The sequence below is a fragment of the Sulfurovum sp. AR genome (genome assembly GCF_000296775.1).
GTDB classification, from domain to species: domain Bacteria; phylum Campylobacterota; class Campylobacteria; order Campylobacterales; family Sulfurovaceae; genus Sulfurovum; species Sulfurovum xiamenensis.
The window spans coordinates 1-230686 of sequence record NZ_AJLE01000001.1 but is presented as its reverse complement, the minus strand read 5'-3'; the positions used below and the strand labels follow the sequence as shown (position 1 = coordinate 230686).

228 protein-coding genes, 4 tRNA genes, 1 other RNA gene, 1 pseudogene and 3 riboswitches (1 of these 237 cut by a window edge) are annotated in these 230686 nt (G+C 39.4%); of the genes and pseudogenes, 79 read left to right on the top strand and 155 right to left on the bottom strand.

Annotation, left to right across the window (positions count from 1 at the left end):
• A protein-coding gene (locus SULAR_RS01160) for a YcxB family protein (RefSeq protein ID WP_008242094.1) crosses the window boundary here: on the top strand, window positions 1-14 show its 3' end. It extends 478 nt beyond the left edge of the window; the window shows 14 of its 492 coding nt (coding positions 479-492); the start codon falls outside the window, past its left edge; the stop codon is at window positions 12-14.
• A 1-nt stretch (window position 15) separates the two neighbouring features.
• Here the strand turns inward: SULAR_RS01160 and SULAR_RS01155 are convergent, their stop codons facing one another.
• The 10 genes from SULAR_RS01155 to SULAR_RS01115 form a co-directional block, all read right to left on the bottom strand.
• Window positions 16-615: a trimeric intracellular cation channel family protein gene (locus tag SULAR_RS01155; RefSeq protein WP_008242092.1), complete on the bottom strand. Its 600-nt coding sequence runs from the start codon at window positions 613-615 to the stop codon at window positions 16-18.
• Between the two features lie 38 nt (window positions 616-653).
• Window positions 654-1037 (bottom strand): hypothetical protein, encoded by a 384-nt coding sequence (locus SULAR_RS01150; protein ID WP_008242091.1) that lies wholly within the window; start codon window positions 1035-1037, stop codon window positions 654-656.
• Window positions 1038-1187: 150 nt separating this feature from the next.
• On the bottom strand, window positions 1188-1703 hold the full coding sequence (locus SULAR_RS01145) for an ArsI/CadI family heavy metal resistance metalloenzyme (protein ID WP_008242090.1): 516 nt from the start codon (window positions 1701-1703) through the stop codon (window positions 1188-1190).
• 51 nt (window positions 1704-1754) lie between these two features.
• On the bottom strand, window positions 1755-1922 hold the full coding sequence (locus tag SULAR_RS11075; RefSeq protein ID WP_155993628.1) for a hypothetical protein: 168 nt from the start codon (window positions 1920-1922) through the stop codon (window positions 1755-1757).
• Window positions 1923-2106: 184 nt separating this feature from the next.
• Window positions 2107-3078, bottom strand: coding sequence for a GTP-binding protein (locus tag SULAR_RS01140; RefSeq protein ID WP_008242088.1), 972 nt, complete (start codon window positions 3076-3078; stop codon window positions 2107-2109).
• A gap of 112 nt (window positions 3079-3190) precedes the next feature.
• A complete protein-coding gene (locus SULAR_RS01135; protein WP_008242085.1) occupies window positions 3191-3892 on the bottom strand; it encodes a 2-oxoacid:acceptor oxidoreductase family protein in 702 nt (233 codons plus the stop codon).
• Entirely contained in the window at window positions 3892-4761 is an 870-nt protein-coding gene (locus SULAR_RS01130) for a thiamine pyrophosphate-dependent enzyme (protein WP_008242083.1), read from the bottom strand. The genes SULAR_RS01135 and SULAR_RS01130 overlap by 1 nt, the downstream gene beginning before the upstream one ends.
• A gap of 1 nt (window position 4762) precedes the next feature.
• Entirely contained in the window at window positions 4763-5965 is a 1203-nt protein-coding gene (locus SULAR_RS01125) for a transketolase C-terminal domain-containing protein (RefSeq protein ID WP_008242082.1), read from the bottom strand.
• 9 nt (window positions 5966-5974) lie between these two features.
• The gene (locus SULAR_RS01120; protein WP_008242081.1) at window positions 5975-6544 is read right to left on the bottom strand and encodes a carbon monoxide dehydrogenase beta subunit family protein; all 570 of its coding nucleotides are present in this window, start codon (window positions 6542-6544) and stop codon (window positions 5975-5977) included.
• Window positions 6545-6588: 44 nt separating this feature from the next.
• On the bottom strand, window positions 6589-6813 hold the full coding sequence (locus tag SULAR_RS01115; protein ID WP_008242080.1) for a ferredoxin oxidoreductase: 225 nt from the start codon (window positions 6811-6813) through the stop codon (window positions 6589-6591).
• A gap of 808 nt (window positions 6814-7621) precedes the next feature.
• On the opposite strand from SULAR_RS01115, the gene SULAR_RS01110 reads away from it, so the two are divergent.
• The 5 genes from SULAR_RS01110 to SULAR_RS01090 all read left to right on the top strand — a co-directional run bounded on the left by SULAR_RS01110 (window position 7622) and on the right by SULAR_RS01090 (window position 13719).
• A complete protein-coding gene (locus SULAR_RS01110) occupies window positions 7622-9136 on the top strand; it encodes a proton-conducting transporter membrane subunit (protein WP_238536345.1) in 1515 nt (504 codons plus the stop codon).
• A 2-nt stretch (window positions 9137-9138) separates the two neighbouring features.
• The gene (locus SULAR_RS01105; protein WP_037999772.1) at window positions 9139-9873 is read left to right on the top strand and encodes a hypothetical protein; all 735 of its coding nucleotides are present in this window, start codon (window positions 9139-9141) and stop codon (window positions 9871-9873) included.
• Window positions 9870-12749: a DUF2309 domain-containing protein gene (locus tag SULAR_RS01100; protein ID WP_008242078.1), complete on the top strand. Its 2880-nt coding sequence runs from the start codon at window positions 9870-9872 to the stop codon at window positions 12747-12749. Before SULAR_RS01105 ends, SULAR_RS01100 begins: the two co-directional genes overlap by 4 nt.
• A gap of 73 nt (window positions 12750-12822) precedes the next feature.
• On the top strand, window positions 12823-13140 hold the full coding sequence (locus SULAR_RS01095; protein ID WP_008242077.1) for a hypothetical protein: 318 nt from the start codon (window positions 12823-12825) through the stop codon (window positions 13138-13140).
• A gap of 294 nt (window positions 13141-13434) precedes the next feature.
• Window positions 13435-13719: a hypothetical protein gene (locus SULAR_RS01090; protein ID WP_008242076.1), complete on the top strand. Its 285-nt coding sequence runs from the start codon at window positions 13435-13437 to the stop codon at window positions 13717-13719.
• 84 nt (window positions 13720-13803) lie between these two features.
• Here SULAR_RS01090 and SULAR_RS01085 read toward each other — a convergent pair whose 3' ends face one another.
• Window positions 13804-14145, bottom strand: coding sequence for a hypothetical protein (locus SULAR_RS01085; RefSeq protein ID WP_008242075.1), 342 nt, complete (start codon window positions 14143-14145; stop codon window positions 13804-13806).
• 210 nt (window positions 14146-14355) lie between these two features.
• Here SULAR_RS01085 and SULAR_RS01080 point away from each other — a divergent pair, with 210 nt between their 5' ends.
• Window positions 14356-14550 (top strand): hypothetical protein, encoded by a 195-nt coding sequence (locus SULAR_RS01080; protein ID WP_008242074.1) that lies wholly within the window; start codon window positions 14356-14358, stop codon window positions 14548-14550.
• Between the two features lie 68 nt (window positions 14551-14618).
• On the opposite strand, the gene SULAR_RS01075 is transcribed toward SULAR_RS01080, so the two are convergent.
• Together SULAR_RS01075 and SULAR_RS01070 are read right to left on the bottom strand one after the other, a co-directional pair.
• Window positions 14619-14999: a response regulator gene (locus SULAR_RS01075; RefSeq protein ID WP_008242073.1), complete on the bottom strand. Its 381-nt coding sequence runs from the start codon at window positions 14997-14999 to the stop codon at window positions 14619-14621.
• Between the two features lie 43 nt (window positions 15000-15042).
• Window positions 15043-15381, bottom strand: coding sequence for a group III truncated hemoglobin (locus SULAR_RS01070; RefSeq protein WP_008242063.1), 339 nt, complete (start codon window positions 15379-15381; stop codon window positions 15043-15045).
• Window positions 15382-15636: 255 nt separating this feature from the next.
• On the opposite strand from SULAR_RS01070, the gene SULAR_RS01065 reads away from it, so the two are divergent.
• Window positions 15637-15948: an ATP-dependent Clp protease adaptor ClpS gene (locus SULAR_RS01065; protein ID WP_008242061.1), complete on the top strand. Its 312-nt coding sequence runs from the start codon at window positions 15637-15639 to the stop codon at window positions 15946-15948.
• A gap of 122 nt (window positions 15949-16070) precedes the next feature.
• Window positions 16071-16463, top strand: a complete 393-nt coding sequence (locus SULAR_RS01060; RefSeq protein ID WP_008242058.1) for a hemerythrin family protein — start codon at window positions 16071-16073, stop codon at window positions 16461-16463.
• A gap of 87 nt (window positions 16464-16550) precedes the next feature.
• Here SULAR_RS01060 and SULAR_RS01055 read toward each other — a convergent pair whose 3' ends face one another.
• Both SULAR_RS01055 and SULAR_RS01050 read right to left on the bottom strand, forming a co-directional pair.
• A complete protein-coding gene (locus tag SULAR_RS01055; protein WP_008242056.1) occupies window positions 16551-19175 on the bottom strand; it encodes an AAA family ATPase in 2625 nt (874 codons plus the stop codon).
• A 100-nt stretch (window positions 19176-19275) separates the two neighbouring features.
• A complete protein-coding gene (locus SULAR_RS01050) occupies window positions 19276-19650 on the bottom strand; it encodes a hypothetical protein (protein ID WP_008242052.1) in 375 nt (124 codons plus the stop codon).
• A 173-nt stretch (window positions 19651-19823) separates the two neighbouring features.
• Between SULAR_RS01050 and SULAR_RS01045 the strand changes: the two genes are divergently transcribed.
• Window positions 19824-20270: a hypothetical protein gene (locus SULAR_RS01045; protein WP_008242049.1), complete on the top strand. Its 447-nt coding sequence runs from the start codon at window positions 19824-19826 to the stop codon at window positions 20268-20270.
• A 93-nt stretch (window positions 20271-20363) separates the two neighbouring features.
• On the opposite strand, the gene SULAR_RS01040 is transcribed toward SULAR_RS01045, so the two are convergent.
• From SULAR_RS01040 to SULAR_RS00995, 10 genes are all read right to left on the bottom strand, one after another.
• Entirely contained in the window at window positions 20364-20729 is a 366-nt protein-coding gene (locus tag SULAR_RS01040) for a hypothetical protein (RefSeq protein WP_008242047.1), read from the bottom strand.
• An 11-nt stretch (window positions 20730-20740) separates the two neighbouring features.
• Complete coding sequence (locus SULAR_RS01035) at window positions 20741-21148, bottom strand: group III truncated hemoglobin (RefSeq protein ID WP_008242045.1); 408 nt, start codon at window positions 21146-21148, stop codon at window positions 20741-20743.
• 78 nt (window positions 21149-21226) lie between these two features.
• A complete protein-coding gene (locus SULAR_RS01030; protein WP_008242043.1) occupies window positions 21227-21892 on the bottom strand; it encodes a leucine-rich repeat domain-containing protein in 666 nt (221 codons plus the stop codon).
• 15 nt (window positions 21893-21907) lie between these two features.
• Entirely contained in the window at window positions 21908-23167 is a 1260-nt protein-coding gene (gene tig, locus SULAR_RS01025) for a trigger factor (protein ID WP_008242040.1), read from the bottom strand.
• 198 nt (window positions 23168-23365) lie between these two features.
• Complete coding sequence (locus SULAR_RS01020; protein ID WP_008242038.1) at window positions 23366-23590, bottom strand: ferredoxin oxidoreductase; 225 nt, start codon at window positions 23588-23590, stop codon at window positions 23366-23368.
• Window positions 23591-23603: 13 nt separating this feature from the next.
• Window positions 23604-24314 carry a 2-oxoacid:acceptor oxidoreductase family protein gene (locus SULAR_RS01015; protein WP_008242036.1) on the bottom strand — a complete coding sequence of 237 codons (711 nt, stop codon included), beginning with the start codon at window positions 24312-24314 and terminating at the stop codon, window positions 23604-23606.
• A 1-nt stretch (window position 24315) separates the two neighbouring features.
• Complete coding sequence (locus SULAR_RS01010; protein WP_008242032.1) at window positions 24316-25212, bottom strand: thiamine pyrophosphate-dependent enzyme; 897 nt, start codon at window positions 25210-25212, stop codon at window positions 24316-24318.
• Between the two features lie 12 nt (window positions 25213-25224).
• A complete protein-coding gene (locus SULAR_RS01005; protein ID WP_008242030.1) occupies window positions 25225-26409 on the bottom strand; it encodes a transketolase C-terminal domain-containing protein in 1185 nt (394 codons plus the stop codon).
• Window positions 26410-26421: 12 nt separating this feature from the next.
• On the bottom strand, window positions 26422-27135 hold the full coding sequence (locus SULAR_RS01000) for a carbon monoxide dehydrogenase beta subunit family protein (protein ID WP_008242028.1): 714 nt from the start codon (window positions 27133-27135) through the stop codon (window positions 26422-26424).
• 554 nt (window positions 27136-27689) lie between these two features.
• The gene (locus SULAR_RS00995; RefSeq protein ID WP_008242026.1) at window positions 27690-27965 is read right to left on the bottom strand and encodes a GNAT family N-acetyltransferase; all 276 of its coding nucleotides are present in this window, start codon (window positions 27963-27965) and stop codon (window positions 27690-27692) included.
• 261 nt (window positions 27966-28226) lie between these two features.
• On the opposite strand from SULAR_RS00995, the gene SULAR_RS00990 reads away from it, so the two are divergent.
• Entirely contained in the window at window positions 28227-28814 is a 588-nt protein-coding gene (locus SULAR_RS00990; protein WP_008242019.1) for a hypothetical protein, read from the top strand.
• A gap of 62 nt (window positions 28815-28876) precedes the next feature.
• Here SULAR_RS00990 and SULAR_RS10985 read toward each other — a convergent pair whose 3' ends face one another.
• From SULAR_RS10985 to SULAR_RS00960, 6 genes are all read right to left on the bottom strand, one after another.
• A complete protein-coding gene (locus SULAR_RS10985) occupies window positions 28877-29317 on the bottom strand; it encodes a hypothetical protein (protein WP_008242017.1) in 441 nt (146 codons plus the stop codon).
• 252 nt (window positions 29318-29569) lie between these two features.
• Window positions 29570-30037, bottom strand: coding sequence for a hypothetical protein (locus SULAR_RS00980; RefSeq protein WP_008242008.1), 468 nt, complete (start codon window positions 30035-30037; stop codon window positions 29570-29572).
• A 2-nt stretch (window positions 30038-30039) separates the two neighbouring features.
• A complete protein-coding gene (locus SULAR_RS00975) occupies window positions 30040-30489 on the bottom strand; it encodes a hypothetical protein (protein ID WP_008242007.1) in 450 nt (149 codons plus the stop codon).
• Window positions 30490-30642: 153 nt separating this feature from the next.
• Entirely contained in the window at window positions 30643-32259 is a 1617-nt protein-coding gene (locus SULAR_RS00970) for a cation:proton antiporter (RefSeq protein WP_037999768.1), read from the bottom strand.
• A gap of 127 nt (window positions 32260-32386) precedes the next feature.
• A tRNA-Met gene (locus SULAR_RS00965) sits at window positions 32387-32463 on the bottom strand.
• A 9-nt stretch (window positions 32464-32472) separates the two neighbouring features.
• The gene (locus tag SULAR_RS00960) at window positions 32473-33609 is read right to left on the bottom strand and encodes an FtsW/RodA/SpoVE family cell cycle protein (RefSeq protein ID WP_008242005.1); all 1137 of its coding nucleotides are present in this window, start codon (window positions 33607-33609) and stop codon (window positions 32473-32475) included.
• A 52-nt stretch (window positions 33610-33661) separates the two neighbouring features.
• Here SULAR_RS00960 and pgeF point away from each other — a divergent pair, with 52 nt between their 5' ends.
• Together pgeF and SULAR_RS00950 are read left to right on the top strand one after the other, a co-directional pair.
• On the top strand, window positions 33662-34435 hold the full coding sequence (gene pgeF / locus SULAR_RS00955; RefSeq protein WP_008242004.1) for a peptidoglycan editing factor PgeF: 774 nt from the start codon (window positions 33662-33664) through the stop codon (window positions 34433-34435).
• 85 nt (window positions 34436-34520) lie between these two features.
• Complete coding sequence (locus SULAR_RS00950) at window positions 34521-34976, top strand: hypothetical protein (RefSeq protein ID WP_008242003.1); 456 nt, start codon at window positions 34521-34523, stop codon at window positions 34974-34976.
• A gap of 250 nt (window positions 34977-35226) precedes the next feature.
• Here the strand turns inward: SULAR_RS00950 and SULAR_RS00945 are convergent, their stop codons facing one another.
• Window positions 35227-36492 (bottom strand): hypothetical protein, encoded by a 1266-nt coding sequence (locus SULAR_RS00945; RefSeq protein ID WP_008241996.1) that lies wholly within the window; start codon window positions 36490-36492, stop codon window positions 35227-35229.
• 379 nt (window positions 36493-36871) lie between these two features.
• Here SULAR_RS00945 and SULAR_RS00940 point away from each other — a divergent pair, with 379 nt between their 5' ends.
• On the top strand, window positions 36872-37243 hold the full coding sequence (locus SULAR_RS00940; protein ID WP_008241989.1) for a YbgC/FadM family acyl-CoA thioesterase: 372 nt from the start codon (window positions 36872-36874) through the stop codon (window positions 37241-37243).
• On the opposite strand, the gene SULAR_RS00935 is transcribed toward SULAR_RS00940, so the two are convergent.
• The 4 genes and pseudogenes from SULAR_RS00935 to SULAR_RS00920 all read right to left on the bottom strand — a co-directional run bounded on the left by SULAR_RS00935 (window position 37240) and on the right by SULAR_RS00920 (window position 44150).
• Window positions 37240-37665 (bottom strand): hypothetical protein, encoded by a 426-nt coding sequence (locus SULAR_RS00935; protein ID WP_008241988.1) that lies wholly within the window; start codon window positions 37663-37665, stop codon window positions 37240-37242. The two genes, SULAR_RS00940 and SULAR_RS00935, sit on opposite strands and share 4 nt — an antisense overlap.
• 199 nt (window positions 37666-37864) lie before the next feature.
• Window positions 37865-40431, bottom strand: a pseudogene (gene acnB, locus SULAR_RS00930) (bifunctional aconitate hydratase 2/2-methylisocitrate dehydratase).
• A gap of 155 nt (window positions 40432-40586) precedes the next feature.
• A complete protein-coding gene (locus SULAR_RS00925) occupies window positions 40587-42818 on the bottom strand; it encodes a DNA translocase FtsK (protein WP_008241984.1) in 2232 nt (743 codons plus the stop codon).
• A gap of 135 nt (window positions 42819-42953) precedes the next feature.
• Window positions 42954-44150 carry an NAD(P)/FAD-dependent oxidoreductase gene (locus SULAR_RS00920; RefSeq protein WP_008241982.1) on the bottom strand — a complete coding sequence of 399 codons (1197 nt, stop codon included), beginning with the start codon at window positions 44148-44150 and terminating at the stop codon, window positions 42954-42956.
• 167 nt (window positions 44151-44317) lie between these two features.
• Here SULAR_RS00920 and SULAR_RS00915 point away from each other — a divergent pair.
• The 7 genes from SULAR_RS00915 (at window position 44318) to hisS (ending at window position 47487) form a co-directional block, all read left to right on the top strand.
• Window positions 44318-44402 (top strand) — tRNA-Leu (locus tag SULAR_RS00915).
• 21 nt (window positions 44403-44423) lie between these two features.
• Window positions 44424-44499, top strand: a tRNA-Gly gene (locus SULAR_RS00910).
• A 34-nt stretch (window positions 44500-44533) separates the two neighbouring features.
• A tRNA-Gly gene (locus tag SULAR_RS00905) sits at window positions 44534-44608 on the top strand.
• Between the two features lie 84 nt (window positions 44609-44692).
• A complete protein-coding gene (locus tag SULAR_RS00900) occupies window positions 44693-45223 on the top strand; it encodes a UbiX family flavin prenyltransferase (protein ID WP_008241981.1) in 531 nt (176 codons plus the stop codon).
• Window positions 45216-45698 carry a pantetheine-phosphate adenylyltransferase gene (gene coaD, locus SULAR_RS00895; protein WP_008241974.1) on the top strand — a complete coding sequence of 161 codons (483 nt, stop codon included), beginning with the start codon at window positions 45216-45218 and terminating at the stop codon, window positions 45696-45698. Before SULAR_RS00900 ends, coaD begins: the two co-directional genes overlap by 8 nt.
• Window positions 45698-46279 carry a dTMP kinase gene (tmk, locus tag SULAR_RS00890; protein ID WP_008241972.1) on the top strand — a complete coding sequence of 194 codons (582 nt, stop codon included), beginning with the start codon at window positions 45698-45700 and terminating at the stop codon, window positions 46277-46279. Before coaD ends, tmk begins: the two co-directional genes overlap by 1 nt.
• Window positions 46276-47487, top strand: a complete 1212-nt coding sequence (hisS, locus tag SULAR_RS00885; protein WP_008241966.1) for a histidine--tRNA ligase — start codon at window positions 46276-46278, stop codon at window positions 47485-47487. The genes tmk and hisS overlap by 4 nt, the downstream gene beginning before the upstream one ends.
• Window positions 47488-47530: 43 nt before the next feature.
• On the opposite strand, the gene SULAR_RS00880 is transcribed toward hisS, so the two are convergent.
• The 5 genes from SULAR_RS00880 to SULAR_RS00860 form a co-directional block, all read right to left on the bottom strand.
• The gene (locus SULAR_RS00880; RefSeq protein ID WP_008241964.1) at window positions 47531-48142 is read right to left on the bottom strand and encodes a porin family protein; all 612 of its coding nucleotides are present in this window, start codon (window positions 48140-48142) and stop codon (window positions 47531-47533) included.
• Window positions 48143-48313: 171 nt separating this feature from the next.
• The gene (locus SULAR_RS00875; protein WP_008241958.1) at window positions 48314-48901 is read right to left on the bottom strand and encodes an ABC-type transport auxiliary lipoprotein family protein; all 588 of its coding nucleotides are present in this window, start codon (window positions 48899-48901) and stop codon (window positions 48314-48316) included.
• The gene (locus SULAR_RS00870; RefSeq protein ID WP_008241957.1) at window positions 48898-49809 is read right to left on the bottom strand and encodes an MlaD family protein; all 912 of its coding nucleotides are present in this window, start codon (window positions 49807-49809) and stop codon (window positions 48898-48900) included. Before SULAR_RS00870 ends, SULAR_RS00875 begins: the two co-directional genes overlap by 4 nt.
• Window positions 49802-50575 carry an ABC transporter ATP-binding protein gene (locus SULAR_RS00865; RefSeq protein ID WP_008241956.1) on the bottom strand — a complete coding sequence of 258 codons (774 nt, stop codon included), beginning with the start codon at window positions 50573-50575 and terminating at the stop codon, window positions 49802-49804. The genes SULAR_RS00870 and SULAR_RS00865 overlap by 8 nt, the downstream gene beginning before the upstream one ends.
• Entirely contained in the window at window positions 50572-51675 is a 1104-nt protein-coding gene (locus SULAR_RS00860) for an ABC transporter permease (protein ID WP_008241955.1), read from the bottom strand. The genes SULAR_RS00865 and SULAR_RS00860 overlap by 4 nt, the downstream gene beginning before the upstream one ends.
• A 70-nt stretch (window positions 51676-51745) precedes the next feature.
• On the opposite strand from SULAR_RS00860, the gene speA reads away from it, so the two are divergent.
• From speA to SULAR_RS00845, 3 genes are all read left to right on the top strand, one after another.
• Window positions 51746-53611, top strand: coding sequence for a biosynthetic arginine decarboxylase (speA, locus tag SULAR_RS00855; RefSeq protein ID WP_008241954.1), 1866 nt, complete (start codon window positions 51746-51748; stop codon window positions 53609-53611).
• A gap of 2 nt (window positions 53612-53613) precedes the next feature.
• On the top strand, window positions 53614-54315 hold the full coding sequence (cysE, locus tag SULAR_RS00850) for a serine O-acetyltransferase (protein WP_008241952.1): 702 nt from the start codon (window positions 53614-53616) through the stop codon (window positions 54313-54315).
• A gap of 68 nt (window positions 54316-54383) precedes the next feature.
• Window positions 54384-55550, top strand: a complete 1167-nt coding sequence (locus tag SULAR_RS00845; RefSeq protein ID WP_008241950.1) for a pyridoxal phosphate-dependent aminotransferase — start codon at window positions 54384-54386, stop codon at window positions 55548-55550.
• Window positions 55551-55617: 67 nt separating this feature from the next.
• On the opposite strand, the gene SULAR_RS00840 is transcribed toward SULAR_RS00845, so the two are convergent.
• On the bottom strand, window positions 55618-56181 hold the full coding sequence (locus tag SULAR_RS00840; protein WP_008241949.1) for a DedA family protein: 564 nt from the start codon (window positions 56179-56181) through the stop codon (window positions 55618-55620).
• Window positions 56182-56239: 58 nt separating this feature from the next.
• Between SULAR_RS00840 and SULAR_RS00835 the strand changes: the two genes are divergently transcribed.
• From SULAR_RS00835 to SULAR_RS00815, 5 genes are read left to right on the top strand one after another with little or no spacing between them, the layout of a single operon-like run.
• On the top strand, window positions 56240-57154 hold the full coding sequence (locus SULAR_RS00835) for an AEC family transporter (RefSeq protein ID WP_155993619.1): 915 nt from the start codon (window positions 56240-56242) through the stop codon (window positions 57152-57154).
• Between the two features lie 33 nt (window positions 57155-57187).
• A complete protein-coding gene (locus tag SULAR_RS00830) occupies window positions 57188-58405 on the top strand; it encodes a saccharopine dehydrogenase family protein (RefSeq protein ID WP_008241947.1) in 1218 nt (405 codons plus the stop codon).
• 3 nt (window positions 58406-58408) lie between these two features.
• Complete coding sequence (locus tag SULAR_RS00825) at window positions 58409-59164, top strand: ElyC/SanA/YdcF family protein (RefSeq protein WP_008241946.1); 756 nt, start codon at window positions 58409-58411, stop codon at window positions 59162-59164.
• Complete coding sequence (locus tag SULAR_RS00820) at window positions 59164-59892, top strand: TIGR02453 family protein (protein ID WP_008241945.1); 729 nt, start codon at window positions 59164-59166, stop codon at window positions 59890-59892. The genes SULAR_RS00825 and SULAR_RS00820 overlap by 1 nt, the downstream gene beginning before the upstream one ends.
• Before the next feature lie 9 nt (window positions 59893-59901).
• On the top strand, window positions 59902-60333 hold the full coding sequence (locus tag SULAR_RS00815; RefSeq protein WP_008241943.1) for a thiol-disulfide oxidoreductase DCC family protein: 432 nt from the start codon (window positions 59902-59904) through the stop codon (window positions 60331-60333).
• A 425-nt stretch (window positions 60334-60758) separates the two neighbouring features.
• Here the strand turns inward: SULAR_RS00815 and SULAR_RS00810 are convergent, their stop codons facing one another.
• Together SULAR_RS00810 and SULAR_RS00805 are read right to left on the bottom strand one after the other, a co-directional pair.
• The gene (locus tag SULAR_RS00810; protein ID WP_008241942.1) at window positions 60759-61130 is read right to left on the bottom strand and encodes a DUF2237 family protein; all 372 of its coding nucleotides are present in this window, start codon (window positions 61128-61130) and stop codon (window positions 60759-60761) included.
• Window positions 61131-61252: 122 nt separating this feature from the next.
• Window positions 61253-62623 carry a protein-disulfide reductase DsbD gene (locus SULAR_RS00805; RefSeq protein WP_008241941.1) on the bottom strand — a complete coding sequence of 457 codons (1371 nt, stop codon included), beginning with the start codon at window positions 62621-62623 and terminating at the stop codon, window positions 61253-61255.
• Window positions 62624-62726: 103 nt separating this feature from the next.
• On the opposite strand from SULAR_RS00805, the gene SULAR_RS00800 reads away from it, so the two are divergent.
• Entirely contained in the window at window positions 62727-63596 is an 870-nt protein-coding gene (locus SULAR_RS00800) for a DMT family transporter (protein WP_008241939.1), read from the top strand.
• A gap of 11 nt (window positions 63597-63607) precedes the next feature.
• On the opposite strand, the gene SULAR_RS00795 is transcribed toward SULAR_RS00800, so the two are convergent.
• From SULAR_RS00795 to SULAR_RS00760, 8 genes are all read right to left on the bottom strand, one after another.
• The gene (locus SULAR_RS00795) at window positions 63608-64540 is read right to left on the bottom strand and encodes an alpha/beta fold hydrolase (protein WP_008241937.1); all 933 of its coding nucleotides are present in this window, start codon (window positions 64538-64540) and stop codon (window positions 63608-63610) included.
• A gap of 8 nt (window positions 64541-64548) precedes the next feature.
• On the bottom strand, window positions 64549-65154 hold the full coding sequence (locus SULAR_RS00790; RefSeq protein ID WP_008241936.1) for a bifunctional 2-polyprenyl-6-hydroxyphenol methylase/3-demethylubiquinol 3-O-methyltransferase UbiG: 606 nt from the start codon (window positions 65152-65154) through the stop codon (window positions 64549-64551).
• 27 nt (window positions 65155-65181) lie between these two features.
• Window positions 65182-65697: a methylated-DNA--[protein]-cysteine S-methyltransferase gene (locus tag SULAR_RS00785; RefSeq protein ID WP_008241934.1), complete on the bottom strand. Its 516-nt coding sequence runs from the start codon at window positions 65695-65697 to the stop codon at window positions 65182-65184.
• Between the two features lie 2 nt (window positions 65698-65699).
• Window positions 65700-66050 (bottom strand): MmcQ/YjbR family DNA-binding protein, encoded by a 351-nt coding sequence (locus tag SULAR_RS00780; RefSeq protein ID WP_008241932.1) that lies wholly within the window; start codon window positions 66048-66050, stop codon window positions 65700-65702.
• Between the two features lie 125 nt (window positions 66051-66175).
• On the bottom strand, window positions 66176-66445 hold the full coding sequence (locus SULAR_RS00775; protein ID WP_008241930.1) for a hypothetical protein: 270 nt from the start codon (window positions 66443-66445) through the stop codon (window positions 66176-66178).
• A gap of 9 nt (window positions 66446-66454) precedes the next feature.
• Window positions 66455-66733 (bottom strand): hypothetical protein, encoded by a 279-nt coding sequence (locus tag SULAR_RS00770; RefSeq protein WP_008241929.1) that lies wholly within the window; start codon window positions 66731-66733, stop codon window positions 66455-66457.
• 24 nt (window positions 66734-66757) lie between these two features.
• Window positions 66758-69763 (bottom strand): hypothetical protein, encoded by a 3006-nt coding sequence (locus tag SULAR_RS00765; RefSeq protein WP_008241928.1) that lies wholly within the window; start codon window positions 69761-69763, stop codon window positions 66758-66760.
• Between the two features lie 62 nt (window positions 69764-69825).
• Window positions 69826-71250, bottom strand: coding sequence for a hypothetical protein (locus SULAR_RS00760; RefSeq protein ID WP_008241927.1), 1425 nt, complete (start codon window positions 71248-71250; stop codon window positions 69826-69828).
• Window positions 71251-71396: 146 nt separating this feature from the next.
• Here SULAR_RS00760 and SULAR_RS00755 point away from each other — a divergent pair, with 146 nt between their 5' ends.
• Entirely contained in the window at window positions 71397-73520 is a 2124-nt protein-coding gene (locus SULAR_RS00755) for a Sel1-like repeat-containing protein kinase family protein (protein ID WP_008241926.1), read from the top strand.
• A gap of 224 nt (window positions 73521-73744) precedes the next feature.
• Window positions 73745-74047, top strand: a complete 303-nt coding sequence (locus tag SULAR_RS00750; protein ID WP_008241925.1) for a hypothetical protein — start codon at window positions 73745-73747, stop codon at window positions 74045-74047.
• Here the strand turns inward: SULAR_RS00750 and SULAR_RS00745 are convergent.
• The 7 genes from SULAR_RS00745 to gltB all read right to left on the bottom strand — a co-directional run bounded on the left by SULAR_RS00745 (window position 74042) and on the right by gltB (window position 82396).
• Window positions 74042-74263: a hypothetical protein gene (locus SULAR_RS00745; protein WP_008241924.1), complete on the bottom strand. Its 222-nt coding sequence runs from the start codon at window positions 74261-74263 to the stop codon at window positions 74042-74044. The two genes, SULAR_RS00750 and SULAR_RS00745, sit on opposite strands and share 6 nt — an antisense overlap.
• 51 nt (window positions 74264-74314) lie before the next feature.
• Window positions 74315-74920: a hypothetical protein gene (locus tag SULAR_RS00740; RefSeq protein WP_008241923.1), complete on the bottom strand. Its 606-nt coding sequence runs from the start codon at window positions 74918-74920 to the stop codon at window positions 74315-74317.
• Between the two features lie 2 nt (window positions 74921-74922).
• Entirely contained in the window at window positions 74923-75744 is an 822-nt protein-coding gene (locus tag SULAR_RS00735) for a hypothetical protein (protein ID WP_008241922.1), read from the bottom strand.
• Window positions 75745-75813: 69 nt separating this feature from the next.
• Window positions 75814-76383 carry a thiamine phosphate synthase gene (locus tag SULAR_RS00730; RefSeq protein ID WP_008241921.1) on the bottom strand — a complete coding sequence of 190 codons (570 nt, stop codon included), beginning with the start codon at window positions 76381-76383 and terminating at the stop codon, window positions 75814-75816.
• Between the two features lie 8 nt (window positions 76384-76391).
• Window positions 76392-77231 carry an acetyl-CoA carboxylase, carboxyltransferase subunit beta gene (gene accD, locus SULAR_RS00725; RefSeq protein WP_008241920.1) on the bottom strand — a complete coding sequence of 280 codons (840 nt, stop codon included), beginning with the start codon at window positions 77229-77231 and terminating at the stop codon, window positions 76392-76394.
• 16 nt (window positions 77232-77247) lie between these two features.
• Entirely contained in the window at window positions 77248-77973 is a 726-nt protein-coding gene (locus tag SULAR_RS00720) for an inositol monophosphatase family protein (protein WP_008241919.1), read from the bottom strand.
• 7 nt (window positions 77974-77980) lie between these two features.
• Window positions 77981-82396 (bottom strand): glutamate synthase large subunit, encoded by a 4416-nt coding sequence (gene gltB, locus SULAR_RS00715; RefSeq protein ID WP_008241918.1) that lies wholly within the window; start codon window positions 82394-82396, stop codon window positions 77981-77983.
• A 160-nt stretch (window positions 82397-82556) separates the two neighbouring features.
• Here gltB and recO point away from each other — a divergent pair, with 160 nt between their 5' ends.
• The gene (recO, locus tag SULAR_RS00710; RefSeq protein WP_369791776.1) at window positions 82557-83189 is read left to right on the top strand and encodes a recombination protein RecO; all 633 of its coding nucleotides are present in this window, start codon (window positions 82557-82559) and stop codon (window positions 83187-83189) included.
• A gap of 5 nt (window positions 83190-83194) precedes the next feature.
• Here the strand turns inward: recO and SULAR_RS00705 are convergent, their stop codons facing one another.
• Window positions 83195-84511: an NAD(P)/FAD-dependent oxidoreductase gene (locus SULAR_RS00705; RefSeq protein ID WP_008241915.1), complete on the bottom strand. Its 1317-nt coding sequence runs from the start codon at window positions 84509-84511 to the stop codon at window positions 83195-83197.
• 154 nt (window positions 84512-84665) lie between these two features.
• Here SULAR_RS00705 and SULAR_RS10795 point away from each other — a divergent pair, with 154 nt between their 5' ends.
• Entirely contained in the window at window positions 84666-86546 is a 1881-nt protein-coding gene (locus tag SULAR_RS10795; RefSeq protein ID WP_008241913.1) for a mechanosensitive ion channel family protein, read from the top strand.
• Here the strand turns inward: SULAR_RS10795 and SULAR_RS00695 are convergent.
• Window positions 86543-89638 carry an efflux RND transporter permease subunit gene (locus SULAR_RS00695; RefSeq protein WP_008241911.1) on the bottom strand — a complete coding sequence of 1032 codons (3096 nt, stop codon included), beginning with the start codon at window positions 89636-89638 and terminating at the stop codon, window positions 86543-86545. The two genes, SULAR_RS10795 and SULAR_RS00695, sit on opposite strands and share 4 nt — an antisense overlap.
• Window positions 89639-89708: 70 nt before the next feature.
• On the bottom strand, window positions 89709-90248 hold the full coding sequence (locus SULAR_RS00690; protein WP_008241910.1) for an alkylphosphonate utilization protein: 540 nt from the start codon (window positions 90246-90248) through the stop codon (window positions 89709-89711).
• A gap of 194 nt (window positions 90249-90442) precedes the next feature.
• Window positions 90443-90521: riboswitch (cyclic di-GMP riboswitch) on the top strand.
• A 189-nt stretch (window positions 90522-90710) separates the two neighbouring features.
• Here SULAR_RS00690 and SULAR_RS10790 point away from each other — a divergent pair.
• A complete protein-coding gene (locus tag SULAR_RS10790) occupies window positions 90711-93341 on the top strand; it encodes an ATP-binding protein (protein WP_008241908.1) in 2631 nt (876 codons plus the stop codon).
• A 39-nt stretch (window positions 93342-93380) separates the two neighbouring features.
• Here SULAR_RS10790 and SULAR_RS00680 read toward each other — a convergent pair whose 3' ends face one another.
• The 8 genes from SULAR_RS00680 to SULAR_RS00645 form a co-directional block, all read right to left on the bottom strand.
• Window positions 93381-94067: an ABC transporter ATP-binding protein gene (locus SULAR_RS00680; protein WP_008241906.1), complete on the bottom strand. Its 687-nt coding sequence runs from the start codon at window positions 94065-94067 to the stop codon at window positions 93381-93383.
• Window positions 94067-94750, bottom strand: coding sequence for a molybdate ABC transporter permease subunit (gene modB / locus SULAR_RS00675; protein WP_008241904.1), 684 nt, complete (start codon window positions 94748-94750; stop codon window positions 94067-94069). The genes SULAR_RS00680 and modB overlap by 1 nt, the downstream gene beginning before the upstream one ends.
• Window positions 94751-95497: a molybdate ABC transporter substrate-binding protein gene (gene modA, locus SULAR_RS00670; RefSeq protein WP_037999816.1), complete on the bottom strand. Its 747-nt coding sequence runs from the start codon at window positions 95495-95497 to the stop codon at window positions 94751-94753.
• 5 nt (window positions 95498-95502) lie between these two features.
• On the bottom strand, window positions 95503-96282 hold the full coding sequence (locus SULAR_RS00665; RefSeq protein ID WP_008241901.1) for a TOBE domain-containing protein: 780 nt from the start codon (window positions 96280-96282) through the stop codon (window positions 95503-95505).
• Window positions 96283-96466: 184 nt separating this feature from the next.
• Complete coding sequence (locus SULAR_RS00660; RefSeq protein ID WP_008241899.1) at window positions 96467-96709, bottom strand: hypothetical protein; 243 nt, start codon at window positions 96707-96709, stop codon at window positions 96467-96469.
• A gap of 82 nt (window positions 96710-96791) precedes the next feature.
• On the bottom strand, window positions 96792-97289 hold the full coding sequence (locus SULAR_RS00655; protein WP_008241897.1) for a redoxin domain-containing protein: 498 nt from the start codon (window positions 97287-97289) through the stop codon (window positions 96792-96794).
• On the bottom strand, window positions 97286-98131 hold the full coding sequence (locus SULAR_RS00650) for a fructosamine kinase family protein (RefSeq protein ID WP_008241895.1): 846 nt from the start codon (window positions 98129-98131) through the stop codon (window positions 97286-97288). Before SULAR_RS00650 ends, SULAR_RS00655 begins: the two co-directional genes overlap by 4 nt.
• Window positions 98132-98350: a hypothetical protein gene (locus SULAR_RS00645; protein WP_008241892.1), complete on the bottom strand. Its 219-nt coding sequence runs from the start codon at window positions 98348-98350 to the stop codon at window positions 98132-98134.
• 101 nt (window positions 98351-98451) lie between these two features.
• Here SULAR_RS00645 and SULAR_RS00640 point away from each other — a divergent pair, with 101 nt between their 5' ends.
• Together SULAR_RS00640 and SULAR_RS00635 are read left to right on the top strand one after the other, a co-directional pair.
• Window positions 98452-98841 carry a cytidine deaminase gene (locus SULAR_RS00640; RefSeq protein WP_008241890.1) on the top strand — a complete coding sequence of 130 codons (390 nt, stop codon included), beginning with the start codon at window positions 98452-98454 and terminating at the stop codon, window positions 98839-98841.
• 42 nt (window positions 98842-98883) lie between these two features.
• Complete coding sequence (locus SULAR_RS00635) at window positions 98884-99237, top strand: co-chaperone YbbN (RefSeq protein WP_008241888.1); 354 nt, start codon at window positions 98884-98886, stop codon at window positions 99235-99237.
• Between the two features lies 1 nt (window position 99238).
• On the opposite strand, the gene SULAR_RS00630 is transcribed toward SULAR_RS00635, so the two are convergent.
• On the bottom strand, window positions 99239-100204 hold the full coding sequence (locus SULAR_RS00630) for a MoxR family ATPase (RefSeq protein WP_008241886.1): 966 nt from the start codon (window positions 100202-100204) through the stop codon (window positions 99239-99241).
• 43 nt (window positions 100205-100247) lie between these two features.
• Complete coding sequence (locus SULAR_RS00625) at window positions 100248-102140, bottom strand: TRAP transporter large permease subunit (protein ID WP_008241885.1); 1893 nt, start codon at window positions 102138-102140, stop codon at window positions 100248-100250.
• 146 nt (window positions 102141-102286) lie between these two features.
• Here SULAR_RS00625 and SULAR_RS00620 point away from each other — a divergent pair, with 146 nt between their 5' ends.
• The 3 genes from SULAR_RS00620 (at window position 102287) to SULAR_RS00610 (ending at window position 104781) form a co-directional block, all read left to right on the top strand.
• Window positions 102287-102550, top strand: coding sequence for a hypothetical protein (locus SULAR_RS00620; protein WP_008241883.1), 264 nt, complete (start codon window positions 102287-102289; stop codon window positions 102548-102550).
• A 372-nt stretch (window positions 102551-102922) separates the two neighbouring features.
• Window positions 102923-103711 carry a hypothetical protein gene (locus SULAR_RS00615; protein WP_008241882.1) on the top strand — a complete coding sequence of 263 codons (789 nt, stop codon included), beginning with the start codon at window positions 102923-102925 and terminating at the stop codon, window positions 103709-103711.
• A gap of 125 nt (window positions 103712-103836) precedes the next feature.
• Entirely contained in the window at window positions 103837-104781 is a 945-nt protein-coding gene (locus SULAR_RS00610; protein WP_008241879.1) for a CHAD domain-containing protein, read from the top strand.
• A 1-nt stretch (window position 104782) separates the two neighbouring features.
• Here SULAR_RS00610 and SULAR_RS00605 read toward each other — a convergent pair whose 3' ends face one another.
• Window positions 104783-105589 carry a hypothetical protein gene (locus SULAR_RS00605; protein ID WP_008241878.1) on the bottom strand — a complete coding sequence of 269 codons (807 nt, stop codon included), beginning with the start codon at window positions 105587-105589 and terminating at the stop codon, window positions 104783-104785.
• 63 nt (window positions 105590-105652) lie between these two features.
• On the opposite strand from SULAR_RS00605, the gene SULAR_RS00600 reads away from it, so the two are divergent.
• A complete protein-coding gene (locus SULAR_RS00600) occupies window positions 105653-106084 on the top strand; it encodes an META domain-containing protein (protein WP_008241876.1) in 432 nt (143 codons plus the stop codon).
• Between the two features lie 4 nt (window positions 106085-106088).
• Here SULAR_RS00600 and SULAR_RS00595 read toward each other — a convergent pair whose 3' ends face one another.
• The 7 genes from SULAR_RS00595 to SULAR_RS00565 form a co-directional block, all read right to left on the bottom strand.
• Window positions 106089-107543, bottom strand: coding sequence for a UDP-N-acetylmuramoyl-tripeptide--D-alanyl-D-alanine ligase (locus SULAR_RS00595; RefSeq protein WP_008241875.1), 1455 nt, complete (start codon window positions 107541-107543; stop codon window positions 106089-106091).
• Window positions 107540-108271: an alpha/beta fold hydrolase gene (locus SULAR_RS00590; protein ID WP_008241874.1), complete on the bottom strand. Its 732-nt coding sequence runs from the start codon at window positions 108269-108271 to the stop codon at window positions 107540-107542. Before SULAR_RS00590 ends, SULAR_RS00595 begins: the two co-directional genes overlap by 4 nt.
• A 76-nt stretch (window positions 108272-108347) precedes the next feature.
• A complete protein-coding gene (locus SULAR_RS00585; protein WP_008241873.1) occupies window positions 108348-109187 on the bottom strand; it encodes a PA2778 family cysteine peptidase in 840 nt (279 codons plus the stop codon).
• A 112-nt stretch (window positions 109188-109299) separates the two neighbouring features.
• On the bottom strand, window positions 109300-109689 hold the full coding sequence (locus tag SULAR_RS00580) for a PA2779 family protein (RefSeq protein WP_008241871.1): 390 nt from the start codon (window positions 109687-109689) through the stop codon (window positions 109300-109302).
• 272 nt (window positions 109690-109961) lie between these two features.
• Window positions 109962-110411, bottom strand: coding sequence for a hypothetical protein (locus tag SULAR_RS00575; protein ID WP_008241867.1), 450 nt, complete (start codon window positions 110409-110411; stop codon window positions 109962-109964).
• 381 nt (window positions 110412-110792) lie between these two features.
• Complete coding sequence (locus SULAR_RS00570; protein WP_008241865.1) at window positions 110793-112052, bottom strand: L,D-transpeptidase family protein; 1260 nt, start codon at window positions 112050-112052, stop codon at window positions 110793-110795.
• Between the two features lie 120 nt (window positions 112053-112172).
• On the bottom strand, window positions 112173-113318 hold the full coding sequence (locus SULAR_RS00565) for an aminoacetone oxidase family FAD-binding enzyme (RefSeq protein WP_008241863.1): 1146 nt from the start codon (window positions 113316-113318) through the stop codon (window positions 112173-112175).
• Window positions 113319-113413: 95 nt separating this feature from the next.
• On the opposite strand from SULAR_RS00565, the gene SULAR_RS00560 reads away from it, so the two are divergent.
• The 3 genes from SULAR_RS00560 to SULAR_RS00550 all read left to right on the top strand — a co-directional run bounded on the left by SULAR_RS00560 (window position 113414) and on the right by SULAR_RS00550 (window position 116779).
• On the top strand, window positions 113414-113767 hold the full coding sequence (locus SULAR_RS00560; protein ID WP_008241860.1) for a hypothetical protein: 354 nt from the start codon (window positions 113414-113416) through the stop codon (window positions 113765-113767).
• Window positions 113768-113938: 171 nt separating this feature from the next.
• The gene (locus SULAR_RS00555) at window positions 113939-115867 is read left to right on the top strand and encodes an LTA synthase family protein (protein ID WP_008241857.1); all 1929 of its coding nucleotides are present in this window, start codon (window positions 113939-113941) and stop codon (window positions 115865-115867) included.
• An 84-nt stretch (window positions 115868-115951) separates the two neighbouring features.
• Window positions 115952-116779, top strand: coding sequence for a DUF89 domain-containing protein (locus SULAR_RS00550; RefSeq protein WP_008241854.1), 828 nt, complete (start codon window positions 115952-115954; stop codon window positions 116777-116779).
• An 8-nt stretch (window positions 116780-116787) separates the two neighbouring features.
• Here SULAR_RS00550 and ruvA read toward each other — a convergent pair whose 3' ends face one another.
• The 5 genes from ruvA to SULAR_RS00525 form a co-directional block, all read right to left on the bottom strand.
• Window positions 116788-117345, bottom strand: coding sequence for a Holliday junction branch migration protein RuvA (ruvA, locus tag SULAR_RS00545; RefSeq protein ID WP_008241853.1), 558 nt, complete (start codon window positions 117343-117345; stop codon window positions 116788-116790).
• Window positions 117346-117448: 103 nt separating this feature from the next.
• Window positions 117449-118288, bottom strand: a complete 840-nt coding sequence (gene ygiD, locus SULAR_RS00540; RefSeq protein ID WP_008241851.1) for a 4,5-DOPA dioxygenase extradiol — start codon at window positions 118286-118288, stop codon at window positions 117449-117451.
• An 11-nt stretch (window positions 118289-118299) separates the two neighbouring features.
• Window positions 118300-118869 (bottom strand): YceI family protein, encoded by a 570-nt coding sequence (locus SULAR_RS00535; RefSeq protein WP_008241848.1) that lies wholly within the window; start codon window positions 118867-118869, stop codon window positions 118300-118302.
• A gap of 46 nt (window positions 118870-118915) precedes the next feature.
• Entirely contained in the window at window positions 118916-119368 is a 453-nt protein-coding gene (locus SULAR_RS00530) for a MarR family winged helix-turn-helix transcriptional regulator (protein WP_008241846.1), read from the bottom strand.
• Window positions 119369-119499: 131 nt separating this feature from the next.
• The gene (locus tag SULAR_RS00525; RefSeq protein ID WP_008241843.1) at window positions 119500-119937 is read right to left on the bottom strand and encodes a MarR family winged helix-turn-helix transcriptional regulator; all 438 of its coding nucleotides are present in this window, start codon (window positions 119935-119937) and stop codon (window positions 119500-119502) included.
• An 83-nt stretch (window positions 119938-120020) separates the two neighbouring features.
• Between SULAR_RS00525 and SULAR_RS00520 the strand changes: the two genes are divergently transcribed.
• Window positions 120021-120323, top strand: coding sequence for a monooxygenase (locus SULAR_RS00520; protein WP_008241842.1), 303 nt, complete (start codon window positions 120021-120023; stop codon window positions 120321-120323).
• A gap of 185 nt (window positions 120324-120508) precedes the next feature.
• Window positions 120509-121921, top strand: a complete 1413-nt coding sequence (gene murJ / locus SULAR_RS00515; RefSeq protein ID WP_008241839.1) for a murein biosynthesis integral membrane protein MurJ — start codon at window positions 120509-120511, stop codon at window positions 121919-121921.
• 109 nt (window positions 121922-122030) lie between these two features.
• Here murJ and SULAR_RS00510 read toward each other — a convergent pair whose 3' ends face one another.
• On the bottom strand, window positions 122031-123524 hold the full coding sequence (locus SULAR_RS00510) for a 4Fe-4S binding protein (RefSeq protein ID WP_008241838.1): 1494 nt from the start codon (window positions 123522-123524) through the stop codon (window positions 122031-122033).
• Between the two features lie 14 nt (window positions 123525-123538).
• Window positions 123539-125731: a TonB-dependent receptor gene (locus tag SULAR_RS00505; protein WP_008241837.1), complete on the bottom strand. Its 2193-nt coding sequence runs from the start codon at window positions 125729-125731 to the stop codon at window positions 123539-123541.
• A gap of 211 nt (window positions 125732-125942) precedes the next feature.
• Between SULAR_RS00505 and cysS the strand changes: the two genes are divergently transcribed.
• The 9 genes from cysS (at window position 125943) to SULAR_RS00460 (ending at window position 135703) form a co-directional block, all read left to right on the top strand.
• The gene (cysS, locus tag SULAR_RS00500) at window positions 125943-127352 is read left to right on the top strand and encodes a cysteine--tRNA ligase (protein WP_008241832.1); all 1410 of its coding nucleotides are present in this window, start codon (window positions 125943-125945) and stop codon (window positions 127350-127352) included.
• Window positions 127352-129055: an ABC transporter ATP-binding protein gene (locus tag SULAR_RS00495; protein ID WP_008241830.1), complete on the top strand. Its 1704-nt coding sequence runs from the start codon at window positions 127352-127354 to the stop codon at window positions 129053-129055. Before cysS ends, SULAR_RS00495 begins: the two co-directional genes overlap by 1 nt.
• Before the next feature lies 1 nt (window position 129056).
• On the top strand, window positions 129057-129560 hold the full coding sequence (locus SULAR_RS00490; protein WP_008241829.1) for a hypothetical protein: 504 nt from the start codon (window positions 129057-129059) through the stop codon (window positions 129558-129560).
• A 42-nt stretch (window positions 129561-129602) separates the two neighbouring features.
• Window positions 129603-130667, top strand: coding sequence for a quinone-dependent dihydroorotate dehydrogenase (locus tag SULAR_RS00485; RefSeq protein WP_008241827.1), 1065 nt, complete (start codon window positions 129603-129605; stop codon window positions 130665-130667).
• 68 nt (window positions 130668-130735) lie between these two features.
• Window positions 130736-131992 carry a pitrilysin family protein gene (locus tag SULAR_RS00480; protein ID WP_008241825.1) on the top strand — a complete coding sequence of 419 codons (1257 nt, stop codon included), beginning with the start codon at window positions 130736-130738 and terminating at the stop codon, window positions 131990-131992.
• Window positions 131993-132002: 10 nt separating this feature from the next.
• On the top strand, window positions 132003-132896 hold the full coding sequence (gene dapA, locus SULAR_RS00475) for a 4-hydroxy-tetrahydrodipicolinate synthase (protein ID WP_008241822.1): 894 nt from the start codon (window positions 132003-132005) through the stop codon (window positions 132894-132896).
• A gap of 1 nt (window position 132897) precedes the next feature.
• A complete protein-coding gene (locus tag SULAR_RS00470; RefSeq protein ID WP_008241821.1) occupies window positions 132898-133677 on the top strand; it encodes an enoyl-ACP reductase in 780 nt (259 codons plus the stop codon).
• A 179-nt stretch (window positions 133678-133856) separates the two neighbouring features.
• Window positions 133857-134417: a CDP-diacylglycerol--glycerol-3-phosphate 3-phosphatidyltransferase gene (gene pgsA / locus SULAR_RS00465; protein ID WP_008241819.1), complete on the top strand. Its 561-nt coding sequence runs from the start codon at window positions 133857-133859 to the stop codon at window positions 134415-134417.
• A gap of 89 nt (window positions 134418-134506) precedes the next feature.
• Complete coding sequence (locus SULAR_RS00460) at window positions 134507-135703, top strand: OprD family outer membrane porin (RefSeq protein ID WP_008241817.1); 1197 nt, start codon at window positions 134507-134509, stop codon at window positions 135701-135703.
• A 109-nt stretch (window positions 135704-135812) separates the two neighbouring features.
• Here the strand turns inward: SULAR_RS00460 and SULAR_RS00455 are convergent, their stop codons facing one another.
• Window positions 135813-136868, bottom strand: a complete 1056-nt coding sequence (locus tag SULAR_RS00455) for a hypothetical protein (protein ID WP_008241815.1) — start codon at window positions 136866-136868, stop codon at window positions 135813-135815.
• A gap of 111 nt (window positions 136869-136979) precedes the next feature.
• On the opposite strand from SULAR_RS00455, the gene rseP reads away from it, so the two are divergent.
• Window positions 136980-138032 carry an RIP metalloprotease RseP gene (gene rseP, locus SULAR_RS00450; RefSeq protein ID WP_008241813.1) on the top strand — a complete coding sequence of 351 codons (1053 nt, stop codon included), beginning with the start codon at window positions 136980-136982 and terminating at the stop codon, window positions 138030-138032.
• Window positions 138033-138095: 63 nt separating this feature from the next.
• Complete coding sequence (locus SULAR_RS00445) at window positions 138096-138779, top strand: YggS family pyridoxal phosphate-dependent enzyme (protein ID WP_008241806.1); 684 nt, start codon at window positions 138096-138098, stop codon at window positions 138777-138779.
• A gap of 34 nt (window positions 138780-138813) precedes the next feature.
• On the opposite strand, the gene SULAR_RS00440 is transcribed toward SULAR_RS00445, so the two are convergent.
• The 12 genes from SULAR_RS00440 to rsmH all read right to left on the bottom strand — a co-directional run bounded on the left by SULAR_RS00440 (window position 138814) and on the right by rsmH (window position 152220).
• A complete protein-coding gene (locus tag SULAR_RS00440) occupies window positions 138814-139233 on the bottom strand; it encodes a Fur family transcriptional regulator (RefSeq protein ID WP_008241804.1) in 420 nt (139 codons plus the stop codon).
• A gap of 85 nt (window positions 139234-139318) precedes the next feature.
• Window positions 139319-139915, bottom strand: coding sequence for a peroxiredoxin (locus tag SULAR_RS00435; RefSeq protein WP_008241803.1), 597 nt, complete (start codon window positions 139913-139915; stop codon window positions 139319-139321).
• 68 nt (window positions 139916-139983) lie between these two features.
• Window positions 139984-141804 (bottom strand): menaquinone biosynthesis decarboxylase, encoded by a 1821-nt coding sequence (locus SULAR_RS00430; protein WP_008241802.1) that lies wholly within the window; start codon window positions 141802-141804, stop codon window positions 139984-139986.
• Between the two features lie 49 nt (window positions 141805-141853).
• Complete coding sequence (hemC, locus tag SULAR_RS00425; RefSeq protein ID WP_008241801.1) at window positions 141854-142807, bottom strand: hydroxymethylbilane synthase; 954 nt, start codon at window positions 142805-142807, stop codon at window positions 141854-141856.
• A 55-nt stretch (window positions 142808-142862) separates the two neighbouring features.
• Entirely contained in the window at window positions 142863-143696 is an 834-nt protein-coding gene (locus tag SULAR_RS00420; protein ID WP_008241800.1) for a thioredoxin domain-containing protein, read from the bottom strand.
• Window positions 143641-144063: an FxsA family protein gene (locus tag SULAR_RS00415; protein WP_008241799.1), complete on the bottom strand. Its 423-nt coding sequence runs from the start codon at window positions 144061-144063 to the stop codon at window positions 143641-143643. The genes SULAR_RS00420 and SULAR_RS00415 overlap by 56 nt, the downstream gene beginning before the upstream one ends.
• Window position 144064: 1 nt before the next feature.
• Entirely contained in the window at window positions 144065-145585 is a 1521-nt protein-coding gene (proS, locus tag SULAR_RS00410) for a proline--tRNA ligase (RefSeq protein WP_008241798.1), read from the bottom strand.
• Window positions 145582-146889, bottom strand: coding sequence for a glutamyl-tRNA reductase (gene hemA / locus SULAR_RS00405; RefSeq protein ID WP_008241797.1), 1308 nt, complete (start codon window positions 146887-146889; stop codon window positions 145582-145584). The genes proS and hemA overlap by 4 nt, the downstream gene beginning before the upstream one ends.
• A complete protein-coding gene (locus tag SULAR_RS00400; RefSeq protein WP_008241789.1) occupies window positions 146889-147785 on the bottom strand; it encodes a polyprenyl synthetase family protein in 897 nt (298 codons plus the stop codon). The genes hemA and SULAR_RS00400 overlap by 1 nt, the downstream gene beginning before the upstream one ends.
• Window positions 147786-147896: 111 nt before the next feature.
• Window positions 147897-151007 carry an efflux RND transporter permease subunit gene (locus SULAR_RS00395; protein WP_008241787.1) on the bottom strand — a complete coding sequence of 1037 codons (3111 nt, stop codon included), beginning with the start codon at window positions 151005-151007 and terminating at the stop codon, window positions 147897-147899.
• 18 nt (window positions 151008-151025) lie between these two features.
• On the bottom strand, window positions 151026-151298 hold the full coding sequence (locus SULAR_RS00390; RefSeq protein WP_081501809.1) for a hypothetical protein: 273 nt from the start codon (window positions 151296-151298) through the stop codon (window positions 151026-151028).
• Window positions 151285-152220 (bottom strand): 16S rRNA (cytosine(1402)-N(4))-methyltransferase RsmH, encoded by a 936-nt coding sequence (gene rsmH, locus SULAR_RS00385; RefSeq protein WP_008241783.1) that lies wholly within the window; start codon window positions 152218-152220, stop codon window positions 151285-151287. The genes SULAR_RS00390 and rsmH overlap by 14 nt, the downstream gene beginning before the upstream one ends.
• 134 nt (window positions 152221-152354) lie before the next feature.
• Here rsmH and SULAR_RS00380 point away from each other — a divergent pair, with 134 nt between their 5' ends.
• A complete protein-coding gene (locus SULAR_RS00380) occupies window positions 152355-152930 on the top strand; it encodes a class II aldolase and adducin N-terminal domain-containing protein (RefSeq protein WP_008241781.1) in 576 nt (191 codons plus the stop codon).
• 153 nt (window positions 152931-153083) lie between these two features.
• On the top strand, window positions 153084-154292 hold the full coding sequence (locus SULAR_RS00375) for a tetratricopeptide repeat protein (protein WP_008241779.1): 1209 nt from the start codon (window positions 153084-153086) through the stop codon (window positions 154290-154292).
• 2 nt (window positions 154293-154294) lie between these two features.
• Here the strand turns inward: SULAR_RS00375 and SULAR_RS00370 are convergent, their stop codons facing one another.
• Window positions 154295-155602 (bottom strand): adenosylmethionine--8-amino-7-oxononanoate transaminase, encoded by a 1308-nt coding sequence (locus tag SULAR_RS00370; protein WP_037999755.1) that lies wholly within the window; start codon window positions 155600-155602, stop codon window positions 154295-154297.
• Window positions 155603-155687: 85 nt separating this feature from the next.
• Here SULAR_RS00370 and SULAR_RS00365 point away from each other — a divergent pair, with 85 nt between their 5' ends.
• The 5 genes from SULAR_RS00365 (at window position 155688) to SULAR_RS00345 (ending at window position 161623) form a co-directional block, all read left to right on the top strand.
• Window positions 155688-157163 carry a peptidylprolyl isomerase gene (locus SULAR_RS00365; RefSeq protein ID WP_008241775.1) on the top strand — a complete coding sequence of 492 codons (1476 nt, stop codon included), beginning with the start codon at window positions 155688-155690 and terminating at the stop codon, window positions 157161-157163.
• A complete protein-coding gene (gene ftsA / locus SULAR_RS00360; RefSeq protein WP_008241773.1) occupies window positions 157160-158548 on the top strand; it encodes a cell division protein FtsA in 1389 nt (462 codons plus the stop codon). The genes SULAR_RS00365 and ftsA overlap by 4 nt, the downstream gene beginning before the upstream one ends.
• A gap of 22 nt (window positions 158549-158570) precedes the next feature.
• The gene (gene ftsZ / locus SULAR_RS00355; protein ID WP_008241770.1) at window positions 158571-159716 is read left to right on the top strand and encodes a cell division protein FtsZ; all 1146 of its coding nucleotides are present in this window, start codon (window positions 158571-158573) and stop codon (window positions 159714-159716) included.
• A gap of 134 nt (window positions 159717-159850) precedes the next feature.
• Entirely contained in the window at window positions 159851-160441 is a 591-nt protein-coding gene (locus SULAR_RS00350) for a UPF0323 family lipoprotein (RefSeq protein WP_008241768.1), read from the top strand.
• Window positions 160442-160444: 3 nt separating this feature from the next.
• Window positions 160445-161623: a glutathionylspermidine synthase family protein gene (locus tag SULAR_RS00345; protein ID WP_008241765.1), complete on the top strand. Its 1179-nt coding sequence runs from the start codon at window positions 160445-160447 to the stop codon at window positions 161621-161623.
• Window positions 161624-161719: 96 nt separating this feature from the next.
• Here SULAR_RS00345 and SULAR_RS00340 read toward each other — a convergent pair whose 3' ends face one another.
• The 3 genes from SULAR_RS00340 to SULAR_RS00330 are packed head-to-tail and all read right to left on the bottom strand — an operon-like array spanning window position 161720 to window position 163290.
• Complete coding sequence (locus tag SULAR_RS00340; protein ID WP_037999795.1) at window positions 161720-162166, bottom strand: DsrE family protein; 447 nt, start codon at window positions 162164-162166, stop codon at window positions 161720-161722.
• A gap of 16 nt (window positions 162167-162182) precedes the next feature.
• Entirely contained in the window at window positions 162183-162785 is a 603-nt protein-coding gene (locus SULAR_RS00335) for a YeeE/YedE thiosulfate transporter family protein (RefSeq protein ID WP_008241762.1), read from the bottom strand.
• Window positions 162778-163290, bottom strand: a complete 513-nt coding sequence (locus SULAR_RS00330) for a YeeE/YedE thiosulfate transporter family protein (protein ID WP_008241760.1) — start codon at window positions 163288-163290, stop codon at window positions 162778-162780. Before SULAR_RS00330 ends, SULAR_RS00335 begins: the two co-directional genes overlap by 8 nt.
• A 149-nt stretch (window positions 163291-163439) precedes the next feature.
• On the opposite strand from SULAR_RS00330, the gene SULAR_RS00325 reads away from it, so the two are divergent.
• Together SULAR_RS00325 and SULAR_RS11070 are read left to right on the top strand one after the other, a co-directional pair.
• Entirely contained in the window at window positions 163440-163769 is a 330-nt protein-coding gene (locus SULAR_RS00325) for a hypothetical protein (protein WP_008241758.1), read from the top strand.
• Between the two features lie 24 nt (window positions 163770-163793).
• Entirely contained in the window at window positions 163794-163961 is a 168-nt protein-coding gene (locus SULAR_RS11070) for a hypothetical protein (RefSeq protein WP_155993613.1), read from the top strand.
• A 29-nt stretch (window positions 163962-163990) separates the two neighbouring features.
• Here SULAR_RS11070 and SULAR_RS00320 read toward each other — a convergent pair whose 3' ends face one another.
• The 5 genes from SULAR_RS00320 to SULAR_RS00300 are packed head-to-tail and all read right to left on the bottom strand — an operon-like array spanning window position 163991 to window position 167908.
• The gene (locus tag SULAR_RS00320; protein WP_008241756.1) at window positions 163991-164842 is read right to left on the bottom strand and encodes a symmetrical bis(5'-nucleosyl)-tetraphosphatase; all 852 of its coding nucleotides are present in this window, start codon (window positions 164840-164842) and stop codon (window positions 163991-163993) included.
• The gene (locus SULAR_RS00315; RefSeq protein WP_008241753.1) at window positions 164842-165330 is read right to left on the bottom strand and encodes a DNA-deoxyinosine glycosylase; all 489 of its coding nucleotides are present in this window, start codon (window positions 165328-165330) and stop codon (window positions 164842-164844) included. The genes SULAR_RS00320 and SULAR_RS00315 overlap by 1 nt, the downstream gene beginning before the upstream one ends.
• A 4-nt stretch (window positions 165331-165334) precedes the next feature.
• Window positions 165335-165814 (bottom strand): DUF4149 domain-containing protein, encoded by a 480-nt coding sequence (locus SULAR_RS00310; protein ID WP_008241750.1) that lies wholly within the window; start codon window positions 165812-165814, stop codon window positions 165335-165337.
• Window positions 165811-166647, bottom strand: a complete 837-nt coding sequence (gene prmC / locus SULAR_RS00305) for a peptide chain release factor N(5)-glutamine methyltransferase (protein ID WP_008241748.1) — start codon at window positions 166645-166647, stop codon at window positions 165811-165813. Before prmC ends, SULAR_RS00310 begins: the two co-directional genes overlap by 4 nt.
• Window positions 166637-167908: a M48 family metallopeptidase gene (locus SULAR_RS00300; RefSeq protein ID WP_008241746.1), complete on the bottom strand. Its 1272-nt coding sequence runs from the start codon at window positions 167906-167908 to the stop codon at window positions 166637-166639. Before SULAR_RS00300 ends, prmC begins: the two co-directional genes overlap by 11 nt.
• Before the next feature lie 96 nt (window positions 167909-168004).
• Here SULAR_RS00300 and abc-f point away from each other — a divergent pair, with 96 nt between their 5' ends.
• Entirely contained in the window at window positions 168005-169939 is a 1935-nt protein-coding gene (gene abc-f, locus SULAR_RS00295; protein WP_008241741.1) for a ribosomal protection-like ABC-F family protein, read from the top strand.
• Here abc-f and SULAR_RS00290 read toward each other — a convergent pair whose 3' ends face one another.
• The 5 genes from SULAR_RS00290 to SULAR_RS00270 all read right to left on the bottom strand — a co-directional run bounded on the left by SULAR_RS00290 (window position 169940) and on the right by SULAR_RS00270 (window position 175558).
• On the bottom strand, window positions 169940-171046 hold the full coding sequence (locus SULAR_RS00290) for a 3D domain-containing protein (protein WP_238536340.1): 1107 nt from the start codon (window positions 171044-171046) through the stop codon (window positions 169940-169942).
• Window positions 171047-171060: 14 nt separating this feature from the next.
• Window positions 171061-172527 carry a threonine synthase gene (gene thrC / locus SULAR_RS00285; RefSeq protein ID WP_008241739.1) on the bottom strand — a complete coding sequence of 489 codons (1467 nt, stop codon included), beginning with the start codon at window positions 172525-172527 and terminating at the stop codon, window positions 171061-171063.
• A 248-nt stretch (window positions 172528-172775) separates the two neighbouring features.
• Window positions 172776-172850, bottom strand: a riboswitch (cyclic di-GMP riboswitch).
• Between the two features lie 124 nt (window positions 172851-172974).
• Window positions 172975-173826, bottom strand: coding sequence for an acetylglutamate kinase (gene argB, locus SULAR_RS00280; RefSeq protein ID WP_008241738.1), 852 nt, complete (start codon window positions 173824-173826; stop codon window positions 172975-172977).
• The gene (locus tag SULAR_RS00275) at window positions 173823-174734 is read right to left on the bottom strand and encodes a tetraacyldisaccharide 4'-kinase (protein WP_008241737.1); all 912 of its coding nucleotides are present in this window, start codon (window positions 174732-174734) and stop codon (window positions 173823-173825) included. Before SULAR_RS00275 ends, argB begins: the two co-directional genes overlap by 4 nt.
• Window positions 174731-175558 (bottom strand): ferritin-like domain-containing protein, encoded by an 828-nt coding sequence (locus SULAR_RS00270; protein ID WP_037999752.1) that lies wholly within the window; start codon window positions 175556-175558, stop codon window positions 174731-174733. Before SULAR_RS00270 ends, SULAR_RS00275 begins: the two co-directional genes overlap by 4 nt.
• Before the next feature lie 14 nt (window positions 175559-175572).
• Here SULAR_RS00270 and SULAR_RS00265 point away from each other — a divergent pair, with 14 nt between their 5' ends.
• Window positions 175573-176178, top strand: coding sequence for an MBL fold metallo-hydrolase (locus tag SULAR_RS00265; RefSeq protein WP_008241735.1), 606 nt, complete (start codon window positions 175573-175575; stop codon window positions 176176-176178).
• A gap of 24 nt (window positions 176179-176202) precedes the next feature.
• Here SULAR_RS00265 and SULAR_RS00260 read toward each other — a convergent pair whose 3' ends face one another.
• The 7 genes from SULAR_RS00260 to SULAR_RS00230 all read right to left on the bottom strand — a co-directional run bounded on the left by SULAR_RS00260 (window position 176203) and on the right by SULAR_RS00230 (window position 181614).
• Window positions 176203-176463 (bottom strand): hypothetical protein, encoded by a 261-nt coding sequence (locus SULAR_RS00260; RefSeq protein ID WP_008241734.1) that lies wholly within the window; start codon window positions 176461-176463, stop codon window positions 176203-176205.
• Window positions 176464-176515: 52 nt separating this feature from the next.
• Entirely contained in the window at window positions 176516-176899 is a 384-nt protein-coding gene (locus tag SULAR_RS00255; RefSeq protein ID WP_008241733.1) for a hotdog domain-containing protein, read from the bottom strand.
• Window positions 176900-177139: 240 nt separating this feature from the next.
• Window positions 177140-177799, bottom strand: a complete 660-nt coding sequence (locus SULAR_RS00250; RefSeq protein WP_008241732.1) for a winged helix-turn-helix domain-containing protein — start codon at window positions 177797-177799, stop codon at window positions 177140-177142.
• 134 nt (window positions 177800-177933) lie between these two features.
• Window positions 177934-178839 carry a tRNA 5-methoxyuridine(34)/uridine 5-oxyacetic acid(34) synthase CmoB gene (gene cmoB / locus SULAR_RS00245; protein WP_008241731.1) on the bottom strand — a complete coding sequence of 302 codons (906 nt, stop codon included), beginning with the start codon at window positions 178837-178839 and terminating at the stop codon, window positions 177934-177936.
• Window positions 178840-179370 (bottom strand): peptidylprolyl isomerase, encoded by a 531-nt coding sequence (locus SULAR_RS00240; protein WP_008241730.1) that lies wholly within the window; start codon window positions 179368-179370, stop codon window positions 178840-178842.
• 59 nt (window positions 179371-179429) lie between these two features.
• Entirely contained in the window at window positions 179430-180956 is a 1527-nt protein-coding gene (rny, locus tag SULAR_RS00235) for a ribonuclease Y (protein ID WP_008241729.1), read from the bottom strand.
• Between the two features lie 94 nt (window positions 180957-181050).
• Entirely contained in the window at window positions 181051-181614 is a 564-nt protein-coding gene (locus tag SULAR_RS00230) for a 5-formyltetrahydrofolate cyclo-ligase (protein WP_008241728.1), read from the bottom strand.
• Window positions 181615-181673: 59 nt separating this feature from the next.
• On the opposite strand from SULAR_RS00230, the gene SULAR_RS10785 reads away from it, so the two are divergent.
• Both SULAR_RS10785 and ftsY read left to right on the top strand, forming a co-directional pair.
• The gene (locus SULAR_RS10785; RefSeq protein WP_008241727.1) at window positions 181674-182345 is read left to right on the top strand and encodes a TlpA disulfide reductase family protein; all 672 of its coding nucleotides are present in this window, start codon (window positions 181674-181676) and stop codon (window positions 182343-182345) included.
• A gap of 3 nt (window positions 182346-182348) precedes the next feature.
• The gene (gene ftsY / locus SULAR_RS00220; protein WP_008241726.1) at window positions 182349-183215 is read left to right on the top strand and encodes a signal recognition particle-docking protein FtsY; all 867 of its coding nucleotides are present in this window, start codon (window positions 182349-182351) and stop codon (window positions 183213-183215) included.
• On the opposite strand, the gene SULAR_RS00215 is transcribed toward ftsY, so the two are convergent.
• Complete coding sequence (locus SULAR_RS00215) at window positions 183208-183912, bottom strand: lysophospholipid acyltransferase family protein (RefSeq protein ID WP_008241725.1); 705 nt, start codon at window positions 183910-183912, stop codon at window positions 183208-183210. The genes ftsY and SULAR_RS00215 overlap by 8 nt on opposite strands.
• A gap of 185 nt (window positions 183913-184097) precedes the next feature.
• Between SULAR_RS00215 and radA the strand changes: the two genes are divergently transcribed.
• From radA to SULAR_RS00200, 3 genes are all read left to right on the top strand, one after another.
• On the top strand, window positions 184098-185450 hold the full coding sequence (radA, locus tag SULAR_RS00210) for a DNA repair protein RadA (RefSeq protein WP_008241724.1): 1353 nt from the start codon (window positions 184098-184100) through the stop codon (window positions 185448-185450).
• 16 nt (window positions 185451-185466) lie between these two features.
• Window positions 185467-185817, top strand: coding sequence for a holo-ACP synthase (gene acpS / locus SULAR_RS00205; RefSeq protein ID WP_008241722.1), 351 nt, complete (start codon window positions 185467-185469; stop codon window positions 185815-185817).
• A gap of 96 nt (window positions 185818-185913) precedes the next feature.
• Window positions 185914-186288 carry a hypothetical protein gene (locus tag SULAR_RS00200; protein ID WP_008241720.1) on the top strand — a complete coding sequence of 125 codons (375 nt, stop codon included), beginning with the start codon at window positions 185914-185916 and terminating at the stop codon, window positions 186286-186288.
• 8 nt (window positions 186289-186296) lie between these two features.
• On the opposite strand, the gene SULAR_RS00195 is transcribed toward SULAR_RS00200, so the two are convergent.
• From SULAR_RS00195 to SULAR_RS00120, 17 genes are all read right to left on the bottom strand, one after another.
• Entirely contained in the window at window positions 186297-187283 is a 987-nt protein-coding gene (locus SULAR_RS00195; protein WP_008241719.1) for an SAM-dependent methyltransferase, read from the bottom strand.
• Window positions 187273-188469, bottom strand: coding sequence for a TolC family protein (locus tag SULAR_RS00190; protein ID WP_008241718.1), 1197 nt, complete (start codon window positions 188467-188469; stop codon window positions 187273-187275). Before SULAR_RS00190 ends, SULAR_RS00195 begins: the two co-directional genes overlap by 11 nt.
• The gene (locus SULAR_RS00185; protein ID WP_008241717.1) at window positions 188444-189637 is read right to left on the bottom strand and encodes an aspartate aminotransferase family protein; all 1194 of its coding nucleotides are present in this window, start codon (window positions 189635-189637) and stop codon (window positions 188444-188446) included. Before SULAR_RS00185 ends, SULAR_RS00190 begins: the two co-directional genes overlap by 26 nt.
• A gap of 47 nt (window positions 189638-189684) precedes the next feature.
• Window positions 189685-190392: a hypothetical protein gene (locus SULAR_RS00180; RefSeq protein ID WP_008241716.1), complete on the bottom strand. Its 708-nt coding sequence runs from the start codon at window positions 190390-190392 to the stop codon at window positions 189685-189687.
• Between the two features lie 152 nt (window positions 190393-190544).
• Window positions 190545-190888: RNase P RNA component class A (gene rnpB, locus SULAR_RS10810), an RNA gene on the bottom strand.
• A gap of 103 nt (window positions 190889-190991) precedes the next feature.
• Window positions 190992-191270: a heavy-metal-associated domain-containing protein gene (locus SULAR_RS00175; RefSeq protein ID WP_008241715.1), complete on the bottom strand. Its 279-nt coding sequence runs from the start codon at window positions 191268-191270 to the stop codon at window positions 190992-190994.
• A gap of 151 nt (window positions 191271-191421) precedes the next feature.
• Window positions 191422-192291: a succinate--CoA ligase subunit alpha gene (gene sucD, locus SULAR_RS00170; protein WP_008241714.1), complete on the bottom strand. Its 870-nt coding sequence runs from the start codon at window positions 192289-192291 to the stop codon at window positions 191422-191424.
• A gap of 3 nt (window positions 192292-192294) precedes the next feature.
• The gene (sucC, locus tag SULAR_RS00165) at window positions 192295-193467 is read right to left on the bottom strand and encodes an ADP-forming succinate--CoA ligase subunit beta (protein ID WP_008241713.1); all 1173 of its coding nucleotides are present in this window, start codon (window positions 193465-193467) and stop codon (window positions 192295-192297) included.
• A gap of 189 nt (window positions 193468-193656) precedes the next feature.
• Window positions 193657-195054 (bottom strand): class II fumarate hydratase, encoded by a 1398-nt coding sequence (gene fumC / locus SULAR_RS00160; RefSeq protein ID WP_008241712.1) that lies wholly within the window; start codon window positions 195052-195054, stop codon window positions 193657-193659.
• Window positions 195055-195309: 255 nt separating this feature from the next.
• On the bottom strand, window positions 195310-195867 hold the full coding sequence (locus SULAR_RS00155; RefSeq protein ID WP_008241711.1) for a Fe-S-containing hydro-lyase: 558 nt from the start codon (window positions 195865-195867) through the stop codon (window positions 195310-195312).
• A 9-nt stretch (window positions 195868-195876) separates the two neighbouring features.
• Window positions 195877-196728, bottom strand: a complete 852-nt coding sequence (locus SULAR_RS00150; RefSeq protein ID WP_008241710.1) for a fumarate hydratase — start codon at window positions 196726-196728, stop codon at window positions 195877-195879.
• Window positions 196729-196741: 13 nt separating this feature from the next.
• Window positions 196742-197695, bottom strand: a complete 954-nt coding sequence (gene mdh / locus SULAR_RS00145) for a malate dehydrogenase (RefSeq protein WP_008241709.1) — start codon at window positions 197693-197695, stop codon at window positions 196742-196744.
• Window positions 197696-197960: 265 nt separating this feature from the next.
• Complete coding sequence (locus SULAR_RS00140; protein WP_008241708.1) at window positions 197961-200141, bottom strand: NADP-dependent isocitrate dehydrogenase; 2181 nt, start codon at window positions 200139-200141, stop codon at window positions 197961-197963.
• A 170-nt stretch (window positions 200142-200311) separates the two neighbouring features.
• Window positions 200312-200758: a hypothetical protein gene (locus SULAR_RS00135; protein ID WP_008241707.1), complete on the bottom strand. Its 447-nt coding sequence runs from the start codon at window positions 200756-200758 to the stop codon at window positions 200312-200314.
• A gap of 107 nt (window positions 200759-200865) precedes the next feature.
• Window positions 200866-201471 (bottom strand): DUF302 domain-containing protein, encoded by a 606-nt coding sequence (locus tag SULAR_RS00130; protein WP_008241706.1) that lies wholly within the window; start codon window positions 201469-201471, stop codon window positions 200866-200868.
• Window positions 201472-201552: 81 nt separating this feature from the next.
• The gene (gene dnaE, locus SULAR_RS00125) at window positions 201553-205122 is read right to left on the bottom strand and encodes a DNA polymerase III subunit alpha (RefSeq protein ID WP_008241705.1); all 3570 of its coding nucleotides are present in this window, start codon (window positions 205120-205122) and stop codon (window positions 201553-201555) included.
• A gap of 92 nt (window positions 205123-205214) precedes the next feature.
• Window positions 205215-205775, bottom strand: coding sequence for a DJ-1 family glyoxalase III (locus tag SULAR_RS00120; RefSeq protein WP_008241704.1), 561 nt, complete (start codon window positions 205773-205775; stop codon window positions 205215-205217).
• A gap of 257 nt (window positions 205776-206032) precedes the next feature.
• Here SULAR_RS00120 and SULAR_RS00115 point away from each other — a divergent pair, with 257 nt between their 5' ends.
• Entirely contained in the window at window positions 206033-206227 is a 195-nt protein-coding gene (locus tag SULAR_RS00115) for a hypothetical protein (RefSeq protein WP_008241703.1), read from the top strand.
• A 324-nt stretch (window positions 206228-206551) separates the two neighbouring features.
• Here SULAR_RS00115 and efp read toward each other — a convergent pair whose 3' ends face one another.
• The 11 genes from efp to pheS form a co-directional block, all read right to left on the bottom strand.
• Window positions 206552-207118 (bottom strand): elongation factor P, encoded by a 567-nt coding sequence (efp, locus tag SULAR_RS00110; protein WP_008241702.1) that lies wholly within the window; start codon window positions 207116-207118, stop codon window positions 206552-206554.
• Between the two features lie 84 nt (window positions 207119-207202).
• Window positions 207203-208927 carry an efflux RND transporter permease subunit gene (locus SULAR_RS11400; RefSeq protein WP_008241701.1) on the bottom strand — a complete coding sequence of 575 codons (1725 nt, stop codon included), beginning with the start codon at window positions 208925-208927 and terminating at the stop codon, window positions 207203-207205.
• The gene (locus SULAR_RS11395) at window positions 208924-210585 is read right to left on the bottom strand and encodes an efflux RND transporter permease subunit (RefSeq protein ID WP_008241700.1); all 1662 of its coding nucleotides are present in this window, start codon (window positions 210583-210585) and stop codon (window positions 208924-208926) included. The genes SULAR_RS11400 and SULAR_RS11395 overlap by 4 nt, the downstream gene beginning before the upstream one ends.
• Before the next feature lie 6 nt (window positions 210586-210591).
• Entirely contained in the window at window positions 210592-211392 is an 801-nt protein-coding gene (locus tag SULAR_RS00095) for an efflux RND transporter periplasmic adaptor subunit (protein ID WP_008241698.1), read from the bottom strand.
• On the bottom strand, window positions 211389-212747 hold the full coding sequence (locus SULAR_RS00090) for a TolC family protein (protein ID WP_008241697.1): 1359 nt from the start codon (window positions 212745-212747) through the stop codon (window positions 211389-211391). The genes SULAR_RS00095 and SULAR_RS00090 overlap by 4 nt, the downstream gene beginning before the upstream one ends.
• Before the next feature lie 233 nt (window positions 212748-212980).
• Window positions 212981-214570 (bottom strand): phosphoglycerate dehydrogenase, encoded by a 1590-nt coding sequence (serA, locus tag SULAR_RS00085; RefSeq protein WP_008241695.1) that lies wholly within the window; start codon window positions 214568-214570, stop codon window positions 212981-212983.
• Between the two features lie 168 nt (window positions 214571-214738).
• Window positions 214739-216391: a 30S ribosomal protein S1 gene (locus SULAR_RS00080; RefSeq protein WP_008241693.1), complete on the bottom strand. Its 1653-nt coding sequence runs from the start codon at window positions 216389-216391 to the stop codon at window positions 214739-214741.
• A gap of 167 nt (window positions 216392-216558) precedes the next feature.
• Complete coding sequence (gene aroA / locus SULAR_RS00075; RefSeq protein WP_008241690.1) at window positions 216559-217839, bottom strand: 3-phosphoshikimate 1-carboxyvinyltransferase; 1281 nt, start codon at window positions 217837-217839, stop codon at window positions 216559-216561.
• The gene (locus tag SULAR_RS00070; protein WP_008241688.1) at window positions 217836-218687 is read right to left on the bottom strand and encodes a 4-hydroxy-3-methylbut-2-enyl diphosphate reductase; all 852 of its coding nucleotides are present in this window, start codon (window positions 218685-218687) and stop codon (window positions 217836-217838) included. The genes aroA and SULAR_RS00070 overlap by 4 nt, the downstream gene beginning before the upstream one ends.
• Before the next feature lie 2 nt (window positions 218688-218689).
• Window positions 218690-221023, bottom strand: a complete 2334-nt coding sequence (gene pheT, locus SULAR_RS00065; protein WP_008241686.1) for a phenylalanine--tRNA ligase subunit beta — start codon at window positions 221021-221023, stop codon at window positions 218690-218692.
• Window positions 221020-222012, bottom strand: coding sequence for a phenylalanine--tRNA ligase subunit alpha (gene pheS, locus SULAR_RS00060; RefSeq protein WP_008241684.1), 993 nt, complete (start codon window positions 222010-222012; stop codon window positions 221020-221022). Before pheS ends, pheT begins: the two co-directional genes overlap by 4 nt.
• Window positions 222013-222214: 202 nt before the next feature.
• Between pheS and SULAR_RS00055 the strand changes: the two genes are divergently transcribed.
• On the top strand, window positions 222215-222568 hold the full coding sequence (locus SULAR_RS00055) for a histidine triad nucleotide-binding protein (protein ID WP_008241681.1): 354 nt from the start codon (window positions 222215-222217) through the stop codon (window positions 222566-222568).
• Between the two features lie 371 nt (window positions 222569-222939).
• Here the strand turns inward: SULAR_RS00055 and SULAR_RS00050 are convergent, their stop codons facing one another.
• Entirely contained in the window at window positions 222940-224775 is a 1836-nt protein-coding gene (locus tag SULAR_RS00050; RefSeq protein ID WP_008241680.1) for an ABC-F family ATP-binding cassette domain-containing protein, read from the bottom strand.
• Between the two features lie 125 nt (window positions 224776-224900).
• Here SULAR_RS00050 and SULAR_RS00045 point away from each other — a divergent pair, with 125 nt between their 5' ends.
• The gene (locus SULAR_RS00045; protein ID WP_008241679.1) at window positions 224901-225107 is read left to right on the top strand and encodes a hypothetical protein; all 207 of its coding nucleotides are present in this window, start codon (window positions 224901-224903) and stop codon (window positions 225105-225107) included.
• Window positions 225108-225168: 61 nt separating this feature from the next.
• Here SULAR_RS00045 and SULAR_RS00040 read toward each other — a convergent pair whose 3' ends face one another.
• On the bottom strand, window positions 225169-225372 hold the full coding sequence (locus tag SULAR_RS00040) for a hypothetical protein (protein WP_008241676.1): 204 nt from the start codon (window positions 225370-225372) through the stop codon (window positions 225169-225171).
• 90 nt (window positions 225373-225462) lie between these two features.
• Here SULAR_RS00040 and SULAR_RS00035 point away from each other — a divergent pair, with 90 nt between their 5' ends.
• Window positions 225463-225669: a DUF1450 domain-containing protein gene (locus tag SULAR_RS00035; protein ID WP_008241674.1), complete on the top strand. Its 207-nt coding sequence runs from the start codon at window positions 225463-225465 to the stop codon at window positions 225667-225669.
• A gap of 3 nt (window positions 225670-225672) precedes the next feature.
• Here SULAR_RS00035 and SULAR_RS00030 read toward each other — a convergent pair whose 3' ends face one another.
• Complete coding sequence (locus SULAR_RS00030) at window positions 225673-226134, bottom strand: OsmC family protein (RefSeq protein WP_008241672.1); 462 nt, start codon at window positions 226132-226134, stop codon at window positions 225673-225675.
• 69 nt (window positions 226135-226203) lie between these two features.
• Here SULAR_RS00030 and SULAR_RS00025 point away from each other — a divergent pair, with 69 nt between their 5' ends.
• Window positions 226204-226668 carry a CYTH domain-containing protein gene (locus tag SULAR_RS00025; RefSeq protein WP_008241669.1) on the top strand — a complete coding sequence of 155 codons (465 nt, stop codon included), beginning with the start codon at window positions 226204-226206 and terminating at the stop codon, window positions 226666-226668.
• Between the two features lie 42 nt (window positions 226669-226710).
• On the top strand, window positions 226711-228150 hold the full coding sequence (locus SULAR_RS00020) for a YdiU family protein (RefSeq protein ID WP_008241667.1): 1440 nt from the start codon (window positions 226711-226713) through the stop codon (window positions 228148-228150).
• Between the two features lie 20 nt (window positions 228151-228170).
• Here the strand turns inward: SULAR_RS00020 and SULAR_RS00015 are convergent, their stop codons facing one another.
• Window positions 228171-228680 (bottom strand): murein L,D-transpeptidase family protein, encoded by a 510-nt coding sequence (locus SULAR_RS00015; RefSeq protein WP_008241666.1) that lies wholly within the window; start codon window positions 228678-228680, stop codon window positions 228171-228173.
• A gap of 82 nt (window positions 228681-228762) precedes the next feature.
• Window positions 228763-228841: riboswitch (cyclic di-GMP riboswitch) on the bottom strand.
• A gap of 49 nt (window positions 228842-228890) precedes the next feature.
• Window positions 228891-230279 (bottom strand): argininosuccinate lyase, encoded by a 1389-nt coding sequence (gene argH / locus SULAR_RS00010; RefSeq protein WP_008241664.1) that lies wholly within the window; start codon window positions 230277-230279, stop codon window positions 228891-228893.
• Window positions 230280-230686 lie beyond the last annotated feature (407 nt).

Sequence of the window (230686 nt, the reverse complement as noted above, 5' to 3'; positions counted from 1 at the left end):
TTCCTCAAACTTAACTTATAGCATCGGAATAGCCCATTTCTTATAATATGCGATCAGTCTAAGTACCATCCCCGCTGTAAAGACTGTGATCAGTGTATAATAAGAGATCATTTCGTACAGATTTAACACATAGAGCGTCAAACCTATCAGAAGTGCGATCGTCCCATAAAATCCAGTCTTGAGTACAAAAGGAATTTCATTGATAATCACATCTCTGATGATCCCTCCTCCCACTGCCGTCACAAAAGATAGGGCCAAAACACCTGTAAGATTCAACCCCGCTTCTATGGCTATCAGTGCACCCGTAATACTAAATGAGATCAGCCCTATGGAATCGCTCAGTATAAAAAATGATTTGTTCTCTATACTGTCTCTTTTGTTGAATCTAAATACGATCAGGAGGATCATAACGATAAGAATGGTAAGTGCAGGTGCATTGTGTGTAAAGGTATAAGGCATTTTATCTACAGCGACATCTCTGATGATCCCCCCACCCAGTGCCGTAAGAAATACAGAGATCAATGTACCCAGAAAATCAAGTTGGTTTCGTACAGCCACAAAAAAACCCGAACTGGCAAAAGCGATGATACCGATATACTCTGCGATCTCAAACATACAGTGCTGCCTTATCTATCAATTTCAAGATCGTTTTACTAGTTGGATACACAGGCATTTCCCCGTGAACCCCATTTTACAATGATGCCATGTTTGTTGGTCTCAAGATAGAGTTTACAGGTTCGTTGGACAACATCAGAGCCATAAGAGTACATACCGTAGCCACCATGATAATATGGCCAATGTCCATATCCTATGGACATTGAAGGGTAAGTGTAAATTCTAGATCTTTCATAGACATAGACTTTATTTTTATTTGGCAAGATATAGGTACTGTCCGGGTATCCTATCTTTTTAATTAAATCATTGATATCCTGTCCGACCCAGGCGTTATATTTGTTAACAAATTTTTGATGTGTTGCACATCCTTGCATCAACAAGAGAGCCATCGAAAAAAGAGAGAGTTTTAAAAAATATTTCATGACCTATTCCTTTCTATATTGATCCATGCATGTATGGATTATTTCTCATAGTATACACTGTAAATGTAATAAATGTGTAATTTCATAGGTCAATTCATATTTTATGGCTTTGGGCGTTTCATTATGAGAGTTTTATACGCTATCTAAATGCTATGAGGCACAACACGCATCTGAATCTGAACTACAACATGACTCATCATTTTTAGTCGGTGCACATGATGGTGTTTCGCTAAATTTACCAAATGTTGGTACACAACAACCATCCGCAGTATCAGAACCATCTATACCAAACACTTCCACATCATCCATAGAGTGATAATTTTCCCATATCATACCTGTAGGATCAGTGACCCAATATTTATTTGAAGATTTATAGCAGCAGACTGCACCCTCTTCCACTTTTCCTTTGATCCCCTTCTCCTCGAAGCTCTGCTGTGCATGCGATAGTGCATCATCACTCTCATACTGTACACCTAAATGATTGACACCTTTTTCATACCCTCTTGTTGATATAGCAAAATTAAGTGAGAGATCATCTACCAACCATTGGGCATAATCCTCTTTGACTTTGGTGGGTTCTGTTCCAAACTGAGTAGAGTAAAAAGCAATACTCTCTTCTATATTGTCTACTGACATATGTATATGCAGTCTTCTTTTTTTGTTCATTGCGTATCCTTTTGCATTGATTTATAGATGATAAGTGATAGTAGGAATGATTTATTCTTTGTAAGTATGTGGTACCAGTCTTGCATCTTGCCCCACATTTTTTCTAAACTCCAATTCTCTTGGATCAGATCTCATCACATGGAGAAACATAAAGACATATCCACCTACTACGACAAACAAAACTACAAGAGAGAATGATATAACAGGTAAAAGTTCCATAGTGACTCCAAATATGTAATGTATCACTCATTCTAGCGTATTATCAGACAAATTACAAACTGACATTTCATAGGAACATCCAAAAACCATTGTATTGAAAACGTGCGGAAAATATTGTATGGAAGGGAATTACATGCACATTTGGCATAAACTGCCAAATGGTATGAAAATAATTTACAGTAAACTATTTGGTCATTCTAAATCTAGGCAGATTTAAAAAATCAAACTTTTCACATAAGAGATTGACATCATCGTCTATAGATTCACCGATGAAGATCATAATCGACCGTTCCGTATAATTCTCTAGCTCTTCGTATGAATCATTACCGAATGCGTAGTTAATCACAATAGGGTTTGGAACATCTTTTGTTTTCACGACACCTTTCACCCTGTAAATACTTTTTGGAAGTGATTTTAACACTGCATCTACATCCGTGAATGCAATATCATCTTTTAAATAAACCACTTTTTGGGTGATTGAATCTTGTGCCGTATGGTCAAGACGTTCATACTCTTTTGCCAATCCAATGATCTCATCGACTTTGTAGACACCCTCAAAAACTTCTTTATGGACGAGACCCTGTTGGGCTTGATTGATCACATAGTTATTAAATATCTTTTTACCTGTAAGTGTGTTCTTGATATTGTACTTTTCTTTGATCTCGATCACATCTTTCTTTACCGCTTCCAATTCATCATCATTAACAAGATCGGTCTTATTGAGTACGATGATATTGGAACCACCTATTTGATATTTAGCCGTTGAATTCTCTTTATAAGAGTCAAAGTTTTTAGGATCGACAACACAAATGACACCCTCAACAGAGATACCAAGGTTTTGAAGCGATAAAAAGATAGGAAAAGGCTCAGATGCCCCTGAAGTCTCAACAAATATGATCTCAGGACTATATTTATTCATGATCTCCATCACACCACTTTCAAACTCTTGAGCCAATTGACAACAGATACACCCTTCTGAAATTTCAAGTACTTCACTGTGTACATTCTTCAGTATATTGCCATCTACACCAATATCGCCAAATTCGTTTACGATAATAGCCACTTTTTTATCGGAAAAATGTTCTTTGACTGTATTCGTGAGCATGGTAGTTTTACCAACACCTAAAAATCCCGTAAGTATAAATGATTGTATCATGTGTATGTACCTTAAAATTAAATTGTAATTGAGTGGAGTTTATTAATACGTAATGTATCGTATGTAGTGTTAAAGTAACAACTGTGCTTAAAGCACAGTTGTATGATTTGTATTACTTCTTTGGAGCTTCCAACATTTGTTCGAAACCTACTTCTTTACACCATTCAGCAGTTAAGTCGAATGCTGCAGATGCAGTATCAAGGTTTTTCTGGATTAGATCCATTTTCTTTTTAAACTTTTTCTCAATAACTGAGTCAAGTGTAGCTGTACCACCTGAAGCTGTATATTTTTTAAGGAATCTGTCTTTAATACCTTCTTCAATAGCAGGTTTACTAACAGTACCTAAAGCACCAAATAATGCACCCAACATTGCCATGTTTGTAGCAAGCTCAGTACCAGCTTGGTCGATAGCAAATTGAGTAAAGTCTCTAGTAAGAACTTTTACATTCAAGTCATCTAACGTTTTTTTATCTTCATCAGTTAAAAGATCTATATCAGAGTTGATGATAACAAGACCATTCTCTTTAATACCAGCGTAAAAAGGCATAGTATATGATTTACCCATAGTAATAACTTGTGGGTGATAGATCATGACGATATCAGGATAGATAACTTCCCCTCTATCATAGATAGGCACTGTACCGATTCTTGTATAACTCTCAGATGGAGCCATTCTTTTTTCAGCACCAAAGAATGGGTTAGATACCGCATAGTAACCTTCTGTGTCCGCTGCAGTTGCTGCGATATGTGCCGCAGTAACCGCTCCTTGCCCACCTAGAGCGGGCATTCTGATTTTAATTGAATCTTTTGCCATTATAAAAGTCCCTCTTTTTTACATTTTTTCAAGTATTCTTCTGCTTCTGGTGAAACATGTTTGTAAGATGCAAATCTATCTTTATCTTGATCTTTCATTTCACCAAGTCCTTCATTCGCACTTAGTCCGATCTCAAGAATACAAGGTGTATAGATATTGAGGTAAGTCGGTCCGATTTCTCTAGCAACCAAGATCGCTTCTCTAACTGCTTTAGCTACTGCTTTTGGTGCAGAACCAGTCATGTTTACAGAATAGTGACAACCAGAAGTTTTAGCAAGTTCCCACATTGGTACTTTATCAAACTTTTTACCAGTTGGTGCCATTTTAAATACTTGACCTTTAGCCGTCATACCAGACTCTTGACCACCTGTGTTTGCATAAACTTCGTTATCAAAACAGATAGTTGTGATCTTTTCTTGTCTAAAGAATGATTGAAGAGTATAGTCAAGACCGATATCAACAGTCGCACCGTCACCCGCTAGAACCACAACGTCTTTTTGCGTGTCCGGGAATCTCCACTCCAATACTCTTTTGATACCAGATGCAACTGCATTTTGGTTACCAAAGAGTGAGTGTACTGTATGAAGTGCAATGTGTGGGAACATCAAAGATGTACAACCAGTTGAGTTTACAATCACTGTATCCTCAGGCTTAGGCAATGCAGAAAGTACATATCTTAATGTAGCCGCTTCTGGACATCCAGCACATAGTGAGTGTTCTTCAAGTAACTCTTTTGTTTCTGGGAGTTCTTTAATACCACGAGGTCTTTCTTGATTTTGCGCCCATGTAGCGTTTTCTTCAAGCTCAATGATCTCTTTTGGCATAATGTCTCTAAATTCAGGATTAATTTTATAAATATCTAATGCCATATTATGCTCCTTTTCCTGGATTAACTACTTCCATAACTTCTTGGATAATAGCTTCAGCAGGTAAACTCATACCACCCGCAACTCTTGGTCCTGCGTGAATGTTAACATCAACTTTTCCATAAAGCTTAGCTTTAACTTCGTTTGCTAACCAACCAACAACGTTGAATTCTGGAACAAATACATACTTAACACCTTCAAGTGCTTCTATAAGCTCTTCTTCTGGGAAAGGTCTGATCGTTCTTAGCTTGATAACTTTAGATTTGATACCAAGTTTCTCTAGCTCTCTTTGACCCTCTTTTGCTTGGTTAGAAGCAGTACCACAAGTAACAAATGCGATTTCAGCATCTTCGTTACCAGTAATATGTACCAATCCGTTAAGTAGGTGTCTAGCGTATCTTTTAGATCTTTCAACTGCAGATCTAATCTCCCACTGCCAAGATGCATGCGTAGCATAAGAGATATAGTTAGACTTCATAACAAATGGATCTCTTAGGAATCTTCCTGGAGGCATCTCAGAGTCTATTGGAGGTAGTGGAGCCGCATATGGATCATACGGTTGAAGTGCGATATCATCATCTGGTAGTTCAACAGCTTCACGAGTGTGGGATACAAAGAATCCATCTACTGCGGTAATAATTGGAACGTGAACATCTGGTTGTTCTGCAACTGTGAACGCTGCTAGTGACATATCAAATAGTTCTTGTACGTTCTCAGCATACCAGATCATACATCCAGTCTCTAGAAGGTATTGTACTTCCAAGTTGTCTGGCTGAATAGTAAGTGGGGAGTTAATACCACGTGCCATTAGTACCAGTTGCATTGGAGCTCTTGTACCTGACCACTGTGCAAAGTTTTCCATTGCTCTAAGTGTACCAGGACCTGAAGTAGTTGTAATTGTTCTAGCACCTGCCATTGAACAACCTGCAACCTCAGACATTACACCAAATTCGTTTTCACCACGGAAATAAACACCAACATAACCTTCAGCCCAAAGCTCACCGATAAGGTGTGCTGCTTCAGATTGTGGTGTAATTGGGTATGATACAGAAGCATCAACCGTTGCACGTTTAACAGCTTCTTTTAAAACCTCAGAACCTGTCATAAAGTGCTTAGTTCTAGGAGCTTCAAAAAGCATATGGTCTATAGAAACTAGTTTTTGTCCAGACCAGTTGTGTGTTTTAGTCATATCAGTAATTTTACTCATTCTTATCTCCTACTTTCCCAACTCAGCTTTTACTTCTTTAGCGATCTTGATGAATTTTTCAAGTTCGTGAGAGTGCTGGTCTCTTAATGTAGCCATTGCATCTTCATGCCCTGACAAACCACAGATTGCGATTGTATAACAATCAGTCTCTGCTCTTACAATTTTTAATGCAACGTTTGCATAGTGACAGTGAACACCAATGAAAATTGCAGCTTTAATGTTATTATGCCAAATTGTTAAGTTCGGGTGATTTGGGTTGATCTCAACTTCAGCATCAATTTTTGGATACTTTGGTCTGTAATCATACATTGGGATCATTTTAGCGTTAAGAACTTCTGACATCTCTTTAATAAGTGTAGCTTTTTTCTTCGCTTCTTCATTCCAACCATATAATACTTGAGGACCAGGGAAAATAGTTGCATTTTCACTTGTCAACATCACTCTTGCAACTTCTCTCATTGCAGTTTCTTCATCAACCACATCTTCCAACAAAAGTGCTTTCCCTTCTGGTGGTGTGATTACACCTTCATACGTAGCCGCAGGATACGGTGAATAATACGCAGGACCTTGGTTTGCCATAACTTCTCCTAATTAAAAATTTAAATTAAATCTAGAGTCTAGATTTATTCTTCGTGACCAGCCATTTCCATCGTAATACAATTACGATCAAGCATATCAGAACAAACGTACACACAAAGTGCACACCCTTTACATCTGTTTTCATCTACCCAAGATGTGTTTCTGTCTTTATCGAACATAAGCGTATTCGCTTCTGGACAATATAGTGTACACGTGTTACATTTATATTCAGCACATTTGTCTGCATCGACTTTTGCTACATAATACATTTTAACTCCTTTACTCCATGATGTTTAAACATATATCTATTAATTTAGAAGATCTATTCAATCATCATAACCAATAGACTGCAAATGGAACTTCAAATAAACTTTACACAAAAAAACCTTAATATTACATATTAGTAATATACATATATAGGTAATAATTATGATAAATTTTTTATCAACTTCATTCATATGTTTTCAAATGGGAGTTTACTGTAAAAACCTTTGACTTATCTTATAATTTATAGAAAATATGAGTAATATAATATTCATTTATTTATTGTTATAACTACAATAATCCTGATATTTTTTCATATCACTGCTTTAAGCGATTTTTCTCTATTACATTATATAGGGTTAAAATATACTGCATCTTTATCTATACACTCCTCTATATTATTCTTGTATCTTTAGTGTTAAAACATTGATCAATGATAAAGATTATACAATTAGTTCATAAGTCATATCAATGTCAAATTGTGAAATAGTAACAATAGACTGTTAAATTTACTTTTTAGTACAACTTTATTTTTAATAAAGAGTATATTTTAAAAAATTCATCTATAATGGCTAAGGTTTTAAAGGGTGGTTTTGTCAACCTTTTTTGTTCAGATTTATTTTGATTTAGTCTTCTAACCATGAAAAATGGCGAATTCTAGACCAGCCAATAAAATTTTTTACGAACTAGTTTCGTAAATTACAGGAGTTTTTAGTGGAAAAGATTATATTGCTCATTCCAGCTATACCAATTGTTATAGCATTTATACTAATTTTTGTTAGTAAAAAGGAACATATCCCAAAAGTGAGTATCATGTTGTCAAGTATGATCGCATTGTTAGGACTCTATGGAACCTATCATGTGATCACTACCGATGAACCTATACATGGACTTGGCGGTCTGTTTGTTTTTAATGAGCTTTCTGCAATACTTGTACCTTATGTGGCTATTTTAGGTCTTGTGATACGTAAATATGCTACAAAATATATGTGGGATGAACCAGGATATAAAAGATTTTTTATCCTTTTAAATTTTATTTTCTCTGCTATCTACATGCTGGTAATGAGTAATAACCTTGTGATTCTTGCTATTGCTTGGCAGTTAATGAGTATCAGTCTGTACTTATTGGTATCATTTAATGTCGCATCAAAAAGTGCGGTAAAAAATGGTAGTTGGACCATGCTTATACATAAAGGGGCCGATTTACTCTTTATACTTGCAGTGATATTGACCTATCAGACGTTTGGCAGTGTTGACCTGGGACAACTGAGTCAAACATGGCTGGAGATGTCTAAAAACCCTATTGACAATCCTACTATTTTTGTGATCGGGTTGCTTTTCTTAGTGGCTGCCATGATGAAATCTGCGATCGTACCATTTCATATCTGGCTGCCTTATACATCGGAAGCTCCTACACCTGTATCGGCTTTAATGCATGCAGGGGTAGTCAATGTAGGTGGTATCTTGCTCAATAAATTGGCTTTCTTGCTTCTACTGACACCGGCCGTACTTAATATTGCATTTGTCATAGGACTCTTTACTGCCATTTTTGCATCGGTACTGATGTTGGTCGTACCTGATATCAAACGTTCACTTGGTTACTCGACAGCGGGTCAAATGGGATATATGATCATGGAAGTCGGGCTTGGTGCATTCAGTCTTGCGATCTATCACCTTATGGTACACGGTGTCTTTAAAGCAACACTCTTCTTGGAATCAGGTGGACTGATACGCTATGCGAGACATGACCCTAATATTCCACAACGTCTCTCTTACAAGTTGTTCTGGGAAGAAAAAACAGAGCATAAAAGTAACAAGACGTTTAATCTTATTGCACTCTTTACCATCCTGCCGCTTCTTATATTCATCGGTGTGAAAATGGTGCTTAGCGAAGAGTTCTTTGAATTTAACGCTGCTATCGTGATCTTGGCATTTGGTTGGCTCACCGGTACCCAGCTCTTCTTGTCCTTCTTTAAGGTTTCAAGGTCTGACTCGATCAAAGTGATCTTAGCGCTTGTAAGTTCATTTATTATTATATTATTTACTTATGAGTTTGTTGGATTGGCATTGGAGCATTTTATCTATGGTGAACATGCCCTGCTTTTCTATGGTGCCGCAACGCTGAATGTAACCATCATCATGTCAATGGTTGCACTGGCTGCGATTATGATCATCGGGTGGCTGTTTATGTATAAACAACACTTTGTGGATATACAAAAAAGTAAAATGCCAAAGAGAACACAATGGCTATTTTATAAACTCTTGGCAAAAGAAGCCTTTGTCCCAGACTTCTTTATCAAATACATTAAAATTTTCAAGAAAGGTTGAGTATGTTAATGAGCATCATTTTATTAATATTAGCTGCAGGCGTACCTTATTATCTTATTTTAGAGAAAAATAAAAAACTGAACAGTGAAAAGATCTTTTTAATAAGCAGTTTTTTAGTGCTTTGTGCCATTGTGATCTCTTCATTTGTCACAGGTACATACTCTAGTCTGCTAGTGATCATTTCATTACTAAGTGCCATATTTTCTATCTATAAGGCAACCAAAACAACCAATTTTTATAAGTTTGGTTACTATTTGCTCTTTATCAATGCACCATTTTTTATGTTATTTATAAGAGAACAGGGTGTACTTTACACACTCTCTCTATTGATCACACTTGGAGGTGTTTATTCTATAGCAAAACACTATGACAAGTACTATGGAAGTGCCAATTATCATGGTATCAGCGGTACCACCTTGGCGACTCCGTATGTGGGTGCTTTTTTAACCGTTTATTTGATCACCCTTGCACTCTATCCACCATTTCCTAATGCACTCTTTTTACTGAGCAGTATGATCAAAGAGGAACCAACACTGCTATGGTATATCGTGGTAGTGATAGTATTTTTGGGGAACTTCATGGTGGCTATGAGAGTGATGCCAAGGACTGTCTTTGGAACACCCAATACCAATCTACACTATGTGGATCTGACATCCAAGGAGAAGATCATACATTTTATTATTATCATCCTACTACTTATTCTAAGTATCATTGGATTTAAAGGGGCTATCGCATGAGTATATTAGAAAAACTGAATGCCGTTAAAAATACTGTTCCACACTATTGGCCTATCGGTTCATTCATTCATCATAATCCGCTCAAAGGATTTGAACATCTTAACTTTAAAGAAGGGCTTGATAAAGCCCAGAGTATCTTTGGCGGTAGAGTCTATATGGAGCCATCGTATTATCTAAAGCTCTATGAAGAAGGGAAGATCGATCCTACCATTCTAAAATCCAACCTGCAAGAAATTCTAGAGATCGACGGCCTGGCAGAATATTATGATCTGGCTGAAAAATGTCTTTTAGAAGTCAATCCGAAATGGAACAGTTTCAGAAGTTCTGCATCGATCAAAGAGCATAAAATCGATGAAGAACTTTTAGCCTATCTAGATGAAAAGTTCTTCTATCATAATAAAGAGAAATGGCGTAAAAAACTTACAAAACATATGACACTGTATGAGATCAATGACATTCTTTTTGACAGAGATGATAAAGAGATCATCGAAAAAGAAGTGATCGAATATATTACACGTTTTTTAGATGAAGAGCAGACGACACTCAGTATGTCAAATAGAGATCTGGGGATGTTTGAAACCTTTAAACACTATGAGAACTTTGACTATGCACATGATTCTGAAACTTTTGTAAGAGAGGCTCTAGAAAAGCTGGAAGTTGCCGATGAAGATATAGAGAGAAACCTTCTTAAACACATTCTGAAACTTCATGGTTGGGCAGGATTTATCAAGTATCGCTCCGAAGACCCGAACTATTATTCACAACAACAGAATCCTTCATCTTTAATGGATTATCTGGCAATCAGATTTTACTATGAACTCAAGTATTTAAAACATAGAAAGATCAGCAGCTACAAAGAACTGGCAAATTACATTCAAGACAATAGTGCGTATGTACTACTCAAAATACTTAAACATAAAGGTAGCTTGCCTGGAAAATTCATCGATGCGATGGAAGAGCGGCAAAACTATGATGATATCTTAGAGAGCTATACACAGTATGTGCTTCAGCTAGATGCGAAGCAAGTACACCTTGCAAGTGATCATCTGGGTAACACAGAGATACCACTGCCTGAACTTGCCAAGATCATGGAGACGCTAAGAGCAGAGGAAGGATACATCTGGCTTAAATCACTTGAAGACAGTTATATCCGTTCATATGTCGATGAGTTCACCAATGTACCACAAGAGGAAACTGAAAAAGCGGTAGCTTCTGCCACATTCTGTTTGGATGTAAGGTCTGAAGTGATCAGAAGACAGATCGAAAGCTCTGGTCCATACCAAACCTATGGTGCAGGTGGATTCTTGGGTCTTCCGATCGCATTTGTGGAATTTGATAAATCACATGAACTCTTCTTGTCTCCAGCGATCGTAAAAGCGGGAAATATCGTATTTGAAATACCAAAAGAGCGTTATGAAGATTACAGTTCCAAAAAAGGAATGAATAAAACGACCAAAAAAGTATTGAGCGATCTCAAAAACAACCCATATACACCTTATATTATGGTTGAAGCGATCGGCTGGATCTTCGGTATCAACCTTTTTGGAAAAACGTTTTCTCCAAGAAGAACACAGAAGCTTTTTTCAAAACTAAAGCCTCAAAAACCAAAGACAACCTATACTTTAGATAAACTCTCATCTGAAGAGATCGAGATGTATGTCAATAAACTTCATACACATATCATTAGTGAAGTCTTGTCAAACCGCTGCCCTAAAGAATGTACAACAGATGAGATCCAGGCGATAAGGGATCATCTTGTTCTAGGTAAGGAACTCACTGTGGAATTGTCCAGTGAACTGATAGAAAAACTCAAAAATGAGTACAAGATCACCGAAGAGGACTATACGTTCCAAAAACATAAACTTTCTATGGTTGGTTTCACACTTGAAGAGAAGGTAAACTATCTTCATAACTACCTGACAATGATAGGTCAAGTGGATCACTTTCCTGAGTTTGTGACCATCATCGGTCACGGAAGTATCTCTGACAACAACCCATTTGAGTCAGCACTTGATTGTGGTGCATGTGGAGGAAATATCTCTCTTCCAAATACAAGAGCACTTTGTATGATAGCCAATACAAAAGAGGTACGTGAAGCCCTAAAAGAAAAAGGCATTGATATTCCTGATAGTACTAAATTCATACCGGGGTTACACATCACCACTACCGATGAGATCAAATACTATGATACAGATATCCTCACAGCTGAAGAGATGCCTAGATTTTTCCAGATCATGCGTGACTTTAACAAAGCCTCTCAAATGTCTAGAGAAGAAAGAATAGAAGTGCTTCCATATACCCATACGCAAGAAGATGTCATGATCAAGTCAATGGACTGGTCTGAGCCTAGGCCTGAATGGGGACTGGCGGGTAATATGGGAGCCTTTGCAGGACCTAGAAGTTCAACAAAACATGTCAATTTACACAATAGGTTCTTTATGCATTCATATGACTGGAAGGTAGATAATGACAATGCTGATATCCTCACACGTATCTTCAACGGGCCACTTATCGTAGGTGAATGGATCAATATGGAGCACTATTTTTCTACCGTAGATAACGCCGTTTATGGTGCTGGTTCTAAAGTCTATCATAATGTGGTTGCAAAAGTGGGTGTCTATAATGGGAATTATAGTGATCTAAAGATAGGCCTTCCTACACAATCCGTTCTTTTAGAAGGTGAAGCGTATCATGAACCAGTTAGACTACTGACATTTATGGAGGCTCCTTTGGAAAAAGTAGGAAAAGCCGTAGAGAACTCTATAGCAAAAGAGTTTATTTTAAATGAGTGGATTCGTCCAGTGATCATTGATAAAGAGGCTAAAAAAGTCTACACCTACGAGTCAGGTGATTTTAAAGTCATTAAAGAGCTCTAATCGCTCTTTTTATGACATCTTAAGTTTTAAATGATATAAACCTCTTATAAATAGTATAAAAAAAGGAAATAGTATGTATACCCTAGAGATTGAAAAAGAGTGTAGCTGCGTTAAAAAAAGCGGATTTGAAAAAAGTATGACATTCGAATCAAGAGAAGATATGTATAACAAAGCACGCGTTCTAGAGTGTCTGATGAATCAACAGTTTTGTATGACACACTTTTTTGAAGCCGTAGATTATGGTGACAAAATTGTCATACATAGCAGTGTAAGACCTGATGATGAGGACGATGATGACATTGAAGATGCGAATACACTGGTAAAGAAAAGTGATGTTACAATTGGATTTGACGGCAGCCAAGTACCTCCAAAAGAGAGTGGCTCAAACTAATAAAGACCTGCGTAATCAATAATTATTATTCTAAGTCAAGGTAGAGCAAAAACCACTCCTTGACTAATCTAAAAAGTGACTCAACTGCTAATACGAATCACCAAGATGCATAGCAATCTTCGAATCCCATCTTGAAATATGTAATATAATTCAATGCTTGAACCCCTCCTCTATAAACCTTTGTACTTCTTTTAGACTTTTATAAAGAATGTATACTTTTCGGAGTAATTTTATCTTATTTAAAGTTTTACTAACTATACTCCCGTAAATAAATGACCAAAAGGAAAAAAGTTTATGTATACAGTACAAATGGAACACGAATGTGGATGTTTTAAAAGAAGTGAATATGCAAGTGAAAAAACATTTGATAATCAACAAGATGCGTACAATTATTCAAAAATAGCCGCAGAATTTATGAATGAGGATTTTTGTTCAAAACATCTCTTTTTTGCTCAAAAAACCTCTGATAATACATTTTTGATCAGGGTAGCTGAGAACCCTAATACAGGCGGTTCATGCGGAACAAGCAGTGCAGGTAGCTGTAGTACTGAGAGTGGAGGTTCATGCGGATGTTCATAGCCTCTGCACTTATTTGAAGAGGCAGGTCTATTCAGAAGCAGTACGCTTCATCACTGGGTAGAGATCTCTCCTCTCCACCCTCTTTTATTTTTCTTCAATAGTAATATCTGAAGCTATAATATACATCGGTGCATTATGCACATGTAACATAGCACTACCACGACCTACCGCAAAACCATAGAGATCATGCTCTTTGATGATGCTGATACCGCTCATCATATCAAGAAAAGCGAGTACACTGTTTTGCAGTATTCTTGACTCTTTAATATCTTTAAACGTTATATTGATCGTATGAAGATCTTCTCCTTCATCATCCTGTACCACAAGCGTCACCACTTTTGAAGTATCTGATAGTGATTGCACTGAACGTATCTGAGCATCTTTAAAGTGATGATACTTCTCTAGTAAGCTATTTATTTGTTCCATTTTTGGCCTTTTTGTAAGATATGACATCTTAGCGAAAGAAGACTTACTTATACCCTTTGCAAGACGCTCGTTGGATTTTAAGATTTATTATGACAGATAAGATATACAAGTAGAATGGGAGGGATATATTGATCTATAAACAAATCATATAATATTTAATAAAGAATAATATGCTATGCTACATTTAGAACTATCAAGAAAGGATTACACATGAGTAAATTAGATTTAAGACTGACAGAAAACGTACTGCCTGGGCTCAATAAGATCAATAATGATTTGATAGATGTTAAGAAAAGATCACATGGTGATAGCTCTAAACTAATGGAGTCTGATCTAGAGATCTGGCGTGAAATCTTTAAAGAAGACCAAGTAAAAATACACGGTTGTAGATGCGGGTGCAGATAAATAGTTAATAGGCTCAAATTAAAACTTGAGCCTCATCTTCACAATCAAATAAGTGTTATTACTCTATCTTATGAGTTTCGTTGGGGGTCGAATATTGCAATTTGTTCCAAAGCTTGATCAAAGTACTCTGGTGTCAACTCAAAGGCATTGATCCCTAAGTCAGCTATACCGTACAGTTTATCTGTATCTTTGGGTGAAACCAAGGCAAATATTGTCTGTTCAGTTTTCATGTCTTTCATCTGTTTTAGAAGACCGGCACCCTCAGGTTCAACGCTCAGATCGCAAAGGACAATATCATAGTCGTTCGCATCAAAAAGTTTTAAGGCCTCTTCTTTTCCTGAAACTTTATCGACCCTATTGAACAATGCATTGAACATTTTGGTCTCTGCATCAAACTCCGACCTCTCATCCTGTATGAAAAGTAAATTCCGTTTTTTATCTCTATTCATTCTTTTCCTTTCATTCAAAACATATCAACTATGAAAAACGTATTTAGATCTTTTTCTTGGTGTTGAGAAACTGTTTGGAGAACTGCTCCCCTTTTTTCTTGAAAACATCAGCGATCTCAGCTACATAGACTTCATCAGCCGTTGTTCCAAAAAGTTCTAGCCACCTGGTAAACGTTTCTCTTTTTAAATGGGGCATCTTTACATGGGCACCTACAAAGTTTCCATAATAGGTATTTTCCCCCAGCATTTTAGCCAACCAGAAATCTGCTAAAAGATCTATATGTTCAAACCAATCTTCACTGCTTAGATCATCGCCAATCTCATCGATGAAAAAAGGCGCTAGTATTTCATCCTCTATCGCTTTTTTATAAAACAGGGTCATCAAGATTCTAAGGTTCGCTCTAGTAATACTGTTTTGAAGTTCTATTCTTGATCCTTTCTCTACAAACCATCTCTAAACACAAGTATTATCAAGGTAAAAGATGCTTTTTTTGAAATGGAATTATAGCAGGATTTATCAAAAACTGGAACACTCCTTTCATCTCTATCTGCTGTGTCCAATAGGCACCATAGCACTCCTATAGGTTTTTTGGGTATAATAGTAAACGATAAATTATCTAGAGTAGATAGGAACAGTATGCCAGTAACGATTAAAAAACCCAAAACACTCAAAGCTTACTTGAAAACAGAGTTCGATACACCTAAGATCTGCCTTGTTTCAATCATCAATGATAAGCATGTTTCATGGGAATTCTGTATGAGAATGCTCAAAGAAGTGTTTCATAAAGATCAGGAAGAGGCAGAAGCCATTGCCCATGAGATCGTAACCAATGGTGAGGGTTTTTGTGGCGGGTATATGTTTGAAATAGCCCAGACCAAAGCAGAGATGATCGAAGAAAAAGCGAAAAAAGAGGGTTTTTCTCTTGTATGCCTGATCGAGGAAGTATAACGCCTCATCTCTCTTCTTCTCTTATTTTACACTTTAACTACTGCAATATATTGATATCTGTCAGTAACTATAAACTTTTATAGCTATAATCTTTTTTGAAAACCTAATTGTATGGAGATAAAATGCTAATTCAACAACAAGATGTACAACAAGTGGCAAATGCTATGATGAATATGCTGCATGAAGATGAGATGGAAGTGATCAACAACTTTTATGATGCTGTGAAAGCCAAAGATGTTGATAAAGTTGACGAACTCTTCCCGGAATTCTTGGCTGAAATCGAGACTCACTTTAAAACAGAAGAGGATATGATGGAACAGAGTGCCTACTCCGATATGCAGATGCACAAAAGTGACCATGATCTCATACGAAAAAAATTAGAAAAGTTTCATAAAAGATGGGAAGTCCTGAAAGGTCCAAAAGAGCTGCAAGGTTTTTTGGAAAAAGATTTTAAAAAGTGGTATACACAACATATTACGAAGTGGGATGCACAGACTGCTCCGAACATCGGCTAATAAGGCCTATTAAAAGTATGGATCCATACTAGGATGGATCTGTGCTTGATAGAGTAAGACTTTTAAAGTCTCTACTTCCATAGGATATTAACTCGCTACGATCTCATCCAATTCATCTGCATAGATGATCTCTTTTTTAAGAAGTATTTTAGAGAGTTTTTCTATAGTACTCCAATGTTCATTGACTAGATGAACCACTGTCTGTTGACCTTCAGTCATCCAGCGTTCAAGAGCAGAGTCTATTTGCTCATGATAGTGTTCTGTATCTTTATTTGCAATAGATTTTTGTTGTGCATCCATCACACCATTGATATTGATATACCCAACCTCTTTATCCATTCCATAATGTGCGATAGCCACGTAAGCATCACGTGTGGCCTGCTGTAGGTCATTTGAAGCACCAGAGTCCATTCCTTCTATATCACCGAACTGTTTGATCTGAGCTGCTCTTCCTGCCAATGAGACACATATTTTGTTTTTAAAATCTTTAACCGTCATATTCTCTTGCACATCACTGTAGTTATGTGAAATGAAATGTTCATTATTGTCTTTAGGTGTAAGACTGACATGTTCTATATGAATATGAGGCATTAAGACCTTAGAGATGACTGCACGTCCTGCTTCATAGACCGCTGTCTCTTCAAACATCTGTTCAAGAGAGAGATAAGACTGTCTCTCTCCATATTTGATCGTATTGATCTGCTCAATGAGGATATCCTGGGTGATCGCAGGCAATCCATGACGCAAACAGTAGTATGAGGCTTCTTTTCCTAGCATTTCAAGTTGGGAACCTGTAAATCCTGTGGTATACATCAGCAGTTTTTTCATATCAAATGTACCGCTTGTAGGCTTTTCATTGATCACTTTATCCAAAAAGTACTGCCTTGCATCTTTATCAAGATTGTTGATCTCTATATGGATCTCTACCCTTCCCGGCCGTATAATAGCTGGATCGATATTTTCTTTGTAGTTGGTTGCAGCAATCACAAAGATATCTTCACCTTTTCTCCCTGAAAAACCATCCATCTCTGACAAGAGTTTATTGATAGGTACTTCCCTACCGTTTTCTGCATCACGTCTTCCGATAGTATCTATCTCGTCAATAAAGATGATAGCCGGTGCATACGCTTTTGCCCTGGTAAAGATCGACTTTGTCTTTTCAGGCTGGAGCAGCTCCAATCCCGTAGTCGAGATAAAAGGGAGTTCCGCCTCTTTGGCAAAAGCCTTTGCCAGCATCGTCTTTCCTGTACCCGGAGGTCCATACAAAAGCATACCTTTTGGCGGTGCAATATTAAAACTTTCCAAAAGTTTTGGCTCTTTAAAAAAGTTAATGACCTCACCTAGTCTCTGCTTTGCCTTATGGTGGCCTGCAATATCATTAAAAGAGACATTAGGAATGTCAAAGACCAAACCATCTTCGCTAAAATCCTTGATCCTCACTACCTGTGAAAACTTACATGAATTGACTTTATAGGTAATGATGCCATTCTTCTCAGTGATCGTATCATTGATATCAAGGGTAGTGTTTTTTCTAAAGAGTTCTCTTACAAGGGTCTCATTTTCTATAAGCGGTGTTACCCGTTCTTTTAAATATGCTACAGACTCTTTAGAGAGAGATACCTTGATCTGCTTGAAATACATGATAGGTTTGTCTGAATCTTGCATGAATTGGGTGATTCTATTAAAAAAGTAAGTACTTACCTTCTCTTTAAGACGTCTTGCATCCAGTTCTGGAGCAAAATTAAGCATCTGTATTTTCAAAAAGTTATCAAAATTCTTACCTACAACAAACTCGATCTTATATTGATCATTGAACTCATCTTTATAGCCCAGGAAGACTCTTTTGGATATTTTCTCAAAGGCATCATACTCAAGCTTGTTAAACAGAACAATGTGTGCCTTAGAGAATCTCGAAACGAGCTCAGGGACAATGGCTTCTTGGACACCACCGCTTCTGCTTTCTCTCTTCTTTTCTCTCTTTATAGCCTCAAGGATCATTGATTCAGCTTGTACATAGTCTTTTTCAACTAGATCTTGAAATCTGTAATCTTGATAAAGCTCTTTACCGACACTCGTCGTAATGATAAAAATGGCCTCTGTAAAATCCACCATATAGTTTGCATTTTCATCGTTGTAGATGATATCAGGATCTTCATTACACGGCTCATCTGTGATCTTATCCCAACCACATGCATCACGCATCTTACCACCTTCAAAGATGGAAAAAAGGTTATTCTGGATGACATTGTCACACTTTTCAAAAGAATCAAGTACGATGACAGCCTTAGGATTTCTATGTACGAAGCCTGTGAGTTGACCGACGCCATACCCTTTCCACCCGGCAGGATAACCATACAACTCTCCACCGTTTTGCTGATGGTACTGTGTCATATCGAACTTCATGATCTTATACTTAGGTATATGTTCTGCCATCAGTTCTGCAAGGAAGGTCTTACCGGTAGCCGGAGGTCCTAAAAAAAGATAGGTTGCCTTAGGTCCTTTTTGATCTTTGACAGTGGTTTTCATACTGTTGGCAACAACATTGATCGCTTGTTCTTGTCCAAAGAGTTCTTTAGAAAGTACTTCTTTAAACTGCTTAACAAATTCTATATTGTTTTGCGCCTCTTGGAGGGCTTCATCGTCCCATTCGCCTTTATCTAATTTCTTGTATTTTTCAATATTGGCTTTGACTAATGCTTCTGTTTCTGTCATCTTTTTACTCTTATTGTTTAGATCTATTCTATCTCTATCATTAATGAAGTGAATTGTAGCTTTTCTATCTTAATTATAGTATCAGGTGAGTAATGAATAACTAGCCGTTACTCTTTGCTTTAGCAATACGCGCTAACATATCATCCAGGCTTCCAGTAGAACGTACCTCTACTACTGCTGTGACTACGGCATGCAATGCAACATATTTTAGATATTCTGTAAGCTCTTCACAACCGCTCTCTTTCATATTCTCTTCTATTTTTGTTTTTTGTGCCTCTGTGACTTTAAATCCAAGTTCTACCGATGCTTCGCCAGTGGATGAACCTGCAGGTGTAAGTGTGAATGCCTGCGTTTTGAGTGCAACGACTTTTAGATAGGCAGAGGTGTTATCAAACCCATTTTCTAACGCTCTTAGATCTATTGTCTTTTTTTGTTCTTGTGTTACATGAAAGTGTATATCAATCGTTGTATCCATGAATCTTTTTTTCCTTTAGGACTTTTGTAGGCCATCATATTGTAAATTCACTTAAATCCCTATTTCAAACCTAAAAGACATGATGTGATGCTTTAATATTTAAGATAGAAAAGCTACAATGCATCCAAATAATTCATTGCTAAAAAAGATGAAAAACGATAAAGGTAACGATAATGAATACAGATGCATTAGTACTATTACAAGATGACAATACATCCGCAGATATCTTAGATCAATTAAGTACAGATGAGAATCCGTTTGTACGCGTACGTGTCGCTGCACATATGAATACATCAGCAGAAACACTGGTGAAACTGAGTCAAGATGAGATTCCTCTGGTCAAACAGTTTGTTGCAGAACATTTAAATACACCTGTAGATACTTTAGTTGAACTCAGCCAGGACAGTGACTTTTCCTATTGGATCGCAGGAAACCCGAATACACCTTTGGAGATACTCACTGAACTTAGTAAACATGAAGATGAAAATGTGCGATCCTCTCTTGCTGTCAATCCAAGTATACCAGGTGAAATATTGGATCAATTAATGATAGATGAGAATGAAGATGTCCGTGCCGCTGTTATGAAAAATCCAGTGATACAGGCCAAGACCGGGAAATAGCTTTTCTCTCTTCATCACTTAGATAGAGAGAACGTAAAAACCATGCCATCAAATGTGTAAAGATGAAGATCCTTCATCTTTGCCCTATTGCCACTAAGATTTACACTTTGATGCATAGTCCTTTTTTACCTCTGCGATAAATGCATCGGTAAAGAGGTCTATGTACTCCTCATCTTCATCATGATAAGCTATAAACCCAAAAAAATCCTCAGGTGTGATCTCACACTCACACATTTTGTCTATAGCTTCCATATAATGGTCAGTAGCGAAGAGTCCTGCTATCTCTTCTCCTCGATACTCATACGCTTCATGATCGATCTCTTGATAACACTTTTGTTCATGCAGTAAGGCTTCAAGTTCATCGATCCTATGACCTTCCGCTTCTGAGGCAGCTCCATTTTTTAGAATGGTCATAATGATCTCCTGAAGCTCTGCTAATATTTTTGCCTGTTCACTCATTTCATCTCCTTTTAGTAGTCATCATCTTCATCGTCGTCGTCATTGATGCCAAGGTTATCCATAAACTGTTCTGCAAGGATGTCGGCTTTTCTATAAAACTTATCAGCGATCTCAGGAACAAAGAGCCGATAGACCGTTGCATGAAAAAGTTCTAACCATCGTTCAAAGGTTTCACGGTGAAGCGGCCCTAGAAATGCATGCGGAGGAAAAGGGTGGCCCTGATACGGTGACTCACCTGTCATCATCTGCATCCAAAAATTATAGAGTGTATTCAAGTGTTCATACCATTTACCGTTTTTCAGATCATTTCCCAAAGCTTTAACAAAAATAGGACCTAGGATATCATCTTGAAGTACGTCCGTATAGAACTCACGTACCATTCTCTCTATGGAAGGTCTGTCAACTGAATCATAAGGCATTATCTCTCCTAATATTAATGCTGTGAGTATAGCTAAACTATACTACAAATGTATTTACACGTGTTGTACTTTACAACATTACACACTGACTGAACACTCTTTGGCGAGTAAAGTCTCTAGCCACTCAATATGCTCTTTTGTCAATTCCAGTTTATTGTAAATACAATCCAACTCTGTCAGGTTTACAAGGTGTACAATCTCTTTGGGTAGAGATGTTAGTTTATTTTTCCAAACGGTTAATTTACTTAAGTTGGTAAGTTTTCCGATCTCTTCAGGTAGAGATGTCAACTGGTTCCCGCCAAGTTCCAAGGTTATCAGATTTTGAAGTTCTCCAATCTGCTTTGGCAGAGTTGTGAGTCGATTCTCTTGTAAAAGAAGCAGTTTTAAATTATGTAATGCCCCTATTTCCTTTGGTAAGCTGCTTAATTGGTTACCGGGGAGATAAAGTTCTTCCAAACTTACAAGTTGACCTATCTCAGAGGGCAAATGCGTAAGCTGGTTGCCTAAAAGATAGAGCTTTTTTAAATGTATCAGATTACCTATCTCTACTGGCAGTTCAGTCAGCTGGGCACCAAGAAGGTTCAGCTCTGTTAAGTTCAGTAAAGCCTCTTTGCTTCTTGGCAATCCTTTGAAGTAACCGCCTTTTAGATATGAATCATGTTCTACCCACTTTAGATCAGGAACAGCATTTTCATCTGCCCATTCCCAAAGTGTCTGAATCCAGAGTTCCTCTGTGTTATTCATGGCTAAGGAAGGGACTTATGCTTTATGGAATCCAAGTATATGCCCAAAAAGTTTATCTTCTGTGAGTCCCATTTTAGCTGCTGTCATCAAGTTATTATCTTGGTAATATTTTAACAATGCCTGTGGATCTTGACCTGTCATTGTAGCCTGGTACCCCAGTGCAGCAATAACCTCTTGCTCATGTACATCAATACCCTCTCTTTTCGCCAAGGCTTCAACAATAAGCGCTAACTTGATACTTTGTCTTGCCTCTTCACGTACAGATTCTCTAAGCTCTTTGAATTTTTCCTTATCTTCTACATATTCTTTATGTTGCTCTTCACTGAATCCTCTTGACTTTTCACGGACCTTCGCATCGATCTCTGTCTCTACAACATTGTTTGGCAAGGTAAAGTCAAATTTTGCGAGTAACGCTTCTACAATTTTCGGCTTAAGATCACGCATATAGATCTGTGAAAGCTCTTCAGCTGTGACTTGTTCTCCGAACTGTTTCTTCAGTGTCTCAACCGTTGCTGTATTATTGTTCAATACCTTTTGTGCAAAAGCGTCATCGATGGTCACCGGCTTTTGTTCTTGAATTTCATGCAATTTAACAACAAATTTGGCTTCTTTCCCCGCTAGATCATCAGCAGAATAATCTTTTGGGAAAGTCACGATAACATCTTTTTCTTCCCCATACTCCATGCCTACAAGCTGTTCTTCAAATCCTGGAATAAACTTGTTGGAACCTACTTTAATATTGAACTTCTCAGCACTACCGCCTTCAAAAGGTTTATCATCTATATACCCTGTAAAATCGATCACAGCGACATCACCAACTTCGATCGGCTTTGGTGTTTCAAGTTTGGTAAATGGCGCTTGTTGTTGAGCGAACTCTGCAAGTTTTGCTTCTACCGCTTCGGGACTTGCAGTAGGTTTTGTGTAAGATGGCGCGATCTCATCGAAATCAATGTCATCAACATTGATCTCAGGGCTTACAGCAACTTCTACTTCAAAGTAAATACTATCTTCTTGTTGCTCATACTTTTTAAGTCCAGGTTGACCCAAAATGTTTTCAACATCTAAATTACCTTCTTTAATTCCAGCATTAATGAAGTCTTGAAATACTTGACCTGCGGCATTTTGTTCAATATTCTCATCTGTGGACTTTTCGTCCTTTGGTGCTTTTTCTGATTCTTCTTTAAGTTTAGCGACTTTCTCTTCGATTACGCTATTTTGAACTGAACCACTTATAATGTAGTTTATATCATCTACTTTTTCTACTGTAACTTTCACTACAATCCTTTCGGTTTTAAATTGCGTAATTTTAGCATTATTGTCTAAAATTAACAAACTCATAGTTTTAAGCTATGAAACTATTTTAATTTTACGATTTGAGCTTTATAAGTTGGAGATTTAATTGATTTTATTGCTAAATGATCAGAGAGCATTTAGCTTAGTCACCCGAGAGGGTGACCAATGGGGTTGAAGAGACTACTCTTCGTGACCAGCCATTTCCATTGTAATACAATTACGGTCAAGCATGTCAGAACAAACGTATACACAAAGTGCACACCCTTTACATCTGTTTTCATCTACCCATGATGTGTTTCTCTCTTTATCGAACATAAGCGTATTCGCTTCTGGACAATATAGTGTACACGTGTTACATTTATATTCAGCACATTTGTCTGCGTCTACTTTTGCTACATAATACATTTATTTCCCTTCCTTATACGTCAAATCTGACAATTAGTTCTGAACCAGAGATATCTACTTGATCAGCCATCTCGAAAGTTTTATTGATAACTTCCATGTTTTTAGCAAGTAATTCTTCTTTTTTCTTAAACTTTTTCTCAATAGCAGAATCCAGCATTGCTGTACCACCAGAAGAAACGAATGAAGTTCCTAAGAATCTTTCTTTTACCGCTGCTTCGATGTTTTCTGTTGTTACAAGTTTTGTAAGACCAAGAAGCATACCCATCATTGCCATGTTCGTAGCAAGTTCAGTACCAGCAATGTCAAGTGCCAATTTTGTTGCATCAAATTGTACAACAGTTGCATTAAGATCTTCAAGAACTTTAATATCGTCTTCGTTAAGAACATCAAAGTCAGTATTGATAATGATCAAACTGTTTGGTTTTAGACCTGTATAGAAAGGCATTGTATATGATTTACCATGAGTAACAACTTGTGAATGGTAGATCATAATAATATCAGGGTAAACAACTTCACCCACTTCATAAATAGGCTCTGAAGAAGCTCTTACGTACGCTTCAACAGGTGCCATTCTTTTTTCAGATCCAAAGAATGGTACCAAAGATGCGTATTTACCTGCGTTATCCATAGTAGAACCAAGGATGTGAGCAGTTGTTACAACACCCTGCCCACCTAGTCCTGAAATCCTAATATTATATCGTTCTTTTTTCTTTTGCTCAGCCATATTAAACCACCTCTGCTTTTTTTGCTCTTTTTGCTGCTTTTTCTTCAGCTTCTACACGATCAATTACAGCTTTAGCTTCATCAGTCATGTACTCTTCGAATTGGAATCTTGTTTTCTCTTTCTCTTTTGCATCCGCAAATACATCTTCTGTAGGGATAGAGTACTCAATGTTACATGAAGTATATGCATGAACAAATGTAGGACCAACTTCTCTAGCAACAAAGATCGCTCTTCTGATCACTTTTGCAGCTTTCTTGATGTTTGTTGGAGAAAGTCTTACTGTATACACACAACCAGCAGCTTGCGCCAATGCTGTTGCAGGCATTTTCTCACCTTTTTTACCAAGTGGAGCCATCTTAAGGATTGCACCTTTAGGAGACATACCAGACTCTTGTCCACCAGTGTTTCCGTAAACTTCGTTATCAAGCATGATCGTTGTGAATTTTTCACCACGGATCCATGAGTGCATAGTCATAGAGAAACCGATATCCATAGTACCACCGTCACCAGCGATAGTGATAACATCTTTGTGTTTCTCAGGGAAACGTAATCTGAATGCACGTGTAAGACCAGAAGCCATGGCATTTTGGTCACCGTAGTTACCATAGATGAATGGAACAGCTGCTTGAGAAATAGCCAAACGACCACATCCTGCTGTACCTAATGTAACAGTCTCTTCAGGTTGTGGCAATGAAGCGAAGATCAATCTAATGAAATACGCCATCCAACAACCAGAACACATTGGGTGTTCTTCCATCAACTCTTTAAACTGACCCATATTTCCTGGACCAGCTTCATCTTGAGTCTTTCCAAACGGACCGTAGTCAACTAACTCAACATAATCTTTTGGTAAATATTTTTTAAATCTCTCTGCTGGAGTTATATATTTTAAGCTCATTTTATCCCCTTTTTATAGTTTTAGATCGTACTCTAGACCAAGAGCAGTGTGAATTTCTTTCATGATCAATTCCACTGGAAGTGTCATACCACCATATACTCTTGGACCTTCTACAACAATTCCACCATTTGGAATAGCTGCTTTAACTTCTTTACATAACCAACCAATGATGTTGTGCTCAGGAACGATTACCGCTTTAGCATTTTTCAATGCATCTCTGATCTCTTGAGTTGGGAATGGTCTGATTGCTTTTACTTTAACGAAACCAACACTTAGTCCATCTTCTTGAGCATATCTGTGTGCTTCTCTACATTGTGCTGCAGCACAACCAGAACCAAGTACAAATACATCTGCTTCAGGGTTTTGAACTTCGATAGGTCCACCAAGGTACTCATAGATATATTTCATCGCACGTTGGTTTGAATCCCAGATCTCTTGCTGCCATACTGAGTGAATCAAGTAAGACATGAAGTTTGACTTTTGAACTGGAGCATCACGCTGGATTCTAGCTGGTGGAGTTTCATTATCCATAGCTGGAACCGGTGCTGCAACTGGATCAAAGTCATTTAGACAAAGATCATCCGCTGTCATATCAACATAACCCTTAGCGTGCGTTACGAAGAAACCTTCTGTTGCAACAGCTACTGGAATATAAACATCAACTTTTTCAGTGATAGCAAATGCTGCCAATGTATAGTCGAATGTATCTTGCTGGTTTTCAGCATGAAGCATTACCGCACCACAGTGCATCATGTATGCCATTTCGATGTTATCTGGCTGAATTGACAACGGTGCATTTACAACACGAGTCAAGATACCAAGTACAGCTGGAACTCTGTGTCCAGACCATGATACAATCGCCTCTAGACCTCTAAGAAGTCCTGGTCCTGATGTCGCTGTAAATAGACGAACACCTGCTCTTGCCGCACCAGCGATCGCTGACATAGTACCAAGCTCTTCTTCAGCTCTGTAGTACTCTTTAATGTGACCTTGTGCATAAATATCACCAACAAGGTGCATTACTTCTGATTGTGGTGTAATAGGATAAGCAATCGCCATATCAACGTTTGCTCTTTTAACAGCTTCCGCCATCGCCTGTGCACCTGTAATAAAGTGCTGCTCTCTTGGAGCCTCTTTTAATATATAATTTATATCTGCTTTTTGTTTTTCTAATTGTGGTCTTTGACTTGCATCCATTGATTTTCTCCTTTATTCAACGTCAGTAACATGCTCACCTTTTTTGGTCATGATGAGACTTCTATACTCGCCATAATCAGCCGGTGATAATGTTGCATAATCTTCTTTTTCTAAAGATGGATTTTCAGGTGGTAGAGTAGTTTCCCACTCAATGCCTAATTTGTTTCTTTCTTCAATTACGATCTCTTTGAACTTTTGAATGTCTGATGCATGGAGATCTCTAATAGATGCCATTGCTTCTTCATGTCCCATATAAGCACATAATGCTGTAGTATAACAATCAGTACCAGCACGGATCATTCTAAGTGAAAGGTTTGCGTAGTGACAATGCACACCAACAAAAATACAAGCTTTGATTCTGTTATCTAAGATTGTTAGATTTGGGTGATTTGGATTGATTTCAGCCTTAACATCAATTTTTGGATATTTTGGTCTGTAATCTGGCATTGGAATAATTTTACAGTTTGGAATCTCAGATGCAAGATCTAAAATAGCTGCAGCTTTTTCCGCAACATCATCTTTCCAGTCCCATAAAACTTGTGGTCCAGGGAAGATTGTTGGGTTGTCTCTTGTGAGTAATGCTCTAGCAGCATCTCTCATTGCCTCTTCAGGCGTGACAACATTACCATAAAGTAAAGCTTCACCCTCTTTTGGAAGCTCTACCCCCATTGCCGGTGCTGACTGTGGCATATACCCAGCAGGACCTTCTGTTACGATTTTCGTCATAGTTGACTCCTTATATGTATGAAGTTTCGAAAAATACACCAAAAGTGTATTAAAACATTTTTAGGTTCCAGTGTATTAAACATTTAAAATTCATTATCAATAGATATAAAGTTTTTCAAAAAGAACATACACTATAGGTACATTCAAAGAAAAACATGAATTTGTGTCTTATAGTATCCAATATAATTTAAATAAAGAAGATAAGACCACGAATAAACGGTATACTTATCACAAATAGTTACCATATGATGCAGATATTAGTCAAATAGTTACCATATGATGCATAAGTCATAGGTAGAAGTGATAAAAGTCATTCATAAAATAAAGTAAAAAGAGATATCTGTAGCGTTAATGGTTAGACTCTTCTCATACATATATAGTTAGTAACAATATCTATTACCATGAAGCGATAAAAATAGAATAATAAAGAGTTGTATATGGATGTTGCCACTTCTGGTGGCAGTTTTAGTTATTGATCCTATCTTAGTAAGAACATGAGAAGGATATAGTTGTGAATAAGTCTAAATCTCTGTAGACCTATTCATAGTATCTGTCTATGCAAATAGATCACTTTTTTCTGGGTTTTTTTCCTGATACTTAACGATATATGAACATTTAGCTACAGCTTTTTTATTGGCTTTTCTGATCTCTTCTAGTACATCTTCTAAAAGCGTCTTAGCAAGACCTTGACCTGCTAATGCTTCTGGTACTTGAGTCTCTGTCAAATGCATATTTCCATTTTGATCATCATACGTAATATATGCGATATGGTCATCTATATGGTATTCATATTTACATTCATCTTCATTGTGAATTAGTGTATTGGACATGATATCTTCCTTTTATTTTTTGCGTATTTTATCATTTTTTTCTCTGCAATTTATTAAATAGCTCTATTTGTAGATTTTTAGCCTATTTTCAGACCTGTCAATTATCTATTGAATGATCCCTCTGAAACTCTTTTATCCCTTTGTATATTTGGTACCATTATCTTCCAGTGAAGTTGATTTCATTCCTGAAATTCATTCTTTAATTTGCAATTAAAAAACTAATGCTAGAATACACAAAAATCATGATGGGGTATTGATCATATGGATGATAAAAATACAAAGCGTTATTTAGAATTACAAATGGAAGAGCTTAAAGCTGCACATGCAGATGCAGTTGAAGAGAATTCTGCTCCCAAAAACAACGATAAAGTGAACAGTAAAAATGCTGAGATCGCAAAAATGTATGAAGATGCAGCAGAATATGAAGCAAACTTAAAAGGTTTTGAAGAGGAGTTGGAAATCGTCAATGCCAATGCGCTTAAAGATATCGCTGCAGCATTGATCCAAAAGTTTCCAAACGAAGAGAGAGATTATGCGCAAGAGTTAAAAAGCATATTGGAAACGGGTTGGACACATCTTGTAGAGGTCGAAAAAACACATCCGAAAGAGCAATTAGAGTTGATCAAAGAAACAGAGTTTGGTGATGTTGTGGAAAAATTAAATGGTGCGTATCCAGAGTATAGCGGTGATTTTGAAGCGGATGTGAGAAACTTTTTGGTAAAAAGATGGGAAAATCTCATCGCAATTACACAAGAGCATATCAAACAAGAGCTCGCAGAGATCAAAACGACAGGTCTTAAACCAAAATATGTAAAAAGGGTGTATGAGCAATTTCATGGAATTGCTTAGTAAGCATGGCAGGCTAAAAATAAAATTTTAGCCTAAAGAGAATCTCTTAACGAGATTCTCTTTTAGCCCATCTCTACAGAATCTATCTCTGTTTTAAATTGTTCAATAGAGAAAGTAACCAGATTAGCTATCGCTTTTGCTGTATTGTTTAGATATGTAGGTGTTAAACGGATTTTACGTGTTGGTTTTGTGTATTCACTCACAACATATGTCACTAAAATATAAGGATCTCCAGAAATATCACAACTGTCTGATGTTGTCGCTACATCAGGTATACAATATTCAATATCGATATCTGGGTCTACCATCACATTATTCACAAGTGATACAACTGCTTCCAATTTCTCTTTAGTTTCTTGTTCCGTTGCAATGTCTTCTGGATTATTCAAAAGTGCGGAAATTTTTTCCAGTTTCTCTTTAATTTCTTTATCCAATACTGTTTCTTCCGGATCATTCATAAGTGCTACAATTTCTTCCAATTTAGCTTTGATTTCATTTCTCATTACAATTCTTCTCCTAAAATTATATAGCTGATCATTATCAATGAAAAGCATGAAGATATGATAGTATTTTTTTCTTAGAAAACTCTATCAAATCCCATACTTCAATTGTATCATAATAAAACGGAAGTATGTACAAAAAATGACAAAAAGTCCTCTAAAAAAGGGAAATTATCAGTAAAACGTTTCATGAGGGGATCAAGATAAATGATGATGACGAATAAAGAAATATGTTATCTCATCATTTCATTTTTTTTATTTTGCCTGAAAGGGAACTTCATCTAAAGAAAACGCTTTCAACCTATCGATGATCCATTGATGTTCACTGGAGTTTTCATTGAAATAGAGAAATATCCCTCCCCCATCTTCTTCATTTTGTATCAGTATGCTCTCTTCGCTTTCCAACTCCCAGGCACTCAAAGATCCATATTCTACATACGATTTTTGTATCACATAGCTTTGCAGTGTGATCTCTTTCTCCAAAGAGTAAAAAAGAAATCTTTTTGAAGCAACATCCTCTATCTTTACTGGTGTAGCAGAGTGTAAATGATGTATGGTATATCCAAAGTGCTCTAAAAGTTCAGATAAAAAACCCTGAGTCCAAGTAAGTACTTGTTTCATACATTTGGTGGTTGCAGGATCTTTATTGTCTCTATCCAAATAGGAAGTATTATAATCTTTACAGATATTGCTATAGTCTATGCCGATACCTATTTTTTTCATATTTAGGCCTCTTTTATCACGCTGACTTCATCTCCAACTTCGATTCTTCCATAATCTATTGGAGTGATGAAAAGACCACGGTTTCCTTGAATGAGTTCTGGAAGCTCAGGGGCAAAGGCGTAAAGATATCGATAATCTTCACACGGTCCTTGCACTTCAAACATGATTTCTCCTATCTCAATGATCGATCCTTTTTTCAGATGATAGAGGTCAACATCTACATAAATATCTTCCATCAAAAGGCCTCGTTCAAAAACAAGTTCTGCTTCTTCTATAATGTCATAACTCTTTTTTGAGACAAGAACCATCGGACGTTCAGTTCCATTTTCATAGTCCCTACTTCCCATGATACCATTTTCATCACACTCCATGTCGTCAACCCTCATACGGTGACCAGATCGCATCATATCGGGCATCGTCATATATAACGATAATACTTTTCCACTTGTCATCTGTTATCCTTTTTTATAATCATACAAATTTTGTGTGATACTAGCATAATTTATCTGTAATCTCATTACTTTTATAAATAAGACCAATAAAACACTAAGCTACTTGGTGATTTGGAGACCTAAAAAGATACTTGTCTGTTCTTACGTTCTCATCTATTTCTGATGCTTTAACGAAAGCTCCACAAGACGTGAGGATAACTCGTGGTTTGAATCGACAAAATCAATATTACGCATCACTTGGAAATGCTGTCTCTCCTCATCGGTATCGACTTTTATGATGATATTAGCCTCGCTGTAGTAGTCTATGACTGCTTGACTGATAAGGTCTTTCGTATGTTCATCCTGCATCGTAATAATAATACCGGAACTCTCTTCCACCTTCAGTGACTCCATAACGGGACGTTTGTTCAAGTGTCCAAAATACGCAAGGAAATTGATTCTTCTTGCCAACAAAACATGTTGTAAATTGTCTGAGATAATAATAAAATCGATGTTTTTGGCATAAAGCTCTTTGGCAACAGCTCTTCCCAGCGTACCGAACCCCACGATAATAATGTGATTTTTCTTATCGATCGGGGTAATCACATCAGATTCATAAAACTCTTTTTCAAAATAGGACGAGAGTTTATAGATATTGTTGAGTACAAACGGGGTGACGATCATAGATACAAAGGTGACTAAAAATAAAAAGTTTGCCATATCGTGTGTGATCAGTTGCTTCATTGCAGCCAGATCAAATACGACAAAAGAGAAACCTCCTATCTGTGCTAAAGCAAGTGCTGTTTTCATAGAGGTATTGGTATCTGATTTTCTTCTGATAATGAGATAGATGACCCCCATTTTTACCAAAGAGACCAATGCGAAAATAAAGAAAACCATATGAAGGTTTGAAAAGAGATAAACGATATCGATCTTTGTCCCCACACTAAAAAAGAAGACACTTAAAAGCAGATCCTTGTAACTTAAGATATCTGATTCTACCTTAATGGCATATTTCGTATCAGCGATCAGAACACCGGCTATAAAGGCTCCAAGAGAGTATGTAAAGCCTATAGAGTGCATCAATACTGCCATACCCAGTACAATGGTAAAAATAGCCCCAAGAAAGATCTCTTCCAGTTGTGTTCTTGCTGCGAACTTCAGTATCATATCAACGATCTTATCACCCACATAGCGAATAAACAGGACTATGAACACAAGTGCCAACACCGTTTTCAATATCACATCCATAATAGACATATCTGTTCCTGATGCGCCATAAGATAGAAAGGTGATCAGCAGCAAAATAGGAATGACTGATATATCTTGAAAGATCAAAATACCGACCGATTTTTTCCCATACGGCGTGTAGATATCTTTAGACTCTTTCAGATACGGAAGCACAATTGCCGTTGAGGATAATGAGAATGCCAGCGCAATAATAATAGAGCTCGTAACATTTAAGTTAAACGCATAAAAAGCCAAAGGGAAAAAGAAGAGTACACTTAAAAAAAGCTGTAAGGCCCCGTTAATAAGCAGTGTCTCTTTCATTTTTTTGATCTTCTCAAAACTGAGTTCCAAGCCGATGGTAAACATTAAAAAGACGATACCAAACTCCCCTACCAATTCAAGAGAGTCTATTTTCAGGGTATTAAAATCAAAAAGATAACTAATGATCGTACCCGTAAAAATATAGCCAAGTATATGCGAAATATTTTGTCTTTTGAATATGATGTTGAGTAGTGTTGCAATGAAAATCGTTGCAAAAATTGCTAATAATAAAGTTTCCATGAGCAATTATAATCAGAAATTTTATGCTTAGTATCAAAAAATTGTATATAAATTAAACATTAAAGACGTAATATAAAAAGTGACATGCTAAAAATGCAAACAAAATAAGGATTTTAGGGGGATTGAGTGGTGGGTCGGGGGAGACTCGAACTCCCGACCACTCGGTTATGAGCCGAGTGCTCTAACCAACTGAGCTACCGACCCGTAAGAGCGCTATAGTTGGTCTTTGGAAATCATAGTGATTTTCGCGTCAGAATTATATCTACTGTAGTCTTTAAATGCAATTAAATTTTGTAAAATTCCAAAAATTACAGCAAATATAATAAATGAGGTCCCTCCATGGCTGAACATAGGCAGAGGGAGCCCTACTACAGGGGCTAGACCGATAACCATATAGATATTGACACCCATATAGACAAAGAATAAAAATGCCAATCCTGAGGCGAAAGCTTTGATCAGATAATCGGTGGCATACTTGGCTGAAATATAGAGTAAGTTAAATATTAGAAACATATAAAGTACAATCACAGTGATCATTCCTTTGAAACCAAATCTTTCCCCCAAATAAGCAAAAATGAAATCTGTAGAAGAGACCGGAAGAAACTTCAGTTGCGTTTGTGTCGCCTCTTCTTTGCTTTTCCCTTCGACTCCACCTGAACCGATGGCAATCAGTGCTTGTCTTACATGGTAGCTTGGTTTCCCGATAAAGTCCGTCACACGCTTTTTTTGATAGGGTTTGAGTTGACTGTAAAGCAGTGGTGCACTAAGCCCAAGAATGATAACTATCGAAACCCATATTTTCCAGTTAATGCCTACTACAAACAATACACCATAGCCAGTGATGAGCAATACAAGTGCCGTACCCAGATCCGGTTCTTTAGCTATGAGTAAAAAAGGGATAATGATCACAATAGAAAGTTTAATAAAATTTAAAATCCCATACCCTTTTTCACCTGGAGGGTTCCTGCTTATAAGGTACCCAAGCATCATGATAACACTGACCTTAATGAACTCAGAAGGCTGGATGGTAATGCCTATGCCAGGGATCTCTATCCATCTTTGTGCACCTAGGATTTTTTTTCCTACAAACTCCACAGCAATAAGCAATCCTAGATTACCCAGATAAAAAATAGGGACAAACCACCAAATGATCTGTCTCCAGGGAATAAAAGCAGCAACAAGAAAGGCAATGCCTGCAATGAAGTAGTAAACCATCTGCTTTGTAAACAGATACGGGTTGATCTCATTCACCAGATAGGATGAGATCACAAGAAGTGGTATGATCTGTAACACAAGGAGGTAGGAAAAATGTTTAAAGATACGTTTGTCAAAGTCCAACCATGATTCCATGCAAGATCCTATTTTTTAGGGTATTATATCAAAAAGGATATAAGGTAGCATCATGCTAGATTTTTTCACATTTACACACTTTAAAAAATCTCCTTCCCTGCTGCATGCAGTGACCAAAAAGTCCAATGATCTTCCTTATGCATTCAGTCTCGCTTTACATACGGGTGAAGATGCTGACAACATCATAGCTAACAGAAAAAGACTCTCAAGCCTTCTCCAAAGCAATGAACCCCTACATTATATTGTTGCCGATCAAACCCATAGTGACAACATCAAGATCATTACCCAACAAGAGACCAAGGGATGGAAGAGTCTCTCAGATGCCATAGAAGATTGTGATGCACTGATCACAGATCTGAAAGGTGTAATGCTCAACATACTGACTGCAGACTGTGTTCCCATACTACTCTATGACGAGAAAAAAGAGGTTGTCGCGGCTGTGCACGCAGGATGGAAAGGGACCAAAGCACAGATCGTATCTAAAACGGTGCAGAAGATGATAGAAACGTATGGCTCTGATCCAAAAGATATCATCGCAGGTATCGCACCCTCTATAGGGCGTTGCTGCTATGAAGTAGGAGAAGAGGTTGCAGCACATTTTTCAAACATGCCTGAAGGTTTTACCCCTATTGGTAATAAATATATGTTAGACCTGCCTTTGATCAACAAACAACAGCTTTTGGATGCAGGTCTTCAAAAAGAGAACATTGAGATGAGCCATGTCTGTACTGCATGTCATGTAGAGCGGTTCTTCTCTTACAGGAAGGAGCAAGGATGCTCCGGTAGGTTCATGAGTATGATAGGCATGAAAAACAATGATAAATAAAAGCCATTAAACTAATTGTTTTCTTATCTTTGAAGAATTTTCAGAATATCCTGCAATAATTACATATCAAATAAAAAGAGAGAGAATGCATACACTTCAAATCGCAGAGTCAGTACTAGATGACTATAGAAATAATAAACTCACTGAAGAAAGAATCAATTTTTTAATCACACAAGCGAATGAACAACTTGATGAAATATCTCAAAACAAAGAGATATATGATAGCTTTTTAAACAAAGTGAATGCTCCCCAAAAGATAGACAATATCATACTTTGGATACTTTTGATGTCCAATGAAGATATCTGTGAGGAGTATATAGATGAATTCGATAAAAATTTTAGAGAAATAATCCCGGTGAGTGATCTAGCTGATCTATTGGTCTATGTGATTCACTTGAAAAAAATTAAAAACATTGAATTAGATGGATATAACTATTTATTAGAATATAAACATGAAGGTATAGATGAAGTGGATCAATATGCTTTTGCAAATGTCTTACTCCATGTTCAAAAATCAAAAGAAGTAGATATTGAGTTTTAAGGTGAAGATACGGGTCTACTACGTGTACGCTTCTTTTTCTATCATTTCAGTAAACTAAAGGAAATAAAGGCTTATTTCTTAATGATTTTCCTATATATCTAGGAAATTAATCGAAATTATGTGACCATTTTGGGATGGCTGAATGTCATAGATGAAAAAGGGAGGAGTTACGCTGTTTTGTCTAGTCTGATCAGCAAGCGAGAGCATGACTGCTCTCTACTCCTACTGATTATTCCCCATAGAGATACTGTCATCCTCCAAATGCTCCGATGTTTATATCGATGTAGACTTCAGTTGGGGAAACCCACACGCCGTTTGCGACCGTCTCGTTGATAGAAGTGTTGTTCGTTGTCACTGCTGATATTGGTGACTCGCCCAACGTGAACGTGATCCGCCATGTTCCCACTGACTCTTCCGCACTGATATTATCTTGGTCGAGGTCCCACACGAATCCGTACGTAAAATTACCGGACACAGTGACTTCAGCCCCAAAGCAGCCCGGGCCGTCGCAGGTCCAAAGCGGCTGGTGGTCGACCACCATCTGGCCTGCACCTACTCCATCCAATTTCTCAATAGTCAGTCGGGCATTAGTGGCAAAGACAAAGGCTGTCGTAGTATTTACCTCCGCGCCATTTGTCCCCCATAACTCAGTCGGTCCACTACCATAGAGGTACTCCATATTGTAAGAGGTCATGTTGGTTTCCAGCTCTTTGGTAAGCACCATTTCGACTCTGACGACGGAATTAGTGGTCAAATTAGTCTGGCTTACCAGGTTGTCACCCCATTTTGCATCAACATTCTGCGTGCCAGTCCCCACTACCCATTCACCCTGCCACGTACTGACAGTCTGCTGCTTGTAGTAGGTCGTATCACCTATCACAAATGTCGTGTTCTCATCATAATACGGAAATTCCGGCAGTGTCGTCAACTCTGTTGTAGATGGGCGAAACCCAGTGTTAACACAGATGTCGGAAAGGAGATCTATCGGCTCATTTGTCCACGTCCCGGTAATCAGCTGTCCTGTAATACCGTAACCGTCGGCAAAGATCATCGCACCTGAAAAGTTGTTTCCAAACCCTTCGACCTCACCTCCACCAGCAGAGCCCTGTATATATGCTTCTGGGTCTGTCGGTGTTTCACCACCGGCATTCTTAGCAGCTACAACCCAGTAGCTGGTGTTGTCTTCCATCCCGGCATTCTCTGTGAACGTAAAAGTATCCGCCGATAGAGAGACATAGTGATTCTCCGGATCAAAAACACCAACATTTGAATCGCTACGATAGATCTCGTAAGAAGCCACCGCACCACCTGTTAGTGGTTTCTCCCAGGTAAGCGTCAAGGTCAACATCCCTTGGCCCTTTGCCCCTGAAACTTGAAAATTCTCAGGTACTCCAGGAGCCGCGACACCGCCACCGCCCCCACCGCCACAGCCATTAGCCATAATACCAAATAGAACCGTAAAGAACACAGCCATTATTGAGACAAATTTTTTACTTCTTGATTGAATCATCTTCATGTAGAACTCCTTCTGGTTTTTATATGTTACATTTCTATTCTACTCCTGTAAATATTAATTAATTATTAAAGATAATATTAAATTATTATAGACAAATGAAGCTTGATAAGCACAAAGTCTCTTATCTGGGACTTCATCGGTCCTTATTTTAATGTAAATATGATTGAAGATATGGTTGATCATTATTTGAGAAAAAAGATCAAAAAGTTTATTATGAACCACTGGTTAAAATAGACTTTTGATTTGGTTATCTAATATATTTCTGTACAATACCAAGAAATATAATTAAAATGGCTTTAAGTTTTAAAACATTTAGTGTCCATTTTAGTGACCGTTTTAATTTTAAGAGCTAGAAATACCGTAAATAAGGGAGTTTAGTATGAAGATAAGAGTCTACTACGAAGATACAGATGCAGGTGGCATTGTCTACCATACGAATTACATCAAATATTGTGAACGTGCCCGTTCTGAGATATTTTTTCAAAAAGGGGTGAAACCTACATTGGGTGATCAGAGTGGGTTTGTGGTACGTGACATTAAAGCCGGTTTTTTAGCCACTGCTGCACTGGGCGATATGCTTGAGGTGAAAACAAAGATCTTGACGATGAAACGCTCATCTGTGGTACTCCTACAAGAAGTATGGAAAGAAAAGGTGAAACTCTTTAGTATGGAAGTGGTTCTAGTCTATGTAGCTGGTGGGAAACCCTGTCGTATCCCCGAAGAGTTCGAGGATATCTTTAAAACATTTTAAGTGAGGAAAAGATGTGAAGCAGCCACTGCAAATGCAGAGGCGCCTATATATCCTGCGCCGAACATAAATGAAGAAATGAGTTTTAGCAGAGGTTGAAATCTCCATTTGACCAATAAAATGATCAGTGACCCGATCAGTGCCGGTAAAAATACATAGGCCATGTCAAATCCTAAGCCAAAACTATTTGGTATAAGAATTTGTGTTGAAACTACTAATCCAATAATAGCTACAATAGCAACATACATAGCCATATATTTAATGGTACCGTATTTTGATAGACTCTCATCCAAACTAAGCTCTTTTGTAAAAGCATCCTTAATATCAGAAAAATCAGAGTCTTTTAACGACATCTCTTCCATAATAAGAAAAGCAGCAATACTGCCAAAATAACCTATAGCAATCGCAATCATTAACATACCCATTTTCACTCCTTTAATTTATGATTCAATTTATTGTAACAAAATATTATAACATAAATTTTAATTATATTATGAGTTAATAAAATATTGTACATATTCTAAAAACAGGGTGTTTGATAAAAATGATAAAGGGGAATTTAAATTGGTGTGTAAAGTTTCCTACCTTCAAGAGGTAGGAAATTGGAGAGAATCGTGACGTTGACTACTCAACCATCGCTTCAAGATCTTCTTTAGAAACCTTGTTGAAGTTTAGGTATTTATAGATACTGTCAGTCATTTCTGGCTTGATCTTATTTGAAACTACTTCTAAGTACTCTTCAGCTGTTGGGATCTTACCGTTAAGTGCAACCACCGCAGCAAGCTCAGCAGAACCAAGGTATACTTGAGATCCTTTACCAAGTCTGTTGTCGAAGTTTCTTGTTGATGTAGAGAATACCCATGCATTTTGCTTCACAGCTGCCTGGTTACCCATACATAGAGAACATCCAGGAGGCTCGATACGTGCTCCGGCCATTCCGAATACTGAGTAGTACCCCTCTTCTGTCAATGTTTTCTCATCCATTTTAGTCGGAGGACAGATCCAAAGTCTTGTATTTACTTGACCTTCACCTCTAAGTACTTCTGCATTCGCTCTGAATAGACCGATGTTTGTCATACAAGAACCAACGAATACTTCATCGATATCTGTTCTTAGACCAGCTGCATGTACTTCAGAAAGTGTTTTAACGTCATCCGGGTCATTTGGACATGCTACGATCGGCTCTTTGATCTCAGACATGTTAATTTCGATCACTGCTGCATACTCTGCATCTTTATCAGCTTCCATTAACTCTGGATTAGCGATCCAGTCTCTCATTTTCTGTGCACGTCTCTCAAGTGTTGCTTTATCTTCGTAACCTTGAGCGATCAACTCTTCGATCAATGCGATGTTAGACTCTAGGTACTCAATGATAGGCTCTTTGTTAAGCTTTACAGTACAAGCTGCAGCTGAACGCTCTGCAGATGCATCTGAAAGTTCGAACGCCTGCTCAGCTTTAAGATCTTCAAGACCTTCGATCTCAAGAACACGTCCTGAGAAGATGTTTTTCTTACCAGCTTTTTCAACAGTCAAAAGACCATCTTTGATCGCTTGGTAAGGGATAGCATTAACCATATCTCTTAGTGTGATACCTGGTTGCATTTCACCTGTAAATCTTACAAGTACAGACTCAGGCATAGTAAGTGGCATCATACCTGTAACTGCTGCAAACGCAACAAGACCAGAACCCGCTGGGAATGAGATACCGATAGGGAATCTAGTGTGTGAATCCGCACCAGTACCTACTGTATCTGGAAGACACATTCTGTTCAACCATGAGTGGATAACACCATCACCTGGTCTAAGTGTGAAACCTTTTCTCTCAGTCATAAACTGTGGAAGTGTGTGGTGAAGTTTGATATCTGCTGGTTTTGGGTATGCAGATGTGTGACAGAATGACTGAAGTACGAAGTCTGCACCAAAGCTAAGTGCTGCAAGGTCTTTTACTTCATCTCTTGTCATCGCTCCAGTTGTATCTTGAGAACCTACAGTTGTACAAACCGGCTCACAATATACACCTGGTTTAACACCTTCAAGTCCACATGCTTTACCAACCATTTTTTGTGCTAAAGTATACCCTTTACCGTTGTCAGCTGGTTGCTCAGGTGCCATGAATGCATCTGATGCACCAAGACCAAGTGCTTCTCTAGCTTTAGCCGTAAGACCTTTACCAATGATAAGTGGTACACGTCCACCTGCTCTCATCTCATCAGGAATCGTGTTTGGCTCAAGTTTGAATTCAGATACTACTGAACCGTTTTTCTCGATCACACCGTCAAAAGGCTTCAATGTGATCACATCACCAGTTTCTAATTCACCTACTGGAGCTTGAATCGGTATACATCCTGAATCTTCTGCAGTGTTGAAGAAGATCGGAGCAATGATACCACCGATAACAACACCACCAGTTCTTTTTCCTGGAATACCTGGAATATCTCTACCCATGTGCCACTGTACTGAGTTGATACCTGATTTTCTTGATGAACCAGTACCTACAACATCACCAACGTATGCTAACGGGTTACCTTTTTTCTAAGTTCATCCATAGTCTCAAGTGGATTATCCATTCTGTTCACTAGGAAAGAGTTCGCGTGAAGCGGGATATCTGCTCTAGTAAATGCTTCTGATGCTGGAGAAAGGTCATCCGTGTTTGTTTCACCAGGGATTTTATAGACTGTAAGTGTGATCTCTTTTTCCATCTCTGGCTTGTTGTAGAACCACTCTGCATTTGCCCAAGACTCTACGATCTCTTTTGCTTTTGCATTACCCGCATCCATCATTGCTTTAACATCGTTAAATGCATCATATACAAGGATAGTGTTTTTAAGTTGCTCAGCAGCTGCGTCTGTAACTTCACCACCGATCTTAAGTGCTTCAACTAGTGGAGTAACGTTGAATCCACCTAGCATAGATCCAAGGATCTCACATGCTTTTACTGCATCGATAGCATCACAAGTTACATTACCTTGTACGATATCGTTGAGGAATGCTGCTTTTACGTAAGCTGCATCATCCACACCCGCAGGTACTTTATTTTGGAACATATCCATTGCGTAATCGACATCAGCGATTGGGCTTGCTTTTAATAATTCAACAAGCTGTGCTGTTTGATCAGCTGTAAGTGCGAGTGGTGGAACACCTAACTCAGCACGCTCAGCCGTATGTGCTTTATACTCTTCTAATAAGGCCATTCTGGTCTCCTGTGTAATTTTTGTGCTGTATATTAACAAAAAAATAGTTGATTTAGTGTTCTATAAGATGAAGATATGTATGAGATAATTTATTTGTATCGTATGGTTACATGAAAAGAGACCATTTAAGTCTCTTTTTAGGTTCAAAGAAGAAATTAGACGATTTCTCTGTTACCTTTTGCGTTTGGTGCACTCAATACACCCATCGCTTCAAGCTGTTCTATAATGTTTGCAGAACGGTTATAGCCGATCTGTAGTTTTCGCTGTAGGTAGGAGATAGATGTTTTTTTGTCTGTCAATACCACTGATTTCGCTTCTTCATAGAGAGGATCAAGATCTATATCACCCTCCTCGCCTTCACTTACACTGACACCACCGGCCACTAAGTAACTTTCATCATATTCAGGTTCACGTTGGGCTTTAAGGAATTCAACGATCTCTTCTATCTCTTCTTCTTTATTCCATGGTGCATGTAAACGTACCAGTCCTGTCGCACCAGGAGGCGTAAAGAGACCATCACCGCGTCCCAGTAGACTTTCCGCGCCCATAGCATCCAGGATCACTTTAGAATCTATACGTTGGCCAACACGGTAACTTAGCCTGGATGGAAGATTGGCTTTGATGAGGCCTGTCACAACATCCACACTTGGCCTCTGCGTTGCAACGATAAGGTGTATACCACTGGCTCTTGCCATCTGAGCAAGTCGTGCAATAGAATACTCTACTTCTTTACCACCATTCATCATTAAGTCAGCCAGCTCATCTATGACAATCACAATAAAAGGGAAAGGCTCTGCAGAACCGTCAGCTTTTACTTTTTCATTGTAATTGTCTATATTTTTTGTACGATTCTCTGCCATCAGTTTATAACGACGTTCCATCTCTGTTACCATGTTTGCCAGTGCAGCGATCGCCTTTTTCGGTTCAGTGATGACCGGTGTGATCAAATGCGGTATATCATTATAGATCGAAAATTCAAGCATCTTAGGGTCAATAAGCATCAGCTTCAACTGATCGGGATCATTCCTATAAAGCAAAGAGAGGATCATCGCATTGATACCTACAGATTTACCCGATCCCGTGGTTCCTGCTATAAGCAGGTGTGGAAGTTTTTTAATGTCTGTGATAAACGGCTTACCTACAATATCTTTACCCAAAGCGACCGTTAAAGGTGAGCTTGAGTTTTTAAACAGATCACTCTCAAGTATCTCACGAAGATAGATCGTATCTACTGTTTCATTTGGTATCTCTATCCCGACAACATCACGCCCAGGTATTGGTGCCTGTATACGGATCGTTTCAGCTGAAAGTGCCATCGCAAGGTCATCCTGAAGGTTTAAGATCTTAGAAACTTTAACATTGGGAGCCGGTTTGAATTCAAAGGTTGTTACCAAAGGACCACTGTAGGTACGTACAACATCACCATCTACGTTAAATTGCTGCAGCTTTGCAAGTAGCTCCTCTATCTTTCTGTCAATTTCTGCCTCATTGACCTTTTTTGTCGTTTTAGGTGCTTTTTGCAAAAAATCCAGTTTAGGCAGTTTGAAATTTTTAGGCTTGACGACTTTTCCTTTATCTATCTGTTCCATAAGTTTGGAGTTTTCTTCCAGTTCATTGATGATCTCTACATGGGACTTGCCTGCGGCAGTTTTTTCTGTGGAAAGACTCGTTTCCATCTCATGTTCAAGTTCGAGTATTTCATTAAGCACAGGATCATCCGATTCATCCAATGCATGTACTGTCTCTGATTCTGTCTTCGTTACAACTTTTTTGGTATCCGGTTGTCTTTTTACACGTGTTCTCTTTGGCTTTTCTTCAGCTACATCCATTACAGGCATCATTTCATCTTCAAGAGACGGTGAAGCAAAAGGGTTTTTAAATATCTTCTTTAAGACTCTTCCCAGTATAGAGAACATACTTCCTATCCATGCAAAAGAGAATGAAACCTCAGATCTTTTCATTTTAAATCGGGAGAAATCGAACTCATCATCAATAATGAATACCAAAGAGAGGGCCATGATCATCAACCAAAAGAGCCAGAGCCCTGCTTTACCGATGAGCGGGTACAGGAATTCCACGATCTGTGTACCTATAAAACCTCTGTCCTGACCTTCCAGTACCAATGCGCTAAAGAGGATCAAGGAGATGAAAAAGAGTATCCATCCTAAATAAAAATCGATATTTTTTCTTACACGAGGATCACTGTAAAGTTTAAAGAGAGGATAAAATAAAACAAAAAAATTGATATAAGCTAGGTAGCCAAATAGATAGAGATTGGTATCTCCTATTGTTTTCCCGATATCACCCACCAATGCTGTTTCATGAAAGATAGTAGAAAATGCAGCATAGATAAAAAGTATAGCCGTAATAATAATTGTGATTTTCAATTTTATTCCTAAATTAATATTAAATAATGAAGATATTATAACAAATTAAAATAAAACCCTATAAAAAAGGGTCAAAATGACATATTTATTCTTATCTAAGCGCTGAAGACAGTGTCATCTTCTGTACAATGGCCTCTATCTGTTACGATTTTTAAATCCTGTATTGATACGCAAGCGTAGTCCCAGATAATATGCATGTGTGATCGCTTTTTTAAGTACATATGCAACATACCCTTTCACTTTGATATACTTGAACATTTCACCTACTGCATACTTTCCACCCAATGCGATAAAAACACCCGAGACATCAGCATCAAATGGCTTGGATTCCACACCGTCTATGCGTTGTCTAATGGTTTTTGCCACATACTCTGCACTTTTTTCGGCAATCTGTGCTGTGGGAGGCAAAATGTTACCTTTTGCGTCTTTTATCTCCACACAGTCCCCTATGGCAAAGACATCTTTTTGACCTTGAACATTAAGCTCTGGAGTGGTAATCAGTTGATTGATACTATTTTTCTCATTATCGATCGTATCATTGAGTGATGATGCTTTGATCCCACCCGTGAAGATCATGAAACTATAGGGCAGTTTTTCACCACTTCTAAAGTGTACGTGTGTAGCGTCAACCGTGTTGATAAAAGTACTTGTGAGAATCTTGACACCCAGTGCCTCCAATCTCTTTTTGGTATTGTCAATACTGTATTGTCCCATACCTGGGAGTATGGTATCACTTGCATCTATGAGATAAATATGTATCTCTTTGGCTGTATCTCCGATCGTTTTACTGTAACTGTCCAACACATAAGCCATCTCAGCAGCGACTTCCACGCCACTAAGTCCCGCGCCTCCAACAGCAATATTGAGTTTCCCTTCTCTAGAATCCTCTTCATGCTGCAATTTTTTGTAGATAATATTTTCAAACTTTATTCTAAAATTGTGTGCTCTCTCCAGATTTTTGACACCATAACTGTTTTCTCTTAATCCCTCAATAAATGAAAAGAAGTTTGTTTTTGCACCTGTAGCAATGATGAGATAATCATAAAAGAGATCTCTCCCATCCAAGTGTACGCTCTTCTCCTCAAAATCAATAGAAGTAGCTTCTTTATGGATGAATGTTACCCTCTCTTTAAATCCTTCACACCAATTCTGCAGATCGATCGCAACGTCATGCATATCAAATTGGCCTGCGATATAGCCATACGCCTCAGTTTGTAGATAATGATAGGGATTTTTATCGATCAGTGTGATAGCTATATCTTGATATTTAGATAGTTTTTCGACAGCTCTCAGTCCACCATATCCTCCACCGATCACCACTACTCTTTTCATGATACCTATCTCCCCGCGTTGCTTTACACTCCATTTTACACTCTTAATATAAATCTAACGGCTTGAACGGACTATTTATAGATATTTTATCTGATAATATTTGTAATGTATAACCCTTCTTTAAGCTCCCTAGGAGTAAAATCCCTTCTGCGTTTTATAATGCAGATGCCGCAGTGATGGAACTGGTAGACTTGGTAGACTCAAAATCTTCTGCCTTCGGGCGTGTCGGTTCGAATCCGACCTGCGGTACCACCAAAATATACATAAATACATGCGGGCGTAGCTCAGTGGCTAGAGTTCCTGCCTTCCAAGCAGGCTGTCGAGGGTTCGAATCCCTTCGCCCGCTCCACTTTCACAAATTATTTTACACACATGATCAATATGCGGGCGTAGCTCAGTGGTAGAGCATAACCTTGCCAAGGTTGGGGTCGACGGTTCGAACCCGTTCGCCCGCTCCATAACTATCCAATCTTGAAACCAAGTCCTAAACTCTTAATTTCTTTTGCTATAATCCCTTTTATAAAAAATAAGGCATAGATAGTATGAAACTCGTTGTGGCAATTACCGGTGCAAGTGGTGTTCAATTGGGTAAGAAGTTTGTCGACTTTTTACCTGAGCACATCGATGTCCATGTGATCGTTTCAGATAATGCCCTCACTGTAGAGTCTTTTGAAAACAAAAATGTGACCTTACACTCCAGTGAGAATATCGCAGCGTCTGTCTCTTCGGGTTCATTTAGAGTGGATGCAACAGTGATTATTCCTTGTAGTATGAATACCTTAGCGAAGGTAGCCTGCGGGATCAGTGACAACCTTGCCACACGTGTCGCAGCTGTAGCGATCAAAGAGCAGAAGAAGTTACTGCTTGCACCCAGAGAACTTCCGTTTTCTGCCATAGCATTGGAGAATATGCAAAAACTGGCCACACTGGGAGTCATCATCGCACCTCCTGTGATGGGATACTACTCTGAATCCTCTTCTTTGGAAGATATGGAGAAATTTATCATTGGAAAATGGTATGATGTATTAGGTATTGACAATAATCTATATGAAAGATGGAGTGAACATGAGTGAAAATAGACGTGCAATATACCCCGGAACGTTTGATCCTATAACCAATGGGCATATAGACATTATCAGTCGGGCATCTCACATGTTTGATGAGATCATCGTCGCCGTAGCAGACTCAGAGGCCAAAAAACCGATGTTCACACTTGAACAACGCATCAATATGGTAAAAGCTGCAACAAAAGACTTTCCTACAGTAAAAGTCATAGGATTTCGAGGTTTGCTTGTGGATCTTTCAGATGAATTAGAAGCAAATATCATTGTAAGAGGACTGAGGGCAGTCAGTGACTTCGAGTATGAACTTCAGATGGGGTATGCGAATGCTTCTTTGAAAAAAGAGTTAGAGACCGTTTATCTTATGCCGAGCCTGGAACATGCTTTTGTCAGTTCATCCGTGGTTCGTTCTATTTTAAACTTCGATGGGAAGATAGGACATCTTGTGCCTGCTGAAGCATTTAAACTCATAAAGTGTGTCCTTTAATGTATGTACTTTTTGAAGGTATAGACACCTGTGGGAAAAGTACGCAGATCGAACTGATCTCACAAAAACATCCTGAGATCATCGTCACACATGAACCCGGAGGCACGGCATTCGGTCAAAAGGCCAGAGAGATCCTCCTTTCTGATTCATTAGCTTCCAAACGTGCTGAACTCCTGCTCTTCTTGGCAGACAGAGCGGAACACTATCAGGAAGTGATCTCCCCAAATCAAGATAAGGTCATCATCTCTGACAGAGGATTTCTCTCTGGTATAGGGTATGCATTGGCAAACGGTGACTTTGATTTTGATGAGCTTGTGAGTCTGAACCGATTTGCACTAGAGGGGCATTTCCCGGACAAGGTCATCTTGTTTTTGACCGATATGAAAACACTGGAAGAACGCACTTCGGCCAAAAGTTTAGACGGCATTGAACTGAGAGGCTTGGAGTATCTTTTACAGGTACAGGAGCATATGAAAGAAAGTATACTCAAACTTGGTATCCCTCATCTTTTTGTAGATGCGACAGAAGATATAGAGACCATACACACACATATAACAGACTATTTAAGGAATACACTATGATCAACCCGCTACGTGGAATGAAAGACCTCACTTTTGAAGAGAGCGAACGTTTTGAACATATCATCAACACTGCTTCAACTATCGCAAAGCGTTACGGTTATGGATATATTGAGACACCTATTCTTGAAGAGACCGCACTCTTTAAGCGTTCGGTAGGAGAAAGCTCTGATATCGTAGGGAAAGAGATGTACCAGTTCATCGATAAAGGTGAAAATGATGTCTGTATGCGTCCTGAAGGTACAGCAGGTGTGGTTCGGGCCTTTATCTCTGCAAAGCTTGACCGCCAGCCGGTCAAACAAAAGTTCTACTACTATGGACCGATGTTCCGTTATGAAAAACCGCAAAAAGGCCGTCTAAGAGAATTTCACCAGTTTGGATGTGAGAGCTTTGGGGAAGGGTCTGTCTACGAAGATTTTACTATCATCACCATGATCGCACAGATCTTCGATGCATTGGGTATAGGCTATGAACTACAGATCAACTCACTCGGTTGTAAAATATGTATGCCAAAGTATAAAGAGACACTGGTTAGCTCGTTAACGGAAATCAAAGAGGAACTTTGTGAAGATTGTAACAGAAGAATAGGAACCAACCCTATCCGTGTTCTTGACTGTAAAAATGATACATGTCAAACATTGCTTGTAGAGTCTCCTAAACTTAAAAACTACCTTTGTGAAGAGTGTGACCCGGACTTTAAAAAGCTTAAAGAGCTACTGGATCAAGAAGGTATTAAATACACCGTGAATGACAATCTAGTAAGAGGTTTGGACTACTACTCAAAAACAGCCTTTGAATTTGTAAGCAGTGAAATCGGTGCACAAAGTGCTATCGCAGGTGGTGGACGTTATGACAGGCTTGTTGAGTTCCTAGATGGGAAACCGACTCCTGCCGTAGGATTTGCTCTAGGTATCGAACGTATTATGGAACTTGTGAAAATGCCTGAAAAAGAGGCTGAGGGTTACTATATGGGTGCGATGACTCCAGAGGCTATCCCCTCACTGCTCCAACTTGCAACAAAAAAACGTCTTACGGATAAAGTAACAATTGAGTACAACTCCAAAGGTTTTAAAAGCCATATGAAAGGTGTAGACCGATCCAATGCTAAATATGCTGTTCTCATTGGAGAAGATGAACTGAAAAATGGAACTCTATGGATAAAAGATCTTGAAAGTAAAGAAGAGCGAGTCATTACTATCAATGAACTCTAAATGATAATACGAAACCTATAGGTTTCGTATCAATTTTTACTTCTTAGAAGTTATACATTACACCTGCAAGGATAGCATCTCCATGTGGTCCTTCTATTAGTGAATGTTCATACTCAGCGAGCAGTTTATACTTTTTATTGAGTGCATATTCAATACCTGCACCAAATACAAAATCATCTTCTCTCTCATCGATATTAAGTTCTGAGATCTCTTCCCACTCGAACTCATATCCTACTTTACCGAAAATACCCAGTTTATGTGTCGCTTCATACGTATACACGATGTCTAATGCTGATGTGTGGTATGTTGATGTGGCTTTTACTTCATCATGCGCTGTGATCTCATACACCGTATTCTTACCATAGGTATAGTCATACTCAAGTGCAAACCCATTACCCAGTCTGTACCCTATATCGATACCAAAGCCATAACCATAGTCATTATCACCATCAAGGAGTGCTTCACCATGTTGGATCTCATCACCCAGCAACATCATACCGGCAACTACAACATAAAACTTTGACTCTTCATGGTGTCCATGTGCTACTTCTTCTAAAGCTGGTTCATTTACCTCAACAGGAGCGATATCTCCTCCGGCAAAAAGTTGTGTTGTCAAGTGTGCTGAAAGTGCAGCTGCTACCAACGCTTTTTTCATCTGTTTTTCCTTTTTATGAATACTATCAAATAATTAATATTATAAATGTTAATAGGTATTTACTTAAAAAAACAATTTTTACTGGATAAAAAATAATTTTTGATCAAATTTCCTGATAATTCTAAGATTTTTCACTTTTGCACTCAATAAAATACATGAGATGTATCAATATTATTTAAGCCACCTCAAGAGATCTTGACTGAGTTTGGCAATGATTCTATTGGTTGCAATCGCATAGCCTTTAGCATCTGTGGTTAGAGTAGGTTCCTGGTAAGAAAATCTTTTACTTTTTACCAGTCTGCCCCTATCTTCATCAATAAAGGTGAACTGTATGGAAACCACAGCATAAGAGTCTCTGCCCCGTACCTGGTGTTCAAAATCAAAAATAGTACTTTCTAGTCTATAGTTCTCTTCAAGGGTTGACATATCTGAAAGTACGACTTTAAAGAGTCTGCTGCTATCTAACACTTCTATGAACGTACCTTGCAAAAGCCTGCTCATGTTATTGGACCATTGGGAATTTTGGTAGGTTCCTCTATCATTCATTGTATAGGAAAAGCGCATTTTTTCAGACATCGGTTCTTTGATACTTTGTGGGAATGTCACTTTGATACTTTTGTCTTTATAGGCATTAGCACTCTCTATAGGTATCTGAGGTGCATTGAGACTATAGACGTTAATTACAGGTGCTTTGCTACATCCTATGAATCCTGCTACTATCATCATACTCACTATATGGGTAAGTCTACTTTTTCTCATTCCCCCGGTCCCTTTCTTAAAGTTCTGGATTTAAAAAGCAAATCACTAGGATTTTGTTCGAGTTGTCTTGATACTGTATTGAGCTGATTGGTCAGTATGCGTATCTCTATGAGCATAGGTTCAAAGATCTGTTTGAGATTATAATCCCCTCTTTCTATGGTATTCTCCACTTTGAGTGTTACACGATTAAAATTCTTACTTGTTTCCATCAATTTATCGATGGTAGGTATAGAAACTTGCTTAATTTCTGCAAAATCTTGTTGTATCAATTTAAAATCCCTATTCATACTTGCCAGAGATTCTCTAAATTCATCCAGTGTCACTATGACTTTATCTTCCAGTTTTTCACCTTTGGCTGTCATTTGTTCTATATTATCAAAAATCTTTCCCAACGTTTCAATGTTCTCATCTGAAAGCAATTTTTGACTCTGTACTAAAAGCGATTCAATTTTCCCACTGGCGCCACCGATGTCACCTGCTAACTGTGTAAGGAATGAAGGTCTTGTTTTAATCAGCGGTATATAGTCATCCGTAGGAACCAAGGTTTTAGCTGCATTTGTACCACCTTCGATCTCTATTGACAAAAGTCCCGTCACACCAAACATGGCAGTATGCGCTACCATATCCTCTTTGATGGGTATGCCTTTTTTTATTTTGACGAATATTTCAACTTTTTCGATATCTTGAGGATTAATTCGTATATTGCTGACACTCCCGACATCTACACCACGTAATTTTACATTGGAGTCTACAGAAAGACCTGCAACAGACTCATATATTTCAAGTTTATAGATATCAAATTCTTCTTGCAGATCATATTTGGCAAGCCAAAAACCAAACCATACCATACCTGCGCCAAAGAGTAGTACGAAGATACCTACAATGGTATAATTGACTCTGCTATACATCTTTAACCTTATCCTTGAATCTCTCTTTAGTGTACTCATTCTTAAAGAATTCTTCTACAAAGGGATGTTGTGATTGTAACACATTTTCCAGCGAACCCTGTGCAACGACCTTTTTATCTGCCAAAACGGCCATCCTATCTACAATACTGAAAATACTCTCAAGGTCATGGGTGATCATGACGACAGTGATACCCAGAAGATCACGCAGTTCCACGATCAATGCATCAAAATTGCGTGCACCTATGGGATCCAGTCCTGATGTAGGCTCATCTAAAAATAGGAGCTTCGGTTCCATTGCCAATGCTCTTGCAAGGGCAGCACGTTTTACCATCCCTCCACTAAGCTCGGAAGGGTATAAACTGCCTACATGAGGCTCTAATCCAACAAGTGCCAACTTGGATCGTACCAGTTTATCTCTCATCTCTTTTGAGATATCCGTATACTCCTTAAGCTGTACTTCTATATTTTCTGCGACCGTCAAAGAGGAGTAAAGTGCCCCGAACTGGAAAAGCACACCCCAGTCACTTCGTAAGGCCTGTGCCTCTTTAAAACCTATTCGGCTTAATGATTTACCCAAAATACTTATTTCTCCTGCACTGGGTTCGAGTAGCATGATCATCTCTTTCATCAGTACGGATTTTCCTGAACCACTTTCACCCAAGATCGCATAGATCTCATTTTCATCAATATGAAGGCTCACGCCATCATGAACTGTTCTTTCTCCAAACCGTGTAACGACATCATTTACCTGAATAACTCGTTTCATAGTCCAAGCTCCGTAAAGATCACAGAGAAAAGTGCATCAAATGCGATCACTAAAAAGATCGAGTTCACCACTGATGCTGTCGTATGAAGTCCTACACTCTCTGTATTATAAGAGACTTGAAATCCTCTAAAACATCCTACAGCAGCAATCAGGAATGCAAATACCGGTCCCTTCATCATACCGAGTAGATAGTGTTTCACTTCCAACACTTCATAAAGCCTTTGGGTAAAGAGTCCCATAGAAATATCCAGCTGCATACTTGCAGCTACCATACCACCTAAGATACCTATAAGGTCGGCAAAGAAGATCAACAATGGCAGTGCTACCATTAAAGCGAAGATACGCGGAAGTACCAAAAAAGTATAAGGATCAAACCCCATCGTACGCATCGCAGCTATCTCCTCTGTAATTTTCATCGCCCCTATTTCAGCCGTGTAGGCAGAACCGCTGCGCCCTGCAATGACAATCGCAGTGATCATAGGCCCCAACTCCCTGGTAATAGATATTGCAACGGTATCTACGATGAAAATATCTGCGCCGAACTTGGCCAACTGAACAGACCCCTGATAGGAGATGACCATCCCTACTAAAAATGATGTCAAGGCGATGATGATCAGGGCATTGAACCCTGATTGGTGAATATGGTATATGGTCTCTTTAAAACGTATATCTTTAGGTTTTACAAAAGTATGGAACATCGCATAGAAAAGATGTCCCAAAAAGGTAATGAAACTCTTTATTTCATCCAATATTTCATAGGTTCTTCTACCCAAGTTTTCGAGCATACCTTTTTTTCTGGGAGGTTCGATCTTCGGGATATGTTTATGAAGCAGCGTATACATATCTTTTTGATTCTCTGTATACCCTACAATCTCAACCTCTGTCTCTTTTTGAAATCGTTCATAATAGTCTATAAAAAGCAAGACACCAGCACTGTCAAAATCACTGATACCTGAGACATCCCAAACGATCTTTTTATCATAAGGAATTTGAAGTAGTTCTTTTTCTATTTGAAGTACAGTACCAAGCATCCATTCTCCGGTAGAGATGAGCTTAAGTTGATCTTGGTCTGTTTCATACGTTAAGAACTCTTTCATCATAAGAAATATTATAGGTAAGATTAGATTAAGTTTGGCTATAATTATCATAATAAAACAACAAGGCACTACTATGAAAAATTTTGGTCTAGACATTTGGGGTGATGAAAACTTTATCATTCAGGGTGATACTATCAATATCAATCATGCCTCGAAGCCGTCACTGCTCTCCATTACCCAAGAGATACGTGAAAAAGGCTATAAAGGACCACTTCTTCTTCGTTTCCCTCATCTCCTGGAGAAACAAATTTCCACACTCTTTAAGACGTTTGAAAAAGCCAAACAGGAATTTAAATATAAAGGAAACTTTCAAGCTGTTTTTCCTCTCAAGGTCAATCAATTCCCGAATTTTGTGCATGCACTGATGGATGTTTCCAAAAATTACAACTATGGCCTCGAAGCGGGAAGTAAGGCTGAAATTATCATTGCGATGACCAAAACCCCTCTGGGTGCACCTATTACAGTCAATGGGTTTAAAGACAAAGAGATGATATCACTTTGTTTCATTGCTGCAAAGATGGGACACAACATCACAGTTACTATAGAAGGTCTGACAGAGTTAGAGACGATCATACAGGTCAATAAAGAGTTTAATGAGGATGCAGAAACACCTATCTCACCTAAGATTGGTGTACGTATACGTCTCCACAGTTCAGGTATAGGTATCTGGGCAAAAAGCGGAGGATACGGTTCCAAATTCGGTCTTACCTCTACAGAGCTTCTTGAAGCCTATGAAATGTTGAAAGAGCATGCGCTTTTAGACTATCTCTGGATGATCCATTTTCATATAGGTTCACAGATGGGAGACATTGCTCCACTTAAAAAAGCATTGAGAGAAGCCGGAAACATTTATGCAGATCTCAAAAAACGTGGGGCAGATGCACTTGGTGCGATCAATCTTGGTGGAGGTCTTGCTGTTGAATACAGTCAACACGAAGATAAACAGGAAAGAAACTATTCTCTACGAGAATTTGCCAATGATGTGGTTTTCCTTATGCAGGATATCTCTAAAAGAAAAGGTGTAGAAGAACCGGATATTTTTACCGAGTCAGGACGTTATATTGCCGCTTCACACTCTGTGCTTGTTGCACCTGTACTCGAACTCTTCTCTCAAGAGTATACAGAGAAAGGACTGCGTCTAAAAGAGGTCAATCCTCCGCTTATACAAGAACTCTATGACCTTTACAACTCTTTAAGCCGTGCTCGTGCAAGAGAGTACCTACATGACGCACTGGATCATATGGAGAGCCTTCTCACACTCTTTGATCTAGGTTACATTGACCTTGAGGACCGTTCAAATACAGAGATCCTTGTAAACCTTATCATCAAGAAATCTATCGCCTTGCTCAAGAATGAAGACAGTGATGAACTTAAAAAACTGCAAGACCGTATACAGGAAAAGTACCTTGTCAACTTCTCAGCTTTCCAGTCACTGCCTGATTTTTGGGGATTGGAACAACACTTTCCTATCATGCCTCTAGACCGTTTGGATACCAAACCGACCAACCCTGCAAGCATTTGGGATATCACTTGTGACAGCGATGGTGAGATAGGCTTTAACCGTGATCTACCATTGTATCTACATGATATCGATGTGGACACAGAAGAGTACTTTTTAGCCTTTTTCCTAACAGGGGCCTACCAAGAGGTCTTGGGGATGAAACACAACCTCTTTACCCACCCTACTGAAGCGGTGATAAACTTTGATGCAGAGGGGAATTATACGATAGATAATCTGATCGAAGCACAGAACATTATGGATATTTTAGATGATCTGGATTATGATACCTATCTCATGGATAAAACACTCAAATACAATATAGAAGAGTCTGTACATCTTAATAATGAAGAGAAACGTGAACTTTTAGGAAAACTTTACCTTTATTTAAGTGAAAACAGCTATCTTAAGACGATACAAGCCATTGACGAGGAGCGTTGAAATTGAACCCATTTAGTCTTATCAAAGAAGATTTTCTTAATGTAAAAAGGAATGACCCTGCCCTGCACTCAACCTTTGAACTCTTTTTTAACTATCCTGGGTTATGGGCACTTTTGTTTCATCGTATCGCCCACTCGCTTTACAAAAAAGGACTACGATTCCTTCCACGACTTATCTCTGCTATCGGACAATTTCTCACAGTGATCGATATACATCCCGCTGCAACCATCGGCCGCAGGGTTTTCATTGACCATGGTGTTGGAGTGGTTATAGGAGAAACAGCGATCATCGGGGATGATGTGATCATCTATCAACAGGTCACGCTTGGTGGGGTCAGTCTTACCAAAGGCAAAAGGCACCCGACGGTAGAAAATGGTGCAGTCATCGGTGCAGGCGCTAAAGTGCTGGGGAATATTACCATTGGGACCAACTCCAAAGTCGGTGCAAATTCTGTTGTGGTGAAAAATGTACCGGCTGATTCAACAGCGGTCGGTATCCCCGCACGTGTCATTAAACGCGGATTCGATAAAACCCCGCTCAGTCACGATAAGATCCCCGATGTCAATAAAGAGATATTTCAATATCTTCTCAAACGTCTTGCAGTACTTGAAACCGCAATTGAAACCGGTGACAATGCACATATTAAAGAAAAAGACCATGAGCTCGATGCACTTTATGACAACTTTATCCATTCTATGGATTAGAAAGTTCGACGGCTTTTTTTAACGCATTTTTTGCTACAATTATCCAATTTATAATCAAAGGTTTTAATATGCTTTCAGACCGTATACAAACACTGTCTCCTTCACTGACTATTGCTATCTCTTCACTTGCTCGTGATTTAAAAGCGCAAGGAAAAGATATTCTTTCTTTCTCTGCTGGTGAACCGGATTTCGGGACACCTCAACGTATCAAAGATGAGGCTATCAAAGCGATCAATGATGGGTTTACACAATATACTGCTGTACCGGGTATACCCGAGCTTTTGGAAGCTGTAGCATCCAAACTAAAAAGAGACAATAACCTTGACTACGCACCTTCAGACATCATTGTAAGCAATGGGGCGAAACAGTCCCTTTTCAATCTTTTTCAAGCGGTGCTGAATGAAGGTGATGAGGTCATCATTCCTTCACCTTATTGGGTAACCTATCCTGAATTGGTTAAATATGCAAGCGCTCTACCTGTCATTGTAGAAACTAATGAGATAAGTGGATTCAAAATGACTGCTGATCAGCTCAGTGCTGCTATTACACCTAAAACAAAAATGGTCATATTGACTTCTCCATCCAACCCTACAGGTTCAGTCTATTCTAAAGAAGAACTTGAAGCACTGGCCGCAGTACTTGAAGGTACGGATATCATGGTAGTCAGTGATGAAATGTATGAGAAGCTTGTCTATGATATTGACTTTGTAGCTGCAGCAAGTATCAGTGAAGATATGTTCCAAAGAACTGTCACCGTGAATGGTCTCAGTAAATCTGTAGCGATGACAGGATGGCGTTTTGGATACTTGGCAACACCGAACAAAGAACTCATAGCTGCCATGAACAAACTTCAAAGCCAAAGTACATCAAACATCAACTCTATTACACAAAAAGCGGCTATCCCTGCACTGCTTGGTGAAGTCGATGCCGAAATAGAACAGATGAGAAGAGCGTTTGAAGGAAGAGCAGAAGAGGCAGTGAAACTCTTTAATGAGATCAACGGTCTTTCCGTACTTAAACCACAAGGTGCATTTTACCTCTTCGTCAATATCAAAGATATCTCGAATGACTCTATAGAGTTCTGTAAAGAACTGCTTCAGTCAACAGGTGTTGCTGTCGTTCCAGGTATAGGTTTCGGAGCTGAAGGTTACTTCAGATTCTCATTTGCTACTGATATCACAACGATCCGTGAGGGTATCAGACGTATCGAAAAGTTTGTACAGAGTAAAAAGTAAGACCCTTTTTATGCTGTAGATCAAGAGAACATCTTGGTCTACATTCACTTTAAACTACTTTTTCTTACTATAAACTACTTTTTTTCTTGGTCATATTTTCCATAACAAACCATACAGCACCTATAATACTAAACAAGATCACCGGTGCGATCCATGGATTTATTTTAATATACTCAAACACTGCAATGATAGCCTCACTTGAATAATACGCACTCAATCCTATCGTCAATACAAAGACAATAGAGGCAAAAACGTTATAGAAAGCGAACTTTTTAAAGTCATATTTGGCAAGTGCCATAGAGAGCGGTACAAGGGTTTTGATCCCATAAAGAAACTTCTGTATGAAAATGGCCCATACTCCATACTTACGCATGATGAGCGTTGCAAGGGCTATTTTACGTTTATGTTTTGCAAAATAAGGCTGTATCTCTTTTTTCTGGTATTTTCCCAGATAAAATAAAAAGATATCTCCTAAAAAGTTTGATACTGTTGCCACAGCCAATGCAATACTTAAGTCCATATTACCCATAAATGAAAATACACCTGCTGCTGCAACGATAAAGAGTGAACCGCCAAATGCAAAAAATGCAATAGCCAAATAACCCCAAGTCTCTAAAGAAGAAAAATCCATAAAAAATCCTAAATATGTTATTAAAGAATCATACCCAAAATAAGTTATAATCCTTCTCATGATTGAAACACTAATGAGCATACTCTTTGTCTATGTTTTTATACTTTTAGGCTATATGGCTAAACGCATCTTCAAAGAAGAGATGAATCCAAAAACGCTGACACTGATGTCTGTCTACTTTTTACAGCCCTTTGTCACGATTTGGGGTTTCAGTACAGCCAGACTGCACAGCGAGCACCTCTATGTTCCGCTGATCTATCTTGCCATTATCCTTCTCCTGCTCTTTCCTACGATCCTGCTGGGTAAAGCACTTTTCAGTGATCCCAAGGAAAGAGCCATCTTTTCCATTGCCGGATTTGTAGGAAATACGGGCAATATCGGTATCCCATTGGGTATCGCCCTCTTTGGAGAAGCCTCTGTCATCTACACGACCCTGATCAACATCGCCAATGTATTTGTCGTCTACATCATCGGTGTCTACATCTACTCGCGTGGTTCTTTCAGTATCAAAGAATCACTTCTGAACATTATCAGGATCCCTATTATCCCGGCTTCCATTGTAGCGATACTTATCAATATCTATGAAGTGCCTCTGAGTACGGAGATCATTGAGTTTTTCAAAATGGGGGCGTATGCTGGTATCGTCTTACAGCTTTTCTTGCTGGGAACATTCCTGCAGGGTATATGCATCAAAGAGCTGCATCCAAAGCTCTTTATAGGTACGATAAGCCAGAAATTCATCATTGTCCCGTTGGCTACTGCTCTCATACTCTCTTTGACAGACTTGCCGCTTTTTGTACAGGGTGTGATCTTTATGGAGATGATGGTACCTTTGGCCGTTGCCAATATCAATCTGGCTTCCCTCTATGACTGCAAACCTAAAGATGTCACTTCACTTATACTGCTGAGTACACTTTTGTTTATGCCACTCTTATTTGGACTTAGCTATGTCATAAATCACTACTATTTGTGATAAAATAACCAAATAACTTAACTAGGAGTTCTTATGTCTAAAAATACCCTTATCATCGGTGCCGGTGGTGTCGGAAATGTTGTTGCTTTTAAGTGTGCAATGAATGACGATACCTTTGGGAATATCACGTTGGCAAGCCGTACGCTCAGTAAGTGTGATGCCATCGCTGCAAATGTCAAAGAGAAAACAGGCGTGCAGATACAGACACGGGCAGTCGATGCAGATTCTATACCTGAACTGAAAGAACTTATTGCTGCTACGGGTGCAAGTATTGTGATCAATGTGGCACTTCCTTACCAGGATCTTACCATCATGGATGCCTGTGAGGAAATGCAGGTAGATTACCTCGATACAGCGAACTACGAGCATCCTGATACGGCTAAATTTGAGTACAAGGAACAGTGGGCCAGACATGAAGAGTTCAGAAAAGCGAACATCATGGGACTTCTTGGATCAGGTTTTGACCCTGGAGCCACCAACGTATTTTGTGCTTATGCGCAAAAACACTATTTCGATGAGATCCACACCATAGACATTCTTGACTGTAATGCAGGAGATCATGGCTATCCTTTTGCCACCAATTTCAACCCTGAGATCAATCTTCGTGAAGTCTCCGCAAAGGGACGATACTGGGAAAATGGAGAGTGGATAGAGACAGAACCTATGGAGATCATGCAGGTGTGGGATTATCCTGAAGTGGGACCAAAAGACAGCTACCTGCTCTACCATGAAGAGATGGAATCATTGGTCAAACATATCAAGGGGCTCAAAAGAATCAGATTTTTCATGACATTCGGACAAAGTTATCTGACCCATATGAAGTGTCTGGAAAATGTGGGAATGTTGGGAATCAAAGAGGTCGAACACAAAGGTATGAAGATCGTTCCAATGGAATTCCTTTCTACTCTGCTGCCTGACCCTGCAAGTTTAGGACCACGTACGAAAGGTAAAACGAATATCGGTATCTTTGCCAAAGGACTCAAAGATGGTAAAGAGAGAACCATCTACATTTATCAAGTGAGTGACCATGAAGAGTGTTATGCAGAAGTGATGAGCCAGGGAGTCAGTTATACAACGGGTGTACCTGCAATGATCGGAGCAAAACTGATGCTCGAAGGCAAATGGGAAGGCAAAGGTGTCTTTAACATGGAAGAACTTGATCCTGATCCATTTATGGAAGAGATGAATAAGCAAGGCTTACCTTGGAAAGTCATGGAACTTGGTGCTGATGAAACAAGGGCCGTTGAGTAGATAATGGATTTTTTACTCAAAAAATTTATCTCTATGTTTTTAATGCCCCTTCCTCTTGGGGTATTTTTCATCGTTTTGGCTTTACTCTTACTCAGCAGAGACAAAATAAAACCAGCAAAATGGATGCTTACATTGAGTATCTTATGGCTATTTTTCTTCTCCTATCCACCTGTTGCTAACACGCTTTTATACAGTCTTGAGTCAAATACTCCGACACTGAATAATGCGCCTAAAAATGTCAAATATATCTATGTTCTAGGTGGTGGTCACTATTCGGATGAAAGTTTACCCATTACATCTCAGGTACGTGATGCCTCTGTTGTTAGGTTAAATGAAGGGATACGTCATTACCTGAAGCTACATAAATATGCAAAGATCATCCTTTCTGGGAATCATAGTCTATATGACACTACAGAACATGCTGTAATACAACAAAGACTGGCTATATCACTAGGTGTCAATAAAGATGATATCATTTTATATCTAGGTACTAGAGATACGGAAGAAGAAGCACAAGCAAGCAAAAAGTTATTGGCACAGGAACTATTTATATTGGTTACTTCAGCATCACATATGACGCGTGCACTAAACTTTTTTAGGAATGAAGGGCTCAATCCCATACCTGCGCCAACGAATCATTTGGCAAGTATACAGCACTTAAATTATACCGACTTCTTTTCATCTGAAGCACTCATGAAATCACGTATTGTATTTCATGAATATCTAGGCCTACTCTGGCAAAAGATCAAAGGAATCTAATGGTTTTCAATGGTTTTCCCAAAGAAGGACTAACCTTCCTCAGTAATATTATTATCAACAATTCCAAAGAGTGGCTTGATGACCATAAAGAGGAGTATGAGAAGTATATCGTTGCACCCAATAAAGCGTATGTGGAAGAGATGGGTGAGCATCTACAAGTACTGGTGCCCCATATTCACGCCATACCCAAAATAAACAAGTCTCTCTTTCGTATCTATCGTGATGCAAGATTTCACAGACTTGACCCGATCAAAGAACGTATCGGGATCATATTTTGGCAGGGTGCAACGCATCGTATGCAAAGCAGCTCTTTTTATATGCATTATGACCCTTTTGAGGTCTTTATCACAACAGGTATACGGAATTTCAAGCCGCCCTTACTTGCAAAATACAGAGTGTACATCAAAAATAATGCAAAGAGAGAAAGTTTACATCACATCCTAAAAGAGCTCAAGAAAAAAGGCTATACAGTACCCGAACCCCAATTCAAACGTTACCCTGTGGGACTGGACAAAGAGGATACCTATGCCTATCTCTACCTCTATGGTGCAATGTATGCATATACGACCTTCCCGCCTGATGAAACATTCCACTCTGAAGCGATCATAGAGAGAAATTTCAAGATCTATGAAGATATGCTTGACCTACACCAATGGGTCTATGAACTGACTTGTGTGACAGAGAGTACTTCAGAAGCACACTACCAAACTGTACCTTTTTCTATTTAAAGATAAAAAATGGGACTCACCTATCCTTCTTATAATCCCAGCTGGTTCAAAGTTCAAAAAAAGAAGAGGGTTGTTGTCTTCGATGGAGTGTGTTTTTTTTGTAACAAGTGCATAGATATCCTCATGAAACTAGACAAAAATAAAACTTTAAAATACACCTCTTTACAGGGTGCATTTATGAAAACGCTGAATGTAGAACAAGATCTACAAAGCATAATCTTGTATGAAGATGGAGCACTCTATTATAAGTCCACTGCTATCTTAAGAATACTAAGAAGTTTGGGTGGCATATGGATCTTGACAAATATCTTTTATCTCATTCCAAAAGTAATAAGAGACTATATCTATGACCTTATAGCTAAACACCGTTATAGGATATTTGGAAAGATGGAGCATTGTCGGATGCCTAAAAAAGATGAACAGGATTTATTTATCGATTAATGCTATTTAACTACACACTCATTACACACAAATTTGTTACTATATGACAGTGACAATAAGCCTAAAGTTTAGGCGATAGGTAATGGGTCTTCATGTCTCAAACTTGGTAAGAGTTACGGAGGCATCGCAGAAATGCGACGACTAAGTGAAAATCTGGAAATCCAGGTGACACGCATAGACCAACGTACTTATCACGTTTTGCACACAGAGAGCTACGAAATCATTTCTAGTAACACTTCCTTCAAGGGGGCTACTATTTAGTCTTCCTTCTCTGTGGATGCACTATGTAACTGTCACTTTTAAGATCGTGCGCTTACGTCTCTTGTTTTAAGCAGAAAGTCATTCTTCTGTTCAGGAGAAAAGCGTACGAGATAAGTATCAACTCTCCCAAATCTATTATCATAAAATTTGTATGTGGTAGACGACTATAGATCTATAGCATATTGTTTCAACGTTTCCAGATCGATCAGTTCAAGCATTTTTTTATGTGTTGCATGGATAAAGATCTGTGGTGCCATACCATCCAGGTGTGCTTTCACAAAACTATGACCGCCCAGACACCAGCTTTGTCCGGGTTTAACCCCTGCAAAATTATACTCCGGTATGGGCGTAGAGAGATCATTTCCCACTTTTTTGGAGTATTCTAAAAATTCCTCTGTCGCATAGATACACACCGCATGCACCGCAGGATTATGATCACCTGTATTGCAATAGCCATCTCTATGAAAGCCAGTGAGAGGCTTCAAACTGCACGGCTCTAAGGGTTCACCCAAAACATTTAATGATTCTTCCATCATGATCTGTCCTTTGTTCTTATTTGAAAAATTATAACTAAAATGCACAGTCACTTGGCAACAATACCTCTCTTTCCAAAACATTTACAAAGAGAGGTGTACATTTGATGCGTTTGAAACCTTTTTTACTCTGCTATAAGATCTAATGTATCATAAAATTCTTCAGGTTCTTGATACCCGTAAAACTTTGCATCTTTTATCTCTTTACCATTAGGACCGATGAAGACAAAACCTGGAGGTCCAAAAACTTGGAACATTTGTTTGATCTCTTCTATCTTTATATCTGTTTTCTCACTCATGTTGACACTCACGGCTACATAGTCTTTTTGAAGTTTTTCTTGTACTCTTTGGTCTTTAAAAGTCGTGTCCCTTAAGTGTTTACAGACCGGACATGTATCGGTATGGAAAAAGACGACCATCGTTTTGTTTTCATCCATCGCCTGTCGTCGTTTTATATCATAAGCTGTAATATTGGCGATCTCCTCAAAAGGCAATGCACCGGAGAGTTTGACCTTACCATCCTGCAGATATGTTACAGAGGTTTTAGGAAGAGGATAATAGATATCTTGTTCTCCATACCCTGCACCTACCATCAGTATGGTACCCCATATCAGTAACACTGTAGCCAATGCTTTTTGAAGTTTTTTCCATCCGCTGCTCTCACTGTCAAGTGCCTGTGTCGCACCAAGATAGATACTGATACCCACGGCATAGATACCCCAGAGTAAGAGGGTATTCACAAGTTCAAGCGTAGAAAATATCTCTATAGCTACACCAAGAAGCAGTGCCCCGAAGACATATTTCACCTTCTCCATCCATGCACCGGATTTAGGCAGTATATATCCGGCACCCACACCCAATAAAATGAGCGGTACTCCCATACCTAAAGCCAAAAAGAACATCGTCATGGCACCCAGTACAGGATCACTTGAAGAGATCGCTACAGATAAGAACGAGATCAGTATAGGTGAGACACAGGCACCCAGGATCAGTGCTGAGATCATTCCAAGCAGGAAGACCATACCCAATTTTCCACCTTTGAGACCTTGTGACTCTGCATTTAGTTTAGACTGTATGAAGGAGGGAAGCTCTATCGTAAAAAGTCCGAACATGGACAATGACATAACAACAAAGACCATACTCATCGCACTGATAGCCCAGATATTTTGAAAATAGGACTGTAACTGTTCACCTGTCGCTCCTGCCAGTGCACCCATAAGCGCGTAGGTCACTGCCGTACCCAGAACATAAGAGACAGAGAGTATCACCGCTTTTGTCTTGGTAATATTTTCCCCCTGACCTGCAATAACACTGGAGACTATCGGTACCATCGGTAGAACACAGGGTGTGAAGGTCAGTAAGATCCCCGCGACAAATGCACTCAACATCATATGAATCGTACTTTGTACAAACATACTCTCTCCGGCAAAAAGAGAGGTACTAGAGAGTAGAAAAAAGAGAATGAGAACCGTTTTTTTAGAATTTTTCTGATACATATACCCTGCCTTGATGATTTATACTTATTATCTTACTCTATTTAGGCTGTACTTTATGTGTAGTAGAGTTTCGATACAATAAGTTAAAAAACAAAGGGAACAGATGACAAAGGAAAGAGAAGGTGAAATACTCATGGTTGGCCTTGCTATACTTGAGTCCTGGTTTCCCATATTCTCTATCGTCGCTATGTCCTACATAGGGGCACTGCATACCTATACCTATTCTCTTTTCATCGCTTTAATCTTTTTTATCGTAATCATGTTCAAACGGGATAGATTTAAAGAGCTTAAGAACAAAGAAGCCTACAAAGACCTGCTGCTGACAAGCTTTTGGATCACTTCACTCTTTGCATTTGTTTTCATAGGAATGCGATACACTACGGCTGGAAATATGGCAGTCATTATATTCCTGCAGCTGCTTTTCTCTTACCTCTACTTCAATCTCTTTGGAAAAGAGAAGATGCATACTTTACATCTATGGGGTGCTTTTATTATGGGGATTGGAGCGCTCATCATCCTCATTCCTGATGAACTGAGATTCAATAAAGGTGATCTGCTTATCTTGGTTGCAGCTGCCATTGCACCTATTGCCAATCTCTACCAGAAAAGAGCGCGTGAATTTTGTTCTTCAGAGACCATTCTGGGATTTAGAACATTCGTTGGTCTGCCTTTTATAGCCCTTATGGCATGGGCCTTTGAACCTGCTGTAGAGTACGATGCATTTGTGGCGGCTCTGCCTTCATTACTGTTTATCGGTATTTTGATCTATGTCGTTTCAAAGATCATGTGGATAGAAGCCTTGCACCGTACATCCATCACCAAACTTTCTGCCATGCTGGGACTGGTCCCTATGATGACGCTTATCTTTGCCTACTTCTACCTCCATGAAGTGCCAGAACTTCGTCAAGTCTTAGGTATCATTCCTATACTTGTAGGTGGGTATCTTCTAACGAAGCCGTTAAATGAAATATGAGCATTCCGGCACTAAGGATGATGCACTTGTTTGATGAACTTTTCAACCTCATCAGCCGTTCTTTCAGGATCTTCCAGTATCGGTACATGTCCTATCTCTTGCAAAATGACCAGTTTACTGTTCTTAATGGTCTCATGAAACAGTGTTGCATTGTCTATATGTGTCATCCTGTCTTTGTCTCCCCATAATATCAGTGTGGGGATATCGATCTTTTTTGCAAGCTCATTGAAACAACAGACATCTTTATACATATCCTCATAGAGTATTTTTTCCAGATCACGTCTTTCACACTTCTCTTTGAGCATGGCCTCTTTAATGATATCCGGGATATAGGGAGGCTTGTAGAGAGAATAGCGTAAAAGTGTTTCCAGCCGCTCTTCCGTGCAGACATCATAAAGCGGGTTTTTATCGGATCTTTCTACGAGTTTCACACCGTCGCTTTTTGTTTTCACCATACCCATAGTATCTATGAGGATAAGTGCTTTGAGTGTCTCTGGATGGTTTATTGTATAGTGTAGAGCAATGGACCCTCCCATAGAGTGACCAAAAAGGTAAAAGCCTTTCAAATGTTTAGCCTCTATAAAGGCATACACTCTTTTTGCCTGCTCCGACATCGTATATCCCAACGTCTTTTCTGAAATACTCTCCCCATGTCCAGGAAGGTCTATCACAATGACATGATACTTTTCATCCATTGCTTCGATCAGTCTGTTCCATGTATCCTTGTTCCCGCCAAAACCGTGAACGAACAGCAGTGTTTTATCACTTTTGACACTATTTTCAAGGTAGACTATCTTTCCAAAATCCAAAGTGATACATTTTTTCTCCAACTCTGCAGTGTAACGTTCATAATGCATCACCATACTGTAGAGTTTTGTTGCACTGTCCGTCGTCAAACTCAACACTGCAATTAGGAGAATAAGGATGATCTTTTGGATCGACATGTGTTATCCTATTTTCTGTACAGTGCACAACACTTATAGGGTGCTACGGGTTTACTCTCTGTTTCTTTCTCAATATACACTTGTTCCAGCCCTTCTTTTTCAAAAAGCGTAAATTCATCTGCATACAATGGCCATGGTGGTCCACCATAATTATCTGTATCATCCTGTGCATGCGCATAGACAAACAGTTCTCCCTCTTTGGCCACAAGAGAAACGATGATACCCACCAATTTTTCTCTATCTGAAGGAGGTAAAGACTGAATGGTCAGCCCTTCATAAACAAAATCATATTTCCCCACAGAAGATGACGGCATATCATAGATATCGCCTACATGAAAATCAACCTTGCTATCAGAGTGTCTCTTCTTCGCCAGAGCTATAGCCGAAGGAGAGATATCCAATGCTTCTACCTCATAGCCATATTTTTCCAAGATCAGTGCATCATCACCTAACCCGCATCCGATAACCAGTGCTTTTTTACCTACAACAGGTCCTTGCATGGCTAAGTGTTTTTCCAAATAGACGTTAGGCGCAAGTGTCGCCCATGGGATAGATGAAAGATCATCATGGTCTGCATTCTCATAGACAGACTCAAAAAAGTTTTTCTTTTCCATTTTTACCTACTTTAAAATATAAAATGATTATATCGTAAAGATATTTTGTTCAAGTGCCAATAGCTTTTTCTTTGCTTCCAAACCACCAGCATAGCCCCTCAAAGAACTATCAGATCCGACAACACGATGACAAGGTATGAAAATAGACATAGCATTGGCACCTACAGCTGAGGCTACAGCTCTTACTGCTGTTTTGTTGTCAATATTTTGCGCCAAATCCTTATAAGAAACAGTGGTACCAAAAGAAATTTGAAGAAGTCCCTTCCAAACAGACTTTTGAAACTCTGTGCCAACCAACAACAAAGGAATATCAAATTTTTGACGTAAGCCTTTAAAATACGCTTCCAGTTCCTCTTTAGCCAAATTCAACACCTCACTCTCTTCTTCGACAAAAATGGCATGAAGACCCTTTTGCACTCTTCTATCTATACTTTCTCTACCCTTTCTGTATCGCCAGTCAGCCATACAGAGTTTATCGTCATAGGAACCTAAGATCATTTCTCCGACAGGTGTTTGGAAGTATTGTATACTTATCGTATTCATCTTTAACCCAGTAAGGCTTTTTGTTTCTTGGTCAATTTCTCATACACCAGATCATAAGAGTGGTCTATCAGCTCTTTCACTGTTTCATCATCTACATCGGAATCCTCTACTGTTACTGTGTTCCAATGCTTTTTATTCATATGGTACCCTGCTATGATACCTTTATAGAGAGAACGTAGCTCTAAAGCATAAAGCGGGTCAAATTTGAGATTGACTGATATAGGTCTATCCTCTGAGGTCAAAGCAAACATTTTTTCAGCAATGCGATAAACACGAACCTTTTCATCAAAAGGATAATCAAAAGTCACACCCTGCTTAGCACGTATATATGTATCTAACTGTTCAAAGTTCATTATCTACTTTTCCCATCTGAAAGTATTATCTTTATAAATGATACCATAGATAGAATATTTTATGAGATTTTCATTACAACTTGGACATTCTTTCATAAAATTATTCCTTTTAAATCAATTTATTGTTAAAAAACCATTTTACTAATGCAACTTATAAAAACAATAATCAAGCCACTCAATGTAGATACTTTTGCAATTTTCTTCCCGAACCTTGGTATATTTAAATTAACCCTATCTCCAAAACTAATATCTTTTTTATTCTTCAGTGCAAGATCTTCTAACTTCTTTTTAAAAGCAGGAGCATTTCTAAGATCCCAATAAATGGTTGCATGTAGCCACAGACCAAATATTATTAAAATAATCCCAACAACACATAAATACCGTAGGTCAAACATCAGTATCCTTTATTTTATAATGTAATCAAACAATAACGCTAAACCCAATAATGGTAGTCCAACTTTATAGCCAATATTCCTAACCTTTGTAAAATAGTATCTAGCCCAACTATCTTTCATTAGTTTTTTTTCATCTTCTGTACGTATATCTAAAGGTTTTTTAGAAATGTTTTCGTAATCTTTAAACTGAGTGCTATTTAAGTGACAACCAGCATAAATTGTTTGAACAACAAATAAAAATACTCCTACCCCTATAAAAAGAATACCAATAATTCCTATGTAATGCATTACTTCCCTTCTCCATTCCAATTATTATTTTTGCATTGTCTTATACAATGGTGCGTACTCTTCTTGCTTGTTATATGGGATACTTTCATTAGATAACGGATCACATTCAAGACGCATATATTCTTTTAGAGATAAAACACGTTTGAGCTTATATCGGTAATTATCCCTTATTTTATTGCAATCTTTGAATTGATTAAACATATCTATAACTTGTAAATGAATTTCTTTGCTATTTGTATTTAATAATCTACCAATATATTGGTAGTCTACATATCCATTGTCATGAAATTCTTCTAAGATACTTTGGATCATTGCTTTCTGAACAAAAGGATTTTTTTCTATATCGGTTATGAGGTAGTCTAAATGTTCATGTAAATATCGATTGTCAGAAGCAATTATTCTTGATTCTAATTGCAAAAAATATTTTGGCATGGTTTCTAGCATGCCCTTGTGAATTGCTTTTATTTTTGAGTTTTTATCTCGAAAATAACTACTGTTCCAGTATTGCTTCCAGTCAGTTTGAAAAATTGCTTTTTCTAAAAAGTCTTTAGTTGATTTTATTAACTCTTTCTTTTCAACTTCATTACTATACTTTGCATAAAATTTTATATATTGAGCATTTATTCCCCATCTATCAGCCTCATTATCTGCATAAAATGTTTTTACCTTTTGTGCTGTAATTCTTTTTAATGGATCCAAAGGTACAGCTGTTTTATCTGTTATTAAAAAGTCATACAGAGTGCTAATACGTGTCCTAAAAGTTCCATATGTTTTCATCTCAAAGTCATCCTGACAAATATTTGTATTTAACTGATCCTCTTTACACCCCAATTGATCAAGTTTCTTTAACAAGTTTGTTAATGATTGAACTGCTAACTTCTGAGCCCTTAAAGGGTTTTCTTCATATAAAATCTCCAAATGTTCTTTTGTGATATAGTCTTCTTGCTCCCACACATCCCAATAAATTGTTGTGTATGCTTCATCAGTTTTACGCATTGATGCAATCATAAGTTTAACACGCTCATTATCCTTATATTTTGTCCAAATACTTTCAATTAATATTTCTTTCTTTTTCCTAAATTCAGGAGTTTTTTTATACACCCTAAATCTCATGAGATACTCTAGTAAGGCTGGAACTTCATTTGAGTATGAAGAAAGGTTCTCTACCCGTTTATCTAGAAAACTAAAAAGCTCTGGTTGCTTGTGACGAAACTTTTTGACACTCAATGCTCTATAAAAGTAGAAATAACCTTTTTCATCATTTGGAATGGCATCGACAATTTGACTGATCTGATCAAGAGTTGCTAGTTTCAGTAACTGCATAAGTCTGTCGTAATTATTCCCAGTTTTAACTCCTTGCAATATACTTGCAAAATACTGATTTGTAAGTTGTGATTTTTCAGGTAATTTAAAATTTGTTTTTCTTTTCGATAGTTCTTCAATTATTTTATTTGATAATTTTGCTTGAATGATATCGGGTCTGTACCATTTTTCTATGTCTTCATCTGTGAGTGCTTTATGGTCTTTATGCAGTAGGGAAAGAGCATCTTTGCTGGAAGCATTAAAATACCCGTCATTATTACTAATGACCAGCCATTCTCCTTGGCTCAAAGCATAAAAACTTACCCCGTTATGAGTAAAACTAAACTCTTTTTCTAACCACACCTCGCCACTTCCAGGATCACATATGATTGATTTACCTGTAGATTTTTCACGTTTTTTGTTTCCCTGTTCTATAAAGGTTCCATTCTCTAAATTCACTCTTAACTCTTTAAAAGCACGTTGCCCATAGGGTTGAACAAAGGCAATTTTGTCATCACTTTGCATCTTTATAAGGTAACTTGCATTTTCCCAATGACTTCGGTTAAATTCAGGGCCTATTGAGTACCAGAGCATCTGACCCTTTTCTACATCCCAGCCATACATAGTGTTTACCCACAAACTGACACCATATGATGCATCTGTACAGCTGCCTATAATAGGCATCACTTCTAACGAACGGCTCACAGCATTTTCTATCTTGTTTGCATCTTTAATGTTATAAGCCTGCATCGATTTTCCCCACAGAATTAAAGTGTCATCATACAAGAGGCAATTACGTGTTTTAGATGTATTAAGATTCCGTGGAAGTGAAAAAATCGGTTCGCTTTTATTTATATCATATACATAGACAGGCTCATTTATAGTCAGAATAGCAAATCTTTTTCCTGAGGGGTCCATGCATCCAAATTTAAAACGCCCTGCTGGTTTAGTATAGGACTGAATCACTTTCTTTTGTGTAATATCTTGTAGAATGAGCTCTTTTGCATCAATAATTTGTTTGCCATTTGGAAGAATATTTTCACCTGGGAAATCCTTTACTTTTGTTCCAGTGAGGACATTGATATAGTCATATGTATGACTTCCAGTTGAAATTTTTAAAACATTATCTCGTATGTCATTGAGATAATGTTTAGCTTTGAAATCTGTCTTGTAAATTGTCTCTTTGTACTCTTTGGTTCTAAGGTTTAATGTTACAAGCCTTTTTTCACTCTGATTTAAATGCGCTATATTAGCTGTGTTCCCTGTTCGCTGCATTTCTAAAATACGTTTGACGATGTCATCTTTTTTAGGCCTGTCTATTTCTTTGATAAGATTGACAATGTAGCCGTTTTTACGCATATCCATTTTGGCTATTTGTCCACCGTCCCTTCGCTCTGTATAATAGAGACGATTTGTACCTGTATCATCATAGTAAGTAAAATCATGATGGGTTAAAAGCACAAACCCTTCTTCTGCAAAGTCACAATCCCAAGCGCTACCTTTAAAAGTTATCTTTTTAATCACTTTGAAATTTTTTGCATCCATGAGACTCACAGAGTTATGACGCATTACCAAAAGGCGCTTTTGATCTTTACTCAGTACTATTTTCTTAATTCTATCGGCATCGTCCGTTTTTTTAAAAACAGTATAAACCTGTGGAAAATCTACCGATCCAAACAAAGTTGAAATCAACAAAGCTAAAATCCATAAAATCTTTTTAATTAACATACACATTCCTACTTCTATAAATATTTTAAATTCATCATTTGTAAAGTTTTTTATCACAAAAATTACAACTGTGCAGCATATACTATTCTTGAAACACGTTGATTCTTAAACCAGTATATAACTCCATTTGATCGTTCTATTAATACTTGGTGAGTACCTTCAACATTTAAGTCCTTACTTATCACATCATATGAAGTACCAATCTTATATCCATTAACATCTACATAATCTTCATCATAAATAATAATCGTGTTTATATGACCTGTAGCATCTTGAATCGTAACATCTACTTTATCAAATCTATAGTTTACGTTGTTACTGTTATTAATCTTGGCTATTATTTCACCTAAAACATTGACAACATCAGATAGGGTTGAACTCCCAACCCTAAGTCCTCTATACTCAGTAGAATAGCTATGAATTTGTTTATCTCGAATTGGCGCTTGAGTATTTTTTAAGAGTTTGTTTTGTGTAGATATTTGATTTTGGTTTGAGTCATTACAAGTTACAGTAAGCCCTAACGTATTCTCAAAATTTAAGTGAGAGTTTTTTGTATCTAAACTATTAGGCATAATAAGATAAGAAACCATTCGGCTTGTTACCTGTTTTTGTTTTGATTTTTTGGAATGAGCTTTTAAAAGCTTTTTATACTTTCTAATACCTTCTTCCTGATCTACCAGATACTTCTTGTCTTTTGCACAATCAAATAGCTTATTATTCACTTTATAAAACAAGATAAAGGATGAAAGAATAAACTTGTTGTCAATGAGGTTTCTATAAGGACTATACCAGCCTTTATTGGGATCAAGGACACGTTTGTATTGATTTTTGTGTTCCTTAGCATAATGTTCTACTAAACTATTTTGCCATTTATATATATTTTCAAACCGTTGATATAGATTAAAATCGGTGCTGACTTTTTCCATATTTTCTTTATTAAACAAAAATCCTTTAGGATGTAAATGAAAATCATAAATATATAGATGAATGAGATCTATATAAACTTCTAAGATGTCTTCACTGATATCGGGTGTATTCTTGTCACTCAACTCATACAGTGATAACAACTTGATATTCTCATACACTTTATCGATAAAGTTTTTTGAAACCTCTTTTCCATATATTCGAGCCATAGAACCATATCTTGCACGGACAGAAAAGTTGTAGGGTCTTACTTCAAACATATCAAACCATATCGCTCTTTCCGCTTCATTGTCCGGAATCTTATTTATGCCCTTATGATAAAAATGATCTCGGGGAGCCTTTAACGGATACAGTATGGGGTTAAGAAAATCTATACGTACGGTTTTGACAAAAAATGTGTAATACACATGGAACATAGTTGCATTTACAAGATCTGTTCTTGCTTCCTTTAAGTTCATAGGAGCATGTGAGACATATCGCGTATAAACATTTGTATAGACAACTACATTAAGAAGTATGAAAATGGTTAAAAACATGTAGAAATACTTCTTAATCTGTTTCATGTGTCCCCTTTTTTTAGTTTTTTGATTCTATCGATATTAAGATTTAATTAAGCTTTCTCATATACTAATCCTATATAATAATTTTTTTTATATATAAAACTAAAAAGATAAATGATATTTACTTCTTTTGTTTTCAAGGATATAGAATGATTGATAATCTGTATGCACTATCGCAAGGTACGCAAGTTAGGCATTATTGGATAAAGAGTGTAGTAGCAAGCAGTAACGATACAATTACATACCATGTCGAAGATATGCGTTTAAATCGTCATATGTTTTTAACTGAATTTTTTCCAAAAGATATTGCTAAACGATTTATGGAAGAGGATGATACATTTATGGTTTATGTTCATCCAACAAAAAATAAATCCTTTAATAGTCGTAAAACAATATGGACAGATACTGCTGGTAAACTTAAAGACTTTAGCCATCCATATATGTCGCGCGTAACTGGTATTTTTGAAGCTAATGGAACTGTATATACAGTCTCAAACTATATTGAGGGACAAGTACTGCAAAAGAGCTTACAGGATAATGTCACCTCTTCATATACAGAAGAGCAAATTTGTAAGTTTGCTACATCGCTCACAGAACTACTTCTAGCATTACAACATAATGGAATAATGATCAATAGCATACAGGCGGATATGCTATACATCTCGAAAGATTTTAAAGTACTGCTTGCCGGATATAATGAGTTTGTTCCCTATTCCAAAGATGGTACTACTCAAATAATATATGGGCTTGGATTGTTGATGTACACTATGGTAAATAACAATGTACCTGTAACAGCAAACTCCATTAAGCTACTTACGCCAAATAGCAGTTACTCTATACTTTTATGTGAGCTTATCAACAGTATGGTATCTACTGATCTTAATAATAGACCCAAAACACTTCAAGAGATCAAAGCACTGCTTCATAATATTTTTAGTGAACCTGTAGAGAGGGTTCAACCTATAGTTCCAAATAAACCAAAAACAGATTTAATTTCTTTAAAACTAAGATTAGGAGCACTTACGGCCATCATGCTTTTTTCTATCTATCTACTCTTTACGCAACCTCAAAAAATGCGTGTAGAAGATGTTACAGTATTTGATACTTTTCGTTACCATTTGGTTGCATATTTTGGAAATTCTGAAGCACTGCGGGCACTTGGACAGATCTATGAAAGAGGTTACAGTGTTGAACAGGATAAAGCCAGGGCCTTAGAGTGGTATGAAAAGGCAGCTAAAAATGGAGATGTTTTCTCACAACTTCATCTTGGAGAGATCTATCATAAGGGTTCTATCTCTATAAAAGATGATCATCGGTCTATTTATTGGTTAACCAATGCTTCTAAACAAAATAGTAAAAAAGCCAAAATAGAGCTTGCCCAAATATATATTGAACAAAAAAATAAGAAGAAAGCACTTGAACTGTATCTTGATCTTGCTAAAAATGGAGATGCATATGCCCAAAAGCAAGCAGCATATCTTATGGTCTTTGCTGAAGGAGAAAAAGACTTTAAAAGCGGATATAACCTCTTCCTTAAAAATGCCCAAAAAGGTGATGCCTCTTCACAATATGCATTGGGATTTATATATGAAAATGGTAAAGGAGTTCATGTTGATCATCAAAAAGCACTTCACTGGTATGAAAAGGCCGATCAGCAGGGTTATAAAGCTGCAAAAGAGAGAATATCCTATTTAAAAAATAAAAATAATACCAATAAAGTTCCTAAGTACAATGAGACATGGGCTTCAAGATCCTTTGATCCTGTTACTTCTCAACAAATTGATGCAAGTGAACAATATCATATTGCCAGAAGTCTGGAATACGGTATAAATGGGATACAAAAAGATGAAAAAAAAGCATTACAACACTATTTGAATGCTGCAAATCGAGGTCATATTCAAGCACAATATAAAGTTGGAAGGTTTTATCAACAAGGTAAAGGCACTCAACAGAATCATCATAAATCTTTGTATTGGTTCAAAAAGGCTGCTGCACAAAACGATGTATACGCTTACTATGAAATCAGTAAATTGTATTATGCAAATAAAGAGATACCAAAAGATGAGAAAAAAGCTTTTATGTGGTGTGAAAAAGCTGCAATCGGCGGACTGGGTGTAGCTCAAGGAATGCTAGGTGCACGTTACGAATATGGATGGGGAGTGGGAATAAATTATAAAAAGGCACTTTACTGGTATGAAAAATCTGTAGTGCAAGGATATAATAATGGTAAAACAAGATTAGAAAAGCTCAAAAGGAAGTTGCATATACGTTAATAGTACTTTAGGTGTTCCCTATCGAACAGTCACTTAACTTAGAAACATTGACTTGATTAAAAAGTATGAGCATAATAACCCTATAAAATAATAATAAGAAATTGAAGCAGGCTTCTTATACTCAAAAAATAACTGTTTTCAAATAGCTTCAAGCAACTTTAACATTACTAAGGTAAAGTAACAAAAAATAGATCATTATGAATGTTCAAAAAGGATAGCAGATCATGAGCCCTACAAATAAAGAGCTACAACTACGTAAGAACTGTCAGCTATATGTCTATCTACTGGTATCACAAGGTAAAGAGGTCCCAGAAGAGGTCCAAGAGTGTGCAGATTCGTATGATTTTGACTTTCTTGTCGACTGTGTTCCACAATTGTCTAATGAGATCGAAAACTTGGATAGTGACACTTTCGATAAGATAATGAACAACAAAGAGTCAGAAAAAGCACGTGAACTTGCATACTGGTGGGAGATGCACCAAATGGCTAACAACCTTGGGGAGAAGATCGTCAAAACCTACTTATAGGGTTTGGCCGGATGCTAACTTACGTCTCCATGCGGTATATGCTGAATAGGATGGATTTTCCTCAACCATCATGTCGTATGCATGTTTATAGCTGCAGTTATTCTTTTCCTTATAGGCATTAAGTACTTCTACCACCATCTCTTTATCTTCTTTTTTATACGTGCCTCTCAATGACTTCACTAGATTGATCGGCTCCATATGCATACTCATATCCATACTTATCCTTTTTTGTAGTAGTCTACATCAATATTCATTAATCATCCCCTTTTATCCTTCAGAAGCCATCCGTTCAAAGAAACCTAAAACCTCTTTGATGACCTCGGTTTCATCGTCTGACTTCGGACAAAAATCAAAATGCACTTTGATACCATGTTGTTGACAGGCATCTACAAAATATGCCGTTTCCTCTTCCAAAGTGTTCTCATCTTCACACAGGTAAAACACAGGAAAAGGATCGGTGGCATTTAAAAAATTGGTAAGATCATGTTCCCTAGTAGATGTGTCGTTATCACTTGTTTGTGGTAATCTTATACGGGGTGCATCTGCATAGACTGCATTGGCCCTGCACAAAATACCCTGCAAAATAGCATCATAGCCACCCATACCGCTCCCATAGAAATAAATATGATCTTCACACTCATACTCTTCGGCGATTTTTTCTATCAACTCTTGTAAAAGATCTTTATTTTGAGATCCAAAATGATCCAAAGGTGTGAGTACATTCCACATCTTGTGTTCAAAGTGTGTTGCTTTCTCATCTAAGATAACGATCAGGGGCACAAAATTAGAGATTAAAGCTGCAGGGGTGAAACGATAAAAGAGTTTTTCATTGTTGTCATCTTCAATAGTTAAAATCGCTTCATTAGACATCATTGTTAGTTGACTTTTGTATTCTCTTCCAGTTTGATATTCTCAGGGTTGATAAGACTTTCAATGTCTGCATTGGTCAGTGCTTTTTGCATGAGGGCACCTTTGTCAAGATCAAGCGACTTAAACGTGTGATCTTCCAAAAGTTCAACAAATTCAAAGATCTCTTTGGTGATGGCAAACTCACCTTCGGTGACTCTCAGCTTCTTAAAATGTTCCAGAATGGTCTGTGTTGTTTGATTTTCACTTTGTTCTATATCCTGATTACCGAATGCAATCACATAGACACCCGCCTGGACAGCAGATTCTACAAAATTCTTGATTCTTCTCAACTCAAGTTCTTCTGTGGGGAAGTTTTCCAAATTGATCAGTACCAGATGATAAACCTGTTTCAGTTTTGATTTTTGATTATGTTCGCTTATCGTAGGCCTGTTGCAGCACAACAGCTCTTTATGACGGGAGATGACCATCTCTTCAAGCTCCTCAAAAAGCGCTGACATCAGCTTAGGATCATATGCTGTTCTATAGAGTTGAACATACTGTAAAGGAGAAAGATTGTAAAACTTCTTTCTACCAAAATCAAAAAGATCTACTTTCAAACTCTCATGTGGCATGGTTGAGAGAAGTTCCAGACAAAGACTCTCCAGCAACCTATCAGCCTTTGCTTCAGAGACACTGTCATACAATAGACAGAATCCACCGTCACTGCTGAGCGTATATAAAGGGAGGCTCTCATTGTCTTTGTATAGATCTCCTATATGAAATCCCCATGGAAATGCATAATTCTCATCTTTATCTGTCATACTCTTACTCTCACTTATTTTTTTCATTATATTACTGCCTGGATCAGGAGGCGCTCTTCTTTACTCTAACATATCAATCTGAAATATTCTCAGAGACTACTTTATACCGTCGTAAAGTCCACTTCCTATCACTTTATAGACAATCGGTGCTTCAAACACATCATCCATACGAACACCTCCTATGATACCCACAGGATGTTTAGATAATTTCGCTGCCTCAAGGAGTGTTGTCCCTCCGACATGGGCTTCACTTTTCGTGTCAGTCGCTCTGTAGGCTCCTAAACCTATATAATCAAGGTCCAAAGCATTTGCCGAAAGTATCTCTTCTTTATCATGGGTTGAAAGTCCGAGGATCTTCTTTCCTATCTTTTGACGTACCAGGTCAACTGCTTCTTTCAGATCATGACTGTACTCTCTAAGGTCTTCCTGGCCAAGATGCAATCCGTCCGCATGGGCAATAAGCTCAATCGTATCATTGATGATGACTATACCATGATAATATGCCCGGATAATCTCAAGATCTTCTTTTTTCTCTTCAATAGCAGCCAATTTATTGCGGTATTGGAGAATAGGTATATTGGGAAAAGTAGAGATATGCTGAAGAAGTACTTCTAAAGAGACACCCTTTTGCTTCAGTGTCTCCTTGTCTACAAGTGCATAGATCATACGCTGTTTTAACTTGCCTTCTTGTTAAAAAGTTTAAAGAGATCAGAAAGCGTTTGATGCATATCAGGACGATCTACGATCATATCGATGAGTCCATGCTCCAGTAGGAATTCTGAACGCTGGAAACCTTCAGGAAGATCCACTCCAACAGTCTGTTTGATCACCCTTTGACCTGCAAATCCTATAAGTGCACCCGGTTCCGCCATGATAATATCACCCAGCATGGCAAATGAAGCAGATACACCACCCATCGTAGGGTCTGTCAAAATAGAGATAAAAGGCAAACCTTTTTGGTGCAGTCTGTTGAGTGCTGCAGATGTTTTGCTCATTTGAAGCAGTGAGTAGGTACTCTCTTGCATACGTGCACCACCAGAAGCAGAAACGATGATAAATCCACACTCTTTTTCTATCGCTCTGTTGATACCGCGAACGATCTTTTCACCTTCAACTGAACCCAAACTACCCCCCATGAATGAGAAGTCAAATACTACGATCTCAACGGGTTGACCACCGATCGTACAAGAACCGCTCATGACAGAAGAAGTTTTCCCTGTTTGGGCTTTGGCTTCTTCTATACGCTTTTTATAACTTTTTTTATCTGAAAACTTCAATGGGTCTATAGGTGCCAAAGTAGCATCACACTCTACAAAAGATCCCTCATCTACAATGGAGGCTATACGCTTTTCAGCAGATATTCTGAAATGATGGTTACATTTAGGACATACATTTTGCTTGGCTTCTACCTCTTTATAATACATCAAAGAGGTACATTTTGGACATTTAATCCACTGATTAGGTGTCTCTTGTGTTGATCCTGTTGTGGCTTTTTTAAAAATATTTCCAAACATTCTTACTCCTGCATGCCTATAATTTATTGATTAACGACTCTATTTGCATTGCTATGCTTTTTTCTTTCGATACTATAACATAATCCGCCTCAACAATTACTTCTAAGCCCTCACAAAGTGCTAAACCTGCGGCAAAATCGTAAATTCGAAACTCACCCATAAAAAGTACATAATTCACAGTATGGGCATATGCCAATGAGAGTGCTATAGCGCCAGGGGACCTGAACTTCAGCTTTTCCTTATCCAATGCTGCAACCAATTCAGGATTTGCATAGGCTTTTTCGAAAAGTCCTATCTCAGCCTTCTCACTGCTATGAGGGTCATGAAATGTATTTGAAAAAAGTTTGCCTTGTTGAACTTTACACGTAGAAGACTTGAAAAAGATATCTTTATTGGCAAGATTACAGACAACTGCAGCATCTAAAATACCTTCAGCGTTCACTTTTGCAACAGAGGTACCGTAAAAAGGAAAAAGGGAAAGGGCATTGGCTGAACCGTCTATAGGATCAATGATGATCTGTTCCTCACCCTCACCTATAATGCCACTCTCTTCAGACTCTATCTTTCCAAAAGCACTTAAGTGCTTTACAAATATCTCTTCGGCAAAAAGGTCAAGTTTAGAACTGATATCACCACCCGCACCCACTTCGGTCTTTTCAAACCACGAGGTATCAAAGCCATCTTTTAAGGTAGAACTGATCTCTTCGTTCGCTTTGATACAGGCTTGAATGAAAGGGGTCATAAAGCTTTTATTCGCCTTTTGCACCCGTAACGATCGTAGGTTTTATACCACGTGGCGCTACCATCCAGAACTTGCGTATTTCACTTCTGAAGTTATTCAAGATATAGGCTGCTCTCTTAGATCCTGTTTTTGCGACATAGTCTTTCAGAAGTGCTTTAAGTTCAAACATCTCTGTATCCCACTCATCCGTATCGATACGTAGTGGTTCAACAAGCTCAGGGTTTACTTTCTCATAGAATTTACCTTCCATGTCATAGACAAATGCCTTACCACCCGTCATACCTGCACCAAAGTTCACACCGGTCTCACCAAGGATCACGGCAACCCCACCGGTCATATATTCACATGGATGGTCTCCCGTACCTTCAACCACCGTTGTTGCTCCGGAGTTACGGACACAGAAACGCTCACCTACTTTACCGTGAATGTAGAGTTTTCCGCCTGTTGCACCATACAGACAGGTGTTCCCACCAAGCGCAAACTCATGACCCGCATTATCAGAAGAGATCACGATCTGACCACCGCTCATACCTTTACCGATATAGTCATTCCCTGCACCATGTACATTGATGTTAATACCTTGTGCCAGGAATGCACCAAGTGATTGTCCTGTTGTACCTTTCACATTCAATGTGATCGTACCATCCGGTAGACCTGCATTTCCGTGAAGTGCAGCAATTTCTCCTGAAATACGTGTCGCAAAACTTCTATTGAGGTTTGAGATCTCTTTGTTCAGTACGATCTTTTGTCTTGGATCCTTGATCGTTTCTATCAACTCTTCAAGTATCTCTTTTTCATACTCATTTTGATCATATGGTTCGTTGAACGGTACCTGGCAAGTGTTATCACCCTCGATATCATAAAGCAGTTCTTCAAAATTGAACTTCTTGGCAAACTCATCATCTATCACTTTAAACAATTCGTTCTTACCGATGATCTCTTCGAGTGATCTATATCCAAGTTCAGCAAGGATCTCTCTTACTTCCGTTGCTACCAAGGTAAAGTAATTGACGACTTTTTCCACATTTCCTGTGAATCTTTTTCTCAAGTGTTCATCTTGTGTTGCAACACCCACACCACAGGTATTCAAGTGACATACACGAAGCATAATACAACCTACAAGTACAAGTGCACCTGTACCAAATGCATACTCCTCTGCACCCATAATAGCCGCTTTAACGATATCCAGACCTGTTTTAAGTCCACCATCGGTCTCAACGGTTACCTGACCTCTTAAATGGTTTGCTTTCAATGCATTATGTGCTTCGATAAGACCTAGTTCCCAAGAGTTACCTGCAAATCTTATAGAACCGATCGGTGCAGCACCTGTACCACCATCTGCTCCTGAAATAATGATCTTATCTGCATAAGATTTAGCAACACCTGCTGCGATCGTACCTACACCCGCAGTCGATACAAGTTTCACTGCAACCCTTGCATGCGGGTTCACCTGCTTCAAGTCAAAGATAAGCTGTGCCAAATCCTCAATAGAGTAAATATCATGGTGTGGCGGTGGTGAGATCAGTGTCACTCCCGGCTTCGTAAATCTAAGTTCCGCGATCAACGGAGATACTTTACTTCCTGGAAGCTGTCCACCTTCACCAGGTTTTGCCCCTTGTGCTACTTTGATCTGAAGTTCTGTCGCAGATCTCAAATACTCCGGTGTGACACCGAAACGTCCTGATGCAACCTGCTTGATACTCGAGTTCTTCTCTGTACCGTAACGTAATGGAGACTCTCCACCTTCACCAGAGTTTGACTTCGCGCCAATTCTGTTCATCGCTACTGCAAGTGTCTCATGCGCTTCCTGGGAGATAGACCCCATAGACATCGCCGCTGTAGAGAAACGTTTAAAGATCTCACTAAGCGGCTCGACTTCATCGATACTGATTGGTTCTCTATCACTTTTGAGTTCATAGAAGTCACGTATGAACTTTTTGTCACGGCCATTGACAAGCTTCTTTACCTCTTCATAATCTTCAGCTTTTCCGCTCTCTGAAGCTTTTTGCATAGCAGAGATGGTCGGACGTGAGAAGTCATGGAACTCTTCACCTTTTTTATACTTGTAGAAACCACCCTTGTAAAGTGCATTTCTTTTACCATCAAATGCATCCGTAAAGGCACGTTCATGGTTTGAATTCAGACGTGCATCGATATCTTCATATCCAAGTCCCGGGAGTAATCCTTTGGCACCAGAGAAACAATCATCAACGATCTCTGTACTTAAACCGATCACATCAAAGAGTCTCGAGTTTCTGTATGATGCAAGTGTAGAGATACCCATCTTGGACATGATCTTCATCAATCCCGCACCCATTGATCTTCTAAATTGCTTTAAAAGTGGTTTGATTGCTTCATTCCCCTCTTCCAACTCTTCCACTGTATGGTAGAGTAAGTAAGGGAAGATAGCTGCAGCACCAAAGCTAAGAAGACATGCTGCAGAGTGTGGATCAAATACTTCACCTGTCACTGCCACTATGCTGGTCAAATGTCTGATTTTCGCTTTGAGAAGCTCTTGGTTCAAGCGTCCCACAACCATCAGCATAGGAATCACTTTATTCTCTGCATTGAGATTTCTGTCATCTAAGATAATGGTTCTAACGTCATTTCTTCTTACATCTTCGATGATACGCTCAGTCAGTGCATAAAGACTCTCTTTGAGATCACCCTTATAGGTTGTATCATATTTCTCACATTTATAGCTTGGATCATACTTCTCATTCCCTTTTGTACCAAACTCTTGAAGCAAACAGAACTTCTCTGCAGACATGAGTGGAAGTACCGTTTTCAGACGCTTTGCATGTTCCGGACTATCACTTAAAACATTGTGGCTCTCTCCAAAACCTGTGTTAAGGCTCATCACTGTTTTCTCACGGATCGGGTCGATCGGTGGATTGGTGACCTGAGCGAACTTCTGTTTGAAAAAGTCAGTAAAGTTACGTTGCTCTGTTGAGAATGCCGCAAGCGGTGTATCATCACCCATAGCACCTGTTGTCTCTTTCCCCTCGTTGATCATAGGTCTGATCACTTCTCTGATCACCTCAGATGTAAAATTAAAATAACGCTGTTTAGCATTCATATCTCCATAGTTCACTTCAGAAGTACTTACATCAGTTTCAGGTACATGTTCCTGTAAATAAGAGAGGTTTGCGGTCAACCACTTATCATAGGCATTACCTGCTTTGAGATAATCATTGATATCACTGTTTTTAAGCACCTTCCCGTGCTTAAGATCAATCCCCATCATCTCACCGGATTGAAGTCTACCACGCTCAACGATCTCTTCATCAGGCAACTTAAGTACACCATACTCAGAAGAGATAAGTAGCCTGTTGTCTTTTGTTCTAATGTATTTTGAAGGTCTCAATCCGTTTCTGTCAAGTACACAACCGATGTAACGACCATCTGTCATACTCACAGCAGCTGGACCATCCCACGGTTCAAATGTTGCACTCGCATACTCATAGAATGCTCTGAGTTCAGTATCCATCTGTGGATTATTATGCCAAGGTGCCGGTATAAGTGAACGTGCTGCTTTAAAGAAATCGACACCATTCACACGTAGGAACTCCATAAAGTTATCTAAACTCGCTGAATCTGACATATCGTCTTGAATCACATTTCTGAGTCTATCCATCTCTTCATCTGTATAGATGACAGATTTTGCTGCTGCCATTTTCGCTTTCACGTTAAATCTGTTCGCAGTTACAGAGTTGATCTCACCATTATGGGCGATCATTCTGAACGGCTGTGCAAGTTTCCATTGAGGAAGGGTATTGGTAGAGAAACGTTGATGGAAAAGACAGAAAGAGATCTCAAAATCTTCATCGGCAAGGTCTTTGTAAAACTCTTTGATATGGGTAGGCATGACAAGCCCTTTATAAGAGATCACAGAGGTTGAGAATGAAGGGATATAGAATGTTTTATCGTCTATCAGTGCTGCTTCGATCTCTTTACGGGAAAGATACACTAGTGCCTCAAAACGGTTGATCGCTACAGGTGAATTCGGTGCAACAAATACTTGCTTCATGGTTGGAAGTGAAGCAAGTGCCTGCTTACCGAGTGCATTTGTATCAACCGGTACCGTACGTGTGTAAATGATCTTCAGGTCATTGTTATCACAGATCTTATGGATCACATCAAAATCAGTTGGATTGTTTGAGAATACCATTGCAACTGCATAATTCTCTGGAAGGTGTACACCATTGGCTGTTGCTTCTTTTGCAAAGAATGATTTTGGCATAGAGAGAAGCAGACCTGCACCATCTCCTGTTTTACCATCCGCAGCTACCGCTCCTCTGTGCATCATACGTGAAAGAGATGTAATCGCATCTTCCAAATTTTTGTGTGAAGGTGTGTTATCGATAGAGGCTAAGAGCCCAAACCCACAGTTGTCCTTAAAAGAAGTAAATAAATCTTGCATATACCAACCTTAAAAATGATCTAATCGGAACATCATATAGCGCTCCTCGTAATTGGAGGGATTATAGCTAAAAGGTTGTTAAGCTTAGTTTACCAACTCTACCCTCAAGAGGGCGATATTTGGATATTTTAACTTGCTTTTGCCTATAATTTAGGCAAAAATTAAAGGAATTACCATCAAAGGTTTTATACTTTCTGTCAGAAAAGCTAAAAATGAAGACACGATAGCACTGGTACTGAGTCCCACAGAAGTAAGAACCTATTACCGTTTTTTTGGCGCACGACACTCCATTTTACAACTAGGTAACCTGATAGATTTTGAAGTAGAAGGTGAAGGAGGCAGCTTTCTTCCCAGACTGCGTTCACTCTCTCATATGGGATTTCCTTGGCTCTTTGACAAAAACAGACTTCTGCTCTGGCACAACTTTATCAAACGCTTTGAACCGCATCTCAAAGATACAGAAGAGATAGACTCTTTTTACTTTGATCTGCTTCTCTCTGCAGCCCAAAAATGGGATAAACAAAACCCTAAACGCATTGTCTGTGAGTCGTATATCACGCTACTCGAATATGAAGGCAGATTGCATCATGATGAGCACTGCTACATCTGCGAAAACCGTATAGAAGAGGAGATAGCGCTCATGCAGTCGTTCATCCCTGCACACCCTGCATGCCTTTATACTGCTGCACTTCCTACCAAAAAAGTACTAGACTTTTTTAAAACCAAAAAGACGGTATTTTTAGAAGACCATGAAGTGGATTATCTCTTTGAAATTGTGATGAAAGGCTTGTAATACCTTTATAGTCGGGAATAAACCCTCTCCAGCGCTTCAGAAAAAGTGGGATGTGCCATAATGGTCTGTTGGGCCATGGAAACCGTCATTTCACCTGCAAGTGCCATAGCCACAGATGAGATGAGCTCTTCGGCATTAGGGGCAAAGAGCTCTGCACCCAGTATAAGCCCTGACATATCTGCATAGACGATCAATACGCCGTTCCCAGCCTGATGGAATGCAGCAGGTTTAAATTGGCTCAGCATGATGCTACTCTCTTTAAACTCCATACCGTCTTCTTCCAGTCTCTGTCTGTTTTGTCCCACGGTTGCATAGCTCATAGGCAAGGTGTGTATAAACCTTACCACATGATCAAGGTTCAATTTGCCAGGTTGTTTGCCCATGATCTGCTTTGTCACGTTCAAAGCCTGTACTCTCGCCGCATGGGCCAGTTGCAGTTTCCCATTACAGTCACCGATCGCAAAATGTTTTTCCAGTGTTGTCTGAAAAAAATCATCTGTCTCTATGCCCCTCTTTACAGTAATCTGATCTGTTGCTACCACATCCGTATTTGGCTGACGTCCAGTCGCAACAAGCATCTGTTCATACATGCTTGATGCACCATTCTCAAAGGTGATATGCACCCCTTTCTCTGTAGGTTCAGCTTTGGAGATAGCATGCTCTTTCAAATAGATGATCCCCTGTCTCTCAAGCTCTTTGGTCATGGCATTCTGTATCGATGAGTGTGTATGAGGCAAAAGTCTGTCATGACGTGAAATGAGTGTTACTTCTACACCTGCAGAGGCAAAAAAACTTGCCATCTCCAGACCGATGGCACCATCCCCGTAGATGGCTATAGTTTGAGGCAGTTTCTGCAGATAAAGCAGCTCATTGCTGGTGATGATCGCCTTTTTGTCATACACTATGCCTTCTGGTATGAAAGGGGTAGATCCTGTCCCTATCACAATGTACTCCCCCTCATAGATCTTCCCTTCTACCTCCACTTTGTGCGGTGCAATGAGCTTTCCTTTACCTTCGATCAGTTCCACATCTTTACATTGTGCCCTTATCGATTTGGATGCACTGGCAAGGAGTTCAGTTTTTTGAGCTGTCAAAGTCGGCATATCCAGTACGAGTTCACCTCTAAACACGCTCTCGTTGCTTTGCCGTACCGTATTGGCATGATGCAAAAACATTTTGGAAGGGATACATCCTTCATGCAGACAAGTCCCGCCCAAGTGTCCTCGTGAAGTTTCAACCAGCGCTACTTTAAGCCCCTGTTTCGAAGCCACAATGGCTCCTGCATAGTTCAAACCGCCACCGATATAGATAATGTCATACATGTAATTTCCTCAAGATGATATTTTTATATGATTATACTCTTAAACTATTATAAAGAGTAATTCTTAACCCCTTACAGATCCTATAAAAAGAGCTGATACTTGTATGAACTTTACTTTCACAGATATGTTATAATCTGAAAAAAGTGACAATTTCATGAAATCCTTCTTACTCCTGTTCTCTTTCTCTCTCTTTTTGTGCTCTGCTGAAATAGACACAAAACTCTATGACGGCAACAATACCATAAACTATTATAAAGAGATTTCAAAACGTATTGAGACGGCACAAACATCAGATCAGAACCAGACAAAAGAAGATACGGAACGTATTGCAACAGAGCGTATGATCTTAGGCAAACTGTCAAATATGCTCTCCTTTACTTTAAAGGTGGATCCTATGCCGGATTCACTTTTACCTGATGATAAAAATATAAGCACAGAAAACTATCAGTCCTATTTGAATGCACTTACAGATACCTATGCAAAGATCGATACGTTGAAAAAAGAACAGTCTGCGATGCAATCCAAACGGCATTATTTGAAAAAAAGTATCAATGACATTACCGTCGAAGATAAAAAAAACCTGTTGCTTTACCAATTGCAATACGCCTTTTATAAACTCAAAGGGGACAATCAGGAACAAACGATACAAGCCTATGAGACTTTAATAACCAAAGGCGAAGCACGCTTCAAACAAAAACTGAATCAAGTCACCTTTGATATTCCCGCACTCGAAAAAAAACTTACACACATCAATACAAAGTTTGCTCCCGTAGAACAAGAAGCCGTCGCACTGAAACTGGCGAAAGAGCGTGAACTGATCGTCCGTGAAACGATTTCAGAGTCTTTAAGTAAAAAATTTCTATCCAACGATATGGATATGATGAGTCTCCTCACCACAAAGATTGATCTAACACTCATGCTTTCTCTGGCCTATCTACAAAAAAATGAGACGCAAAAAGCCCTCGACCTTTTCAATGCCGATACAGAAACGTTGCAGGGACTCACGCCGGATCTCATAGATTACTATACTTACAAGCGTACGATCCTCAAAACAGTATTCAAAGAGGTGGCAGGGAATGTCGCACTGGCACTCTCAAGTGTAGAACAGAGTGCTGAAAGTATCTATGATTTCACCTATAGCAAGCTGACTGAAGCCCTGTTTGTATTCAATGAAAAGGGTATTTCCATTCTTGATATCCTCAAAGTCATTTTGATCATTATTCTTGGATTTATGATTGCTTCATTTTACAAACGAAAGATCATTAATCTTGCTACTCAACGAGAAAAAATCTCACTCTCTTCAGCTAAAGCCATCTCCAATGCCGGCTACTATATTCTTGTATTTATCACTTTACTTGTTGCACTTAAAAGTATCGGATTGGATCTTTCCAATCTTGGACTAGTTGCTGGAGCACTCTCTATAGGTATCGGTTTTGGTCTCCAAACACTTGTTTCCAATTTTGCGGCAGGAATCATCTTAATGTTTGAGCGTACTATCCGTTTGGGAGATTATATAGAGATCTCAGATACTATCCGGGGTACGGTCAGTGATATGAGAATGCGTTCAACCACTGTCACCACCAATGACAACATCGATGTCGTTATTCCAAACTCCTCTTTTATCCAGAACAATGTGATCAACTGGACATTGGAAAATGATATCAGACGTATACATATCCCTTTCTCTGTTGCGTATGGAACAAGCAATGATAAAGTGGAAAAGGTCATTCTGGAAGAGCTGAGAAACAGTTCTATCAATTATGTGAAGAAAAATGCCAAATATCCTACGCTTATCTGGATGACCGCTATGGGGTCAAGTTCGGTAGATTATGAACTCATCGTCTGGGTCAGAGGGCAATCCACCCTCAAACCTGCAGGAACAAAATCAGATTTTCTAAAATTCATTTATGCGACGCTCAACAAACACCATATTGAGATACCTTTCCCTCAATTGGATCTACATGTCAAACGAAATGAATCCCCAAAAGAGCACAATGAAGAAAAAAAAGAAGAGACGGAGCCAAAAATGCTCTAACTCTCTCTTCCTGGTTGGATCTTATTGACCACCGCATACAGTGACGGCAGGTAAACGAGGTTCAAGACTGTACCCCAAATAAGACCAAATCCTATCGAAATGGCAATAGGCTGAAGGATCACTGCCTGTCCCGTTGCATAAAAAATCAGGGTAAAAAGCCCAAGGAAGGTTGTGATCGAAGTGATCAAAATAGGACGGAGTCTTAACTTCGCCCTTTCATAGAATGTCTCTGCATTATGCGTGCCATGCAGAAAATCAAGCATGATGATACCATCATTGATCACAACCCCGGCGAGTCCCAACATCCCTATGACCGAAGGCATGGAAAGGTTGATTCCAATCAGCATATGCCCCACTAATGCACCCAATAAACTGAATGGTATGACGGACATGACCATCAATGCATAACGAATTTTCGGAAAAATAAACAGAAGTGTGATCAAAATCAAAAAGACTGCAATGATCAGAGAGCGTATCATATCATTTTTAAATTGCTGGTTTTTTTCCTGTTCTCCCAAAAGACTGACGTCAACTCCCTCATCCTGTATCGTATCTAGTAAAGGCTTGATCTTCTTAAGTACAGCCACAGCTGTGGTCTTTTTCTTGTCGATATTGGCAAAGACCGACTTGACTGTATTTCCATCCCTTTTTTCAATCTTTTCATAGGCTCTTATCTTTTCGATATCCACAACATCGGTCAACTTGACCACACTTCCAGAAGGTGTAGGGATCATAAAATTCATTAACGTCTTTTCAGAATCTTTAACGATGGATTTGGTTCTGATCTCCATCACACCATTCTCACTAAAGGTCATCGCTTTACGGCTGTCAAGGAAATAGCCCGAAAGGGTCTGTGCTATTTCTACCTCACTCATACCCAGCTGTTCACCATAGGCATTGATACGTAACTTGTACTCCATCTTTCCAAGCTGTGCATTGTTACCTACATCTTTCACATACGGAATAACCGAAAGATTGTCTTCAATTCTCTGCATTGCATCTGCTATCTGCTCACCATCTTTTCCTGAAAGGTTGATTTGTATATCATTTTTGATCAAACCCGGTTTGTCTTCACGTACGCCAAGCTCTTCAAGCTGATACTTTGTCATCATAGGTGCGATCTCTTCTCTCAACTGCTGTGCAAGGTCATAGGTATGTTTCTTTCTGACCTTCTCAGGATCATTGAACATAAAACTAAAATTCAAAATAGGATTGATATAGGCATCGATAAAACTCTGCGGTTCCATATCATAGAGTTCCATGGTGATGTAGAGCATATTGTCTCCATTTTCATCCGCACCAGCAAGTGATTTTCGGTATCCAACAACGGTAGATGTAGATTTAAGTGCATAGGTCTCTTTTTGTGAGATCACATACTGTTCTATCTCCTTGGCTATCTTATCTGTCTCTTCAATGGTCGTATCCATATTGCTTTTACCTGTGATGTAGAGATAATTACCGTCAAAACTAGGGAAAAACTGAAAATTGAGCATCTTGATCGTAAGTACCGTTAAAATAGGTATCACTATGACAAAAGTAAATAAAAAGATATATTTAAAACGGATCACAAGATGCAGCAGGGCTTCATACTTCTCCTGCAGTGGTTCCCAATTGATAACATTCTTCTGCTTTTTGAGAACCTCATCTGCATGTAGAGGCAGAAAGAAAAAACTTTCAAGAAGAGAACCCAAAAGGATCATGATTACAGTAATAGGAATGAGTATAATAAAATTTTTAATCTCTCCGGTGAGCATGAACAGAGGAAGAAACGCAGCGATAGTTGTCAATGTTGCCAAGGTGACAGGCAAAACCATCTCTTTTAACCCTTGATAGACAGCCTCTTTTCTCTCCATACCCTCATTAATATGACGTTGGATGTTCTCTGAAACAACGATCGCATCATCCACCACGATACCGATCACGATCAATCCTCCAAGCAGGGAAACAATATTGATCGAATAGCCCGTAAAATAAAGGAACATGATCCCTATGGCAAAAGAGATAGGAATACCCATCGCTACAATAGATGCAATACGCACATTGATCAGCAAGGCCATGGAGAGGAATACCAAAACCAGTCCAAACATCAGGTTTGAGATAACCGTATTGAGCCTGTCCTTAACAGGCTTAGAGCTGTCCTGATAAAAATCGAAATAAACATCAGGAAACTCTTTGGAGAGTTTTTCTTTAGCATATGTTTGCAGATCTCTGGAGATATGCATAGAGTTTCCTTCAGGCCCTTTTGAGATCACCAATGTGATGTTATTCCGTCCATTAAATGTCGAAAGTGTCGTATCTTGAGGATAGGTGATATCGACTTTGGCAACATCACCAAGCCTTACTTGCTGTTCACCGATCTTAATGAGCACTGATTCCCACGCTTCTTTATTTTCTTTACCGTTTACCGTAGAGAGGAAAATATAATTCCCACTTTGTTTGATATCTCCTATAGGATAGATATAAGAGGTTTTAGAGATGGCAGTGATAACAGCAGCAGGATCCAACCCGTACGCTCTTACGGCCTCTTCATTGATCTGTACAGAGACTTCCTGATCTGCATCACCATAGATCTGGACTTCACTGACATAAGGATTTCTGGCAATTTTAGCTTTGACGTCTTTGGCCGTTTCTATCAATTGGCCTTTGGTCATATGTTCAGAAGAGAGAGAAAGTCTGATCAGAGGTCGATTGTGCATCAGTAACTCTGCCGTTGGTTCCGTCATATCTGAAGGAAGATATTGTCTGCTGCGTGCTATTGCATCCTTGGCTTTATTGAGAGCATCTGTTTTGTCTGCTCCCTCATTAAGGTCAATGACGATGGAAAACGTACCTGATTTGATCACTGTCTCTATCTTCTCAATACCCTGTATATTGCCCAGTTCATCTTCGATGTCACGCACTGCCATTTTATCAAGATTATCGGCACTCGCACCGGCATACGAACCCCTGATCGCAATCTTATCTAAGGCAATTTCAGGGAAAAGTTCTTTAGGAATATTGTAATAGGAGTTTATACCCAAAAAAAGGATAAAAACAAGTAACACATAATTCAGACTTTTATTCTCTATAAAGTAGTTGATGATCCTCATCATGATATATCCTTGTTGAACGTCTTAAATGATGTGTTTGTGATGTAAATCATAGTCATATAAATAAAAAATACTACAACTTCTTTAAAAATGCCGAAATAATAAAGATCATTGTTCCATTGACACGACCTTGTATATGGGTAGGATCACCTGGTACCATACGGATATTTTTCACAGTCGTTCCCTGCTTTGCTGTAAAACCTGCACCCTTTACCGGCAGGTCTTTGATAATGCTGACAGAATCACCCTCTTGTAGGATCGTACCATTGGCATCACGTGTAGGCTCTTGTTCTTCAGTGGCTAAACCTTCCTCTGCCCATGCACGTACATCATCTTCAAGATACATCATATCAAGCTGGTCCTGTGCACCAAGTTGTGTAAAGAGTCTGAATGCCATAACCTGTACTGCAGGCTCTGCACTCCACATACTGTCATGAAGGCAGTTCCAGTGTTTTTCATCCTTTGTCGGATCTTCTATAGAGCCTGCACAAGTACTACAGATCACAATAGCCTCATCTTTTGGTGATACTACGTAGGCAGTCAGTCCCTCTTCAGAACCACATAACTCACATTTCCCACCACTTCTGTCCATTAATGCTTTATCTATACTCATATTTTTCCTTTACTCTATAAGTATCGATATTTTACTCTATTAGGTTTAATATAGCCCAAAAAAGCTAGATATTACAGACTCTAAACATTGTCATCTACAACCTTTTCTCTATTGTATAACTTTAAATCAAAAATTAAAATGATCACTTATAACTCTTTTTAAATCTTATCTTAGTATAATCCATGAAGGTAAAAAGATTGAAAAGCTAAACTTGTTGTGAAGCAAGGACAGAAAGTCATGGGTCTTGATGAAAAAGATCGCCAGACTGCACAATAGAATATACCTTTGGACTATTCTACGTAATTCTATACTACACTTTAATGCTTCAATTCTTTTAAAAAATAAAGGGGCTTCCTATGGATTATCGTGTCAAAAACACCATAAAAGATCTATTTCAGTTCTCTTTATTGATACGCATACCACTAACGCTTTATCGTAGCAGAAGCTGCTAAAAGGATTTACATGAAGATATTAAAAAACAAACTGATACTTACTCTGTTCATGCTAGTCATTATAGGGATATCAGCAGTGACATCGTATTATACTTATCTCTCTTATCAAAGATATGTAGCTGCACAAAACAATGCACAGGTTTCTTTATTTATGAAGCATTTTGAGTCTGTCATGAAAAATATTATAGATGAAAGAGTACAAAGTGCTACGTACTTGGTCACACATAATAAAGATGACTTGAGAAAACTCAAAGAGTCAAGAGTTAAGACCGATCAGAATCTCTTGGAATTAGATGCATTTAACAAACAGAATGAGCATTTTACACGTTATCGTACCTATAGTAAACAAGCTACTGAGGCGTTAGAGCTTATTCGTAGAGATGTAGATGATCTGTATGATAACTCTAGCGAAATGTACCATGACAAGGTCTTTATCCCATTATTCACAATCTTGCAAGACGTTACAACGGCTGAACAATCTGAGATAAAGAAAAGCTATCTGATGATGTATCAAAACTATACACTACTTAAGGAGAATACGGTTCAAGAAAATATACTGATCTCCTCTATCTTACTTGGATCCAGAACTATAAGCTACGAAAAGAGAGAACTATGGGAACAGTTTATAGACAAAGATACCTTACCCCAGTTTTATACACTGGCAGACAATGACATAGCATTAAAACTCAGTGAACTGTTTTCGGTTGAAAAGTATAAGAGTATCATGTCTGATGAGCGTGACATGATCTCCTATGAATCAAGATCAGGGAAATACTCTGTCTCTCCTCTTGGTTGGTCAAACCAGATAGATATAAAGATGGATTATTTTAAGAAAGTACAATCCCTACTGCGTGACCAGATCCAAACGATCAATAAAGAAACAATTACACAACAAGGAGAAGTTCTGGCATGGTATGGAGGAGCGACATTACTCCTAGTGCTTGTACTGCTTAAACTTTTCAGTTTATTTTCCAAGATCGAAGATAATACACAGATCTCTGAGGAGACATTAAGAGATATCAAACTGGTATTGAATGAAAACCAACAAAGTGAACTTCAAAGATTGATTCGTAATGGTAAATTTGATCATATCTATCGGTTTTTGCTCAAGACCATTAAAGACGGGAACCAGACCAAAGACCTCTTTCTTGCTAGTATGTCCCATGAGATACGTACCCCTCTCAACGGTATCCTTGGATTTACACAACTGCTCAAAGAGACGGATGTGTCAGAGGAACAAGCTGAGTTTATTTCAGTCATAGAGAAGAGTTCTGAAAACCTTTTGACCATCGTCAATGATATCCTTGACCTTTCCAAGATCAAAGCACAGAAGATAGAACTGGAAGCCATAGAGTTTGATCCTGTAGATGCCTTTGAATCTGCTGTCGAATCTTATGCGGCAAAAGCGGCAGAAAATCATATTGACTTTAATATCTTTTTAGACCCGACACTACCTACGCTACTGATAGGCGATCCTACGAAGATCTCCCAGGTCATCGTGAATCTCGTTAGTAATGCCATCAAATTTACTTCCACGAATGGTGAAGTGAGTGTATCTATCAAGAAGCTTTTTGAAGATGAGAATAAAGTAAACGTCAATTTTGAAGTGTCTGATACAGGTATCGGTCTTACCAAAGAGCAGCAGGGAAAAATATTTGAAGCATTTTCACAGGCAGATGTCAGTACAAGTAGAAAGTACGGAGGGACCGGTCTGGGACTCTCGATATCTGGTAAATTCATAGACCATATGGGAGGAAAATTGAGCATTAGAAGTGTCAAAGATGAAGGCTCTACCTTCTATTTCACCCTGGCACTTCAAAAACCTAAAAGTGCGACAAAAAGAGAAGTGAATGATATGAGTGCCTACACGGTTGGTATTCTGAATTCGCATATCGATACAGAGTATTATATTAACGAAAACCTTGAGACCTATATCGCTTACACCGGAGCCACTATCAAGCGTTATACCGATGATTCACTCTTGGCGTTAAAAGGCACCTCTCAACTCCCTGATATCCTTTTTGTTGATCATAAATTCCGTCAGAGGGATGATGAACTTAAGCCGTTCCTGGACCTTGATACAAAGATCGTTGTGCTGTCAACAGGAGACCAGAAAAAAAATCTAAAGCGATACACATCGCAGATAGATAAGATACTCTATAAGCCTGTGAACTTTACAAAAACACTGCGCATGCTGAATGAGAAAGAGGATAGTTCTGAGACAAAAGAGAATCTTACCTTTAAAAATGTACATGTACTGGTTGCAGAAGATAATAAAATCAACCAAAAGCTGATACTCAATGTACTCGGTCGACTCGGTATAGAGGTCACTATCGCTAATAATGGACAAGAGGCACTTGAACAGCGTATGAAACATGAGTATGATATGATATTCATGGATATCGAAATGCCTGTTATGGGTGGTATGGAAGCAACGGGTCAGATCATCAGCTATGAAAGGAAGAACCATAAATCACATATACCGATCGTTGCATTGACCGCAAACGCACTTGCAGGAGATAGAGAAAAGTATATGAGTGCAGGTATGGACAGCTATCTTTCAAAACCTATAGACCTGGGAGCATTGAATCATCTCTTTGAAACCTATTTTGAGGATAGGATCATCCAGCAAGATGCGTAGTATCTAAAAGTATACGCCCGCAAGTCTACTCTAAATACCTTATACTGAAAGTGTATACGTTACAGTAGACGTTTTGCATAGTATCTCTTCCGGAGTGCCATCAGCTATGATCTTTCCATGGTCAAGAACCAGTATACGATCTGCAAGATGGTAAGAAGCATCGGTATCATGGCTTACCATGATCGTTGTGATACCAAATGTCTTATGTAGCTTCAGTATCTCATCTTGTAATTTAATCCGCATCTTCGGATCAAGGGCAGACAAAGGCTCATCCATCAATAGAAGCTTGGGCTGTTTCATCAACGCACGACAGAGACTGACCCTTTGTTTCTGACCACCACTGATACCTTTTACATTACGGTGTGATAATCTACTCAGTTCTGTCATCTCAAGAAGTCTTTGGGCCAGCGCTTTATCATCATTCACAAAAAGCAAGTTTTCTTCTACATTCATATGATCAAACAGTGCATAGTCCTGAAATATAAACCCTATCTCTCTTTGTTGTGGAGGAAGCTTTTTTTGATCACCTAACCAAACCACATCTTCCACATTGATATCACCTTCTGCATTTTCCAGACCTGCTAAGACTCTAAGAAGCGTTGTTTTACCAGAACCGCTTTCACCCATCAATGCAATGAACTCACCTTTTTGTATCTCTAGAGTGACATCAAGATTCATCTCACCATGAGCACCATGCAGTCTTTTATGTATATCTATCTCTATCATTAAAGTACACCTATTTTACGCTGACTCTGGTTAAAGATATACACTGACAAAAGTACTATAAAACTTATCAAAACCATGAAGGCACTGTATATATGTGCTGTACCATACTCCATCACTTCAACCATCTCATAAATAGCCACTGAAGCAACTTTCGTCTCACCGGGGATGCTTCCCCCAACCATGAGCACTACACCAAACTCACCCACTGTATGTGCAAAAGTAATGATCAGTGCCGTGATAAGTGAAGGTTTGATATTTGGTAATGCAACCCTGAGAACAGTCTGTAACTTACTCTTTCCTGCAAGGTAAGATGCCTCTAGCATATGCTTGTTCAAAGACTCAAACCCACTTTGTAAAGGCTGCACCATAAAAGGAAGTGAGTAAAAACAACTTGCCACAACCAAACCGGTAAAAGAGAAAACCAATTTCACACCAAAAAGGTCTTCAAAAAAAGCTCCCACCGTAGAGTTCGGAGAGAGTACGACTAAAATATAAAACCCCAACACAGAAGGAGGAAGCACGATCGGTAATGCCGTAATGGCTTCTAAAAAAGGTTTTGTCTTTGCAGTGCTTTGAGAGAGGTACCATGCCAAAGGCAGAGAAAGTATAAACAGTATCACTGTGGTCACACCTGCAAGTTTAAATGAAAGGATAAAAGGTGTCAAATCCAGGTTTTCTAACATTTATTCTACCTTATACCCAAAGTTTTGCAATATCTCTTTGGCTTTTGCACTTAAGACAAAATCATAAAAAGCCTTTACTTCAGGATTACTTTCAGCTCTTTTCAAAATGACCATTCCCTGGTCAATAGGAGTGTAAAGGGTCTCATCCACATCACTCCAGTTTACCCCCTCTTTAAAATGTGCCATGTGTGGGCTGAAAAGTGAAGATTTTGCTATAAACCCGATATCTGCTGCAGTAGTTGCATAGGTAACGGTCTGTGAAATGGATTCCCCATAGACAAACTTCTTTTTAACTGCATCATAAAGATGAGCATTTTTCAGAGCTTCTACAGCTGCGACACCATAAGGTGCCGTTTTAGGATTTGCTATGGCTATTTTCTTGATCTTATCATGTGTTAAAAGCATCATACCTTGATCAAACTCCTGCGGATTTACCGACAAGTAAGCCAATGCACCCTGTGCATATACAATCGGTTTTGTAACAGCTATACCCTCTTTATAAAGTACTTCTGGGTATTTCATATTTGCCGACATAAATAGTTCATAAGGGGCACCATTCTTTATCTGAGCCGTAAGTTTTCCAGAACTCCCAAGGATCACTTCTATGTTTGTCTTTGGATATAACACATTAAAAGCTTTTTTGAGTGGTTCTATGGCATAACTAACATTGGCAGCAACAGCGATCTTGATCTCGCCTGCTCTTAACAGAGCGAAACTTAGCATCATAACTAATATAATTTTCTTCATAAACATTATTTCCCTATCATAATATCATTGGCTTTGATCATAACGATCACAGAACTTCCTTCGATAATTTCCATCTTTTCTACAACAGATGTAGGCATGACAGATACAAGGGTGTCATGATTTCCTATATCCACCACTATTTTAGTATTCTCTACATCTTTATCTATCTTTCTAATGATACCTTCGAGTCTATTCTCTTTGCTTCTGTCATCTGCTTTCTTAGATAAGATCACTGCACTAGATTTAAATATCGCTATCACAGTTTGATGTTCCTCGATATGCAAATCTTCTACTGCTTCTTTGGTGATCACAGAAAGCAATTCTTTTCCGCTTTTGAATTTTAAACGTATTTTTGCATTGACATTTTGAGACTCTACGGAAACGACCTCTGCTTGTATCTGATTGCGTGCAGAAATTTGCATGGCTAATCTTCCAATGGTCTTAAATGCACCACTTTGAATATCTGTCAGTTCTGATAGCTTTTCCAAAAAACGTCTGTGCTCTTCTTTGAGAACTCCATAGTTTTTTAGGAGTTGTTGACCATACGCTGTGATCGTCGTACCGCCACCATCTCTGCCTCCTGTCTCTCTGCATACGATGGGTTCAGGTGAAAGTGCATTCATGCTATCTACTGCTTCCCAGGCACTTTTGTAACTCATAGGTACAGCTTTTGCCGCTTTAGAAATGGATCCGTGTTCTTCAATGGCATGAAGCAGTTCTATACGTTTCTCAAGCAAAAAAGGTTTACCTAACATTTCTAATGTAAGCTTTGATGAAAGTTCCATCTCTTTCCTTATATACTCATATATATAACGAGGATTATAGCGTTATATACTTAAATATATAAAGAGGAGAAACTCTATATACAAGAATGTATCATTGATAATGGATGTAGATATTTAGCGTAGTATAGTGAAGGGGAGAGACACTCGCTCCAATGCTTATAAAGAATTGGAGCGGGTGGATACTTTAGTATATTTTTTCGCCTGCTTTGTCTTTGCTATCTCCATAGAGTCCGCCTGCCACAGCACCTATAGCAGCAGCTGTCGCAACGGATCTTCCGGAACCACCGACCAATGCAGTCACACCTGCAGCACCTGCAGCACCAATGAGAGCACCTTTTTGCGCTTCAGGACCTGGCTGAGCACATCCAGTTATGAATGAGAACACTGCAGCAACTACCAACATATTTTTCATAGTGAATCGTTTCATCACACTACTCCTATTTGTTTATTTAATCTTATTATAACACAAATTCTTATCTGTAATAGACTTCTTTATACATTAACATTTATTATTGTATCCATTCCATCCGTGCTAACAATCCTGCAATTGTCATATACCCTACTTCAGTAAACCTCAACTTACCTTTAGCATCATAAATGAATGTCGTAGGAAATACTTCTATTTTAAACGCCTTTGACCAAACACCCTCTGTATCATTGAGCACTTTGAAACTCAATCCATTCTCTTGCATATAGGCTTGTACATTTGCATTGCTTCCTGAATTGATAGCAATCGTTAATACTTCATACTCTTTAGATACGGTTTCTATATTGGAGGCTTCAAGTTTACAAATCGGACAGGAGATAGCCCAAAAGTGGATAAGTAACGGTTTCCCATTTTCAGTACTAAAAGTACTGCCGTCTATAAGCCTTTCTTTTATCTGTGGCAACTGGTTTGATCCCAGATCAGGCGCACGAATATAACTGATGAGTTGACTCACTATAACCAAGAGTACCAAGGCTATAGTGATCTCTTTGATAGTAGATCTTATCTTCTCTCTATTCATATCTTTAACCTTTTGAGTGTACGTTCAAGCGCTCCTATATAGCTTCCACCATATAGTGCAACATGTACCAAAAGCGGGTATATCTGATAGATCAGTTCTTTGCTTTCATAAAAATCATCACTTAAAGGGTGTATCTCCTGATAGGTATTGAAGAACAACTCTCCAAACGTACCAAAGAGCCGTATGAAAGCCAATTCCATCTCTTTGTCCCCATAGTAAATGGCAGGATCGATGAGACAAGCCCCCTCTCTTTCAAAAAGTATATTCCCGCTCCAGACATCTCCATGCAGCAGTGAAGGATAAATGGTACGCATATCGATCCGCTGATACAGATCTCGACACAAACCTTCCAATCGGTCAACCATCTCTTTTGGTACCTTTCCTTTATCATAGCAGTGACGTGCCATGGGCATAATACGCATCTGTCCTAAGAAAAGTGTCCAATTATATTGGGTTTGCTCATTCTTTTGGGGGAAAGGACCGATGGTCGTATCGTAATAATAGCCATACATACGGCTTTCATTTGTCACAGAATGCAATCTGCTTAAAAGTTTAGCCGCTTCTCTCTCTTGTGTCGTTTTGTCTTGATCCATGGTTTCAATATGTTCAAGTACCAAAAAAGACCCTTTAGAGAGGATCACATTTGGCACACGTATCTTAGATTCATACAGATCCTTAAGCATATGTGCTTCAATGGCCAGTTTTTCTTTCTCTTCAGAAGTCTTTACGACGTATCTTTGATCTTCAACTCTAGCCATGTAGATATCGCCTATCTGACCTTGTTGAAGCAACTCTAAACGCTTGACATCCTGGCCTAATGCTTCACTGAGTTCTTCTTGCACCTAAATATCCAGATCATCCCAAAATTCATCAAAGTCCAGGTTCGTCATCGCATTCTCATCGAAAAGATTTTTCTCCATGAGCTTCTGCTGCTGAGATTCGAAGTACTCTTCCAGTGCTTCTTCGAGCATTGTGTTGATGTCTTTTCCCAGTATCTCTGAAAAACTTTTGAGGTTTTCCACCGTAGTGTGCTTGAGTTCTATTTTTATATTCTGTTCCATATTTGTATTTTACTCTAACTACTCTGTTTTCTTCTTTTTACAGATCGTACGAATATTTTGCTATACTGACAAGAGTAGAACTATAGATACAAAGGGATAGTGTGAGCGCAAAAAAATTGATAGAAGAAGCACACAAAATACTTGGAGAATATACGCTAAGTAGTGACCATTATTCTGCAGGGTCCGTTGCTGCTGCACTTTTAACAAGTCAGGGAAATGTCTACACGGGGATCAATATCGATATCGCCTGTGGTATTGGATTTTGTGCAGAACACTCGGCCATTGCAGAGATGCTAAAAAACAGAGAAACACAGATAGAAATGATCGTTGCGGTCAGTGTTGACTCCATCAGACCGCCATGCGGACGATGCAGAGAACTCTTATATCAGGTTGATGCCCAGAACATCCATACCAAAGTCTATCTCTCTGAAGAGCACTATATGAGCCTGGATGAACTCTTGCCTCACCGTTGGAAACCAAGAGCAGGATAAGATAGTGGTCATGGTACCAAGAAAGCATAAGTAGAATAACATATGGAACTTACAGATACAAATTATGAAAAGATCATAAAGAACAATAAAATACCGGTCTTAATAGACTTCTACTCACCGACCTGCGGGCCTTGTCAAATGCTCATTCAACTCATAGATGAGAGACTGGAAAAGTATGGAGAAGAGAATGGGGTGAAGGTGGTGAAGTGTAATGTATCAAAAAATCCCAAACTCGCATCTGCATTCAAAATACGTTCTGTACCCTTTACCATTGCAGTACTCAAAGATGAAAAATTCAAATACCCCGAAATAGGACTCAAGCACGAAACATACTATTTTGAATTGATAGACAAACTCTCAGGTAAAGGATCATTCTTCAGTAGGCTCTTCACTTAAACTATTTTGGGAGCGGTACTTGTTCGAGGATAATATTGATGATGCCCTCTGCAGTTCTTTTATTCTGTAGGGCATGTTCACTGATGACCAAGCGGTGATGAAAGACATCATGGATGACAGCTTTTACATCTTGTACTGTCATTTCATCTCTGCCATGCATCCATGCATTGGCCTGTGCACATTGAGTCAATGCCAGGGTTGCCCGCGGGCTTACCCCGACATCGATCATCACATCAAGCTGTTTACTATATCTGAGCGGATAACGTGTCGCAAATACAAGATCTACCATATAATGCCCAAGGGCATCACTGAACTTCACTTTTGCCACCTCACGGCGTGCAGCAAAGATCAACTCCTGAGAGATCTTTGCCTGAGGTGCAGGTTCACTGAACCTCTCCTCTTGTATCATTTTGATCATTTCAAACTCTGCATCCATCTTCGCATAGTCGATCTTCACATGCATAAAAAAACGGTCTTTCTGTGCTTCAGACAAAGGGAAAGTCCCCTCCTGCTCCAAAGGGTTTTGTGTAGCCATCACGATGAAGAGTTCAGGAAGTTTATAGGTTTTCCCTGCCACGGTCACCTGTCGTTCTTCCATCGCTTCAAGCATGGCCGATTGTATTTTAGCCGGGGCACGGTTGATCTCATCTGCCAAGATAATATTTCCGAAGATCGGGCCCGGGTGAAAATGGAATGTCTGTTTACCCTTCTCTTCCTGTAACAATTGAGATCCTATCACATCTGAAGGCAGAAGATCAGGCGTGAACTGTATACGTGAAAATTTACCTTCTATCGCATCTGCCATCGCACGTACAGCCCTGGTCTTAGCCAGTCCTGGCAACCCTTCCACAAGTATATTACCATCAGCAAGCAAGCCCATGATCAGTCTCGAAACGATATGTTCCTGCCCTAAAACAGCTGCATTCATTCTATCTTCTAATATTGTAATGGCTTCTCTTGCCGTCATCTTTATCCTTCTCTCTCATTCTTCATCATCGCATACCCCTTCTCTACTTCCCAAACAGATAGATCAGATCGGGATAAAAGATGATGATCAACAGTGCTAAAAGCTGTAATCCTATAAACGGTATGACACCCTTGTATATGGCTCCTGTACTCACTTTTTCACCCGCAGCACCCTTGAGATAAAAAAGTGCAAAACCAAATGGCGGCGTCAGAAATGATGCCTGCAGGTTCATCGCTATAAGTATGGCAAACCATACAGGATCTATACCCAAAGATGCCACGATAGGCACCAATATAGGTACCACCACAAAAGCGATCTCAATAAAATCAATAAAGAAGCCCAGTAGGAAAATAACCAGCATAGCAATAAGAATGAACATCCATTTATCATCCATCTCTCCCAATCCTCCATCAGATGAAAAGAATGCCATCGCCATATCTCCGCCACCCAGCTCGTTAAATACCAGTGAAAAGGCTGTGGCTCCTATGAGTATCATAAAGATCATTGCCGTGAGCTTGACTGTCTCTATCGCTGCATAACGTAGTGTTTCATAAGAAAAGTTCTTTTTACCCCACGCCAATATCATCGCACCCAAAACACCTATGGCCGCTGATTCTGAAGGTGATGCAATACCTGTAAAGATAGAACCCAGCACTACACCTATAAGCAGTAAAGGAGGGATGATCTCTTTAAACGCTTCTTTACACACCTCACCATATGCTTCCTCTGAGACAATAGCAGGTGCAATCTCTTTGTTCAGGTATGAGATGAGAAAGATGTAAATGATATACAGACCGATCAGTAAAACCCCTGGTACTACAGCCGCACGGAACAGGTCGCCCACAGAGAGATACATTTGATCGCCTAAAATGATGAGAATGATAGAGGGAGGAATAAGCTGTCCCAGTGTACCGCTTGCAGCAATAGAACCAGAAGCCAATGCTGGTGAATAATGATGTTTAAGCATCAAAGGAAGCGCGATCAAACTCATCATCACCACGGATGCACCGACAATACCTGTACTTGCAGCGAGTATAGCTCCCACCAACACTACAGAGATCGCCAGACCGCCCCTGATCGACCCAAAGAGTTTACCCATAGAGAGCAGCAGACCCTCTGCCATCTTGGATTTTTCCAGTATCAACCCCATAAAGATGAAGAGGGGAACAGCCATCAGTGTAGCATTACCCATGATACCATAGGTTCGGTAAGGCAGCATCTCAAGTACGCTCAAGCCTACTTCATTGGAGATAGTGGCAAAAAGTAGTGCCACTCCGGCAAATACAAAAGCGACTTGAAAACCAGCCATCAACAGAAACAGTGTCAAAGCGAACATCAGAAGTATAGGATCGAACCAATAGGCCATATCATAGTGGTCTGCAGTATAGACAAGTCCCCCAAGAACCATCACGATTCCCAAAATACGTAACAATGTTTTTTTACTCTCCAGTCTGCCAAAAGCTTTCAGCACTTCGCTCAGTGCCTGTAGCATAAGCAATACGAAGGAGAGGACCAATACTCCTTTGATCAAGTAACGATGCGTCAATCCGCCCGGATCACTTGATATCTCATGTTGCAGATAACTCTGCATCAGCATATCGATGGCATCAGACAAAAAAACCAGAGAAAAAGGAATCACCAAAAGCAGCATCGAGAGTATCTGTACAATACCCCTGCCCTCTTTGCTGTAACGTTCAAAAAAGATATCTACCCTTACATGTTTGTCATGTTTGAGCGCATACGTCAATCCCAGGAGGAATATCACATCAAATAGATGCCATTCCACTTCCTGAAGTGCGATCGAACCTTCTGAAAAAAGGTAACGCATCACTGCATCGTACGCTACCAACAAAGAGAGCAGTACCACTAGAAATGCCGCTATAGATCCTGCATATTTAGAGATACGATCCAGATAGAAGGAAGATTGTAGGTACATTAAGGTGTCCCTTTTTCATATTTTTTTAAATTTTATCTTTTTTGTGATGAGGGATTGCTTGACTTCAGCTATATCCCTCATACTCACTCTATGAGGTCAATGTATCTCTGATAAATTATGATACAATTGAATAAAAAAGGATTTTTATGTTACAAGCACATATGAAGAGTGTCATTAAGTACGCGATTGAGCTTGACATCGATTATATTGAGAGTTTCCTAGGATATGAAGGTGACAAAGTGCTTGAGTTCATCACGAAAAAAAAAGATGTCGTTGAACTTATAGAATCCTATGCTAAAAACCTCGGTCTAGAGTGTAAACATGAATATGAAATCTCTGGAGAGCATGGTCCTGCTTATAATATATTTATAGGAGTTGAAGACCCTTCTGTGTTTAAATTAAAAAAGTGAAATTATATAAGCCTACCCAGGAAAAGAAGTGAAAAGATAGAAATAAAGAGAGTCATCTGAAAAAATTTCACAAGACCCCCAAAAATGTATACTCTATTTCCAAATGAAGAAATCCGGCGCCAAACAAAACATGAATGTATGTTCACAGAATTTTATGTTGATCCCATAGATGCACTCAGAACGGTTAAAGTTTGAAAGTGCTACATTAAAAATATATAACTATATATACTATAAAAAATGGAACTTTTTGTGATCTTTTAATATAAAGGTTGCAGCTTTTCCCTGACAAAAAACCATTCTATGGATTGCGTACTTTTGATGAGTTTGATGGGAACATAAAATAAACTTAATCAACATAAAGAGGGTGATACTATGAAACTACGTAAAATCATCGGAGTACCTTTAACCATTGCTGCTTTGTTCACGGGCTTGTGTGCTCAAAAGGAAGACAATGCTGCAGCCCAAGCCAACAACCCCTTAGCGAACTTGACCGTATTCAATCTCCATGATTACTATATGGGTGATCTTAGTGGAACAGATGAGACTTCCAATCAATTTTGGTTTCGCTATGCAAAACCGTTTTCTATTGGAGAAACCAATTGGATTATGCGTGCTTCATTGCCTATTAATACCTTCCCCACATTTCCAAATGGAGATAAAAAAACCGGTGTGGGTGACTTTAACATTGTTGCAGCGTATCTGATAGATACTGGAAAACCTGGATTGAGCTTTGGGATCGGTCCTCAGATCACTATGCCCACAGCAAGTAACGATGCACTGGGAAGTGAAAAATGGTCAGCTGGTTTAGCGAATGTTCTTTTTAATGCCACTTCACGAAAGTTTCAATACGGGTACCTATTGACCTGGCAGGGCAGTTTTGCAGGCGATGATGACCGCAGTGATGTGAATGTCGGAGCATTCCAGCCCTTTGCATTTCTCCAGCTCGGTCAGGGAAACTATCTTCGTGCAGCGCCTATCTGGATATATAATTTTAAAAACAACGATTACAATGTACCTCTTGGCATTGGTATGGGAAAAGTGATCAAAAAAGACAAAGTCGTCTATAACATTTTCATAGAACCCCAGTTTTCTGTAGCGCATGAAGGAGACAGACAGACACTTTGGCAGGTATTTGTCGGTCTTAATATGCAGTTTAAATAAGCCGTGTATGCATGTGCAATGATAATAAATAAAAACGAAAGTAAAGAATTGATATTAGGTTGCAGTGAGGTTTTTTACCTTTAAATGGAAAAAGTAAATTTATAAAAGCTTACCCAAGGAAACGAGTGAAAAAGATAGAAAAAGAGTATCTGCTTGATGATTCCGTCTTTAAGGAGCTTGAGGCAAAAAGCATGCAGGAGCTTGATGCCTATTTCATCTCTGATCTCTCACCCATTGATGCGCTCCGCGTCATCCTCTACAAATATCTCCTCTCTATACTCTTTTACAAAGAACGCATCATTTTCAATGATGAGGAAGAGGACCTGCACCAGTTTAGAGTCAATATCAGAAAATCCAGAGCTTTTTTAAAAGAGTTCGGCTTTCTCTTTCCCGAAGATCAATTTACATACTTCTATCAAAATCTAAGCAATTTTGCAACACAGACGAACCGGAAACGTGATCTAGATGTCATCAAAGGACGTTTAAAAGAAGTCGATACAGATCATGATGTGATTCAAGAAGACATTCAAGCACAGCAAGACCAAGAACAACATCTCATAGAGGAGATGTTAAAAGGAAAAGCATTTGAAGATTTTGTGCATGCGTACCAACTTGCTCTGCAAAGTGAAACCCTTTGTACGCCGGAGAATATGAGTGGAACCATAAAAAAAACCGCCAAAAAGGTGATCAAAGAGCTACACTTGAAGATCATACAAAAAATCGATACTTTGGAAAAGGAATTTAGTGATAAAAAACTCCATAAGATCAGAATATCACTGAAAAAACTTCGTTATCTCCTTGAAGAGTTCCAGCATATCTTTGGAGAGAAAAAGATTGAAAAGATGATCGAAAAAGGTAAAAAGCTACAAACGATACTTGGAGATTTCAATGATATGGTGAATCAGAACACACTGCTACACGATTATTTTAACACGAAGAAAAAAAGTATATCGCAGTGCCGGGAACTAGAAAAGAGACTTCTAGGTAAAACATCCAAGAAGCAAAAGAAATTACTGCATAAAGCTCAAAAAAAGCTGCATAAGTTTAAAAAACATACGATCGAACTCTAAGCTATTTCCAGTAAGTATCCAGCCGAACATTCCACCCTTTTCTCCAACGTTCTTCGCCACGTTCAGGGGGAGAATTTTTGATACGTCTGCTTAACATCGATTTGGCAGATTCGGCAAATGCTTTCAATCTGTTCGGTTCTTCAGGGTCCATATGTTCAAGCACCTGGAGAAGTCCCCATCCCTGACCTTTGTAACGTTCACTCTTGAGTGTCCCTTCACCTTTAAAGTTGGTATAGTCCAAAAGGACATAGAGCCCTCTTTCGTTGACTGAGCCATCTTTGTTGTACATCACTTCATAAAACCGTTCTTTGATATATTCCTGCTTTTCAGGGTTCTCAATCGCTTCTAGCATTTGAGGCAAGGCTTCACTTAAACGTTGAGCCATAAACGCTGCCTGTTCTGGCATTGTAGTTTTAAGAAATGTAAACAACTCTACATACTTTTTACTCTGTGTCCTCTTTGCCTCGTAAAATGCTTCTTTGGTATCCCACGGCAGGGGTGTTTTGGAGTTAAGCCACTCTGGCATCATGACACCCCCTTCTTCCATAAAGGCTAGTACCATCGGGAACACCTCTCTGAAACGTTCTGTATGCCCTTTAGAAAACCAGATAAAGTGTCCTATCCCTACAGAGGCAAAAGCTTCACCTTCATTCCAATGTACCAGATACTTGTCAAGCCCTGCACCTTCATTTTGCCATACTTTCTGGGCAATGTAATTGGCTTGTTTCTCTGTGAGCTTGATATCTGCGGCAAAAAGTGTCGACTGTAATAGCGATAACAGTAAAATAAAATATAAAATCGTTCTCATACATACTCCGTTAATCATTTCAATGTAAAATTCCATTATACTATATAATATGGGGAGTTATCAATGCTTACTAGTAAAACACTTATTACTACACTATTGGTATCATTATGTACCAGTTATCTCACAGCTCAAACGAAGAGTGTTGATCTTGATGAGATAGATGGAAACTGGCACTTACGTACTATGGATGGTAAAGAGGTACGAAAGGCAAGAGCTATTTTGGATTTTGATGCAAAGCACATGAGATTGAGCGGATTTGATGGATGTAACCCTATCTCAGGTGAATTAAAAAAAAGTGCTGACACACGCATCTTTTCAAAACTTTCTACAACACCAAGTGAATGCAGACAGTCTATACACCGATACGTGCGTAAACGATTGCATAAAACCGTAAAAGAAGGTTTTACGGTTACCAAAGCGAAGCAAAACGGTGTCGAAGGCATCCTTATAAAGAGTGCAAGCCATGAGCTCTTTTTAAAATGGATGAGCTCCTAAGCGGTTAGACGAAACTCGGCGCATCATTCGCAAAGAGTATCAGGTCTCCTGGGCGTGTTTGTTCTACAAGCATCGCTTCCATCTCGCTTTTACTAACAAGTTTTACTAATTTGTCAGGATCTACATACTCTTTAAATATCGCATAGTTCAAATCTCCTGTCACCACGACGACATCAAACACTTCATTGGCTCTTTGTGCCACTTGAACATTCAGATCATCATCCACTTCCACAAGTCCTGGAGTGATCACCACTTTACGTCCTTCGTAGGTAGTTGCCAGATCAAAAGAGGCCATCATACCATCGATATTTCCGTTGAAACTGTCATCAAGGATCACCTTTCCGCCGGCATCGATACGCTGTAGTCTATGATCAACCGCTTTGAGTGTAGAAAGGCCTTCTTGTATCTGCTCATCACTGAGGCCCAGTTCTTTGGCTACAAGTACTGCCGCTGCTAAATTCATCGCGTTAAATGCCCCAAGGATACTTGCAGAGTACTTTACCCCATTCAGTGTAAAACTTGTACTGTCCAGTGTTGCCTGGACATCTTCTACGATATACTCAGGAGCAGCTTCTTTGGTTCGTATGTCCAAATTCTCTTTCGTACCGAAAGTATGTACATTTGACTCGGGTTTGACTCTGGCACTTTCATGTACCCACGCCTCTTTGAGCCTCTCTGTTTTGAGTATCTCCATCTTTGTGTTACGGATATTTTCCATCGTTTTAAAGTACTCTATATGCGCAGGGCCTATCTTACCCACTACCACATAATGAGGGTTTACAAAAGTACTGATCTCGCCGATATCACCTTCACCTCTTGCACCCATCTCAACCACATAGACTTCAGTATCAGCAGGCAGATCATCATTGACATCTTTCATCACACCGCCAAGTGTGTTGACTGAGCGCGGCGTGGCATAGGTTTTGTACTTGGCTTTGAGCAAATGCTCTATATAGTTTTTGATACTTGTCTTTCCGTAACTCGCTGTGATACCCACTACGATAAGATCTTCCATTGCTTCTATCTTCTTTTGTGCTTTCACTTTAAATCCGTTAAAAAGCATCTTTTCGATGAACATAGAGACAAAGTAGGCTAAAAAGAGCGGTAAGACTACAGCGAAATGCTTGAATACGACAGCGATGAAAAGTGCAAAGAGAAGTAGTGCCGCATAGAAACGTTTCACTCTTCCAGTAAATACCAAAGGTTTATCCAATCCTCTATACCACTGGAACAATAGTGCCAGATAGGCAATAACCACAACAAAACCATAATTTCCCATACCATCCACAAAAGCATAGAGTGCGAACGGTACAAGGAAATAGACAAAGTGCCACCAGGTTTTTGTATGATGGAAAAGTACACGGTTTAGTTTATAGCTGTACCACTGCAGGTTGGTAATAAAATAATAGCCTATCGCTACAATGAAAAGTGCGTAAAAAATAGAGTTCAGTAGTATCATTTTGTCATGTCCTTACAGTGTTCAGTGATCGCTTTAGCGATAAAATCTTTGTGTGTCAAGAAAAAATAATGGTCTCCATCCAGCGGATAAAACACACTGTTCTTTATGAGTCCTGCTATCTTCTCACCTGTATAAAGCGGTGTTGCCGTATCTTCTTTCCCCCAAAAACAGAGTGCTTTGCTTTGACTTTTGGCAAACTCGGCTTCAAAGTCCTCATCCACTACATTTTTAAAGGTCTCATACATCTCATGGCTCATACCCTGTGCATCGGGAGCCACAAAAAGTTCACGTATCTTCTTCATACCCAAAGGCTTGAGAAGTTTAAAGGTAGCGATCTTCACTTTGACAGACCAAGGCTTGACCGTCACAATACCTGCAGAGGAGAGAAGAACCAAACAAGGTGTCTTCAAGAGTGTAGCAACTTTCCCGCCAAAAGAGTGTCCCATGGCTATGGTAGCTCTGACGCCTAGCGTATCTAAAAAAAGCTTTACGATATTTGCATAGTCAGCAGTAGTCAATATCATTTCATTGCTACTTTTCCCAAAGCCCGGCATATCCAGATAGATATGTTTGTAATCGGGTAACGTAGTAGCAAAGGCCTGTTTCATGATCTCTTTTTTGCTTCCCCATCCGTGAAGTACGAGCAGTACCTTATCCTGTACAGGATTCACTAGTTCATAAGCGAGTTTGAAAGTCTGTTCCTTGTAGCGTATCTCTTTAGATGCCATGTTTCACCATTCTTAAAAAATTGATTTATTCTAACATAAAGCTACTATTCATTGGCTTCAGATCAATCAGATCATATTACGGAACACACCCTTGAGTGATCTCGTGTCGTGTGGATTTTAAAATGGCTTGCATCCGGGCATCATCTGTCTTTGCCTTTTCGATCACGCTCATAGCCTCTTCAGGTCGGCCTATGCTGCATAGAAGGTCGGCTAAATTGTTCAGTGCCATAGTGTGTGTCGGTTCAAGAGACAAGAGCTTACGGTAGCCTTGTTCCGCTTTAGTGAACTGATGTGTATGATAATAGGCATTAGCCAGTGCAAAATAGGTATCAATATTTTTTGGCCAACGCAGCAATGCGGACCTGTAAGCGATGATGGCCTCATCCCTCATACCTGTTTTTTCAAGATCATAAGCAGCACGCAAGAACTCTTTCGGTGAAGCTGATGCCGGGAGTTTTCCAGGCGGCAGAAGTACAACTCCCCAGTTACCGCTCCGTTTCCAGAGTGCCGTAAATGTAGAGATAGACATTGCTTCATTCGGACTATCCGAATAATGCATCAAAACAGTTTGATTCTTTTTATCATATCCAGTCACAGGTGCATAATGCCAGAGTGGATACCATGAGTAACCACGATTCACCAATACGATAACAGGATGTTCTCGCTCCAGTTCTCTAAGAAGTGCATCAAACGTCGGTTCCAAAGGATAGACGAGAAGACCATTGGCCCGTGCGGTGGATACAAGTTCTACCTGCAGTGTACCGCCTTTTTCGGGGATGAATGTCCGTTTATCCAGTTCACTCCGTGATAAACGTGGGACAAAAGATGTTGTTCTCTGCCAATACGAGGAGACCATCTCAATGGATGTAGCACCGCATAGATCAGAACGAGGAGGGACAAAAGGAACTTTTATCATTGAAGATCTATAGTACTTCCCAAAAGACGAAGGCTCTTTGGGTGTACAACCGCTCAGTAGTATCCAAGCGGAGCATACAAAGAGTAAGAAGAGAGAGTTGTTCAATCCCACTTTAACGGACAGAACGGGTAAAGTCAAACACTTTTGTCAATCCTAGAATATCAGTGATCACCAAAAGTACAAAAACAAAAACAACCGCACCGATCAAAGAGCCCACCGCACTACTTCCAGCCGGCATTGTGTCGATCTTTTGAGCGATCTGTGATGCCTCTTCATCCGTCATAGATGCAACTCTTGTTTCGATCATTTTCGGATCAACATCCATCTGTTCCAATATTTTGGCTACATCGTCACGTGCAGTAAACTGCATGACCTTCTCTTTTGGAGACAGTGTTACCGGGTGCTCAAAAAGTGCTTCTGTGGAAGCCATCTGTGCCCATGATGTTTGAGTCAGCAGTAAGATGCTTAAGATAACAGACAAGAAAAGTTTTGAAATACGCATAATAATCCTCTTTAGTATGAATTTTGATATTTTGTAGATTCTAATTTTATTCATGTTAAATGCACCTTAATATTTTCATACTGAAAAGGATAGATAAGTGTCAGTTCTTTATAGTGTATCTCTTTGAAATACCATGTTTCATTGTACATTTTGAATTGAATGATTTTAATCTAAAGCGGGGGGGAGTATCTTTAGAAGTCTTATTATTAAACCTGTACTTATTAAAGAGATAGACTATAGATATCTATAGTCTGTACTCTGTAGCGCACTTTCTACTGTGCACCGTTCTCAACAGAATCAATCTCTTCAATAAACTGCTCGATATAGAAAGTAACAAGATTTGATATATCTTCTGGTGTCTTATTTAAATAGTGCTGTTTAAGAGGTAGTTTTTGTTTCATTACATGTGTCCCACCAGCCGCATATTTCATCTCTATATAAGGATCTCCAGAAACATCACACGTCTCTGATGTTGTTGCTACTTCAGGTATACAATATTCAAGCTCAATGTCTGGATTGGCCATTGCATTATGCACGAGTTCTATAACTTTTTCCAGTTTCTTGTTATTTTCTTGTTTTTCTATTTCAGTTTTTTCTGGATTATTCACAAGTGACAGAAGGTTTTCTAGTTTCTCTTTCACTTCTTTTATCAGTACAGTTTCATCCGGATCATTCAGAAGTGCTACAATGTCTTCCAGTTTATCTTTATATACTTTTTCCATTACTACTTCTCCTAGAATTATATAGCTCACCATTGTCAATGATCAGCATACAGTATTACTATGATCAAGATACGAATCTAGAGTCATATCTCATCACACCTCTAGCCCATTTCTAGATTGTATCACAAAAACTTAAATTATTAAAATAAAAAATACAAATAAAGTATGATAAATTTTAATCCATCAAAATGTTCTTCATTCCGTTCATCTATGATCTATGTTTTCTTCTATTTTTATATGGGATGGAAGTTTTGTATTGTCAAGCAGTCGTACTTCCTCTGTCAAAATATGTTACGTTGAAAGAGGTAAAGTATAAAAAAGAGAAAAGAGATGAAATGGGATATCAGCTAAAATCAGCCATATCTTCTCATCATCTTATTTTTAGAAGTTAAGTCTTTGTGTCTTGTCAAAACCATAAATATCGTTAAATACCAACAGCTCTCCACATTCATCCACATATGTCGTCAAATAAGCTGTATGTACAGGTAATTTCTTACTAAGTCCCATATGGTGCGTTTCCAAAGAGTCATACCACTCTTTTACCTCTTCATTACTCTTGTTGGTATAATTTTTTGAGATATGTTCCAACATCGCTATAGGTTTCTCGAGTCTTACACATCCATGACTGTAGGTACGTACTTTACGCTTAAAGAGGCTTTTTGCCTGTGTATCATGCATATAGACAGAATGCTTGTTCGGAAAGATGAACTTGACACGTCCTAAACCGTTTTTCTTTGAGGGGACTTCTATAAACTTATAGGTCATCTCTTTTTTATCTTCTTCCTCGATCAGATAGGCTTCCCAATCTACAGAATCCTGACTTATTTCCGGTGTATTCAGATCATAAGATTTACGTATGACCATATTGTGGTTTGCCAAATAGTTTGGATCTTTTAAAAGTTTTGGGATCACTTCGTTTCTGGCGATACTGTCTGGGACACCCCACTGAGGATTAAGCGTTACATAAGAGAGATCTGCAGAAAAGACAGGTGTTTGCATTTTTCTTTGACCTACTACAACCGCCATTGACACAGCTGTACCGTTGGCATCGATCACACGAACTGTATATTCAGGGATATTGACCAAAGCATAATTGTCTCCAAGACCTGGCTTCATCAGTTTCAATCTTTCTATATTGAGACGAATTTTACGAAGTGTCTTTTTTGAAGTGTTTTTGTCACCCCCTAAAAGCTTATATCTTTTTTGAAGATCAAAAAATTGCGCATACTCAGGTACATAAGGTTTTAATATCTCTTCTGTGCTCTGTCCAGCTTTAAGCTTTCTCATGATGTCCGATGCTTTGACTTCCTGCAAATATGTTTCATAGTAGGTTGCGATCTCCTGCTCTACCCTTTTCTCCTGAGATGCATTGAAACTTTCCAAGTCTATACAACCATTGGCAAGATTCTTAGCATACGATACAAGTAACTTTGACATCAGTTTGGAGTTTTCACTCTCTTTCACTTTCTCATAGAGTGCTTGCTGATTACATATGGAAGCATATTTATCGGTTTCCAATATCGTTAAAAACTCTTCTTTTTGAGAAGGCTTCCACCCCTCTGCATCAGGTGTTTCCACACCACATCCACTCAATACAAGCGCTGATACTCCCGAAAGTATCAACATCAACATTTTTTTCATTCTAAATCCCCTAACATTTAAATTCAAAAAATAATATGCAATAATCGTGTTAAATTTGTGTTAATCCTATTATCACTCTAAAACTTCTCTTATGGATTCCTTGCTTCACAACATTGTCGTTTACGAAAATGTTCTTGATAAATGTTTGGCACAACTATAAGCACTTGAAAATGCCCACTGAAAATTGTACCCTCCAAGTCTGCCTGTCACATCCAGGACTTCACCTATGAAGTAAAGCCCCTCCTCTTTTTTACTCATCATGGTACTACTGTCTACTTCAGATGTCTCCACACCGCCCTTCGTAACCTCCGCTTTTGCATAACCAAAAGTTCCTGCAGGCGCAAAACTGTAATGACTCAACGTCTGAAGTGTTTCCTGTTCTTCTTTTGTACATTGATGGAAAGGTTTGTCTTCGAGCTGGAATTGTAGCAAAAAGGCCTTGGTAACACGCTTTGGCATAGGCAAAAGTGAAGAGATCTGTTTTTTACTTCCCTGTACATTTTTCCAGGAAAAGTGAGGTAAAAAATCGATCTCGATCTTCCCTTTCTCCCAGTACAAAGAGGCATCCAGAACAGCAGGACCGCTCACCCCCTTGTGTGCAAAAAGTAAAGCACCTTCACACACATGATCTCCTACGAGTATCTTCACATCTGTCGAAACGCCTGACAGTTCTTTAAAAAAGAACTGCTCTTTTTGTACAGTAAATCCTACCAAAGCAGGTGCTGTTTTTACAACAGTATGTCCGAATGATTTTGCTATCTTGTACCCTATACTGCTCGCACCGATCTTAGGGTAACTCAATCCGCCCGAAGCGACGACTACAGCTTTGGCGGTATGTGTTCTTTTGTTTGTCTTGACATAGAAGATCTCATCACGCTTTGTGACTTCCAAAACCTCTTCAGAGGTACAGAGTGTCTGTTTTTTACTCTCTTTTAGAAAAATGTCCAGCAACTCTTTCGCTGAGTCTTTACAAAAGTACTGTGTCTCTTTTCTCAGTACAGGATGGAGATTTTGTCTCTCAAGCCATCGTAAAAGTGCTTTTTCATTAAATTTTTTTAAGGGTTCTTGTACAAAGTTTGTATCACCAAGAAAATACTCTGTTCCCATACGACTATTGGTAATATTACATTTACCTCCCCCGGAAACGAGTATCTTTGCACCAGGCTTTGGGTTAGACTCTATGATAGTAGCCGTATTTTTAGGCAGTAGAGATGCAAGCATCAGTGCACTTGCGCCTCCCCCTATAATGATTATATGATGATCCATGGAGCGTATTATATCCTATTCGTACCATATATATACTCACGACTACACAGACAGTACACAGACAGATATTACAATACGCATAAAAAGGTCTTTTTATGAAAAAAATCATTGTTCTACCACTTCTCATTGCTTCTATTGCATCTCTCTCTTTTGCTGCAGAAAAGTATGATACAAAGGCATTCCGAACTGTACAAAAACTCTGTACCTCCTGTCATGGTACACCATTTTATATGGCAAAACAGATAGATGAAGATGATTGGGATTTCTATTTTGAGACACCTGGTAAACTTGAAAAAATACATAAAAACAAACCAGAAGCACTCACCAATCTAAAAAATTCACTTTTCCAGAAGCGTAAAAAACGTCTTCTGAAATTCTTTATCGACAACTCCAAATTTTCCGGTGCTGTCAATGGCTGTGATGCAAACTTTTGCGGAACAGTGCATTAGAAAACATTCATTCATATTTTTGTACTGCAGTATCAAAAAATATGAATGAAACTTCCGGGAATCGATAAAAATTTACTGTAAAAGCAAAAAATCATCTCACATTGTTTCTTATTCGTCATTTGTTAACCATTCCAAGTTACGATATTTCATCTAAATATCTAAAGGTTATAGATGTCCATTTCCAATACAAAGCAAAATCGCTTTTCATTCCTGCTGTTAATGATCGGAATATTTGTTACAATCAGTTTTATTACCAGAACTATTTTACTTTTGACAGACTTCCCTGAAGTCGATATAGGATTCATCTCTCTGCTTAAACTCTATGGAGTGGGATTATTTTATGACCTTGTGGCCTCCTTTTATTATAGTATCCCGTTGGTGATCTATCTTATGGTCATCCCAAATAAGCTCTTCAACATGAAAATACATAAACTTCTTTTCCTGACATTCTTTTTTGCAGCGATGTATCTGTTGATCTTCAATGCTGTCTCGGAGTGGTTTTTCTGGGAAGAGTTTGGGAAGAGATTTAACTTTATCGCTGTTGATTATCTGGTCTATACCCATGAAGTGATACACAATATCCTAGAATCATACCCTATACCGCTCCTGGTAACGGTTATTTTGGTGATCAACACTGTCGTATTTTTCTTTATCCTTAAAAAAAGTACGTTTATCACGAAAACCTTTGGCGGGCATCAGACCTTACTTCAGCGATTCAAGATAGGTACACTGTTTCTAATCCTTCCTATACTCTTCTTTATTATTTTGGAAGCACAAAATCTCTCAAATATATCCAACAACCAATACAACAATGAACTGGCAAAAAATGGATTTTACTCACTCTTTTCTGCTTTTAGAAACAATACTTTGAACTATGAAGCGTTTTACAAAACCAAAGATACCGATGTCGTCATGAAAGATCTGGACACTTTGGAACACTTTAATGACAAACATCTCAAAATGGTACATGGTAGAGATAATACTGAACTCAAATATAATGTGATGTTAGTGATGGTAGAGAGTCTCAGTGCTGAATATATGGGTGCTTTTGGTGACGACCGAAATCTCACACCTCATCTAGACAAATTAGCGCAAAAATCACTCTTTTTCAATAATCTCTATGCCACAGGAACACGAACCGTAAGAGGTATGGAAGCTGTTACCCTTTCTATCCCACCTACGCCGGGGAGGAGTATTGTAAAACGACCTGACAATCATGATATGTTCTCAACAGGATTTGTCTTTAAAGAAAAAGGATATGACAATAAATTTATCTATGCAGGGCATGGGTATTTTGACAATATGAACGACTTCTTCTCCCATAACGGATTTAATGTGATCGATAGGATGGATTTTAAAGAAGATGAGATCAGTTTTGCCAATGTTTGGGGCGTGTGTGATGAGGATCTCTTTGCTAAAGCCATGAAAGAGTCCGATAAATCCTATCAAGCAAATAAACCATTCTTTAACTTTATCATGACCACTTCAAACCATAGGCCTTATACCTATCCGAACGGAAAGATAGATATACCTTCACATACTGGAAGAGCGGGTGGTGTCAAATATACGGATTATGCCATTCATAATTTCTTGAAAAAAGCAAAATCCAAACCATGGTTCAAAAATACGATCTTTGTCATCGTTGCGGACCATAATGGCGGAAGTGCAGGGAAAAATGCACTTCCGCTTTGGAGATACAAAATCCCTCTGATCGTTTATGCCCCAGATATCATCCAACCAAGGGTCATAAGTAAACTCTCCTCACAGATCGATACGATGCCTACACTTTTTGCAATGATGAACTGGAACTACGAGAGTGAATTCTATGGTAATAATATCTTGGATCCAAAGTTTCAGGAAAGAGCATTTATCGGTAATTATCAAAGATTGGGTCTTGTGAAGAATAAAGATCTTTTTGTTCTCGAACCAGATAAGAGCATTCATCAATACCATATTCTTGATCAGGGTCTTAGAGATGTAAAATACCAAAAGATTGATACTATTTCATCAAAAGATGAATTGGATACGATCACCTATTATCAGAGTGCAAGTTATTTATATGCACATCATCTTAACCGATGGCATGAAAATCTCCACTAGTTCTAGATGAACTGTGACTCATAGGATAAAGCAAAACATATTTCATGTTACAATAGCAAAATATAGTATGAAGGGACATCAAAAGTGAATATCAAACCTGATTGCCTATCCTGTTTGTTTGATCAAGCTCTCAGAGTGACCAAACTTTTGAAGCTTGATGATGCCACCAGTAAAGAAGTGTTCGACAAAACTGCACAGGTTTTAATCGAGCATACTATGTCAAGTACCCCTCCACAGATCGCAAAGGATATTTATCAGGCTATCTCTGATGTCACAGGAGAAAAAGATCCTGTAGCCCTTGCAAAAGAACAGGCTACAAAAGAAGCATTAAAAATAGATACCTCTCGCATACACACGATTCCCGATGTACTTAAAATGGCTGTCATAGGGAATGTGATTGATTTTGGATCACAGAAACAGTTTGATCTGAACCAAATGATCCAATATCATTTACATAGAACATTTGCTATCGATCATACTTTAGAATTCATGGAAGAGTTACAGCATGCCAAAGAGATGGTGCTCATCGGCGATAATGTCGGAGAACATATTTTTGATAAGCTACTGATAGAGACCATTAAAAAAGAGTATGATATCACTGTCCACTATTTTGTCAGAGGCACCCCCATCATCAATGATGTCACGATTAAAGAGGGACAATTGCTCAAAGATTGTGCCCACATCGTCGATGCAGGTGTGAAAACACCGGGCTATGATCTTGAAGAAGCAAACAGTGCTTCAAGAGAGATCTTTGATCGTGCAGATATAGTGTTGGCAAAAGGTATGGGTAACTTTGAAAGTCTCTATCATGTGGCCACACGTCCCATCTATTATCTTTTTGTCGTCAAATGTTCTGTCGTCGCAGAAGAAATAGGACAAAATGTCAAAGAGTTGATCTTTAAAAAAGCATAAAGACATGTTTATAATCTCTGTAACTTTTTCAATCCCTCTTTAACCAGGGTACTTGTATCCCCTGTAGCCCCTAAAAGTGCTTTTTGAATCACATCTTTTTTAAATCCTAGACTCTCAAGGGCCATCGTTGCTTCGCCAATGGCACCTGAGTTGGCACTCTCTTCATTTCCATCAACAATGAAATCAGCCAGTTCGACCAAGATGCGGCTTGCAGCCTTAGGTCCTATACCGGGCACCCGCTTGAGCATACTGACATCTTTAGAGGCTACGACTTTGGCAAAGGTTTCAGGAGTGAAGGTAGAACAGATCGCAAGTCCTACTTTGGGTCCTACACCGTTTATTTTCAGTACGGTGTCAAACATTTTCTTTTCATTCGTATCCATAAAGCCAAAAAGAAGATTGGCATCCTCTCGTATGACCTGTGTGACAAAAAGTTTGACTTTCTTCTCTTGTATACTGTTTGAAGTGTTGATAGAAACCAACACTTCATAGATCAATCCGTTTACATTCAGGTGTACAAAAGTGGGATCTTTTCGTTCTATGGTACCTTCTATGCCTACTATCATATCTGCCCTTTTTGATTTAATTGTCAAAGTATATCAAGAGTTTTATGTCAGCGGCAAAAAAATGTCAAATTGACATGTTTTCACTGTCCTGTTCCTCAAGAGCTTATGTAAGCAGCCAGCTCCGCATACTTAGTGTTCCATGTTCCATATCTTCATAAACAAATATACTTTTGTCATCCTTATAAGCACTACCTGCGATATAAAGTAAGGGGATATAATGCTCTGTTGTCGGATGTGCATGCTCTGCATAACGTTGCCTATCTTTAAAGTGTATCAATGCATTATAGTCTTGTTTCTCTATGGCATTTTTTACAAAATCATCAAACTCTTTTGCCCAAGGAACGGCTGGCGCATCTTGTTGTGCTTGGATATCCAGCAGATTGTGTGTAACATTTCCGCTGCCGATTATCATCACACCGTGCTCACGCAATGTTCTAATCCTTCGACCCATTTCAAAATGTGCTTGCATGGACAATGTATGGTTGATCGATAATTGCATCACGGGAATATCTGCATCTGGGAACAGGTGCACTAAAACACTCCATACCCCATGGTCGAGATTTCTATTTTTCACTTGTAGATGTGGAAATAGTTTTTGCAAGTCAGAGACCAAAAAATCAGCATTTGGCGCAGGATATGCTACTTTATACAGGGCATCGGGAAATCCATACATGTCATACATAAGTTCATCACTCTGATGGATATTAATGGCATTATACGGTGTACTCCAGTGTGCTGAGATAACTAAAATAGCTTTGGGTTTTTCGATCGATTCACCTAAAGTTCTCAGTGATTTTGTAAAAGCATTATTGCCTAGAGCATTCATGGGGTTACCATGACCCACAAAAAAAGCAGGAGCTCTTTTTGTTTCTTTTGCAGCAAGTGGCATGGTTAAACCTCCTAATGTTAAAGCGAGTAGCTTTAAAAAATCTTTTCTTGTCATTTTCTTCTTCTTTACGGTCGAATTAAAATCCCTTCTAATTCCACATTGATCTTCACAGTTTCACCTACTGCAACACCTCCTGCCTCAAGTATCTCATTATATTTAATTCCATAGTCAAACCTGTTGATTTTTCCACTAAGCGCTAGTCCAACTCTTATGTTGCCCCACGGGTCTTTAACTAGACCATTATTTTCAAATTCAAATGCCACATCTTTTGTTACACCTCTCATCGTGAGTTTACCGTAAGCCGTCTCACCTTTAACTTTCTCAAGTATGAATGTCATCTGAGGATATTCTGCTGCTGCAAAAAAGTCTGATGTTCTCAAATGCTCATCTCTTTTTGCATTCTCTGTATTGATAGACTTCACCTCTACAGTTCCGTTTAAACTTCTTAATGTTTTTGTCTCTTCGTCATATTCAAATGTCCCGTTAAATGTATTAAATTTTCCATTGACATTGGAGATCATCATATGTCTGACCTTAAACCCAATATGTGAATGTGCTGTATCAACATTATAGGTTCCTGCAACTAATGCACCTCCTGCTAAAATCGATGTAAGTCCTAGTTTGAATAATTTCATTTTTGTCCCTTTTGTTACTAATTAGTAATATTTGCACAAAAAAAAGCTACACTGACTTGTGTAATTTTCTTAAAAGTGTAAATAGTGTGTTGGTCTCCTCTTCACTTAAAGCTTCAAAGTAGCCTTCAAAATTCTTTGCATGTGTTGGAAACAACTTTTCTATAAGCTCTTTTCCCTTTTCCGTTATTGATAAAATAGAGGCCCTTTTATCACTTGGATCCGGTAAAGAAGTTATATAACCATCTCTTTTTAAGTTTCGGACTACAACGGTTACGTTTCCAGGTGTACTCATAATTAGTTTTGTAATTGTACCAACATTAAGATCACCTCTATGGTAAAGCACTTCTAGTACTTCAAATTGGTTCATGGTTATACCAAATGATGTAATATAGGCAATTTCTTTTGCTCTTATTTTATTATATACTCTGAATAACTGTATCCAAGTTTGCATGGATCTATCAGCATTCTTTCCGTAACTGGTTGTATTTTTTATCTTCATCTTAACACCTCTACCAGCATTATATTACTAATTAGTAACAAATATCAAGTCATTTTAAATATTTATCTTAAAAGTACCTGCGTAAAAAACTTGATCACTGAGGTATGTACCTAATGAAGTTTTTTTCTTTATCATGGTTCACTATGTGAAATACTTTCTAAAAAAAGGGTCAATCTTTCCTGATTCTCTATAAATAGTTTGAAGGCTTCTGTCCCAAGAAAGTCTGCCATTTTCTCTTCAGTCTTGGCAATAGTCATTAATGCGCACTGCACGAGTTCTTCTCCTCGATCCGTCAGAACAACCATTTTTTCTTTACGGTTCGTAGGGCGTTTTTCAAGCGTGATGTAGTTAGAACCTTCTAATATCTTTATACTTTTATGCATCGCCTGGCGGCTCACACTAAGAAGATTAGCTAACGCGCTTACACTTGTAGGCTCGCTTTCAGCCAAGTGGGCAAAGATACTAAGCAGTGATGGACTCAAGTTCGAAAAACCCTCTTTTTCAAGGCTTTCAAGAATGATTTGATTAAAAAGAGTGCTTGATTTTAAAGCATTAAAACAGAATGACATTGTAAACCTAGTTGACAATAATTATAATATTGTGTATACTTCATCTGACATTATATACATACACATTATAAGGAGAGTATAACATGAATTTTCTTGTCCAAGTAGATTTTCCCTATCACGGGCCTTTTGAAGAAGAAATGAGTAATGCGATGCAAGGACTTGCTGAAGATATCGCCAATGAACCTGGTTTGGTCTGGAAAATATGGACAGAATCCAAAGAGCAAAAGATTGCCGGAGGGATTTATCTTTTCGATAATGAAGCCGATGCTAAACGTTATATTGAGAAGCATGAAGCCAGACTCACATCGTTTGGTGTTGAGAGTATACGATCGAAAATTCTTCAAGTGAACGATACTTTAAGCCGAATTGACAGAGCACCGTTATAATTCAAGTTCTAAAGTATTTTCTAGCATCACTCTCTCAATCTATCCACCACTTCCTAAAATATCTGCCATGCATACCTTATAAAGTGATCACTTTATAAGGTATCACTGCAAATGTATTTTGATACATATTTTTATTCAAATCTACATTACGCTAAAATACCTGCAACTTAATATTAAAGAGACTTATGCGACTTAAATCCATCTTCACCAACAGCTTCGGTATTCTAGTTTCACGTATCACTGGACTAGGACGTGATGTTCTGATGGCTTCAGCTCTCGGTGCTTCCATGTGGAGTGATATGTTTTTTGTCGCCTTTAAACTTCCCAACCTTTTTCGCCGTATCTTTGCTGAAGGGGCATTCACACAAGCGTTTATGCCCTCTTTTGTAGCGAGCAGGCACAAAGGGGTCTTTGCCACTGCTATATTTTTACGCTTTCTACTCTTTTTAATGGCCTTTTCTCTACTCATTACGTTCTTTCCCGAACCTATCACTAAACTCTTGGCATTGGGATGGGAGAAAGAACTGATAGCAAAAACCGCACCTTTGACCGCCATCAACTTTTGGTATTTGGACCTCATCTTCATCGTGACATTTTTAGCCACTATGCTCCAATACAAAGACCATTTTGCCACCACAGCCATGTCAACAGCCCTGCTCAATATCTCGATGATTGCAGCACTCTACATCTATATGAAAGAAGATCCAAAAACAGTTGCGTATGCACTCAGTTTTGCCGTACTCATCGGCGGAGGACTTCAGATACTGGCGCACCTTGTCACACTCCATAAGCTTAGCTTGCATAAAATCCTTATAGGTGGGTGGAAATACAGAAAAAACAAAGATGTTGATGATGAGAAAAAGCATTTTCAATCTCTCTTTTTACCTGGTATTCTAGGGAACTCCACACCCCAGATCTCTGCTTTCATAGATACACTTTTGGCAACATTCCTCATGACTGGCTCTGTCTCCTACCTCTTTTATGCCAACCGTGTCTTCCAGCTTCCGCTTGCCATCATTGCCATCGCCACAGCAACGGTACTTTTTCCTTCTGTCTCTAAAGCACTTAAAAATAACAATGAAACAGAAGCATATAAAAACCTCAACCAGGCCTTTTGGTTACTTGCATTTTTATTGGGTGGAGCGATGGTCGGTGGTATACTGCTTGCAGAACCCATAGTATGGCTGCTTTTTGAGAGAGGGAAATTTACCAATGTACAAACATTCGAAACGGTCAATGTACTTCAAATGTACATGGTAGGTCTGCTTCCTTTCGGACTGGCAAAACTTTTTTCTCTCTTTCTATATGCATCACATAGACACCGTAAGGCAGCCAAAATTGCTGTCTACTCTCTGATCACTTCTGTAACATTTTCACTGATCCTCATGTATCCTCTTGGAGCTTCAGGACTAGCATTGGCCGGAAGTATAGGAGGATGGGTACTTTTTATATTTACAGTCAGAGAGGTTGGGACAAAGAGGTTTTGGAAGATCGTTAGATCAAAAAGGTCTCTTTATTGGCTTTTAGCTGTGCTACTATTCTCTATCCTATTATATGAAGTCAATCTTTTACTACTTGATATGATACGAGAATTATAATACTCTTTTTGCATACTTTGACAGGATGATTTGCTCTGAATGAGTAGAATAATAAAAGTTTTTGTGAACACCTTAGGTATGATGTCCAACGGACATCATACTAATGGCATTACTTCATAGATGCGCCACATTTACCAGATTGACACTTCATTGCAGGTGTTTTTGATTTTGCAGGTGTTGTTGCACCATGATTCCCATGACTTCCATGATGACTACTTTTTGCCGCACCATATGTTTTAAACACATAAGCACTATATAGATTTGTTGACAGATAGAGCGTGATAAGAGAAGAAGCAAACACAAACGCTATGATCTTCTTCATCTTTGTTGCTTTAAAAGACTTCATTCTTTTTGCAAGGATCAGATAACCCCATAGTACAGCGATATAAGGAATCACATCAAAGATATGTAACCAGGCATCTCTTCTTGAAGCCAGGTTTTCAACCGGACCGGCTTCCAAACCAAATCCATAAATGAAACCATTGGCTATCTCTGCATAATTATGTGTAAAAAAACTATGTATCAAGTGTGCCAATCCGCCAATAATGAACAGTGGAGCAAATGCATAACCTAAAGTATAGAACGTCTTTTCAAAAGATGCTTTCAAAACCTTGGATGCAACAAACATACCGATATATACGACACTGATTGACAATATGGTCGCATAGATAAATGCAAATAGACCGATGGCATCCCATGTACCAAAATCTATATACTGTTGAGAAAATACTGCAGTTTTTGACCAGATAAATTCATCTGCAATAGCTGAACGATTAAGTCCATGGTGAAAACTCATCGTAAGTGAAATAGCAGCGGTAATAAGTATAAATGACCATACTTCTGCCTTGTTGAATTTAAATTTTTCAAACAATGTTCTTGAAGGTTTAATGAACCTGAATGCCACAGCATCACAGGCACTACTACAATCCATACAAAGTGTACAGTCATCCATAGAATTTTTATTGTCAAATGAGAATGGATTTAAGTTGTAAGGACAAGCCACTGCACAATCCAAAGTTTTACAGCTGCTGCAATCCTCTTTATACGTACCCAACTCCGTAAATGATACTTTTGCATAGGCTTTTGTCAAAGTACCGATGGGACAGATATATTTACAATAGCTCATATCTTTATAGAGATAATACATCACAAAAGCAACCAATGTAATACCAGTGAAAAGCCAAGCTGTAGCAAGTGGTACTTTCCAAAATCCAGGTGCGAGATAATAGACACCCCACCATCCAAAAAAGAGAATGAAAATACCAATAAATCTATTTTTCAAAAAATTTGGCATATCTTTTTTAAGACCGAACTTCGTGATATATTTCCCTAAGAATCCATGAGGACAGATACCACAAAAAATTCTACCAAAGGTGGTAAGCGTCACCACTATAAAAAGGGACCAGAAGAGTCCCCAAAAGAGATGCCTGGTAAAGATGTTTTCCTTACCAGGATCAGCAAAACCCATATAGACACCATAGATAAAGAGTGCAAGAACTGCTAGCTTCAACACCATCAAGAATGCTTGATTTTTAAACAAGAATCCTAATACGGGCATGCCGTATATATCATTTCTATCTCTGTTTTCTTTGAACTCTACCATCTATCTCTTCTCCTTTAAAACTTCATACTTAAACCAGCATTAATAACCCTTCCTGGGTTTACTGTAATAGATAGATCTTCATGATCAAATACACCATCTTCGTTTCTGTCACTACTTGATCTTGCTGAATTGTAATACTGTTTATCGAACACATTATCTACTCTTACAAACATATTCAGATCATACTTGTTTATGGTGGCTTTATAGTCAACACCTAAATTTAGGGTCGCATGTCCCTCGATCTCAAGTGCGTTTAAATCATCGGCATAGTAATGGGATCTTGCATTCACTTCTGCCGTAAGTTTTAAGTCATCTGTCGCTTGATAGTTGGTTATTACATTCAATTGATGTTTAGAAGTTCTTGGAATAGTGTTTCCAGTGACGTCATAATAATAAACAGGTGCTGGAGCATTCCATGTATCTGCTCCAAGTGTCATACCATAATTATCGTAATCAGTATAGGTAGCATCTAAATAGGTATAGGCCAAATTAAAATAGAGATCTTTTCTGAGATTACCGTTTACTGCAAGTTCTAAACCTCTATGTCTTGCACCACCGATATTATCCCACATATCATCAGTATCTGTATCTCCATAATTACCTGAGGTTTTCATAATAAAATCTTTTCTATCAAGTTGGAAAATGGAAATATCATAGTTTATGCCGTTTCGACTAGTTCTATAACCTATCTCATAATTAAATGATTGTTCTGGATCCAAATCAGGGTTGTTGATCGTACTACCCCATGCACTTACGTCTCCTGCATAGAGTTGTTCTACAGTTGGGGCTCTGAATCCTGTAGAAAAATTGGTATAGATGGTAGAATCTTTATCTAGTTGATAATTTGCTCCGATTCTGTATGACCAAACTTTAAAATCTTCTTTAAAATTATTATCTTTATAATCATGATAATCCAATTTGATCCAATCATACCTAAGATTCGTAGTCACACTGAAATTCTCACTGACAGCTCGCTTATACTCACCATATATTGCATAAACATTTTCATCTGTACTGTCATCACTTTTAAAGTCACCAGGTTGAAAATATCCTTGATCAACACCACCAAATGGTCCATATGTTACAAGTGCCTGAGCCGCTCTGTATGTTGATTTATTTTTATATTCATTTGCTCTTAGATCCAAGCCTAAAAGTGTTGCATATGATTCAGTTGATGTTCTATATTCACTTTTGATACCTCTTTGTATCTGTGAATAATCATTGTTATAAACATAGTCATTATCATCATAATAGTCTTGTGCTGTATTGTTGTCATCTTTCGTTTGAGGAGATGATATATACTTAGTATCGTCTGTATAGATATACCCATTTAGCATAAAATTTGAATTATCCTCAAAATCTTTAGAATAGGTTGCAAAGAACTTTGAAAGCTGCACATCATATTGTCTTGTATAGTCTCTACTTTCCTGAACTCCAGTATATATGGATTTTGGGTTTGTCCTTGCTTCTGTTTCACCTCCGACAGTACCATGAGAATCTTTTTGTCTATCAGATAGTTCTGCACCGAATGTGATATCTGATGTATCATCCAAATAATATTCAAACTTACCGTTAAGATACCTACTCTTATAATCAGAATCCTCATGATATCCATCAGCTTTTCTTTCACTGGCTTGAATATGAAAACTTAAATCATCGTTTGAATATCCAGTTCTTGCCAATAACTTTTGAAACCCAAAACTTCCTTTTTCAACAGATGCAAAATTATTATTATATTTTGCACCTCTTTTTGTTGTAATAATCACGGCACCAGATAATGCATCATCACCGAACAAATATGAAGCCCCACCTTTGAGCACCTTAATACTTTCTATATTGTCAAGGTCAATATTTACTCTCCCAGTTCTTTCAAATACAGGTACCCCATCAATGACAACTGCAACTCCGGGTTTTTCCCCCATATACATTTGGTTTTCTACACCTCTTAAATGAATCTTTAAAGAGTCTCCTGTAGTAACCTCAGTAGTGATACCGGGAATAGATTGTAGAACTTGTTGAATATTTACAGCATGTTCTGCATCCACTTCTTCCCCACTTATTTCTGAAATATTTGAAACTTCTGTTTTCTTTGACTCAAATCTGTCAGCTATCGTTGATGATTCAACAGTGATCATTTCTAGATCTTCTGCTGCATGTATACTTGAAGCAATCGCTAAAGCTACTATCATCGAATATTTTATTTTCATGTCTTCCCTTTTAAATTGAATAATAAAACTCTATGATGGTTGTGTTAATTTTGTGTTAATCATTTTCTTCAAACTAAAATCTTGTATAAATTCATTCTTTTTTTCGTCTATGTGTTTCATAAAGCTTCAGACAAAACCTGTACGTAATCTCTTCTAATCAACTTTTAGCTATAATCACAGCACTACATCTATTAAAGGTCCAGCAATTACTATGCACATCTATGACAGCGTACAAAAAACAAAACTTCCTTTTAAACCCATCCGTAAAGGGGAAGCAAGCATTTATGTTTGCGGGCCTACTGTCTATGATGATGCACATTTGGGCCATGCACGCAGCAGCCTCTCTTTTGACCTCCTTTCCCGTACGCTCAAAGCCCTTGGATACAAAGTCACACTGGGGAAGAACTTTACCGACATTGATGACAAGATCATCAAAAAAGTGGAAGAAACGGGTAAAAGCATGGAAGCGCTCACCTCATTTTACATCGACCGCTACCTTGAAGAGATGGCAGCACTTGGTATACAGCGTCCCGATATCGAGCCAAAGGCCACAGAATCCCTGCATGCGATAGAAGCCATGATACAGACACTGATCGATAAAGATATCGCCTATGTCATCTCCACAGGTGATGTCTACTTTGATACAAGTAAGGATCCACATTATGGAGAGATATCACACCAGGTAGGTGAAGATGAGGACAACCAGAGCCGCGTGGCGCACACTTCGGAAAAAAGAAATCCCAAGGACTTCGCACTCTGGAAAGCGTGTAAAGGAAATGAAGATATCTGTTTTGACACACCTTTCTCTTCAGGACGTCCGGGATGGCACATAGAGTGTTCTGCGATGATAGAAAAGCACTTTTCGCATGACCATGGCACACAGGATTACAGTATAGACATCCATGCAGGCGGTGCCGACCTGCTCTTCCCTCACCATGAAAACGAAGCAGCACAGAGCCGCTGTGCCACAGGACATGAACTGGCAAAGTACTGGATGCATAACGGTTTTGTTCAAATAAACGGTGAAAAGATGAGTAAATCTCTGGGCAACAGCTTCTTTCTCAAAGATGCTCTCAAGGTCTATGATGGAGAGATCCTTCGTTACTACCTCAACTCGGTACACTACAGGAATGATTTTAATTTTAACGAAGAAGATCTACTGACCGCTAAAAAAAGACTCGACAAGCTCTACAGACTGAAAAAACGTGTTAGTCCGGGGAAAGCTTCTGCAGTCAATAAAACTTTCAAAAAAGCACTGCTTGATGCGATGAGCGATGACCTCAACATCTCCATAGCCCTTGCGGTCATAGATGAAATGGTAGCTGCAACGAATGATGCCTTAGATAACAATCCAAAAGACAAAGCCCTTAAAAAAGAGACTTTGGCAAACATCGAATTTATCGATACTCTGCTTGGCTTTGGAGGGAAAGAGCCTTTCTCTTATTTCCAAATTGGCGTAGATGAAGCATTAAAGCAACAGATAGAAACACTGCTCTCCGAACGCAGTGAAGCAAAAAAAGAAAAAAACTTTTCACGCTCAGATGCCATACGAGATGAACTGATAGCTCTGGGGATATCTATCATGGATACTCCTGATGGCACACTTTGGGAAAAAGCGTAATGAAAGACCTTCTCAGACAGTATCTCCCCTATTTAGCAGGCTACAAAAGAGAGTTTTTCTTTGCCATTCTTGGGATGATCGCTGTTGCAGTGGGAACAGCAGGTAGTGCACATCTCATTAAACCTGTGCTTGATGATGTATTCATTAATAAAGATGTATTTATGCTTACCCTCATGCCTTTTCTGTTGGTTGGTGTTTTTATGCTTCAGGGTATAGGAAAATATGTACAAACATATTATACTTCGTATATTGGTCAAGATGTAGTGAGAAAACTACGGGATACACTGGTATTGCATCTCACCTATCTTGATATGACATTTTTTAAAAAGATGCATACTGGAGAGATACTCTCACGCGTAACCAATGATATATCACGTATACAATCCGTAGTGGCTCAAATTATCCCCGACCTTATAAGAGAAGGGTTAACCATTGTTGCATTAACAGGATATGTTATTTATCAAAGTCCTAAACTTGCCTTTTATTTTCTGATCATCATGCCAATAGCTGTCTTTCCACTGTCAAAACTTGCTAAAAAAATGCGTAAATATTCCAAGCTTTCCCAAGAAAGTACAGCAGATATGACCTCGAGACTTGGTGAGATCTTATCTAATATTGAAGTCATTAAATCTCACTCCTCTCAAGTTTATGAACATGAACGTTTTTCTACTGAAAACCAGAATGTTTTTAGATTTATCATGAAGCAGATAAGAACCAATGCACTCACTTCACCGGTTATGGAAATTCTCGGTTCTGTTGCCATCGGTGCTGTTATTTATATTGGAGGGAAAGAAGTCATTGATGGGCATATGACCGTAGGTGCATTCTTTGCCTTTGCTACCGCACTCTTCATGCTTTACAATCCCATAAAACGTATTTCAACCCTTTACAATCAAGCACAAGATGCCATCACTGCGAATACACGTATGCAGGAACTGCTTGATACTAAACCCGACATCACATCAGGAGGGAACGAACTTTTAGCCCCTATTGAAACGATCACGTTAGAAAATGTTTCACTCCATTACGATGAGATTCCGGCATTAAAGCATATCACGCTTCAAGCCCAAAAAGGTGAATCCATTGCATTGATAGGTGACAGTGGTGCGGGTAAAAGTTCACTGGTCAATCTGCTGGTACGTTTCTATGACCCTAGTGATGGAAAGATCTTCATCAACGGTAAGGAGAACAAGGATTTCACACTCACTTCGTTACATAAAAAGATAGCCTATGTGACACAGCGTATCTACATCTTTAACGACTCCATCGCAGCCAATGTCGCTTACGGTGAAGAGATAGATGAGGAACGTGTGGTCGAGGCACTGGAGAAAGCCTATGCTATGGAGTTCATCAGTAAATTAGATGACGGCATACACACACTTTTATCTGAAAGCGGTGACAACCTTTCCGGAGGACAAAGACAGCGTATCGCTCTGGCTCGTGCACTCTATAAGAACCCGGATATTCTCATACTGGATGAAGCGACCTCTGCACTAGATAACAAAAGTGAAGCCCTGATACAACAAGCATTGCATGAGCTAAAATCAGAAATGATCACTTTCACTGTCGCACACAGATTAAGCACCATAGAAGATGCCGATACCATCCTGGTCTTCCAAAAAGGAGAGATCATCTGCAGGGGTTCACATCAAACCTTGTTACAAGAGTGTCCAACCTATCAAAAATTATCAGGGAGTTTATAATATGTTACGATTCACCCTCCTCTTTACTTTTTTATGTACGTTGCTTTCTGCACAGCAGGAGAGTGAACAATTTCCTTTCATAGGGGCAACCCTGGCCACACACTCCATAGATATGAAATCTCTAGACCAGACATCCAGCCAGAATGAAACGCTTCTGGGATTTCGCTATGGTAAGCAATCCCTGGATTGGCGTACCGTATTTACACTCTCTGGTAATAATGATCTTCAAACTTTTGCAATAGAAATAGATAAAATACTCCTTGATGAGCTCTTTGGCACACCAAAAGTAAGACCTTATTTGGGTGCCACTGTCGGATATCTTCACTATGAGAAGGACACTTCTTCAGACAATGACGGGATTTACTATGGAGGCAATTTCGGATTCCTGATCTATGCCACGGCAACGATGGATGTAGATCTTTCCTATCATTACTATAAAGTATCAGCTCTCGATCCACTCGATACTATGCAGGGTGTAAGCCTCTCTTTACATTACTTTTTTTGATTATTTTGCTATAATAAGCACACTATAACTATGGAGTCTTCTTTGTCACTTTTTTCTTACCAAAATCTCAAAAAAATCCTTTTTAAACTTGATCCTGAGACAGCACACACTGTTGCCGGACTTGGACTTAGAGCTATTGCTCACTGTCCTGTACTACTGCGTTATGTGAAGAACAAGAACTTTGTTACACATCCTATCCTCCAACAGGAGATCTTTGGACGTACCTTTCAAAATCCTGTAGGATTGGGAGCAGGATTTGACAAAAACGGTCAGTACATTACCGCCATGCCGACCATGGGGTTTGGATTTACAGAGATAGGTACCGTGACACCCAAACCGCAAGATGGTAATGTCAAACCGAGACTCTTTAGACTCATTGAAGACAACTCCATACAAAATGCTATGGGATTTAACAACAAAGGCAGCCACTACATGCTGCAGCGTCTTAAAGAACTCTACTTCTTTGATTACCCTATGGGTATCAATATAGGAAAAAACAAACTGACTCCCGAAGATGAAGCACTCAATGACTATGAAACACTCTTTAAAGCATTTAAAAATTATGGTGACTACATTGTGATCAACATTTCATCTCCAAACACACCGGGTCTGAGAGATCTTCAAAATGAGGCATTTATCAAGGCTATCTTTAAAATGGCAAAAGAGATCACCACACAGCCTGTGCTGCTTAAAATTGCTCCGGATATGGAAGCAGAAGATGCCATTGCTCTTTGTAAAACAGCGGTCGAAGCAGGTGCTGCAGGTATCATCGCTACCAACACAACGATCGATTACTCTTTGACACCGCATGCCAAAGACTTCGGTGGTATCTCAGGGGCACTGCTGACAGAAAAATCATACCAGCTCTTCAAAGCCATAGGTAAAGAGCTGTATGGTAAGACCCTACTTATCTCTGTAGGGGGTATAGACTCTGCAGAAGAAGCCTACAGACGTATCAAAGCCGGTGCCTCTTTGGTACAGGTTTACAGTATGCTTGTCTACAGGGGTCCGGCACTGATCAAAGAGATCAATGAAGGTTTAATTAAACTCTTACAAAAAGATGGTTATAAACATATCAGCGAAGCCATCGGAGCAGATTACAAATGAGCCTAAAAAGCCTCAGGCACTTTACATATACATTTATCATCGGATGTATGATCACAACAGGAGTATCAATGGCCAATTCATTGCCAGAACATTTTACAAAAACATTGGATAACGGCATGCAGATCGTTGTCATCCCTATGGATAACGATTCAGGTGTTATCACGACAGATATCTACTACAAAGTAGGAAGTAGAAATGAAGTGATGGGTAAAAGCGGTATGGCTCATATGCTGGAGCATCTCTCTTTCAAATCTACAGATAAACTCAAAGAGGGTGAATTTGACACGATCGTCAAAAGTCGCGGGGGTGTCAATAACGCAGCCACCGGTTTTGACAAAACACACTACTATATTAAAACTGCCAGTAAGAACCTGGCACTCAGTCTTGACCTCTTCTCTGAACTGATGCATAACCTGAAACTCACCGATGAAGAGTTTCAAAAAGAGCGTGATGTGGTTGCTGAAGAGAGACGTCTTAGAACAGATAACAACCCTATGGGCTATCTTTACTTCAGGGTCTTCAATACACATTTTACCTACCACCCTTACCATTGGCTACCGATCGGTTTTATGGAAGACATTCTCTCATGGAAGATAGAAGATATAAGAGACTTCTATCAACGTTATTATCAACCAAGTAATGCCATTTTAGTTGTAGCTGGTGATATCACACCTGAAGAGGTCTTTAAAGAATCAGAAAAATATTTTGGACACATACAAAATAAACATGAGATCCCAAAGGTCACTGCTGTTGAACCTAAAATAGATGGTGCAAAGAGAGCTGTACTTCATAAAGAGAGTAATCAGGTCGATACCCTTGCGATCACCTATTCCATTCCCAACTATGAAGATGATGACCAGGTAGTGCTTTCTGCGATCAGCCATATACTCAGTGCCGGGAAAAGTTCACGTTTCGAAAAAACACTGGTGAATGAAAAGCAACTGGCAAACCAGGTTTATGGCTACAATATGGAACTTGCAGACCCTGGTGTTTTTCTCATAATGGCGATGTGTTCACCTCAAGCATCTTTGGATACTTTGGAAAAAGAGATCCTTGCTGAACTTGAAAAGATCAAAAACGGTGATGTCACACAAGCCGAACTAGATAAGGTCAAGATCAATACAAAAGCAGAATTTATCTACTCTTTAGAGAGTTCAAGTTCCGTTGCAGGGCTCTATGGAGATTACTATGTCAAGGGAAATATCCAGCCTTTACTTGAATATGAAGAGAAATTGGATAAAATTACGCTCAAAGATATTAGCGATGCCGCTAAAAAGTATTTTGATCACAATTTTTCAACAACTGTGATCTTGAAAAAAAACTAGGATAGTAGAGATGAGTAACTATATTACAGGTGCGACCACTGCACTGATCACTCCATTTAAAAATGGTACATTGGATGAAGCAACCTATGCAACACTGATCAAAAGACAAATAGCGCATGGGATCGATGCGGTATGTCCTGTAGGAACGACAGGTGAGAGTGCGACGCTAAGTCATGATGAGCACAAAAGATGTATTGAGATAGCTGTTGAAGTCTGTAAAGGCACAGAGACAAAAGTCCTTGCTGGAGCAGGAAGCAATGCGACGCATGAAGCCATTGACATCGCCAAACATGCTGAAGCATGTGGTGTAGATGCAATCTTCTCTGTGAGTCCTTATTACAATAAACCAAGTCAGGAAGGACTTTACCAACATTATAAAGCGATTGCTTCTGCCGTAAAAGTACCTTTTATGCTCTATAATGTACCGGGACGTACAGGTGTAGATATCTTACCCGATACAGTGAAAAGACTCTATGATGATGTAGAGAACATTATGGGTATCAAAGAAGCAACAGGGTCTATAGAAAGAACAGTTGAACTTTTGGCAAAAATACCTGACCTCTATGTATTCTCTGGTGATGATGTTATCGATTTTCCTATTTTAGCCAGTGGAGGAAAGGGGATCACTTCTGTCACTTCCAACCTTTTACCAGATATGAAAGCAGAACTTACTCATGCAGCGCTTGAAGGTGACTTTGTAAAATCTAAAGCCATTAATGATAAACTTTTTGAGATCAACAAAGTGCTTTTCTGTGAAAGCAATCCTATTCCGATCAAAGCCGCGATGTATATCGCAGGACTGATCGATACACTCGAATATAGATTACCTCTTGTACCTCCAAGCAGTAAAAATATGAAAAAGATCGAAGAAGTCATGAAAAAATACAATATAGTAGGAGCATAATATGTCAGAAATGAAAGGTAAAACACTTGTCATCACAGGAGCAACCAAGGGTATCGGTAAAGCCGTAGCCGAAAAATTTGCTCAGAATGGTGTAAATATCGCATTTACATATAACTCTAACAAAGAAGCTGCCGATAAGATCGCTGCAGACCTTGAGAGCAAATACGGTGTGAAGGCAAGAGCATACCCACTGAACATATTAGAACTTGATGAATTCAAACCTCTGTTTGAAGCGATCGATAAAGACTTTGACAGAGTCGATTTCTTTGTATCTAATGCTATGATCTACGGCCGTCCGGTCGTAGGTGGTTATGGTAAATTCATGAAACTCAGACCTTCAAAAGGTTTAACCAACATCTATACTGCCACGGTAGGTGCATTTGTACGTGGTTCACAAGAAGCTGCCGTACGTATGGAAAAAGTAGGTGGCGGTGCCATCGTAACACTGAGTTCAACAGGTAACCTTATCTACATCGAAAACTATGCAGGTCATGGTACCAATAAAGCAGCGGTTGAAGCTATGGCTCGTTATGCTGCTGTTGAACTGGGAGAGATGGGTATCAGGGTCAATGCAGTATCCGGTGGGCCTATCGATACAGATGCACTAAAAGCCTTCACCAACTATGAAGAGGTCAAAGCCGAAACCATTAAACGATCAGCCGTAAACAGAATGGGAAGCCCTGAAGACCTTGCCGGTGCTGTTTATTTTCTTTGTACGGATGAAGCATCATGGATCACAGGCCAAACTTTAGTTGTTGACGGTGGAACTACATTCCGTTAAGGAGATATCCTTCTCCATTTCTATAAATCACGCGAATGCGTGTTTGTCACTATGAACACCCTTGAAAGCGTAGTGACTTGAGAGTAGTGACGCTTTTTTTTGCTTCGTTTTTTTCTAAAAAAAATGAAGAGATAAACAACACCTCACTTCAAATATGAGGAAGTATAAGGAGTTAGACGATGAGTAAAGCCCAGATCTTTAATATCCCAAATATCTTAGCATTTATCCGTCTTCTTCTTGCTCCCGTGATGTTCCTTTTTCTGGTCAACCAGGATGCATCACTCTTTCAAGGTATACACCCTTCTTGGCTCAACTACTTTGCAGCCTTTATTTTCGTGGTAGCCTCTGCTACAGACTTTTTTGATGGTTACATCGCACGTACTTTCAACCAGATCACCACTATGGGTAAGATACTTGACCCTTTGGCAGACAAGATGTTAACATTGGCAGGCTTTTTAGGACTCATGATGCTTGGGTCTGCTTCGCCTTGGGCAATCTTTCTTATACTCACACGAGAACTCTTCATTACAGGCCTTAGAGTATCTGCAGTAAGTCAAGGCCTTGACATTGCCGCATCATGGATGGGTAAAGTAAAAACAGTAGCACAGATGGTCGCTATAGGTTTTTTACTGATGCAGTGGCCGGGTGCTGAACTTCTTTTATGGACTGCTGTAGCATTAACTCTCTACTCTGGCTATGAATATGTCAGAGATTTCTTCAAACATACTTCTACACATTAAATTGATTAAAAATTAATCACATTCCCGTTTATTTTCCGTTAACGTTCATGTTACACTTACTTATCCAAATTAAAAAACAAGGAAAAAACATGAAATGGACAAAATTAAGTTTAGTAGCAGCTTTAGCTGTTAGCTCGGCAGTTGCAGGCGGAGACATCGCTCCTGTAGAACCGGTTGTTGAGGCTCCAGTTGTTGAAGCGGCGTCAGCTACAACTTTCGGCGGTAAATTAACAGGATACTACATTACTGATGATAGTGAGTATGATCCTACTGGCTCTGGTTACCCTGATGATATGTTCGGAGACCATGCACAATTAGCTTTTGGCGCAACACTGGATGTATCACATAAATTTACTGATTGGTTGACAGCAAACTTCTCAGCTGTTGGGTACATCAATACGATGAACGCAGATACATGGGGATACTTCGAAGATGGTGATAAAAGAGGTGCATTCTTCCAAATCGCGAACTTAACAGCAACCTATGAAGACACTACTTTGGTAGCAGGTCGTCAATTACTTGGTACACCAATGCTACAAGGCTATGATTGGTTGCTTGCACCGGGTGCATTTGAAGCGTATACTGTAATGAACAGTTCTATAGAAAATGTAACTCTTGTTGGATCATATGTAACTAAACATAGAGCTAACAACTCTGGTGAATTCGGTGGTTCACTTGATGGAGACAACTGGACAATTGGTGCAGCCTATGATGACAAAACGATCAGTGGTAGCGTTTGGTACTATAATATCGATGCAGGTGCAGAAGCAGGCAATCCTGACAAATATACTCAAGTTTATGCTGATCTTGGTTACGATTTTGGTTCATTCAAACTTGAAGGTCAATACGTAGATACTAGCTATGATACAGCTGGAGTTACGGATGCAACAGCATATGGTGTGATGGTATCTACATCAGTAGCAGGGTTTGACTTAAGTGCAGCATACAACAGTTTAAATGATAATGCAACAGGATTTGTTGGATGGAACTCACTTTACACTAACCAATGGAACTCTACAGTAGCTAATCAATTAGCATCAGGTGAAGATATTGATGCATTTAAAGTGGCTGCTGCAACAACGATCATGGATATCGCTACTGAAGTTTCTTATGCAGATTATGACAATGACAGTTATGAATTTGATGTAGTGCTTGGGTATGACATCACAGATGCGATTGATGCTGGTATTGTTTATACAAATACTGAAAGTACTGTTTGGACGGATATCAACGATAATCCTATTGATGTAAATCAGCTTGAACTATACGTAAACTACAAGTTTTAATCCAACATTGTAGTCTCCTAAAAACCCGTTTGAATACGCCACTCTCTTCGGAGAGTGTTCGGGCTTTATCCCAAATGATCTTCTCACAAATAACAGTACACACCTATCACTAAAACCTTTTAATAAATATATATAGTTTATCTTTTGCATTCTGTAAAGCAAGTATACTTTCATCAGTAATTTTTTCATCTACTACTATAGGAACGTTTAATACACCACTTATAGATTCTATAAGCCCTTTTGTATCCTCTATCTCTGCCAATGACCTCTCATGATACATTGCACCTTTTTCTTTCTCCCCTTCAAAATAAAGAATACGTTGCAGTTTTCCTTTTTGTTCGTTCAAAAGAATCTGATAGGCTTTCAAGGTACCTATGATATCTTGTACATGTGTATCTATCTTCTCCATCTTCTCTTTACAATCATCTTTTTGCACAGCATAAAGTTCTGCTTCAACAAATTGTTTAACAGCCAAATGAAGATTACTTCTGGCTTTCAAACTCATCCGTATTTTATAGATAAAAATCATGACCGATAGTACTATAAATCCCAATACACCTGTACCAATGGCAACATCTTCCTGCACCCCGATAATAGTACTAAACCATGCTAAGATACTTTCTATCTCATTTTCTGAAGGTACTTTCCTGACATCAAGTATCATCTCTAACTTTTCAGTGGCTATATAAAACATTCCTACAGCCGTAGTTATGCCTCCGAGTAATGCATAAAAAAGTCCTGTGATCCTGCCACTTGAAATATCTTTAAGTCTAAAAGGCTTCCATTCTTCTTGAGTACTAAATACAACTACCGGCTTTTCTGCTTCCTCACATAGGACCTGATACTTTAATTGCTTTAGCAAAGACACACTCGCGTCAAAACCACCTTGCTGCAGTGTTGATCTAGCCTCCTCATATGCTTTCAGGTTAGATTCATACATATGTCTGCAGGCATCTATACGTTTGGATGTATTATCCACTATATTTTTTGCTTTCTTGATAAGACTTTTTGCCTTACTGTACTTTGTTGTTTTTCCCGAGATGGGACTAGGCTCAATAGGTGCTTCTACAGACTCTTTTTCTACTATAATTCCCTCCCTGACTTCTAAGACTTCATCTTCATCGTTTGGTATCATATTTTCTTCTACATTTTTCTGTTCGCTCATCTTTTTATCCTTCTCATTTATTTTAACAAAAATTTTTCATTATAGTTTTAATCTATATCAACTTTTTACAACACTTGGATATAATTCATAATATTTGAACAGAGGAATTTTATGGGCATTATAATTGCACTTTTGGTCTTGTCGGTACTGATCTTTTTTCATGAACTTGGGCACTTTACAGCCGCACGTTTTTTTGGTGTACAGGTGGATGTCTTTAGCATAGGTTTTGGTAAAAAACTCTACTCCAAGATGATAGGAAAAACGGAGTGGAGTCTCTCTGCTATACCTCTAGGCGGATATGTCAAAATGAAAGGACAGGATGACACTGATCCTAATGCGGTCTCTTATGATGAAGATTCGTACAATGTAAAAAAACCATGGCAGCGTATCATCATATTATTGGCTGGACCTTTTGCCAATTTCCTGCTGGCTTTTCTGCTTTACTTTGCGATAGCGAACATTGGTGTCCCGAAACTCTTGCCATATGTCGGTGAAATAGGAAAAGATACTCCTGCATTCAAGGCGGGGTTAACCAAGGATGACAAGATCATTCAAGTCAATGCTCACAATATCCAGTACTGGGAAGAGATCGGGGAGAACATTAACGGAGATAAAGGTGACATTACCCTCGTCGTAGAACGTGAAGAACAGCTCATTACACTGCAACTCATACCAAAGGTCATAGAGGACAGAAACATCTTTGGAGAAAAGATCACCAGACGTATCATCGGAATCAGTCCATCGGGACAACAAACGACGGTCTACTTCGGATTGATAGATGGATTGGTGTATGCATGGGATGAAACAAAAAAAGCCTCTTTGCTCATCGTAGAGAGTGTAGAAAAACTGATCACCGGAGTGGTCGGTACAGATAAACTCGGAGGTATCATCACTATCGTGGATGTCACTGCCCAAGCGAGTAATGCAGGTATACTGGCTCTTTTCTTCTTTACCGCGCTCATTTCGGTCAATCTTGGAGTACTGAACCTGCTTCCTATACCTGCACTGGACGGTGGGCATATTATGTTTAACCTCTACGAGATGTTAACGGGTAGAACTGCCAGTGAACAAGTGATGTATATCATCACATTGGTAGGTTGGGCTATACTCATCTCTCTTATGATGTTAGGATTGTATAATGATATCAATAGACTTTGGGGCTAAAAACCAAAATGGTCTAAGTGGAAGCATAGCCGTGCAGGTAATTCATTAGAAAGGATAAGAAATATGATACTTGATAAAGAGCATTTAAGAGCAAATCTTGATGAAGTGATATGGAACATAGAACAAGCACGTATCGCAGTAAGTGAACACCACATTGTAAAACTTGTCACCGTGGCCAAATACACTGAACTGGAGAATATTGCTACACTCTATGAACTGGGACAGAGGGCCTTTGGTGAAAATCAGGTACAACAGCTCAAAGAGCGTATGCATGCTCTCGAAGAGCTTCCGCTTGAGTGGCATATGATCGGTTCTCTCCAAAAAAACAAGATCAATAACCTCATAGATCTACGTCCTACCCTTATGCAATCACTTGACAGTATAGAATTGGCAACAGAACTGAACAAAAAGCTCTTGGCAAAAGAGACAAAAATGCACTGCCTACTTCAGATCAATGCAGCCAATGAAACAACGAAATCAGGTGTAACTCCTGAAAAGGCTGTGGATATCTACCAAACGATCAAAGAGACCTGTCCTCAGATCAATCTCAAAGGCGTGATGACAATCGGTGCACACAGTGATGATACAAAACTGATACAACAAAGTTTTGAAAGCACATACAGTATCTATGAGAAACTAAAAAAAGAGGGTGCGACTGTCTGCTCTATGGGTATGAGTGGTGATTATGAATTGGCTATAAAATGTGGATCAAATTTGGTGAGGGTTGGATCAGCACTGTTTAAATAAGTTGTTATAGGTTTTAATGAAACCTATAACTATTTTAGGCAACTGCATCTATACAGTGACTACATACGCCGTAAAGATTGATCTGTTGTTTACTTATTGTAAAGTTCTCTTGCTTTGTGATAGAAGTAAAGAGTTCATCTGCAACCGTGTGTTGCGGTTTATCTTCCACCTCTCCGCATTCTGTACAGACCAGATGGATATGATCTTCCTTTAAAAGTTCATATTTTGACTTTTTACCTGTGATAGGCACTTCTACAAGTACACCCTTCTCGACCATTAAAATAATATTTTTATACACAGTTGCAAGTGAAAGAGATGGATGTGTTTTAATGACTTCTGCATAGATAGTATCAATAGACATATGGCCATATGCTTCTATCTTTTCCAATATATTCATACGTTGAAATGTAGCTTTTAATCCGCTGCTTTTAAGTAGCATTGCATAATCTGTCATAATTTTCCTTTCAATGCATATATCAATGTACCGCTATACACTGATATATACATTCCCATCTTTAATGATGGGAACATATACACGATTATAGGTCGTTTTCGTGTTTTGCAAGATATTCAGCAACACCTGCAGTGTCTGCTTTCATACCTTCGTCACCTTTTTGCCAACCAGCAGGACAAACTTCACCATGCTCATTAGTAAAGAGCATTGTATCTACCATTCTGATCATTTCATCGATGTTTCTTCCAAGTGGAAGGTCATTGATGACGGCATGTCTAACAGTACCATCAGCATCAATAAGGAAAGAACCTCTAAGTGCTACTGCATCATCAAGAAGTACATCATAATCTCTAGCAATTTGCTTATTAAGGTCTGCAACCAGTGGCATATCAACTCTACCGATACCACCTTCAGCTACTGGAGTTTCTCTCCAAGCGAAGTGTGAAAATTGTGAATCTATAGAACATCCGATTACATTGATACCTCTTTCTCTGAACTCTTTAGCTCTGTGAGAAAATGCGATGATCTCTGATGGACATACAAAAGTAAAGTCTAGTGGATAGAAGAAAAGTACTGCACCTTTTTCACCTAGGTTTTCCATAAGATTGAAGTTGTCTACGATTGAACCGTCTGCAAGTACGGCTGTTGCTGTAAAGTCTGGAGCTTTTTTTGTTACTAACATGTTTTTCCTTATTGATAATTTTTATTAACAAGGAAATATTATCACAATATCTTTAAAAGGAAATTAAATTAAAAAGGAAGCAATCCAAATTTTTTAATAAACGCCTCATCTATATCAATAAGCCCTTTTTCCTGAAGCCTATCAAGTACCTCTTTTGTACAGAAAGTATCTCCGGGCCATTCTCTTTCATAGCCGTCTACTTCACTTTTATTCGTTCCATCGATCGCTATGAATGGTTTAAGTATGATATCACGACCTGCGTCTATATTGTTCACTACACGCCAGATGAGCATATAAGCATCATCGAGATCATTATTCGCATGGTCAACAATGACAAGGAGTTTGATATGCTTCTCAAGACCTTTAAGTTTTTGAATCAGCTCAAGTTGAGAGTTTTGTTTATCCACACTGATCACACAGATCGGTGTTTTGGTCTCTGTCATGTATTGTTTCAGCCCTACTACACTGCTGCTGATCTCTTGTATCTTCTCAAGTAGCGCTTCATCTGAAAGTAAGGCTTCTACACCGTTTTCTACTTCATCCCCTGTTGCATCCACACCCAGTTTGCCACCGACGAACTGTTCAGAGGAGGAATGGTCAAGATGGTCCACGATACCTTGTGTGATGAGCACTTTACTCTGATCGAGTCGATTGAGTATATATGTAGCCAATGCTTTACTCTCCTCAAGTTCAGGCGCATCTTCTCCTACAAAAATAGCATGTTTTACAAAACTCATCTGGCCCACACCCCAGAAAGCATGCATGATCTGTTGTGCATGCCCTTTATAAAGTGTTTTTATCTTTGCCAGTATGAGGTTGTGAAACACGCCGTTTTCAGGCATATTATAATCTATAAGATCCGGTGCCATAGGTTTAAGCATCGGTAAAAAAATGCGTTCAGTAGCCCATCCCATATACTTATCTTCCAACGGCGGTTTTCCTACCACTGTTGCCTGAAATACAGGGTTCTTTTTCATTGTAATGGTCTCAACCTCCATCACAGGGAAAGGCTCTTTCAGTGTATAATAACCTGTATGGTCACCAAAAGGTCCTTCAATCTCCATCACTTCAGGATCCACGAAACCTTCTATGACCACATCCACATCACGAGGGATATAAATATCATTGGTGATCGACTTCACCAGCTGGGCATTTTTATTGCGTACAAAACCATAGAGAAGCAATTCAAACATACCATGAGGCATGGGTGCCTGTCCGCACCAGATATAAAGAGGGTCACCGCCTATAGCCACGGTTACAGGCATTTTTTTACCGGCCTTTTGATACTGGTCAAAGAAGTGAGAGGCATCTTTGTGTATCTGCCAGTGCATCCCCAGTCTCTTTTTATCATACTGCTGCAGTCTGTACATCCCCAGATTCTGCATCTCGCCGTCAAGACTTTTTGTATAGACCTGTCCCATCGTGATAAAGGGTCCACCGTCCTCTTCCCAAGTCTTCAGTATAGGTAACCTGTCCAGATCCACCTCCTCTTTAGGAATGATGATCTCTTGACACTCTCCTTTGAACTTTAAACGTTTAGGAAATACATTTTTAAGTGAAAAGAGTTTAGGCAGCATTGCCAGCTTTGCTTTCAATCCTTTGGGTGGTTTGAGCTTAAGCAGTTCATCGATCCCCTCTGCAACAGTATCAGGATGTTTGCCGAAGATCCTTTCGGTCAGATCTTTGTTGGCAAAGATATTCATCAGTACAGGCATCTCATACGTTATGCCTTTGGCCTTGTTCACAGGATTGGTAAAAAGGATAGGACGAGAGTTGTCTGTTTTTACCTCGACATAGGCAACATGAGGGATCTCAAGCTCCACATCAAGCGGTTCGTCTATGATCTTTAAGTTGCCGTTATCTTTAAGCCATTGTACTACGTCTTGCATTTAGTATTCTCTTTTTTTCTAAAACATTCGATCTATAAGTATGTCCTACTTATAGTCTTTCTGGCATTTCATCTTTAAATGCTATTACTTCTGCTTTTTCGAGTACCTCCAAAGCACCATCAGCGATCATCGCTTCAGCCAACTCTTGGCCTAACGTATCGCACGTACTTACCTTTGAGATCAATGCTTTATGCATAATGTTTGTACCGTCTGGATATCCAAGCATCGCTTTAACCGTAATATCATCACCTGTGATGATCGCATTCACAGCCACAGGAGCAGAACAACCTGCTCCTATCTTTGAGACAAAGTCACGTTCTAACTTTGTGCAGAGATAAGAATTCTCATCATTTAAAGTCATGGCAATTTCACGAACCCTGTCATTATCACTCACAATTTCAATACCCAACGCAGCCTGTCCCATCGGTGGTATAAAGAAATCCAGTTTTTCAACAAAAGGAATATCCTTCAACAGATCAAGCCTATGCAGTCCAATATAAGCAAGTATGATTGCATCATACTGCCCCTCTTTAAGCTTTCTGAGTCTTGTATTAACATTTCCTCTAAGTTCTTTGACCACTAGATCCGGACGTTTTTCAAGCAGTTGCATTCGTCTTCTTAGACTTGTGGTTCCTACTACAGCACCCTGAGGAAGTTCATCCAGACTTTCATACGTATGCGAGAGCAGAACATCACTCTGATCTTGACGTGTTGTAATCGCACACAGTTCCAACCCTTCAGGAATATAGGTAGGGACATCTTTGAGCGAGTGCACTGCAAGATGCGCATTTCCCTCAATCATCTCATCTTCCAGCTCTTTGGTAAAGTGCCCTTTCCCCCCTATGAGTGCAAGAGGTTTGTCCAATATCTTGTCACCTTTAGAGGTGATCTTATTCAGTTCTACTGTGATCTCAGGAAAAGATGTTTCGATTCTCTCTTTAACATGATATGCCTGCCAAAGGGCAAGATCACTTGCTCTTGTCGCGATAATTAATTTTTCCACTGTTACCCTTGTCTATTTCTGCATTAGGTAATGCCTTATGCATATTCCCACTCTATTACTTTATGAGTTTTTTATACCCATCACGCATTTTGTCCCACTCACCATCTATATAGATCGTAGGTGTACCTGTGACCATCAGTTTACTCGAAGCCATTTCATCTGCCTGCATAGCTGCTTTCACCTCTTTTGCATCTACCTGTGCTGCTGTTACACTATAACCGGTATGGCTTTTCACTGCCGCAAGTATCTTCGTCATGTCTGTCTCTCTTGGGTCGATCTTCAATGAATAGATCTTTTCAACCACATCTGTTTTACCTTCATGTTGTGCCACATGCATCACACGTGTCAGTACATCTGAAACAGGATGTATACGAAGTAACGGTAGGTGATAATAATAGACTGCAATCTTTGCAGGGTTCTCTTTAGATACTTTGAAGATAGCCGGTACTACTTCTTGACAGAATGGACACTGCGGGTCAGAGAAGATAAGTATCTTATGCTTTGCATCCTTGTTACCAAACAGCAGATGCGCATCATCATAATAGCTCTGGGGGACACTAGGTTTGATCTCATCTCTATAATCATTTCCGGTTTTTAGATTCACTAAATGTCCTGTGACAAGTCCATCTTTTACAAACATCATTTCCGGTGCATGGATCTCTTTTTTCTGATACTCCAGATCCATGGTCGTCAAAAGAATAGTCCATCCCGGTAATCTTTCATCCGTTTTAGACTCAAGCACGGTGACACCTTTGACTTTTACCTGCGGGTTTTTAACCACAGCTCTCTTCACATATTTAACTAATTGTTTATTATCCGGCTGTGCATTTGCACTAAGAGTCACGCTTGCTAGAACTGTGCTCATCAATAATTTCGACATCAATGACATTATCATCTCCTTGTTTTGTAAAGTGTGTTGTTCCTTCGGGAGTTATTTTAGCAATAAATTGTAAATAAAGTGAGTAAAAAAATGCAATGACTCCCAAAAGGTCACTGAATACTCCCGGAATAATAAGCATTATCGCAGCCATAAAATAAGACATACTTGCATTTTGAAATCTTCTAAGGTCAAGTTTTCCCTGTCTCATTGACTGCATATTGCCCATCATCGTTTGTGATGACTTCTGTAAAAGCATCATGCCCAGAGCAAAACTCAGTACGATCCATACCACTGACCAAAAGAAACCTATGGTCTCCCCTGTCTTGAGCGAAAGGTAAAGTTCAATAAGAGCAAAAGGAATGATCAAAAATATCATATTAAAATCTTTTAGACAGAAGATCAACGATGGTATCTACAGAGACTTCTTCTTTAAGCATACCGTCTCTGGTCATAAACTCTACGGTACCCTCTGCCAGTTTCTTTCCTATGACCACTGCATGCGGTACACCGATAAGCTCATAGTCTTTTATCTTCGCACCAAATCTGTCTTTTCTGTCATCAAGCAACACATCCACACCTTTGGCTAACATCGCTTCATAGAGTTGTTCACCTAAAGTGACTTGTGCATCATCTTTGATGTTGGAGACGATGATCTGAAGATCGAACGGAGCAGACTCTTTTGTCCAGATACACCCCTTATCATCATGGTTCTGTTCGATGATGGCCGCAAGCAGACGACTCACACCGATACCATAGGTTCCCATGACCATAGGCTGAGATTTCCCATTCTCATCCAGGAAGTTTGCAGCTAACGGCTCAGAGTATCGAGTTCCCAGTTGGAAAATATGTCCGGCTTCGATACCCTTGGTATAACGTAATGAACCACTGCAAGAGGCACAAGCATCACCCTCTTGAACCGCCGAGATATCTGCATAGATTTTCTCCTCAGCTGTAAGGTCATCTATACCTTCCAATGCAGTGTCAACCACGAGTGTCACTATCGCGGCTTCCTCTTCATATTCTACAAGGTCATTGGCATTGACCGCATTACAGGCTTTCACATCCTGAAGTTCTACAGATGCAGGTAAAGCAAAATGTACCACTTTGCTGACACCTTCATCATACAGTGCTTTCATCGCAATCACTTTGATCTCTGTAGAAGCGTCATAGGCTTTCGGTTTTGCGACAGCAGCTTCTATATTAGCACCATAGTCACATTCGTTACATACCACGATCGTATCCTCACCAGAGTCAGCCAATACCATGAACTCTTTGCTTCCAGACCCCCCGATCGCCCCAGAGTCTGCATCTACGACCCTGAACTCCAGTCCAAGGCGTGTGAATATCTTTTTGTACGTCTCTTCCATCAAGGCAAATTCTCTTTGCATATCTTCTGTAGAAGTGTGGAAGCTATAAGCATCTTTCATCAAGAATTCACGTCCGCGCATCAGACCGAAGCGTGGTCTGATCTCATCACGGAACTTAAGGTTGATCTGGTAGACATTTAAAGGAAGCTGTTTATAGCTTTTTACTGTCTGTCTCACCAGGTTCACCATCATCTCTTCATGGGTCGGTCCTAAAATAAAGTCATTCTCCTTACGATCTTTGAAACGTAGGAGCTCCTTACCGTACTTCTCTAAACGGCCACTCTCTTCCCATAGTGCTGCAGGTGTCACAAAAGCAAGACTTACCTCTTGACACCCTGCTTTATCCAATTCCTCTTTGACTACTGCATGTACTTTATCAAGTATCTTTTTGCCTAAAGGCAGAAAATTATAAAGTCCGCTTCCCCCTACCGATTGTATGAATCCACCTCGGATAAGATAGATATGACTTGCCAATGTTGCATCATTAGGTGTCTCTTTAGTTGTAGGGATTAATAATCTTGAAAATCTCACGCGTTGTATCCTTTTGTATGATGGTCATTTTTATACTGTTTCAGGTCAATATTTTCTGTGTCTATATTGAACATTTTTTTGATCGATTCTATGCAGTTCGCATTTTTCTTCTCAGTAGAAGAGTGTCTCAGGTTCTGTGTCGGTGCATGTAAAAAACGTTTGAACATCTGCTCTGCCATTTTGCGCATATTTGCTTCGGCATCTGCAGGTACAAAACCTTTTTTAAGGGCCCTTTTCATTTCAGCGTCTATGGCTTCATTGACCTGTTCTCTCATCTCTTTAATGACTGGTTCTATAGAGAGTGCTCTAAGCCATGCATAGAATTCTTCTTTATATCTCTCAACGATCTCTGCCGCTCTTACTGCCTGTTCTTCACGCAGTGCATGATTGTCTTGAGAGATGGTACGAAGGTCATCAATACGGAAAAGTTGTAGTTTCTCCAACTCCATATCTTCGATATCTCTAGGGATTGCCATATCAAACCAGAGTCTTGGCAAAGCTTCATTCTCTATAAGATCTTGTGTAATGATCGGCTCTTTAGCTGAAGTCGCTGTAAAAAGCAGACGATAACGGTTCAGATACTTTGGAAGTTTCTCCATTGTCGCTGCTTTTACATTTTCACCCAAGGTCTCTGCCACTGTTTCAACCTTCTCTTGGTCTCTTCCCAGCATCACCACATCACAACCTGCTCTAAGAAGATGTTTTGTGGCCAAGACACCCATCTCACCAGCTCCTACTACTACGGCTGTCGTCCCGGCCATACTGTCACCCAAAAGTTTATGTGCCTGTGCCACGGCCACAGAAGCGATCGAAATAGGATTTTGAGAGATATTCGTTGCATTGCGTACTTCTGCTGCACACTTCACCGCATAAGAGATGATACGGTTGAGTTTGCGTCCAGCCGTACCGTTTTGATGAGAGAGCATAAATGCCTCTTTTACCTGCCCTGTGATCTGAGATTCGCCGATGACCAGAGAGTCCAGTGAAGAGACCACAGAAAAAATATGCTGTACAGCCTCTTCATCATCATAACGTACCCCTGAGGATTTGATCTCATAAAAATTCAATTCGCTCTTTTGACTCATCAGTCCCAGAATCGTGTGATAACTTGAAAAGTTGTCACGTGTTGCCAATACGATCTCAACACGGTTGCAAGTAGAAACGATAAATGCTTCATGGATAAATTCAAATTCGACCAGCTGATTGAGCATTTGAATTTTTTCTTCATCATTGGCAAATGCCAACTTTTCTCTCATACCCTGATCACAGTTTTTGTGTGAAAAACTCATCACTTGGTAATACATTAAAAATCCCTTTCTATCATCTGCATAGCGATATTCGAGAGTGCATCTTCACCTTTTTCATTCATCAAAGTGATCGCCTCTTCTATCAGTAGCTTGGCTTCCTGATAACTTTTTTGTATTACCTGGTATTCCTGCATTTTCGTCTTGATCCAAAATTGTTCTTCTATGGAGAGCTTTTTTGCATGTAGTGACTTTAATTTCTCTTTTTCCTCACTCTCCAACACTTCATAGAGATAGATATACGGCAGAGTGGTTTTACCCTCTTCAAAATCATGCAAAGCAGGTTTACCCAATGTAGCACTATCGGAGGTAATATCAAGCAGGTCATCGATCATTTGAAATGCTATACCCAGGTTTCTCCCGTATCTCATATAGGCCTCTTTGGACTTACCTGCCAACAGGGCTGCAGCACCGGCACTTGCTTCCATTAGAGAAGCCGTTTTTTGGTAGATCATTTCAATATAGAGATCTTTGTCCAGATTAAATGTTTTGGAAAGTGAAACATCTTTGAGCTCTCCAAGACTGAGCTGGACAACGGCATTGGAGATCATCTTTGCCACATCCGTACTGATATTATTTAACTCTAAAAAACCTTTTGAGTATAGAACATCACCCAGCATGATGGCTGTTTTATTGCCGTAAAGTGCATTGAGAGAGGGTTTGGAACGTCTGGTATAGGCATCATCTATCACATCATCATGTAACAAACTTGCAGCATGTATCATCTCAACGATAGCAGCAGTTTTTATAACAGAGATACTACCTCCTGCTATTTTCAAAATGAGCTTTGCACGCAGTCTTTTCCCATGAGGTAATTGGGCATAAAGTCCACTTACCTCTTTATCATTCAGATCAGCTATAAATTGTTCTATTTTTCTCTCAACAGCACTTAGCACGTATACCGGTCCTTATTTACCATGGCTCTCAATGATGCTACCCACGGATGTATCCTAATTTATATAAAAGTCAATAATTATAGCCAAATAATGTTAATCTTTTTTAACTACCTATTTTACCCGATAGATCACTGCATACATCAAAGGCACATAGTAAAGGTTCAATACCGTTGCCCACGCGATACCAAAGCCTAGTGAGATAGCCATAGGCTGAAGTATCAGCGCCTGTCCCGAAGCAAAGAACATCAAAGAGGATAAGCCCAGTACTGTGGTCACAGAGGTCAATAGAATAGGACGAAGCCTCATCCCTGCTTTTTCTTGTATCTGGGTAAAATTTTTACTTCCTTTGATGAAGTCAAGCATGATCAGTCCATCATTGACCACGACACCTGCTAAACCTATGACTCCCATCATACCGGGCATCGTCATATTGATACCCATAAGTTTTGTTCCGACCAAGGCACCAAAAAGAGAAAGCGGAATCGTTGTCAGTATGATCAATGGCAAGACCAAAGAGTTAAACATCCAAACCAAAGTGATAAAGATCAGGAACAGGGCGATCATCAATGCCTGCCCAAGTTCTTTTTTCAACTTTGCATTCTCCTTTTCTTCCCCTTTGATAATAATTTTGACCCCCTCTTTTTGTATTTCCTCCAAAAGTGGTTTTAACTGTTGCATGACCTCAACCGGAGTAATGATCTTCTTTTCCACTCTTGCATAGAGGGAACGTACTTTTTCACCATCCTCTTTAAAAATTTTGACAAAGCTTTTTTGATAGGTAAAATCGCAGATATTTGCTAGTCGTACCACTTGCTGTCCATCCGGGGTTGTCAGTTTAAAGTTTCTTATCGCTGATGCATCCTCCTTATAAACATCTTCTATCTTTACTCTGACCAAGCCCTCTTTGTTGAACATTTTTGCATACTCTGCCTTGAGAAAAGCACCCTTCAATACAGAGATCACATACCCCTCACTAAAACCTAACTGTTGTCCGTATTCATTGACACGCAGCTTGAGTTCACGTTCTCCTTCATTGGCATTGTCAGCGATATCTTCCACCCCGTTGATACTCTCAAGCTTCGCTTCTACTCTTTTCATGGCAGTTAACATTTTGTTTCTATCAGGATGTTCAAAACCGATCTCTATATCATTACTCACGATACCTGCCTGTTGTACATAGACATTGAACTCTTCATAGAGTTTTTCCTCATGGAGTTCTTGTGCTTTAAATTTGGGAACAATACGTTCTTGTATCTCCTTGGCGATCTCTTGAGAGAGTCTTTCTCTGATCATATCACTGCCGTCATACTCCAAAGAAAATATAGGATTGATATATTTGTCAAAAAAGTTTTCAGGTGCTTTTTCATGTAGATTGATAAAGATCTGGAAAAGGTTCTCACCTAACTCAAAACTTTGATCTTTGTTAAACTTAAACCCTATCACCGAAGTGACTGAATCCATCTCTTTTTCATCCAGTATCTCAAGCAGTGCTTCTTCTATCTGTGTGACATAGACTTCTGTGTCTTGCAGATCGTTGTTGATATTTACTTTTCCGTTCAAGTAGACCTGCTGGGCATCAAACTCTGGAAAAAGCTGAAACTTGGTGATCTTTGCCATACCCATAGTTCCCAAAACAATAAAGATCAATATAAGGGAAAGAGACCACTTCTTATGTTCTAACAGTTTCTCCAAAAAACCTTGATACCATTTCACCCAGCTTTTCCAAAAACTACTGTCATGTTTCTCTTTTTTAAAAGTACCCATTGCAAAGAATTCTTTGGAATGCAGTGGCAAAAAGTAAAATGCCTCAAACAAAGAAGAGATGAGCAGTACAGAAATCATGACAGGAAGCACCTGCATGAACATCCCCATTTTACCACTCATGATCAGTAAAGGCAGAAAGGCAAAGACAGTTGTCAATGTTGCCGTAAGTACTGCTGGAAACATCTCAATAGCACCTTCTATGGCAGCATCTCTAGGGCTCTTTCCCATCTCCATATGCCTATAGATATTCTCCGCCACAACAATAGCTTCATCTACCAACATCCCAAGTGCGATAAGAGCTCCAAGCAGCGTCAGCATATTTAAACTGTAACCTATCATATCCATGATAATAAGTGTAATGAAAAAACTGGCCGGTATCCCGATGCCCACTACCCAAGCGATACGTATGTTGACAGACAAAAAGAGGGCCATAAATACAAGGATGAGTCCAAACAAAATATTGGAAGAGACAAGATTCAAACGGTTCTTGATCCAAATCGAGGTATCCGTATAGGCTTCAAATCTCACATCCTCATACTTTTCATTGAATTCTACAAGTATTTTACGTATCTCTTTACTCAAGGCAATGGCATTCCCCTCTTTACTTTTATTGATATTTAAAGAGATATTCTGTTTACCGTTATAGTGAGATATCTGTGTAGGGTCACCCAATCCATAATAGACTTCGGCCACATCTTTCAGACGAAAACTTTTTCCGCCTACGCTCAGGAGTGTTTCTCCCAACGCCTTTGCACTTTTTTCACCGTTGATCGTAGAGATATAAAGATGGTCACCCTGACCGTCGAGTGTTCCTGCAGGGAAAATACTCGATAGACTTGAAATAGCTTGATAGACTCCGGATTTATCCAGACCATACGCATCCAGCTTTTTTTGATCCAAGGTAATGATCACTTCTTCATCTGTATCTCCCCGTATCTCTATACTGCTAAGGTCATGGATCAGTGCAAGTTTACTTTTCAATGCATCTGCTGCATCAATGAGGGCTTTTTTCTCCACATTGCCTGAAACTGCTACAAGCAGAAGCGGATATTCATGGACCACGATACGTGCAATAGGTTCGTCCATATCGGCAGGAAGATCACGTCTTGTTTTTGAGATGATATCTTTCACATCCGAAAGGACTAACTGGGTATCACTGCCGGGTTTAATATCGGCATTGATACTGAAACTGCCATTTTGTATACTGGTGTAAAGGGTATCTATTTCTGGAAGACTTTTGAGTTCATCCTCTATGCTTGTGACAACCATTTTGTCCAACACATCAGCACTTGTACCGACATATCCCCCCTGGACCGATATCTGATCAAGGGTAGAAGGAGGGAATATCTCTTTTGCAATGTTCTGATAGGCAAAACCTGAGAGCACCAACATGAAAGCCATCAAAATATGGTTGATAATGGGCTTATCTACTGCGAAACGAATAAAACTACTTATCATACTGTTTGCTTCTCATCGTCAATTGTCCTGTATGACAAAAATGGTATCTGTTACCCTGTTCTTAAACTTCAATGCCTCTACACTCTGTTGAAGCATCACATTTTCTGCTTTAAGTACTGAAACTTCACGTGTCATTTTGTTCACAACCTTACTCTCATAATAGATCTGATTACTCAAGTAGATCTTAATGCTTGTCAAGATCAGTACAATGGCTATTGACATCAATATGACCGTTGCCATACCAAAAGTAATACCGTTCGGCTTCAGTTTTTTCTTTTTACTTGCCATCATCACTGTCTTTTTTAAACCTGAAACTTCTCAGCTTTGCAGACCTGCTTCGAGGATTCACTTTGAGTTCCTCTTTGCTTGCTGTCACAGGCTTGGAAGAGAAGGCTTTACCCAAAGCATGGTTTTTACCGCAGGTACATCGCATTGCCTGAGGATCACAGATACAATTTTGCGCCCATTTCTTAAAACGGTTCTTCACCAGACGGTCTTCCAAAGAATGAAAAGAGATGAGAGAAACCACTTCCCCCTTCACATGCTTGTGTTCCAAAGCATCCAGTAACCCTTCTATTTCACCCAATTCATTGTTGACCTCTATACGAATAGCCTGAAACATCAACGTTGCGGGGTGTATCTTTCCTCCTGCAGGGATCACGGTTTTTGCGATCTCACTTAACTCCTTAGCTGAGTTGATAGGTGCTTGTGCCCTTGCTTCCACCACCGCAGATGCCAATTTCTTAAAGGATCGTATTTCACCATACACATCAAAGATATATTCGAGTTTTTCTTGAGGGTACTCATTTACCACTTCATACGCTGAAAGTGGTGAAAATGCATCCATCCGCATATCCAGTGTTTCCGAGGTAAAAGAAAAACCTCTCTCTTGTTTATCCAGTTGTAAAGAGGAGACACCGAAATCTGCCAATACCGCTACTATCGGACTCTCTTGTAATGTAGGAAAAACTGTTGCAAACGTACCCTTATAAAGTGTACTGCGTGCTTCATAAGGTTCTAGACGTTTTTTAGAAAAAGCCAAAGCTTCATCATCTCTATCTATCCCTATGTGTTTCAAGTTTTCATATTTGGCCAGTATTTCAGAACTATGCCCTGCATACCCAAGCGTACAGTCAACAAAATAACCTTCACCCACCCCCTTAAAACTTTCCAAAACTTCATCTAAAAGTACAGGTATGTGAGGTGTCTCCATCTGTTTCCTTCATTCTATCATCGTTTGATTTGAACCTTCTCATATAAAACCCATGATGAGCACCCAGGTTATTCAGAGGGTTCAACTATTTTAATGATATAATACCGAAATATTCCTAACTAAAGGTTACCCAAATGGTAGATAAGCATCTCATCGAAGACATTAAACATGTATCACTCTCCCTGTTTAACAAAAACTTCTTTGGTGTCTATCATGGCTCCATCTCAGCAAGAGTGAGCAGCAGTGGATTTATCATCAACTCTAAAGATACGATCCTAGATGAATTCACCGAAGATTCACTGGTGAAACTTGATTGTAAAAAGAGAGATTATCGTTGGAGTATGGCAAATCCTGATGTACATATCCATGAACATATCTATGAGACCATCCCCAATGCAAAATATGTCTGTTATACAATGCCTCCTTATGCGACAGCCTACTCGCTCAAACATGGTAAAGTCTCTCCACAAGACTACTTTGGCCAAAAGGTACTGGGCGAAGTCATCGTCTATGATCCCAAAAATATAGATGATTGGATGGAACGTGCACCCTACGAAATCCCACGGTTTTTCCAAAAACATGATACACACCTACTCCTTATCAAAGGGTTTGGACTTATTTCCTACGATAGGGACATCACAGAAATGGCAAAAAAGATTTCCATTTTAGAAAACTCTTGCAGATTGTTGGCTTTATCAGCAAACCTGTAAAGTATTCCCTCCCCTTTCTACTTCTCTATAGTGTGGCTATCTTCACGCTTCATAGAAAGTAACTGCAAATAACTACCATTTAAATGTCAACACTTCTGTAAAGCATACTTTTGTTATACTCTTCCAAATACAATCAAACATAGGATACCTGCTATGAATCAGACACAGAAAAGATTAAGCATCATTAACCATGCCATTTCCATCACTGATGTTGAGACCATACAGCTTCAGGTCTTAAAGTTGGCACTGCTTAAAACAGATGTGAAAATCCAGGAGATCGTTACAGCCATTCAGGCAGAGAATTATGCAAAAGCGCAAGGGCTTATTAACCAATATATTGAAACACCTACTGAGGACATCATTCAAAGAGCATCACAAAAAGCACAAGCCGCTATGGCAGCAGAAGAGCAAGCCATTATAGATGAGTTCGATCTTTTTATCACATCAAACAGAAATGAAAAACCTCAAGAGATCGACATCAATGATTTTCTTCTTGATGAATACTCTGAAGAGACAAAAATGGAAACAAAAAAAGTAGACCATAGTGATTTTGATGCCCTTCTCAATATCGACGTTGATCATGTATTGACTGACAACATTGAATTAGATGTGACACAAACTTCAACAAATACTTTCTTTGAATCACCCAAAGAGACAAATCATACAGATAAAGACACTTTTTTTGATAGTGAAGAGGATGAAAAAGAAGAAACGATTATAAAAGAGTCAATGACCCAAGAAGAAGAGAGTGAGACATTCATACAAAAAGATCTCCCCGCTAAAGATGAACCCATCAAAGAGTTAAAACCTGCGATACATACAGAAGAAGAGACACGTTCACTCCACTATAAAGCCATTCCTTACATTGCCCAGAAACTGAACAGTATGAAAAAACAGTACCCACTTAAAGAGAGAACCTATGAAAAGTTTGATTCTGTAGAAAATCTCTTAAGAAAGATCTCACAAGAAGGTTATACTGAGGATGAGATAGAAGAAACGCTCACCACTATCAAAAAGTTGAGTGAAGAGAGTAAAGAGACTGAAGCTGCACAACTCCTGCTTGTCTGTGCTGCAACAGAATCAAAGTTTGCACAATTCATGTTGGCCCGGGAACTCTTTAAGGGTATTTTACTCACAAAAGACATAGCTGAAGCCTTTTCACTGATGCATAGTTTAGCCCTTGAAGACTACCCTGAGGCACTCTGTGATATGGCACAGTTTTATGAACACGGTATAGAAACGAACCAAGACAAAAAAAAGGCTGAACAATTCTACAAAGAAGCCATGGATTTTGGTATTAAACGTGCCCAAAAACATTATCAACGTTTACAAAAAGAAAACGGTGGTTTCTTTAAAAGGTAGACTTATTTAGCTACCTTTTTTATCCCTTCATAGGCGACCTCTATCATCTTGTCTATCTCTTCATAAGAGATGACATACGGAGGCATGAAATAGATAATATGTCCCAATGGTCTGAGTAAGACCCCTTGTGTTAAAGCATATTCGTAGATCTTTACGCCTATACGTTCAGTGCTTTCGTACCCCTTTAATTCTATAGCAGTGACCATACCCTGCTGTCGTATCTCTTTGACATTAGGTAAAACAGAAAACTTCTCCAACTGTTCTATGATGTATCTGCTTTTCTTCTCATTCTCACCGATGATATCATTCTGTTCAAATATTTCCAAAGTTGCCAGTGCAGCAGCACATGCCAAAGGATTCCCTGTATAGCTATGTGAATGTAAAAAAGCTTTATACTCATTATAGTCACAATAAAAAGCCTGATAGACATCATTGGTCGTCATGACTACAGAAAGCGCCAGATACCCCCCTGTCAAAGCTTTAGAGAGGGTCATAAAATCAGGAGATATCTCTGCATGGTCACAGGCAAACATCTTTCCTGTACGTCCAAACCCTGTCATGATCTCATCGGCGATGAGATGCACGTCATACTGTTGTGTCAATACCCTTGCACCTGAAAGATAGGCAGGATGGTACATATGCATCCCTCCTGCACCCTGTATAAGAGGTTCCACGATAAAGGCCGCTATCTCATCCGCCTTCTCTTTTAAGACTTCTTCTAATCCCTGCAATGCTTCTTTGGCAGCTTCGATACTTTGGTCTTTGGGTACAGGTACTTGCATATTGGCAATGAGCAGAGGTTCATAAGTATCTTTATAAAGTTCGACATCCCCTACACTCAATGCACCGATGGTCTCTCCATGATATGAATTTGTCAATGAAAGAAAAAGTGCTTTACGCTTTCCTCTGTTGAGATGATAATGATAACTCATTTTTAAAGCAGCTTCCACAGCAGAAGAACCATTGTCTACATAAAAAACCTTCTCCAGACCTTTAGGAGTCATGTTGACAAGTTTATGTGCAAGCTCTATAGCCGGTTCATGCGTAAAGCCTGCCAAAAGCACATGTTCGAGTGTGTCAAGCTGTGCTTTAATTCTGTTGTTGATCGTTTCATTGGCGTGACCAAAAATATTGACCCACCAGGAACTGACTGCATCGATATAGGCATTACCGTCAAAATCATAAAGATAGACACCTTTCCCTGACTTAACAGGCACAAGCGGTAAGGTTTCATGATCTTTCATTTGAGTACATGGATGCCATATGACTTCCAGGTCCCGTTGCATCATTTTTGTATTTTGATTAGACATATTCTTTTCACACTCCGATTCATTAGCGATAAGCTTAGTTTAGATAGAATATTGTACAAATTTTTCGATTGAAGGTAGATGAAGTATGATTAGTTGGATGCAGAAACACAATAAATATCTGGTATGGACGATCTGGATAGCAACCATCGCATTTATTGGTGCAGGTTTTGTAGGTTGGGGAAGTTACAGTTTTGGTTCAAAGGCAGGAAATGTTGCCAAAGTCGGTGATATAGAGATCAAACAAACAAAACTCAACATGGTATACAGCAATCTATACAATCAATACAATCAAGCCATGCAAGGACAACTGGATGATAAAACTGCCCAGGAGATGGGACTGATCAAACAGGCATTTGCCAGATTGGCAACTCAGGCGAAGATCTTGAACTTTGCAAAAGACCTGGGTATTGTTGTTTCAGATGCAGAAGTAGCACAGAAACTGCAAGAGATCAGAGCATTCCAAAAAGATGGTGTTTTTGTCAAAGAGATCTATGAGGGTTACCTGAAAAGTCAAAGACTTAGAGCCAATGCCTTTGAAGAGACACTTAGAGAAGAACTTATCTTGGAAAAGACATTTTCACTCCTTGCAGTAGGTCCTTTGCCATTGGAGGAAGAAGCTGTCTCTGCGGCTATGAATGTTAGTGACAAACTGGCATACAAAGTATTAACCAATGATGATCTCAACTTCGTCACTGATGAATCAAAAGTAAAAGCCTACTGGGAGATGCAAAAAGAGAATTTTTTGACTCCGCAAATGTATGAACTTTCTATCGTCTGGACACAAAGTAAAGATACTGCTGTCACAGAAGATGAGTTAAAAGCACACTATGACAAAAACAGCTTCAACTATACAGATGAAACAGGGAAACAACTCCCTTTCGAAGAAGCTAAAGTACTGGTGACAAAAGATCTCAAGATCAAGAAAACTAAAAAAACAGCACAAAAAGCATATATTGCATTTAAAAAAGGTACCCTTGACAACAGTGAAAAGATTACGCTCTCAATGGGTGATGCTAAGCTGACAGAAGAGGTATGGAGTGAATTGAAAGAGAAATCTGTAGGCGATATCCTGAAACCTAAAGTCATTGCAGATGCCTATGCCACTGTAAAAATAGAGAACATTGTCCTACCAAGGGTAAAAACCTATGAAGAGGCCAAAGAGGAAGTGACGGGGCTTTATGAAAAGCAGGCTAAAAAAGAAGCGCTTTTAGCCTTGGCAGAGTCAACACTGAAAAATGTTGATCAGAACGATATGATCATCTCGGATTTTGTCAAATTGGATGAAAATGTCAACCTAAATCCGTTAAATACACAAGAAAGTTTACAATTTTTACAAAAACTCTTTACATCATCAAAAGAAAAGGGTATCATAAGCGTATTCGATAAGGTTATAGTTTATAATATCTTAGAGCAAAAACTGCTGCCGATGGATGACAACCAGACAGCTTTTGTAAAAGAAACCACAGATAAACTGAAACAAAGTATATTTGAATCGAATCTGATTAAGATGTTAGATGAACAATATCCTACAGAAGTCTATATGGGAGGGCTGACAAATTGAGTGACACAATTTTAGCTATTGATATCGGTTCCACTAAAATATGTGCTATCATTGCTGAAATTCAAGACTCCGAAGTCACCATACAAGGACATGGCATCTCTAAATCCCAAGGGGTTAAGAAAGGTGCGATCACCAATATAGAGCTCGCTTCTAAATCCATAAAAAAAGCCATTAATGATGCAAAACGTATTGCAGGAAGCAACATCACTTCTGCAACGGTTTCCATCTCCAATGCCTATGCTAAGAGTCTGAACTCTACGGGTATTGTCAACATCCCACATAAAGACATCTCCATTAAAGAGATCAATCGTGTGATGCAGACAGCACTCTACAATGCTAACGTACCTACTGAGTATGATGTCATCCATGTATTGCCTTACAACTTCAGAGTCGATGACCAAGACTTCATCGAAGATCCGTTCGGTATGAATGCGAGTCGCATGGAAGTAGATGTTAACATCATCATGACACAAAAATCAAATCTTTCCAATCTTAAAAAAGCCGTTCGCTCTGCCGGGGTTGAGATAGATGGCATTGTTTTAAGTGGTTACGCTTCTGCGATAGCTACCATGGATGAGGATGAAAAAGAGTTGGGTGTGGCTGTGATCGATATGGGTGGTCAAACAAGTAATCTTGTCATCCATACGGGTAACTCTATCAGATACAATGATTTCTTAGGTGTAGGTTCAAACCATATTACCAATGACCTTTCCATGGCACTTCATACTCCGCTGCAAATAGCAGAAAATGTCAAAGTACGTCACGGGAGTCTTATAGAGAGTTCCAATGAGGTCATAGAACTCCCGATCATCGGTGATGAAGAGAGTCGTAATGGTGTCTCGTTGGAGGTGGTTCACTCTGTGATTTTCTCACGTGTAGAAGAAGCACTGATGATCCTGTCCAAGTCATTGGAAAAATCTGCATTAAAAGAGCAGATAGGTGCAGGTATTATCTTGACCGGTGGTATGACAAAACTTAAAGGTATGAGAGAATTGGCACAAGCTATCTTTACTGGAATGCCGGTAAGAGTGGGTTATCCAGATAATGTCAATGGTCTTTTTGATGAACTCAAGGATCCAGCATTTTCAACGGTAGTGGGTTTACTGCTCTATAAAGCAGGCGGCCATACGCAATATGAGATCAATTTCCAACAAGAATTGCTCCATTCAAAAGCAATGTTTGAAGATAACCTTAATGATATCAGGATAGGTCATACATCGAATACCGAAGAGGCACAGACAACCAGAGGTCATAAAGAAGAGAACGAACACAAAAAAGAGGATCAGGAAGGATCAGATATATCATTTGACGATCTGCCGGATCTAGGTCACGAGAATAAAAATCCATTTAAAAAACTGGCGAGTTGGGCAAGACAGCTTTTTTAAAAATTAAATAAAGGGGGAAAACATGGAAGAGTTTGAAATAGACATAGTGGAAACAAAATGTCATACAAATGGAGCGAAAATCAAAGCTATCGGCGTCGGTGGAGGCGGTGGTAACATGATCAATCACATGATCAGTGAGGGGATCAACTCGATCGATCTGATCGTTGCCAATACAGATGCACAGGCACTGGACAGTTCTTTGGCACCATACAAAATGCAATTGGGTATCAATGCAACAAGAGGACTAGGTGCAGGGATGCTTCCGGAGAAAGGTAGAGAAGCTGCACTTGAAAGCTTTGAAGATATCAAAAAGACGCTTGAGGGTTCTGATATCGTCTTTATCTCTGCTGGTCTTGGCGGAGGTACAGGTACAGGTGCTGCACCGATCATTGCACAGGCTGCAAAAGAAGTAGGTGCACTGACTGTTTCTATTGTAACCAGCCCTTTTAAATTTGAAGGTAGAAAAAGAACAAAGCTTGCAAAAGAAGGTTTGGAAGAGCTTAAAAGAGAGAGTGATTCGATCATTGTCGTACCGAATGAAAAACTTCTTTCCATCGTTGAGAAGAACCTTGGTATCAAAGAGAGCTTTAGAATGGTAGATGATATTCTTGCTCAAGCCGTAGGTGGTATCTCTAAAGTGATTCTTTCGCATGGGGAAAATGATATCAACCTTGACTTTGCCGATGTTAAAACGGTGATGAGTCATAGAGGTCTTGCTCTTATGGGTGCAGGATACAGCACAGGAACGAATGCAGCCTATGATGCAGCAAAAGCTGCGATCGAGTCTCCGCTGCTTGATAATATCTCTATCGATGGTGCGATGGGTGTACTTGTACACTTTGACATCCACCCTGATTATCCTATCATGGAGATCGGTGAAGCGATGAGTATTGTTGAAGAGAGTGCAGATGAAGATGCATCTGTGATCTTTGGTACCACAACCAATGAGAACATGGCTATTGATGAAGTGAAGATCACTATCGTTGCTACAGGATTTGAAGATAAAAATGCTGTACCTGAACCAACCGTCACAAAACAAAAAACTTTGTTAAGTGCCAACACTTGTGATATCAATACGGTAAGAAGTAAAATGGTTGTAGGTGGATACAACGGTGATAATGAAGACATCTTGGATGTACCTACATTTCTTAGAAAGCAGATGGACTAAATAGTCCTACCCTCTTTTATGCTTTAAAGCAGAGAAACTCTTCCTTCTCTGTTTTAACCTTTCCTAACATTTTTTCCTCCTTTCTATTAATCATATTTTGATATGATTCTCCAAAACATAATTATGGATACCCTATGAAACATTTAAGAAAACTTTCAACCATAGCAACTGCTACTGGTCTTGGTACGCTTTTAGCGACTGGTGTAACAGGTTGCTTTAGCAATAACCAGCAACAGCAGGAGGAAGCTAAAGCACAAAATGCATTCGTCATTATAGAAGAGACTGCACCGGGAAAATACAAGATCAAAGATGAGTTTCCCGCGGAAGAGACACGTATCGTACTGAAACAACTAGATGGAACCGAACGTGTATTGACCAAACCCGAAATGGATGCACTTGTAGCAGAAGAGTCAGCCAAGATCGACAATGGAACCTCCAACCTGACCAAAGAGCAAAATCCTCAGATGTCCCAGCAAGGTGGTATGGGTCTGGGAGAAATACTTCTATCCAGTATGGCTGGAGCAGTCATCGGTTCATGGATAGGTTCCAAACTTTTTGGTAACCAAAACTACCAAAACAACAGAAAAGCAGGATACAAATCTCCCTCTACCTATACAAGAAGTCAAAAGAGTTTTGACGCAGCTAAAAACAGAAGTGCTAAGAGAAGCGGTTTTTTCGGTAGTAAAAGTACTTCAAGCCGTACCGGCGGTTTCTTTGGTGGATAAATGATGTTAAAGTTACAAAAAACCACACCATTGGACATAGACTATTTAGAATCACTCGGTTTTGTATGGCATACAGACCGTGATGACTCGAGTTATATCTCTAATGAACTGGTCATCATCTCTGAAGAGGAAGCTGAAGCGTATTATGAAGCAACCAACACACTTTATGACATGGTTGTAGAAGCAGCCGAACACGTCATAGAAAATAATCTCTTTCATGAGATTGGTATACCTTTTAATCTTGTTGAAGTGATCAAGGCATCATGGGAAAATGATGTACATTGGCATTTGTACGGACGTTTTGATCTAGCCGGCGGTGTGGACGGGAAACCCATAAAACTTTTAGAATTCAATGCAGATACACCGACTGCCCTGTTTGAAACTGCTATTGTACAGTGGGCCATGCTCAAAAAAAACGCTCTTGAAGAAGAACATCAGTTCAATGCACTCTATGAAGCACTTATAGAGAATTTTAAACGTCTGGTGACTTTGGAAGAAGATGTTTCTACCTTTGAAGAACGTTATGACGGGTGGAACTTTCTCTTTACCTCAGTCAAAGGAAATTCAGAAGAGGAGAATACCGTTCGACTCCTGCAGCATATCGCCACTGAAGCAGGTTTTAACACAGAGTTTGCCTACATCGATGAGATAGAGTTCTCCCCGGATGAGGGTATCTTTTATGAAGATAAGAACTATGAACTCTGGTTTAAGCTTATCCCTTGGGAAGACATTGCACTGGAAGAGTCAGATCTGGCGATGCTTCTGACCAATATCATCAAAAGCCAGAAAGCGATTATCTTCAACCCGGCCTATACCCTGCTTTTTCAAAGTAAAGGGCTGCTTAAGATCCTCTGGGACCTCTATCCGAACCACCCTCTGCTACTTGAGAGTTCTTTTGAACCGTTAGAAGGGAAAAAACAGGTGAAAAAACCTGTCTTTGGAAGAGAAGGAGGCAGTGTCACTATCTTGGATGAAAACGGACAGGAGTCTGAGAGTATTGAAGGAGACTACGACAGTCACAAAATGGTCTACCAGGCCTATACCGAACTGGCGTCAGATATTGAGGGACAATCTTATCAGGCAGGTGTATTTTATGCGTACGAAGCCTGTGGACTTGGTTTTAGAAAAGGTGGAAAGATCCTGGATAATATGTCTAAATTCGTAGGGCATATCGTCCAGTAATAAGCGTGTACACAATATACACCGCTAGAAACAATATATCTTTTTTTAAAACCTTATAACATTCTATTTTATAAGGTTTTAAAGTGATGTATAGATTTACTTAAATGTCATCAGTGCATAGCCCTTATTTTGTAAACCGATCGTATCTATAAAACTATTTTTAGATATTTGAATAAACGGCAAAATCTCTTTCTCGTCAATCGCATTTGCATTCAAGGACATGGCACAGACGATGATCTTCACCTTTTTCTTTTGAGCCAATCGTGTAATGGTCTCCTGTGCCATTTTTATATAAGGCATATCCTCATCAGGTACTATTTCATCATACACATTTGAGACCATGGGAACACATCCTCCATGCAGTGTAATGGCAAAGTCAGCCTTGTCACCATTTTGTTCGATCATACCCATGGTTCTTTCTATTAAATTCATACGTGACATCACAAAGCGGGCATTATCTGAACTACAGTCAAAAACGGACTTGTACTCTTGTGCCTGCATCAAACTCACTAAACCTACGATTAAAAATATATACTTTTTCATGATCATACTTCTCCTATTATTTATTTTTTTCATTTATATCAGCGGGGTCTTCGTACTCTATGGTCGGTAGCAAAAATGCAATGGTCAGTAAAATGCCACTTAGCGTGAATACAATAAGCAGACTATGTTCTGTAAAAAAATCCGGTACACTGATTTTACCCAGATCAGGCCCTAAGATTTGCTGTATATAGGGATACCCGATCGTAAAAACATACCCACCGAACATCCCGCCGATCACACCTACCAATGCATCAAGACGCCCTTCAGAAACTGAAACAAGAAATGCTGATGGACATTTACCTAAAATAACCAAACCTATCCCAAAGAGGATTCCACCGATGATAAGACCACCTAGCATCGTCGGTTTAATATTATACGTTGCATAACCTGATTCGACAAGAAAGTAAAACCCTACACTTGATAGTGCTACTGTGGTCATAGCCATTCTAGGGACAAGCGTATCCTCAAATATCATAAAACCGGCCATCTTTTCAAATTTGTCGAGACGTGAATATAAGATAATAGCCCCAAAAGCAAACCCAATAAGCAGCACCTTTACAATAGATCCATGTTCTTGACCTGATACCACATCGAACATTTTAATGATATCATCAATCATCACTTTTTCCTTTTTTATAAAAAAATCTACCGGTGATCATCCCAGTACCTAATGCGACTACAGCAAATATTATACCACTAACAGCCAGTTGACTACCGCCAGATAAGATATGTCCTGCATTACAACCTCCGGCCAATCTCGCTCCAAATATCAAAAGAAATCCGGCAATAAAGCTCCAAACCATACGAGAAGGAATCGAAGTGTTTTTTCTTTCTTTCCAAAGTGTAGGAATATAACTTAGATGAAATGTTTTGGTAACAACTATAGACATAAAAAGTCCTCCAAAAAATACACCGATGAGCATGACGGCTTCCCATGCACCGGATTTCTCTATGATCGCAGCATATTCATACTGCTCTGTATCTAGATCAAAGATCAAATTGGCAAAATATGACATACCGGTTGATGCACCAATGGGACGATTAGCACCCCAGGTAGAGAAAGTGTAATAAAATAGTAAAGCCATTAAAAGACCACCAAGCCACCAAGGTATTGAACGAGGCATCATTTATCCTTTATTTAGATCTATATAATGTTAAGTCTTACTTAACGTTTTATTATAAGCAGAGATTGCTTATATAGAATTTAAAACGTTAAGCTTAACTTAACGTTTTTAATATATACTTTTGTTAAAACCAATCAAGGAGAAAATATATGAAAAAAGTAATCGGAGCTGTAGCACTTTCGCTGCTCATATCGATGTCTATACCAACAAATTCTATGGCAGGTGTAAAAAAAGGACAACGACTCTATAAGAAACACTTCTATAAAAAGTGTAAATTTTCAGGTGTGATGTTTGCTAGAAACCATTTACAGGCAGAGTGGGAAGAGATCTATGAAACTGGTAAGTTTCCGCAGGAAGCAAAAAATATCTGTCCAAACCTTGCAATAGAAACGATCAAAGAAGAGTGGTGGAAAGAGATTTATGCCTATGCAGTGAAATATGCAAAAGATGGTGTACCACCTAATGGATGTAATGATTAAAAGTGAATCACAAAGGAGTGACGTATGGAGCTTTGGAAAATCATTATATTCTGTCTCGTAGTACTGATTATAGTCGTAGGTGGGTATGTATTTATGTTCTTTCACATTATGCGAAGAGATCCAAAAGAATTGGAATATAGAAAACACATCGGTCAAGATAATAGACTGATACCGCCTAGAGATAAAAAATGATCATGTCATCTTTGCATTGACAACAACACTTAAACACTCGTAGGTTGTTCTTCTTCATCCTTATCTGCTTTACTACACTCTACAGAAACTATCTCCACGTCTTCACTGTCAATACGTGCAGCCGTGAGTTTTCCTCCCCATACACATCCGGTATCCAGAGCCAATACATGCTCATCTTCATAAAATCCCAAAGCCGACCAGTGCCCCATAATAATACGCAGATGGATATCTTTACGATAATCACATTCAAACCAGGGTTTTAACTCTTGTTCTCTCAGTTCGTCTGTAGGCGGACCTTTTTGGTCAAAATCAAGTCTATGGTCACCATAGCAAAACCGCATACGTGTGAAGGCACTGACAATATAACGGTCGATATCTATAAGGCTCGCCTTCCTGTTAAAACGGTTACTTCCTTGTCTTAACATTTGTTCCAACCAAACAGAAACATGGTCACTTTGTAGTTTCTCTTCCACACGCTTTGCATATCTCATGGCCATACCCAGATCAAATTCAGGAGAGATACCCGCATGGGCCATACAGTACCCAAGCTGATAATCCACATGCAACAACTTTTGTCCTCTAAGCCAATCTATGAGCTTTTTGGCTTCAGATGACTCAAGTATAGAATCAATGGTCGGATTGGATTTTTTGATACCATAATAAGCTGCTATAAGGGTGATATCATGATTACCAAGAACGATGTCAACATTTTCTTTGATACTGTAAAGATATTCCAGTGTTTCCAGTGAACCTTCACCTCTGTTGACCAGGTCACCAGCGATCCAGAGTTTATCCTGTGTGACATCAAACGATATCTTTTCCAGTAGTGCTTTCAAGGAGTTGTAGCACCCCTGTATATCACCTATAGCCCATACTGCCATTAACTGTACCCCAACTGTTTTTTATATTCGGCTACTTTCTGCTCAAAGCTCATCTTTGCATAGGCAGCAGAAGGTGAAGGGAGATAGACTGTTTCTATATCCAGGTGTGAAAAGTGTGTTTTAAACAATGCCTCTGCTTTTCTCCCGGTAAAAGCCAATCTGGTAATACTCGGATTCGCTTCCAAAAATGCAGCCAGGTCATTAACCTCTTCATTTTCCAAAGAACTGTCAAGAGAGTTCTCTCTGCTACACCCTTTGACCATGTCCCAAAGCCCAAGTTTACACTCTTTAAGCAACCAGAGTCTCTGATCACGAGTGTTCGCAGGGTAGGATGTCACACTTTCAAGGATATTCCAGAATTGATTGCGTGGATGTGCATAGTAAAAATTCTTTTCAAAAGACTGGATACTGGGGAAAGAACCCAGAATAAGTGTTTGGGTATCTTTAAATACGATAGGCTTGAAAGGGTGTGCTAAAATTTCACTCATACTGCTACTTGCACGCCTTACGCATATTCTGTACGATCAGTACAATCAGAGCCAAAGAGAAGATCTTATAATTGATCTCGCTTCCTTTGTGCGTATTGATAAAAGCGACTGAATTCGTTGCCTCCACGCCTTGTTCTTGCATAGCAATAATATCAGGAATATAGTATTGAGAAAAAAGAAGCCCTGTAGCCAAGACTAAAAATGTGGCAACCTGTGTCAGTGTATCTCTCTCAAACTTCTTGAACTTATACCCTTCATAGAGTACCACTGACACCAGCAGTACATTGACCAGATAAGAGAGCCTCAAAAAGTTCTCTGTCATGATCTGTCCCTCTTGAAACTGTGTGAGCACTTCACTACCCAGCCATTGTTCTGTGTGAAACGTGACAGGTGCTACGACAATACCGGCAAAAAGTCCTGCGCCAAGAGCCGCACTCAAAAATATAAGGTAGGTCATGGTTATCATCCGAAAATATCTGTTCATACTGACTCACTTTTTTTGAATTTAATTACAAATCCCCGGTCAAACTGTGCCAGGTCCTTATAAAATTTTATATATTCTACACCGATCTCATTAACAAACGCTTGTAAGGGTTCCTTTTGATCATACCCCATTTCACAAGCAAGATAGGGTATACCTCGATGCTTCACATCCAAAATGATCTCTTTGAGCAATTCATCCCCTATCCTTCCGCCAAACAGTGCTTCTTTGGGTTCATAGTCAATGACATTGGACTCAAGTAAAAAATCTTCTGCGATATAAGGAGGATTTGAAACCACCAATTCCAGATCTTCAGGTACCTCATCTATAAGGTGGGACTTGCGAAGTTCTATCTGTTCACCCACTCCGAATCTTTCAATGTTCTTCTTTGCCACTTTGAGCGGGGTATCACAAATATCTGTCGCAATGATCCTAAGCTGGGGAAACTTACGGGCCAACACAATGGAGATCGCACCCGACCCCACACCTATTTCAGCAATACGGGTAATCTTCTCTTTTTCTATGATCTCTGCGACCAGGTCTATAAGTATCTCCGTTTCCGGACGGGGTATCAGTACCCCCTCTTCCACTTCCAAATGGATGTCATAAAAACTGGCTGAACCGACGATATATTCGTAAGGCTCATGTGCAGCTCTTCTTTGAATAAGCGTTTGAAATTGATCCACATCGGGGAAACTCTCCCCCTCGTGTATCAGTAAATAGGTACGGTCCTGTCCAAGATGATAGGCCAAGAGCAGTTCTGCCTCAAAAGCAGGACGTTCGCACGCCTCTTTGAGTACCTCTTTGGCCCAAACAAGTCCCTCTTTAATCGTCATTTCTGTCCATATGTGCGAAAATACCCTCTTTCGGCAGTGTAGTTGCTTCACCTGCGATCGTATTGGATGCGTCAAACCCTAACTCTTTGAGTCTCTCAAGCACCGGTGGATGCGTATAGTAAAAGAAGATCACCAGAGGATGTGATTTTGGGAATGCTTTGTTCTCTGTCACAAGTTTCATCAGTGCAGATACCAGGTTCTCTTTGCCGCCCATTTGCGAACCATATTCATCTGCTGCATACTCATTATGGCGGCTTACATAAGACATAAATGGCGTAAAGACAAAACTCACAAGCGGTAACAACAACATCAACATCGCTATTTGGACACCTGCCTCAGGAATCACACCCATCTGTGTAAAGAGTGCATCCGGTAAATGGCCAAAGAGATAAAATGCGATAAAAAGAAGTACACCCATCAACCCTATATTTTTCCAGATATCCCCATGAGAGAAATGACCCAATTCATGCCCCAGTACGGCAAGGAGTTCTTTAGTGTTAAGCTTTTCCAACAATGTATCAAAAAGAACCACACGTTTACTCTTACCCAATCCACCGAAAAATGCATTCAAACGACTGTCACGTTTAGAAGCATCCATCACAAAGATACCGTCACTTTTAAGTCCGGCCTGACCCATCATTGCCGTAATTTTTTCTTTGAGTTCCCCCTCCTCGAGCGGAGAGAACTTGTTAAACAGGGCCATGAACGTGGGAGCCAAGAGATTTGCTAGAACTGCTACAGTGAACATAGCTGCAAATCCCCAGATCCACCATGTGGCATAACTCTCTATGATCCAAGATAAAAGCGCAAAAACCGCACCGCCTAGAATGAAAAACAACAGGCTTGTTTTGATCATATCTATCATATACATTTTCGCCGTCATTTTGTTAAATCCAAACGCTTCATCTATCTTGAACTTTTGGTAGAGTTCAAAAGGAAGTCCTATGACATAATTGACTATGACAAAACCGAACAGGAACACAACGGCCTGCATGATGTTACCTTCTACTTGAACCAGTGCTGAGAGCCAGGCAAAACCTCCAAATACCCACCAGATAAATACCAGATAATCTATAAAATCACTCACAAGAGAAAGTTTTCCGTTCGCCACTGCATAGTTTCCTGCTGTGAGGTATTTGTCTGCCGGCATCAGTACAGGCGTTTTTCTTTTTTCTTCATTGATATACCCTATCTGCATAGCAGAGATATAGAGTTTCATAAAGGTGTAGAGAGAGTAAAAGATAATAATGGTTTCCAGCATAGATTTCCTTGGTATATAATGGTGAAATATACCAAATCAAGCCTTAAAAGCCACTCTATTTGCTATAATTGCAACAATCTATCATAAGGAACCATTTTGGCACTCATCGACCTCTTTGACATCAAAAAACAATATGACATCAAGCTGCTTCTCAATGGGGTTGATTTCCACCTGGATGAGGGAGAACGTGTCACTATCGTGGGTCAAAACGGCTGTGGAAAATCTACACTGATGAAGATCATCATGGGAGAAGAAGAACCTACTGACGGGAAAAGGGTAGTGAACAGTTCGATACAGGTAGAGATGCTCGCACAACAGCCCCACTTCGATCCAGCTCTTTCAGTTAGAGAAGCGATATTCAATGAACTGACTGAACTCAAAGAAGCCAAAGAAGCATATGATACACTGAGTCTCAAAGTGGCTGAAGATTTTGAAAATGAAGAGCTGCTCACACAACTGGAAAAAGTCTCCTCTTTTCTGGACCATCACAATGCCTGGAACCTTGATGACAAGATCGAACGTGTCATGCAGGAGTTTCAGCTCAAAGCCTATGAGGATCGCCCCGTAGTCTCGCTTTCCGGAGGTGAACAGCGTCGTGTAGCCTTGGCATCCCTCATACTTAAAAAACCCGATGTACTACTTCTTGATGAGCCGACCAACCACCTTGATGTCTATATGGTCGAATTCTTGGAGGAGATGCTTCTTAAGGGAAATTTCACCCTACTCTTTATCTCACACGACAGGCATTTCATCGATACTGTAGCCACACGTGTGGTAGAAGTGGATAACCAGCAACTTGTCAGTTATACGGGCGGTTATATGAGTTACCTCGAACAAAAAGAGGCACGTATGCATGCTTTGAAAAAGGGGCATGAGAACCTTCTTAGACTGCTGAAACAGGAAGAAGCCTGGCTTAGAAAAGGGGTAAGGGCTAGAGAAAAGCGTAATCAGGGACGTAAAAAACGTGTCTTTGAGCTTCGTGATGAAGCGAAGAAAAACCCTACACTCATTCGAAAGATGATGGTAGAACTTGAACGTGAGAAAAAACATTTCAACCGTGATGAAGGGGTATCGAGAAAAAAAATGCTTTTTGAACTTGAAAATATCTCATACTCGGTTCCGGGGAAAAAACTCATAGAGAACTTTACGACACGTATCCTTCAGAAAGATAAAATAGCCATTGTCGGTATCAATGGTGCGGGAAAATCTACACTATTGAAACTGATGCTTGGACGGATCAAACCCCAAAGCGGACTCATCAAGCAGGGAGACTTTTCCATAGGTTATTTTGACCAACACAGAGAGATGCTTGACAATGAAAAAACACTGATCGAGACTTTTTGCCCTGACGGGGGAGACCACATAGAAGTACAGGGTGTCAATCTTCATGTCTACGGCTACCTTAAATCGTTTCTTTTTCCCAAAGAGTTCCTGGCTAAAAAAGTCGGCATGCTCTCTGGCGGAGAGAAAAACCGTGTGGCATTGGCATTGCTCTTGACTAAAAAAGTGGATTGTCTCATCCTGGATGAACCTACCAATGACCTGGACATCCAGACCATTAATATCCTAGAAGAGAAACTTATCAACTTTCCAGGTGCCATACTCTTTGTCTCACATGACCGTTACTTCATAGACAAAATCGCTTCTAAACTCTTTATCTTTAAAGGAAATGGTGTGGTTGAAGAGTCTTATCAGACCTATACGGAGTACCTGGAGATAGAAAAAGAGATGAAAGAGCTTGATACGCTCGAACAAGAGGTCAAGACCTCTGAAAAAAAAGAGGTACCGGTCACTGTCAAAAAACAGACAAAACTGAGTTATAAAGAGCAAAGGGATTATGATACCCTGCCTGATGAGATCGAAGCTCTGGAACAGCAGATAGCTGCGCTTAATGCATGTTTACAGGATCCGGAGTGTTATCAGGAAAAAGGTTTGACTGCACTGAGTGAGGAACTGAGTAAACTTGAGAAGGTGTATGAAGAAAAAAGTGACAGATATCTGGAAGTTTTGGAAATTTTTGAGTCTCTTTAATTACCAGTATACCATGACACTGCGTCTTCCCCAACGTAGCGCTCTCCTTTTATCAAGCCCCATATAGATGTCGATACGCTTTTGGTAGCGTTTATTCATTTTGTCGCGTACCGTATAGTAACCAGGTAAACCACCGATACGGACTTTTGTCCCATTACGCATGCCATATTTTTTTATCATATCTCTGGAAACTGCAATGATCTTCATACCCGGACGCAGACGATTATTCCATGCTGCCAGGAAAGGTGTCTCATCTGTTTGTCCCACATGCGACGTATACGCAGTGGCGGTGACACGAAGCCTTTTCTCTGTTTTTAGATGTGCCAGTATATGAGGAAGTGGAAGTCTGATCATTCTACCTGTACGTATGATCGCATTGCGTTTGATCTTATTAAATTGCATCAAATCTTCAGGTTCAAGATCAAACTTTTTGGCAATGGAAATGATCGTATCTCCCTCCCTGATGAAGTAATTGCCAGAAGAGACTGCATCAATCCTCTTTTGTTCAAAGGGGAGTTTTAGTTTCTGTCCGATACGCAGAGGAGATTGGATCCGAATACCGTTCATTTTTGCGATCTCTTGTGTTGTTAAGCCAAATTTCTTTGCGATCTTACTCAGTGCATCGCCACTTACAACCCTGTACTTACCGTAAATAATTTGAGGTTTCTCAGGTACTTCAGCTATGATTGTTTCTACAAGTTCTCTTTCTATACGGGGAGGGGCTTCACAAGTCTCTATCTCTTCTATCTTATCATCAAGTACGACTTGGGCGATGGGTTCTTCTGTTTCTGTATACTTTGTAAATGCTTTTTCACTTCCCTTAAAACGTACAGACTCCTGGACTTTTACATGCCGTTCTATCATATCCTCTACGGAAACCACTTTGAGAAAACGCTTTTTTTCAGGAACAGGTAACGTTTTTGCCCTGATCAATTTTTTCCTATTCACATCATAAATGATCTCTTTAGCTTTAAGAAATTTCGCCCCGTAAGGGTTACACGTGGTCATACCAGCGGTGACAACCCTGCAGTCTATCATCGACTTTGCAGCGGCTGTTTCCAGACATAGATAGGATAGTAAAAAAAATCTCAAGTGATTTCTGGACATTACGTTATGCTAAACTATAAAAAGTTTAACATCTCTCCTTTAATGGACTCTTTTTCAACGATGACCGAATGGATCACAGGTTTCTCGAACAGCCCGTTTATCATAGGCGGTACAGATACACCTGCATGTTCACTCACCCATTTCAGTGCTTCTACATCATCTTTGACCTCATGTCCCAGTGATTTTGAAACAGACGGACTGAACTTGGTCCATTCTGCAGTCGAGTAGACCACCGTTTTGAGATCTTTTTCTCTTAATGTTTTATAGGCTCTCATACATGTGGCTGTATGCGGGTCCATAATGTACCCTTTTTTTGCATATTCGCCTACCACAGCTTCACACTCTTCATCATCTGAGAAAGAGGCATCAAAATCTTCACGCAACAGTGCGAGTTCATCTGCGCTCAACTGGTACTTGCCGTCTTTGGCCAATCCTTCCATCAATTCTTTGGTACGTGCTGCACCGAATTTATCAAACATAATACGTTCAACATTAGAACTTTTCAAAATATCCATAGCCGGTGATTCTGTCTGTATGAGTGTACGTGTTGTAAGATCATACGACCCCTTGGTGATCCAATCTGTCAGAATATTATTGATATTGGATGAGATAAGGATCTTTTCTATCGGCAAACCTGCTTTTTTGGCATAATAGGCACCTAAAGCATTCCCGAAGTTACCACTAGGAACAACCAGATAGATCTTCTCACCCATTTGGATGCTCTGCTTACGTACCAACTCCAGGTAGGAGTGGATATGGTAAATGATCTGGAAGATAATACGCCCGAAGTTTACAGAGTTTGCTGCTGAAAGTTTGATATTTCTCTCTTCCAATTCAGCCTTAAAGTCATCAGAGGCAAGCAGATCTTTGAGAGTATTCTGCGTATCGTCGAAATTACCTTTCACACCGATCACTTTCAGATTTGAAGCATCTTCTGTAACCATTTGCAGTCTTTGAACATCGGATGTACCCCCATCCGGGTAAAGACATGCTACCTGCACACCTTCCTGATCTTTAAAGGTTTCGAGTGTGGCAGGACCGGTATCTCCGCTTGTCGCTGCCATGATAAGATAGTGTTCACCCCTTTTTTGCGCCAATTTACTTAACACATACCCAAAAGGTTGCAAAGCCATATCTTTAAAGGCTCTTGTAGGACCATGGTAGAGCTCAGAGACAAAGCAGTCATCTTCGATCTGGGAAAGCGGTACAGGATTTGAAGGATCATCAAATGCATCATATCTTTTTAACGCTTCTACCAGTACTTCTTTTTCAATATCTATACCAAATTGTTCCAAAAAATCCAATGCCAATGTTTTATAATGGCTGGAGAGATGCCCCTCTAGGTATTCTCTATCTAACGTTGGGAGTTCTTTGGGTACATATAACCCACCAAAACTAGCACTTGGGCTGAGTATTGCTTCTGAAAATGGTACAGATGAAGGTTTCTGTCCGTCATTTCCGCGTGTCTCAATAAATTGCATCTATATTATCCTATGTTTATATGAATGATAATTATAGCTAAATAAGCTAAGGATTATAAGAAATTAGGGGGAATAAAATCTGAAGTAAACTCAAGTATCTAGTATCTATTTGCCCTACAATAATAGGAGAAGAATGATTTAGGGAAAAGAATGTCAACTAATAAAATCATAGAGACAAACAAACACTAAAATACTCAGGTAATAGAAGAAATGAAACTTTCTAATAGATAGAATGAGTTTATATCTCTATTGGTAGTCTGGCGATCTACGTGAGACCCATAACTTTCCGTACCCACCTCGCGATGAACTTGGCTTTTTCAATACAGTATAACCGTATGAAAGAATTATAACACACTTACCTAAGAGAAAGAACTTAAATTCTAAAAAAAATTTAAAAATTTATAATTTTTTATTGTTTTTCTCATTTAACCTATACAATTTATTGCTCTAGAGTTCGATACAGGTCCCTACACCAGAACTGGTCAAAATTTCCAGAAGCAATGAGTGCTCTACGCGACCATCGATGATGTGTGCTTTTTTGACACCACCACGCAATGCTTCTATACAGGCATCCACTTTAGGTACCATACCCCCTTGTATCGTTCCGTCTTCTTTGAGGGCTTCGGTTTTTTCTATACTCAGATTGGTGATCAGCTGCATCTCTTTATCTAACACACCAGGCGTGTCCGTCAAGAACAGTACTTTTCTTGCTTTCAAGGCTACGGCTATTTTGCTTGCTGCAAGGTCCGCATTGATATTGAATCCAGGATGTCCCATCGTACTGCTTCCCGCGATAGGAGCGATCACAGGTATCGCACCGTCCTCAATGATATTATTGACGATCTCAGGATTGACATGTTCGATCATACCCGTATAACCGAACTTTTCAAAATCTTTAGGGATCCCCTTTAAAAAACCGCCATCTTTTCCAGAGATCCCGATCGCTTTAGACCCATGATTATCAAGCAGGGATACGATCTCTTTGTTGATCTCTCCGCTCAATACCATCTCAGCGATACGCATCACCTCTTTAGTCGTTACACGCTGTCCATCGATAAATGTGGTATCTACCCCTAAATTGGCAAGAAGATCTGTGATACTTTTACCTCCACCATGTACGATAATAGGTTTCATTCCTACAAGGTGCAAAAGTACAATATCCTGTGCAAACTGTTCTTTTAATGCATCACTCGTTTGGGCAGAACCACCATACTTGATCACTATTTTTTCATTGGAAAACTTTTTGATAAACGGTAAAGCCTCAAGCAGCGTTTTTACAACATTGATATTATTTTTCATTCTGGATATCCCTTTATATATTCATCTACCTGAGTAAAGATAGTCTCTTGAATCTGTAATTTTAACTTCATTTCAGAGATAGGTAACTTAAAATCCTGCATTTTTACCGCATCTTTTTGCGTTACAAGAAGACTCTGTGCTGCATAGTCAGATAGGAGCATTTTCAGTTTTTCTTCCTCAAAATAGGCATGGTCTTCCAAATAGACTTTATGGACCACTCCCTCAGGCAGATAGGCATCAAGTCTATGTGGATGTGAGATGGCCGTTACCAATATCATTCTAGGTTGAAGATTTTCAAACACCACTTTTCGATGAAATGTCTTTCCCTCTTTTGCCACGATATCTGCGTACATTTTATTAAACCAGAATTCTCTAAATGCCCCTGCAGGGAAAGGGAGATAGTTTTTGATCTGTTCGGGTTCAAGTACAATATCAAATTTTTTTATCCCGACACGGTTAAATCCATCATCCAAAATGATACACTTTGCACCTCTTTCTTTGGCAAGCTCTATGGCTAAGGCCCTATCTTCACTGACGATCACACTTGTATGAGGCAATGACTGTGCCATTAACATAGGTTCATCTCCACTCTGTGTCACATCAACAAGTATCCTACCCTTAGAGCTGACCTCGACCAGCCCTTTACTTTTACGGCCATACCCGCGGGAGATGATCACTGCATCTTCAAGGCGTGTAGCAAGTGCTATAGTAAAAGGTGTTTTCCCGCTCCCCCCAACGATAAGATTCCCTATAGAGATAATGGGGATGCCGAAGTCTTTTGGGGAAATGACCACTCTGCGCATAGACATGATGGTTCCATAGATGAGTGAGAGAGGAAACAGAAGGAGAATCAAAGGGTAATGATACCACTTTGGTACAAAGAACATCGTTTCAAAAAATGCTCTCATGAACACTCCTTCGCACCCAGTTTTTTGATCTCAGCACAGGAGAACCCTGCCTCTTTTCTTGCTTCTACATTGACATAGGGACGGTGTTTTGAAAGCAACTGATAACGTTCAAGTATCTCAAAATAGACCGCTTCTTCACTTCCCTCTTCTTTTCCTGCTGCTTTACAGAGGTATTTAAACCATTTATCACCCTTGTGTACATGCTCTATCTCTTCATCATAAATGATCTGCAGTGCCTCTATCAGTTTTTTTACCTGAGGGTTTTTACGCTTGTTGTCCAGTTTTTTCATTATCTGGGGACTGACATCCAGACCTGATGCTTCATAATAACGCGGGATGACCGCCATACGCTCCAAGATATTCCCTGCAGTATGCTCAGCCGCATCAAAAAGCCCGCAATGTACAGGAAAATCCCCATAGGTATATCCCAGTTCTGTTAACAGACTCTGCAGCATTTTAAAGTGCCGTATCTCGTCATTGGCCACTTCCAGCCAATCAACTTGGTAATCGCTAGGCATATTGGGGTAACGATACACCGCATCTAGTGCCAGATCGATCGCAGAATACTCTATATGTGCAATGGCATGTACCAATGTGGCCAAGCCCTCTCTACTTTCAAAGTCTTTTCTCGCAGGCAATTCTCGCGGATCTACAATGTGACATTTGGAGGCATAGGAAGGTTTTGAAAATAATTGAGGCGTAAAATCATCATCACACCTTATTTCATTTTTGGTACAATATGCCAAACATTGAGCGGTCAACTCCTCTTTTATAAGAATATCATCACTCATAATGGCACGTTCTAAAAGACTAAATATATTCATAGGAGAATTATATCATGCAAATCAAAATACAACCTATGGGAGCTTACCAAACCAACTGTTACATCGCTACAGTGGATGGAAAAGATTTTATCATAGACCCCGGTATGGGTGCCACCCGATGGGTCATTGACAATGTCACCAATCCCGTTGCGATACTGAACACCCATGGACACTTTGATCACGTATGGTCAAATGCGGAGGTTCAAGAGAAACTGAGGCTGCCTATCTATTGTCCCAAAGGTGATGTATTTATGCTTACAGATGATCCTCTTGGGCAAGGTACGCCTCCGAGTGAACCGGACCATATCATCGTAGGTGATGAAGAACTGACCATTGAGGGGATCAAGATCAAATACCGTCACTTTCCGGGACATACACCTGGCTGCTCCATTATAGAGATCGATGATGTATGGTTCAGTGGGGACTTTCTTTTTGAACAGAGTATCGGAAGATGGGATTTCCCTTCATCAAGCGGAGAAGAGATGGTAAAGAGTTTAGAAAAAGCGCTCACCATAGACGGCGATTATACGATCTATCCCGGCCATGGCATGAGCACGACCCTGAAAGCAGAACAAAGGGTCATACCTTTTTGGATAGAGCAGGTGAAGAGGACGCTTTGATCCTCTACTCTGATTTATTGAAGATTAACCGCATTTTCCTGTACTGCATTTTCCTGCTTCACACTTCATAGAAGGTCCTAGATCACTTTTTTCTGCCGTTTCCGGTTTTCCTGTTGCACACTTTCCAGTGCCACATTTTCCTGCTTCACACTTCATAAAAGGTTTGAGATCACTTTTTGTTTCCGGTTCATAGCTTTCAAATGCACCTTCACTGTAAAGAATATATGTAAAGATCGCACCCAATATTGCCAGAGCCAGAAACACATAGAGAAAGAATTTTTTCATTGTCATTTACCTTGATTTGTATTTAAAAAGTGAAGTATAGCATAAGCTTCTGTTAGCCTAATACATGCGAAGGCAGTACGAACGTTGTAAAGCTACCCTCAAAGACTAATTTTCCATTGACAAATGCCTCTACTCCTACCTCAGCTTTCTTACCTTTGGTATTGACAACCGAAGCTTTACACAATACTGTATCACCGACCTTTACAGGCGCTATAAATTTCGAACTTGAAGCGCCCAGTACCACATACGGATCGTTCACTGAGGACATAGCTGCATAATCTGCCGCACCAAATATAAAACCGCCATGGACCAATCCCTGACTATCCGCCACCATCTGTTGTGTAGTATGAAGCAGAACCTCTGCATAGTTCTCCTGAAGCTTTGTCACCTTTCCACAAAGTGAAGTATTGATATCTAAATGTGTATTAAGCTGCATGAACAATCCTCATAGTTTTTAAAAATTATATCTAAAAAGTCTATTAATCACACGAAGTGTGCTTTGTCTCTATGAAGGACCTTGTAAGCATAGCGATTCGAGAATAGAGACGACTTTTGTTTTACTTTTCTAGAAAAGTAAAGGGAAAAACAAAATCACAGTTAAAGCGAAAGGAAATATATTTAAATTAAAAAAGTATAGAAGATTCATTCCCATCAAGATGATGGGAACATAAAAAGTTTAGTAAGAGAATTTATATCCGCGTCTTCTTACAGTATGAATCACTTGGAACCCAAGGATACTCTTCAATCTCTTTCTGATCTGATTGATCGCCACTTCTACAGTGTTGTCACTGACATACTCAGGCTCTTCCCAGAGTGCATTAATGATCTCATCTTTTGAGAAAACACGTTGTTTACGAAGTGCAAGGTATGCCAAAATATCAAATGTCTTGCCATTAAGAGAAACGATCTTCTCATCATATTCGATCTTTTTGTTCGCAATGTCGATCACAAGCTTATCGATGTTCACCTGTGTACCGAACAAGTGTCTCATATTTGCCAATACTCTTGCAGCGATAAGATCAGGATATTCACCGTGCTGATAGATCACATCATCGACACCCAACGAAAAGAAAGCAGATTGTGCTTTGACATTATTTGTCAAGATCATGATCTTCGTTTCGCTCTTTTTCTTTTTAACTTCATTCACATAACGCTCAAGTGAAAACTTTACACCTTCATCCACGATCACAACCAGTTCATAATGTCTAAAGTCTGTAAAGTTGGTCGCATCATACATATCTTTTGCATTGTCAACAATACAAATAAAGTATTTATCTAACTCTTTTTCAAGTTCCTTAACGTATTCATCATTGAAACCTACGGTTAATATTCTCATTCTTTTCCAATCCAGTAAGAAAGTCTTAAAAACTTAAATTTTGTCGACTTTTTGCTTTTATTAGCGTATTTATAGCTAAATCAACCTTATTTAAAAATAAAAGTAACTTTAAGAATAGGGATTTTTAAGCTGTTTTAAAGTGATTTCATTGCCTTTATATAGACTCTTTTAGGAGCAGGGTACCCCTCAACGGTCTTTGTTTGATCATCAGGGTCGAGGAAATCTTCCAGGCTTTGTGTCTCTATCCACTCTGTTTTTCTCTGTTCAGTCGGTTCTGTTTTCATGATCTCCAATACTTCAACAGTTTCAAACCCAGCCCTGAAGCACCAGTTCTTTAAAGCATTGACCGTAGGAACGAAATAGATATTTGGTATCTTTGAATAACGGTCTCTAGGCGTCAGACACATCTCGCCTTCACCATCTATCATAAAGGTATCTAGAATGAGTTCACCGCCTTTATTAAGGCCTTTAAAAAGTGACTTCAGCATAGCAATAGGGTCAGACCTATGATAGAGCACCCCCAAACAGAAGAGTGTATCAAACTTATGTTCATAGAACTCTACATGCTCTACACCCAATAGTTCATAGACAATGTCAGACTTGATAAAATGGTTGATGAACTGAAACTGGGAATAATAGATAGCAGAAGGATCAAAGCCTATCAGTTTTTTAGGTTCCTGGGACAACATACGAAACAGGTAATATCCATTGTTGCATCCTATGTCACCCACAACCTTGTCTTTCAGGTTAAAATGCGGTTCTAGCAGATTGTATTTTATTTGGCTTTGCCATTCAGAGTCTATGAAAAGATCATTGATCTGAAACGGCCCTTTTCGCCAGGGCTTCATCAGAAGTGCCGTCTCTTTTATCTGCTGGGCATCCTGTCGACTAAGGTCCTTGATCTGAACCTCAACCCTATCTCCAAGCGTTACCTCAACATTCTCATACGTTTTAAGTGATCTGATAGCATCCTGAAAAGGTGCGATATTTTTCCACGTAAGCCATTTCTTACGCTCATCTCGTAAACTGTTTAAATCCATCTATTTTTTGATATATGCTTTTTGAATAACCTGATCGAACATTGGTCTGTCCCCTCTACCCGTCGAAACATTTTCCATCTTACGTACTGCATCTTCACCTGAAATCACTTCACCGAATATCGTATGTTTACCGTTTAACCAAGGGGTTGGCGCAAGTGTAATGAAGAACTGACTTCCGTTTGTTTTAGGTCCGCGGTTCGCCATAGCCAACAACATCGGTCTATCAAATACAACATTGGGTGCGAATTCATCTGCAAAATCTTTTTTCCAGATAGACTCACCGCCTCTTCCTGTACCTGTAGGGTCACCACCCTGAATCATGAAACCTTTAATGATCCTATGAAAAATAAGTCCATTATAGTAACCGTTTTTGACATGCGTAGTAAAGTTTTCAACGGCAAGCGGTGCCACTTCAGGATACATTTTTAATTCTATTTTCCCTACATTGGTTTCAAGTACTACAATCGTATCTTTTGCATAGGCTTGAACAGCCAAACCTATAAAGAGCAAAGCGACCAATAATTTTTTCATCTATCTTCCTTTTCATAATGTATCTATTTAATATGTGCTTATTATAACGCGTTTAACGTTTATTTCGCATAATTGACAGCACGGGTTTCACGGATCACATTCACTTTTATTTCACCGGGGTACTGTACTTTTTCCTCTATCTCTTTGGCAATTTCCTTACTTAAGAGTACGGTTTCATTGTCATTCATCTTTTGGGCATTGACAAATACACGTATCTCCCTGCCTGCATTAATGGCATAGGCTTGCGTGACATACTCCTTACTCAGTGCAATATCTTCAACCTCTTTCACACGTTTTGTAAAGCTTTCAAGCACCTCTCTTCTTGCTCCGGGTCTTGCTGCAGAGAGTTTATCTGCAGCACATACCGCAGCACTCTCCACAGAGTCAGGTTCCTCATATCCATGATGGGCATAGATGGCATTGATCACCGTAGGGTGTTCTCCATGCTTACGACAAAGCTCTACACCGATATCTACATGTGAACCACCCATATCCTGTGTCAAAGCCTTGCCGATATCATGCAAAAGACCGGCACGAAGCGCAAGTTTTTCATCTCCACCCATTTCGGCAGCCATGACACGCGCAAGTTTGGCTACCTCCAAAGTATGTGCCAGTGCATTCTGTCCATAGCTGGCTCTGTATTTCATACGGCCCAAAAGTTTCACCAGTTCTTCATGCATAGGAAAGAGCCCTAGTTCTATAAGGATATTTTCACCCTCTTCATATGTTTTTTGTTCGAACTCCTCTTCCACTTTGGCATGGACTTCCTCTATACGACCCGGATGGATACGTCCATCTTCTACCAGTATCTCTATCACCCTGGTTGCAATAGCCCTTCGATAGAGATTAAAACTGCTTACAAGGATCACACCCGGTGTTTCATCTATCACGATATCCACACCCAAGAGCATCTCCAGTGTCTTGATGTTCCTACCCTCTTTACCGATGATACGTCCTTTGTGCTCATCACTTGGCAAATTGACAAGGTTGATCAGACGCTCTCCTGCAAAATCACCTGCATAACGCGTCGTGGCCTGTGCCAAAATATAATTGGCTTTTCGCTCACCCTCTTCTTTTGCTATCTGCTCATACTTGCGTACAATATTGGCAACATCTGCACGGCTCTGCTCTTCCACCTTCTCTAAAATATATGCTTTGGCTTCCTCTTTGGTCAAAGATGCGATATGTTGCATTTTATCTACAGTATTGGCAATCTCTTCTTGTTTTCTTTGCTCAAGTTTATCTAACTGCTTCTCTTTCTCCAATACCCTCTTTTCCAAGAGTTTTAAACTTTCTTCTTTAGACGTCAACTCTTTGGTTTTCAATATTAAGGTGCGGTTACGTTCATCTACCTTTGCCACACGTTTTTGAAACTCATGCTCTTGTTCCAACTCATTCTCTTTTATCTTTACATGTGCAGATTTGAGTAAAAGTTCCGTCTCTTTTGCTATCGCATTGGCCTTGGCTTTGGCTTCTGACTCTATATATGAGAATTTGTTCTGTGTGCTCTTTTTTAACCACAGGTAACACACACCTGTGCCTATAGCTGCACCAGCTATACCAGAAACCCCTATTATCCCTAACATTACTTATCCTTTGCTCATTACATATCCCCTAACATACGAACCAGGTTCCTACGCTATGCGATCATCCAAGCTTTGCTTTTTTAGCAAAACCTATTTAAGCGGTGATAATCATGTCTGCTTTTACATCATAATCGTCTGTTATGATCTCTTTGCTGTAACACAATTCACGCGCTACAAAAACTGTTTTGTTGATATATCTATTCTGTTTTTCATAAAATCTATCATACATACCTTTGCCAAATCCAACACGTCTCAGTGTTAGATCGACTCCCACAATAGGTACGATAGCAATATCTATATTTTTTATTCTGTATTGTTTTGAATCGTTGGGTTCTTTTATCCCAAACTTCTTTTTCTTTAGTGGAAGTCTATATTTTACCAACCTAAAACTTGCACCTTCCATAAACGGTACATAGAGCAGTTTCTTCTCCATGCGTAATCTCCGTATGAGAGGATAGATATTCACCTCTGTTCCCAAAGGGATATAAAGCATCACCGTATTAGCTTTATTCTCCACAATATATTGATAGAGTGCCTGTACTATTGTCTTATCTTTTTTATAACTGCCACATCCTGAAACCCTCTTTAACCGTTCCAGGCTCTGACATCTAAATTGCTTTTTTTTACCCTCTTTTGTCATACTCATCCATCTATTCATCTTATTATTTATTGCTCTTTGGCTATAATCGCCAGACTAATTATACCAAAAGGGTCTGTGTGCATAAAAAAACAGCTGCGCTTCTTTCATTATTACTATTACTACTCATTCTTTTGATCGTCTTTATCGTAAGAGAAGAGAAACAACCTAAATCCACCCCTCTTCCCACTGAAAACACAACTGAAGTGATTGCAAAAAAGGATAAAACGCTACAAAAAGGTGTGCTTCCTCAAGTGAAATCATCGGTACCGAAAACACCCTCAAAGGTCTTTACACTCATCAACACGAAAGTGCAAAGTCATAAAGTGGCTATTTCCGATCAACAAGTCGTTTTTCAGGATGCCAAACAACCGATTGTCATGGTCAATCTTTTTGCTACATGGTGTCCGCCTTGTATCGGAGAAATACCCTATTTGAATGATCTTCAGAAAAAATACAAAGAAGAGCTTTTTATTGTAGGTATACTTACCCATGACACGATCACACAAGATGCATTGGGAAGCTTTATGGCAAAAAACCAGATCAATTATTTTATCTCCAACGGTACAGAAAACGATACCTTTGCAGATCATCTGGCAACGACACTCGACCTGCCTAAGAACTTTCCGATCCCCCTTACAGTCATATATGTCAAAGGGGAGTACTTCACACACTATGAAGGTGCCGTTCCCGTCGAGATGATAGAATACGATATACAACAAGCAAAAAAACAATTAGAAGCAAGGGAATAGAACATGTTTAATTTATTAAAAAAAGTATTGGGTAAAACCAGTGATGCCATCAAAGATGTTGCACCAACAAAACGAAAAGTGATCCCCAAAGATGAATTTGAAGATATTTTGCTTGAAGCAGATGTACATTATGAACTTGTAGAAAAAATTTTAACCGGATTGCCTGACAAGATAAATCGAATCCAGGCATTCAACTCACTTATCTCTGTTTTTCAGTATAAAGCAGACTTCAAAGAGAGTGATGCCAAACCTTTTGTAGAGATGATCATAGGTGTCAATGGTGCAGGAAAGACAACGACCATTTCCAAACTGGCATATCGCTACAAACAAGCAGGTAAAAAGGTGATTCTGGGGGCTGGAGATACTTTCCGTGCCGCAGCAATAGAACAGCTTACAAGATGGGCAGACAAATTAGAGATCCCTATCATTGCGACACAACAGGGGCATGATCCCTCTGCTGTAGTCTTTGATGCGATCGAGTCTGCAAAAGCCAAAGGTTTTGATAATATCATCATTGACACCGCAGGGAGACTCCACACACAAACGAACCTGAGTGAAGAACTCAAAAAAATGATCCGTGTCGCAGGAAAAGCGCTTGATGGTGCTCCACACCGTAAAATGCTTATTCTGGATGGTACACAAGGCAGTTCTTCTATCAACCAGGCAAAAGCATTCAATGATATGATCGGGGTTGATGGTATCATCATTACTAAACTTGACGGTACCGCCAAAGGTGGTTCTGTATTCAGTATCGCTGATGAATTAAAATTGCCTATCTTTTATATAGGTACGGGAGAACAGCCTCAAGACCTTATTCAATTCAAGGCGAATGAGTATATCAATACGATACTCGACGAGATCTTTATTTAGAGGTCTCAGCCTCGTCATCAAGAGAAAACATTTCACGATACCTGATCTCAAGGCTTGTTTTCTCTTTGTAATCGATGACATCACCAATGACAATGGTCACCTCTTGTGCCAGTTTACTGTCATTTAATGCATTTTTCAATGCCTTGTCCGCATCCGTTTTAATATACACAGGCAAAATAGGCAGACGGTTTTTCAAAGCGATGAGGCGTGACCCCTCTTTGAATGTTGTCACTGCTTTGTCTGTTTTATTTCGTGTCCCTTCAGGAAAAATAAAAATGGATTCTCCACGTTTGACCGCCTCTTTTGTCTCAGCAAAAAAACCGCTCATCTGGCTCTTTTCTCTATCAAGGAGTATGGAACCCGCATTCCGGACAAAAAGTCCAAAGAAAAAAGAGTTATAGAGCTCTTTTTTGGAGATCCATGGACCAAATATTGTTGTATGCTTCAGTGCTACTTCTATGAGAGGCGGATCAATGATACTTCTATGGTTCACCACAAGGAGATATTGGCCCTCTTGTGGCAGTTTTTCCGGATTTTCAACCTTCACTGAAATATGTAAAGCATCAAGCTGTGCCTCAGAATAGGCAAGCCTTAATCTTTTGATCTCCATAGGGTCCTTGACTTTACTTAATCTATACCCAAAACTGTTTGTCAGATAAAGACCGTAGAAAAGCTGTTTAATAGTATTAAATGTCACTGGTTTTCCTTCATATATGCCGGAATTATAACCAAAAGAGTTAAAAAGTATACATGATATACCACCCTGTCCATCTACACATCATTGACATTCGGAGAGCTTTAAAAGATGTCAATATGACATATTTTCTCATTTTTACATCATATCATCCTATAATACCATCACAATAGAACAGAAGGCAAATCATGGCAAAGAAAAAAACACTATTTGAATGTCAGGCATGTGGATTTCAATCTCCAAGATGGATGGGAAAATGTACATCATGTGATCAATGGGAAACAATGATCGAACTAAGTGCTGACCAGATCAAATTTCTGAAAGAGACTTCAAGTTCCAGTGCTTCAGGTTCAGCTATCCCCAAAGCAAAACCGATTACACAGATAGAAGAAGACAATATTATGCGTTTTACCTCAGGAAGCGGAGAGCTGGATCTGGTACTGGGCGGAGGTATTGTCCCGGGTTCACTTACCCTCATAGGAGGCAGTCCGGGGGTCGGAAAATCGACCCTTCTACTCAAGATCGCAGGAAACCTGGCAAGAGCATCAAAAAAGGTCCTCTACGTCTCTGGAGAAGAGTCTGCCGGACAGATAAAACTGCGTGCCAATAGACTGGATGCAAACCATGAAAACCTTTTTCTGCTCCCTGAGATCAATCTTGGTTCTGTCCTCTCAGAGATCGGTAATCACGCCTATGAACTGATTGTCATCGACTCCATACAAACCCTCTACTCTGATGAAAACCCCTCTGCTCCTGGTTCGGTCACACAGGTACGTACGATCACTTTTGAACTGATGCGTATCGCGAAGTCTTTACAGATACCTATCTTTATCATCGGGCATATTACCAAAGATGGTTCCATAGCGGGTCCTAGGGTCCTAGAACATATGGTAGACACGGTGCTCTATTTCGAAGGAGATACAAACTCCGACCTTCGTCTACTGCGCGGGTTTAAAAACCGTTTCGGGGCGACCAATGAAGTGGGTATTTTTGAAATGAACAAAGAGGGATTAAATGATGCAAAAAGTATGGCAGGTAAATTTTTCAACAAGGACCATCTCCAGTCAGGTTCTGCACTCACTGTTATCATGGAGGGAAGCCGTCCTATCATCGTAGAGGTACAGGCACTGGTTTCAGAATCCTATGGACATCCTAAAAGAAGTTCGACCGGTTTTGATAACAATCGTCTGGGTATGCTTTTGGCACTCCTTGAAAAGAAACTGGATCTGCCTTTGGGTACCTATGATGTCTTTATCAATGTCTCAGGAGGGATCAAAATACATGAACCCTCTGCCGATCTTGCGATCATCGCAGCTATATTAAGCAGCTATAGAGACAGGAAACTGAGTGCAGAGACACTTTTTCTGGGTGAAGTCAGTCTGACTGGTGAGATACGTGAAGTCTTAGGACTCGCTCAACGTCTCAAAGAGATCGCAACGCAAGGATTTACAAAAGCGGTCATACCCAATAAGCCACTTGAAAAAACTAACGTTAAATGTTTTATAGCCGATGAAGTCTCTAAAGTTGTTGAGTGGATGTAATAGATATAATATAGGTATGAAAATAGGAACAGATATCGTAGAGATCAAGCGAATAGAAAAAGCATTAACACAGTTTGGTGATAAATTTAAACAACGTTTTTTGAATCCCCAAGAGATCGAATTCGTACAAAAGACAGCCTCTATCGCTGGATTTTGGGCAGCGAAAGAGGCTATTGCAAAAGCGTTGGGTTGCGGCATTGGCAGTGAACTCACATTCCATGATATCATCATCACCAAAAATTCCCGTGGTGCTCCTACATTTATACTCAGTAAAGAAGCACAAAAAATACACCAGATCAAAACATCTTCGCTCTCCATCAGCCATGATGGAGGGTTTGCTATCGCCGTTGCAGTCATTAGCCAATGACCACCCTCTTACTCTTCTAGATTTTAAAAAGTATTATTGTAATTATCGGTGGATTATATTACAATAAGCATATGATTATTGCCTAAAGGAGTAGATATGAAATATAGCATCATCACTATCGCTATTCTGATGCTCTTGGGAGGATGTGACCAACCTACTGTGGAAAATAAAGTCAAAAATACCCCTCATGTTGTAAAACAAACGTACCTTCCTCCCCCTCCAAAGAAAAAGATAAAACTCAAAGAAGTGGATGATACCAATTTTGATACAGCCTACATGTATCCCAAAGATAAAAAGAAAAACGAAAAAATAGAGATAGCTGAGCAAATGGCCAGTACCACTTCAAATACCATGGACAAAGAAGAGTGTATTGCGATGATCACGCAAGAAAAGTTCGAAAAATATGCTGCGATGTTCGGCAGTGAAGCTGCTTCCATCAAACGATGTAAAATGCTCAAAGCGACACGATAGCAGAAACGCTACTTTCTGAAATGTATCAATTTAAACCTGTCTCCCATCATCGTGGGAGATATCAGTGTTTTGATCTTATCTGCTTCACTCATATACCTTGCCTGCGTTGTCTGTTTGGCAAAGCTTTCAAGAATATCAATGATCCCAAAGCGTATTAAAGCACGCGCCTGTGTCTCATAAGCAACTTCTTCAAAACCTGCTGCTGTAAATGCTTCACTGACATGTCCAAAGTTCACATCATACGTAATATCATCTTTTTTATAAGATTCAGACAGGACCAGTGCTTCATCAAACAGAGGAAAGGTTTCATGTGCCCTGTAGACACGTATGGAGAAGTCATTACGTACATACTTCTCACCATAATCAAAAGAGACAAAATCACATCTCTCTATACCTTCTGCCATCTCCTTTGCAAACGCCTCATAGCCTATGGCGATCTCACCCTGTTTTAAATGATGTTTTTTAGCCCAGTTCAACATCTCTTCAGGCGCTTCTACCCACTCTATCTGATCTTCTTTGACCAGGGCTATCTTGTCATCTTTTAAAAGTTCGCAAGGGAAAGCATCAAAAATTTCATTGGCGACAACAAATGCATAGGCTGCTTCAACTTCTGCAATGTCATTAAAATGTGTGATCTGTATATCAGTACCAAAACGCTCCTCTATATAAGCCAATTGCGCTTTTTGCACTTCAGGCTGGCGTTCTACGATACCAAACTTCAGTGTTTGTACCAAAGTCGGGTCACACGTATAAAGCCACTGTATCATGTCACAGATCAAATATCCCTGGTGTGCACCTATCTCTATCAGCCATCCGTTCCTGTCTGCCTTACCCTCTTTTAAAAGAGTATAGAAATAATTGGCAATACTGGCACCAAAAAATCTGCTGGTACTCACAGCTGTATAGAAATCTCCGGATTTACCTATCGCTTTAAAATTTTTATAGTAACCCTCTTCGCCATACAGCCATGCATTCATATAGTCGCTAAATTGCATTCTCTATCCGTACATAAAGTTTTAATAACTGCAGTTGTTTATCTATATGATATATTTTTTGATCTATCTTTCTTATCTCTAGAGAGTTATGCATAACCTCCGCATCAAAAGAGGTCTTCTCACCTGCATCTGCAAGATTTTTCGTTAAACGATAGAGGCTGTTGTAGACCTTTTCATCTTTTTGGGCCAAGAGGATCTTTTTATCCAGAATACTTAAACTGTTATGGATCCAATCATACTCTTCGTCCACCGTCTCTTTTCGGTCAAGCAATTCTGTTGCAGCCCTTAGCTTTTCAACTTTACTGACCTCAATGTCAGAAAAAGAGTTGATATCCAATGGCATGGAAACTGTAAAACCGTAGGTATAATACTTTTCTTCAAGACCGGGTCTCGCGAACAGTGGGTTAAGATCTGCATCCGTATACTGCCCTTGTAAAGAGACTTCAGGAAGGTACTTTGCCCATGTCACTTTTTGGTTATAGTCTGACTGAGCAGCACGCAACCTATCCCTTTTAAGTTCTAGGTTTGATTCACTGTAGTCTGTTTTACTCATCAGTTTTAATGCAGGGAGATGTAACTTCTCCGGATCTTTATCACTTAAGAGGGCAAACTTCTGTTTGAGCTCCATCAGTGTCAGGTCCATTTCAAGCAGTGCCGTTTCATCCTGACTTTTTTTCAGAATTGCCTGGTCCAAAAAACTGCTGTCAAGTAGACCGGCATCATAACTGTCACGTTTTTGACGTATATCGATCGCATCATTTTTGATCTGATACTTCATTTTTTCTTGTTCAAGTTTGGTTTTTTTCAAATTAAAAAGTATGGAGATAGCATCACCGATCATCGTACGTTTTTGAAGCTCTATATCTGCTCTCGTTGCATCACGGAGTGCCTGTGAGTACTTAATACCATAATAGATCCCCCCTGATTTAAATATAGGCTGATCTATAATAACAGAGTACCCTCCGGTTATCACCGTTATATCGGTAAACTGTGTCGTAAAATTCTTACTGTACTGTACTCTGACTGGGTTCAACCAACTCTTCGAAAGTATATCACTCTCAAGTTCATTGCTCTCCAACTGATAATCAAAGATCAGCTCTTTATTATCAGAGAGGATGTCACCCAATTCATCTGCATATATCAGTGATGATGCTAGTAAACTACAAAGAAGAAATAGCTTTTTCAAAACGTTTGAACCCTTCATCGATCTCATTTTTACTGATGGTGATACTTGGCAGAAAACGTACTGTATTACGTCCTGCTTTAAGGACGATGAGACCTTCAGCCATACAGTTCTTTATCACACCTGCCTGAACTTCAGCACTTTGAGCACGAAGTCCCCGCATCAATCCCAATCCTACTTCTTTTTCAAACAAATGTGTATACTTCTCAGCCATCTCATTCAGTTTCTGGGAAAAGTATACCAGTGTCTCATCAATGGTACCATCATCATACAAAGGATACAAGATATCCAACACTGCTAGACCCGCCGCAGTACTGAGGTAATTACCTCCAAATGTACTTCCATGATCTCCAGCCACCAGAACATCTTTATGTTTGGTCATCACCGCACCGATAGGCACACCGCCGCCAAGTCCTTTGGCAAGGGTAATGATATCCGGTTCGATCTCGTAAAGATTGGAAGCAAGGAACTCGCCGGTACGATAGACACCTGTTTGCACCTCATCCACGATAAGCAGTACACCTTTTTCTTTAAGGTGTTTAGCAAGTTGTTGGATCTCTTCTTTCTCAAAAGGCTGCACCCCGCCCTCACCTTGAACCAGTTCTATAAGTACCGCTACGGTCTCATCATCGATAGCTTTGTAGACATCCCCGATACTCTTTTCGTAGCTGAATCCTTCCGGATAAGGTGAAAAGTTCGGTGTATGGAAACTCTCCTGACCTGTAGCCTTGACTGTGGTGATCGTACGGCCATGAAATGAGTGTTCAAGCGTGATCACCTTGTAACGCTTATTCTCAAATTTTGTCTCACCATACTTACGAGCGATCTTGATCGCCCCTTCATTCGCTTCTGCACCGGAGTTCGCAAAGAATACTCCCATATCATAGCCACTAAGCTCTACCATTCTCTGTGCCAACTTTGCCTGTGGCTCTATCACTTGAAGGTTTGAGATATGAATAATATTTTTTGCCTGATTACAGATAGCTTCAACCAGTTTAGGATGGTTATGTCCTACGGAGTTTACAGCGATACCAGAAGCAAAGTCTATATAATCTTTACCATTCTCATCATAGAGTGTAGATCCTACACCTTTGACGAAGTTCGTATAGTCACGTGCATAGGTTTGAAGCACATATTGTTTATCTTGTTGTTCTAAATTCATTTTTTCCATCTTTATTAGTCTTTACAGTATTATAGCAAAGTGTTGTTTTGTAATAATTATTTTATCTCTACTTTCAACAGCTCTGAAAATGATCCCTCAGGTGCGGGGATGTATATCTCTGCACGATAAGAAGAGATAAACTTCTCATCTGCTACGCTCCATACTTTATCCACTTTATAGAGTGTCTTCTCACCATTAAGATAGACTGTTTTTTGCTCTATCTTATCCAACTCTTCTGGTTCTAAAAAAAGTACCAGCTTTGCTCTGCTCGCATCTACTACCTTTGCCAAAGGTGAACCTGGAGTGACATAGTCTCCTTTGCGTACCATGATTTCATACAGATACATATTTTTGAGTACAATAGATTTTTTTTCAATACTGTCTTCAAGCTGAGCTATCTTATACTGCATATCCAAATACTGGGTTTTTGCAGCGGCAAAACTATAAAATGCATCATCTTTTTGGGCCGCAGATGTTGTTTTCAACTTATCTATACGATGAAAATATGACTCTTTTCGTTTTAAAGTTTCATGAAGAATGAGAAGATTTTCCTTCGATGTTTTCAAGTTCACTTTATCCAAATAATCATCCAGATAGATCACACGTTTTTGATCCACCACGCTCCCCTCTGCTTCGAGATCTACATCCATCACCAAGGCACTGACTGCAGACTTCAATGTCACAGATTCATAGGGTTCTACTTTTGCATAGTGTACCTTTGCAAAGATCACTAATGGGGTCAGTAATAATAAAAAAGCTTTCATTCACCATCTCTTTTTTCACTGATTATATCAAAATAGTGTTAAGTGCTGAATATGAAATACAAAGAAGCATCTCCAGGAAGACCCTTTCCTTACCAATAGACTCTGAAAACAACGGTTTTTTATATTTTTGGAGATCATGAAGTTCGAATCATAAGATAAGGTGAACGATAAGCCGGGTTCTGTCGTGGGTAGTTATTTATCTAGACGTATTGTTACCAATACGTTCAAGCAAAGTATGAGTGCTGATCTAACAGCTTGTGAGACTTATACCATATACTTCTTGCTGCGAACAGGGTTTACCTAGCTACCTATGTTACCATAAGCACTGGTGGGCTCTTACCCCACCCTTTCACTATCACCACCGAAGTGGCTACCTACTTTCTGTTGCACTTGCCCTCAGATCACTCTGGCCATCCGTTAGATGGAGTTCTGTCTCACTTGCAGCCCGGACTTTCCTCTCGTGGTTTATACCACCAGCAACTACCTATTCACCTTAATACAATTATACCATATAATAGAGATGAAAAATAGATTTAGAGGATTTTTTAACATGAACTATCCATAAAAATGTATAGATATAAAATAAACACTGCTCCAGTCTAACTGTTCATTTTACCTATAGCACAAGAAACGAAACTTTTTGCTTTTGCCGAAGTACTGTCCATAAAACTCATCTCTTCTGAAGCCAAAGGATAACCAAGTGCTTTGAGTGCTTGAGATAACTTATCTACATCTTTGTCTTCTATATCTAACGTAATTTTACGTGGAATTACGTTTAAATCAACTTCTATCTCCCCGAACTCTTTGGCAAGTTTACTCTTGAGTGTAGACGCACATCCCCCACATTTGACATTAAAGACCTCAAATGATTGCTGCATAAATAACTCCTGACGTTTTAATTGAGTAGTATTATAGTCAAAAAAACTAAATGTGAAATATAATATTATGTTATTAGAATAAGTGGAAATAAAATGAGTTTAAGAAAGGAATATGTGGAGTGGGCATACTTGCCCACTCAAATCGTATCAATTAAGAAAGAACTTCTTTCACTGCTTTACCGATCTCAGCTGGAGAAACAACCACTTTCACACCTGCTGCCTGAAGTGCATCCATTTTCTCTTTTGCTGTACCTGCAGAACCAGAGATAATTGCACCTGCGTGTCCCATTCTTTTACCTGCTGGTGCAGTTTGACCTGCAATGAAAGCAACCACAGGTTTAGTAATGTTTTCTTTGATATACGCTGCTGCTTGTATCTCAAGATCTCCACCAATTTCACCGATCATTACGATCGCTTCAGTTTCAGGATCTTCCTGGAACATTTTTAGAAGTTGCTTGTAGCTAAGACCGATGATTGGGTCACCACCGATACCAACAGCTGTTGAGATACCATACCCTTCATTACATACCTGGTTTGCACCTTCATAGGTCAATGTACCAGATTTAGAGATCAGTCCGATATTACCTTTTTTGAAGATCATACCAGGCATGATTCCGATCTTACACTCTTCAGCTGTAATGATACCAGGACAGTTTGGACCGATCGTTTTCATATTGTTCTTCACGGCATGTGCTTTAGCCATTTGCATATCTCTAACCGGTGCACCTTCTGTAATGATCACGGCAAGTTCAATACCCGCATCAGCTGCTTCCATCACTGCATCTGCTACAAATGCCGGTGGAACAAAGATCATAGAAACAGTTGCCCCAGTAGTCTCTACAGCATCTCTCACTGTATTAAATACAGGCTTTCCAAGATGTGTTTGTCCACCCTTGTTCGGTGTAACACCACCTACGATATTTGTACCATAGTCTATACACTGCTCAGCATGGAAAGAACCCTCTTTACCTGTAAAACCTTGAACGATTACTTTTGTATCTTTATTTACTAAAATTGACATCTATTACTCTCCCTTTGCCGCTGCTACTGCTTTTGCTGCACCATCTGCTAAATCTGTTGCTGCAATAACGTTTGGAATATTTGCATTTTTAAGAATCTCTGCTGCTTCAGGTGCATTTGTACCATCAAGACGCACTACAACAGGTACATGTACATCTACAAGTTTTGTTGCCTCAAGAATACCGTTTGCAATTCTATCACATCTTACGATACCACCAAAGATATTTACAAAAATAGCTTTAACATTTGGATTTTTAAGAATGATCTCAAACCCTTTTGCCACTGTTTCTGCATTTGCTGAACCACCAACATCAAGGAAGTTCGCAGGTGTTCCACCCATATAGTTGATCGTATCCATAGTACCCATTGCAAGACCTGCACCATTTACCATACAACCGATCTCACCATCAAGTGCGATATAAGAAAGACCATACTGACTTGCTTCTCTTTCATCAGGATCCTCTTCAGAGATATCTCTCATATCTTCGATATCCGGGTGACGTCCGAGTGCAGAGTCATCGAATCCCATTTTTCCATCAAGTGCCAAGAAGTCACCAGATTCAGTTTTGATCAATGGGTTGATCTCGATCATCTCTGCATCATTTTCCATATAAAGTTTATAGAGTTTAGAAGCAAAATCCATCATCTTCTTTTGTTCATTTTTATCTGTGATACCAAGACCGAATACAAGTTCTCTACCATGATAAGGTTGGAAACCGATCGCAGGATCTACTTTGATTTTGATGATCTTTTCAGGAGTTTCGTGTGCTACAGTTTCAATATCCATACCACCTTCAGTTGAAGCCATGATGATCGGCATTTCAGCAGCTCTGTCAAGTACAACAGAAAGATAAAGCTCATCTGCAATCGCTGCACCCTCTTCGATATAGACTTTTTGAACCAATTTACCTTCTGGTCCTGTTTGGTGTGTAACCAGAGTCATACCTAGGATCTCTTTAGCAAGTTCTCTTACTTCCTCTTCAGACCTAGCAAGTTTAACACCACCTCCTAGTCCTCTTCCACCAGCGTGGATCTGTGCTTTTACTACCCAAATATTACCACCCAGCTCTTGTGCATTCGCTACTGCTTGATCAGGTGTATTGGCAATAATACCTCTAGGTGTTGGAACACCATACTTTTGGAATATTTGTTTCGCTTGATACTCATGAATATTCACGTGTACTCCTTTTAATAAAATTGCATTACTATACGATGAAAGAGAATAAGGTTTGATTAATTTGCCTATAAAAGATAGTGATTTTAAAAAACTGTTATGTATTTACACATTTAAGTTGGTAATATTGTGTTAGATTTTATAGTGTAGAAGCTATATTGTCCCTTTTGGTAACAAAAGGGCGATAAAAAATTATGCTTTGGGTGAAATCATCTCTTCGGGCTTCACATTTTTATCAAACTCTTCTGCAGACATCAACCCAAGTGCTACAGCTTCTTCTTTCAGTGTTGTACCATTTGCATGTGCCTGCTTTGCGATTTTTGCTGCATTTTCATACCCGATATGAGGATTCAATGCCGTCACTAACATCAATGAATCATTTAAAAATTTGTCGATATTTTCTCTGATCGGCTTGATGCCTACTGCACAATTGCTGTCAAAACTTCTTAGGGTATCAGAGAGAAGTCTAATAGATTGCAAGACATTATAGGCAATGACGGGCTTGAATACATTGAGTTCAAAGTTCCCTTGAGATGCAGCGATCCCTACTGCCGTGTCATTACCCATCACTTGCACTGCAACCATTGTCATTGCTTCTGCCTGTGTAGGATTGACTTTGCCAGGCATGATAGAAGATCCCGGTTCATTCGCTGGTATTTCGATCTCACCTAAACCACATCTGGGACCTGATGCCAACCATCGTATATCATTGGCTATTTTCATTAAGTTTGCAGCCAGTGCTTTCAGTGCACCACTGAGCACGACTTCAGCATCATGGCCGGTAAGGGCATGAAACTTATTCGGCTGAGAAACAAATCCATAATTTTTTGCCATAAACTGGTTCAACTGTACCACGACCCTTTGTGAAAACTCTGGGTGTGCATTCAGACCCGTCCCTACAGCCGTACCACCGATTGCCACCTCTTTACAGTAGACAAGTGCATCATTGATCTGCTTGAGATTTGTCTCTAACATCGCTACATACCCGGATAGTTCTTGGCCCAGTGTCAGTGGTGTTGCATCTTGAAGGTGTGTTCTCCCTATCTTCACCACATCAGAAAAGGTTTTCGATTTTTCTTCCAGTGTATGTTTCAATTGGATGACTGCAGGGATAAGTGAATCTGTGACCGCTACAACTTCGGCGATACGCATGGCCGTGGGATAGGTATCGTTTGAACTCTGTCCTTTGTTCACATCATCATTGGGATGCACCAGATTTTCTTGTGTAAAATCTCCACCCAGGATCTCTGTTGCTTTATTTGCAACGACTTCATTCATATTCATGTTCGACTGGGTGCCTGAACCTGTTTGCCATACTACCAGTGGAAAGTTGTCATCCAGTGCACCCGAAAGGACCATATCACATGCTTCCGCTATCGCTTTTGTTTTTTCATCATTGAGACGTCCCAAAGAGTGATTGACCAAAGCACAGGCTTTTTTTAGATTCGCAAAGCCATAGACTACTTCAATCGGCATTTTTTCATTGCCTATCTCAAAATTATGTAATGACCTTTGTGTCTGTGCACCCCAGTATTTGTCAGCAGGAACCTGCATCTCTCCCATTGTGTCCTTTTCGATTCTATAATCCATAAGTGATCCTTTCCCGTAATCATTATTAACTATAGTACACTATTTGGGTTAATGAAATATTGCTAGGATAAAAAAATTAAAAAAAGTGAATAGTAGTATGCTGGTGAGTGTCCAACACTGTATAGCGTTCAATACAGTGCTGGGAATTTGAAGTTTGTTTCTTAAGCGTTATACGATTCAGGGTTTAGCCCTTCACATGCATTGGATTTTAATCCTTATACGACTCGGAATTTAGTCCCTCGCTTGTACTGGACTTTAGCCCTTGACCTCGTACTGTGCACGACCCATCTGATAAATATCATTCCCTTTGGTATCATTGACAACAGTAACAGGGAAATCTTCCACAGTGATCTTTCTTACAGCCTCCGGGCCAAGTTCAGGATACGCGATGACTTCTGCTGAACGGATTTGTTTACCGAGTAATGCACCAGCACCACCTGTAGCACCAAAATAGATACCGTCATATTCAACACAGGCATCTTTCACAGCTTGATTTCTTTTACCTTTTCCTATCATCCCTTTTGAACCATGTTTTAACATCGTCGGGGAATAGGTGTCCATTCTGTAAGAAGTCGTTGGACCTGCACTACCGATCGGGTCACCTGGTTTAGGAGGTGTTGGTCCAACAAAATAGATCACAGAACCTTCTAAATCGAACGGAAGTTCTTCACCTGCTTCGATCAGTTCTACCAGTCTCTTATGTGCAGCATCTCTTGCCGTATAAATAGTACCGTTCAATAAAACAGTATCTCCAGCAACAAGTTTTTTTGTATCTTCAGAAGTCAGTGGTGTTGTTAAAGTATAAGTAGCCATTCCTTCCCCTTATATCGTGATGTGTGTATGTCTCGATGAGTGACACTGAACATTGACAGAGACAGGAAGTGATGCAATGTGACAAGGGTTGGATTCTATATGCACAGCCAACGCCGTCTTTGTTCCACCCATACCCATGGCACCGATACCAAGATTATTGATCTCAGTCAAAATTCGTTCTTCAAGTTCAGCCATTTCCGGGTCTTCGTGTGTTGTCTCAAGATCTCTAAACAGTGCATGTTTAGATGAAATCACTGCTCTTTCAAAGGTTCCACCGATCCCGACACCTACAGTGATAGGAGGACACGGGTTTCCACCTGCATCAGAGATCACCTCTTTTACAAACTCGACTACACCATCTTTCCCCGCTGCAGGAGGTAGAACTTTTGCACGAGAAACATTCTCTGAACCACCACCTTTTGCAGCGTATTCAATGTCGATCTTATCTCCCGAAACGATATCAAAATGGATAATAGCCGGAAGGTTATATCCTACCGTATCTTTCAGATTTAAACGGCTGAACGGCTCACATGTTGAGGCTCTTAAGTACCCCTCTGTGTAACCCTCTTCTGTTCCTTTATTAATGGCATCTCTCAGAAGACCACCCTTAATACGTACATCCTCACCAACCTTTACAAAGAAGACTGCTAAACCTGTATCTTGACAAAGTGGTCTCTTCTCATCTTTCGCGATGTTGGCATTTTCAAGTATTTGGCGTATCACCTCTTTACTTACCGGTGACTTTTCAGCCTCCATAGCAGCTTTGAGTGCATCATACGTATCTTGTGGCAGGTCCGTACCACAATGCATGATCATATCTTTTACCGCTTTTACAACAACATCAAATTCAATTTCTCTCATCTATCATTAGCCTTTAGTCAAAAAATTTCTTCTCTTTAAGTACATCGATCATACTTTTCACAGAGCCAACACTTTTTGCAAATCTCTCTTTTTGATCATCATTCAATGTCATTTCAAAAAGTTTTTCAACGCCATTTGCACCAAGGGCAACAGGCACACCTGAGACAACATCAGAGTATCCGTAGTGACCATCAAGATAGACTGCACAAGGGTGGATCTGTTTCGTATCTTTTAAGATCGCTTCAACCATGATCGCTGTAGATTTAGCCGGTGCATAGTATGCTGATCCTGTTTTAAGATAACCTACGATCTCTGCCCCACCATGCTTGGTTCTTTCTACTACTTCACAAATTTCTTTTTCAGATAAAATATCCGTTAACGGTACACCAGCAACCGTAGAGAATTTAGGTAGGGGAACCATATCATCACCATGTCCACCCATCACTGAAGCACGTATCTGCCCTGCCCCGTAACCAATTTTTTCATAAATGAAGTGCGCCATTCTAGCAGAGTCCAAAATACCTGCCATTCCAACCACTCTTTCTTTTGGGAAACCTGATTCTTTCAGTGCAACATAGGTCATAACATCAAGAGGATTTGAAACCATAATGATGATTGAATCAGGTGCATATTTTTTTACATCTGCAACTACCTCTTTTGTGATCTCTGCATTGATCATAAGCAGATCATCTCTACTCATACCTGGCAGCCTTGGACTTCCGGCAGTGATCACAACGACATCTGATCCTGCAATTTCAGAAGCATCCTCAGCTACAGATACAATGGTATGTGATCTTGCTGCATTCGCTGCTTGTGACATATCCAATGCTTTACCTTTAGCGATCTCAATATTTCTATCTCTTAATACAAGATGGTGACATACACCGTTCATTGCACAAATAAATGCAACTGTCGCTCCAACATTTCCTGCACCGATAACTGTTACTTTTTTACCTTTTTTTACCATTACAATCCTTTTGAGTGAGAACTATAGGGGACCCCAGAGCAAAACATAACTCATAACTTTTGTTATCAATTATGCCTTGCGATAAAAGAGGTTTACATCAACCCTACGTTTAGTGACACATCTGTGTCGAAAGTATCTTTTTACACTAGATAATTAAGAAGTGTTCAGAACATAGTTCTGATGAATGCGTAGAATACCGCAATTTTATTTTATTTTGGTTACAGGCATTGTACAAAAAAAGTACAATGCTTGTATAGATAACTACTTAGATAGCGTCAATAATCGCATTTAGTGTAGCAGATGGTCTCATCGCTTTCGCAGCCAACTCATCATTCGGGTGGAAATATCCACCAACATCTTGAGGCTTACCTTCAACTTCTAAAAGTTCAGCAATGATCACTTCTTCTTTTTCGTTAAGTGCATTTGCAACAGAAGTAAACTTCGCTTCCAATTCTGCATCACCTGAGTTAGCCAATGCATTTGCCCAGTACTGTGCCAAGTAGAAGTGAGAAGCTTTGTTATCCGGCTGACCTACTTTTCTTCCTGGTGCTTTGTTGTTATCAAGGTAACCTTGGTTTGCAACATCAAGACCAGCAGTCAATGCAGCAAGTTTTGCATTTGGGTGTTTTTGCTCGATCATTCTTAGTGACTCAGCCAATGCCAAGAACTCACCCAATGAATCCCATCTTAAGTGACCTTCAGCAAGGAATTGGTCTACGTGCTTAGGTGCTGATCCACCTGCACCCGTTTCAAACAGTCCACCACCAGCGATCAATGGAACGATAGAAAGCATTTTAGCTGATGTACCAAGCTCTAAGATCGGGTACATATCAGTTAAGTGGTCTCTAAGAACGTTACCAGTTACAGCGATCGTGTTTTCACCTCTTCTGATTCTCTCGTTTGTGAATCTAGTTGCATCCGTTACATTCATGAACTTGATATCTAAACCAGATGTATCATGATCTTTAAGGTACTCGTTTACTTTTTTGATAAGCTCAGCATCGTGTGCACGTGCTTCATCTAGCCAGAATACTGCAGGGATCCCTTCGATTCTAGTTCTTTCAACAGTCAATCTTACCCAGTCTCTAATTGGTATATCTTTTGTTCTAGCAAGTCTCCAGATATCTCCAGCCTCACACTCGAAGCTCATAAGTACACCATCTTCACCAGTGACTGTTACAGTACCAGCTTCAGCAAGCTCAAATGTCGTTGGGTGAGAACCATACTCTTCAGCTTTTTGTGCCATAAGACCGATATTTTGCATTGTACCCATTGTAGATACATCATATTGACCATTTTTCACACAGTCAGCCAGCATTTCTGCATGAAACATTCCGTAAGTAGAATCTGGAATAACAGCCACAGTCTCAAGTGCGTCACCATTTCTATCCCACTGCTTACCACCTTCTCTTACCACAACTGGCATAGAAGCATCGATAATAACATCATTCGATGCGTTGAAGTTAGTTTCACCTTTATCAGAATCAACCATTGCGATCTTTGGAGCATCTGATTCAACAGCTGCTAGGAAATCAGCTTTGATCTCAGCTTCTTTTGCATGACCAGCGATCTTTTTCTCAAGGTCTGACATACCAAGGTTAGGGTTCACTCCAAGCTCGGCAAATGTATCTGCATGTTTAGCGAATACATCTTCGAAGAATATCTCAAATGCGTGACCGAACATAATCGGGTCAGAGATCTTCATCATCGTTGCTTTCAAGTGAAGTGACCAGATAAGTCCTTCTTCTTTAGCATCTTGGATCGTTTTTTTATAGAACTCTCTAAGTGCAGCAACTGACATGAATGTACCATCAAGTACTTCACCAGCAAGTGCATCAATTGTAGTTAACTCTTTACCGTTAAGTGCAATTGTTACTTTTTGGTCTTTAGCTGATGTTACAGATTTTTCATGTCCGTAGAAGTCACCTTTTCCACCCATATGCGCAACATATGCTTTTGAATTTTCTGCATATGCCTTAAGTCTGTGTGGGTTATTTTGTGCAAATCTTTTTACCGCTTTTGCTGCTCTTCTGTCTGAGTTTCCTTCTCTTAGTACCGGGTTAACTGCAGAACCAAGACATACGCTGTATTTTGCCTGGATTGCTTTTTCTTCATCATTTGCCGGATTTTCAGGGTAGTTAGGGATATCATATCCTTGACCTTGAAGCTCAGCGATACAATCTTTTAACTGTCCAACAGAAGCTGAAATGTTTGGAAGTTTGATCACGTTCCCCTCTGGTTGAAGTACAACTTCACCTAGTTTAGACAACTCATCTTCTGCAAGACCCATAGCTGCAAGTACTCTTCCAGCAAGTGAAATATCACTTTCTACAACTTCAACACCTGCTTCTTTAGTAAAAGCATTTACGATTGGAAGTAATGAATACGTAGCGAGTGCCGGCGCCTCATCGATTTTTGACCATATGATTTTTGGTAAGTTTGACATAAAATGTTCCTTAGTTTGATTATTAATGGAAAGATTGTAGCACTATTTTAGTATTATTGGATTGAAATGAAGTGTTATGAAAAAGTTATATTATTTATTTGTTTCTATACTACACAAATTTTGCCATTTATAGGATTAAAATAAACTCTAGGCTCAAATTATACAGCTATTTAGCTTACAATGTACTCCGCAGGGAAACCTACCGGTATCGGATTATGAAGTTTCACGAACATTTCACCATCACCTACTCTACATAGTTCATAAGGCACATAGAGAAATCTTGCAGCGATCTTCTTATCTACTTGGCTTTTTTCTTCTAAATGTAATCGTATGCCACTTGGAACATCTTGAACAAAATTTTCAGGTATAATCGTGTCAACCACTAATACCATCACATCAATATCACCCTCTCTGATGCGTTGCTTTAATGTACCTTCCAATAAAGCATAACTTTCCGAAGTCTCTTTTACATCATTTTCGAAAAGTTCAACCTCTCCCGCATCATTTAGTAACATCAAGAAGGGTTGAAAGTGCTTTGTCTTTTCGAGTGACTCCTGAGCCCTATAGACAGCTTGTTCTAAGAGCATAAATGCTTTTTCATCTTCTAAAGTGGACATACAACTCCTGGTTGGGTAGTTTAGCTGATCATTATATCAGCCTATAAAACAAAGAGAAATACCTACATTCTACCCCTAATGATGCAAGTATTCATGAAAAGAGGAGATCATTCTCCAGCTGCAGCATTTTCCATCATCGTATACATACCTGTTCTTACCTCATTTGCAAGTTCAAGCAGTTTAGGTTCTAATACATGACCACCATTGATCATCAGTTCCATACTCATTGTATAGATATAGATGTCTCCGTTTGGCTCTTCAACGAAACCTATTCTACATGGCATAAAACCAATAAACTCTGCAGAGTGTCCTAAGAATATATCTGCGATATAAGGAGAACAATAGGAACGGATATGTGTCAGAAGTCCACCGTCTTTAAACAACTTCCCATGTCTAGGCATCGTTTTACTATCTACCAATGCCATACCAAACTCACTTGCAGTTTCATCCATGATCTCTAAAGCATTCTCAAATGCTTCTTGTTTGGTCATACCTTCGGGTATGACCATTTTTACCTTACGGATCATCCCTTTAGCCGGATCACCTGTAGTGAGTACTTTATCAAACATTTTCATGTACTCCGGCAATGCCTGAGGATCAAGCTTACTTACCTGCCCGATCCTTGTACCAAGATCAAACTTCACAAATGCGAAAATAAAACCAATTACAACAACTGCGCCTACAAATGTAAACAAACCTTTAATAAATTTCATTTGTTCTCCTTTCGCTTTAGTATGAATAAGTACTTATTATAATACATAGTAATAAAAACAAGATTAAAACTGTTGGGTACCCTAGCCTATAATTTCTAAAGCTTCTTCAGGATAGATACCAAGCTCTTTCGCCTCTTCCATAATCAGTTCGCTCACTTTCATTTTAGATTCTATCACTACATCTGCAAGTTTAGACTTGATATGAAGTTCCAATGGTCGTTTTCCAGGGTATTTATCGACCAGACACATCAGTTCTTCAACGATCTTTGCATCAGGCATGAGATTAATGGAAAGAATAAGTGGGGGTTGAACAGGCTCTTCTACATGTTTAACCTCTTTTTCTACTTTGACTTTCGTTTTCTTCGCATCTTTCATACTTGAGATTTTCAATATATTCATACGAGTAAAGTCACCGTCTTTCGTGATCTTTACTTTAAAAGCAATGGGTTTGCTAAGATCAAAATCTTCTTCCAGTTCTTTAAGACGGTTTTCAAAGAGCATCAATTCAATGTTACCGTGTAAATCCATGATATTGGCGATACCGAACTTGTTACCTTTTTTACTTATCTTCTCTGTAATTTCTTCGATTTTACCTATGAACATTGCCTGTGATCCATCCGCGAGATCATCTATCTCTGAACTAAGTGTGTAGCTGATCTCATCCAGTGTTTCACGGTATTTATCCAGTGGGTGACCTGAAACATAGAAACCTAGAGATTCTTTTTCCATCTCCAGAATTTCCATGGGTTCAAACTCTGTCATGTGAGAAAGTTCTAAAGTCACAGCAGTCATCTCCGCACCCTCTCCAAACAGTGAACCCACAGCTTGTTTCTTGGCATCTCCTGCTTTCTTAGCAGACTCTATGATCTCCTCTATTTGTGAAAGCATCGCTTTACGACTATATCCAAAGCTATCAAGGGCTCCTGCCTTGATCAATGATTCAATGACCTTTTTATTGACTTTGCTTGAGTCTATGCGCGAGACAAAGTCAGAAAAGTCTTTGAACTCTCCCTCTTCCCTCGCTTTAAGCATAGTATTTATAGCGATATCACCTGCACCTTTAATGGCTCCCATACCAAACATAACGACCTCATCACCATCAACCTTACGTGCTTCAAATACAAGCCCTGAACGGTTAATATCCGGTGGAAGAAGTTTAATACCCATACGTTTGAGTTCATCTACGTATTTAACCACTTTGTCTGTATTGTTCTTTTCCAGTGTTAGGATAGCCGCCATAAACTCTGTCGGATAATAATGCTTCAAATAAGAAGTATAAAATGTGATCATCGCGTACGCAGCAGAGTGAGATTTGTTAAAACCATAGCCTGCAAACTTTACGATAAGATCGAAAAGATCTGCTGCTTTTTCTCTGTCAAACCCTTTTTTCTCTGCTCCATCGGCAAACTGTCCTTTGAGTTTATCCATCTCCTCTTTGATCTTCTTACCCATCGCCCTACGCACCAGGTCCGCACCACCAAGACTGAATCCACCGATGGTCTGTACGATCTGCATGACCTGTTCTTGGTATACGATCACCCCATAGGTCGGTTTGAGAATAGGTTCCAGTTCAGGGAAAGAGTAGGTGATCTCTGCCCTTCCGTGCTTACGCTCAACAAAGTCATCAAGCATCCCTGACTCCATCGGTCCCGGACGGTAAAGTGCGAGCATCGCAATGACATCCTCAAAACCGTTTGGTTTCAGTTTTTTTGCCAAGTCCTGCATACCAGCTGATTCTATCTGGAAGAGTCCCAGTGTCTCCCCGGTACTGATATAATCATAGACCTCTTTGTCTTCGATATTCTCTTCGACGAAATTGATACGTTTGCCATGTCTCTTCTCTACAAGTTTCAGTGCTTCTTCTATCACGGTAAGTGTTTTCAATCCCAAAAAGTCAAACTTGATGAGATCCACATCTTCTACATATTTTCCGCTGTACTGTGTTGCAAGTGTATCAAGCCCTGTCGGTTTAAATAGAGGCGTCTTTTGCCAGAGCGGTTCATTGGAGATCACCACACCCGCAGCATGTGTTCCTGCATTACGGTTGAGTCCCTCAAGCGCCAATGCATACTCCCAGGTACGTTTTGCCTGTGGATCACTCTCTAAGAGTTCCTTGATCTTAGGTTCTTTTTCATAAGAGTTTTTCAGATCAATCCCCAGTTCATCTGGGATAAGTTTAGCCATAGCATCTGCTTTGGAGTAAGGCATATCAAGGACGCGTGCCACATCACGGATGACCCCTTTTGCCAAAAGTTTACCAAAGGTAATGATCTGAGCCACGTTGACCCGGCCGTATTTTTCCACCACATAATCAAGTATCTCCTGACGGCGGGCCTGACAGAAGTCCATATCGATATCCGGCATGGAGATACGTTCAGGATTCAAGAAACGCTCAAAGAGCAGTCCGTACGGCATGGGGTCGATATCTGTGATCTTCAGTGAATAGGCCACAAGAGAACCTGCCGCAGAACCACGTCCTGGTCCTACGGGAATACCCATCTGTTTTGCAGCATCTACAAAATCCCATACGATCAGCATGTAGCCCGGGAACTTCATATTATTGATAATGTCTATCTCGACTTGAAGTCTATCTCTATACTCTTGGTGTTTCTCTGCAGGTACGATCTCTAAGCGTCTCTCAAGTCCTCTACGTGACTCCTCTATAAAAAGTACTTTATCGTTCTCTAGTGAATACTCTTTATCTGGTTCAGGGAGTACTAGACCAATGGCTTCTGCACGCTCCCTGGCAAATTTAAAGTTAGGCGGTGTAGGATCTCCCAGTTTGATCTCCAAATTACATTTATCAGCGATCTCCTGGGTATGTTCAATGGCTTCAGGGATATCAGCAAAAAGTTCCGCCATCTGTTCTGGTGATTTCACATAAAACTCATGGACCGAATGGCGCAGACGGTTGGGGTCATCATAAAGTTTGTTCATTGCGATACACATAAATGCTTCATGGGCATCGGCATCTTTTTGTTCTGTATAATGCGTATCATTGGTGGCTACGATCTTGATGCCGGTCTCTTGTGAAAGTTGTATGATCTGCTTATCGATACGATGCTGATCACCGATACCGTGACGCATCAACTCAAGGTAAAAATCATCACCAAAGACATCTTTATATTTCAAGGCAACTTTTTTTGCCTCCTCATACCCTTTGGCACCGAACTTTACATTCCTCTCTGAAAGATTCATATGCCAGTTGACTTCCCCTTGCAAACAGGCAGAAGAGCAGATTAGCCCCTCACTATTCTCTTTCAGAAGGTCCCAGTTGATACGAGGATAGTAGTAAAATCCATCGATATAGGCACGTGAACTCAGGTACATCAGGTTTTTATAACCCACTTCATTTTTAGCATAGAGACAGAGGTGAAAGCGCTGGCGTATAGATTTATCTCCCAGGTCTTCCTGGTTATGGACATAGGCTTCCATCCCGATGATCGGTTTGATCCCCTCATTACGCATGGTATTATAAAAGTCAATGGTACCGAACATATTGCCATGATCCGTCATGGCTACGGAGGTCATCCCCTGCTCTTTGATCTTTTTGGCAAGTGCTTTGATCTTATTCGCACCATCAAGCAGCGAGTATTCAGTATGTAAGTGAAGATGTGTAAATTGAGGTTTTGCTTTTGGTTCTTCTGACATGGGTAACCTTTGAAAATATTGATTCCAATATAGCAAAGGTTAGGTAAAAATAGATTGAAATAAAGTAGAAAAAATGTATGACGGGTAGTTTCTTAACAATAGTCTAAAAGCATCCCATCTTTTACAGCTTGCATACTCTCTTTACCTACCAGTCTTTCTACAATGGCAAGCCCAAAACAGACAGCGGTACCAGGGCCCTGAGAAGTCATAACATTTCCATCGGTCACCACTTTCATATCATCTCTGTATCCAGGATGGTCTATATCCTCTTTGGCACCGGGGTAACAGGTATATTCACTGCCTAGAACACCGGCTTTTTTAAGTGCGAAAGGTGCAGCACACATGGCACCTACCACTTTTGTAGCTTTAAACTCTTGCAAAAGTTCAATCACCCTTGCATTTTCAGCCAAAGCATGTGTGCCACCCCAACCGCCGGGAAGCACCATCATATCAAAGTCATCACTGATGACATTTTTGATGGAAGTATCCGCCTGCAGTGTGATTCCGTTTGCTCCCAAGACCAAATCGCCCTGGAACTGATCTTCCAAATATGCTACACGCACCTCTATACCCCCACGACGCATCACATCTATGAGAGCTACCGCTTCTAACTCTTCAAAACCTTTTGCTATAGGTATTAATACACTTGCCATATTTCATCCTTTGTGTAGCGTCATACTCTTCTAAAAGAACGCTGTAATGACACGATTATAACAACTTACCTATTAGTAAATACTAATGTTAAAATAGATACGATCCGGAAATGACCATTACATATAGTTTCAACTTAAAATAGTTATTACATAATAATATTATATTTGTAAAAATTATAATTTATGTTTAGATTTAAGATATATATAAAATAATAATTGATAGTATTTATAAATAATTTATAAAAAAGGTTACACATATGAAAAAAATCATCGTTACAGCAGTAGCATTCGCGGCTTTATTAACAAATGTACAAGCAGACTTTAGTTTTGGAGAGATGTTTGAAGATATGAAACAAGCTGCACTTACACTCACAAAAGATTCTCAAGAGACATCAGTGAAAGTTTCCGCTCAACCGAAAACAACTGAAGATTCTAAAGCTAAACACAGTTAAGATACTCTATACGCGAATGCGTATTAACTACTCTTAAAAAAGTGTCTTGATACATAGACATTTGCTCCAAACAAATATTAAGAAAGTATCTACTTTCTTAATATGTATTCCAAACTCAATGACTTTTCGCAGCGTTTAATCCAGCACCTTTCGTAACAAACCATATAGCACCATAACTTTCATAACAGATGCAATGCAAAAAAATAGTTAATAAGGTATATATGAGAGAGAGAAAAAAAAAAGAAGTCATTGAACCATCCAAAGGTATTTTATTTGGATGGTTCAGTCTCAAGATAGGTTTGTAGATGAAAACCAGAAAAGTATTTATTTGGCTTTCTCCAAATATTTACCCTCAACTGTATCTACTTTGATCATTTCACCTTCAAGCACATGGAAAGGTACTTGTACGACAGCACCACTTTCAAGTGTAGCCGGTTTTTTCCCACCTTGTGAATCACCTTTGAAGTTAGGCGGTGTTTCTACGATTTTAAGTACAACCGTTTGAGGTATCTCAACAGAGATCGCTTGACCTCCATGGAATAGGACTTCCGCCTCCATACCGTCTATCATAAAATCAAACGTATCTTTACCTACTTGTTCATGTGTAAGCCCGATCTGTTCAAACGTTGTCGTATCCATAAACTGTAAAAACTCACCATCATCATAAAGATATTGCATCGTTTTTTGTTCAAGTTCCGGTACATCAAATTTATCACCTGCATGTACGGTTTTTTCAATCGTTTTTCCTGTAGCAAGGTTTTTGATCTTCATACGTACAAATGCTGCACCTTTACCTGGTTTCACATGTTGAAAATCCGTCACCTTATACGGGTTTCCTGTAATTTCGAGTCTTGTACCTTTTTTGATATCACCCATTCCAACTGTAGCCATTGTAGCTCCTTAAAAATAATGCATGATTATAGCAAATGCTTGGTAAAATATTGTAGTGGGCCCTCAATAGGGACCAACAGAGGATCACTTGGTGATAGAAATATTACGATGTTCTTCAGAAGGGTGCACTGGCTCAAAATCCATTGATTTTGCATTATCCATCAGTACTGGGATAAAAAGCAGTGAAACAAATACAGCTGCAACCGTACCTGAAATAAGTGCGACACCAAGCCCGCCAAATACCGGATCTCCGGCCAGCAGTGCAGACCCCAAAATAATAGCAACGGCTGTCAAAGCAATAGGCTTTGCCCTGGTTGCTGCTGCAATAGCGATAGCTCTACGTTTTTTGATACCCTCCATCTCCATCAAAGACTTCGCAAAATCTATAAGAAGCAGTGAGTTTCTTGAACTTATCCCTATCAAGGCGATAAACCCGATAAGAGAAGTAGCCGTCAGAAAGAATGTCTCAGAAGTGAACCAGTTTGCCACCCAGTGTCCTACGATCACCCCGATAAGTGAGAGGAATGAACCTAACAGGACCATACCACTGATCACAAAACTCTTATAATAAATGACCAATAACAGGAAGATCAGTATCAAAGCAGTGATAAATGCAGCACCAAGATCCCTGAAAGTATCAAGTGTCACTTTCATTTCACCATCCCAAAAGATATGGAATTTTTCATGTGTTTTTTTGTCTTCTAAAGTAAAATCAAACATATGCGTTGACAATCCTGCTGTAGTCACAATATACTCTTTTTCAAATTTTTCAAGCATCATACTGCGTGCATCCAAAAGGGGATATACTTGTGAAACCATATCAGTTTCTGCGATCACATTGATCATACGGGAAAGATTTTTATGCATGATCATAGGATTTGACTTCACTTTACGGATCGTAACCACTTCACTCAATGAGACCATCATACCCTGCTTATTCATTAAGTTCAATGAAGAGAGTTTGCTTTGCAATGCATCTTCATTTGATAGAGGTAATTTCTTACTGCTATTATCCAATACTAAAAATATCGGTATCTGATCGGGTGAATTTTGAGAATTCTTATGTGCGATGACCATACCTTCAAAAGCAAGGTAGATGATATTGTTTACCTGATCCACACCTAAACCGCTTCTGGCAATTTTATCTTTGTCTGGTATAAGTTCATATCTTTCATACTCTTCATCTGCCATCACATCTATATCAACCAAACCTTCTGTTTGTGATAACACATCTGCTACCTCCACAGCGAGACCTCTTATTTTTTCTAGATCATCACCATGCACTTCAACAACGATGGATGCCATGGTTGGTGGTCCGGATGGCTGCTCTATAAATTTAATGCTCGTACCCTTTGTCAAAGAGCTACATCCCTCCTGTATCTTAGGTCTTAAACGCTGTACCATAAGAAATGACGGTTCTTCACGATGATGCTTGTCCGTAAGGTTTACACATATCTCTGAAACATTTTCATTACGTTTCATACTTGTACCTTTGACCAACCCTGCATAATCAAGTGGAATACCCTGTCCTAGGAAAAGCTCTATATTCATCACTTCATCTTCTTGTTTGATAAAGTCAATTACACAGTCACTTACAGCCTTTGTCTGTTCTATAGAGGAACCTGTAGGTGTATCAATATAAATAGAAAATGTATTATCACTTTTCCCCGGTAACATTTTTGCCCGTACCAATTTAGTCGGAAACATTAAAAGTGCCAAGAAAAATGCTGCAGCAGTTAAAGTAATTACCAGTTTTTTCTTTGACTTGTTATCAAGAATATCATAAATAAAACTTTCAAATTTTTTCATTCTATTGATCCTTCTTCCTCATCCGATTCATAATCTTGACCATGCTCTGGTTTTTTCAATAACTTTAAACTCAAATAAGGCGTAAAGATATAGGCTACAAACAATGAAGCGATCAGTGCAACAGGTACATTATAGGGGATAGGTTTCATAAATGACCCCATCATCCCGCCAACAAATGCCATAGGAACCATCGTTAAGATAATAGCCAATGTTGCGATATTTGTCGGTGCACCGATCTCATCTGTTGCTTCCACTAAAAGTGCATCCATCTCTTTGCTTTCAACCCCATGGCTGTGTAAATGTCTATGAATATTTTCAATCACGATAATAGCAGCATCCACAAGTAATCCCAAGGAGAGCAAGAGTGCAAAAAGTGTGATCCTGTTCATGGTCTGCCCTGTCATCCATGCAGTAAACAGTGTGACTGCCAAAATGGCCGGTACCGTAAATGTTACAATGATAGATTCTCTCCACCCCAAAGCAAAAACCAACATTAAAGCGATGATCACGATCGTAATGATCAAGTGATGCATCAGTTCATTGACTGCCTCATTTGCCCGTACACCATAGTTTCTTGTGATCAAATACCCAATACCTAATTTTTCAAATTCTGCTTCATATTCTTTGAGCACATCTAGTACATCTTCAGCAACAAATACCGCATTGGTTCCTGCAAGTTTTGCGACGGTGAGTGTGATTTGATTTTTCTCTTCACTCATACTTTGTTGTAAGGGTGCCGGTTCATGCTCTACACTCTTTTCATGATGCTTGTCTTCTCTTAATAATATCTTTGCTGTTTGAAAGTTTTGTCTATCAACGCCCTCACTTACTTTTGCAACATCTTTGAGGTATATAGGTGACCCCATATACTGTGCCACGATCACATCCCCCACATCATCCACACTTTCAATAGCATTTTTGACACCAAAGATCACTAAGTGATTCTCTTTCGTTCTACCCTTTACATCAGGTACCGAAACAGCCAAAGATTGTACTGCCTGCATGATCTGTCCCAAAGAGAGGTGATATGCTGAGAGTTTTCCCATGTCAACTTCGATATTATATTGTGCTTTTCTCTCACCTTTGAGTAATGTTTTAGCTACATTGTCAACAGCATTGATTTTTTGCTGGACTCTTCTGACCGTTTTAAAAAGTTCAACTTCGTCTATAGTACTTTTTGCTTTGGGATAAAATGCCACTGTCACGATAGGGATATCAATATCGATATCAAAGGGCTTGACACTTGGCTGCATAACACCCTTAGGCATAAGATCCATATTTTGCATGACTTTGTCATAGAGTTTTAAATTTGAGTCTTCCCTGTCTTCACCTATATAGTACATGACATTCACAATACCTACATTTTCCATTGCCATGCCATAGATATGTTCGATCCCATGTATTTCACGTAATTTACGTTCTAAGGGATTGATAATGATATTTTCTACCTCTTGAGGTGTAGCTCCCGGCATAGCAACGATCACAGCACCGCCGGATATAGCAATTTGAGGATCTTCTTCTCTGGGCATTGTCGTGAGCGCTATATATCCGATCAGCAGTAACATGGCACCCAGAACTATCGTTAAGGGATTACGTAAAAAACTTTTCGCAAGTCTTCCTGCTATATTGACTATTTTATACTCTTGTGTATGTTCCATCCATGCCTACTTGATCATGATTTTGGCATACATACCAGGATAAACGGAAGCACTATCCTTACGATCAAATTTCATTTTGATCTTAAATTTGTGCGTCATAGGATTTGAACTAGGTATGATCGAACTTATTTCACCCACTGTACTGAAACCGATAGAAGGTATCTCTATATCAACCTTTTTACCTAAATTGATATATTTTAATTGTGTTTCACTTAGTTCTGCTACGATACTCAACTTACTCAGATCCGTGAGTGTGACTGCTGGCATACCGGGAATTGCCATTTCACCTTCATTGAGACGTTTATCGACAATGACACCATCATTGGGTGCATGGATCTTCAAATAATTGTACTGATTCAATACTTCATCTTTCTTCGCCAAGGCTTGTTTCACCTGCTGTTCAGCAATGGTAACCATATCTTTAAGGTTTTTGGCAGAAAGTTGCAGCATTTCATATTCATACTTGGAAACCATCTTCTTCTCATAGAGTCTTTCATGTCTTGCAAGATTGGTTAGCACATTATTATATTGGTTTTCATTCATCTGTAGAGAGAGTCTCGCTTGAGAAATAGCCAGGTCCACCTGTCTCTCAGCTGACTCTATCTCTTTTGAATCGATCTCGTAAAGCAGTTGTCCCTTCTTCACAATGTCACCCTCGGATACAGCCATATTTCTTACATACCCCATGTAACGACTGGTGAGTATCTTTTGATTATCCGATATGACAGAACCGCTTAATTCGATCTCTATAGCATGTGCAGATGTAACCATCAATACCAAAACAATTAGTCTCATAAAGTGATTCATACATTTCCTCCTCTGTTCAAAATACTGTTCAATTCAAATATCTTGGTATTACGTTCATTCTTTAACGTAAGCAACTTGAGCAATACTTCCAATTCCTTGGATTGCTTCATGAGTACATCTGAAATTGAAACAATACCCTCCTGGTATCTTGAACGGTAGTTTTCATAGACTTTTCGTGCAAAACGCAATTGTTTTTGGTAACTCTTTACATCCGCATTCCTACTTAGGATCTCCGTTTGAAGTTTTTTTACCTTCAACGCAATACCGGATTTAGCCAGTGAAACTTCATTTTGTACTTTAAGATGATTTACTTTTGCTTTTTCAAGATTTGCTGCATCAATTCCACCATTAAATATATTCCACTTCAACTGGATCCCAACGGTATAAGCATCTTTGTCTCGAAATTCATTCCACATTTCATCATCTGCACTCCCATACTCACCAAAAGCACCGACCGTAGGCAAATAATTCGCTTTTTCAACATTTACGGCCATTTCACTGATCTGCAATCCCAAGAGTGCTTTTTGTATATCTATATTATGATTTTCTACTTCTGCAGTCTCCACCTTTGGTAGTGGTGCCATATCATTGACCTTTTTGATGGAACTTACTTCTGTGTTCAATAAAAATGAAAGAAATTGATAGGCCAGGTCTTTATTGAGTTTGGCTTGGTTGTACATACTCTCTGCTTCTGCCTTACGGGCCTGAACCTCAAGCAGATCGATCTCTTGAGTATACCCCTCTTCACCCATACTTTTGACGATCACTTCCAAACGACTGATGTTTTGAATGATCTTGGAAAGGTTTACAATATAGTTCTCTACCAAAGAGATATCGTAAAATGCTTTTTTGGTCTGAAAGATCTTTTCATTGATAAGTTTTTGTGTATCCCACTGGCTCATGCGATGCATCGCTTCCGTGATACGTCCATACTCTGAGAGTTTTCCACCGGTATAGAGTGGCAGCAGATAAGAGATCTTTGTCTGATAGTGGTTTCTTGCTTCCGGATAATTTAATGCTTGTGGTGGCGGTGTAAATGGATCTGCACCAGAATTGTAGTTCTCAAAGAACTCTTGTGCTCCAAAATCTCCAAACGTGGCTTCCCTGCTTTGTAACTTAAATCCAAATACATTCCCTGCGTCGTTGGAACGCATCCCTGATACAGACACATCCAATTTACCGTAATGATTCCCTTTGGCAGCAGCAGTTTCATATGCCTTCATCTGTTCATTGAAATGGGAAATTTTTAATTCCAGATTCTTATTTTTGAGCATGGCAATAGCCTGATCAATATCAAGATTATCTAAACCGGCAAATAAGGGCCAAGCCAAAAGAAAAATAAGATATTTTTTCATAAGAGAGACTCCATTTATCCAAGATTATCTTATATTATAACTAAAGTAGCACTTGATTACCACAGTCATCATAAAATAAGTTTGCATTATAACATATATAAGATGATACAATAATTAGTATACTTGAACTTCGTTATGAATGCAACAGGTTATTTGGTTAAATTGTAATCAATAGTGTATGGATAAATAAAAAGAGGAATGAAAAGAGACTAAGTGGGGAACCCACTTAGTTATTAAAGTGTTGCGTGAGCAACACTGATACATGCTTCCAAGGAAGCAAGTTGTTCAAGAAGTTCTTTCTTGACTTGACCGTCTACACGTACCACAGCCAGTGCTTGTTTCTTGCTGTCACGTCCTAATCTAAAGTCAGAGATATTCAGACCATTCTCTGCCATGATCCTACCTACATCGCCGATCACACCCGGAGTGTCTGTATTTCTGAAGAAGATCATGGTTCCTTTTGGATCAACATCCAGGATATAATCATCGATCTCGATAATACGTTGTTCAGTGTCATCAAATACTGTACCAGCGATAGAGATAGTTCCTGCTGCAGTTGTCAGTTTCACACCGACTTTATTCGTAAATCCACTGTTGTTCGGTTTTACTTCTTTGGTGATCTCTATATCACGTTCATCTGCAACGAATTCAGCATTGACGTAGTTGATCTGATCCCCTAAAGATTCTGTAAGCACACCTACCGTTGCAAATGTTCCCATAGATTCCAAATGTTCTGCAACAGGTCCAGCTGCACTTACCTTAATAGACTTCACAGCACTTTTTGTGATCTGTGCAGACAAATGACCTATCTTTTGTATCAGTTCCAGGTATGGTCTTACAAAATCAGGCAGTTCATTTTCTTTAATAGGTAAATTAAGTGCATTAGGGTATGCAATACCTTTTGCTGCCGCGATCGCATTTTCAGCTGCCTGGATCGCAATATTTTTTTGTGATTCTTTTGTATTTGCTCCAAGGTGAGGTGTTACAGTCACATTATCAAGATCAAGAAGCGGATGGTCCGTTGCTGGTTCCTTGTTAAATACATCGATACCAGCCATAGCGATCTTACCTGAAGTAAGACCCTCTAAAAGTGCATCTTCGTCATAAAGACCACCTCTCGCACAGTTAATAAGGATCACGCCATCTTTCATTTTCGCTATTTCATCCTTACCAATCATACCGATCGTCTCAGAGTTTTTAGGTGTATGGATCGTAATGATGTCACATGCTAGAATATCTTCAAAATTCTTCGTGTATCCGATATCTAGATCTGTTGCTTTACTTGGATCAATGTATGGATCATAGGCAACAATATCCATTTCAAATGCTTTCGCTCTTTTTCCTACACGTGAACCGATATTACCAAAACCAATGATACCCAATTTTTTATCTTTAAGTTCCGTACCATACCAGTCTTGTCTTCTCCATACACGATCGAGTTTAAGATTGTTATGCGCATAAGGAAAGGTTCTTACACATGATAGCATATGCGTCATTGTAAGCTCAACTGCTGCGATAGTGTTTGCTGTAGGCACATTCATTACAACAATACCCTGTTTACTAGATCCAGGGATATCTACGTTATCGACACCTACACCTGCACGTACCACTGCTGTTACTTTTTTAGCTTGTGCTAAAAATGCATCATCTACATCTGTAGAAGAACGTGTAATGGCAACATCAGCTAAAGGGATGAACTCGGCAAGGAGCTTATCTTTAGGCTCATCTGCTGCATTTATAAATTCTATTTCACTATCATTAGCGAGAATATCCAATCCATCCTGGTGGATATGGTCACAAACAACAATCGTCTTTTTTGACATCTTATAACCTTTATTTTTGTGAAATTAAAGTACCATAAAGTACGTGAGGATACGATGAATCGTATGAACCACCTACTAAAGGCAACTCAATATTAGGAATCAAAAAGAAAGAAATGTGTTTAAGTACACACTCCCTTCTTTTGAGAATTTAAAGCTTTATTCTAAGAATTATTTTTTAAACTTATCACCAAAAGCATCACCAAGAGTCATGCTGTCATCTTGCTCTAAATTAAGCTGTTCCATTGCATCTCTCTCTTCTTGACGCTCAAGTCTTTTTACAGAAACTCTGATTCTATCATTGTTAGGATCAATAAAGCTGATCACACCTTTGATCTCCTGACCTTTTTCAATCTCGTCAAATTTAAGCGGATGAAGATCTTCTGTTCTGATCAATGCATCAATATTGTCTTCAAGTGAAATAAATACACCGAACTCTTTTTTATCTTTAACAGTTCCTGTTACGATAGATCCATTTTTATGCGTTTGAGCAAATGCTTTGACCGGTGAATCTTCCAGTGCTTTTTTACTCAATGAGATCTTACCTGCATCTCTGTCAATTTTAATGATCTTCACTTCAACTTCGTCACCGACGTTAAGTTCAGATTTTGCATTCTTTGCTTTGTCCCAAGAAATTTCTTGATTGTGAAGAAGACCTTCGACTGTACCCACTTTTACGAATGCACCAAAATCAGTGATCGATGTTACTGTACCAGTCACTACATCACCCACTTTGTGTTCAGCTGTAAATGCATCCATAGGTTTTGGTAGAAGATTTTTAAGGCTCACTCTTAATCTTCTACCCTCTTTATCGATCTCGATCACTTCAACATTGATCTCTGAATTAAGTTCAAGGTAATCTTTCGGGTGCTTCACATTTTTATCCCAAGAGATCTCAGATACATGAAGGAATGCTTCAAGATCTTCACCGAGATCAACAAATACACCATAAGGTTCAATGTTAGAAACTGTAGCTGTGACTGTATCACCCACACCGATGATAGAATCAATATCAGCCCAAGGATCAGGATTTGCATCTTTAATAGAGAGTGAAAGATGTCTTTTCTTTTTATCATAGTCTAAAGCGATCACATTGACTTGGTCACCTTCAGAGAAATATTTAGATGGGTTCACTGGACCTTTATGAGAGATCTGTGAGTAGTGAACAAGACCGTCAATACCACCTACATCTACAAACATACCATAAGAAGTAATTTTCTTAATTGTACCGACTACCGGTTCTTTTTTCTCAAGAAGTTCAGCAACGATCTCATCCGTTTTTGCTTTGTCACGCTCAATCAACTCTTTTCTAGAAACAACAACTGAACCTTTATCTTTGTCTACTTTAACGATAACTGCTTTTACTTTTTTACCTGTTGGATCCACTTTTGAAGAGAGGTAAGAGAGTGTACGTGGCATGAAGAATTCTAGACCATCACAGTCCACAACATAACCACCTTTGTTTGTCTTTGTTATCACACCTTCGATGATATACTCTTGGTCTTCATCATACTCAGCGATAAATTCATTGAGTGCTGCTCTGCTTAATGCCGCTTTATGAGAAATACGGCCTCTTCCCAAGTTCACAACATCAATTGTGTCACCTACGTTAAATGCAAGGTTACCCTCTTCATCTCTTAGTTCATCAAGTGCAAGTGTTGCATCTCTGCCGCCACCGATATCAACAACTGATATATTATCTTTTTCATCTATCTTAACAACTGTACCTGTAACTAAATCACTTTTTGACTCTGACTTTTTAAACGATTCCTCAAGCATCGCCTCAAAATCTACATCTTCTATTTCGATATCTTCGAACTTCATACCTATCCTTATGTGTGCCTAATTTTGCGTTATTATACTATTTTAACCATAAATATGGCTTATAGGAGAAAGTATCACAAGCTATATGAATAGCAGACCAATAGTAGCTATTTGCCGATGTAGCCTGTGACTTTAATATGCTTATAATACTATTTTTTTAAGTATTTTTAAGAAGAAATACTCTCTAGTACTTTAAAATATGTAGGGAAAGTTTTAGCAGTACATTCAGGTTCGTTGATGGTCACAGAGACCGGGTCGAGTGCTAAAAGAGAGAAACACATGGCCATTCTATGATCATCATATGTATCAATCGCTGCATGTTTAAGTTGTTTAGGTGGGGTGATCTTTAAGTAGTCTTCCCCCTCTTCTACTTCCGCTCCGACCTTGCGCAGTTCAGTTGCCATGGCAAAGAGTCTATCTGTCTCTTTTACACGCCAGTTATAGATATTTCTAAGTGTCGTAGTGCCTTCTGCAAAAAGTGCTGTTGTGGCTATGGTCATAGCAGCATCAGGTATATGGTTGAAATCCATATCTATAGGATGAAGTTCTCCCCTGCTTACCGCTACATAATCATCACCCCACTCTACGATAGCGCCCATTTTTTCAAGTACATCAACGAATTGCACATCTCCCTGAATACTCTTTTTCCCGATACCTGTGACTTTGACTGTACCGCCTTTGATCGCAGCAGCCGCTAAAAAATAAGAAGCAGAAGAAGCATCCCCCTCTACCATAAACGTCTCTACAGCTTGATAGGTTTGTCCACTTTTGACTTTAAAGGTCTGATAATTGTCATTCTCGACCTCTACCCCAAACTCTTTCATAATATGCAGTGTGATATCAATGTAGGGTTTAGAGACCAGCTCTCCGATAATGGAGATCGTCATATCCTCTTTTGCCAGAGGTGCAGCAAGCAAAAGTGCTGTGAGGAACTGACTTGAGATAGCACCATCGATCTTCACATCACCGCCGGAGAGTCCATTGGCTTCTATCAGCAGAGGCGGGTATCCTTCATTTTCCTGATAACTGATCGTTGCACCTGCTTCTCTCAAAGCATCGACCAAATGTCCTATAGGTCTCTCTTTCATTCGAGGTTCTCCCGTAAGCAGATAAGAACCTGTACCAAGACAGAGTGCCGCACAAAGCGGCCGCATCGCTGTACCTGCATTCCCTAGGAAGAGTTCCTGCAGATTGGCACTGTGTATCGCCCCTGCATTACCGATCACGGTACACTCTGTTTTATCTTCTGAAAGGGTATAGTCGATACCAAGCTGTTTGAGTGCATTGAGCATATGTCTTGTATCATCACTCTCTAAAAGATTGGTGATCCTTGTGGTCCCCTCTGCCAATGATGCAAGCAGTAAAGCCCTGTTTGAAAGGCTTTTAGATCCCGGAAGATTGACCTCCCCTTCTATTTTGGAAATGGGTTTGAGTGTCAGTGTGTTCATATAACCTCATCTACCTTTTTCATCTCTTGTATCTTGTTGATCACATTTTGTACGATCCAGTCAGGTGTAGAAGCACCGGCAGAGATACCACAAAGTTCCTTCCCATCAAACCAACTAGCTTCAAGCTCTTGTTCATTCTCTATGAGGTAGCTGTCTTTACAGTGACGCTCACAGATACTATGCAGCTGTTTGGTATTGGAAGAGTGTTTGCCTCCAATGACGATCATCACATCAGCTTTTTTAGCCAGTTCCGCTGCTGCGTCCTGGTTTTCAAATGTTGCAGTACAGATCGTATTAAAGACCCTTACCTCTTTACGTGTTTCCAGCAAGGCTGTCACGATCTTTGCGAAATCTTCAGGTTTTTTTGTGGTTTGAGAAACCACGGCAACCTTCCCTTTCAAAGGAAGTGATTCCAACTCTTCAGGTTCAAGTACGATAAACGCATCTTCCGGATCTTCGGCATAACTCACTACACCTTTGATCTCCGGATGATCCTTATCACCAAAGATCACGATGCTATACCCCTCTACACTCATCTTTTGTACAATATTTTGCGGGGTAGTTACATAAGGGCATGTTGCATCTATCACTTTATGGTCTTGACTTTTTAACACAGCCAATTCGTTTTTTGGGATACCATGTGTACGGATCACCACAGCATCATTCGTTTCGATATCTTCAAGACGTTCAGCAAGACCGATGTTAAACCCTTCTTTGAGTCTATTGATCTCATCTTTGTTATGGATCAGAGGCCCGTACGTCACAGATCCTCTATGTGCTTCAGCTATCTCGATAGCTCTTTTCACACCAAAACAAAAACCGTAACTAGAAGCTAACTGTATTTTCATCTTTATCTCAATTCCGCTTTACATTCTGTCTCAAGTGCAGTCATGACCTGACCCATCACTGCTTCTATATCACTATCTTCAAGTGTTCTGTCCATAGATTGGATGAAGAAACGTACTGTAAGACTTTTCTTATCACCCAAATTCTCATCTTCATAGATATCTACAGGATAGCTATCTTTAAGCATTGGAAGTTCCAGTGCATTCAGTACTTGAGCCACTTCATAGTAGTTCAAAGATTTATCGATCACTACAGAGAGGTCTTTATAAACGCCTTGGAACTTAGAGACAGGTGTCGCATTGATATGTGTCGGTAACAACACATCAAAATCAAGTTCCGCGATGAATGTCACAGGGACATCAAAGCTTTCCTGTACTGTCGGATGCAGCTTTGAAATGAATCCGCACACTTTACCGTCTACAATGATGTTGGCAGACTGATACGGGTGGATCAGCCCATTTTCATACGTACAAGGTACCAGTTCAAACGCACCGACCACTGCACCTACTTTTTGTGTAAAAGAAGCAAAGTCGATCATCTGCGGTTTACCGGCATTTCTTACATTCTCACCTTCAACCTGTCCCGAGAAGACAAAAGAAATCACCTCTTTTTGTTCTCTTTTACTTCCAAACACTGCACCTATTTCAAACAGAGGGATCGATTTTTTACTGTAACTTACATTGCGCTTCACTGCATTAAGCAAATTGACCAATATTGTAGATCTCAATGTATTGAGCTCTTCTGCGATAGGGTTTGCGAGTTCCAGTGCTTCATCTACCGTCGCAAAACCATATTTTTCCAAAAGCGCTCTTTGAGAAAATACATACGAGACATTCTCATAGAAGGAGACACCCACTGCACGGTTCTTAAACGCTTTTTTTGTCTTATATCTATCACTTGTCGCATTAAGACGCGGTTGTTCAGCAAATACAAAAGGTTTGGCTTCTATGTTATTGATACCTACGATACGTACAATCTCTTCTGCAATATCCTGTAAATGTTTAATATCATGTCTAAAATGAGGTACCACTGCAGCAACCAGGTCATGCCCCATAGAATTGATCTCAAATCCAAGTTTTTGAAGTATCGATACGATCCTTCCCATTTCAAGATCCATACCGATGATAGAGGAGATCTCGTTTGCATCAACAATCACGGTTTCATGTTCTTTTTCCGCACTTACGATCAATGAACCTTCATAACAGGAGATATCTGTATAATTGTCCATCATAGAGGCCAGGAACGATAGCCCGAATTGAAGATCAGGGTTGGAACCTCTGGATGTCTTGTAATAGAGTTCATCCGTTTTCAAAGAAGTAGTTGCAACTGCCTCAACCAAAGTATCAGGGTTGATGTAGCTTGCTTCTATCAAAAGCTCTTTTGTATTATCATTGGCTGTACACGCTTCTTCCTGCTGCACACCCACAACGGAAAGCACTTTCTCATTTCCGATGATCTCGATAATACCTTTTGCTTTTGCTACTGTATGCACAGAGATCTTATTTTCATCATTACGGAATATTTTACTGTTATATGCACGTAGCACAACACCTGTGGTATGTGTTGCATATGCCAGCATACTTGCAAGTTTTCCTTCGGCTTCTACCCCTATCATGGCTAAACGCAACTGTACAATAAAACTATTTGATATCTGTTCTATCGTAGCAAGTTTATAATGCAGGTCTGCATCCATTTCACCTGAATGGTGAAGCTCTGCTTCTCTGGCGATACCGAGTTTTATCTTCTCTTCTTGTTTATACTCAAAAGGTTTCAGATCAATGTCGAGTGCCGTACTCAAGTCTCTTGCCACACCATAAATGCTCAGACAGTCACCTCTGTTGGCTGTAAGTTCAAGCTCAATGATCGTGTCTGCGATCTTCTCATAAGTACGTAACTCTTTACCCACTTCAAGTTCACCGATACTGTCATCGAGTATCATGATCCCTTTACCTGTATCAGGTAGTCCAAGTTCAGAAGAGGCACACACCATTCCTTCACTCTCAACACCACGAAGTTTCGCATGTTTGATAGCAAAGTCACCAGGAAGTACAGCACCTATGGTCGCTACTGCCACATACTCTGCATCCACCACATTAGCAGCACCACAGACGATCTGTCTTGTACCGCTTCCCACATCTATTTTACATACATTCAGTTTATCTGCATCGGGATGTTTTTCACAAGAAAGGATCTTTCCTATGACCACTTTTTCCGCGATCTCTATTTGTGTAAGACTGTCTACTTCAAGTCCTATAGAGTTAAACGTTTCATAAAGCTTTTCATTAGAGACACCGCTAAGGTCTATAAATTCATTTAACCAACTTCTTGTTACTATCATCTAAACTGCTCCAACAAACGAATATCACCTTCAAACAAAGATCTCAGATCAGGTATTTTATGCATAAGCATTGCAAAACGCTCTACACCTAAGCCAAAGGCATAGCCACTCACATCTTCGTATCCTACTGCTTTAAAGACATTCGGATCAACGATTCCGCATCCAAGTACTTCCAGCCATCCTGTGTGAGAACAGACCCTACATCCCTCACCGGCACAGAAGATACAAGAGATGTCCACTTCAGCAGAAGGCTCGGTAAACGGGAAGAAACTAGGTCTAAAACGCACGTCAACATCCCCGAACATATACTGTAGGAAATCCGTCAATATGGACTTGAGGTTCGCAAAACTCACTTTGCCTTTATCATCTACCACAAGACCTTCAACCTGATGGAACATCGGTGTATGGGTCAAGTCATAATCACGTCTAAACACACTTCCCGGAGCGATCATACGGATAGGCGGTTTGGTCTCCATCATCGTACGTATCTGTACAGGAGAGGTATGTGTACGTAAAAGTCCGCCATCCTTAAAATAGAATGTATCCTGCATATCACGTGCAGGGTGGTATTTAGGGAGGTTAAGGGCTTCAAAGTTATGGAAGTCATCCTCTACCATCGGTCCGCTTTCCACAGCAAAGTTCAACGCCACAAAATAGTCAATGATCTTATCCATCGTCTCCATTACCGGGTGCAGTGCACCTTTTTGTGCCAGTGTGCCATAGAGTGAAACATCTATCGCTTCACTTTTTAGTACCTTTTCTATCTCTTCAGATTTCAGTACTTCGTAACGTGCATCAAAACTTGCTTGCAATGCGGCTTTACTTTTGTTCAGTCCTTCTGCAAATGCTTTTTTTTCCGGACCGGGTACATCTTTCATCTTCGCAAACTCTGCTGCCAAAACACCCTTCTTCCCGAAAAGCTCAACACGTACTTTTTCTAATGCTTCAAGTGAATCCGCCTGAATGATCTTCTCTTCTAAATTTTCCATTTAACCTCTATATGACTTCTGTGTATTGTTGTGATTTTATCTAAAAATTACTAACAATGGGATTTATTACTACTTATCTGTGCTATACTTTACACCTATGAAACTTAGATTCACTATAAATACAGCCTTGCTTGACAGGGGTATACACAAGTGGATATGATAAGAAAAAAAAGAAAAAATCAACCGATCAAAGGACCACGGCATGTGCATATTCTGCAAAATCGTAAACAAAGAAATTCCCAACAATACTGTTCATGAGAGTGAACACTTTTTAGCATTTCATGACCTCTACCCTAAGGCACCTATCCATATTCTCATCATCCCGAAAACACATGTAGATTGTTTTCAGGATGTTACACCGGAGACCATGGCAGGACTCACTGAATTTGCACAAGAAGTCGCGACTAAAGTCGGTATAGATGAATCAGGATACAGACTCATTACGAACAATGGTCCAGACGGAGGACAAGAGGTATTCCACTTACATTTCCACCTGTTAGGCGGAGGAAAACTCACCTGGGACCACAGCCACGAAGATCCGCATAAGAGTTTATAAAAACTCTTTTGGGGAATTTATTTCCTTCATCTAAAAAACTCCCTTAACATCAAACTTGTGATATTGTTTCCCCGCTTACTTTTATAGAAAAGTAAGCAAAAGTCGTCACTGTTCTCAAATCGCTATGCTTACAAAGGTGTTCACAGTGACAAAGCAGACTTTGTGTGATTGACAGAATTTCCAAATAAAAACAATCAGTAAGTGACGCTAGTCCATATATTAATAAAATATTGTCGTGCGAACGACCTTGAAAGCGAAGCGATTCGAGAGTCACGACGCTTTTTTGCTTCGTTTTTTCTAAAAAAATGAAGAGGGTAACATCACCACTGTTCGATTGTTAAGGAAATCTAAAAAACAAATAAAACCGGATGCTAAGCATCTATCTCCTCAAGCTTGAGCTCATACTCCTCCACGATCTTCTCATCTTTTTCCGTAGCGATCTCCAAACGTTCGAAGAGTGCGTCCACTTCCTGCTGTATAAGGCCTGCCTCACGTGAAAGTTCCATTATGGCATCGTTGTCAGTAGTGTTTGATGCTTTTTCAAGCGCTGCATTTTTCACCTCAAGTTCTGCTTCAAGCGCCTCGATCTTTTCTTCACAAAGCTTGATCTCTTTGGTATAAGGTTTACGCAGTTCATTACGTTCCTGTGTCACAGCTTTACGCAGTTTTTTTCGTTCTTTATGGTTGATCTTGGGTTTTTTCTTTTTAGGCGCAGCGCCTTCTTCCTCTTCCCAGCCTATCTTTTCCAAAAATTCATCATAGGTACCTTCAAAATACTCTGCCCCACCTTTATGAAAGATGATCAGTGCATCAGCCAATCTTCTTAAAAGCATTTCCGAGTGCGTGACCATGATGAGAGAACCTTCAAAGGCATCAATGGCATCTGCCAGAGCATCGATGGACTGCATATCCAGGTGGTTGGTAGGTTCATCAAGGAAGAGAAGGTTTGCAGGGGTTGCGATGATCTTTCCCAACATGACACGGCTGCGCTCTCCCCCCGAGAGTACCTCTATCTTTTTATCGGCAAGGTCTCCTGAGAACATCATACGCCCGGCGATACTGCGTGATTCGGGTATCCCTATATCTTTATTGACCGAAGCGATCTCATCAATGATCGTTGATGAGACATTCAATCTTTCAATGTTGGTCTGTCCAAAGTGCGCGAACGTGGTAGAAGGATGAAAATCAAGCTTCCCCTGTTGGAGCGGCAGTTCTCCTGCGATATAGTTCAGCAGCGTTGACTTACCCTTACCGTTCTTACCGATAATTGCCAGACGTTTCCCCTTCTCCAGAGCAAAAGTAACACCTTGAAAAAGCGGTGCTTCAGGGTTGTACCCAAAACCCAGATCTTCTGCACGTAAAACAATTTTTGCAGGGGTCTCTTTATATTTGAAATTAAATGATAACGTCGCATCATTCTGCAGATCTTCCATCTCATCCATTTTGTCGAGTTCTTTTTGCTTGGACTGTGCCAGTGCCGCTGTAGATGCTCTGGCCTTGTTTCTTGCTACAAACTCTTCGAGCTCTTTTCGCTTTTTATCCTGGTTTGCCTTCGTCTTTTCATACGTTTCATCTTCCATTTCAAGTGTGGCATAGTATTTATGCGTGTCACCCTGTACCAAACGAAGTCCTTTACGCTGTATACCCATCGTATGGGTCGTCACAGCGTCCATAAAGTCACGGTCGTGCGTGATGAGTATCACTTCTCCCTCAAACTCTTTAATAAAGCCTTTTAGCCAGCGTAGAGAAGGGAGATCAAGGTAGTTGGTAGGCTCATCCAGTAACAGCATATTGGGTTCTGTTGCCAAAAGTTTTACAAGATTAATACGTATCTGGTACCCTCCGGAAAAACTCAAAGGGTCTTTCTCAAGATCTTCAGCCGAAAACCCCAGTCCAAAAAGCAGTTTTTCTATCTTGTAAAAGTTCCACTGTTCATCTTCAGGAAGTACCAGTGCACACTCTTCACGTACTGTCTTTTCTGTGAATACAAGATGTTGTTTAAGTGTACCTATCATATAGTTCTTAGGGATACTCACATCTCCGGAATCATAACTCTCTTCACCAAGGATGATCTTGAAAAGCGTCGATTTACCAGACCCGTTACGTCCGACAAGTCCGATCTTCTGTCCGGGTGAAAGTTTGAGATTGACATCTTTAAAAAGGGTTTGTCCCCCAAAGCTTTTAGAGAGGTTTGTAAGTTGTATCATGTATCTATCCATATGTGGGAAATTAGGTTGGCATTATAACGAAATGTCTATTAGGTCGTATCATAGATGTTTGAAAGTATTATCGTTCTATAATAATTAAACAAGATCTACAAAAAGGATAGAAAATGAGCGATACTAATTTAAAGCATTTAGAAAAGATCAAAGATACCATTGATAAATCTCAAACACTGAGCGAAGAAGAGAAAAGTGACTCGATGAAACGTATCGAAGAGTGGTACAGGGAAGATATGGCTTCAGGTACTTTCATGCAGGAACTCAGTGAACTTTCACCTACGATCAAAGCACTGATGGCAGAACTTGGACTGATCTAAGATCTTCTCTCCTCTGTAAACAGGAGAGAATGAGATCACTCTCTACATTTTTTATAGAAAACTATTTGAATTCACCCGCATCCAATTTTGCTTTCAACCCATCCAGTGCCTCTTGCATGATCTCTAAGATCAGTTTTGCAGCCAGTGCATTATCAGCTTCAGGTACATCCCAGTCAGTAAACTTCATATTTGCATGAAAAAGTGCATTCACTTCTGCTACGATCTCACCTTTTCTTCTTTCAATATCTTGTTCTACAGGGTTCATACTATGTCCTTTTAATTTATAATCTAACATTATGATACTCCCCTAACAGTAAAAAGTATCTGAAGCAGGAAAAATATGCTATAGTAGACTATGAAGATACAACTATGTAAAAAATTCTCAAAAGTAGATAAGCTTCAGAAGAAACTTACCAAAGCTTTTCCTTATGATGCGGTTACAGTGAAGTCATGTATTAGTATGTGCAAACAGTGCAAGAAACAGCCTGTAGCAAAAGTGGATGGAAAGAAACAAAAGGCCAAAAGTATTTCAAAGCTCCTCTCTAAGATAGAGGAGCTTTAAAGCCTACGAACAGCAAGCTCCTCCGAAACCGTCTTCAAGCGGTACGCTCATGGAGACAAGTTCTTCTTTGTCAGCGATCTTCTCACCATTTTGGATGATCGTATAGCTCACCTTCACTGAATCACGGATAGAGTTCACCGTTGTACAGTAACTCTCCAAAGAAGCACCTATATAACGCTTCGCTTTCGTTGCATCGAACGCTCCATCAAACTCGTAAATGATATGCATCGATGCAAATTTCATAGGTACGGAGTCTGTTCTCTCTATCTCTGCTTTTACAGAGTAATTTGTTACTTCAAAACCATCCTTCTCAGCCATCATCACAAGGTCTATCCCTGTACACCCTATGATCCCTGTTGCAAAATACTCCACAGGTGTGATCTCTTTACAGTCTAAAGTGAAAGAAGACTTTATGGTGTTCGCTTTAAATTTTTTATCGCCAAGATACTCTACTGATACGTTCATATTTATTCCTAAGATTTATTTGTGATAGTGTACACTATATGACTTATATTTTACTGCAAAAGGCACATCATGGGTGTAGAAATAGAACGTAAATTCCTCATAGACGAAACCAAACTACCCACGCTGCAAAACGGTTACACCATCAAACAGGGCTACATCCAGACGATAGACCATACCACCGTGCGTATACGCGTCCGTGGTCAAGAGGCCTTTCTTACCATCAAAGGCAAAAGCCAGGGTGCCTCACGCTTAGAGTTCGAGTATCCCATCCCCCTGAATGATGCAGAAGAGATGCTCACAAACCTCTGCCACGCCTCACGCGTAGAGAAAACACGCTACCTTATAGAGTATGAGGGCCATACATGGGAAGTCGATATCTTTGAGGGATCCAACAAAGGTCTCATGATCGCCGAAATAGAACTGGAGAGTGAAAAGGAAGTGTTTTCCCTACCCGAGTGGGTAACGAAAGAGGTGACGGAGGATATACGGTATTTTAATGCGAATTTGGTTGAAAGACCCTATACATCTTGGTAAAAGCTTATCATATCTTAAGGATAACCACTGTAAAACCTCTGTATGACACTTGATAACCTTAATTTTGAAACCCCGTATCTTTCGCTCGATAGCGAATTTTACGACATGACCGAGCCCACACCGCTGGATGATCCCTATTTGATCAGCTTCAATCCCAAGGCGGCAGCACTGATAGACCTTGATGACAGTGTGAAAGATGATCCCCGCTTTGTAGCACTGCTCAACGGTACCTTCATCCCCAAAGGGGCACGTACCTTTTCCATGTGCTATGCAGGACATCAGTTCGGCAATTACGCACCGCGTCTGGGAGATGGAAGGGCTATCAACCTGGGAAGCATCAATGGCTGGCACCTCCAGACCAAAGGGAGTGGAGAAACACTCTACTCACGCAGTTCAGACGGTCGTGCAGCTCTCCCTTCTTCCATACGGGAGTACCTGATGAGCGAAGCAATGCACCATCTTGGCATTCCCACGACAAGGGCCCTTGGCATCATCGGATCGCAAACAAAGATCCTGCGAAACCAGATAGAACGCGGGGCCATCGTCATGCGCATGTCACCAAGTTGGGTACGTTTTGGTACGTTCGAATATTTTTACTACTTTAAAGAGTATGACAAGCTCAGATCCCTAGCCGACTATGTCATCACCGAATCCTACCCGCACTTGCAGGATGATGAAAACCGCTATTATAAGTTTTTTTGTGAAGTTGTAGAGCGTACGGCAAATCTGATCGCTCAGTGGCAAGGGATAGGCTTCAACCATGGGGTAATGAATACGGACAATATGTCCATCGTAGGTCTCACCATCGACTACGGGCCCTATGCCATGCTGGATGATTTTGACTACGGCTTTGTCTGTAATAAGACCGATAAAGCAGGCCGCTACAGCTACGGTGATCAGCCCAATGTCTCCTACTGGAACCTCACCATGCTCTCCAAGGCTCTCACCCCTCTGATCGATAAGAACAGAATGCAGAAGAAGCTCGATGATTTTGGAAACTTCCTCTACCCTGATGCCTATATCGATGTGATGCGTGAAAAACTGGGACTGGAGTTGAAGTTAAATGAAGATGTCGAACTCATCACAGAACTGGTAGGCACACTGCAAGAGGCCTATGTCGACTATACCCTTTTCTTTAGAACCCTCAGCCGATATGATGGAGATAGGATGCCCATCTTTGAACTCGCCATGAATCCAGTCCCACTTGACAGTTGGCTTACTCTCTATGATGCACGTTTGGCTAAAGAGACACGCTCACAAAACGAGCGTCAAAAAGCGATGCTGAAGACCAATCCAAAATATGTTTTGAAAAACTATATGCTCCAAGAAGCGATAGAGCTTGCACAAAAAGGGGATTTTTCTATGGTAGAAACCCTGCTCTATATCGCAGCGCACCCTTATGATGAACTGCCGGAGTTCGAACATTTCGCAGAAGAGACACCAGAAGCACACAAAAATATCTGCCTCTCCTGTTCATCATAGTCAATAAGCAGATGAAAAACTCAAGGCTTAATGTGGATCGGGGTTCCCACATTCACAAGATGTAAAACTTCATCCATCTCATCATTTTCCAATGCGATACACCCTGCAGTCCAATCATTATAGCGTTGGAAAAATGACTTTTTGATCTCTCTGTTATTGGGTTGTCCATGGATCATGATCGATCCTCCGGGACTTTTACCCAATTTCCTTGCATTTTGATGATCTTTTCTATTTGGGTAGGAGATATGCAAAGCTTTATAAAAAGAGCTGTTGGGTTTGAAATAATCGAGCTTATATTTTCCCTCAGGCGTCTTTTGGTCACCTCTTACTCTCTTATGCCCTACAGGGTTACCGCCTAAAGCAATGTCATATTTTTTTAAGATCTTGCCTTTACATGAAAGGTACATCTTTCTTTGAGATTTTACTACTGTCACCAAGTCTGCTTTGAGACCCTTAGATTTCGATGGAGATGAAGTATTTGCAAAAAGAAAAAGTGAGGTGATGATATAAAAAAACAGGTATTTCTTCACAATGATCCTTTGATTGGGTTTGAATCATATCATTGTTAAAAGTTAGGAAGTAAAAAAGGCAGAACTATCTATATATAAGAAAATGTGCGGTCTGGCGATCTTTGCACTAAAGACCCATGACTTTCTGTCCTTGCTTCACAACAAGTTTAGCTTTTAACATTAATAATTGATTTACATTGTACTATGAAAAGTTTTAAAAAAAATAAGATATTAATTTTGTTTACTTAACCAACCCTTCATACTCTCAACCTGTTCAAGAGTTCTAGCAGTTGCCGTACCACCTTCAGACTGGCGGGCATTCATAGAAGCACGGTTGTCAAGAAGTGCTACTACCCCTTCACCGATGCGGCTATCTACACTTTGTAGGTCTTCCAAAGAAAGTTCTGAGATATCCAGACCTTTCTCTTCTGCCAGGTTCACTGCATTACCGGTGATGTGGTAGGCATCTCTAAACGGAAGACCTTGTTCTTTTACGAGGTAGTCTGCCAGATCTGTTGCCGAGAGATGGCCTATCATACATGCGGCTTCCATTTTGTCTGCATTCACTGTCATCTCTGCTATCATCTCTTCAAGCACCTGTAGAGAAATGATGGCTGTTTTAACAGAGTCAAATACTCCTTCTTTATCCTCTTGCATATCTTTATTGTAAGCAAGTGGGAGTCCTTTCATCACGGTAAGGAGTGCAATAAGGTTACCATTCACACGTCCTGTTTTTCCTCTGAGAAGTTCAGGTATATCAGGGTTTTTCTTTTGTGGCATGATGGAAGAACCAGTCGCATGACGATCTGAGAGTGTCACCCACTTAAATTCACTAGCAGACCATAAAATAAGCTCTTCACTCAAACGGCTCATATGCATCATCATTGTAGAGATGTTAAAGAGTATCTCCAGTGCAAAATCTCTGTCACTTACCGTATCAAGACAGTTCAGAGTAGGAGCATTGAAGCCGAGTTTATCTGAAGTGGTCTGTCTGTTAATCGGGTGTGGTGTACCAGCTAAGGCTGCACAACCTATAGGAGAATAGTTATTACGTTCATAAGAGCTCATAAAACGCTCATAATCACGTTTAAACATGCTGGCATAGGCTATCATATGGTAACCGAAGTTTATAGGCTGCGCATGCTGTAAGTGTGTCATACCAGGAAGCATCGTCTCTGCATTCTCTTCTGCAACCTTTACAAGCGTAGTAATGTTCTCTAAAAGCAGATCTGCAATGGCCTTTGTGTTGTTCTGTACATAGAGTCTAAAATCAAGTGCGACCTGGTCATTACGGCTACGTGCTGTATGCAGACGTTTACCCGCATCTCCTACCTTTTCAGTCAGTCTTCCTTCTATGGACATGTGGATATCTTCATCATCCCCGTCCAATTTAAATACACCGGACTCTATTTCACCCAGTATCTCATAGAGTCCGCCTTCTATCTTCTCATAGTCCTCTTTAGAGATGATACCCTGCTCGCAAAGCATATAGGCATGGGCACGTGAACCCTCTATATCTTCTTTATAAAGTACTTTGTCAAACGGCAGTGAGTTGTTGAGATCTTGTAGAAGTTGTGAACTCTTTTCAGAGATTCTTGCAGATGCAATTTTTTTAGACATGATTGTTTCCTGAAATGTAGTTAATTAAAAGTATTTTATCGTAAAGTACGTTTAAGAAGGATTGTCCGTCATAGAAAAAAATGAAGAGCCTAAGAAAGGGAGTTATATCGGGAGGGATAGGCTCTTCAGTAAAAAAAGGCAGCCAGGACCAAGAGAGAAGGAAGTTATTACATATTTTGGACAAGGAGTAAAACAATTCTCTTGGAAAGGGAGATCGGCTACCTTTCTAGAAGTATTATAAGGTATGGGAGTTAATGGGGAGTAAATCAACCATTAATAGTACGAATAATAATGCTCAGTTTCGTAAAATAGGTGTGTAGATGGTGTAAAAAATATAAAAGATTGATATAGGGAATAAAAAGGTTAATAGACTAGGTAAAAGTAAACAGATAAACAATAAAAAATTA

Coding starts and splice junctions, on each gene's coding strand:
- SULAR_RS01155 (WP_008242092.1), bottom strand. CDS start 615: ATGTTTGAGATCGCAGAGTATATCGGTATCATCGCTTTTGCCAGTTCG.
- SULAR_RS01150 (WP_008242091.1), bottom strand. CDS start 1,037: ATGAAATATTTTTTAAAACTCTCTCTTTTTTCGATGGCTCTCTTGTTG.
- SULAR_RS01145 (WP_008242090.1), bottom strand. CDS start 1,703: ATGAACAAAAAAAGAAGACTGCATATACATATGTCAGTAGACAATATA.
- SULAR_RS11075 (WP_155993628.1), bottom strand. CDS start 1,922: ATGGAACTTTTACCTGTTATATCATTCTCTCTTGTAGTTTTGTTTGTC.
- SULAR_RS01140 (WP_008242088.1), bottom strand. CDS start 3,078: ATGATACAATCATTTATACTTACGGGATTTTTAGGTGTTGGTAAAACT.
- SULAR_RS01135 (WP_008242085.1), bottom strand. CDS start 3,892: ATGGCAAAAGATTCAATTAAAATCAGAATGCCCGCTCTAGGTGGGCAA.
- SULAR_RS01130 (WP_008242083.1), bottom strand. CDS start 4,761: ATGGCATTAGATATTTATAAAATTAATCCTGAATTTAGAGACATTATG.
- SULAR_RS01125 (WP_008242082.1), bottom strand. CDS start 5,965: ATGAGTAAAATTACTGATATGACTAAAACACACAACTGGTCTGGACAA.
- SULAR_RS01120 (WP_008242081.1), bottom strand. CDS start 6,544: ATGGCAAACCAAGGTCCTGCGTATTATTCACCGTATCCTGCGGCTACG.
- SULAR_RS01115 (WP_008242080.1), bottom strand. CDS start 6,813: ATGTATTATGTAGCAAAAGTCGATGCAGACAAATGTGCTGAATATAAA.
- SULAR_RS01110 (WP_238536345.1), top strand. CDS start 7,622: ATGTTGTCAAGTATGATCGCATTGTTAGGACTCTATGGAACCTATCAT.
- SULAR_RS01105 (WP_037999772.1), top strand. CDS start 9,139: ATGTTAATGAGCATCATTTTATTAATATTAGCTGCAGGCGTACCTTAT.
- SULAR_RS01100 (WP_008242078.1), top strand. CDS start 9,870: ATGAGTATATTAGAAAAACTGAATGCCGTTAAAAATACTGTTCCACAC.
- SULAR_RS01095 (WP_008242077.1), top strand. CDS start 12,823: ATGTATACCCTAGAGATTGAAAAAGAGTGTAGCTGCGTTAAAAAAAGC.
- SULAR_RS01090 (WP_008242076.1), top strand. CDS start 13,435: ATGTATACAGTACAAATGGAACACGAATGTGGATGTTTTAAAAGAAGT.
- SULAR_RS01085 (WP_008242075.1), bottom strand. CDS start 14,145: ATGGAACAAATAAATAGCTTACTAGAGAAGTATCATCACTTTAAAGAT.
- SULAR_RS01080 (WP_008242074.1), top strand. CDS start 14,356: ATGAGTAAATTAGATTTAAGACTGACAGAAAACGTACTGCCTGGGCTC.
- SULAR_RS01075 (WP_008242073.1), bottom strand. CDS start 14,999: ATGAATAGAGATAAAAAACGGAATTTACTTTTCATACAGGATGAGAGG.
- SULAR_RS01070 (WP_008242063.1), bottom strand. CDS start 15,381: ATGACCCTGTTTTATAAAAAAGCGATAGAGGATGAAATACTAGCGCCT.
- SULAR_RS01065 (WP_008242061.1), top strand. CDS start 15,637: ATGCCAGTAACGATTAAAAAACCCAAAACACTCAAAGCTTACTTGAAA.
- SULAR_RS01060 (WP_008242058.1), top strand. CDS start 16,071: ATGCTAATTCAACAACAAGATGTACAACAAGTGGCAAATGCTATGATG.
- SULAR_RS01055 (WP_008242056.1), bottom strand. CDS start 19,175: ATGACAGAAACAGAAGCATTAGTCAAAGCCAATATTGAAAAATACAAG.
- SULAR_RS01050 (WP_008242052.1), bottom strand. CDS start 19,650: ATGGATACAACGATTGATATACACTTTCATGTAACACAAGAACAAAAA.
- SULAR_RS01045 (WP_008242049.1), top strand. CDS start 19,824: ATGAATACAGATGCATTAGTACTATTACAAGATGACAATACATCCGCA.
- SULAR_RS01040 (WP_008242047.1), bottom strand. CDS start 20,729: ATGAGTGAACAGGCAAAAATATTAGCAGAGCTTCAGGAGATCATTATG.
- SULAR_RS01035 (WP_008242045.1), bottom strand. CDS start 21,148: ATGCCTTATGATTCAGTTGACAGACCTTCCATAGAGAGAATGGTACGT.
- SULAR_RS01030 (WP_008242043.1), bottom strand. CDS start 21,892: ATGAATAACACAGAGGAACTCTGGATTCAGACACTTTGGGAATGGGCA.
- SULAR_RS01020 (WP_008242038.1), bottom strand. CDS start 23,590: ATGTATTATGTAGCAAAAGTAGACGCAGACAAATGTGCTGAATATAAA.
- SULAR_RS01015 (WP_008242036.1), bottom strand. CDS start 24,314: ATGGCTGAGCAAAAGAAAAAAGAACGATATAATATTAGGATTTCAGGA.
- SULAR_RS01010 (WP_008242032.1), bottom strand. CDS start 25,212: ATGAGCTTAAAATATATAACTCCAGCAGAGAGATTTAAAAAATATTTA.
- SULAR_RS01005 (WP_008242030.1), bottom strand. CDS start 26,409: ATGGATGCAAGTCAAAGACCACAATTAGAAAAACAAAAAGCAGATATA.
- SULAR_RS01000 (WP_008242028.1), bottom strand. CDS start 27,135: ATGACGAAAATCGTAACAGAAGGTCCTGCTGGGTATATGCCACAGTCA.
- SULAR_RS00995 (WP_008242026.1), bottom strand. CDS start 27,965: ATGTCCAATACACTAATTCACAATGAAGATGAATGTAAATATGAATAC.
- SULAR_RS00990 (WP_008242019.1), top strand. CDS start 28,227: ATGGATGATAAAAATACAAAGCGTTATTTAGAATTACAAATGGAAGAG.
- SULAR_RS10985 (WP_008242017.1), bottom strand. CDS start 29,317: ATGAGAAATGAAATCAAAGCTAAATTGGAAGAAATTGTAGCACTTATG.
- SULAR_RS00980 (WP_008242008.1), bottom strand. CDS start 30,037: ATGAAAAAAATAGGTATCGGCATAGACTATAGCAATATCTGTAAAGAT.
- SULAR_RS00975 (WP_008242007.1), bottom strand. CDS start 30,489: ATGACAAGTGGAAAAGTATTATCGTTATATATGACGATGCCCGATATG.
- SULAR_RS00970 (WP_037999768.1), bottom strand. CDS start 32,259: ATGGAAACTTTATTATTAGCAATTTTTGCAACGATTTTCATTGCAACA.
- SULAR_RS00960 (WP_008242005.1), bottom strand. CDS start 33,609: ATGGAATCATGGTTGGACTTTGACAAACGTATCTTTAAACATTTTTCC.
- pgeF (WP_008242004.1), top strand. CDS start 33,662: ATGCTAGATTTTTTCACATTTACACACTTTAAAAAATCTCCTTCCCTG.
- SULAR_RS00950 (WP_008242003.1), top strand. CDS start 34,521: ATGCATACACTTCAAATCGCAGAGTCAGTACTAGATGACTATAGAAAT.
- SULAR_RS00945 (WP_008241996.1), bottom strand. CDS start 36,492: ATGAAGATGATTCAATCAAGAAGTAAAAAATTTGTCTCAATAATGGCT.
- SULAR_RS00940 (WP_008241989.1), top strand. CDS start 36,872: ATGAAGATAAGAGTCTACTACGAAGATACAGATGCAGGTGGCATTGTC.
- SULAR_RS00935 (WP_008241988.1), bottom strand. CDS start 37,665: ATGGGTATGTTAATGATTGCGATTGCTATAGGTTATTTTGGCAGTATT.
- SULAR_RS00920 (WP_008241982.1), bottom strand. CDS start 44,150: ATGAAAAGAGTAGTGGTGATCGGTGGAGGATATGGTGGACTGAGAGCT.
- SULAR_RS00900 (WP_008241981.1), top strand. CDS start 44,693: ATGAAACTCGTTGTGGCAATTACCGGTGCAAGTGGTGTTCAATTGGGT.
- coaD (WP_008241974.1), top strand. CDS start 45,216: ATGAGTGAAAATAGACGTGCAATATACCCCGGAACGTTTGATCCTATA.
- tmk (WP_008241972.1), top strand. CDS start 45,698: ATGTATGTACTTTTTGAAGGTATAGACACCTGTGGGAAAAGTACGCAG.
- hisS (WP_008241966.1), top strand. CDS start 46,276: ATGATCAACCCGCTACGTGGAATGAAAGACCTCACTTTTGAAGAGAGC.
- SULAR_RS00880 (WP_008241964.1), bottom strand. CDS start 48,142: ATGAAAAAAGCGTTGGTAGCAGCTGCACTTTCAGCACACTTGACAACA.
- SULAR_RS00875 (WP_008241958.1), bottom strand. CDS start 48,901: ATGAGAAAAAGTAGACTTACCCATATAGTGAGTATGATGATAGTAGCA.
- SULAR_RS00870 (WP_008241957.1), bottom strand. CDS start 49,809: ATGTATAGCAGAGTCAATTATACCATTGTAGGTATCTTCGTACTACTC.
- SULAR_RS00865 (WP_008241956.1), bottom strand. CDS start 50,575: ATGAAACGAGTTATTCAGGTAAATGATGTCGTTACACGGTTTGGAGAA.
- SULAR_RS00860 (WP_008241955.1), bottom strand. CDS start 51,675: ATGATGAAAGAGTTCTTAACGTATGAAACAGACCAAGATCAACTTAAG.
- speA (WP_008241954.1), top strand. CDS start 51,746: ATGAAAAATTTTGGTCTAGACATTTGGGGTGATGAAAACTTTATCATT.
- SULAR_RS00845 (WP_008241950.1), top strand. CDS start 54,384: ATGCTTTCAGACCGTATACAAACACTGTCTCCTTCACTGACTATTGCT.
- SULAR_RS00840 (WP_008241949.1), bottom strand. CDS start 56,181: ATGGATTTTTCTTCTTTAGAGACTTGGGGTTATTTGGCTATTGCATTT.
- SULAR_RS00835 (WP_155993619.1), top strand. CDS start 56,240: ATGATTGAAACACTAATGAGCATACTCTTTGTCTATGTTTTTATACTT.
- SULAR_RS00830 (WP_008241947.1), top strand. CDS start 57,188: ATGTCTAAAAATACCCTTATCATCGGTGCCGGTGGTGTCGGAAATGTT.
- SULAR_RS00825 (WP_008241946.1), top strand. CDS start 58,409: ATGGATTTTTTACTCAAAAAATTTATCTCTATGTTTTTAATGCCCCTT.
- SULAR_RS00820 (WP_008241945.1), top strand. CDS start 59,164: ATGGTTTTCAATGGTTTTCCCAAAGAAGGACTAACCTTCCTCAGTAAT.
- SULAR_RS00815 (WP_008241943.1), top strand. CDS start 59,902: ATGGGACTCACCTATCCTTCTTATAATCCCAGCTGGTTCAAAGTTCAA.
- SULAR_RS00810 (WP_008241942.1), bottom strand. CDS start 61,130: ATGATGGAAGAATCATTAAATGTTTTGGGTGAACCCTTAGAGCCGTGC.
- SULAR_RS00805 (WP_008241941.1), bottom strand. CDS start 62,623: ATGTATCAGAAAAATTCTAAAAAAACGGTTCTCATTCTCTTTTTTCTA.
- SULAR_RS00800 (WP_008241939.1), top strand. CDS start 62,727: ATGACAAAGGAAAGAGAAGGTGAAATACTCATGGTTGGCCTTGCTATA.
- SULAR_RS00795 (WP_008241937.1), bottom strand. CDS start 64,540: ATGTCGATCCAAAAGATCATCCTTATTCTCCTAATTGCAGTGTTGAGT.
- SULAR_RS00790 (WP_008241936.1), bottom strand. CDS start 65,154: ATGGAAAAGAAAAACTTTTTTGAGTCTGTCTATGAGAATGCAGACCAT.
- SULAR_RS00785 (WP_008241934.1), bottom strand. CDS start 65,697: ATGAATACGATAAGTATACAATACTTCCAAACACCTGTCGGAGAAATG.
- SULAR_RS00780 (WP_008241932.1), bottom strand. CDS start 66,050: ATGAACTTTGAACAGTTAGATACATATATACGTGCTAAGCAGGGTGTG.
- SULAR_RS00775 (WP_008241930.1), bottom strand. CDS start 66,445: ATGTTTGACCTACGGTATTTATGTGTTGTTGGGATTATTTTAATAATA.
- SULAR_RS00770 (WP_008241929.1), bottom strand. CDS start 66,733: ATGCATTACATAGGAATTATTGGTATTCTTTTTATAGGGGTAGGAGTA.
- SULAR_RS00765 (WP_008241928.1), bottom strand. CDS start 69,763: ATGTTAATTAAAAAGATTTTATGGATTTTAGCTTTGTTGATTTCAACT.
- SULAR_RS00760 (WP_008241927.1), bottom strand. CDS start 71,250: ATGAAACAGATTAAGAAGTATTTCTACATGTTTTTAACCATTTTCATA.
- SULAR_RS00755 (WP_008241926.1), top strand. CDS start 71,397: ATGATTGATAATCTGTATGCACTATCGCAAGGTACGCAAGTTAGGCAT.
- SULAR_RS00750 (WP_008241925.1), top strand. CDS start 73,745: ATGAGCCCTACAAATAAAGAGCTACAACTACGTAAGAACTGTCAGCTA.
- SULAR_RS00745 (WP_008241924.1), bottom strand. CDS start 74,263: ATGGATATGAGTATGCATATGGAGCCGATCAATCTAGTGAAGTCATTG.
- SULAR_RS00740 (WP_008241923.1), bottom strand. CDS start 74,920: ATGATGTCTAATGAAGCGATTTTAACTATTGAAGATGACAACAATGAA.
- SULAR_RS00735 (WP_008241922.1), bottom strand. CDS start 75,744: ATGAAAAAAATAAGTGAGAGTAAGAGTATGACAGATAAAGATGAGAAT.
- SULAR_RS00730 (WP_008241921.1), bottom strand. CDS start 76,383: ATGATCTATGCACTTGTAGACAAGGAGACACTGAAGCAAAAGGGTGTC.
- accD (WP_008241920.1), bottom strand. CDS start 77,231: ATGTTTGGAAATATTTTTAAAAAAGCCACAACAGGATCAACACAAGAG.
- SULAR_RS00720 (WP_008241919.1), bottom strand. CDS start 77,973: ATGACCCCTTTCATTCAAGCCTGTATCAAAGCGAACGAAGAGATCAGT.
- gltB (WP_008241918.1), bottom strand. CDS start 82,396: ATGCAAGATTTATTTACTTCTTTTAAGGACAACTGTGGGTTTGGGCTC.
- SULAR_RS00705 (WP_008241915.1), bottom strand. CDS start 84,511: ATGTATGACATTATCTATATCGGTGGCGGTTTGAACTATGCAGGAGCC.
- SULAR_RS10795 (WP_008241913.1), top strand. CDS start 84,666: ATGAAATCCTTCTTACTCCTGTTCTCTTTCTCTCTCTTTTTGTGCTCT.
- SULAR_RS00695 (WP_008241911.1), bottom strand. CDS start 89,638: ATGATGAGGATCATCAACTACTTTATAGAGAATAAAAGTCTGAATTAT.
- SULAR_RS00690 (WP_008241910.1), bottom strand. CDS start 90,248: ATGAGTATAGATAAAGCATTAATGGACAGAAGTGGTGGGAAATGTGAG.
- SULAR_RS10790 (WP_008241908.1), top strand. CDS start 90,711: ATGAAGATATTAAAAAACAAACTGATACTTACTCTGTTCATGCTAGTC.
- SULAR_RS00680 (WP_008241906.1), bottom strand. CDS start 94,067: ATGATAGAGATAGATATACATAAAAGACTGCATGGTGCTCATGGTGAG.
- modB (WP_008241904.1), bottom strand. CDS start 94,750: ATGTTAGAAAACCTGGATTTGACACCTTTTATCCTTTCATTTAAACTT.
- modA (WP_037999816.1), bottom strand. CDS start 95,497: ATGAAGAAAATTATATTAGTTATGATGCTAAGTTTCGCTCTGTTAAGA.
- SULAR_RS00665 (WP_008241901.1), bottom strand. CDS start 96,282: ATGGAACTTTCATCAAAGCTTACATTAGAAATGTTAGGTAAACCTTTT.
- SULAR_RS00660 (WP_008241899.1), bottom strand. CDS start 96,709: ATGAAACGATTCACTATGAAAAATATGTTGGTAGTTGCTGCAGTGTTC.
- SULAR_RS00655 (WP_008241897.1), bottom strand. CDS start 97,289: ATGAATAGAGAGAAGATAAGATCTACTATCAAAGAGATCACTATAGCC.
- SULAR_RS00645 (WP_008241892.1), bottom strand. CDS start 98,350: ATGGAACAGAATATAAAAATAGAACTCAAGCACACTACGGTGGAAAAC.
- SULAR_RS00635 (WP_008241888.1), top strand. CDS start 98,884: ATGGAACTTACAGATACAAATTATGAAAAGATCATAAAGAACAATAAA.
- SULAR_RS00630 (WP_008241886.1), bottom strand. CDS start 100,204: ATGACGGCAAGAGAAGCCATTACAATATTAGAAGATAGAATGAATGCA.
- SULAR_RS00625 (WP_008241885.1), bottom strand. CDS start 102,140: ATGTACCTACAATCTTCCTTCTATCTGGATCGTATCTCTAAATATGCA.
- SULAR_RS00620 (WP_008241883.1), top strand. CDS start 102,287: ATGTTACAAGCACATATGAAGAGTGTCATTAAGTACGCGATTGAGCTT.
- SULAR_RS00615 (WP_008241882.1), top strand. CDS start 102,923: ATGAAACTACGTAAAATCATCGGAGTACCTTTAACCATTGCTGCTTTG.
- SULAR_RS00605 (WP_008241878.1), bottom strand. CDS start 105,589: ATGAGAACGATTTTATATTTTATTTTACTGTTATCGCTATTACAGTCG.
- SULAR_RS00600 (WP_008241876.1), top strand. CDS start 105,653: ATGCTTACTAGTAAAACACTTATTACTACACTATTGGTATCATTATGT.
- SULAR_RS00595 (WP_008241875.1), bottom strand. CDS start 107,543: ATGATACTACTGAACTCTATTTTTTACGCACTTTTCATTGTAGCGATA.
- SULAR_RS00590 (WP_008241874.1), bottom strand. CDS start 108,271: ATGGCATCTAAAGAGATACGCTACAAGGAACAGACTTTCAAACTCGCT.
- SULAR_RS00585 (WP_008241873.1), bottom strand. CDS start 109,187: ATGATAAAAGTTCCTTTTGTCCCTCCTCGTTCTGATCTATGCGGTGCT.
- SULAR_RS00580 (WP_008241871.1), bottom strand. CDS start 109,689: ATGCGTATTTCAAAACTTTTCTTGTCTGTTATCTTAAGCATCTTACTG.
- SULAR_RS00575 (WP_008241867.1), bottom strand. CDS start 110,411: ATGGAAAAAGTATATAAAGATAAACTGGAAGACATTGTAGCACTTCTG.
- SULAR_RS00570 (WP_008241865.1), bottom strand. CDS start 112,052: ATGAAAAAAATGTTGATGTTGATACTTTCGGGAGTATCAGCGCTTGTA.
- SULAR_RS00565 (WP_008241863.1), bottom strand. CDS start 113,318: ATGGATCATCATATAATCATTATAGGGGGAGGCGCAAGTGCACTGATG.
- SULAR_RS00560 (WP_008241860.1), top strand. CDS start 113,414: ATGAAAAAAATCATTGTTCTACCACTTCTCATTGCTTCTATTGCATCT.
- SULAR_RS00555 (WP_008241857.1), top strand. CDS start 113,939: ATGTCCATTTCCAATACAAAGCAAAATCGCTTTTCATTCCTGCTGTTA.
- ruvA (WP_008241853.1), bottom strand. CDS start 117,345: ATGATAGTAGGCATAGAAGGTACCATAGAACGAAAAGATCCCACTTTT.
- ygiD (WP_008241851.1), bottom strand. CDS start 118,288: ATGACAAGAAAAGATTTTTTAAAGCTACTCGCTTTAACATTAGGAGGT.
- SULAR_RS00535 (WP_008241848.1), bottom strand. CDS start 118,869: ATGAAATTATTCAAACTAGGACTTACATCGATTTTAGCAGGAGGTGCA.
- SULAR_RS00530 (WP_008241846.1), bottom strand. CDS start 119,368: ATGAAGATAAAAAATACAACCAGTTACGGAAAGAATGCTGATAGATCC.
- SULAR_RS00525 (WP_008241843.1), bottom strand. CDS start 119,937: ATGTCATTCTGTTTTAATGCTTTAAAATCAAGCACTCTTTTTAATCAA.
- SULAR_RS00520 (WP_008241842.1), top strand. CDS start 120,021: ATGAATTTTCTTGTCCAAGTAGATTTTCCCTATCACGGGCCTTTTGAA.
- murJ (WP_008241839.1), top strand. CDS start 120,509: ATGCGACTTAAATCCATCTTCACCAACAGCTTCGGTATTCTAGTTTCA.
- SULAR_RS00510 (WP_008241838.1), bottom strand. CDS start 123,524: ATGGTAGAGTTCAAAGAAAACAGAGATAGAAATGATATATACGGCATG.
- SULAR_RS00505 (WP_008241837.1), bottom strand. CDS start 125,731: ATGAAAATAAAATATTCGATGATAGTAGCTTTAGCGATTGCTTCAAGT.
- cysS (WP_008241832.1), top strand. CDS start 125,943: ATGCACATCTATGACAGCGTACAAAAAACAAAACTTCCTTTTAAACCC.
- SULAR_RS00495 (WP_008241830.1), top strand. CDS start 127,352: ATGAAAGACCTTCTCAGACAGTATCTCCCCTATTTAGCAGGCTACAAA.
- SULAR_RS00490 (WP_008241829.1), top strand. CDS start 129,057: ATGTTACGATTCACCCTCCTCTTTACTTTTTTATGTACGTTGCTTTCT.
- SULAR_RS00480 (WP_008241825.1), top strand. CDS start 130,736: ATGGCCAATTCATTGCCAGAACATTTTACAAAAACATTGGATAACGGC.
- dapA (WP_008241822.1), top strand. CDS start 132,003: ATGAGTAACTATATTACAGGTGCGACCACTGCACTGATCACTCCATTT.
- SULAR_RS00470 (WP_008241821.1), top strand. CDS start 132,898: ATGTCAGAAATGAAAGGTAAAACACTTGTCATCACAGGAGCAACCAAG.
- pgsA (WP_008241819.1), top strand. CDS start 133,857: ATGAGTAAAGCCCAGATCTTTAATATCCCAAATATCTTAGCATTTATC.
- SULAR_RS00460 (WP_008241817.1), top strand. CDS start 134,507: ATGAAATGGACAAAATTAAGTTTAGTAGCAGCTTTAGCTGTTAGCTCG.
- SULAR_RS00455 (WP_008241815.1), bottom strand. CDS start 136,868: ATGAGCGAACAGAAAAATGTAGAAGAAAATATGATACCAAACGATGAA.
- rseP (WP_008241813.1), top strand. CDS start 136,980: ATGGGCATTATAATTGCACTTTTGGTCTTGTCGGTACTGATCTTTTTT.
- SULAR_RS00445 (WP_008241806.1), top strand. CDS start 138,096: ATGATACTTGATAAAGAGCATTTAAGAGCAAATCTTGATGAAGTGATA.
- SULAR_RS00440 (WP_008241804.1), bottom strand. CDS start 139,233: ATGACAGATTATGCAATGCTACTTAAAAGCAGCGGATTAAAAGCTACA.
- SULAR_RS00435 (WP_008241803.1), bottom strand. CDS start 139,915: ATGTTAGTAACAAAAAAAGCTCCAGACTTTACAGCAACAGCCGTACTT.
- SULAR_RS00430 (WP_008241802.1), bottom strand. CDS start 141,804: ATGCAAGACGTAGTACAATGGCTTAAAGATAACGGCAACTTAAAGATC.
- SULAR_RS00420 (WP_008241800.1), bottom strand. CDS start 143,696: ATGTCATTGATGTCGAAATTATTGATGAGCACAGTTCTAGCAAGCGTG.
- SULAR_RS00415 (WP_008241799.1), bottom strand. CDS start 144,063: ATGATATTTTTGATCATTCCTTTTGCTCTTATTGAACTTTACCTTTCG.
- hemA (WP_008241797.1), bottom strand. CDS start 146,889: ATGTATTACCAAGTGATGAGTTTTTCACACAAAAACTGTGATCAGGGT.
- SULAR_RS00395 (WP_008241787.1), bottom strand. CDS start 151,007: ATGATAAGTAGTTTTATTCGTTTCGCAGTAGATAAGCCCATTATCAAC.
- SULAR_RS00390 (WP_081501809.1), bottom strand. CDS start 151,298: ATGATGGCAAGTAAAAAGAAAAAACTGAAGCCGAACGGTATTACTTTT.
- rsmH (WP_008241783.1), bottom strand. CDS start 152,220: ATGGAGACACCTCACATACCTGTACTTTTAGATGAAGTTTTGGAAAGT.
- SULAR_RS00380 (WP_008241781.1), top strand. CDS start 152,355: ATGGTAGATAAGCATCTCATCGAAGACATTAAACATGTATCACTCTCC.
- SULAR_RS00375 (WP_008241779.1), top strand. CDS start 153,084: ATGAATCAGACACAGAAAAGATTAAGCATCATTAACCATGCCATTTCC.
- SULAR_RS00370 (WP_037999755.1), bottom strand. CDS start 155,602: ATGTCTAATCAAAATACAAAAATGATGCAACGGGACCTGGAAGTCATA.
- SULAR_RS00365 (WP_008241775.1), top strand. CDS start 155,688: ATGATTAGTTGGATGCAGAAACACAATAAATATCTGGTATGGACGATC.
- ftsZ (WP_008241770.1), top strand. CDS start 158,571: ATGGAAGAGTTTGAAATAGACATAGTGGAAACAAAATGTCATACAAAT.
- SULAR_RS00350 (WP_008241768.1), top strand. CDS start 159,851: ATGAAACATTTAAGAAAACTTTCAACCATAGCAACTGCTACTGGTCTT.
- SULAR_RS00345 (WP_008241765.1), top strand. CDS start 160,445: ATGTTAAAGTTACAAAAAACCACACCATTGGACATAGACTATTTAGAA.
- SULAR_RS00340 (WP_037999795.1), bottom strand. CDS start 162,166: ATGAAAAAGTATATATTTTTAATCGTAGGTTTAGTGAGTTTGATGCAG.
- SULAR_RS00335 (WP_008241762.1), bottom strand. CDS start 162,785: ATGATTGATGATATCATTAAAATGTTCGATGTGGTATCAGGTCAAGAA.
- SULAR_RS00330 (WP_008241760.1), bottom strand. CDS start 163,290: ATGCCTCGTTCAATACCTTGGTGGCTTGGTGGTCTTTTAATGGCTTTA.
- SULAR_RS00325 (WP_008241758.1), top strand. CDS start 163,440: ATGAAAAAAGTAATCGGAGCTGTAGCACTTTCGCTGCTCATATCGATG.
- SULAR_RS11070 (WP_155993613.1), top strand. CDS start 163,794: ATGGAGCTTTGGAAAATCATTATATTCTGTCTCGTAGTACTGATTATA.
- SULAR_RS00320 (WP_008241756.1), bottom strand. CDS start 164,842: ATGGCAGTATGGGCTATAGGTGATATACAGGGGTGCTACAACTCCTTG.
- SULAR_RS00315 (WP_008241753.1), bottom strand. CDS start 165,330: ATGAGTGAAATTTTAGCACACCCTTTCAAGCCTATCGTATTTAAAGAT.
- SULAR_RS00310 (WP_008241750.1), bottom strand. CDS start 165,814: ATGAACAGATATTTTCGGATGATAACCATGACCTACCTTATATTTTTG.
- prmC (WP_008241748.1), bottom strand. CDS start 166,647: ATGACGATTAAAGAGGGACTTGTTTGGGCCAAAGAGGTACTCAAAGAG.
- SULAR_RS00300 (WP_008241746.1), bottom strand. CDS start 167,908: ATGCTGGAAACCATTATTATCTTTTACTCTCTCTACACCTTTATGAAA.
- SULAR_RS00290 (WP_238536340.1), bottom strand. CDS start 171,046: ATGTCCAGAAATCACTTGAGATTTTTTTTACTATCCTATCTATGTCTG.
- thrC (WP_008241739.1), bottom strand. CDS start 172,527: ATGCAATTTATTGAGACACGCGGAAATGACGGACAGAAACCTTCATCT.
- argB (WP_008241738.1), bottom strand. CDS start 173,826: ATGAAAAATAATATCAATGTTGTAAAAACGCTGCTTGAGGCTTTACCG.
- SULAR_RS00275 (WP_008241737.1), bottom strand. CDS start 174,734: ATGAGAGCATTTTTTGAAACGATGTTCTTTGTACCAAAGTGGTATCAT.
- SULAR_RS00270 (WP_037999752.1), bottom strand. CDS start 175,558: ATGAATATATTTAGTCTTTTAGAACGTGCCATTATGAGTGATGATATT.
- SULAR_RS00265 (WP_008241735.1), top strand. CDS start 175,573: ATGCAAATCAAAATACAACCTATGGGAGCTTACCAAACCAACTGTTAC.
- SULAR_RS00260 (WP_008241734.1), bottom strand. CDS start 176,463: ATGAAAAAATTCTTTCTCTATGTGTTTCTGGCTCTGGCAATATTGGGT.
- SULAR_RS00255 (WP_008241733.1), bottom strand. CDS start 176,899: ATGCAGCTTAATACACATTTAGATATCAATACTTCACTTTGTGGAAAG.
- SULAR_RS00250 (WP_008241732.1), bottom strand. CDS start 177,799: ATGAGAATATTAACCGTAGGTTTCAATGATGAATACGTTAAGGAACTT.
- cmoB (WP_008241731.1), bottom strand. CDS start 178,839: ATGGATTTAAACAGTTTACGAGATGAGCGTAAGAAATGGCTTACGTGG.
- SULAR_RS00240 (WP_008241730.1), bottom strand. CDS start 179,370: ATGAAAAAATTATTGGTCGCTTTGCTCTTTATAGGTTTGGCTGTTCAA.
- rny (WP_008241729.1), bottom strand. CDS start 180,956: ATGTTAGGGATAATAGGGGTTTCTGGTATAGCTGGTGCAGCTATAGGC.
- SULAR_RS00230 (WP_008241728.1), bottom strand. CDS start 181,614: ATGAATAGATGGATGAGTATGACAAAAGAGGGTAAAAAAAAGCAATTT.
- ftsY (WP_008241726.1), top strand. CDS start 182,349: ATGTTTAATTTATTAAAAAAAGTATTGGGTAAAACCAGTGATGCCATC.
- radA (WP_008241724.1), top strand. CDS start 184,098: ATGGCAAAGAAAAAAACACTATTTGAATGTCAGGCATGTGGATTTCAA.
- acpS (WP_008241722.1), top strand. CDS start 185,467: ATGAAAATAGGAACAGATATCGTAGAGATCAAGCGAATAGAAAAAGCA.
- SULAR_RS00200 (WP_008241720.1), top strand. CDS start 185,914: ATGAAATATAGCATCATCACTATCGCTATTCTGATGCTCTTGGGAGGA.
- SULAR_RS00195 (WP_008241719.1), bottom strand. CDS start 187,283: ATGCAATTTAGCGACTATATGAATGCATGGCTGTATGGCGAAGAGGGT.
- SULAR_RS00185 (WP_008241717.1), bottom strand. CDS start 189,637: ATGGAAAAAATGAATTTAGAACAACAAGATAAACAATATGTGCTTCAA.
- SULAR_RS00180 (WP_008241716.1), bottom strand. CDS start 190,392: ATGAAAGCTTTTTTATTATTACTGACCCCATTAGTGATCTTTGCAAAG.
- SULAR_RS00175 (WP_008241715.1), bottom strand. CDS start 191,270: ATGCAGCAATCATTTGAGGTCTTTAATGTCAAATGTGGGGGATGTGCG.
- sucD (WP_008241714.1), bottom strand. CDS start 192,291: ATGTCAATTTTAGTAAATAAAGATACAAAAGTAATCGTTCAAGGTTTT.
- fumC (WP_008241712.1), bottom strand. CDS start 195,054: ATGGATTATAGAATCGAAAAGGACACAATGGGAGAGATGCAGGTTCCT.
- SULAR_RS00155 (WP_008241711.1), bottom strand. CDS start 195,867: ATGGCTACTTATACTTTAACAACACCACTGACTTCTGAAGATACAAAA.
- SULAR_RS00150 (WP_008241710.1), bottom strand. CDS start 196,728: ATGAGAGAAATTGAATTTGATGTTGTTGTAAAAGCGGTAAAAGATATG.
- mdh (WP_008241709.1), bottom strand. CDS start 197,695: ATGGTAAAAAAAGGTAAAAAAGTAACAGTTATCGGTGCAGGAAATGTT.
- SULAR_RS00140 (WP_008241708.1), bottom strand. CDS start 200,141: ATGTCAAACTTACCAAAAATCATATGGTCAAAAATCGATGAGGCGCCG.
- SULAR_RS00135 (WP_008241707.1), bottom strand. CDS start 200,758: ATGTCCACTTTAGAAGATGAAAAAGCATTTATGCTCTTAGAACAAGCT.
- SULAR_RS00130 (WP_008241706.1), bottom strand. CDS start 201,471: ATGAAATTTATTAAAGGTTTGTTTACATTTGTAGGCGCAGTTGTTGTA.
- dnaE (WP_008241705.1), bottom strand. CDS start 205,122: ATGTCAGAAGAACCAAAAGCAAAACCTCAATTTACACATCTTCACTTA.
- SULAR_RS00120 (WP_008241704.1), bottom strand. CDS start 205,775: ATGGCAAGTGTATTAATACCTATAGCAAAAGGTTTTGAAGAGTTAGAA.
- SULAR_RS00115 (WP_008241703.1), top strand. CDS start 206,033: ATGAAAAAAATCATCGTTACAGCAGTAGCATTCGCGGCTTTATTAACA.
- efp (WP_008241702.1), bottom strand. CDS start 207,118: ATGGCTACAGTTGGAATGGGTGATATCAAAAAAGGTACAAGACTCGAA.
- SULAR_RS11400 (WP_008241701.1), bottom strand. CDS start 208,927: ATGAAAAAATTTGAAAGTTTTATTTATGATATTCTTGATAACAAGTCA.
- SULAR_RS11395 (WP_008241700.1), bottom strand. CDS start 210,585: ATGGAACATACACAAGAGTATAAAATAGTCAATATAGCAGGAAGACTT.
- SULAR_RS00095 (WP_008241698.1), bottom strand. CDS start 211,392: ATGAATCACTTTATGAGACTAATTGTTTTGGTATTGATGGTTACATCT.
- SULAR_RS00090 (WP_008241697.1), bottom strand. CDS start 212,747: ATGAAAAAATATCTTATTTTTCTTTTGGCTTGGCCCTTATTTGCCGGT.
- serA (WP_008241695.1), bottom strand. CDS start 214,570: ATGTCAAAAAAGACGATTGTTGTTTGTGACCATATCCACCAGGATGGA.
- SULAR_RS00080 (WP_008241693.1), bottom strand. CDS start 216,391: ATGAAGTTCGAAGATATCGAAATAGAAGATGTAGATTTTGAGGCGATG.
- aroA (WP_008241690.1), bottom strand. CDS start 217,839: ATGAACACACTGACACTCAAACCCATTTCCAAAATAGAAGGGGAGGTC.
- SULAR_RS00070 (WP_008241688.1), bottom strand. CDS start 218,687: ATGAAAATACAGTTAGCTTCTAGTTACGGTTTTTGTTTTGGTGTGAAA.
- pheT (WP_008241686.1), bottom strand. CDS start 221,023: ATGATAGTAACAAGAAGTTGGTTAAATGAATTTATAGACCTTAGCGGT.
- pheS (WP_008241684.1), bottom strand. CDS start 222,012: ATGGAAAATTTAGAAGAGAAGATCATTCAGGCGGATTCACTTGAAGCA.
- SULAR_RS00055 (WP_008241681.1), top strand. CDS start 222,215: ATGTGCATATTCTGCAAAATCGTAAACAAAGAAATTCCCAACAATACT.
- SULAR_RS00050 (WP_008241680.1), bottom strand. CDS start 224,775: ATGATACAACTTACAAACCTCTCTAAAAGCTTTGGGGGACAAACCCTT.
- SULAR_RS00045 (WP_008241679.1), top strand. CDS start 224,901: ATGAGCGATACTAATTTAAAGCATTTAGAAAAGATCAAAGATACCATT.
- SULAR_RS00040 (WP_008241676.1), bottom strand. CDS start 225,372: ATGAACCCTGTAGAACAAGATATTGAAAGAAGAAAAGGTGAGATCGTA.
- SULAR_RS00035 (WP_008241674.1), top strand. CDS start 225,463: ATGAAGATACAACTATGTAAAAAATTCTCAAAAGTAGATAAGCTTCAG.
- SULAR_RS00030 (WP_008241672.1), bottom strand. CDS start 226,134: ATGAACGTATCAGTAGAGTATCTTGGCGATAAAAAATTTAAAGCGAAC.
- SULAR_RS00025 (WP_008241669.1), top strand. CDS start 226,204: ATGGGTGTAGAAATAGAACGTAAATTCCTCATAGACGAAACCAAACTA.
- SULAR_RS00020 (WP_008241667.1), top strand. CDS start 226,711: ATGACACTTGATAACCTTAATTTTGAAACCCCGTATCTTTCGCTCGAT.
- argH (WP_008241664.1), bottom strand. CDS start 230,279: ATGTCTAAAAAAATTGCATCTGCAAGAATCTCTGAAAAGAGTTCACAA.